The sequence below is a fragment of the Flavobacterium sp. 102 genome (assembly GCF_003634615.1).
Taxonomy (GTDB): domain Bacteria; phylum Bacteroidota; class Bacteroidia; order Flavobacteriales; family Flavobacteriaceae; genus Flavobacterium.
Genome location: NZ_RBKX01000001.1, coordinates 2306649 through 2537334, shown reverse-complemented (window position 1 = coordinate 2537334; position 230686 = coordinate 2306649). Strand labels below are relative to the sequence as shown.

Below are 230686 nucleotides of genomic sequence, written 5' to 3'. Positions count from 1 at the left end.
GAATAAACTGATTACAGTATTTTATAAAAAAAGAAAAGTCTACATTCTCATGTAGACTTTTTGCTTTTCAGTGACCACAATTGGATTAAATATCCAGAACAAATTCCGTAGTGGAAATGAAAAGCATTCCACTAAAAAATTGAAATGCTTCTTTTGTGTCTACAAAATCCTTTAAAACCAAACTTTTAGTTTTTTCTAAACACAAAAAAAGCTCACACTTTTGTGTGAGCTTTTCATTCTTAAGTGACCTCGACTGGATTCAAACCAGTAACCTTCTGAGCCGTAATCAGATGCGCTATTCAGTTGCGCCACGAGGCCTTTTTGTGGGTGCAAATATAGTTATATTTGATAAACTTGCAAATCAAATTTGATTTAAAACCTAAAAAAAACGAGTAAACATTAAACTTGTACCGTCTTCCACTTCCCTTTCTTGAAATAATAAAAAGCCAACAAAGCCAAAACCGTTTCAGCCGATGGAATCGCTATAAAAGCACCAAGCGGACCAAAATCTAGATAAACCGCAAGAAACCAAGCCAATGGAATTTGAATCATCCAAAAACAAACGATGTTAATCCAAGTTGGTGTTTTGGTATCGCCTGCTCCATTCAGCGCTTGTATCATCACCATTCCGATACCGTAAAAAACATAACCCAATCCGATGATTCGTAGCGCCTGACTGCCATAAGCCAAAATTACTTTGTCCTCGGTATAAAAACTAATGATGAATTCTGAGAAGCAAACAAAGATTAAAGTCACGAAACTCATAAAAATAATATTGTATTTGGTCGTTAGCAATACGCTTTGTTGTGCACGTTCCGGTTGCTTCGCACCTAAATTCTGTCCCACTAAAGTCGCAGCCGCGTTACTCAATCCCCAAGCCGGTAAAATAAAGAATACCACATTTCTAATCGCAATCTGATAACCGGCACTTGCATCCGTACTTCCGGTTACAGAAACAATATACGTCAGCACAATCCAACTGCCGCTTTGGATAAAAAACTGAAACATGGCCGGTGTTGATATATTCAGCAAGGATTTGACAATCTCTAAATTAGGTTTAAAATAAGTCTTGTATATTTTAATCGATCTACTTTTAAGAAACAAATGATAACATTGATACAAAACACCCGTCGTTCTTCCTATAGCGGTTGCAATCGCTGCGCCTGTTAAACCCAATTCAGGAAACGGTCCGTAACCGTAAATTAATAGCGGACACAAAATAATATTAATAATACTCGCCAACCAAAGACTTCGCATCGCCATCGCAGCATCACCGGCGCCACGGAATATTCCATTAATCAAAAACAATAAAATAATTGCCGGACTGCTCGCAAAAATGATTTGGGCAAAAGTGGTTCCTTCCTTTATTACTTCAGGTTTTGCACCCATTAAAGCCAAAATATCAGCCGCAAAAGTAACGCCCAAAATAGCCACCAAAATAGCTACTATCAAAGAAACCGTAATGGCTTGCGCTCCTGATTTGGAAGCTTCAATTAAATCTTTTTCGCCAACACGTCGAGCTACAATCGCTGTTGCACCGACGCTCAAGCCAATTCCGAGTGTGTAAACCAAAGAAATCACAGCTTCGGTTAAGCCAACTGTCGCCACAGCAATATCAGCATTAGGCAAATGCCCAACAAAATAAATGTCCACTACGGCAAAAACCGATTCCAGACTTAATTCCAAAATCATTGGAATGGACAATAAAAGAATGGCTGTTTTTACATTGCCTTGCGTATAATCGTGTTCTTCTCCCTTAAGCGATTGCTTAATTAGCCGAAAAAGTGTGGTGATTTTGTTTGGTTTGGATGACATTTGAAAATAATTATTGATTTCAAAAATAGCTATTTTAGGAAATGCAAACACAATTTACAAAATTACTTTTCCAAAATATAATATTTTTCGATTACCTTTTTGATGGAAATAAACCCAATTTTATTCAAATCGATTTCGCTTCTTTTAATCCAAATCAGGTCTTGAATTTCATCTTTGGCAGTAATTTCCATCTCTTCTGAATCCAATGAACATTCATAAAAAATATCCATGGTTCGGTAAGCTACCTTTTTATACAAATAATTATTGGGTGAAGTTGTAACATATTTTAATTCCGTCGTAGAAATATACAAACCAATTTCTTCTCTGATTTCTCTACAAGCTGCTTCCTCAGCCGTTTCTCCGGGATCAATAAATCCACCGGGTAAATCGAGTTTGCCTTTGTCGGGATCAACATTTCTTACGGTAAACAAAACTTTGTCTTCATAAGTAAAAACAATCGCAACCGCTGCTGCTATGTTGTGATACAATACAAAATCACAAGTATGGCAGTTGAATTTGAAGTTGTTTTGATAAGTAAAGCTTTGACTGGAGCAATTCGGACAGTAGTTGAAAAAATTAATTTCGTTTGTCATATTAACACTCTGATTAGAAAGGATTGATAGCGTTATAGAACACAGATTTCACAGATTATAATAAATATTGGACGAACTGATTTGTGCTAATTTGTGAAATCTGTGTTTAATTACAATTTTCCAAAAACGGTATTTTCTTGTTCTGTTACTCTGATGAATGTAGTTCTTTTGGTCAATTCTTTCAATTTTGAAGCGCCAACATAAGTACAAGTACTACGAATGCCGCCCAAAATATCATGCAAAGTATCAATCACATCACCTTTGAACGGAACTTGCACCGTTTTGCCTTCACTTGCACGGTATTCGGCAACGCCACCAACGTGTTTTTTCATTGCAGTTTCTGAACTCATACCATAAAATTGTTTGAACTTTTCACCATTGATTTCAATGAGTTTTCCACCACTTTCAGTATGTCCGGCCAACATTCCGCCGAGCATTACAAAATCGGAACCTGCGCCAAAAGCTTTCGCCACATCGCCCGGAATCGCACAACCACCATCGCTGATGATATGTCCGCCTAAACCGTGAGCCGCATCGGCACATTCAATAATAGCAGACAATTGCGGATAACCAACACCGGTTTTGACTCTGGTCGTACAAACCGAACCCGGACCAATCCCAACTTTGATAATATCAGCACCTTCTAATAACAATTCTTCGACCATTTCACCTGTGACAACATTTCCGGCGATAATCACTTTATCCGGGAATTGTTTTCGCGCTTGACGCAAGAATTCCACAAAATGTTCTGAATAACCATTGGCTACATCAATACAAAGGAATTTTAATTGTGGATTTTGAGTGAATATTTCGTTTATCTTTTTGAAATCGCTTTTACCGGTTCCGGTACTAACGGCAATATAATCTGCAATTTCGCTGGGTGCATTTTTTATAAAATCATTCCATTGTGCTACTGTATAATGTTTGTGTATCGCCGTAAACAATTTTTCTTTGGCTAAAGCCAATGCCATTTCGAAGGTGCCAACTGTATCCATATTGGCAGCCATAATTGGAACACCTGTCCATAAATGCGTACTATGCAAAAACTTAAATTCTCTTTCCAAAGACACTTGCGCTCTACTGTTTAAAGTCGAACGTTTTGGTCGTATCATTACATCTTTAAAGCCCAGTTTCAGGTCGGTTTCAATTCTCATAAGTCAAAAATTTCATTACAATCAAATGTATTGCTTTTCCACCTTTGGTAATTGAAAAAAAAAGTTTTTTACCGTTAAAATTTATCAACAATTGTTAGCAAGGCATTGCGATTTATTTTAGTAGTTTTACGCACCAATAAATCCCTTATGCATTCAGATTATATCGCAGACCAAGAATTCAGAGACGAAATTTTTAATGACGTTAATACCAAATTCAAGGAGTTTGAAAACTGTACGTTTTACAACATCGATTTCACCGATTGTACTTTTCAAACCGTGACTTTTGTGGATTGTAATTTTTTTGATTGCAATTTTAAAGACACCAAAATCAACTATGTTTCACTGCGCGGGGTTTGGTTTACCAAATGTAATTTCACCAACGTCAATTTTGCCATGACCGACCAAGTAATTTTTGAGTTTCACTTCAAAGATTGTTTGTTGGATTATGCCCAATTTTACGCATTAAAGATGAAAAAAATGCAATTCATCAACTGCAGTATGATTGCCGTCGATTTTATGGCGAGTGATTTAACCGAAGTTTTATTTGACAATTGCAACTTACGACGAGCTGTTTTTATTGACACTATAGCCAACAAAGCCGATTTTTCAACAAGCTACGATTATGCTTTTGACCCGGAAAAGAATAAAATCAAGAAAGCGGTTTTTTCCACTGATGGATTGAAAGGATTGTTGCAGAAATACGATATAATAGTTAAATAATCTTTCCGTCTTCCATCGTGATTGTCCGTTGAGTTCGGCTTGCAAAATCATTGTCATGAGTTACGACTAATAAAGTTTGGTTGTGGTCTTTGGTCAAATGATTGAAAATATCAAAAACGATATCGCTGTTTTTCTTGTCGAGATTTCCCGTAGGTTCATCACCCATAATGATTAAGGGATTGTTGATTAAGGCTCGGGCAATAGCCACACGTTGTTTTTGTCCACCGCTTAATTGGTTGGGCATTTTTAAAGCTTGCTCGTGCATGTCCAATGTTTTCAGATGTTCCATAGCGTTGTACTCAATTTCTTCTTCGGAAAATTTATTGAGTTTCATTCCGGGCAACATCACATTCTTCAGGACATTGTATTCCGAAAGTAAATAGTGAAACTGAAACACAAAGCCAATTTTTTCATTCCTGAGTTGAGCCAATGATTTATCCGATTTACCCGTAATCAATTCTTCATTGATAAACAATTGCCCTTCATAATCAGTATCCATAGTAGAAAGTAAATACAGTAAAGTCGATTTTCCACAGCCCGATTTCCCAACAATTGAAACAAATTCTCCGTGATTGATGCTCATGTCGATTGCTTTCAACACCTGAAATTGAATCGGGTCGTAAAAGTATTTGGTCAAGCCTTTAGTTTCGAGTACTTTATTGCTCATCTTACATTTGTATAAATTTTAGCCACAAATATTATTTTAAACTTGTGCTTTCGTGGCTATAATCATTTTCCTCTAATAATTTCCACCGGATCAATTTTACTGGCTTTCAGCGCCGGAAACAAACCGGCAATAAAAGTGGTGATTAAAGCAAATGCAATTCCTATGATATAAAACATTGGATTATAATTAATTGGATAAGTAGAAATGGTTGGAAGTGCCGCTGTGTTGAACGGAATATTGTCAATAATTTTAGTAAACCCAAAACCAAAAATCAGTCCGAAAACGCCACCGGTTAAACCAATAATCATTGAAAGCGAAATAAAAATCCATTTGACATCATTACCGGAAAATCCTGTTGCTTTCAGAATCGCAATACTGTCCATTTTCTCAAAAATCATCATGTTCAAGATATTGTAGATTCCAAATCCAGCGACAATCAGTAATACTATTCCAACGGCATAAGATATAATACTTCTAATGGAACTTCCTGTTTCAAACTGTGAATTGGCCGTTTGGTAGTCAATAGCATCTAGATCAAATTTATTATGGAATTCCATTGCTACTGTAGGCGCGGAAGTAATATCGTGTAATTTTATTTGTATGTCTGTGATATAGTTAGTGGCTTCTCCTAATAATTTTTGGGCTGTTGCCAAAGAAGTATAACTACTAACATCATCTATTTCAGCAATTCCTATTTGGGATATACCTACAATTTTTAACGATGCTAGATTTCCTTTGGCAGTAGTGATTTTTATGATATCGCCCTGAACCAAGAGCATTTTGTCGGCTAATCCTTTACCAATAATTATACTGTTGTTTTGATCTAAATCGGCTATTGTTCCTTCAATAATATAATCGCTGAGTGTGAATAATTTTTCTTCTGCAAGAACATCAATTCCGTTAATTACGCCTGATATTTCTATAGTACCCGAATTAAAAAAAACAGGTGTAGTTATTTTTGGCGCTACATCAATAATGCGATGGTCTTGTTTTAAATAATGAATAATAGCTTTGCTATTGTATATTGATTTTCCTCTGTCTTTTGGCTTTATGGAAGAAATGAAATTAATGTCATTTTTATATTTTTCAGATAACATTATCGGTTGATTTTCAGAAGGTTTAATCTCGTTATATAAACGAACATGTGGCGTTCTGTTGAGCATCAATCCGTCTAGTAAATCATTCAAACCATTCATAAAACTCACTAGAGAAATGAACATGGCTATCCCAAAAGTTACTCCTACAGCGGCGACAATCGTTTGTTTAAGTCTTGCTCGAAGTAAGTGAAATGCAATATTTAAAATGAGTTTAAAATTCACTACTTAGGTTTATAGATGGTTTCTGTTGGTGTTAATCCGTCCAAAATTTCCACGTTCTGATAATCGCTCAATCCAATTTTTACTTTGCGTTTTTCATCACCATTGACCAATACGTATTCATTATCTACCAAATAACTTTTGGGAATGGTTAAAGCCTCTTGTTTGGTCTGAATAATAATATTGGCTTCTGCCGTAAGATTAGGATACAATTTTACCGGTGGATCAGTAAAATGGGCTTCTATTTTAAAGGTTCGAGAACGCTCGTCCATAATCGGATAAATTTTATCAACTATAGCTTCAAAAGCTTTGCCTTTGTAACTGTCCATGGTTACGGCTAATTTTTGTCCCAATTTTACACGAACCATGTCATTCTCATCAACATCCAATTCGAGTAAGTAGGTATTTTTTTCTCCAATTATAGCCAACGGTGTTTGCGGATTAATCAAAGTACCTTCTTTTACCAAAACATCAAATAATTCTCCAGTTATGGCACTCTTTACAATAAAGTCGCTTTGAGATTTTTCATTGATTTTAAGATTGATATTGTTTCTGCTTTGCTCATTTTTTAATTGAGATTTTAGTTGAGATAATTGCTTTACTGCGGCTTCGTAATTGGATTTTGAGTTTTTATAAGCCAATTCTACACGCTCATAATCCACTTCCGATATGACATTGTATTGCTTGATATTTTTATTTCGGTTGTAGATAGACAAATCTAAAGCGAGTTTGTCTTTGGCAGCTTGAACTTTGGTTTCCATTTCAGCAATTTTATCCTGAATGTAGCGGTTGTTTTCATTACTCAATTGGTAAGCCAATCGGGCATTCTCCGTATTTAATGCGGCTTTATCGCTTTCAATTTGAAACAAAGATTGCCCTTTTCCAATGGTTTGTCCGGCCGTAACATTGATTTTTTGCAACACACCACTAACAGTTGAATAAACTGTATATTGATTTTCAGACTTTACAACTCCGGATGCATAAACGCTTTCGGTTATGTTGCCTTTTGTCGGCTGAATTTGACCATCGTCCTTTTTGGAACATGAAACAAATATGAAGAAAGAAGATAAACAGAGAACTTTCAGCAATTTCATTAAATTTTGGTATTTGTGAATTTTGTCTTTCAAATTTACAACAATTGGCCCGTTCAAAGCCTAACATTTATCATAAAAAAACCTCCAAAAGCGAACTCTTGAAGGTTTGATTTTATCAATATTTGAAGTGATTAATAAACAAAAATCGCTCTTTCACTCATCATGTCATTTACTTCATCTCCGATTTCGGCCAATAATTCTTCATTGGTCGAATTCATCAACACTCTATCGATTAAATCCACTATGGTTTCCATATCGTTTTCTACTAAACCACGAGTTGTAATCGCTGGTGTTCCAACGCGAATTCCCGAAGTCACAAAAGGTGATTTATCATCAAACGGCACCATGTTCTTATTCACCGTGATTTCGGCTTTACCTAAAGCAATTTCGGCATCTTTTCCTGAAATATTTTTGTTTCTTAAGTCAATCAGCATCATGTGATTGTCTGTTCCGCCTGAGATTAAGTGGTAACCTCTTTTAACGAATGCTTCCGCCATCGCTTTGGCATTTTTCTGTACTTGCATCGCATAAGCGAAGAACTCATCTGATAGAGCTTCACCAAAAGCTACAGCTTTCGCCGCAATAATATGTTCCAATGGACCGCCTTGATTTCCAGGAAAAACCGACATATCTAAAACGTGTGACATCATTCTGACTTCACCTTTTGGCGTAGTTAAACCCCATGGATTTGGAAAATCTTTCCCCATCATAATCATTCCGCCTCTTGGTCCGCGCAATGTTTTGTGAGTGGTTGTGGTAACTATATGACAATGTGGAATTGGGTCATTCATTAATCCTTTGGCAATTAAACCGGCTGGATGTGAAATATCGGCTAATAATAAAGCACCAACGCTATCCGCAATTTCTCTGAAACGTTTAAAATCCATATCACGAGAATACGCAGAAGCTCCGGCAATAATCATTTTAGGTTGCTCTTTGGTCGCAATTTCTTGGATTTTGTCATAATTCAACATTCCGGTTTCTTGTTCAACACCATAAAAACTTGGCGAGTACAATTTTCCTGAAAAATTCACAGGAGAACCATGTGTTAAGTGTCCACCGTGAGACAAATCGAATCCTAAGATTTTATCTCCCGGTTTTAAACAAGCTGCAAAAACAGCGGTATTGGCTTGTGAACCAGAGTGTGGTTGTACGTTTACATAGTCGGCACCAAATAAAGCTTTTGCTCTATCGATGGCGATTTGTTCAATCACATCTACTACTTCGCAGCCACCGTAATATCTTTTACCTGGATAGCCTTCAGCATACTTATTTGTCAATACAGAACCTGCTGCTTCCATTACCTGATCACTCACAAAGTTCTCAGAGGCAATAAGTTCAATTCCGTGAATTTGTCTTTCTTGTTCTTCAAGAATTAAGTCAAAAATTTGTTCGTCGCGTTGCATTTGAAATTATTTCGTTAAATTGAGGTCAAAATTACGAAAATCGTTTGTTAAATTAATAGTTAATGATATATTTGATTGCTAATTTTTCAACAACTAAATCAACACAATCATGCCCATTACTACTAACAATCCCATCCGCAAATCTTGGCTTACAGTCCCTGAAAACAGTGACTTCCCAATTCAAAACATTCCTTTTGGTGTATTCTTAACGAAAGAAGATGTTATCACTATTGGAACCAGAATTGGTGATTACGCTATCGATTTGGGTGCTTTACAACAACTTAATTATTTTGAAGGCATCGATTTGACTGATGATATGTTTATGCAAGACACGCTAAACGATTTTATTTCCGACGGCAAAAAAACATGGCGTTTGGTTAGAAACCGAATTGGCGATATTTTCGACAGCAATAATCCAAAACTAAGAGACAACGAAGAACACAAAGAAATCGTGATTTTCAAAATGGAAGATGTTGAAATGCAACTTCCGGTTTTAATTGGCGATTACACCGATTTTTATTCCAGTAAAGAACACGCTACTAACGTTGGCAAAATGTTCCGTGATCCTGCAAATGCTTTATTGCCCAACTGGCTGCATATTCCGGTAGGTTATCATGGAAGAAGTTCTACGATTATTCCATCCGGAATTCCGATTCACCGACCAATGGGACAAACTTTACCTAATGGCGAAACTTCGCCTGTTTTCGGTTCGTCAAGATTAGTAGATTTCGAATTAGAAACGGCTTTTATCACTACTGATGCCAACATCATGGGAGAAAATATTCCTGTTACGGAAGCCGAAGATTATATTTTCGGGATGGTTTTACTAAACGATTGGAGCGCTCGTGATATTCAAAAATGGGAATATGTACCACTTGGACCATTTTTAGCCAAAAACTTTGCCTCGTCAATTTCACCATGGATTGTAACCATGGATGCTTTGGAACCATTCAGATGTAAAGGACCAAATCAAGAACCAATGCCGCTTCCCTATTTGCAACAAAAAGGAAAAAATGCGTTCGATATTAATTTGGAAGTTTATATTGAACCTGAAAATGTAGAACCAAGTTTGGTTTCTAAATCCAATTTCAAGTATATGTATTGGTCCATGTCACAGCAATTGGCACATCACACGTCTAACGGTTGTCGCGTAAATTCAGGTGATATGATGGGTTCTGGAACAATTTCGGGTCCAACACCGGATAGTTTTGGCTCTATGCTCGAATTAACTTGGGGCGGAAAAAATCCTATCATAATGAATGACGGTACCGAACGTAAATTTATCAACGATAATGATACCGTGACTATGAAAGGGTATTGCCAAAACAGTACGATTCGAATTGGTTTTGGTGAAGTTTCTACAAAACTATTACCGCCATTCGTTAGAAAATAATCCTTCGACATCCCGATAGTTATCGGGACAGGATGACAAACACCCGACGCGCAGCCGACTCGAAGCTTTAGCTGAACTGGCGAAGCAATTGTATGGAGCGTAGCGGAATAAAACACAAACAACAATACAATTTAATCTAAAATGAAAAACACTGCTTTATCACACATTCATGAAAATTTAGGAGCCAAAATGGTACCATTTGCGGGTTACAACATGCCCGTACAATATGAAGGTGTAAATGCCGAACATGAAATCGTAAGAAATGGCGTGGGCGTTTTTGACGTTTCACACATGGGTGAGTTTTTGCTTTCAGGCGAAAACGCGCTGGCACTAATTCAAAAAGTAACTTCTAATGACGCTTCGGTTCTCGAAATCGGGCGTGCGCAATATTCTTGTTTGCCTAATAATGACGGCGGAATTGTAGATGATTTAATCGTTTACCGAATGAAAGAAGACCAATATCTATTGGTAGTCAATGCCTCAAATATCGACAAAGACTGGAATTGGATTTCAACTCACAATGATTTAGGTGTTGACATGAGAAATATTTCAGAAGACTATTCATTGTTAGCGATACAAGGACCAAAAGCCGTGGAAGCGATGCAATCCTTGACTTCTATCAACTTATCTGAAATCAAATATTATCATTTTAAAGTAGCTGATTTTGCCGGAGTTTCCGACGTAATCATTTCTGCAACTGGTTATACCGGTTCAGGCGGATTTGAAATTTATTGCAAAAATGCTGATGCGGAACAAGTTTGGAACAAAGTATTCGAAGCCGGTGCTGCTTTTGGCATCAAGCCAATTGGTTTAGCAGCTCGTGATACTTTGCGTTTGGAAATGGGATTCTGTTTGTACGGAAATGATATCAATGATACGACTTCTCCTTTAGAAGCCGGTTTGGGTTGGATTACCAAATTCACCAAAACCTTTACCAATTCAGAAAACCTTTTAAAACAAAAAGAAGCCGGTGTTACCCGCAAATTAATTGGTTTCGAATTAATCGAAAGAGGCATTCCGCGTCATGACTACGAAATCGTTGATGCTGACGGAAATAATATTGGAATAGTAACTTCGGGAACTATGGCACCATCTTTAGGTAAAGGAATTGGAATGGGTTATGTTAAAACTGAATTTGCAGCGGTTGACAGCGAGATTTATATCCAAATCAGAAACAATAAAGTAAAAGCGAAAGTGGCCAAATTGCCCTTTTACAAAAAATAATTAAGGTGAACCGATTCTTATTATGCTTAGGGCTTTTTCCTCTTTTTCTTTTTGGTCAAAGAGAAAAAAATCCTTGCGAAACCTTATCAAGAATCAATGCACTCATTCAAGAATACCATTATAGCACTAAACCGATAGACGACAGTTTATCGGTTTATGTTTTTAAAACATTTCTAAGTCGGTTAGATGAGGAAAACCGACTATTTATAGAGCCCGAAATCAAAGCACTACAAAAACACGAGCTTACAATTGACGATTATCTCAAAGAAAAAGATTGCAGTTTTTTAGATGATTTCTACACGGCTTATACTAAAACCGTTACACGGTATAAAACATTATTGGAAAGTGTCAAGAATGAACCTTTTCCTTTAAGTAGCACAGAAAAAGTCCAATTCTCCAAAGATGCTTTTCCTTATGCCAAAGACGAAGCAGAATTAAAGCATCTGTACAAAAAAAGAATTTTGTTCAATACGCTTCGTGATGTAGCGGAATTAAGTACCAATAAAGATTCGCTAAAAGCCAACTTTGAAACATTAGCCGCCATCAGTAAAGCGAAGGTTTTAGACAAAAACGAATGCAAAATCAGAAGCTACGAACTCACCAAAGAAGAGTTTAATTCGGCTTTCTTTACCGTTTTTTGCTCCTATTTTGACCCACATACTGATTATTTCTCCCAAAGCGATAAATCGTCTTTTTATTCCACGGTAAGTTCAGACAATTTGACTTTTGGTTTATACATTTCTATGACCGAAAAGGACGAAATGACTGTTGACGAAGTTTTACCGGGAAGTTCGGCCTATTTTTCGGAGAAAATTGATAAAGGCGATCAATTATTAAAAGTCAAACACAAAAACGACGAATACGAGATTGCCTGCTCATCAATGAAAAAAATTGATGAAATTATTACGTCAAACGAATACAAAACTGCCGATTTTACTTTTAGAAAAAAAAGTGGCGAAGTGTACAGTGTTCGCTTGAACAAAAAGATAATGAAGGATTACCAAAACAATGTCTTCAGTTTCAAAATAAAGGCAGAAAATGCGACCATTGGCTACATCCGAATTCCGAGTTTCTATGCTACTTTCGAAAACGGAAAATCGAGTGCGAGCAATGATGTTGCCAAAGAAGTGTACAAACTTCAAGAAGACAATATCGACGGTATTATCATCGATGTAGAAAACAATGGCGGCGGTTCAATGGAAGAAGCGATTAAATTGTCGGGATTGTTTATTGATTTCGGACCATTAGCAGTGATGAACAACAATAAAAACAAAAAGGAAATCCTGAAAGACATGCGCCGCGGCACTATTTATGACGGACCAATTGTAGTCATGGTTAACGGATTTTCGGCTTCTGCCAGTGAGTTTTTTGCCAATGCTATGCAAGATTACAATCGCGCGCTATTGGTTGGCAATCGTACTTTAGGAAAAGCTTCTATGCAAAGAATATTTCCTTTAGATGATGACAATCAAGAGTTTTTAAAATTGACCTTGGAAAAATTCTATCGCATCACCGGAAAAAGCAACCAATATTCTGGAATCATTCCCGATATTGAAATTCCGTTGTTGTTTGACAAGCAAATGCCACGAGAAGACAGCAATAAAACTGCTTTACCCAATGATGAAATCAGCGTTATCGTCAAGTACAATCGATTGAGTAATGAAATCAAAGACGAACTGATTGCCTTGAGTAAAAAACGCATTGAACAAAGCCAAACCGCTAAAGAAATTGAAGCCTTAAACGCCAAAATCAATCCGTTATACGATAATGATTTGCCACCTATTTTGTTGCAATTTGACACCGTTTTTGATGACGTCAACAGCATAAACAAACTTTGGAAAACCATCAAATTGACCGGCGAAAAAGAATTGCCTATAACCGTTGAACAAAATTCCATTGACTTAGAAAACCAACAATTTGATGAGTACTTAAAGAGTTTTAATACTGAAAGAATCAAAGACATCAAACATAACTATCATATTTTGGAAGCCGTAAACATACTAAATGATGTTAAAAACATAAAACCTTAACTTTATGAAAATCAAATTACTATTAGCTATTACGTTTTTTATTAGTTTAAATTTAAAAGCCCAAGAATTCAAATCACCGGTTGACTATTTAAGCTACATCGGCAAAGAACAAGAGAACATTTCTAAAAGCATGTGGAAATACACTTCTGCCGTTGCACATTCTAAAAGTGCGCGTCGGATTGACAACACCAGAAAACTATTGGTGAAAAGTATTCAAACCGCTAACAAAAAAGTCAGTGCGCTAAAAGACGGTTACCAAAGCGATGTGGAATACCGAAATCAAGTCATTGAATTTTTAAATATTTCGGAGAAAAACATCAACGAAGAATACGACAAAATCATTAACATGCAAGAAGTAGCTGAGCAATCCTATGACTTGATGGAAGCCTTTATCATGACGCGAGATTTGGTCAATAAGAAAATCGATGCCGAATATGACAAAGTCAGTCTGGCGCAAAAAACATTCGCCGCTAAATACAAAATCAATCTAACTGAAGACGTAAGTGAATTGGGTAAGAAGATGAAAATTTCAGGTGAAGTTTTTGATTACCACACGCAATTGTACCTAATCTTCTTCAAAACCAATATCACCGATTTGTATCTGTCGCAAGCCATTGAAAAAAAAGACCTAGGCGCTATTCAGCAAAACAGCAGCGCTTTGATTCAGTATGCCGAGGAAGGTTTGGAAAAACTAAAAGCTATCAAACCCTATAACGGCGACAACACTATGGTTTTAATCACCAAAAAAGCTTTGGATTATTATAAAAAGGAAGCACAACAATTTTCTCCAAAAGTTGTAGATTTCTTGATGTTCAACGAAAAATTTGATTCTGCCAGAAAATCATTGGAATCCAAATCAGACAAAGACAGAACCAAAGAAGAAATCGAGAATTACAATGGGATGGTCAAACAAATCAACAAGGAAATAGACAATTACAATAAAATCAGCAACTCGAATTTACAAGAGAAAAACACCATAATCAGTAATTGGAATGCTACCGGAGACAATTTCATCTCAGGTCATGTTCCTCAAGGTTAATTTGTAGTTTCTATTGTTTGCAATAACCGAATAAACCGTTATTTTTGCACTCGCATGAGGTCAAGATGACCTAAGTGACGAAGTAAAATAAAAACATTTTATCAGAAATGGGAAGAGCATTTGAATTTAGAAAAGGAAGAAAAATGAAGCGTTGGTCAGCGATGGCCAAAGCCTTTACACGTATTGGAAAAGACATCGTCATGGCGGTGAAAGAAGGCGGACCAAACCCGGAAGCCAATTCCCGTTTGAGAGCCGTAATGCAAAACGCAAAGTCGGCGAATATGCCGAAAGAAAACGTAGAACGCGCGATTAAAAAAGCTACCGACAAAGACACGGCCAACTATAAAGAAGTCCTTTTTGAAGGTTATGCACCTCACGGAATCGCTATCTTAATCGAAACCGCTACCGACAACAACAACAGAACAGTGGCGAACGTTAGAAGTTATTTCAACAAATGCAACGGCACTTTGGGAACGCAAGGTTCGGTAGAATTTATGTTTGACCATACTTGTAATTTCAGAATCCCAAACAACAATATCGATATTGAGGAGATGGAATTAGAATTCATCGATTTCGGTGCCGAAGAAATCTTCGCCGATGAAGACGGAATCCTAATCTACGCGCCTTTCGGAAGTTTTGGAGCGATTCAAAAAGAATTGGAAAGCCGTGGTATTGAAATTCTATCATCAGGATTTGAAAGAATTCCGCAAATCACCAAAAAGTTAACCGAAGCCGAAATGGCCGACGTAGAAAAACTAATCGAGAAAATCGAGGAAGATGATGACGTGATGAACGTGTATCATACGATGGAAGAGTAATTAGACTTCTTAGATTGTTAGACATTTTAGACAACTTAGATTGTTAGATATTGAAAACGCTGGGCATTTGCTTGGCGTTTTTGTTTTTAAGAGCAGAACGTTTCGGGCTTCTTTCACTATTGTTCCCGCTATCCGCACTACACGGTAGTTTGCTCCTATCGGGGCTAGAATTGCGAATCTGAGCTAACAAAAGACTTTGTGAAGTGATTTTTTTTGTAGGAGGAATTTTATTACTTTTACTATATCCATTTTTTTAATTTAATGAAACTTGATTCTATTTTGTTATTGTCGGCACTAGTACTGATACTTATTACAAACGAACTTTTCGTATATTTACATTTTAAAAATAATATGACAGAAAAAGAAAAATATACTGCTGAATTCGAAAAATCATTAAATCAGTTTGTTAAAGAATTAAAACAATACGTTTCAACAGAAACTGGTGAATGGACAATAAAAGGTTTTATTGATGTTTATAAAAATATATATACAATTTCGTCAGATACAAAAATTGTTTCGAAAATTTTAGAAATTCATATCTTCCCTGAAATTTTGAGATTTGCTGAAAAGTCTGGTTACAAAATTATATTAGCAGAACATCAAAATTGGTATCCTGATTTAACATTTGTTAATATCAAAAATGATAATATAAAGTTTGCTTTAGATTTAAAAACTACATTTAGAAGAAACCATACATCAGCAGGTTTTACCCTTGGAAGTCACGGTGGTTATTTTAAAGAAAGGGATAAAGAAAAAAATATTCAATTTCCATATAATAAATATACGGGGCATTATTGCTTAGGCGTTATATATACTCGATCTGATTTTGATGACGATTTATCAGATACAGAGATTTTCCAAGTAAAAGATATGGAAGAAAGTTATGGAGATACCGTTGACCCAATTGGTGAAAGAAAAGTAACTCAAATTAAGAACTTGAAATCGATTACGTCAGTAATAAAAGACTTTGATTTCTTTGCATCACCCAAATGGAAAATTGCAAGTGATAGTCAAGGCTCTGGAAATACTGCTAATATCGGTTCTATCAAGGATATAGACGATTTAAAAAATGGCAATGGTGTATTTAGTCAGTTAGGAGAAGAATGGTTTGATGAATATTGGGTGAATTATGGCACAGCCACTATGATTAAAGACGGAAATTCTATAAAAATTTCGAGTATATGGGAATTTTTAGAATTTAAAGGTCGAGAAGATTTATTTGATAAAGTTATAGCTAAGGGAGCAAAAAGAAAGAAGAAATGAAAGTATTTGTACCACCAATAAAATCCCAAGGAATAAAATCCAAATTAGTTGAATGGATTTCCTCAAATGTTGACAATTCATCTTTTGAAAGATGGGTTGAACCATTTATGGGGACTGGAGTAGTTGCTTTCAATGTAAGACCTAAAAAGGCTCTATTATGTGACAGTAATCCTCATTTGATTAATTTTTATAACGCTGTAAAAGAAAAAAAAATAACTAGTGCAATAGTAAAAAAACATTTAACGGAAGAAGGACAAAAACTTTTGGAAACTGATGGCAAGTACTACTATGAAGTCAGAAAAAGATTTAATGAAAATGGTAGTTCTCTAGATTTTCTTTTCTTGAGTCGTTCATGTTTTAACGGTATGATGCGATTTAATAAAAGTGGTGGTTTTAATGTTCCTTTCTGTAAAAAACCAAATCGTTTTGCACAATCATTAGTGACAAAAATTTCAAATCAAGTTGAAAATATTTCTCAAATAATTGAAAATGGAGATTACACATTTGTAAACCAAGATTTTAAAGAAACATTAAAACAGCTTAAGCCGACAGACCTTATTTATTCTGACCCGCCATATATAGGAAGGCATGTAGATTATTTTGATTCTTGGACTGAAGAAGAAGAAATAATGTTAAAAGAAGGATTATTTAATTCGCAGGGAAAATTTATTCTTTCAACTTGGTTAAGCAATAAATATAGAACAAATGAATACGTTTTTGGTGTTTGGAGTGATTGTTTTGTTTCAACAAAAGAACATTTTTATCATGTAGGTGGCAAAGAAGCAAACAGAAATGCTGTCTATGAAGCATTACTTTCAAATGTAAAATTAAATGATAGTATTTCAAATATTGAAATGAAGAATAGAATATCTTCTAATGAATCACAATTGACAAGCACTACTACAAAAAAAGATACAGTCGAACAATTAAGCTTTATTTTAGAAGAACCAAAAACAAAAATAAAGATTTTGCAGACTTAATAGTATGGATTTATAATGCAAATCTTAAAACCAAAAACGCCAAGCAAATGCTCGGCGTTTTCTATATCTAAAAATCTAACTATCTAATAATCTAACAATCCAATAGTCTAAATATCTATTTAATAAACTCAACCTTCTGCACTTCTTCCGCATTAATGCTGTCAAAGAAACCTTGCTCATTCATCCAGTCGTCGCTGAATACTTTGCTCATATAACGAGAACCGTGATCCGGGAAAATGGCGATAACATTACTGTTTTCGTCAAACTCACCATCAGCGGCATATTGTTTAATCGCTTGCATCACCGCACCCGAAGTGTAGCCGACAAACAATCCTTCTTTTTTAGCAATTTCTCTGGTGGTGTGTGCACTTTCTTCATCGGTCACTTTCATGAAATGATCGATAGCGTCGAAGTCGGTTGCCGTTGGGATTAAGTTTTTCCCTAAACCTTCTATTCTGTATGGGTAAATTTCATTGGCATCAAACTCTTTGGTTTCGTGGTATTTTTTCAATACTGAACCAAATGCATCAACTCCTAAAATTCTAATGTTTGGATTCTGTTCTTTCAAGAACTTTGCCGCTCCTGAAATGGTTCCTCCGGTTCCACTACACGCAATCAAGTGGGTAATTTTTCCGTTGGTTTGTTCCCAAATTTCCGGACCGGTTGATTTGTAGTGCGCATCAATATTCAATTGGTTAAAATACTGATTGATATAAATTGAACCTTTGGTCTCTTCGTGCAAACGCTTGGCTACATTGTAGTAAGAACGCTCATCATCGGCAGAAACATGCGCCGGACAGACATACACTTTGGCACCTAAAGTGCGCAACATGTCTATTTTATCTTTTGAAGATTTAGAACTCACCGCCAAGATACAGTTGTATCCTTTGATGATGCTGACCATAGCCAAACTGAATCCGGTGTTACCCGAAGTTGTTTCAATAATAGTATCACCAGGCGTTAAAATGCCTTGTTTTTCTGCTTCTTCAATAATATATAATGCAATCCTGTCTTTGGTGGAGTGACCAGGGTTGAAAGCTTCAACCTTAGCATAAAAATTTCCCTGTAAAGATTCTGTAATTTTGTTAAGTCTAATAAGAGGCGTATTCCCTATTAAACTTAACACATTATCGTGAGCTTTTATATTTTCTTTCATAAAATAAATTAGTCAAGGCGTATTTATGAAGCCGTTTTACACACTTCTAAACGTTGCAAATTTAATAAAATATTTTTAACTATCTTTTTATTCCTTCTAAATCTAACAAAAAACTGTATTCTTTGGCGATTTCCTTAATGGCTTCAAACCTTCCCGAAGCACCTCCATGACCTGCTTCCATGTTGGTATCCAAATACAATTGGTTATTATCTGTTTTCATAACTCTTAATTTGGCCACCCATTTCGCTGGTTCCCAATATTGTACCTGAGAATCGTGCAATCCTGTCGATACATACATATTCGGATAATCTTGCGCCACTACATTATCATAAGGCGAATACGAAAGCATATAATTATAATATTTCTTCACATTCGGATTGCCCCATTCGTCATATTCGCCTGTCGTTAATGGGATTGTATCGTCTAACATCGTCGTTATTACGTCCACAAACGGTACTTGGGCAATGACTCCGTGGTACAAAGATGGTGCCATGTTGACTATTGCGCCTATCAAAAGTCCGCCGGCAGAACCGCCTTCCGCATATAAATGTTTCGTGGATGTATACTTAGCGTCAATCAAAAATTGCGAACAATCAATGAAATCGGTAAACGTATTTTTCTTTTTCAGCAGCTTTCCGTCTTCATACCACTGTCGGCCTAAATCCTCACCACCGCGAATGTGTGCAATGGCAAAAATAAATCCTCTGTCCAATAACGTCAATCGCACTGAAGAGAAATAACAATCCATAGTAGCGCCATAAGAACCGTAAGCATACAAAAGCGTTGGATTGTTACCATCTTTCTTAATACCTTTACGATAAACCATAGAAATCGGTACTTGCGTTCCGTCTTTGGCTTTCGCCCAAAGTCTTTCTTCGGTATAATTGTTTTTATCGAATTGTCCACCCAAAACTTCGTGTTCTTTCAACAAGGTTTTGGTTTTGGTTTTCATATTAAAATCAAACACCGATGATGGTGTTGCCAGCGATTGAAAGCTAAAGCGAAGGATTTCGGTATCAAAATCGAGATTGGTTGTCGTATACGCCGTATATGTTTCACTGTCGAAAGGCAAATAGTATTCTCCTACTCCATTCCATGGCATGATTCGAATTTGATTCAAACCATTAGCGCGTTCGGCAACGACTAAATAATTCTTAAAAATATCAATATCTTCCAATAAAACATCCTCTCGGTGCGCAATCACATCTACCCAATTTTCCTTGGTAGTATTGTTTTCGGATGTTTTCATCAACTTAAAGTTGGTGGCCTTGTCTTTATTGGTTACGATATAAAAATGGTCTCCAAAATGCGACATCGAATATTCTAACCCGCGAGTTCGTTTCTGAAAAATCGTAAATTTAGCATCCGGCGTAGCCGATAAAACAGTTCGGTATTCTGTCGTTAGCGTACTATTAGAATTGATGATAATGTATTTCTTCGATTTTGATTTGTAAACCGAAACATCAAAAGTTTCATCTTTTTCGAAATAAACCAACTTGTCTTTATCAGAAGTGGTTCCGATTTTGTGCATGTAAATTTTATCCGAACGCAGCGTTTGCTCGTCTTTTCGAGTATAAAACAAAGTCTTATTGTCACTCGCCCAAGTGGCGCCACCGGTAGTATTTTCAATCTTTACGGGAAGTATTTCTCCGGTTTGAAGGTTTTTGATTTGAATGTTATATTGTCTTCTCGAAACGGTATCGGTTCCAAAACTAGCCCAAACATTGTCTTCGCTAATACTCAATCCGGCTAAGTTGAAATAAGTAAAGCCTTTTGCCATTTCATTGCAATCGAACATGATTTCTTCTTGGGCTTCCAAATTCCCTTTTTTGCGAGAATGAATCGGATAATCTTTGCCTTTTTCAAAACGCGTGATATAGTAATAACCATTATAGAAATAAGGCACCGATTCGTCGTCTTCCTTAATTCGGGCTTTCATTTCTTCGAATAAAGCCGCCTGAAAATCTTTGGTATGTGCAGTCGATTGTTGATAATACTCGTTTTCTTGATTAAGATAATCAATCACTTCCGGATTTTCCCTTTGGTTTAACCAATAATAATTATCGGTACGAACATGTCCGTGCTTTTCCAACACATGTGGAACAATAGTAGCTTTTGGCGTTAATAGTGGTGTTTTGGGCATCGATATAATTTTATCAACTACAAAAATAACCATTCTACACGCGTAGATTTTAGTTTTTAAAGGAAGTTATAAACTTAAGAATTAACAAATATTTGCTAATTTGGCGCAAACAAAATTTAAAAATGAACCTAAAGCAATTCATCATATCCATTTGGTTATTGTTCGCAAACCTAAGTTTTGCTCAACATTGTGGTTGGGATGGAGTTTATATGTTTAGTGTAAAAGTGACTGATAGTACAGGAAATCCTATTGAAAACTTGAAATTAACTTTGCTGGATAGTATCGGAAATCCGATGGTAATAAAGGATTATTCGAAATATTACCAAAAACGATTTGAAGGTTACGGCATAAATGATACGCTGATTTTCAATCAAAATCTGACAGAAATTAAGAATACGGATAACGATTACAAAACCAGGCATTTGAAAATCGCAAAAAAAGATTATTATCTGTTTGTTCCTTATGCTTATTCCGAAAACAAATCGGAATTTTATCAAATCAGAATTGAAGATCCATCAAAGCGATTTTATTCTAATGTGGGTGCTGTTTTTACTGATGCCATTATTGGTTTGTGTGCCGATTATAGAAAGAATACTGAAGATAAAAAAGTAACCTTTACCCTATCTAAAAGAAAGGAATATTTGTTTTCTCCGCTAAAATTAATGGATGTTATCAAAGACAAACAAAAAATAAAATCATTAGAAGAAAAAACAGATTATCCTAAATACAAAAACTTTTTTGTTGCCAATTATGTTGACCAGACCAACACCAATTTTGTGGGATTGTTTCAAAAGAAAGGATCAAAATGCCTTGTTTATTGTTTAACTTACAACACTGAGATTTCCATTAATGATTTTGACAATAATAGACTGACTTTTAATGATGGATACCATTTTGGTTCCAGAGAACATTTTGAAGCAACCAATACTTTTGGATTGGTCAATCTGAAAACGCTGCAATCCGTTTTATTTAAAACATTTATAAAAGACGAAAACTGGTCCGAAGATGGTGGCGAAGATTTACAAGAATGCACTTCAACTATAGAGATTATAAACGACAAAATAATAATCAAAAAAACAAATACACCCAACTACATCAAAGGTTTTGAAGGCGATTGTATTGAGGATGGTGACTATAAAATCACCAAAGATAAATTAATCAAACTATAAACTAAAGGCTGATTTTTTCCAAGGCTTCCAAAACATATTCATGCATCACTTGACGGTAATCTAAATGGGTAACCATACGCAATTTCCCTTGTCCCATCGAACTGATTAGAATGCCTTTGGCTTTCAATTTTTCAATGACATCTTTTTCGTTCAACGTCTTTTTAACTTCAAAAATCAGAATGTTGGTTTCTGCAGGTTCTACTTTTTCAACCCAAGACAATTGCTGCAAGGCTTGTCCTAACTCCTTAGCTCTTCTGTGGTCGTCCGTCAATCGGTTGATGTTATTGTGCAAAGCATAAATGCCGGCTGCCGCCAAATATCCCGATTGGCGTAAGTTACCACCAAATATTTTTCGAACACGCAAAGCTTTATGCATCGTCTCCGAATCAGAAATCAAAACCGAACCAATCGGCGCACCTAATCCTTTAGAAAAACAAACTGAAATCGTATCGAATAATTCTCCGAACTGCTTTGGATGTTGCTTTTTTTCCACAATGGCATTCCACAAACGCGCGCCGTCTAAGTGGTATTTTAAGTTATTATCGAAACAAACTTGCTTTATCTTTTTTAGTTCATCCAAATCATAACAAGCGCCGCCGCCTTTGTTCGTCGTGTTTTCAATACTGACCATTTTGGATAATGGTGCATGATAAAACTCAGGATCATTAATGCCGGCTTTGACTTGCTCAGCCGTAATCATACCGCGGTTTCCATCTAATAAATTAAAATTCACACCACTATTAAATGACGCGCCGCCGGCTTCGTACAAATGAATGTGCGACCATTTATCGCAAATAATTTGGTCTCCGGGATTGGTATTCAATTTAATCGCCGTCTGATTGGCCATCGTTCCCGACGGAAAAAACAAAGCCGCTTCTTTCCCAAATAAATTGGCTACCATTTTTTCAAAAGCATTAACGGTTGGGTCTTGTTTGAACACGTCATCGCCTACTTTGGCGTTGAACATGGCTTGCAACATTTCGGGTGAAGGTTTGGTTACGGTATCACTGATTAAATTAATTTCCATATTTTATGAAGATAGCTTACTTTCGCATTATATTTATTTGAAGCTAATCCCGCTATTCGCTGCAATCTTTTTGTTTTGTCACCCTGAGCGCAGTCAAAGGGCATTTTTCTAAAACAAAAAGGATTTCCACTACTATCGGGGCTAGGGTTCAATTATAAACCACAAAACTACATTATTTATGACAAATACCGAACAAATTAAAGGTATTGTGGAGCGCCTTGGTGCGTTGAGGAGGTATCTTTGACATTGATGCCAAGCTTATAGAAATTACCAACGAAGAGGAAAAAACCTTTGCGCCCGACTTTTGGAACAACGCCAAGGAAGCCGAAATCATTGTCAGAAACTTGCGCTCCAAGAAAAAATGGGTGGAAGATTTTGAAAAAGGAAATGCCATGGCAGAAGAGCTTCAAATGGTGTACGAATTTTTCAAAGACGGCGATGCTACCGAAGCAGAACTCGACGAACAATACGAACTAACCAATACCCATATCGAAAGTTTAGAATTCAAGAACATGCTTTCGGATGAAGGTGACAGTTTGAGTGCGGTGCTGCAAATTACAGCCGGTGCCGGCGGAACCGAAAGTTGTGATTGGGCTTCCATGTTGATGCGTATGTATCTCATGTGGGCAGAAAATCAAGGCTATAAAGTCAAAGAACTCAACTTCCAAGAAGGCGAAGTAGCCGGAATCAAAACCGTGACTTTAGAAATCGAAGGCGATTATGCTTTTGGTTACTTAAAAGGCGAAAACGGCGTGCATCGTTTGGTGCGTATTTCGCCTTTTGACAGTAATGCCAAACGCCATACTTCCTTTGCTTCTGTTTATGTTTATCCTTTGGTGGATGATACGATTGAAATTGAAATCAATCCGGCTGACATAGAAATTATCACTTCACGTTCGAGTGGCGCCGGTGGACAAAACGTAAATAAGGTTGAAACCAAAGTACAGTTGTTTCACAAACCAACGGGAATACAGATTCAGTGTTCGGAAACGCGTTCGCAACAAGACAACCGCCAACGTGCGATGCAAATGTTGAAATCGCAGTTGTATGAAATTGAGTTGAAAAAGCAACAAGCCCAACGTAGCGACATCGAAGCCGGAAAAATGAAAATCGAATGGGGTTCACAAATCCGAAACTATGTAATGCATCCGTATAAATTGGTTAAAGATGTTCGTTCAGGTTATGAAACCAGCGATGTTGACGGCGTAATGAATGGAAATTTAGACGAATTTTTGAAAGCTTATCTAATGATGATGGGACAAAAAGAAGAGGAATAAGCAGACTTTCTGTTTTGGATAATTAGGATATTCAAATCCATTTTCAGTTATTTGAGAACTATAACCAACCAAAACCACTATGGCTTCATTCACCATTCAAGAAATCAACGATGTAATACTAGGAGAAATCGTAGGCAATACATCGCATAAAATTACGGCTCCGGAACAATTAGACAGCGCAACGGAAACCGAAATATCTATTATTGGCAACAAAAAATATGAAAAGCTTTGGGCGACTTCCAAAGCTTGTGTTGCCGTAGTAAATCAAGACATTTCTATTGAACCCGGAGAAAATCGCGCCTTTATCAAAGTAAAGAATGCCGATTTGGCCATGTCGCAAGTGCTGGAACTCTTTGCTCCTGCTCCACCGGTTTTTTCAGTAGATATTCATCCAACCGCCATTATTGACGATACAGTTTCTATAGGAAACGGAGTTAGAATTGGTGCCGGATGTTATATCGGTCCGAATGTTGTCATCGGTGACAACACTACTATTTATCCAAACGTGACTATTTTGGACGAATGTACGATTGGTAAAAACACCATTATCTGGTCGGGAACAGTAATTCGTGAACGTTGTCATGTTGGAAGTCATTGTATTTTACATCCTAATTGCACCATTGGTGCAGACGGTTTCGGATTTCGACCATGTCCAGAAAGAGGTTTGGTTAAAATTCCGCAAATTGGGAATGTAATTTTGGGTAATGGCGTTGAAATTGGAGCCAACTCGTGTGTTGACCGAGGTAAATTCAGCTCGACAGTCTTAGGTGACGGTTGTAAAATTGACAACTTAGTGCAAATTGGTCACAATTCTAAATTGGGGAAATTCTGTATTATGGCCGGAAATTCCGGTTTAGCCGGTTCGGTAACTTTAGGAAATGGAGTTATCATTGGCGGAAGTGCTTCGATAAAAGACCATACAACGATTGGTGATGGCGCTATTGTTGGTGCAGGTTCGGGTGTTGCCGGAGATATTGAAGCCGGAAAAACGGTTTTAGGTTATCCTGCAATTGATGCTCGTGATGCTTTGAAACAATGGGCGATTTTGAAAAGATTGGTAAGAGACTCTAAATAATTATGAATTATGAATTGTAAAGCTTGAAATACAAAGTATATTTTTTTAAAAAATAACTTATAACTCATAATTCATAACTCACAATTAAATTATATATTTGCCACGAGGATTCCGAAAGGGAGTTACACCTCGCCGCAATTGTCGATCGCTCCAGATCGACTTTTGTATTTTATAGAAGTAAGGAAGCCCAAAGTAGATGACTATTTTGGGCTTTTTTATTAGGTGAAATCAATTTATAATACTTCTTTCAAGAAATCTTTAAAGGCAATCCACGAACGTTTATCGGCCAACTCATTATAAGCCGCACCTTTGCTATTGTCGCTTCCGGCATCTTTGTGGGTAAACGCGTGAACGGAATTCGCATAATAAACCATCTGCCAATCGGCACCTGAAGTTCTCATCTCGGTTTGAAAATTGTCTACTTCTTCTTTCGGCACAAAAGGATCATCAGCACCGTGAAGCACTAACACTTTAGCATTAATTTTTCCAACAGCTCTAGTCGCCTCTTTACCTAAACCACCGTGGAAAGAAACTACACCTTGTACTTTTAAATTACCTCTAGCCGCTTCAATCGCACCGGTTCCACCGAAACAATAGCCCATAACAACAATTTTATCAGGATTAGCGCCGAGTTTTATTAATTCGTCTAAAGCCAACTGGATTCGTTTTTGGTATTCGGCAATATTTTTTTTGTAATAACCGGCATTTTTTCCGGCTTCTGCGCCGTTTTTGGGACGGTTATCTTTACCGTAAATATCAGCTACGAAAGAGTAATAGCCTAATTCAGCTAACTTGGCTGCACTTTCTTTGGAATGTCCATCGATACCAAACCAAGCCGGTAAAACCAATACGCCAGGTTTGTCTTTTAATTCGGTTTTCGGTTTAATACCAAAGCCACTTAACACTTGTTCACCGTCTTTATAATCTACAGCGGTAAGTTGGGCAAAGCTGTTAAATGACAATGGTAGCACAATAGTCATAATAATTGTTTTGAGTTTCATAGTAATTAAATTAGTTACCGATAAAATTAACCATTAAAAGGTAAAACAAAAGTTAATGACCTATTAAATAAAAAAAAGCATCCGATATCCGAATGCTTTTGAAATGACTATTTTTTCTTTTTTGACTTAGATTTCTTTTTGTCTTTGTCTTTTTTTGCTTTTGCTTTAGCCTTGGCTTTTTTAGCTTTTTCCTTTGCTTTTGCTTTCTCTTTTTTGGCTTTGGCTTTCTTCTTAGCTTTTTCCTTTTTCTCTTTTTCCTTTTCTTTTTGCTTTTTGGCTTTGGCCTTTTTCTTCGCTTTCTCTTTTTTGTCTTTTTCTTTCGCCTTAGCTTTTTTAGCTTTTTCTTTATCAGAATCTTTCATAATTTCCGGTGTTTCTTGGTTAATAATAGGCTCTGAGATTATGTCCTTGCTAACATCTACATTTTCAGGCTTTTTGGGAGTTGCTGTTTTTCTCGGCGTTACGGCTTTTGTTGGCGCTACAGTTTTTCTTGGAGTTGTAGCTTTAGCCACAGTAGTAGTTGTAGCTGTTGTTCTTCTTCTTGTTACAGGTTTTGGAACTGCTACTTTGGCAACCTCTTCGGCTGTAGTTTGGTTAACTGAATCTGAATTAATTTCAGGTGTAGTTTCTTTAACCGTTACTTTTCTTTTTATCATTGTATGGTGTTTATTATTGAGATTAACGTAAACAATTTGTTAATTTACTGTAAACAAAAGTACTGCATAAAAAGATAACCCAATGTTAAGTTTTCGTTTTAAGTGAAAACTTAACATTGGGAATATAAAAAGTTGCTTAAATAGAAAAAGATATTAGATTCCGATTTCGACTTGGAAGCGCAAGTACCAATTGTTTTTGGTGCTGCCGTCAAAGTATTTCAACGTATCATAGTTGAGTTCGGCTTGCAATTTAAAAGAGTGTTCCCAAATGTATCGTGTAATACCAACCGAATATTCTCGAGTATTTGGCGATAAAGCTTCGATATCTTTTCCAACATTCTGAGTAGAATATCTGGCAATGAATTCATAATTAGACTTGGTGACATAACTCGCTTGGTAATCGAAACCATTTCCAATAAAAACATAATTGCTTTCGGTAAGATCTTCAGGATTGAAAGTAATGGCATTATCATTGGCAGTTCTCGACATATAACTCATCATGGCTGCCCAACCGTTGTATTTGAACATCGCATCAAGTAAAACTGATTTCATCGTTCTCGTTTCAAATAAATCATTTCCTAATTGCCCTTGAGTACGTTGAGCGTGATTGTTTTGGTGAAATGCTCCTGAAAACAATAATTTAGGCTTAGTTTCTCTAATTACATCTCCTTCAAAATAAGTTCCGTCTTTGGTAAAAGCACCTAGTGGAAACAATTCGACTTTACCAGTTAAGGCAACTCCATCATCGGCATTATCGGTTTGGTTTCTTCCTTCACCTGTCGATAGTGCTGCTTTTAAATTATAAGAGAATTTATCTTTGTACTCATTCATATTATGAACTTGGAATCCAAAATCCCTGTCAATAGTAAATTTAGCGTTATTAATCGTTCTATCGGTTAATTGTAAACCACCAGAAGAATTCACACGTTGGCGATTTCCGGGTAATTTGGTTTGACCGAAACTGATGTTCCAATTTTTATTCGGACGATAAAAAACCACCGCATCTCTGATGATATTGATGTTTTCTCCTTCTTTTACTTCACCTACATCGCCAGGCGCAAAAGACAATTGAATAGCATATAAGAATTTTGGATTCCCAACATAACCGTCAAAACGCAAACGCAAACGACGAATCTGTCCATCGTAAGCACCGTTTTCACCATCATTTTCTATATAAGAAACGCGATTTTGCATTCTGAAACGAATATTCATTTGGAACAAACTATCCGGAGAAGTCATTCCAATACCTTTACCAAAACTATAATAAGGTAAGGCAGATAATTTAATATCATTGTCATGCTTGGTTTGCTCAATGGTGATTTGGGCTGATATTGAAATGGAGAAGAGTAAAGTAGCAGTCAGTAATAGTTTTTTCATGTTATGTAGTGTGTTGTAGTTAAGTAATGTAATTGCTTTACAATAATTTGATGTTAAAGAAATGATTTGGTAACAAGTAAGGATTAGCTATAAAAAAAGCCAACCTTACAGTCGGCTTTTAAAAATATAAAAAGTTTAAATAAATAATTTTAATAAATAGTAAATTATAGCGGCTAAAACTGCAGAAACCGGAATGGTTAAAATCCATGCCCACAATAGTTTTACAGTTACACCCCAACGAACGGCCGAAACCCTTTTGGTTACACCTACTCCAATAATAGAACCCGTAATAGTATGAGTTGTCGATACCGGAATTTTAAAATGTTCTGTTGAAAATAGTGTCAAAGCACCGGCAGATTCAGCTACTACACCTTCAAAAGCAGTTACTTTCGTGATTTTGGACCCCATTGTTTTTACAATTTTCCATCCACCACTCAAAGTTCCTAACGCAATTACAGTATAACAAGTCAACGGAATCCAACTCGGCATTATTCCGTCAATTTTTACACCGTCTTTCTCGGAAGGCAAAACTACATTCAAATCAAGCCAACCCGCAGACATATCGATGTTCGGATTTGATTTGATGTAAACCGCTACTGCTGCTGCAATAATACCCATTACTTTTTGTGAATCGTTCCCACCATGTCCTAAACTGAAAGCCGCTGAAGACAATAACTGCATTTTCTTTAGAACTTTTTCAGCTTTGGCAGTAGAAAAACTACTGAACAATAAATTGAATATCGCCAAACTATAGAAAATAATAGCGACCAAAAACCATTTGATATTGTGCGGCTCTGTAATCACGCTCCAGAAGTGACTGTCGAATCTAGGTTTTTTAATGTCTTCATACGGAACCATTACTGAAAATAAAAACCATCCAACCAATAACATTAATACTCCGGTTAAAACTTTTGGCCAAACGTTTTTCTTGGAAGAATACATTAACCACAAAGAGATAAAGTAGGAAATCAACATTCCTAATAAAGGCGCAAATACAATGAACAAGATTACAATCACTACACCGGAAGGCAATAATTCTCCTTCTTTAGCGTCTTTTAACCAGTTTACAATTTTAAATCCAGCATGTTCAGGATCAGTCACATCGCGGAAACCATGAGCAATCGCTGCTCCTGCAAATCCACCGATTAAAGTATGCGAAGAGGATGATGGAATTCCTTTCCACCAAGTGATTAAATTCCAAATAATCGCTGCTATAACTCCGGCCAAAATTACCGTCAAGTCAATACTACTAGTGTGAGCCGTTTTCGCTACCGTATCGGCTACACCAAAACCAAAAACCCAATAGGCCATGAAGTTGAAAAGCGCTGCCCAAAGTACGGCTTGAAAAGGTGTCAAAACCTTTGTCGCTACTATCGTTGCAATAGAGTTAGCTGCATCATGAAAACCATTGATGTAGTCAAAAACTAACGCAAGAAAAATGATAATTAATAATAAAGTAAAATCCATAAAAGTCGATTTTGATTAAAACTATTTATGAATGTTTTACTGAAATTTGCTCCATTACATTGGAAACACTTTTACATTTATCAGAAGCTGATTCCAAAGCAGAAAGTACTTCTTTGTATTTAATGATGTTTTTAACATCGGTTTCGTTTTCGAAGATATCAGCAACCGCTTTGTCAAAAACCGAATCCGCTTTGCTTTCTAATTTATTGATTTTTTTACAAGTATCTTTAATCGCCTTATGGTCTTTCATGTCTTTCAATTCTTTAACACCAAGGTTAATCAATTGACAAGCTTCTAAATTAATTTCGGTCAATTTGCGAATCGATTTAGTAATTTTTTCTACTTGATACAAACGCATTCTACTTGCGGCACCATGCATATAATCGGCTACGTTATCAATCGCTTTGATTAAAGAGTGAATATCTTCTCTATCAAAAGGCGTGATAAAGTTTCTGCTTAATTCTAAGTGCGTTTTATGGGTAATCTCTTCTATAGTTGCTTCCAACTCTTCTATTTTTCTAAAATAATCTTCACGTTCCGCTTTTGGAGCATTTACTGCTTCGTGAAGTGCTTCTGCTAATAAGACTAAATTTGCTGTGGCTTGTTCGAAAAGTGGAAAGAATTTTTTATCTTTTGGAACTAAAAACTGGAAAATACTGTTTATCGACATAGTGTTAAAATTTGATGCAAATGTAAATGACTAATGTTAAGTGAATATTAATAAATCATAATTAAGAAGTTATTAAAGTTTACAATTTGTTAACATAACGATTTAAGCCTACTTTAAACAAATTTCTCTTATTGAAAACGTTTTCGTAGCTTAGCATCCGAATAAAAACACACTATTACACTCATCAAAACATGGACATCAACTTCAATAAAAACGAAGATCACAACAAACTTTTACTGACCGATTTAAAGCAACGTTTTGCTAAAGTCAGAGTTGGCGGCGGCGAAAAGCGCATCGAAAAATTGCATTCCGAAGGCAAAATGACCGCTCGGGAACGTGTCGATTACTTGCTTGACGCTAAAGCAAATAGTATTGAAATCGGTGCTTTTGTTGGTGATGGCATGTATGCGGAACATGGTGGTTGTCCTTCGGGCGGCGTTGTGGTAAAAATGGGTTATATCAAAGGAAAACAGTGTATTGTTGTGGCGAATGATGCTACTGTAAAAGCCGGTGCTTGGTTTCCGATTACAGCTAAAAAGAACTTGCGTGCTCAGGAAATAGCGATGGAAAATCGTTTACCGATAATATATTTAGTCGATTCTGCCGGAGTGTATTTACCCATGCAAGACGAAATTTTTCCGGATAAAGAACATTTTGGCAGAATCTTCAGAAACAATGCTATTATGAGCAGTATGGGCATTACCCAAATTGCCGCCGTAATGGGAAGTTGTGTTGCCGGTGGCGCGTATCTTCCGATTATGAGCGATGAAGCGATGATAGTTGATAAAACGGGAAGTATTTTCTTGGCCGGAAGTTATTTGGTCAAAGCTGCCATAGGCGAAAACATAGACAACGAAACGCTTGGCGGAGCCACAACTCACTGCGAAATCTCAGGCGTGACCGATTATAAAGCCAAAGATGATAAGGACGCTTTAGACCGCATCAAAAGTATCGTCGGAAAAATTGGTGATTATGAAAAAGCAGGATTCAACCGTGAAAAAGCGGAAAAACCGGCTTTAAACGAAAAAGAAATCTACGGCATTATACCAAAATCAAGAACGGAACAATACGATATGATGGAGATTATCAAACGTTTGGTTGACAACTCTGAAATGGACATGTACAAACCCGATTATGGTAAATCCATCATCACTTGTTATGCCCGAATTGACGGTTGGGCTGTCGGAATTGTAGCCAATCAAAGAACCGTTTCTAAAACAAAGAAAGGTGAAATCCAGTTTGGTGGCGTAATTTATTCGGATTCTGCCGATAAGGCGACTCGTTTTATTGCGAATTGTAATCAAAAGAAAATTCCGTTGGTTTTTGTACAAGACGTAACAGGTTTCATGGTGGGTTCCAAAAGTGAGCACGGCGGAATCATCAAAGATGGTGCGAAAATGGTGAACGCTGTTTCCAATTCGGTTGTACCAAAATTCACTGTAGTTGTCGGTAACTCGTATGGTGCCGGAAATTACGCCATGTGCGGCAAAGCTTATGACCCGAGGTTAATATTTGCCTGGCCAAGCGCGGAACTCGCAGTTATGGGCGGAACACAAGCCGCAAAAGTATTGGCCCAAATTGAAGCTTCTTCATTAAAAGCCAGAGGCGAAACCGTTGACGAGAAAGTAGAACAAGAATTATTCGATAAAATCAAAGCGCGCTATGATGCCCAAGTTTCTCCTTATTATGCAGCGGCAAGATTATGGACAGATGCGATTATTGATCCGTTAGAAACGCGTACGTGGATTTCAATGGGAATCGAAGCTGCAAATCATGCACCGATTGAGAAAAAGTTCAATTTGGGTGTGATACAAGTTTAAATTTATCCTAACCAAAAAGTCATTTCACATGAAACCATTACTCCTTCTCTTACTTGTAACTTTGAATTTTAGTTTTACTACTCAAACCGAAGATTATACTGGAACTTACATTTTTTATGTAGAAGCTAAAAAAGGTGAAATCATTGACTATAAGCTTCAATTAAATTCTGATAAAAAATTTCTTTATACAAGTTATATTAATAATGGGATGAATGAATATCATCTAAAAGGGAAAGGAACCTGGAAAGTAGAAAATAAAATTATAAGATTCACCACCGAAACAACTGATTTAGATAAAGACCATACTTTAAATTTCACCGGTACAACTGCCAGAATTATCAAAAAATCGCCTCGTGACACGTCTGATAAAATGGTACCAACAGCGCTTCAATTTTACAAATCTGAAATTTCCACGATTGCCAATTTGAAACTTTTATTGAAAGAATAAAATCAGAATTTAGCTAACATTTTTCAATTCCTTTTTTTAGTTTTGCAACGATGAAATCTAATATTCACTTTGTTGTTTTAAAAAAACTACGGGGTATATTATCTTAAAATTCACTTTGCGTTTTATTATTCATCCAAAAAATTATTACTGACTCTAATATTTCCTTTTTATAACTAGTATTTGGATTTTCTAGAACATAAAAAAGGGTCAAATCTTAGGCCGATTTATAAAGAAGTTCAAATTAAAAAGTAACATAGCTACAATCTAAATCTATAAAAAAAAATAATTAAAATCATGCAAAAAGTATTCATTCTATTACTATTAACCAGTTCATTATTTGCTCAAAAAAAATTCAAACAAGGTTACTATATCAATGATTTAAATCAGAAAATTTCGGGATTAATTTTATACAATAAAACAGTTAATACTCCTGATAGATTTCAATTCAAAAAAAGTATGGAATCTGAAACTATATCGCTAAATACAAGTAATTCTAAACAGATTGTATTTGAAGAAGAAAGTAAAATTTTTGAAAGATACACCGTAACTTATGATAAAGAATCTGTAAATTATGCAGACGTACTACAAAGAATTAATCCTAATATTGAAGCTGAAACTAAAACTTTATTTTTAGAAAAATTGGTCAATGGAGAAGTTTCACTTTATCTGTTAACAATTAACGGCTTTAAAAGTTATTTCATAAAGAACAAAGACGAAGAAAATGTAAAGTTACTTGAATACAAAAAAATCTACAATGATGGAAATATCAAGGAAATAACTAACTACAAAAAACAACTATCAGAAAACTTATTGTGCAACAAATTAACATTAAAAAACTTTTTAGCGGTTGAATACAAAGAGAATAAGTTGAAGGAGATAATTAACAAAAACAATAATTGCGATAGTGTCTTTTTTAATTATGACACAATAAAGCATTCAAGTAAAATAATACTTACTCCATATATTGATTATTCTTTTAATACGTTTAACTATGAAAACTTGGGAATCAATGAAAATAAAATCAATAGACAAAATATTAATTTAGGTATTGAATTTTCATATCTTATCTCTGATATTAATAGAAAATTTGAAACCTTTTTAAGAATCAATTATAGCAAGTATGACTTTACTTATGGCACAAAGTCAATCGATTCTCAAGATTTTACTGAATATTACACCACAAAATTCGAACCAACCATTTTAACCCCGGAAATAGGTATTAGATATAATTTTGTAACCCAAATAAAGCACAAGATTTATTCAAATTTTTCATTAGGTTATTCTTATACAAATGATGATATTAAATTATCTATAACCAAAAAATATAATGAAGACTTAAATCTCCCTGATGAATACACCAATATTACATACAAAACTTTCGGCGACATATTTATTCAACTTGGATTAGGTTATGCATTCGACTGGAGATATGGATTTGAAGTAAAATATAATTTGATACCAAGAAATTATTTTGATAGAATATACAGTTACAAAACCAACCACGATAATATTTCTCTTTCTTTTAGATATTCAATAATTAAACCTAAATTTAAAAAGTGATAGTAGAATAGATAGTTTTACTTCTTTAAAGGAAAGTTATTATGAATCCTGAATAAACAAATGTCAAACCTATTCCAACCTTTCCAACAAAATATCTCTGGTATTCCTTTACCCGAAAAATTCACCTTTCCATTCTATTACGAACCGCATCAGTTGAGCGTTATTGCTGCGAATGAGTTGCAAAACTATCTGGAAACTCAATCTGATTTTGAACACAATTTCGGATTAAATGTGGAACAAGACGGATTAGTGATTGGTAAAATGTTTGGCATTTTAGTGGTGCAAAATAATGATGGGCAATTGGGTTATCTATGGGCTTTTTCAGGAAAATTGGCAGAAAGTAATCATCATCCGCTGTTTGTTCCGACAGTTTTTGACATGCTCGAAGAAAACAGTTTTTTCAAAAAAGAAGAAGCCATTCTAAATCTATACAATAAAAAGATTGAGAAACTTGAAAATGATTTTGATTATCTGGCTTCTATCCAACATTTGGAACAAACCAAAAGCCAAGCAGAAAAAGAAATCCAAGAGCAAAAATTAAAGATAAAACTGGGCAAAAAAATCCGTACCGAAAAACGAAAATTATTTCCTCAAGAAGCTTTGGAACAACTCAACAAAGAAAGTCAGGAAGAAGGAATCTTACTCAAAAAAATGACGCAATATTGGAACTATCATATCCAAGCTGCCATGGAGTCTTTGAATGCATACACCAATAAAATCAACCAACTCAGAGAAGAGCGTCGTCAAAAATCGGCGAACTTACAGCAACAATTATTTGCCGAATATGCTTTTTTAAACCAATACCAAGAACTAAAAAGTTTAGGTGAAATCTTTAATGGCAATCCACCAGCCGGTGCCGGCGAATGTGCGGCACCTAAATTATTGCATTATGCTTTTCAATACGATTTGAAACCAATTGCCATGGCGGAATTTTGGTGGGGACAATCACCCAAATCTGAAGTCAGAAAACACAAGCAATTTTATCCGGCATGTTCCGGAAAATGCGAACCTATTTTGGCTCACATGCTGAAAGATATCCCGATGGATGACAATCCGTTTCAAATCAATACTGCTCAAGACAAAGAACTCGAAATTGTTTTTGAAGATGACTATTTGGCATTGGTAAACAAACCTGCTGAATTCCTGTCAGTTCCGGGAAAACAAGTCACCGATTCTGTTTTTGCTAGAGTTAAAAAGCTTTATCCCAGCGCAACCGGACCATTGGTAGTACATCGCTTAGACATGTCGACTTCAGGTTTGATTTTGATTGCTAAATCGAGTGAAATCCATAAAAATCTGCAGTCCCAATTTATCAAACGAAAAGTCAAAAAACGTTATGTAGCTCTACTTGATGGTTTGTTAAAAGAAAATAATGGCGTAATCGATTTGCCTTTACGCGTTGATTTAGACAATCGCCCGAATCAAATCGTATGCTATGAACATGGTAAACCGGCACAAACACTTTGGGAAGTTATTGAACGAAGAGAAAATCAAACCCTGGTCTACTTCTACCCGATTACCGGCAGAACGCACCAACTTCGGGTTCATGCCGCTCATAATTTAGGTTTAAATACACCCATTGTCGGCGATGATTTATACGGTACTAAAGCCAATCGTTTGCATTTGCACGCAGAAAGCATTACTTTTAGTCATCCCATCTCAAAAGAGACTATTACAATTACAGTCTCTGCTGATTTTTATACCCGTAACAAAAGTTAGGTTTTCAGACTCATTGTGAAACACTTTCCCTTATGAAAAAATTGTTTTGTTATTCATTTTTGCTGTTCGGTTTTCAAACATTTTTCGCCCAAAACTTTAGCCGCAAAGATTCGCTTCAAGGTGGATTACGTTTGGAACGAACTTCATATGACGTTTTACGATATGATTTGAATATCAAAATTGACCCGAAAGAAAAGTCAATTGTAGGCTATAATAACATCACTTTCAAAGTGGTTGAAAATACTTCAAAAATTCAAGTCGATTTATTTGAAAACATGACTGTAGACAGTATCATTTACAACAAAAGCAGACTGACATATATTAGAGATTTTAATGCGATTTTTATCGATTTTCCCTCTGTATTATCAACAGAAATGCCGGAACAATCGATTAAATTTTATTATTCAGGGAAACCAATAATTGCACGACGTGCGCCTTGGGATGGCGGGTTTGTTTTTTCAAAAGACCGCAATGGAAAAGACTGGATTGGGGTTGCCGTGCAAGGAACCGGAGCGAGTTTATGGTATCCGGTGAAAGATTCTCAAACCGATGAACCCGATAGAGGAGCAAGTATCAAAGTGGCTGTTCCCAATGGATTAATGAATGTTTCTAATGGTAGGTTTATGGGTTCCGAAGATTTAAAAAACGGTTACACTCGTTGGGATTGGGAAGTGAAAAATCCGATAAATACCTATGACATTACAGTGAATGTTGCTGATTATGTTCATCTGCATGATAATTACAAAGGATTGGATTTGGATTATTATGTTTTGCTTGAAAACGAAGCCAAAGCCAGAAAGCATTTTGAAGAAGTGAAACCCATGATGGATTGCTTTCAAAGCAAATTCGGCGACTATCCATTCAAGGATGACGGTTATAAATTAGTCGAAACCTCTTATTTAGGTATGGAACACCAAAGCGCTGTAGCTTATGGAAATAAATATTTTAAAGGATATCTCGGAATGGATTTATCCGGAACGGGAATCGGTTTGACTTTTGATTACATCACGATTCACGAAAGTGGTCACGAATGGTTCGGCAACAGTATCACTTCAAAAGACATTGCCGACATGTGGATTCATGAAGGATTTACCCAATACTCCGAAATCGTTTATGTCGAATGTACATTAGGCTACGAAAAAGCAATGAAATATGCCAACGGTTTGCGGGGTAATGTTGACAATGACAGACCGATTATTGGAATTTATGGTTTAAATCACGAAGGTTCAGGCGATATGTATCCTAAAGGTGCTTTATTGTTAAACACTCTGAGACACGTAATCAATGATGACGATAAATGGTGGAAATTGATTTTAGATTATTCAAATACTTATAAACACAAAATCATTGATACCCAAACGGTGATTGCCTTTTTCAACAAAGAAAGCGGAATGAATTTGACACCCATTTTTAAGCAGTATTTATATAAAACTTCCATTCCAAAATTGGAACTTAAAGTTAATAAAGGCAAATTACATGCAAGATGGACCAATGTTGAGAAAGACTTTGAGATGCCGGTTGATATTACTTTGAACGAAAAAACCATCAGAATTTACCCCAAAAATGACTGGTCTTCTACAAAGTTGAAAGTTAAAAAAATCGGTCAAGTCCAAGTATTGGACAATAAATTCTACATCAACGTACCTTAATCAATATTAAAAAAACAGCACCAACTATTTCGTATCTCATTAATAAATAGTAAATTAGACTAAACTTTAAACTCATTTATTATGGATACTTCAGTAAAAGGTTTGAACAAATGGGCCAATGCTCATTCAACAATTTGGTTTGATACTTTCAGAGTAATACTTGGTGTTTTTTTAATTTACAAAGGCGCCTATTTCATCAGCAACAGTAGAGATTTTGAAGACTTAATTGCTCCAGTAAGTAACTTTCTCGGCGGCATGCTAACTTTCCATTATATCGCTTCTGCTCATATTATGGGCGGCATAATGATTGTTTTCGGATTGTTAACCCGTTGGGCTTTAATTGCGCAATTGCCAATTCTACTCGGTGCAGTTCTAATCAATTTTATTGGAGAAATGAATGCGATGAACTTATTGATAGCTACAATTACACTAGCGTTAAGTGTTTTTTACACTATTTATGGAAGTGGTAAGCATTCAGCGGATTACTATTTCAAAATGCAAAAATAGCGTATTGTAATTCCCCTAAAATAAAAAAACGCACTAAGGTCTTTTTACTTCAGTGCGTTTTCCTTTATTGCAAAGTTTCTTTCCTCATGACTTTCCCGCTTCCGGTTTCTTTGAATTTCGGAAGAAAAATCAACTCTTTTGGCTTTTCATATTTATCTAATTCTTCATATAAATCTGCACCTAAATCTTGCTTTTCACCTTCAACCACCAAAATCACTTTTTCACCTAATTCTGAATCCGGTTTAGAAGCTATAAAGAAACGTTGGTGTATTTTATGCGCCAACTTCTCCTCTATTTGTTCCGGAATGAGTTTGATTCCGCCACTGTTGATTACATTATCCATTCGACCTAAGAAAACAAACTGGTTCTCGTTAACCAATTCTACAATATCATTAGTGATAATAACATCGTCAGAAATTCTTGGGGCATGAATCACTAAACAGTTTCTATCGTCATACGAAATAGTTACGCCAGGCAAAACAGTAAATGCTTTTTCACCCAATTTTCGGGCGGCAATATGCGTGATTGTTTCTGTCATGCCATAAGTTTCAAAAACTTGGGTTGACAGTTTTAACAGTTGCTTTTCTAAATTTTTATTAATGGCTGCACCACCAACAATCAATTTCTTTACTTTCTTTAATTCGGATATAGAATTTTGGGCTTGTAAAGGAACCATTGCTACGAAATCATAATCAATTTCATTATGACGCAGAGGATGCGAACTCGGGGCTACAAATTCTAAGTCTAAACCCAAAATCATGGCGCGAACCAACATCATTTTACCGGCTACATATTTTACGGGCAAACAATGTAAAGCAGAATTACCGGGTTGCAAATCAAAAAAATCACCGGTTGCCAAAGCAGAATGCACCATCGCTTGCTTGCTTACCGAAATTATTTTTGGCGTTCCGGTAGTTCCCGAAGTTTGCATCTCGATATAATCTCTTCCATCAAACCAATCCAAAAGAAAATCGCCAACCGGCTTTTCAAAATCTTCTCCTTCTTTGATAAAACTATAAGCCACACGACACAAGTCTTCTCTGTCGAGATGAAATCCATTCAATTTAAATTGATTGTGTACGTTTTCGTAGGTTGGACTATTCATGACTTTCACTATTTTGTATTGGTTCTTCGCTTTTAATTACAATATTTCCGGTTAGTTTTTCCTTCCAATTGGTCCATTGGTATTTTTTACTAAAGATAAATAATAGTATTGGAAAAATAATTATGACAGGTGCCAAAACTTCAAATCCTACTGATGGTGTAGAAATGTCTTTAAAAATTGAATTGGTTTGAAAAACGGACCAATCTGACGTTAATAATAAGGCCGTAACCAAATTATTAGCGGCATGAAAACCAAGAGCCAATTCCATTCCTTCATCCATTAAAGTAATAATACCAAGGAAAAAACCGGTTCCGATGTAATAAACTAAAACTATATAACCCATTTTCTCCACTTCCGGATTGGCGATATGCATTGTACCAAAAATCACCGAAGTCAATACCAGAGGAAACCATCTGTTCTTAGCCAAAACCGCAAAACCTTGCATCAAATAACCGCGAAAAACGTATTCCTCAGTACTGGTTTGAATGGGAATCATTACAATGCCAATGATGGCTAATATCAAAAAAGGAATCGGTTTAAAATTCCATACAAAACTTTCAGGTGTTGCATAATACATAGCAACCGTTGAACCTACAGTAAAAATTGCCCACAAAAAGAATGAAAAAAAGATTCTACTCCAATCTATTTTAGACCTCGAAGTCGTAACGGATAAAAGGGTTTGTTTGTGAATATATTTAACTACCAAAATGAGAGCGCCAAATCCGAAAACAAAGGAAAACAGCAATAAAAACAAAGTAGTATTAGGTTCTAAATAACCCATTACTGCTTCGTTGGTTATAGGAAAACTTTCCCCGGAAGAAAAGGCCTTGACTGCAACTGCTATAGCAAAAGGAATTTGCCCAATAGTTGAAGCCAAGATAATGATTACTGATCCTATTATGTATTTCCAAAATTTATTTTCAGGTAAAAATCCGTTTTCTAAAAACATAGACTTAAAATTTTTGTTTCGCCTAAATTAACTTTTTTCTATTAATATCTATTACTTTGTAAAAAAAAAGATGTTACAAATACTTCACAATCCAAGATGTGGAAAATCGAGAAATTGCTTGGCTTTTCTGGATAATTCTAAAGCAGAATATGAAATTAGAAACTACATTCAAAATCCACTTTCCGAAGAAGAATTAAAAATTGTAATTAAGAAGCTAAATATCAAACCCATAGAACTGGTGCGTCAGAAAGAAATCATTTGGATTGAACATTTTAAAGGCAAAACATTATCTGACAGCGAAGTTATCAAAGCATTAGCCCAATACCCAATTTTAATAGAACGACCAATTATCATTAAAGGGAACGTTGCTATCATTGGCAGAGAACTCGAAAAAGTGGAAAAATTCCTCTAAAGTTGGCTGTATACATTTAACAAACATTTGTGAATTGTCCCTTAAACCAAAGTGTACTTTTGCACTCTTAAGCAAGAATCAAAACATTTTAGATGAAAAAAATTAAAATTATCTCAACCCTACTTTTATTTTGCTGCTCATTTTTAGCGTTGGCACAACAAAATCCACCACGAGCTAAAATTATTATTACCGGTAATGTTATCGAAAAGACAAGCAAATTGCCTTTAGAATATGCAACCATTACTTTAAAAAATACCAAAAACCCAAAACAAATTTTCGGTGGAATAACAGACAACAAAGGAAATTTTGCTGTTGATGCCGCTACCGGAGAATTTGATATCATCATCGAGTTTATTTCATTTAAACCTACCGAAATTAAGGCAAAGCAATTGACTGAAAATACCAATTTAGGAACAATTGGTTTAGAAGAAGATGCCACACAACTAAACGAAGTGGTTGTTAGAGCCGAAAAAACGACTGTTGAAATCAAGCTTGACAAAAAAGTGTACAACGTCGGAAACGACTTAATGGTTAAAGGCGGTACGGTTAGTGACGTTTTAGACAATATTCCTTCTGTTTCTGTTGACGTTGAAGGAAATGTGAGTTTAAGAGGAAATGAAAACGTTAGAATCTTAATTGACGGCAGACCATCGAATGCAATCAATATTACTGAAGCTTTGCGATTAATTCCGGCAGATGCGATTGAGAAAGTAGAAGTAATCACGAATCCATCAGCACGTTATGATGCAGAAGGCGGCGGCGGATTATTGAATATTATACTAAAAAAAGGAAAAAACCAAGGTATTAACGGAACATTCATTGGCGGAATTGGAGATCCAAAAAACAATAGTTTGAGCGGAACACTAAACTATAAAGAGGAAAATTTCAATCTATTCACCACTCAAGGCTATAGTCTTAGAAACAATCCGGGAAATGCGTTAACCAATTCCCGATATTTAAACGACGACAATACGACCAGAAACTATTTGTATGAAACCCGTGAAAATGATCGTTTGAATGAATCTTACAATGGCAATTTTGGTTTTGATTGGTTCTTAACTAAATCATTGACATGGACGAATATTATTAATTACAGAAGAAGTCTCGGCGATAATGTTGACAATGTCTTGCAAGACTATTACGATGCCAATCGCGTATATGATTATACCCGAAATCGTATCAACTACGAAGACAGTAAAAGTAAGAATGTGGAATTTTCGACCAACTTCACTAAAAACTTTAAAAAAGAAGGTCACAAATTAACCATTGATGGTTCCTTCTCTTCTAATACAGACAAAAATTTGGCTCTAATTTCGGATACGGCTACCAATACCAGTATTGTTGGTTTAGACGAAACTACCAATAATCAAAAGCAAAGCAGAAACTTATTTCAAGCAGATTACGTTTATCCTATTGGAAAAGGAAGCCAATTTGAATTCGGTTACAAAGGTGATTTTTCTAAAAACATTTCCGATTTCAGCGTAATCAATGACGGAGTTCCTTCGCCTCAATTTACCAATACTTTAGAATACAAGGAATATGTGAATGCGTTGTACACCAGTTATGGCTTTAAAGTGAAGAAGTTCTCTTTCCTTTTTGGCGCACGTTGGGAAGATTCTAATATTGATGTAAACCAATTGGCAACCGATGATTTCAACAACAAAAAATACGATAACTTTTTCCCGAGTGCTTTCTTTACTTACGAAATCGGAGATCAAACAAGTGCTTCCATAAGCTACAGTCGAAGAATTCAAAGACCAAGAGGACGATTCCTTAATCCATTTAACAACTTATCAAGTAACGTTAATATTTTTCAAGGAAATCCCGATTTAAATCCGGCCTTCACTGATGCTGTCGATTTAGGGTATATCAAACGTTGGAACAAATTAACGTTCAACACGTCACTTTACGGTAACAAAACATCTGATTCATTCCAATTTGTGAGAAGACCAAACGGAGAATTGCAAAACGATATTCCGGTAATTATTACTTCGCCTATCAATTTGGCTACACAATATAGAGTTGGTTTTGAATTTACCTTAAATTATTCACCGTACAAATGGTGGAAATTGAACAGTAATTTCAACTTCTTCTACAACGAAACCGATGGTGATTACTCTTATACCGATTTAAATGATAACCTTGTTGTGCAAAATTTTGATTTTAGTGCAACTTCATGGTTTACGAGAGTAACCTCAAAAATAACATTACCTTATAAAATAGATTGGCAAACCAACGCTACTTATAATGGCGCTCAAAAACAAGCACAAGGAAAAAGCTTAGGCGTTTTTAGCATGAACCTAGGTTTCAGTAAAGACATTCTAAAAGACAAAGGAACTCTTTCTCTAAATGTAAATGATGTTTTCAATTCCAGAAAGAGAATTTCAGAAACCTATCTTCCGGGCGAAGTAGACTCTTATAGCGAAATGCAATGGAGAGTGAGACAAATCAACTTCTCTTTTACTTACCGTTTCAACGTACCTAAAAACGAAAAAGAAAGAAAACCGCGTAATGGTCAACAAGATGATGGCGGAGATTTCCCAGGATCATAAATTAAAAAAGCCCCGAATTTCGGGGCTTTTTTATGAACATCTAGTTTAAACTAGGCTGTTTGTTCGGCTTCTTTTTGTGCTTTTCTTTCAGCCAATAATTCTTTAACACCACCAAAAATCCAATAAGGAACAATGAAAGTGATTAAAAATATCATCAACCAAAAACCAATCGTTAAAATAGTTAAGAAAGCTAAGAACCCTAAATACTGTTGAAATTCAAACATGTTTTCCGGAATTTTTTTGAATTATACGCAAATGTAAGCGGAATATTTAAGCTTACCAAAAAACAAAATCAATTTTTATTAAATAGTTTTTATCACTAATTTTGCAAGGCTTTTTTAGGAGCTGTTTCCCGCTTTCCGTTGCAATCTTTTTATTGCTTTGTCACCCTGAGCGCCCCGAAGTTTCGGGAAAGGGCTTTTCTTCAAAGCAATAAAGAGGATTTCCACTTCAATCGGGGCTAAAATAAAGCATAAACAATACACATTAACAACAAACAATAAACACAATGGAATACAGAATTGAGAAAGACACCATGGGCGAAGTTAAAGTGCCTGCCGATAAATATTGGGGCGCACAAACCGAACGTTCAAGAAATAACTTTAAAATTGGCCCATCAGCTTCTATGCCAAAAGAAATCGTAGAAGGTTTTGCGTACTTGAAAAAAGCGGCCGCTTACGCCAATTGTGACTTAGGTGCGCTTTCAACCGAAAAACGCGATGCGATTGCAGCCGTTTGTGACGAAATACTTGCCGGAAAATTAACGGATGAATTTCCATTGGTGATTTGGCAAACCGGTTCAGGAACGCAAAGCAACATGAACGTAAACGAAGTGATTGCCAATCGCGCTCAAGTCTTAGCCGGATTCAAAATCGGTGAAGGCGAACAACTGGTAAAAGCCAATGATGATGTCAACAAATCACAATCTTCTAACGATACCTTTCCAACCGGAATGCATATTGCCTGTTACAAAGCAGCGGTTGAAGTAACAATTCCGGGAGTTGAAAAACTGCGCAATACTTTAGAAGCCAAATCAAAAGAATATATGAATGTGGTGAAAATCGGAAGAACACACTTGATGGATGCCACGCCACTTACCTTAGGACAAGAACTTTCTGGTTATGTTGCGCAATTGAACTACGGTTTAAAAGCTTTAAAAAATACTTTGTCCCATTTGTCTGAAGTAGCTTTAGGCGGAACTGCCGTAGGAACCGGATTAAACACACCAGCGGGTTACGATGTAAAAGTAGCCGAATATATTGCCCAATTCACCGGTCATCCTTTTGTAACAGCTCCGAATAAATTTGAAGCTTTAGCTTCTCACGACGCAATTGTTGAAGCGCATGGTGCTTTAAAACAATTGGCCGTTTCCTTAAATAAAATTGCAAACGATATCAGAATGTTGGCTTCAGGTCCGCGCTCGGGAATTGGCGAAATCCTAATTCCTGAAAACGAACCGGGTTCATCTATCATGCCTGGAAAAGTAAATCCAACACAGTGCGAAGCTTTGACAATGGTTTGTGCTCAAGTTATGGGTAACGACGTAGCGATTGCTGTTGGCGGAATGCAAGGTCATTATGAATTGAATGTTTTCAAACCGGTAATGGCAGCCAACTTTTTGCAGTCAGCTCGTTTGATTGGTGATGCTTGTGTTTCTTTTGACGAACATTGTGCACAAGGTATTGAGCCAAACCACAAACGTATTAAAGAGTTGGTAGACAATTCATTGATGTTGGTTACCGCTTTAAATACCAAAATCGGTTATTACAAAGCAGCCGAAATTGCGCAAACCGCTCATAAAAACGGTACAACTTTAAAAGAAGAAGCGGTTAGATTGGGTTATGTTTCTCCTGAAGACTTCGATGCTTGGGTAAAACCCGAAGACATGGTAGGAAGTTTAAAGTAGAAATAGAATGTATTCAAAATAATAAAACCCGGTTTAGAGCCGGGTTTTTCGATCTGTCAAAATCAAACAAAACAATAATCAAACTATTTTTTTATTAACATATTAGTGTAATATTTTCTTCCGGTATCCGGATTTGTTGTAACTGAAATTCCAAAGTGCGTGTAGTCACCTTCTATGTTAGCTTTGTGTGCCGGACTGTTTAACCAAGCCGCAAATGCACTTTCCGGAGTTTGATAATTATAGGCAATATTCTCGCCTACTCTTTCTGCTCCTAATACTCTGATTAAGTTGTCTGATCGTTGCTGAAAATAATCGTGATTAAACACATTTTTTTCAATCATGTAATAATTGTGCTCTTCTGATTTGTAAGAGATGTGATTGATTACTTGAAGGGTGTTTAATCCAAGGCTCTCACGGTAGTCGTTAATTAGCGTAACTAATTTTAACTCATTCTCGTTGTAATTGTAGGTAGTTACAACTTGTTTGTCTTCTGTTGTTCCTTCTGAGTCAGAAGAACAAGACACCATAGTGAACACGATTGCTAGCGGCAACAATGCTCTAAACATTTTTGCTTTCATAGTAGTAGGTTAAGTTTTAATAAAGTAGATGTGGGGCAAACACTTTATTCGATTAATTTTGACAGGTTTTAATAAAGTAGATGTGGGGCAAACACTTTATAGATTTTGTTTTTTAAGAACGTATTGTTTTATTTTCTTGAACAATATTAGCAAAAACACCGATTAAAATACAAATAAAATCGTTGAAATACACTATTATATAAATTTAATAAGATATTTTCTTACTATTATGCATTTCGTCGATATTTTTAGTTTCTCTTTTGTAAATAAAAAAACCACTCCGAAGAATGGTTTATATTTTCTATAAAAATGAAAAAGTATTAAGCAGATTTGTAAATCCTATTAATCGGTATTGAATGGCCTTGTTTTAAAATAACTCTTTGGTCTGTAACAGCCCAAACAGTAGTTTCTACCACTTTTTTAGATTGATTGTCCTCAAAATAAATTCTGATTTTCGAATGTTCCAAATTGCCTAAAGCCAAAGCTCTATGCAAATCTAAATGTCTTTGTTGGATTTCTTCACTGTTATCAAGTACGTCGGATTGAGGAAAGGAAAGAAGCTGAATAGTCTCCTTCTCGATAGATTCAAAGTTGGGTTTCATAATGCTAAGATTAAGTTTGTAAATAGATTTATGGGCAGAATAAAATTAATAAAATATATTTGCTAACCAAACATTTACAAAAAAAAGCTTAATTAATTTTGACTACAACTCTCTCAAATTCAATACTGTCTGCAACTATAAACCATAAAGGCGCTGAACTTATTTCGTTACAATCCCTTAAAACAAAAAAAGAATACATTTGGGAAGGAGACCCTTATTTTTGGGGCAAACACTCACCTGTACTATTCCCGATTGTTGGTACTTTAAAAAATAATTCTTACCAATATAAAGACAAGATTTACTTCCTATCTCGACATGGATTTGCCAGAGATTTTGATTTTAATATTGTCTCGCAAGAAAAAAACAAAGTAGTTTTTTCTTTACAAAACACTCTTGAAACTTTTAACATTTATCCATTCCAATTTGAGTTACAACTCATTTATACCTTAAAAAAAACAGAGTTAATTGTTACTTATAAAGTAATCAACAACAGTTCAGAAACGATGCCTTTTTCTATCGGCGGTCATCCGGCTTTTGCTTTAAAGGGTAAATTCGAAAACTATACTCTACAATTTGAATCAGGTGAAAAGTTGATTAGTTATGGATTGGAAAATGATTTACTTTCGGATAAAACGCAATGTATTCAATTGAAAAATGAACAATTGCCACTCACCTATTCTTTGTTCGAAAAAGATGCTTTGGTATTTAAATCATTACAATCCAAACAAATTCAAATTCTTGAAAACAACAATCCTATTTTAAATTTCAAGTTCGATAATTTTCCTAATCTCGGCATTTGGACCAAATTAAACGCGCCATTTATCTGTCTCGAACCTTGGTTAGGCTATGCTGATACTATAAACGCTAATGGAAACATACTCGAAAAAGAAGGCGTAAAATTATTGGAAAGTAATTCTGACACAGCGTATACTTTTAGTGTAGAAATTGTATAAATTTACAAAAACGAATTTATGCTTACCATTAATTTTCATCCCTTTCAAAATATTGAAACCGAACGATTACTCTTGCGCCGAATTGACCAAAATGATGTTGAGGAAGTTTTAGCCCTTCGCGGCAATCCTGAAACCATGAAATACATTCCGAGACCTTTGGCCAAAACCAAAGAAGAGGCGCTGGTACATATTGCTATGATTGAAAAAAAAATCGAAAACAATACCGGTATCAATTGGGGAATCACTATCAAAGGAAGCAACAAAATTATTGGTATCATAGGCCATTACCGAATCCAACCCGAAAATCATCGGGCAGAAATTGGTTATATGTCATTACCAGAATACAATGGCAAAGGTTATATCACCGAAGCGATAAAAGCCGTTGTAGAATATGGTTTTGAACAAATGAACCTGCATTCTATTGAAGCGGTAATTGATCCCGGAAACACGGCATCGGAAAGAGTTTTGCAAAAAAACGGCTTTGTCAAAGAAGCTCATATTCTCGAAAATGAGTTGTGGGAAGGAAAATTTTGGGACACTGTTATCTATTCTTTATTAAAACGAAACTTTAAAAAATAACACCATTACATGAACGAATTTGAAAAGCAATTTCAGGAGTTACTCAACTTTTTAAAGTTTGAAGACTACACCATCCTAACCAAAAGAATCATTGATTTAACGCTAGATACTGAAGACATCAATCATTATAAAAAGACATTGCATTTTTTAGATTGGGTTGATGCCAATGAAAACACAATCGAAACCAAAAAAGAAAAATACGAAACGATTTTAAATGATTTGCATTCCCATTTATCGCGAAAACCATTAGCTGATAGAGATACTTTGGTTTCTACTAAAGCCATTGTCAAATCGTATGGAAATGCGAGATTTGCACTTGGACCAATTGACATGGAACTTAAGCAAGGAGAAATTCTGGGCTTAGTTGGTGAAAACGGTAACGGAAAAACCACTTTACTTCGAACACTTTGTGGTGAATTGCATGCGACTCATGGTGATTTGAAATATCATTTTGATTACAAAGATATTTATGACTTGAGAACCAAGTTGGTTTACATTCCGCAACGAACGGATACTTGGTATGGTTCAATGCTTGAAAATTTGCAGTTTGCCGCCGTAACTTATGGTTATAATCCTGAAGAAAATGAATTGGTTGTAGAACTAATCATTGCTCGTTTAGGTTTGCGAAAATTTAAAAATCATAGTTGGAAAAGCTTGTCATCCGGCTACAAAATGCGTTTTGAACTGGCGAGAATGCTACTCAGAAAACCAAAAATATTATTGATTGACGAACCTTTGGCCAACTTAGATATCATCGCGCAACAAACGGTTTTAGAAGATTTCAAGTCGATTGCCAAATCGCCGTTTCGACCTTTAGGAATTGTGTTAAGTTCGCAACAGTTGTATGAAGTTGAAAAAACTTCCGATCAAGTAATCTTCCTGAAAAATGGTGTGCAAAAGAATCTTCACCAAAGCAAAATGGCAGAAGTTGACAGCCAAGCAAAAGAAGTCATTAATCATTTGGTCATCGAATTTGAAAGTAGTTGGGCACAAAATGAATTAGGCGACTTGTTTAACAAACACGGAATGGTCTCCATTCAGTTTAATGGCGGCACTTTCATCATTACGTTTTCTGATAGTGTTTCCGTACACGATTTTCTTAAAATCATAGCAGAAAATAAAGTGCCACTACTCTATTTTAGAAATATATCCAACTCAACCCGAAGATTTTTCGTTTCCTAAAGCCATTTCTTATGTTCAAAAAAACTCAAAAATATTTACTACTGAATTATCCATTGCTTTGGAATACAAAAGCGGTGCCTTTAACTTGTTTCTTAATAGTAATGCATGTCATCTTTCTGGTGATTGGCTATATCGATGGCGCTTTAAATTTCAATGAAACGGAACAAAACTACAACTCTAGTAATGAAGGTGCTATCATCTTTTTTAGTGTCTTAATCTCTTTTCTAACCTTTGTTATTTGGCTGGTCTATTACTTTAAAAATAATGCTTTCAAGGCCTTTTATCCAAAAGGGGATTTTTCATTATTTAAAGAATGGTGTCTGATTTTATTGATTTCATTTCTAGTGAGCACCTTTGCGCTTACTTATGAGTTGGGTTGTGATTTAAGAATCAAAAGCTATTATTCTGAAAATGAAGCCAAAAAACGCTGCGAAACTTTAAGCAAAGCCAGTATTTTTTATGGTCAAAATTATGACGAAGCCAAAACAGAAAAAAGGTTCATTAATGATTCTACAAATTATGTCGTGTTGGATTACATGCTTTTCAAGGACAAAAAATATCCTCTAAATTCATTACTTAACAAAGACATTGAAAATTATTCTTTTTTTGATGCAAAATGGGATTCGCTCACCAAAGTCAAAGTCAAAAGTTGGTTGGTAAATGACAACAAAGATTCTGTCAAAGCCGTGATGAAAAACTATTTTGACATGGTAAAAGAACACCAATTGGTTTCCAACATAGATGAAAATCAATGGTTTTCTTTAGTTTACAATTTCCCTGAATTTGAACAAAAAAGGGTTATTGCCAAGCGAGTTAAAGATTTCTATAACAATGGAGATTATAACTATGACTATGATAATTACGATCAATATGCTACAGAAGCAGTAACGGCTGTACCACTTCAAAAAGGCAAAATCGATTCTATTAATGAGTATTTGAAAGTAATTGGTAGAGACAAATATGTTTATTATAAAACTTATATTCCTGCGGATCAATTAGAATACAATTACCAAAAAATTGCTGACACTTATGTCAATTCATCAGTAACCTCAGAAATGTTTTTAATCTTTCTTTATTTTGCGATGGGCTTGTCAATTGTAGTGTTTTCATTCAAAGCGACTTCAGGACGGAATTGGTTAATTGCGCTGGTCAGCATGGGCGTTTTAAACATCTTACTCGGAATAGCTGCTGCGCTTTCTTCTTCAGAATATTTTTACATATGGGCATTGTTAATTATCACTTTGGTCTTATTCGGGTATTTCATAATAGTAATAGCAAATAAGACAAAAAAAGGTATTTCAGGCATTACGCTTAATGCATTATTGTGGTTATTTCCAGCATTCATACCGCTGGTTTATACGGTCACATTACAGATAATGAGATATACCTGTGGTTACTACAGAGCCGGATTCAAATATGAAAATCATCCAACATTAAAATTCTTGAAAGACAATGATGATCTAATGCTAATGATAAACTTTGGATTCATTTTCTTAATGATGGCGTTCTTTTCAATAAAAATTAAAGCTTGGCGAGCTTTGGCTGATAGCTAACTGGAAAACTTAGGAAGGGTTTTGATGTAGAGCGCTTCCACTTGTTTTCTGGCCCAATCGGTTTTTCGTAAAAAAGTTAAACTTGATTTAATACTCGGATTGCTATTAAAGCATTTGATATTGATCAATTCGCCTAAAGTATCAAAGCCATAATAGTCGACCAATTGTTCCACTATTTTTTGAAGAGTAACACCATGAAGTGGATCTTTTGAAGAGGTTTTTTGCATGGGATAAAAATATAAAAAAACCGTCACTTTTTAACAAGTGACGGTCTTTTCAACCCAAAAAAAATGGGGCAAACGATAATTTTAAAATATAAACTTAAATCCGAAAGATAACGGAGTGGTTAAGTTTGGAGCACTTCCACCAAGTAAATTAACATAAGCTTGATCCGGAGTAGCTACGTGTGCAATTGAAAAATTGTTAACGGTTGTTTTATCGCCACTATCAGGCTTAATAGTTGTTGATGTAAAGTTGGCTAAATCATAAGAAAACTCAACTGAGAAGTTTTTAGTAACAAAAAAATCAAAACCACCAGACATCGCTACACCAAATTGGGTCACTTTAGTATCTGATTCTTTTTCCTTTCCTGAGATAATTGGTGTTGCCAATTGACCAAAAAAGTAAAGATTTCCGGCTACATTCCAGTATTTTCTAACCAATGGTTCAAACACAACTAGATTTGTATTGGCATTTGTTGTAGAACCAGTTTCAGATTTGATGTTGATCATCCCAACACCGGCGCCAACAGTTACAGATGGAGAAACAAAATAACCTACCAAAGGTAAAACGGTTAAATTAGTCCCTTTTGTATCACCCTCTTTTGTCTGTTGGTAACCAAATTGTGAAGTTGCCCACCATGCGCCTTCTAATCCTTTACTTTTTTCTTGTGCTTGAGCAGTTAAACTAAAAATGGCTAATCCTGCTACTAATAATAATTTTTTCATTTTGATTTGTTAGTTTAAAATTATACCCCAAAATTAGTCGGAAGAATTAGCCCAAAAACTGATATAAATCATTGTTTAAACATTTTTTTTATTGATAATTTCGTCCCCATTTCTGAAAATAATTAGGCATTTGTTTATTACATTTGCCATCCGATGTTGAAAACGATAAACATACTTAACAAACGTGCAAGGTTCGATTACGAAATAATCGAAACTTACACAGCGGGTATTGTTTTAACTGGAACCGAAATCAAATCGATTCGTTTGGGTAAAGCCAATATTACAGAAGGATTTTGTGAATTTCACAACGGAGAATTATTTGCTATCAATACGCAAATTGATGAATACTTGTATGGTAATCAATTCAACCATAAAGCCAAAAGCGAACGCAAATTGTTGTTGAATAAACGCGAGTTAAAAAAACTCGAAAGAGCTATGGATACTAAGGGCTTGACCATTATTCCACTGAAGTTATTTACCAATGAAAAAGGAATGGCCAAATTGGATATCGGACTTTGCCGAGGAAAGAAAACCTATGACAAACGCGAAAGTTTAAAAGAACAAGATACGAAACGTGATATTGATCGTATTAAAAAAGAATTCAAATAAAAAATCCACCTTTTGGGTGGATTTTTCTGTTATTTGAAACCTACGACTTGCTCTTCTGTAGCGAGTACTTCTTCGAGGTATTTTTTGTATTCCGGATAATCAGCTACATTGATATCATCCCAAGGCGTTTTTACTGTTCTAACAATTTTCAAAGAATTTGGTTTAACCAATTCAAAGTTGATAGAATAATTGTGGTCTTTATAGTTATAAGCTTTACTTTCAGGAATCTCGGTGAATTTTTTACCTTCCGGAACATTAAGAAAAATTGTTGAGTTATAGTCAATATTATTTTCATAAGAAATATATTTGATGTCATAATTTCTGGCTTCTTGAGCTATAATGTCACGTGTGTAAACTCTTTCTACAAAAGGAATATCTGTTATTTTTAAATTGCCGACACTCTTAATTTTTTCACTGAGTTTTAATTGGGTCTCAAATTCAATTGCATCTTCAAAAGTGTCATTTTTTATCACTTTAACAGATTGGAGTTTGATTCCCTTTTTGATTTTGGAACTAAATTGCTCTTCCAAATCTTTTTTGCGTACATCTTCCGTAGTTGAATTGGAAAATAATTCATTGTAATAAGACTTATTGGCACCTTTTACAATGTGAGTACTCACATAACTAATATCAGTATCCGTAACATGAACAATACTAGTTGAACTCAATCCGTTCACAATAGCATTATCAAACGGAATTTCAATTATTGATGCTTTTTCATTTTCAGTTTTATCAAATGAAATTACTAAAGCATTTGCTTTGTACAATGACATTGGTAACGCTTTGAAAGGCAAAAATTTATCGGTTAATTCTAAGAATACTTCTTTTCCGTCAATGATAGTTTTGACGATACAATGGTTGAAATCTTTAGAAGGTAAAGACATCATGTGTGCGCTATTTTCATTGGTAGAAACCAAAACCAAATTTGATTTTAATCCGGCCAATTGAGACAAAGCAACAAAAAGTGTTGATACATCTTTGCAATCCCCTAATTTAGTTGTAATGGTTTTAGACGGCTTTTGCGGAACATAACCACTTTGTCTGAAATCTTGTGAACTGTACTTGATATTGTCTTCTATGTAAGCATAAATCTTTTTAGCAATAGCTTCTTGTGACATACCGTTTACTCCATTTGGGAATATACCGTCAAAAGTGGTTTTAGTTATTTTATCTAAAGTCAATGTTTTTTTAACCAAATCAGCATACCAATTCGAAATTTCTTTCCAAGATTTTATAGAACTAATATTAATAGTATTGGTTAAATCGGTAAAATTTTTGGAGAACGGTTCCAATAAAGGCATCGCTGGAATATTATTTCTTTTCCATATATGACAGATCTTATTGTTTATTTTTTTGACAACCGGTGTAATGTTTCCATTATTTAATTTAGAAGAATATTGAATGTTTTCCGGATTGATAATAGCAAAAACAGCTTCAACCGAAGGATAAGTACTATTGAAATAACAATCTAAGTTAAAGTCTTTATAGAATCTTCCTGTCGAATTGCTAAACGATTCATACTCGATGTAAATAACATCACCAACTTTCAAATTAGGAAAAACCAATGTTTCAGAGCCTTCTTCTGCTGGTACAACCGTACCGTCAGTATTTACGATTTCTGATTTTTGAAGTGTAATGCCATAAGTATTTAAATGGTATTCTTTCATTTCCTCAATTCCATTTTCAGCGGTAATTTCATAAATAAGAACTACTTTCGATTTTCTTCCACCTTCAGGTAAAATATTAACAATGTATTCATCTAATAAGGTAACCACTCCATAATCGCTTTTCAATTTAGAATTTCTTCTTTCTTTGATTATTTTGTATTTGTCTTTTACATCAATTTCCTCAATCTCATCGGGTGTTTTGGTAATGTCATACAATTGTTTTCTCAGATTGCTGTTTTCAGGATTGTATTCCAATGATTGTCTCATGTACTTTTCCGCTTCTTTCAAATTTGACATATAATTGTATACCATTCCCTTTCGTTCCATTAAATAGAAAGAATACGGATAAAGCGCCAATGAATTATCAATTTCTACCAATGCTTCAGCATACTTCTTCTCTTCGATAAGTATATTGATGTAATCAGAAGCAACTCCGGTAAAATAAGGATAACAATTTTTTCGTTCGATAAATAAACGCTTTATGTCTTCCTTTCTGTTTGCCTCTCTATAATATCTGATCAATGCGGCCATAGCTTTGAAATTGTCTTTTTTATTAACCAAATCTTCAAGCATTTTGATAGTTTTCTCTTTGTTTTTTTCTAAAGAATCATACAATGGTGCAAAAGTGGTCACATAAAACTCGCTGTTGTGCGATATACTCATAATTTCTTCTGCGTTTTTCATCATGGCCTGAACATTAGAATTTCGGGCATTGATTAAAAAATCAAACAAGTAACCAAAAACCGGTGAAGTCAATTTCTTGGCATTGTCTCGCATCTTTTCCAGTTCTGCAATACTTGCAGATTTTAACCACTCACTATCTATTGCTTTAGTGGCAATAGTATAATAATATTCTGGATCTTGAAGTTCAAGATTTTTTACAATTTCATTTACTTTGGCTGTATCATCTTTATAAGAATAGTATTGACTGATTCTTGTTTTCACAATGGAACTATTAGGATACATGGTATTTAACTCGTCAATAAGATCGTGAGCCAGTTCTAATTTTTTGTTATGAATATAAGCATCGTACAACATGAATTTATAAAACACGTTCGATGGATTTTCTTTTATTTTTTGTGCCAAAAAAATTTCATAATCAGGAGTCAATTCTTCCACTTGTAAAGATTGAAGTGTTGATTTTGTATACTCTTTATATGTATTATGATAAACTAAACTATCTATTTTTTTGTTTTTTGCATCTGTTAACGAAAGAATGAAGTAGTTGTTTCCTCCAGCAATTGAAGACTTAACCAAAATTCTATTCATCCCTTTCGGCAATTTAACTTTTAACTTGAAGGCATTCAAATCAGATAGTTTGTTCAAAGTATTAACATAAACTTCAGTGTCATTTATAAATATTTTCAACGACGAACTCATTCCGAAATTTAACACAACTTCCTGCTCTATCGGATTTTCAACAAACACTTGCGAATACATTATTCCGTTGCCATATTCATCTTCATTAGAAAAAGTATGATAACCTTCATTTTGTATTATTTTTGGATTATACCAACCAATTTTACCGTTACTGTTCGCATCAAATAACTTGTCATTAATTGGATAAACCTCCGGTTCGTACTCAATATCAATACCACTATCGTTTAAGTTTTCGAAAACACCACACAATTGCCAGTTCATAATCGAATTCAATTGTTTGATGTATTTATTATAACCTTCGAGATTTTTGATATTTCTGTCGGCTGTAGCCTTGTAATAAATTACAACCGGATCATCTTTGAAAATCTCTGAAGCTATCAGTGCATCAATCTTTTTATAGGTGTAATCATTAAAACCAACCGTTTGTATATCATCTAAAATAAATTGTTGTTTCAATAATGAAGTCAAATAGTATTTGCTTTCGGGAAATTTCACCAAAGTTGTAATGAATGTTTCATCAAAATCTAATTTCCCGTTTTCGAGTTCAATCATTTTTCCGAGTAAAAAATACTCCACTTTGGTATCGGATGTAGTTTTAAATTCTTTATCAAATAGCTTTTTAGCTTCTGTTCTTTTGTTGGCGAGTAATAAATCCCAAACTTTCTTTTCTGCTGTTTGAGCAAACATAAAAGTTGAGAATAACAAAAAGAAAATTTGGATTTTTTTCATTATACTGATTTAAAAAGGGTTGGTTTAATTTTTATCTTGCAATAACGGTACAAAACGGAATTCTCCAAACTCGTGTTTTTCAAATTGGGTTTCATTTTTACGAATTAACATCGTCATTACTTGGTCACCTTCGCCTAAAGGAATGACCAATCTTCCGCCTACTTTTAATTGTGCCATCAATGGTTTCGGAATAATCGGCGCGCCGGCAGTTACAATGATACTGTCAAACGGAGCATAATTAGGTAATCCTTTATAACCGTCACCAAACGATAAATGTTTTGGGCGAATGCCTAATTTGGGCAACAACGCTGAAGTGATTTTAAACAGCTCATTTTGTCTTTCCACCGAATAAACTTTGGCACCCATCGCCACCAAAACCGCTGTTTGATAACCCGAACCTGTTCCGATTTCGAGTACTTTATCATCTTTCTTTACCTTTAATAATTCGGTTTGAAAAGCTACAGTATAAGGTTGAGAAATGGTTTGTCCGGCCGCAATTGGAAATGCTTTGTCTTGGTACGCAAAGTCTTCAAAACTAGAATTTAAAAACAAATGTCTCGGAATTTTACGAATAGCATCTAAAACATGTTTATCCGTAATTCCTTTTTCTTCCAGCAGTTTAGCCAATTGATTTCGAAGTCCTTGATGTTTGTTGGTATCTTTCAATGTAGGTAGCGATTTATTTTGGTAAAAATAGAAAACAAATTATCAATTATCAATTACCAATTATCAATTAATTTCTATTTTTGTTTAAAATACATTTCTATGCTCAAAGTTGGCGTTTTAGGTGCCGGTCACCTCGGAAAAATACACTTGCGATTACTACAACAATCTGAAAAATACGAACTCGTTGGTTTCTATGATGAAAATCACGAAAACGGAGCCAAAATCGAAGCCGAGTTTGGATACAAACAATTTGATACGATAGCCAAATTAATTCACGCTGTGGATGTGATTGACATCGTTACTCCTACACTATCGCATTATAAATGTGCCAAAGTGTCTATCAAATCGGGGAAACATGTTTTTATAGAAAAACCAATCTCCGCCACAGTAGCCGAAGCGGAAGAAATCATTGCTTTGGCCAAAGAATACAATATTAAAGGGCAAGTGGGTCATGTTGAAAGATTCAATCCTGCTTTTACAGCCGTCAAAAATCAAATAGACAACCCAATGTTCATCGAAACCCATCGCTTGGCCGAATTCAATCCGCGCGGTACCGATGTTCCGGTGGTTTTAGACTTAATGATTCATGATATCGATGCAATTTTGAGCGTGGTCAAATCAAAAGTAAAAGCCGTTCACGCCAGTGGTGTTTCTGTTTTGAGTCAATCCCCTGATATTGCGAATGCCCGAATCGAATTTGAAAACGGCTGTGTCGCTAATATTACTTCGAGCCGTATTTCGATGAAAAATATGCGTAAGTCACGTTTCTTCCAAAAGGATGCTTATATCTCTGTCGATTATTTAGACAAAGTTTGTGAAGTCGTAAGAATGAAAGAAGCACCTGAAGTTCCGGGCGATTTTGATATGATTTTACAAAATGCGGAAGGCGAAAAGAAGCAAATTTATTTCAATAATCCTGAAGTGGCACCAAACAATGCGATTTTGGATGAACTGGAAACTTTTGCCGATGCCATCAATAGTAACGGAACTCCGGTAGTAACTTTAGAAGACGGAACGGAAGCTTTGCGAGTTGCTTATATGATTATCGATTCGATGAATGAAAAATAAAATTCTACCACAAATTCACAAATTACCTATTTTTAATTTGTGAATCTGCGGTTAAATATCAAAACAAACTAAACCAATATAATGAATACAATTGCTGTAATAGGCGCAGGAACGATGGGCAACGGAATTGCTCATACTTTTGCACAAAGCGGTTTTACCGTAAAACTAATTGACGTTTCAGAGAAATCTTTGGAAAAAGGAATGGCCACAATTGCGGCTAATCTTGACCGAATGGTTTCAAAAGGAACCATTACTGAAGACGACAAACACAAAACCATAAGCAACATCATCACTTACACCGATATTAAAGACGGTGTCGTTGGTTGTGATTTAGTGGTGGAAGCAGCGACAGAAAACGTTACGTTAAAACTAAACATCTTCAAGCAGCTAAGTGATATCTGTGACCATAATGTCATATTAGCTACAAACACTTCTTCAATTTCTATTACCCAAATCGCTGCACAAGTTGTTCATCCGGAAAGAGTAATCGGAATGCATTTTATGAATCCGGTGCCGATTATGAAATTGGTAGAAATTATCCGCGGTTACAACACCTCTGACGAAGTGACGAAAATCATCATGGACTTATCGGTGAAATTAGGAAAAACACCAACAGAAGTCAACGATTATCCGGGTTTTGTAGCCAATAGAATACTGATGCCAATGATTAACGAATCTATTGAAACTTTATACAATGGCGTTGCCGGCGTAAGCGAAATTGATACCGTAATGAAACTCGGAATGGCACATCCCATGGGACCGTTACAACTAGCCGATTTCATCGGATTGGATGTTTGTCTTTCTATTTTGAACGTAATGTACGACGGTTTCAAAAACCCAAAATACGCGCCTTGCCCACTATTAGTGAACATGGTTATGGCCGGAAAGCTTGGTGTGAAATCCGGTGAAGGTTTTTATGATTATTCAGAATCTAAGAAAGCTGAAAAAATTTCAAATCAATTTAAATAAAATCTAACCGCAAAGTTCGCAATGGAAATGCAAAGCACGCTAATCCTTTCCGACCTTTGCGAAAACTTAGCGACCTTTGCGGTTAAATTATGAGCAAAATAATCCCTTTCAAAGCGGTCCGTCCAACACCCGATAAAGTAGCATTGGTCACCTGCAGAAACTACGATGATTACAGTTCGGCGGAGCTAGCGGCTTGGTTGAGTTTTAATCCGTATTCGTTTTTGCATGTAATTCATCCTGCGTATATGTATTCGCAGAAAATTACTTTGGACAAACGTTTTAAAGGCGTAGCGCACAAATACCAAGACTTCAAAGATGATGGTGTTTTTATGACAGAAGACAAACCTGCTTTTTTTCTGTATGAAATCAGGACCAAAGCACAGTCTTTCATTGGAATAGTTGCCGGCACTTCAATTGAAGATTACAAGAATAATGTCATCAAAAAACACGAAGATACATTGCAGTATCGCGTAGAATATTTTAAAGATTATTTGCACCAAACGGGTTTTAATACCGAACCGGTTTTGATTACGTATCCAGATAATGCAACTTTAAATTCTTGGATAACTGAAAAGAAAAAAAGTACACCAATTTACAATTATTCTACCACTAATAAAGAGCAACACCAACTTTGGAAAATAGAAACCGAGGAAGAAATCAATTGGTTAATCCAACAATTTGAAAATATTCCTGAGCTTTATATTGCTGATGGTCATCACCGCTCAGCATCGGCGGAATTACTTTATAATGAAGACCAACATTTAGGCAATGAAAATCTGAATTATTTCATGAGTTTTTTGATTGCTGAAAGCAATGTCAAAATCTATGAATTTAACAGAATTATTCGCGATCTGAATGGTCATTCAAAAGATGTTTTTTTAGAAAAACTCTCCGAATATTTCATCATTAAAGACAAAGAACAAGAACTTTGGAAACCGCAAAGTAAGTTTGAATTTGGCATGTATCTCGATGGCAATTTCTATGCTTTGTTTTACAAACAGGGAAACAATGTCAATGATGAAAATTCTATTTTAGGAAATTTAGACGCACAAATTTTATATGATAAAGTTTTGCAACCTTTGTTAGGCATAGAAGATTTGCGAAATGATGAACGCATTGAATACATTCCCGGAAAGCAATCTATTCTAACGATAAAAGAATTGGTAGACGAAGGCGAATTTGAAGTAGGCTTTATGCTCTACCCTTCGGATATCTCTGAAATCAAAGCATTAGCAGATAACAATTTAATCATGCCACCCAAAAGTACGTATATTGAACCTAAATTCAGAAGTGGATTGATGGTTTATGAATTATAATCAAAAAGCAAATGTCAATTAAAGACAATCTTCTCGAAATAAAATCTTCTCTTCCTGAAAATGTAACATTGGTAGCGGTTTCTAAAACCAAACCTGTTGCCGATTTGATGGAAGCCTATAATGAAGGCCAACGCATTTTCGGAGAAAACAAAATCCAGGAAATGACCGAGAAATGGCAGCAAATGCCAAAGGATATTGAATGGCACATGATTGGTCACGTGCAATCCAATAAAGTGAAATATATGGTTCCGTATGTGAAACTGATTCATGGTGTTGATAGTTTGAAATTGCTCAAAGAAATCAACCGTCATGCGGTTCGTTGGCGAAAAAATATTAATTGTTTACTTCAAATTCACATTGCTGAAGAAGAAACCAAATTTGGTTTAGACGAAAAAGAACTGGAAGAATTATTAAATTCAGAAGAATTTAAAAGCTTTACAAATATTAAAGTCATTGGTTTAATGGGAATGGCTACATTTACTGATAATCAAGAGCAAATCAAACGAGAATTCAATCATTTAAAATCGATATTTGACTCGATACAAAAACAACCTACAACCCAAAACTTGCAACCTACAACCCTATCCATGGGCATGTCCGGTGACTACCAATTAGCAATTGACTGCGGAAGCAACATGGTTCGGATTGGAAGTAGTATATTTGGAAATAGATAATTTGAAAATGTGTCAATTTGAAAATTTGAAAAATGAATTTCATTCTGAACACTAAAAACTGAACACTGAACACTTATTTTGTACGCAATACTCGACATAGAAACTACCGGAGGTCAATTTAATGAAGAAGGCATAACCGAAATCGCCATCTACAAATTTGACGGACACGAAATCGTAGACCAATTCATCAGTTTGGTCAATCCTGAAAAACCGATTCAGCCTTTTGTGGTGAAATTGACCGGAATTAATAATGCTATGCTACGCTCTGCACCAAAGTTTTATGAAGTTGCCAAGCGTATTATAGAAATTACTGAAGGTTGTATTGTTGTCGCACACAATGCGTCTTTTGATTATAGAATTTTGCGAACAGAATTTAATCGATTGGGTTATGATTATATCAAACCAACACTTTGCACGGTTGAATTGTCTCAGAAATTAATTCCGGGACAAGCTTCTTACAGTTTGGGTAAACTGGTTCGGTCTTTGGGAATTCCGGTAACCGACAGACATCGTGCCAGTGGTGATGCTTTGGCTACCGTAAAATTGTTCAAAATGATTTTGGATAAAGATGTCGAAAAAGAAATCTTAATCAGTTTAATCAAAGCCGAAATCAAAAAAGGATTGTCGCCAAAGTTACTTGACATTGCTGAAAGCATGCCTAACAGAACCGGCATTTACTACATTCACAACGAGAAAGGCGATTTGATTTATATTGGCAAAAGCAAAAATATTAAAAAGCGAATTAACCAGCATTTCACCGGAACTTCAAGCAAAAGCAAGAAGATTCAGCGCGAAGTTTTTGCCGTAACTTATGAAGAAACCGGTAACGAGTTAATTGCTTTATTAAAAGAAAGCGAAGAAATCAAAATAAACAAACCAATTTATAATCGTGCCCAGCGCAAGACTATTTTTCAATATGCATTGTGTGTTGAAAAAGATGAAAATGGGTATTTGGCCTTAAAAGTTCAAAAAGCGGATGGTCGCAAAAAAGAAATCACTTCGTTTACATCGATTCAGGAAGGCAAAAACATTTTGCATAAAATCACGGCTGAACATCATTTGTGCCAAAAAATTAATGGTTTATACGATACGCAAAACGGTTGTTTCCAATTAAAAATAAAAGAGTGCAACGGCGCTTGTTTAAATCAAGAGCCAACCAATGAATACAACGCACGCGTAGAAGAATTCATCCGTGAAATGAAGTTTGAAAATGACAATATGGTCATTATAGATCGTGGTAGAAATATCAACGAACGCAGTGCTGTTCTCATAGAAAATGGTATTTACAAAGGTTATTGTTTCTTCGATTTAAACTACCAAGTCAACAACATCGAAATCTTGAAAAACATCATTATCCCGATGCAAAATAACCGAGATACAAGAACGATTATTCAATGTTATTTGCGACGTCATAAAGTAATCCGAATTGTAAAATTCTAGGAGATGAAACAAATCAAGAGCAAATACGATCTTTTCAGACAAAAAATTTACATCATTATTTATGGTTCAAATACTTTTGCCGGTCGTCTATTTGACTTGATTTTATTGGGCGTAATTCTTTTGAGCGTACTCTTGGTCATGCTTGAATCTGTTGAAAAATTAGACTCGAAATACCATGAATTTATACTAATCGCCGAATGGGTCATAACCATTTTTTTTACCTTAGAATATATTCTTCGAATCTTGTGCAACCGAAAACCGCTTTCTTATATTTTTAGTTTTTATGGCATCGTCGATTTAATTTCTATTATGCCGATGTATTTGTCCTTTATATTTCCGGGTTCGAGAATGTTATCGGTCATTAGAGCTTTAAGATTATTACGCTTATTTGGGATTCTAAACTTGGTTCACTTCACCGGACAAGAATCACAGTTGAAGTTGGCCATCAAAGCCAGCCGAACCAAAATTATTGTATTTGTCTATTTTATTTTAATTGTCTCGATATTATTAGGCGCTGTGATGTATGTTGTAGAAGGAAAAGAAAGTGGTTTTACCAGTATCCCGACTAGTATTTATTGGTGTATCGTAACACTAACTACTGTAGGCTATGGCGATATCGCTCCGGTTACTACTTTAGGACAAATCATTGCCTCTTTTATTATGATTATGGGTTATGGAATCATTGCGGTTCCTACAGGAATCGTAACCGCTGAATTTTCTAGCTTGAAAAACAAAAAGATTGCCAATGAAATTTCAAAATGTCCTTATTGCACCACCATTTTAACTGAAGAAGCCAAATTTTGCCATCACTGTGGCGAAAAAATTAACAATGACTAATTATCTTATTACTATAATAGGCCCAACAGCTATTGGAAAAACTTCCTTGAGCATTGCTTTGGCTAAACATTTTGGCTGCGATATTATTTCCTGTGACAGCCGACAATTTTTTAAGGAAATGAAAATTGGCACCGCCGTTCCGAGCGAAGAAGAATTGAATTCCGCTACACATCATTTTATCCAAAACAAATCGATTTTTGATTCGTATTCTGTGGGTGATTTTGAGCAAGAAGCTATTGCTAAACTAGATGAATTATTTCAAAAAAAAAGTGTCCAAATTATGGTTGGCGGTTCCGGTTTGTATGTTGATGCGGTATTAAAAGGCTTTGATGATTTTCCGGATATTGATGATGCTATACGCATACAAATTAACACTGATTTTGAAACATTTGGGATAGATTATCTACAGCAAAATTTAAAAGAACTCGATGTTTATTATTTCGAAAAATTGACAGCTGAAAATCCGCAAACGTTACAAAATCCGCAACGCATGAAGCGGTTTGTAGAAGTTTGTATTGGAACCGGAAAACCGTATTCAAGTTTTATTGGACAAAAGAAAAATTCACGTCACTTCACTCCTATTGTCATTGGTTTGGAAGCAGACAGAGCAATTATGTATGACCGAATCAACCAACGTGTTGACATGATGATTAGCGAAGGACTTTTGGTGGAAGCCAAAGAATTATACCCGAACAAAGATTTGAATGCTTTACAAACTGTTGGCTATCGTGAATTATTTGATTATTTTGACGGAAAGATTGGTTTAGAATTTGCCATAGAAGAAATCAAGAAAAATACCCGTCGTTTTGCCAAACGCCAATTGACATGGTTCAAACGAACAGAAAACACAACGTGGTTTGATTATCAAACGGACAAAAAGAAGATTATTGAGCACATAGAACGCCAACTCCAAACTTCTAACTCCTAACAATAAATTGCATGCCAATAGCACCAAACTTTACTTCTAGACTTGAACAGGATTGGGAAATCACTTTTCTCCAATGTTATCCTAATGGCTATTTGAAATATACTGATTTGTGCAACATATTGCAGCTTACAGCCGCTTTGCATGCGGAATTAGGCGGAATTAGTTTCAGCGATATGCAAGTCAATCATCAAGCTTGGGTTTTGAGTAGGATGCGTGTTGAAATCAGTCGTTTGCCAAAATGGAAAGAAGTTGTAACGGTTAAAACCTGGATTAATTCTTTAGAAAATTCCCGTTCGATTCGCTGTATGGAAATGTATATTGGCGATGAGAAAATCATTGGTTGCGAAACTTTTTGGGCCGTTTTTAATACTCAAACGCGGCGTCCTGAAAATTTGGCATTACCACACGAACATTTTGAAAAGTTTGCGGACAGAGCGACTTTACATCCTTTTAGCAAAATTGATTTTCAACACGAAATGCAAATCGTAGGAACGCATCAGGTAAAGCTTTCTGATTTGGATATTGTCAATCATGCCAACAGCGTTAAGTATTTAGAATGGTGTTTGGATTGTCTAGATTTGGCTATTATTCACAATCAAAAAATTGATAGTTTCGAAATGAATTATCTGAAAGAGGTTTCGCTAAACGATACCGTTGAAATCAAACAAAAAACCTCCGAAGAGAATACCATTTTTGCCATTGAGCGTGAGGAAAAAACTTGTTTCGCATTGCAATTGCATTGTAGTTAGCAGTTTGCCTTAGCCCGGATTGTAACGGCATCCTTTTGTAGTTGTAAGGTTTTATAAACCTGACAACTACAAAAGATATAGTGAAAAGCCGGAAATAGCTCCTAAAAAAATCCCCGCCAAAATGACGAGGATTAGAATTATTTTTTTACAACCAGTCTGAAACCTTCACCGTGAATGTTTAGGATTTCAACGTTTGGATCTTCTTTCAAGTACTTGCGCAATTTGGCGATGTAAACGTCCATACTTCTTGAAGTGAAGTAGTTGTCTTCTCTCCAAATTTTGGTTAAGGCTAACTCTCTTGGCATCAAATCGTTTTCGTAAATGGCCATCATTTTCAACAAATCAGACTCTTTTGGAGACAATTTGATTGGTTCATCATTACCTAATTTTAAATAACGTAGTTTTGAATTGAGGAGGAAATTACCAATTTGGAATTCAAATTTAGCCGGTTCATTCTTAGTTTCAGCCGATTTTCTTTGGATAATGGCTTTGATTTTCATCAGCAACACATCAGAGTCGAAAGGTTTGTTCAGATAATCATCTGCACCAACTTTGTATCCTTTCATCACGTCTTCTTTCATTGACTTTGCAGTTAAGAAGATTAACGGTACATCTTTGTTTTTTTCTCTGATTTCTTTAGCCAAAGTATAACCATCTTTGTATGGCATCATGACATCCAAAATACACAAATCGTAATTGTCTTTTTTGAATTTCTCGAAACCTTCCATACCATTTTTGGCTAGCGTAACATCAAAATCGTTTAATGTTAGGTATTCTCTTAGAACGATACCGAAGTTCTGATCATCTTCGACTAGAAGTATTTTTTTATTTGCTTCCATAGTATTTTTTTTTAATTTATGAGTGGGACTTTAATTATAAATGTGCTTCCTTTTCCTTTTTCACTTTCTACAAAAATTTGACAATTGTGATCGTCTAATATTCGTTTTACATAGGCCAATCCTAATCCGTGACCTTTAACATTGTGCAAATCACCAGTGTGTTCGCGATAAAATTTTTCAAATATTCTTTTTTGAGCCGCTTTGGTCATTCCGGCTCCTTGGTCTTTTATTTTGACAATTACAAACTCTTTTACGTTTTCGGTATATATATCTATAACGGGATTTTCCGGAGAATATTTTATCGCGTTATCTAAGATATTAACAAATACATTCGTAAAATGAACATCGTTTAGCAAAACGGTTGTTCTGGTTGCTTCAAAATGCGTTGTTATTGTTCCGCCACGATCATCAATAATTAGATTTACATGGTCAATCGCATCTTCAATTATGCCGTGGATATCATTTGATTCCTTATTAATTTCTAATTCTCTTTTCTCCAATTTAGAAATGCGCAACACATTCTCTACTTGGGCGTGCATTCGTTTGTTTTCATCTCTTATCATTTGAAGATAGCGGTATATCTTCTCTTTATCATCAATCACTTTTGGATTTTTGATAGCATCTAAAGCCAAATTGATGGTGGCAATCGGTGTTTTGAATTCGTGCGTCATGTTGTTAATGAAATCGGTTTTGATTTCAGAAATCTGACGTTGTTTAATTAATTGATTCAGCGCACTTGAATAAGCAATAATTATAATCAAGGTGAAGACTATTGATAAAATTGAAATCCCAATTAATTCAGAAAACAAGAATTTCTTTTTCTGAGGAAAAGTGATTAACAATTGGTATTTGTTGTTACCGTCATTATCAATAAAAATCGGAATAGAATAGGTTGACGTTTTTTCGTATCGGAACCGATCTGATTTTATTTTTGTAGCTAAACCATTGCTGTAAACATTATACTCAAAAGGGGTTTTTACCCCATATTGGTTTAACTCTTCTGACAATAACTTTTGCATCATTTCATTAGAAACCCTTTCTTGTATTGGTCTCAACGCTGCAATGTCTTTATAAAATAATTCAAATTGGGCATTATCTAACAAATCAGTTCTACCCTCTTTTCGAATTTTAATGTCGGGAGTTTGCGTTTGCTTAATCGATGGATTATCGATGTCATCACTATAAATCTCGGTTGTTCTCTTAGAAGTATAGTTTTTAATTTCTCTTAGGCTATCGATTTTTTTATCAAAGAACGATGAAGTAATTCCGTAATCTTCGGAGATGATGCTATTAGAATAGACTATAGTTTCGTTGGTTCTGGAATCTCTTTGATAATAACCAAACTCTAAAAAATCACTTTTATCCGGAGCTTTACCTGTACTGTCAATTACATTATTGTATTTTTCAAAGTAGGTATATTGCTCTTTCTTTTGCAATTTGTCGGCAACATTCCCTAACACTTGTTTTACATGAAATTTAAACTGCTCTTCATTGTTTTCAAATGACTTATTAAACCAGTACACTTGGACAAGAATTATACCGATTAAGGACAAACTCATTAAAATGACTAGTATTCGGAAAAACAATTTATTCATTGAACAAATTTAACATTTTAACATTTATACAATAAATACATTAACCAAACATTAACATCTCGAAATAATTTTATTGATTTTTTAATATTTTAAGAATATTATCCACTTGATTTTTAGTATCTTCCATTGAAATATTGTGGATGATATAATCACTTTTTTCGATCTTTTTTTCTTCGGACCACTGATTTTTCATTCGGTCTAAAACTTGTTCTTTATTGGTTTTATCTCTATCAATAACTCGTTGTAATCGAGTCTCTAAAGGTGCCGTAACTGTAATAATACTATCACAATATTTATAACTACCGCTTTCAAATAAAATAGCAGCTTCTTTAAATACGAAAGGTTGATTTTTATGTTTTTTTACCCAATTATTAAAATTTTGTTTAACGATAGGATGAACAATATTATTGAGTTTTTGAAGTTTGTCGGGATTATTAAATACCAATTGAGCCAATTGCTGTCTATTAATCTTACCGTCAGCAATGACCTCTTTACCAAAAGCATTTTGAACCAATTCAATGACATTTTTGGTTTCCATTATCTTTTTAGCTTTTTCATCAGCAATATAAACAGGAAAACCCAGCGACTTGATATAATTGGCCACTGTAGTCTTTCCACTACCTATTCCGCCTGTTAATCCTATTATTTTTGTCATGACTTTACTTTAAAAAACAATTCAGGAAATGCTTCTTCGGGATTTTGTTTTTGGATTTTAATCTTAATGTAAGATTCTAAAAAACCTCTTCCGTAACCAAAGAACTGTTTGTTAACGGCAACTACAGATAGGAAACCTATTTCTAAACTTTTACTTTGTATTGTAGCCGTAATAAAAATCAACAAGTAATAGAATGCATAACAAAGTATTGGAAAAGGTATTCCAAAAATAAAAAGAAGAATGGCAATCGAAAAACCTACAATAAATAAGGTTGGGAATAAAAAAGTCAGCTTACTGTATTCGGGATACCAACTGTCTAATATTGGTCTGGCTTTTCCAAATTTATTGACTTGAATCGAAAACTTATCCCAATCTATTCTGCGTTTGTGGTAGACAAATGCTTTAGAGAACAATCTAGTATTATACCCTAATTTCCATAATCTGATAGACAAATCAGGATCTTCACCAGGATGAATATTTCCAAATCCATTTGAAGTCTCAAAAGCTTTTTTTGAAATTCCCATATTGAAACTTCTGGGTTGGAACTTACTTAATTTTTCAGAACCACCGCGAATACCGCCGGTCGTTAAAAAAGAGGTCATCGCAAAATTAATCGCTTTTTGTACAGAAGAAAAAGAGTCTAGTGCAGCATCTGAACCTCCAAAACAATCGACATAGTTTGCAGTTAATTCCTTCTCAACATCGGATAAATAATGTTTAGGAATAATACAATCCGAATCAAAAATGATGAAATAATCGCCCTTGGCCTTTTTCATCCCGAAGTTTCTGGAATCACCAGGACCACTGTTTTCTTTGAAGTAATAAGAAATATTCAAGCTGTTTTTAAAATGTTCTATTTCTTCTTTGCAAGGAATTGTGGAACCATCTTCAATAATTACAATCTCATAGGGTTTATTAAAATCAGAAATCAATAAACTCTCTAATAGTTCTTTGATTTCATCTGGTCTGTTATAAACTGGAATAATAATTGAGAAATACATGGTCTAAATTTTAACTTTGTTCAGTTCGACCTTACGGTCTCGGGTAACAAAGATAAGTCTTATACAAAAGAAAAACCACCTAAAATTTAGGTGGTTTTAATTATAAAACTAAATGTAAAAACTATTCTTTGATAACTCTGATAGTTTTTGATTGATTATCTGCTGCAGTTACTTTAACTAAATAAGTACCACTTGCTAAACCTGTCATATCTACTTGTCCTAAATTAGCTCCAATTGTATTAGTGCTCATTTTTTGACCTAGCAAATTGTATACTTCAACACTAGAAATTTCTTGGCTATAAGAAAGATTTAAAACATTCTTAACCGGATTTGGATAATGTTCAAAATTAGAACTATCAAAACTTTCATTAGATAACAATTGGTTTTTCGAAACTCTTAAACAGAAAGAACCAACCGCTACATCACTATAGCCTGAAACTCTTACATAATAAGTTGAATTGGCAGTTACCGGTGAATCTAGTATTAATGAGTTCCATGAAAATCCATTTGGTTGTACTACAACTCCACCATCATTATCACAATCAATCTCAGTTAAAGCACCACAAGTACCTGAATAAAGTGCTACATCTGTATCATATAAAGTTCCTCCTAAAAAGTCAGTAGAAATATCAACAGTAGCCGCATCAGAAGGCGCAACAAATGAATACCACACATCATTTTCACCATAATTGAAACAAACTGCAAGTGCAACACCAGAATCTGTTGCTCCTAAATTGGTACCATTGGTGTTAGTACCATTACAGAATGTATCATCTACAACTAATACAGTTGCTCCTAAACAGTCGTCATTAGCCGGAGCTGGTGGAGGTGTTACTGTTAAGACACCATTCCCGAAAGTTGCACCATCCCAAATGCTTCCATTGTTTGGAGCATCAGCATTGATACCACCATAAACATAAGCACCATTATCTAAATTAAAACGTGTAGCATAGTAATAGGTTCCAGGCGCTAATGTAGCACCAATAGTAGCCTGATATTCATCATTGTTTCCAATATTACCAGCATTATGAGTAGCAACAACCCAATCAGTCCAAGTGTTAGGATTCGTATTTGTAGTACTATATCCAACCCAAGCATTGATTCCAGGAGCTTGTCCATCAATATTTGGAGCAACGTCTGTTAGTCCTCCTTCGTATACTTGTCCATAAACAGTTACATTTCCACCTTGAGTAATTGTTGCTGTTGGAGGCCATTGTAAACTCACATAATCAGGTAATGCTGCCGATGGAATACCACAAATAACTGAACGAGTTCTATTATCGGCATTAGCAACACAGTTATTATCTGCATGTGTATAAAATCTAATTTGACCATCAATGGTTGAAACCCAAGTTACCGGTGTAGTCCCATAAGCTGCAGCAGTTGTACCACCATCAGCACTAATAGTAATTAAATCTGTAGCTATTGAACTATTGAAAACATAAGTCTGTCCTAAAACAACATTAACTGTTGAGTATTCTCCAGCATAACCTGCTGCAGTGATAACATTATCAGTTAAACCATCACAAGTCTCAGGAGTATAAGCAGCACCCGGCCATTGACCATTTGGTGCATTCAAACAATATCCCGGTGCAGGAATAGTGGTAAAACTCCATTCTACACATCCTACAGCTGAACCTCCAACATTTTTAGGAACTATTTTCCAATAGAAAGTTGTATTAAATCCTGTGATGTTAATTGGTGTAGTAAGTGTTAAATAATTACCAACTAATATAGTTGCATTTCCAGGTGTTAAACCATAATATAAATCATAGGATACAGCAGGATCTCCTGTTGTTGGAGCTGTCCAAGTAAAATCAACTGTTCCCGGAACTACATTAGTGGCTCCATCAATTGGTGCAACATTACCTGCACAACTAGGAGCAAGAGTCGTATTAAAAGTAAACGGTCCTGCCCAAGTACTAAAACTTGAACCAAGAGTACACTCATCTCTCACATAAAATTCATAAGCGGTTTGTGGTAGTAACAAAGTAGCCGGATAAGTATTTCCTGTTACATTCACTCCAGTATCGTCTGGAGTTCCAGGAACCCCTGTTCCAGCAGGCTGTATAACAACTTCAGCGTTAGCTGCACCTCCTGAGGTCCAAGTTAAATTAGCTGTTGTAGAAGAAGTAACGTTAGCAATACCAGCTGTTGGGCTTAAACAAGCAGGAAGAGCTACTACTAAAGTGTAATCTTCAGACTGACCCCATCCAGTGTTTACAGTATTACAGGAATCAGAATAACCGGCAAATTTCTTTATCACCCTCATTCTTGTGTTTCCTGCAAGAGCATTACCAGGTGCAGTTATGCTACCTACAAGTTCTACTGCATCAGCACCGGTTGAATTGACAATAGTACCAATATCGTATGATTCACCTGCATCTGTGAAATCATTGTTTTGATTCCAATCAATAAAAACACGGAGATAAGTTGTATAATTACCATCTGTATTACCTTTTAAAGTAATAGGGTAAGTACTTCCAGAAAACACATTTCCAGTGATGGCTGTGTAATCTTCATGTGCAATGATAGTGGTGCCATTGTTTGCACCAACTAAAGCGGAACTGGTGTTATTAATTCCTGCAAAATTCACCAACGTAATTGGTTCTACATTGTTGGTAAAAGTTAATGGTCCACAATAGGGTGCCGGAAATTGGGCAAGTGCCGTAAAACTGACCAATGATAATAGTAGAAATGTAATTTTCTTCATAAATAATTATTTATTTGTATGTTAATTTGATAAAAATAAGAAAAAAAAGAAAAACCACCTAAATTTTAGGTGGTTTTAATTATAAACAAAATATAAAATATTATTCTTTGATTACTCTAACAGTTTTTACTTGGTTATTGGCAGTAACTTTAACTACGTAAGCCGCGCTAGGCAAGTTTGACATATCAATCTGAGCTTGGTTAACATTAACTGAATTAACACTGACTCTTTGACCTAACAAATTATAAATTTCAACACCAGAAACCTCTTGACTGTAAGATAAATTTAAAATGTTTTTAACAGGATTTGGATAGTAAGTGAAATTACTATCATTAAAGTCTTCATTTGACAACAATTGATTTCTTGAAACTTTCAAACAAAAAGTACCAACTTCATCAACGTCGTAACCTGAAACTATTACATAATAAATTGAATTGGCAGTTACCGGTGAATTATCATCGGCATGGGTATAAAATCTAACTTGAACATCAATGGTTGAAACCCAAGTTACCGGTGTAGCTCCCATAAACTACCGCAGTTGTGCCACCATCAGCACTAATAGTAATTATATCTGTTACTATAGAACTGTTGAAAACAAAAGTCTGTCCTAAAACAACATTAACTATTGAGTATTGTAAATGAGAACGGAAGCGCAACAGTGTAGTTTACGTCATCCAAAGCTCTAGCTGCAGTTCCACTAGCGACCGTTTGTGTAGCTAAAACAGTCGAACCGGTTAAAAGCGTATAAGCACCATCACTCTGTAAAAAAGAATAGGAACTTACTTGAGTATTTACATGAAACACACTTAATATTGCAAAGAGCAATAAGGTAATTTTTTTTATATTATTAGATTAAAAGTTGATAGCTATTAATTAAAAAAAACTCACAAATTTTTGTGAGTTTTTTTAATTAATTTACTGAAAAATTCCTATTTTTTTATACTTGGAATATGCGTCATTTCGTTTGCTTCTGCAGTGTAATCCACTTCCTCGAAACCAAAACCAAACAAGTTTAAAAAGTCTTGTTTATAGCCTGCCAAATCACCTATTTCGGTTAGATTTTCAGTAGTAGCGGTTTCCCATAAAGTTTTAATTCTTGCTTGAATATCCTCTCTCATCTCCCAATCATCAATTCTGATTCTGCCTTTTTCATCTGTTGGTATTGTTGAACCCGTGTAAAGTCTTTCTGAAAATAATCTTTGAATCTGTTCGATACAACCTTCATGAACTCCTTCGGCTTTCATTATTTTATACAATAAAGAAATGTACAATGGAATTACAGGAATGGCAGAACTTGCTTGTGTTACTAATGCTTTGTTCACCGAAACATATGCTTTTCCTTCAATCGATTTTAAACTGTCAGTAATTTCAAAAGCTGTAGCTTCTAAATGATCTTTGGCTCTTCCTATAGTTCCTTTTCTATAAACCGCTTCCGTAACTTCAGGTCCAATATAAGAATAAGCAATCGTCGTAACTCCTTTCGCTAAAACACCGGCATTAGAAAGCGCTTCCATCCACATTGACCAATCTTCACCGCCCATAACCACAACTGTATTGTCAATATCGTCTTGGTTCGCAGGCTCAATAGTAACTTGGGTTACATTTCCGGTGTGGAAATCTACTGTTTTATTGGTAAAGGTGTTACCGATTGGTTTCAACGTTGAACGATGTAAAACTCCAGTTACGGGATGCATTCGAACAGGTGATGCCAAACTGTAAATAATCATATCAACCTGACCTAAATCAGCTTTGATTAAATCAATTGTTTGTTGCTTAATCTCATTTGAAAAAGCATCACCATTGATACTTTTGGCATACAAACCTGCTTTTTGAGCTTCTTGTTCAAAAGCGGCAGTATTGTACCAACCCGGAGTAGCAGTTTTTCCTTCAGAAGGTTCTTTTTCAAAGAAAACACCAATAGTTGCAGCATCAGAACCAAAAGCACTGGTAATTCTTGAAGCCAATCCGAAACCGGTTGAAGCACCAATCACTAAAACTTTTTTAGCACCATCAATGGTTCCTTTAGATTTTACATAATTGATTTGGTTTTTAACACTTTGTGCACATCCGTCCGGGTGAGCTGTTAAACAAATAAACCCGCGCATTCTTGGTTCTATAATCATATTCTATGAAATTAAGTTGTCTGTATATTTAAATTAAAGTAGTACAAAATTAATAAATTAAAACGGTTAGTTTAGTAATGCTTTGGCATGATTCAATGCCGAATCTGAAATATCTTTACCGGAAAGCATTTCTGCAATTTCAATGATTCGTTCGTCATTGGTTAACAATTTCAATTCGGAAACAGTGTTTTCATCCAATACCGTTTTGAAAACCTTATAATGAGTATTTCCTTTGGCTGCAATCTGAGGCAAGTGAGTGATGGCAAAAACCTGCATGGTCTGACTCATTTCACGCATAATCTCACCCATTTTATTGGCAATCTCACCCGAAACTCCGGTATCAATTTCATCAAAAATAATCGTTGGTAACTTAGAGTATTGAGATAAAATAGATTTTACAGCCAACATAATTCTTGACATTTCTCCACCGGAAGCGACTTTTTTCAATAAGCCGAAATCAGTTCCTTTATTAGCCGAAAACAAAAACTGCAAACTGTCTTTTCCATTATTATAATAGGTGTCCGAAACTACAACATTAATCTTAAAGCGAACATTTGGCATGCCTAATAAATTCAAGATTTCAATCAGTTTGTTGCTGAGATTTGGTATCGCTTCACTCCTACTGTGGCTGATTTTAGTCGCAATCGAATCCAATTGATTTTCAAAATCTTTAATGCCATTTTCAAGTTTACTGATTTCTTCTTCTAAAGTCACTACCGAAACCACTTTGCTTTCCAAGTCATTTTGAATATCAATCAATTCTTCCACCGTCAACACTTGATGCTTCTTTTGCAAACTGTAAATCAGTTGTAGTTTTTGATTGACTAATTCTAATTTTTCAGGATCATTAAAGACTAGTTCTGATTCGCGATTCAACTCTTTGACAATGTCATCAAATTCAATTAAAATCGAATTGGTGCGTTCAAAAAGGGATTCGTATTCTGCAGAAAAACTGGTATTTTTTTGAAGTATAGATTTGAATTCTTTTAGGTTTTTCAACAAACCAAATTGGTCTTCATTGGCCAAAGCCAAAAGCGCTGAAAGATTTTCTTTGATGAATTCAACATTATTCAGTGCTTCATAAGTTTTTTCTAATTCTTCAAGTTCACCAACTTTTAAATTAGCCGAATGCAATTCGTTGAAGATGAATTCGTTATAATCTTTTTCTTTTAAAATGGCTGACAAACTTGTCTTTTTGGTTTCCAAAGCCGTTTTAGCCGAACGGTATTGTTTCAGAATTGACGAATATTCCGCTCTGAATTCTTGATTACTAGCAATTGCATCAATGATTTTAAACTGGTATTCTTCTTCGGACAATTCTAAGGTTTGGTGTTGCGAATGCACATCGATTAAGTAAAAACTCAAATCTTGCAGTTGCTGTAAATTGACTGGACTGTCGTTTACAAATGCTCTCGATTTTCCCGAAGGTAAAATTTCCCTCCGAATGATGGTTTCTTCTTCATAGTCCAAATCATGGGCTTCAAAGAAAGACTTCAAATCATATTTCCCGATGGCAAAATTGGCTTCAACGATGCATTTTTCTTCTTTGTTTTTCAGTGAAGTTAAATCGGCTCTTTTACCGAGAACCAATCCTAAAGCACCTAGAAGTATTGATTTTCCGGCTCCGGTTTCACCGGTTATAATTGAAAAACCCTTAGAAAAATCAATATTTAATTTTTCAATTAAGGCAAAATTTTCAATTGAAAGTGAAGTAATCATTTGCAGAAAATGTGGTAAAGTTTAAGTAGTAAATATACTAATTATAACTTGATGGTTGCCCATTTACTTGAATTGAGTGGTGAAATTTTATTCAATGTTTCTATAGTTTCCGATATAGGAACTTTTGGTCCGCCGGATAGGATTGACACAATTTCATCGACTTTAGCATCGAAGAAAACCCTGGTCAAAAACGCATTGGAACGCACTTTATATATAGCACTCAAAGCAGTGATAGAGGCTAATATTTTTTCTTTAGACGATTTCAAATCTTTTGTCATGTTGTCCAAACCTTCTCTGTGGTATTGGTACATAACGTCTCTAAAAGCATCAAAAGTTCCGGAAAGCATGTCATTGGCCAAGAAAAAACGATTTTGATTTCCATCGGATTGGCTCCAACCTTTGTATCCACTTTGTTGGGCTACAGTTACAATTTGTTGGGCAATATCAAACCATTGTTTTCCACCGTAAAGTGTGTAAGTATCGGCATCAAAACCAAGAATCATGTAGCTGTAAAATGCTAAAACAGACACTAAATTAGAATCAAAATTAGCCGGATTGAAAAGCAAGTTTTCAAATTCTACATAGCGAAATCCAAAATCTTTGTCGTTGTAGTTAAAAACCGGTGAAGAATAAGAAGAATTAAAAATAGGTCTGGAAGATTCCACTTGAATAGTCGCTGAAAAAGCGTTAGAATCATAACTGTTCAAAGTGATGACCATGGAACAATTAATCTTTTCGTTTTGCTTATAGCTTTCTCCAGTCCAATCCGTTTTGTTGACAAACTCATTAATCGATTTTTCTAAATTTCTAAAAATCTGATTATTGGTACTGGCAATTTTATCTGAGTTGACTTGAACCGAACAATTTAATTGTTGCGCATTAGTCAATCCAACCCAAAACAAAAAAAGAATACTAACTATTTTTTTCATGTGTAAATTTATATTGTTTTCAACTGTCTTTTAATTCTGATCAGCTAAAATCATTTAAAACGACTTTATTTCTCAATCCTTATTATAACGAGAAATTACTTTGTTTATTATATCATCCGCAACAGCTTCTTTAGATTTTAAAGGCATAGCTTCAATCACAAAATCTTTATCAATAAAAGTAACTTTATTAGTAGCCGAACCAAAACCGGCGCCTTTATCCTGAAGCGAATTTAAAACAATCAAATCTAAGTTTTTTTTCTGAATTTTCAACTTTGCATTTTCAATTTCATTTTCAGTTTCCAAAGCAAAGCCAATTAAGAATTGCTTTTGTTTTATTTGTCCCAATGAAGCTAAGATATCTTTGGTCTTTTCCAATTCAATGGTGAAAGCTGCTTCCGATTTTTTTATTTTTTGATCAGCAACCACTTTAGGTTTATAATCGGCAACGGCGGCAGCGCAAATGGCTACATCACTATCATTAAAATATTGGTGACACGCGTCGTACATTTCTTCAGCAGAAGTGACTCGAATCAAATTGATAGCAGAATTTTGCACATTTAAATCCGTTGGACCTGAAATTAAAATTACTTCAGCACCAAGATTGGCAGCACTTTTAGCAATATCAAAACCCATTTTGCCCGAAGAATGATTCCCAATGAATCGAACAGGATCAATCGCTTCATATGTTGGGCCAGCCGTAATCAATATTTTTTTTCCTCTTAACGGTAATTTACTTTCCAAATCCTTTTCTAAAAAGGCAACAATATTTTCAGGTTCAGCCATTCGGCCTTCGCCGGATAAGCCACTGGCTAATTCTCCACTTTCAGCAGGAATCATGATGTTACCAAATTGCTTCAGCAAATTAAAACTGGAAATAGTTGAAGGATGTTTGTACATGTCCAAATCCATTGCCGGAGCAAAGTAAACCGGACATTTAGCCGATAAATAAGTAGCAATTAAAAGATTGTCACAATTGCCATTCGCCATTTTAGAAAGCGTATTCGCAGTAGCAGGAGCAATAAGCATCAAATCGGCCCAAAGTCCTAATTCAACATGATTGTTCCATTGGGCATTCTCGTCCTCATCATTATAAAAAGTAGAATGAATAGGATTTTTGGAAAGTGTAGATAATGTTAACGGTGTTACAAAATCCTTAGAAGCCGGTGTCATGACCACTTGGACATTAGCACCGGCTTTTATAAATAATCTGACTAATGAGGCTGTCTTGTAGGCGGCAATTCCTCCGGAAACGCCGAGTAAAATCTTTTTACCGCTTAAAACAGACATCTGAATTAGTCTTTTGTAGTATCTCTGTAGTAAATTTTGTCATCAAGCCATTCTTGAACAGCCAATGCGTGTGGTTTTGGTAATTTTTCGTAGTATTTAGAAACTTCGATTTGTTCTTTGTTTTCAAAGATTTCTTCAAGACTATCGTTGTAAGTAGCAAACTCTTCTAATTTCTCAGTTAATTCTTTTTTAATTTCAGAATTGATTTGGTTTGCTCTTTTAGCCATTATTGTTATTGCCTCGTAAACATTGCCAGTGCGCTCTTCAATTACAGTTTTGTTGTAAGTGATTGTGTTTACCGGTGCATTCGTCTTTTTTAAATCCATGACTTTTTTATTTAGAAAATTGTTTTAAATCTGTTTCAATTCGGGCCAACATTTCGTCAGCTTCTGATTTGTATTTGGTATCTGCTTTGTGCTTGATTAAACTATTGTACGCTGCTTTTGCATTATTCAAACGCTCTTCCATTTTTGCAGGAACACTATTAATCGCTAGTTTATAGGCTGAATCCAATTTGTAAAATAAGGCCGCTTCTTTATAAGGCGTACCCGGAAATTCAATAATAAAATTATCAAACGCTACCATGGAAGCTTTATAATCTGAAATGGTGTTATAAATCTTAGCGTTTTCATAGGCTTTTTTCTCCAATTTCTCTCTCAAAGCTTTGGCGATAGTATTTGCTTCAGTTAAATATTGAGATTCAGGAAAGGCATCTATAAAATTCTGTAATTTTTCAACTGCTTTATAGGTATCAATTTGATCCAAACTGTAAACCGGAGATAGTTTTGAAAAACATTTAGCTCCAAGAAATGATACTTCTTCTATTTTTTCACTCTTTGGAAAACTAGAGGCAAAACTCTCAAATTGATAACCCGCTAAATAATATTGATTGGTTTTGTATAGCGATTGCGAATACATGTAAAACATCTTTTGAGCTGATGGCTTTCCTTTGTAAGCAGGAGCAATTTGTTCAAAAAGGCGTATGGCTTTACCATATTTATTGGCTTCATACATTTTAGTTGCCATTTCATACTTAACAGCAATATCTTCTGATTTTAATGCTTTTTGGTATTCGCTACACGACGAAAAAAATACTACAAAGGCAAATAAGGCTAAAAATTTCTTCATTATGATGTTTAATGCTGCTGATTTTAAACACATTTTGTGACTTAAAAAGCAACTGCAAATTTAGTTATTAATTGTTTACAACAAAATATTTTTTTCGAAGTCGAAAAAATTACATTTTTGAAATTTTATTGGTGAAATCATGTAGGCGTTTGGCTAAATTTTCATCAGCATTTACTAAAGGTAAACGAACTATATTCTCAGACAAGCCCAATGACTTAAACACTTCTTTAATTCCGGCCGGATTTCCTTGCTCGAAAATCATATCAATTGAATCCGCTAGAAGATAGTGCAATTGATAAGCTTCTTCTACTCTTTTGTTCAAACCTAAATGCACCATTTCAGAAAATTGTTTCGGAAAACCTTCAGCAATTACGGAAATAACGCCTGCGCCTCCGGCTAAAACCATTGGCAACGTAATCATATCATCACCTGAAATCACTAAGAAATCTTTTGGCTTGCCTTGAATCAATTTCATCGCTTGAACGATATCGCCTGCAGCTTCTTTTACAGCCACCACATTTTTGAAATCATTAGCCAAACGAATAATTGTTGACGGCAACATATTACTAGCTGTTCTTCCCGGAACATTGTACAAAATAATCGGAAGCGGCGAAGCTTCAGCAATCGCTTTAAAATGTTGGTAAATGCCTTCTTGAGTTGGTTTGTTATAATATGGAGAAACAGAAAGTATCGCCACGAAATCGGAGAAATCTCTTGATTTTAATTCAGCGACAACTTCATTGGTATTATTACTTCCAACTCCTAAAACCAAAGGCAATCTTCCTTTATTGGCTTCTACAATTGTCTTTATTACCAATTCCTTTTCGTCCTTTGTCAATGTTGCTGTTTCGGCGGTTGTTCCTAAAACAACTAAATAGTCAATTCCGTTATCAACTTGGAAATTAACGATGGCTTTTAACGCATCAACATCTACTGAAAAATCTTTTTTGAAAGGTGTAACAAGGGCAACTCCGGTACCAATTAATGATTGCATTTTAAATTTTGTTTAGAATTTTTAAATATTTAAATAGTTCGTCCATAAAGACTTTATAATTTTCGGCATTGGTGTTGATCATAAAATGATTCAACCTTTTATCGATAGCAGCGAAGCCAACTTTAAAACCTGCTTTTGATTGATGAGAAACCAATAATAAGGCTACTTTCTCGGTATCGTAATAATTGATTAATAAATCGAATGGTTCAGCAATAAAATCTTTTACTTCTTTTTTATCAACTGTAGCACGCCAACTTAAATCTTTGTGGCTGAAAGTAGGATAATCAAAAACTTCATTTTTTTTAATTTTATTTTTGAAAACCAATACTTTAATGTCTTTCTCTGCAATTCCGTTTTGGATTAGCTCACGAACCATGGCTTCTCTTTCATAAAAGTAAGTTTCATCAAAAATAATCCCAACAGTTTTGATAACACTATCCGAAGCCAAATGTTTAACATTTGATAAACTATTCTTAACTATTTTTTTTGTTGAAAAATCCTTTAAGTAATTTAAAAACATACTACTTTTACTTGAATTACAAAATTACTAAAATTAGCGCCAAAAGCGATGGTAAAACTAAAAAACTATAACGTTGTATTAAAACATTTTGTTTTATTATTAACATTTGCAAGTCTTATTTCCTGTGCGGAAAAAAAATACACTGTCACTCGAATTGAAGGCAAAGAAATTGCAATTAATTCAACCAACACCGAAGACATTGAATTTGAAAACTTTATCAAGCCTTATCGCGATAATATTGATAAAGATTTGAGTTTGATTTTAGCCAATGCGCCAGAGACGATGGACAAATCGGGCGAATGGCAAACGCCAATGGGTAATTTCTTATCTGACATTACTTTTGATAAATCGAATGTCATTTTCCAACTTAGAGAGAAAAAAACCATCGACATTTGTTTGCTTAATCATGGTGGTATCAGAACTATTATTTCAAAAGGCGATGTTTCTGCAAGAAATGCTTACGAAATCATGCCCTTTGAAAACAGCGCTTTTGTTATTGGTTTAAAAGGAGAACAAATCTTAGAAATGGTCAATTATATCATCACCGAAAAAAAACCGCATCCATTGAAAGGGTTAACTTTTACCATTGGCAAAGACAACCAACCAAAAAATATTTTGGTCAACGGAAAAGCATTGGAAAATGATAAAATCTATTATGTTGTGACTTCAGATTATCTTGTCAATGGTGGAGACAACATGCTTTTCTTCAAAAAAGGGGTTGAAAAATATGACCTAGATTATAAACTTCGAAATATCATTATCGATTATTTCAAGGAAAACAAAAAGATTACAGCCAGTAAAGACATCAGAATCAGCAAAGAACTATAAGATGAAAAGAAGAGATTTTATACAAAAAACTGCGGCAAGTTCGGCTTTGCTAAGTCTTGGCGGACTTTCACTAAGTAGTTTCAAGACTTTGAACACTAAGCATCTTACAGTTTTACATACTAACGATGTTCATAGTTATATTGATCCGTTTCCGGCGAATCATCCCAAAAACCCAAACATGGGCGGCGTTGCCCGAAGAGCGGCTTTGATTGAAAACATTCGAAGAGAAAATCCGAATGTGCTCTTATTAGATGCCGGAGATATTTTTCAAGGAACGCCTTATTTCAACTACTACGGAGGAGAATTGGAATTCAAGCTAATGAGCATGATGAAATATGATTTGGCAACAATAGGCAACCACGATTTTGACAATGGAATTGACGGTTTATATGCCCAATTACCCAATGCAAATTTTGAATTTGTTTCTGCCAATTATGATTTCAAAAACACCGTGATGAACGGTCAGGTTAAGCCTTATAAGATTTTTAACAAAGATGGGATCAAAGTTGGCTTGTTCGGACTTGGAATCAGTTTGGAAGGTTTGGTTGATAAGAAGAATTACAAAGAAACCGTTTACAATGATCCGTTAACCGTTGCTCAAGACATGTCACGCATTTTAAAACAAGAACAAAAATGTGATTTGGTGATTTGTCTTTCTCACATTGGTTACCAATACAAAAACGAGCCTGATAAAATTTGTGACACCAAATTGGCAACATTAACCAAAGACATTGACTTAATTATCGGCGGACATACGCATACTTTCTTAGACAAGCCCACGGTTTTGAAAAATGCTGAAGACAAAGATGTTTTGGTGAATCAAGTCGGTTGTTATGGGATTAATTTGGGTCGAATCGATTTCTATCTTGAAGACTCGAAATCTGTTACAACCCAAGGGAAATCAATTATTGTTTGATTTTTCTGCAATCATTACATATTTATAAAACGAGAAGAAAGCTAATGCATTAAAGGTCATAGCTAAAGGTCGGAGTAACTTTTGAAACTCATTGACTAAAAAGTACTTTTCTATAAAAACCGAAAACTGCAACATTACAAACAGCAAAACCGATATTAATAAAACTGAGTTTTGCTTGTTATCATTCATTACATAACTCGAAAGGGCAACACCTGCAAATACTGAAATTAAGATGTTTTGCAACATCAACAAATAAAAACTATTCTCCGGAATGTCATTGGTTTCAATAAATAAGTAAAAGAAAATAAGTAAAAAAGGCAATGTTGCAATGATCATTGGAATAAAATCTTTTACTTTTTGCAAAGAAAATACAAGATAAATGATTACAATACGATGCAGCGTAAAGATTATCAAAGCATAATAAAGACACATTGGTGTACTTGGTATAAACAATATGTTCACCACCATTGAAAATAATAATACGATGACAAAAATTGGATTTTTTCTGCTAGAACTTATAAGATAAATTACCACCAAAAGTAAAGGAATCAGCGGTTTTAGCGAACAAATAAATGGTGTATAGGCAAAGTATTCTGAAATAACTTCAAAGAATGCTATGATAAAATAGCCAAAGGTTAATGACTTTAATATATTGTCTTTTCTAACCATAGAAAATCGCTTAGGAATATTAAAGTTAACACAAATTATAATACAAAATGATTCTTTTGGTTTAAAGTTTTAAGATAGCATGACTAAAAAATCATCTTCAGAAATGATTGGTACTTTTAGTTGATTGGCTTTCTCTAATTTGGCCGGACCCATATTATCACCAGCCACCACAAAATCAGTCTTTGCCGAAATTGAACTGCCTACTTTGCCACCGTTATCTTCGATAGCTTTTTTCAAATCATCACGGGAAAATTTTTCAAAGACGCCGGAAACCACAAAAGTTTTGCCTGATAATTTGTCTGTTGCATTGGGATTGTGCTTTTCAATAAGTTCCAATTGTACACCAAACTGTTTCAAACGCTCAATAATTTTCACATTTTCTTCATTTTCAAAGAATTCAATAACACTTTGGGCAATCTTCTCTCCTATTTCATCTACCAAAATTAAATCCAATAAAGAAGCCTTTTGAAGCGCATCAATCGATTTATAATGTTTCGCTAATTTCTTGGCAACCGTTTCTCCAACATACCGAATTCCAATCGCATACAAAACCCTTTCAAACGGAACTGCTGTAGATTTTAGAACACCATTGACTAAGTTCTCCGCTGATTTTTGCGCCATACGTTCCAAGGGTAAAATTTGGCCAACAGTCAATTCGTATAAATCAGCGTAATCTTTAACCAAATTATTATTGAACAACAAAGCGACAGTTTCTCCGCCAAGACCTTCAATATCCATCGCTTTGCGCGAAATATAATGTTGGATTCTACCTATAATCTGCGGCGGACAACCATAAAAATTAGGACAATAATGATTGGCTTCACCTTCAGTTCTCACTAGTTCCGAATTGCATTCCGGACAATGAGAAATATATTGTGTTCTTTGAGAGTCAGCGCTTCTTTTAGCCAAATCAACCGCAATAATTTTCGGAATAATTTCGCCTCCTTTTTCTACAAAAACAGTATCGCCTACTCTGATGTCGAGTTTTTCAATTTGGTCGGCATTGTGTAAAGACGCCCGTTTAACTATCGTTCCCGCCAATTGTACCGGTTCCAAATTGGCCACAGGTGTAATCGAACCGGTTCTTCCCACTTGATACGAAATCGAATTTAATTTGGTAGAAACTTGTTCGGCTTTGAATTTATAAGCCATTGCCCAACGAGGCGATTTGGCGGTATACCCTAATTCATCTTGGTGTTGGAAACTATTGACTTTAATTACAACGCCGTCGGTTTCATAAGGCAAATGGTGTCGGTGTTCGTCCCAATAATTGATATACTCGAAAACTTCGGCTAAACTATTGGCTAATCGTGCTTCTTTCGGGACTTTAAAACCCCAATTTCTGGCAGCTGCTAATCCTTCAAATTGAGTTTTGATATTGAGATTATTGCCAACGATAAAATACAACAAACATTCTAATGGGCGTTTTGCCACTTCACTACTGTCTTGTAATTTTAAACTTCCGGAAGCCGTATTTCTTGGATTGGAATAAGGTGTCTCACCTATTTCAATCAGTTCTTGGTTCATTTTTTCGAAACCTTCAAACGGCAAAATGATTTCGCCACGAATGTCAAATCGGTCGGGAAAACTGCCTTTCAATTTTAACGGAATCGACTTAATTGTTTTGATATTATTAGTCACATCATCGCCTTGAAAGCCATCGCCGCGAGTAACGGCACGCTTTAGTTTTCCGTTTTCGTAAGTAATCGAAATCGAGGCACCATCATATTTTAATTCGCAAGTATATTGCAACGGTACATTGCCTAGCACCTTTTGGATTCTGGTTTCCCAATCGACTAAATCTTCTGTAGAATAAGAATTGTCCAAAGAATACATTCGGTAATCGTGAACTACTGTTTGAAAATTTTTGGTAATTGTTCCGCCAACCCGTTGCGATGGCGAGTTTTCGTCAAAAAATTCAGGATATTGGTTTTCTAACTCTTGAAGCTGTTTCAGTTTTTGGTCAAATTCAAAATCGGAAATCGTTGGATTGTCTAACACATAATAGCTGTGATTGTGTTGGTTGAGTTCGTCTCGTAAATCCTGAATGATAGTTTGAATATCCATAAAATTGATTGGTAATTTGCTTCCGCTAAAAATAATAATTCTATTTCAAAATTAGGATTAAAAACAAAAAAACCACTCCTTACGAAGTGGTTTTTTGCCATAATTTTTTGGGGATTATTTTTGGATAATGATAAAATCGGAACGACGATTTTTAAAATGTTGCTCTTCAGTACATTTCACACCATTACTACATTTGTTGGTCAAGCGACTTTCTCCGAAACCAATAGCACTTTCAATTCGGGAAGCATCAATTCCTTTAGAAATAATGTAAGCCTGAGTTGACTTGGCTCTGTTGTCAGACAAGGTCATATTATAAGCATCTTTCCCTCTTGAATCGGTATGGGATTCAATTTTGATTTTCACATTCGGAAATTTTTGCATTACAAAAACTACTTTATCTAATTCTACTACTGCTTGAGGTGTGACATCATATTTATCATAATTAAAGAAGATTGGATTTACATCAATTTTTTCCTGTCCCTTTTCTTTAACGATTAAATCTTCAAATTTGCTCAATTCAAAATTGATTTCTTTTACTTCTGCCAAATTGGTTTTGGTAGTTTCAACAGTTCGTTCTTCACTGCTGTGATTTGGTTTAGAAGCAACCAATTTGATTTTCTTTCCACAAGGCAATTTGATTACATAAGCGCCATTTGCATCTGTCTTCGCTTGGTTTATGGCTTCGCCAAAAGCGTTATAAGCGATTATTGTCGCGTTATCTATGACCCATTTGGATTTTGAGTTGATGACTTTTCCAGAAATCAATTGGTCACATTCCGGTTTTACTTTGGTAAAATAATAGATATCATCATCACCTTTTCCTAAAGCTCTGTTCGAAGAAACATAACCAAAAGTATCCGTCGCGTCTACTATATAAGCAAAATCGTCTTTGTTGCTATTTATCGGAGCACCAAGATTTCTTGGTACCGAGAAATTTAGTCCACCAGAAAATTTGCTTTCATAAACATCTAAATCACCCCAACCATAATGACCGTCGGAAGAAAAATACAGAGTACCGTTTCGGAAATAAGGAAACAATTCGTTTCCGATAGTATTTACCGTTGGTCCTAAATTTTGAGGCGTACTCATCGTTCCGTCGTCGGCAATTTGGACAACATACAAATCGGTTTCCCCTAAACCACCAGGCATATCTGAAGCAAAAAACAACCATTTTCCGTCTTCACTTAAAGATGGATGACCAACGGAATACTTGTCGCTATTGAAGAACAATTTTTCGGTTTTCACCAGTTCATCTTCTTCAATTCTACCTCTGATAATTTGGAAATTATTAGTTCTGGATTGGTCGATAATCAGTTTTTTATCTTTCACAATGTTAGTCGTGTAATAAACTGTTTTCCAATCCGGGCTAAATGTAGCAGTGGCTTCATGGTATTTGGTCATCACATTAGGTAAAAATAGTGATTCATTAAACAAACTTCCATCTGCGGTATTTCTTTCGGCCAAATACAAGTTTAAGAAAGGTTGCTTGTTCCAACTGTATAGTTTTTCACCATGATTTGTAGTGTCTTTACTCGAAGCAAAAACAATTTTTTTACCATAAAAAGCGGTTCCAAAATCAGACTTATTGGTATTGATGTCGAGATTTTTTACGGTGTAAAGTTGTTTGGCTTTAGCTACACTGTCCATTTGACGTTTTTGATTTACAAAGCGAGCTATTTCTTTTTCATCGCCTTTTTTATTCAAAAATTCACGAGTTAGTTTATCTGCTTTCTCATAATCCATTACCCCTTTCAAAGACTGAATATAGCGGAGAAAATAGCTGTCAGAAATCGTCTGACCTTGGATATCATAAAGTTTTTGATACCATTTAAGTGCATTTCTGTTGTCGTCTGTGAAATAATAGGAATCAGCAGCATTTTTTAGCGTTTGCGTTCCCGGTTTTTCAACATTCTTCAGATACTCTTCATAAGCTTTTGCGGCTTCAACATAAGCCATGGTCTTAAAAAGTTGGTCTGCTTTCTTCAATTTCGTTTGCGCAAAACCTGATGCCAAACAAAAGAACATAATTAGTAGATATATTTTTTTCATGATTTCAGGGTTTTAGAAAAATCTTGGAGATTTTATTTGTTGGGATTTCTTTTGCAATTGATAACGAAGAATGACCTCGTGTGAACCATCGTTGTACTTATTCAAATTGGTTACAGTATAATCATAGGCGTAACCGATGTACAAACTATTAGAAATTTGAAAACCAGCCAACACACTAACCGAATCGTCCAAACGATGTGAAACGCCTAATGTAAATTTCTCTTGAATTAAGAAATTAGCCGAAATATCCATTGACATCGGTGCACCACTAACTGCTTTTAACATGTAGGCGGGTTTGAATTTTAGATTGTCTGAGAAATTAAAAACATAACCTCCGATAAAATAATAGTGAAGTCGGTCGTAATCAATAGCTTCTTCCACATCATCATAATAATCACCTCTGATAAAACTTGGAACTGAAGCGCCGATATACCATTTGTCACTGTAGAAATACAATCCGGCGCCTATTGAAGGTTTCATTTTGTTGTCGATATTTTGATTCAGCAAAACATCAATTGGATCATTGTATCTTCCTCTTGTCCAATCGACGTTCAACACTCTCATACCGGCTTTAAGACCAAACGCCAATTTTCTTTCATTCGGAAAGGCAATACTATAGGAGAAGTTTCCATCGATGTACAATTCGTTTGAAGGTCCTAGTTTGTCATTCACAATACTAAACCCTAAACCCACTTTATCATTTCGCATGGGAGAATGAATGGCGAAGGCTTGAGTCTGTGGTGCGCCATCGATACCAACCCATTGAGAACGGTGTAGAAGAACGGCTTCCAATGAACCTGTCAATCCTGCATAAGCTGAGTTTACGCTCATTGTGTTATACATGTACTGTGTATATTCGGGGTCTTGTTGTGCCTTTATGATAAAAGGACAAAGGATGTACAGCAATAAAAAGTGTACTTTATGAATTCTTATATATGGTTTCATACTTTTTCTATTTAGTTTAATAATTAAGAAAATGATTGTAATACTATCTTGTGATGGCTAACCAACCCGCTTTTTTAGGAGTATTATCACCAATATCGAGGATATAGTAATAAGTACCGGTTGGCAACTTTTCCTCTCTATTGATAGCTCCTGAAACGTTGGCAGTTCCGTCCCAATCATTGTTATAGGCCTTTCTATCATAAACTAAAGAACCATATCTATTGTATACACTTAGCTTGTTATTTGGATAATTTTCGATACAATCAATGGTAAAAGTATCGTTAGCACCATCGTTATTTGGACTAAATTCATTGTAAACCACTAAACAAATTGGCGATACTTCTGCGTCATCATCATTATTAGAATCATCTAAATCTATCGGATCTGAAATATCGATTGATGCAACATTCAAATAATTTCCGGTTGATAAAACTGTAACCGTTACTGTTAAGATAGCGCTCGTATTGGCAGGTAATATCGAAATATTCCATATCCCTGATATGTTATTGAAAGTTCCAGCAGTTGTCGTTGCACTTACAAAGCTGTATCCTGACGGCAAATTTTCATGAACTACTACATTCAGAAATTGACCGGTACCAACATTATTAACGGTAATAGTAAATGTTACATTATCATCTATACTTGGAGTTGGATTGTCAACTACTTTACTGATGGTAATATCAGAACAAGTTTGAACACTTAGGTCAAATGAAGCACTACTATTTCCGCTACAGCTATTAGAATAAGAAACACTAACATTTCCCGGACCAATGGCTAACCACGATACCGTAATCGTATTATCAGTTGTTTGTCCACCGGAAATAATCAATCCATTGGTTACCGACCATATATAATTATCCATTCCCGCATTGGTGGTGTAAGTTACCTGCTCAAAAACACAAGCTTCATTATCACCGCCCAAAATTACGGCTTGACCACTTCCATTAAAGGTTACCATTATCGCCAATCGGATGCTACTTTCACAACCTGTATTGGTATCCACTATTGCGGCATAGTAAGTAATTCCATTAACCAAAGCTGTTGTTGTGGCTAACGGACTTCCACCAGTAGCATCTGCATACCAAACCACATTGGTTTCATTCACTTGAAGATTAGCAATGGTTGGCGCATCGACTAAACAAAATGTCTGAGTAGCATTATTTGTAGTTGGAATTGCCGGATTAGAAAGCGTTATGCTTACTGCTAACCTCGTAGCGCTCTCACATCCGGTGGTTGTCTCTAGTAATGAAGCGTAATAAATACTTCCATTCACTAGAGCTGTTGTTGTTACTAATGGAGTTCCTCCTATTAGATTATTATACCAAACCACATTGCTTTCATTTACCTGCAGATTCGAAATGGTTGGTGCATTCGCCAAACAAAATGTTTGAGTAGCATTGGCTGTTGTTGGTGTACCCGGATCAGAAATTAAAACACTTATCACTAATCTAACAGCACTTTCACAGCCTGTAACAGCATCTAATAGCGAAGCGTAATATAATCCTCCATTTACTAAAGCAGTGGTTGAAGTTAATGGACTTCCGCCGTTAGGATTCAAATACCAAACAAAGTTGCTTTCGTTCACTTGCAGATTGGCAATTGTTGGTGCAGCAATCAAACAAAAGGTTTGAGTAGTATTTGTAGTGGTTGGCGTTCCCGAATCAGTAATAGTAATATTTATTGCTAATCGAATTGTGCTTTCACAACCTGTTGTCGTGTCTACTAAAGCTGCATAATATATTACTCCATTTACCAATGGCGTTGTTGTTACCAATGGTGTTCCATTGATAGGTCCTGAATACCAAACGACATTGCTTTCATTCACTTGTAAATCTGCTACTGTTGGCGCATCAATTAAACAAAATGACTGATTTGCATTTGCAGTGGTTGGTGTTCCGGGATCATTTACAATTATCATCACCGGTTCTAATGTCCCCGCTAAGTTCAAACAAGTGTTATCACTTTGCATGGCAACATAATAAGTAAACGGACTATTGGTATCTAACAAACCTGTTACGGTTAGTGTACCATTAGCCGCTACTGAAAAAGTGGCTCCGCCAATAATAGCACCATCAACAATAGGTTGTGTTGTATCATTGGTTAAATACCAAGAAAATTGTGGATTGGTATGCGAAGTCGTTGGCACTATTATAGCCGCATCATTGTTACAAATCAGAGTATCAGCTGCAGTTATATCTGAAGCTACAGAAAAAGGTAAAATGGTAAACGTAATTTCTTTTCTGTCAGGTTCAGCAGTGTCACAATATTCGTCTGAACTTACCCCTAAATAATAAGTATAAGTTCCCGGTGTCAATCCTGTAATTGTCAATAAAGAGGCTGTTTCTCCTGCAATGGGTTGGACAGTTGTACCATCAAAATAATACCAATGAAAAATCGGGTTAGTGATGGTCATGGTTGAATTCATCTCTGCTTGCAAAGCAATCGTTCCAGTTAGGCTACAAATAGTAGTATTTGTCGCTCCATTTATTAAAACTTGCGTTATAGCCGTGTCCGGTGCGGTTTGACCAACATTTAAGGTCACTCTACCTCTATCGTATACCGCACAACCGAAACGGAATGGTTGGATATAAAAATTATGTGATCCCGAAGTTAAATTATTCGGTACCGTAAAACTCATTCCAGTTGAAACTACGTTTCCTCCAACTTCAGCATCATACCAAATAAATGTCGTACAATCAACGGGCACAATAGTTAATTGCACTGCTTGACCTGGACAAACATCCAAAGTGTTTGTTGCATCACCACCAATAACAGAAGTATCAGCGCGTCGATTCACCTCGTGTATTCTTAAAAAATCGAATGCGTCAACAGTACCTCCAAAACGAATGGCTATTCTGTCATAAGGCATTGTTTGCGGTTGCACAACCAAAGCATATAAATCACCACTGATTAGTGATAAACTCAATAAACTGGAATTATGATCAATCGGAAGTCCTACAGGAGAATTACCCAAGTACATTTGGATTGAAAAACCGCTTAGTAAAGACAAGCTCAAAAGTGTTGCCGGTTTTGATATTATGATTTCCAAGGTATCACCGGCTAATGTTGGTGTATTGAAAGAAATTGTCAAATCGGCTGTCGCTAAAATGCCGGCTCCGCTATACATCGTTGCATAAGTAGTAACACTATTATCAACTGCATCATAAGGATCATCAACGCCTACTGTCGCTGTAGCGACACCAACACCTAAATCATAAGCACCATAGAAAACATCTTCTACATCAGATGTGCTACAAGTGATTTGAGAAACCTGTTTGTCGTAATAAGCTTCATACACATTTACATTTTGCGCAATACTGGCGACAGAACCTACAATGATTCGGATACCATCATAATCTTGTGGTCCACTGAAATTGGAAGGAACAAAAGTGTATTCGAAAACATTCTCTCCTGATAATAAATCAACTAGCGAACCTGAAATAGGTTGGATAAATCCGATATCAATCGGAACACCTGAAGAATTTCTTTTGGTTCCAACAATTGAGTAAGCACCTAAGGCTACTAGACCACTATAATTAGAGCCTAATTTCACATTCACCGGAGTTCCGGCAGGAATTAAATCATCCCATTGCAAAGTTTGCCAAGTTGTTCCAATACCTAATAGTCCGATACCGGTTACTATGGTGGAATGAGATTGGATATCTTCATCGATAGCATTACTGCCGTTAAAAACACCACCGGTAATTATGGAACCCCAACTTTGGGAATCTGCGTATGTTCTTTCGGTCAAAACCGGACAATTGGCAGGATCAATAACCGATACAAAAGCATTGCTTGTGGCCAAACAACTGCCATTGCCTGAAATAGCAGTGAAAGTGTAAAAACCGGCAGATGAAAATGGTCCGGCGACGTTTGATGCCAATGCATTACCCTCAGAATCGTACCAAACAATAGGCGCATTTGAAGTGGTATTGAAAGTAACCGAGCTTCCAATATTAACCACATTATTAACATTGGTTACTATCAAATTTATCTCCTGATTTACAGTAACATCAACTGATTGCATTAAAGAAGAGCAGCTTCCACTTAAACTTGTTGATTGGATATAATACAATCCCGAAGTTTGAATATTGGAAGCAGCTTCCGCAGTAATTGGAGCATTGGTACTATCAAAAAAGCTGTATATTATATCGCTTGAACTATCAAAATTCAGAATGGCATCGCGAAGGTTAACACTTCCACAACCTTCAATAGTTGGAGAAACATTCAATACTAAAGCAGTCGCGTGATTAACTATTACGTGTTTTAAAGTATTCACCTCATTTTCACAAATACCGTTTACAGTCAGTGATATATAATAGTGATAAGGTGAATTAATCGCGGTTAATCCTGAAATTGACAGCTCACCATTAGCATTATTCAAAACATAAGTAACTCCGGCATCACCCGAAAATCCGGTTGTAATTTCCTGAGTTTTTAACTGGTCTTTATAATATCTAAAAGTAGCACCACCGATTGTTGAAGACGGAGAAAGTACAATCACACCATTACAAGCTTGCAAAGTGTCAGAAATTGCAATGTCTGCCGCAACGGGTAAGTTGATTACGGCAACAGTAACCTTGAGTCTTAACGATTCTTCTGGACAACCAATTCTTCTGGCTGAAACATAATACGAAGTGTTTTGTGTTAAAACCGGTGTTACAAAAGGTTGACCTGAACTCAAGGTCGCCAAAGCTGTTCCGCCCACGGCTTGGTCATACCAAATTAATTCGGTTCCCACGCCTGTTGTTGCAACTAAAGTAGCGGTGCTTCCTGAACAAACTGTTGGATTTAGCGTAAAAGTATCGGTAATTATCGGAACAGCCGGCGCTCGAGTTACATCATACAAATCCAAACTTTGTGTCAATTGAACATTCAACAAGGAGTTGTATCTTATTGTAATTCTGTCAACAGGAGCATTTGGGGAAAAAGGAATCGTAGCAATTTGATTGCCTTGAAGTAATGTCAGTAAGTCTAAATTTAAAAGTGAATTTAAATTGGCAGTCATCACTGTGGTTGCTCCATTCGAGCCAATAATTTGAATATTATTAGCAACTCCTAAAGCCAACAATGAAGAATCAACTTTCATTCGAATAAAAAATTGATCGGTTGGTTGGTATACACCATCGTAATAAACTGTTTGCTCTATAGAAGCTGCAACCGCTAAAATTCCCATGCTAAGTCTGGAGTAATTAGTGGTATTAGCGTCTAAAACATTTTTTGGATTGCTAACACCGGCGCCGCCAAGACCTAATAAATCGAGATTTAGACCCGAACCGCTATAAGAAGTATAACTTGCCAATCCACAAACATCGGGTGTTCCAATATAGAAAGCTTCATATACATCCAATCGCTTCGTATTTCCTAATCCTATTAAAGAACCGACTCTGTTGGTCAAACGAATTCTGTCATAAGATTGTGAAGGGGTTAATGCAATAAAGTATTCATTAGTAGCATTAATGACAATTTTTAATCTTTCTAAAGCAAAATCATTTAAGATTTGACTGTTTCCCAGAAGAGCTGTTGTTGAGCCGTTTTTGGCTTCCACAGTAAACTCTTGATTGCCGATTAATAAAACGCCTCCAACATCGGATAATAATCCGCCAAGACTACCACCTAGTAGAGATGGCAGAATATTATCATCGGTTTGAATTTTCACATAAGAAGTAGTGTTTGCCGGTAAAACCGAATCAAACTTAAGCTCCAGATGTCCGGAGTAAGCGCCAATTCCGATGGCAATTCCTGAACTGGCTCTTATTCTAGCCATACTTGACAAATTACCGTCAGTAGCATTTGTAGCAAAATCTACATTACTCTGACTTGTAATTGTGGTTGCATAAATCGGTAGTGATTGTGCTTCCACGGTTTGCAAAAATCCAAATACTATAAGGTAGATTACAAAAAGACTTATCCTAAGCTTTTTGCCAGGGGTAAAATTTAATTCCATTAGCAGTAATTTAAGTGAATATTTAGGGCAACTATTTCTTAATTAACTATTTGCTTGTGTGGTATTTATTGGTAGTGGTATTTATTGGTAGTGGTATTCAGAGGTGGTATTGTGTAATAGTATATTTTTTAATATTCTTTACGGTTTTTGTTTTATTTTTTTACGGTTTATGATTTTTTTGTAGCTTTTCTTTTATTTATTTAGCTAAAAAAAATAACTGTACTGTTATTTATCGATTTAATATGTTAATTATAGGTCATTGATGACATTTTTAACTAATTATATACTATTTTATAGGGTCAATTAATATATATTTGTTTTAATTTAACTGACATTTTAATTTATTAATAATTTAAAATATTTATTGTTTTTAAATGAATCCCAAATTTTAAAAATTTATTAACTTACATAATTAGAAGTCATAAAGTGAGATAGTGACTTTTGTTTATACGATAAAAAAAATACCACAATCGTGAATGTTTTTTTATTACTTATTGCCAACTCTACGAATACCACTAGAGTAATAAATTATTAAAAAAATATAAACTCATATTTTTATTCTCAGGATAAAAGTATAATACATTTTGCGAATATGCAAGAGAAAACATCTCAAAATGCGAATTTAATTTTACAAAAATTAAAATTTGCCCTAAAAGTACGAACTGACATAGAGCTTTCAGAAATCCTAAATGTAAAGCCAAATACCATTTCTTCTTGGAAAAAGAGAGACACATTAGACTACAGTGGAATTATCGCTATTTGCGAATTGTACGAAATTGATTTGAATGATATTTTTTACAGTAAATCAAATTCTAAAAACTATGACAGCCTGGAAGATGGCACTTTCTTAGTTAGTAGAGAATCCCAATTTCAATATTGTGTAGACAATAAAAGCATTCTGGAGACACTTCCAAAATATACTTTCCCATTTTTAAGAGGGGAATCTACTCGTGCTTTCCAAGCGGTTAGCAACAATATGTTTCCTCTAATTGAAGAACGATCTTATGTACTTTGTTCAGCAACAGATATTGACAGTATTAAAAACAATGATTTAGTAGTTGTTATAAGTCAGAAGAAAGGAATTTTCATTAATCGCTTGGTTATAACAGAAGATTCGAACACCTTCTTATTAAAAAACGATTATGTAGTAAATCACGATATTACTTTTGAAAAAAGCGATATCGATGAGTTATGGCTAATTAAAGGGGTTTTGTCTTATGACATCAGTAGCAATAGCAAATTGAAGTACCTGAACGATAATTTAAAAATTATGGACAAAGTACTATCTATAATTAAATAACACTAGTGTCCAATTATTTTTACGACTGAATAATACCGTTGATTTGAAGGTATAACTGCCCGTCGCTTAAGATAGCGCCCTGGGTAATCAAATCAAATATGGAGGTATTGCGATTGTCTTCGTATTCTTTTTTACCTAAATGGATTTCAACGGTATCGGTAAACAAATTGTCGCTTAGCCATTGTAAACCTTCTTTTTCCAAAAAATTAACTTCAGGCTCTAAAGCTTTCAAAACGATAGACTGAATGAATTTTTCTTGACAATGAAAAAGGAAAATGTGATTTTTGGAGAAATGTTCTAAATATTGTGCATTACTCAAAACGCCTTCCCAAATTAAATCAGAGAAAACATCTAATTCTTGTTCGGCTACTTCCGGGTTATCCGCTTTGATTTTATCCCATTCTCCTTTATCTATAGATTGTGTTGCCAAGAAATTACTAAATTCTTGGTGCAAGGCTTCAAATTGTTCTTTGGTTAGTCTTTTGTATTTCATATTTTTTAAAGTTGCCGAGTGACTAAGTTTTTTTTGTTTTAGTATTAAAGCCTAGCCCCGATTATCTCACAATACTTTAATTTTCATTGGAGTTTGATGAACACTTCGTGTTTGCAATAAAAATCCTTTTATGAATTGCCATGGGTTTTAACCCGTGGTAATTCATAAAAGATTGTAATGGAAAACGGGAAAAAGCTTCAAAAAAAAATCCCGACGCGAATCGGGACTTTTACTTTGTATGTTGAAATATTATTTCTCAGCTACAATTTCGTATGGTAATTCGATAACCACTTCTCTGTGTAATCTTACAGTAGCAGCATATTTACCGGTACGTTTAACAACACCACTAGTGATGAATTTTCTATCGATTGGTTGACCTGCAGTCTCTAAAGCCGAAGCGATATCGATGTTAGTGATTGAACCGAATAATTTTTCTCCACCAGCTTTTGCTGTGATTTTAATCTCTAAAGCTTTTAAAGCTTCTGCGATTTTTTTAGCATCATCAACAATTTTAGCTTCTTTATAAGCTCTTTGTTTTAAATTTTCAGCTAAAACTTTTTTTGCAGATGGTGTTGCCAATTGAGCAAAACCTTGCGGGATTAAGAAATTACGACCGTAACCGTTTTTTACTGTTACTACGTCATCTTTAAATCCTAAATTCTGAACGTCTTGTTTTAAGATCAATTCCATGTTGTTGTCCTTTATTAGAGAAGTTAGGTTCCGATTAACGGGAAACCAACAACTATTGTTTAAATATTATTTTAATAAATCGGCCACGTATGGCATTAAAGCTAAGTGACGCGCTCTTTTAACAGCTACAGACACTTTTCTTTGGTATTTCAATGAAGTTCCGGTTAAACGTCTTGGTAAAATTTTACCTTGTTCGTTTACGAATTTCAATAAGAAGTCAGGATCTTTGTAATCTACATATTTGATACCTGATTTTTTGAAACGACAATACTTTTTAGTTTTGTTAGTTTCAATATTCAATGGAGTAAGATATCTGATATCTCCGTCCTTTTTTCCTGAAGCGGATTGTTGTAAAGTTGCCATAATTACGCTTTTGTTGCTTTTAATTTAGTTCTTCTTCTTTCTGCCCAAGAGATTGCGTGTTTGTCTAAACTTACTGTTAAGAAACGCATAACTCTTTCGTCACGTCTAAACTCAGTTTCAAAAGCAATAAGAGCTTCTCCTGATACTTGGAATTCGAATAAGTGGTAAAAACCACTTTTCTTGTTTTGGATTTCGTAAGCTAATTTTTTTAAGCCCCAATCCTCTTTAGATACCATCGTTGCTCCTTTAGCAGTAAGAAAATCTTCAAATTTGCTTACTGTTTCCTTTACCTGAACTTCAGATAAAACGGGATTTAAGATGAAAACAGTTTCGTAATGATTCATAATAAATTTTGTTAAATTTTAAATTGGGCGCGAAGATATAAAATGTTTTCTGAAATTCAATAGACAAAGAAGAGAAATCGTCTAAAAGTAAAAAATAACGTTTAAAAGCAAAAATAATCGACGAAACGTTAGGTGGATTAAAAAAAAGGTGTTATTTTTACAATTCCAAATCTATAATAAATAATATTATGAAACTAAATTGTGTCGTTGTTGATGATAGTTCCATTCAAAGGATGATCATTGCAAAGTTAGTAAATAATCACCCCAATTTACATTTAGTAGGTGATTTTTCTAATGCAATTGAAGCAAAAAATTGCATGTCGGTTCATACTGTTGATTTAATCTTTCTCGATATTGAGATGCCGGTCATCAGTGGTTTTGATTTTCTTGACGGATTAAAAGTAAAACCCCAAATTATTTTTATCACGTCAAAAGCGGAATACGCTATGAAAGCGTTCGATTATGATGCTACGGATTACCTACAAAAACCGATAGCCTTAGATCGTTTTAATGCTTCTGTTAGAAGAGCAATGGATTTCCATATGCTTAAGAAAGAAAATCAAGAAGAAGAAGGAGAACATATCTTTATTAAGAGCAACCTTAAGAAACTTAAAGTGTATACCAATAAAATTAAGTGGATTGAAGCTTACGGAGATTATGTAAAAGTAGTAACGGAAGAAGATAGTAACCTCGTACTTTCTACAATGAAATCATTTGAACAGGATTTATCGAAAGAAAAATTCATCAGAGTTCACAAATCTTATATCATTAACATTGATAAGGTAGAACGTTTCAACAGTAAGTTTGCGGAAATTGGTCTCACTAAAATTCCTTTAAGCCGTAACAAAAAAGAAGATTTAATTAAAGCTTTAGCTATTGCTTAAAATTACTCAATAAAAATCGACATTTACAGTAACCTTAATTGTTCTGTATTGCGGTACTACATCAAAACTATTCAGTACTTTCTGGATAGTTTTTTTTGTACCTTGTAATGGCGTATCGCTTGGAATTTTAATCATAATCGTACGAATGTATTCATTTCGAATGCGACTAATTGCAGGTTCTTCCGGACCAAGAACAGGAATCGATAAATTTTGTTGCAATACCTGAAACAACCACATCGAACCTTCTTTGAGTTTATCAAAATCACGATGCTTCATGGTAAGCTTTATCAAGCGATAAAAAGGCGGATAATAGTAAATCTTTCGTTCATACAATTGCTCCTTATACATGCCTTCATAATCGTTATTAGTGACTTGCTGAATCACATTGTGCAACGGATTATAAGTTTGGATAATTACTTTTCCTCTTTTCTCACTTCTACCCGATCGTCCGGAAACTTGTGTCATCATTTGGTAACTTCTTTCAAAAGCCCTAAAATCGGGATGATACAACATATTGTCAGCGTTCATGATTCCAACTAAAGACACATTGTCAAAATCTAGTCCTTTCGCCAACATTTGCGTGCCGACTAAAACATCAATTTCACGGTTTTTAAATCCGTCAATGATTTTTTCGAAACTGTATTTGCCGCGTGTCGTGTCTTGGTCCATGCGCTTGACATTCTTATTCGGAAATAATTCGGCTAATTCCAATTCGATTTGCTCTGTGCCAAAACCTTTCGTTTCCAAGTCAACGCTGGAGCAAACATGACAATTCGAAGGCTTCGCCATATTGTAACCGCAGTAATGACAACGCAATTGGTTTTTATATTTATGATACGTCAAACTCACATCGCATTGCGGACACTGCGGTACATGACCACAAGTCATGCATTCCAATACCGGTGAAAAGCCACGTCGATTTTGGAATAAAATTACCTGTTCGTTATTAGCAAAAGCTTCGGTGATTTCTTCGATTAAAGTCAAGCTGAAATGACCTTTCATTTTCTTCCTGAAATAACTGTCTTTCAAATCAACCAATTCAATTTCGGGCATTTGCACTTTTCCGAAACGTTCTTTTAAACTCACAAAACCAAATTTTCCCGAAGTCGCATTATAATAGGTTTCAATACTTGGCGTAGCCGAACCTAATAAAACTTTAGATTGATGCGCATTAGCCAAAACTATAGCTGAATCGCGGGCATGATATCGCGGTGCCGGATCTTGTTGTTTGAACGTTGGTTCGTGTTCTTCATCCACAATGATTAAACCCAAATTCGAAAATGGTAAAAACAAAGCCGACCTTGCTCCTATCACCACTTGTGCTTTTTCGGAAGAATTTAAAACTTGGTTCCAAACTTCTACTCGTTCATTATTACTGTACTTCGAATGAAAAACAGCGACTTTATTACCAAAATGTTTTGTCAAGCGCGAAACCAATTGCGTGGTTAAAGCTATTTCGGGTAATAAATACAAAACTTGTTTTCCGTCAGCAATGTAGTTTTCTATGAGTTTGGTATAAATTTCAGTCTTTCCACTGGAAGTTACACCATGCAATAAACAAACATCTTTTTCTAGAAATACATTTTCAATTTCATTAAAAGCATTTTGCTGCGCTTCACTTAAAGACAATTGATTATCGAGTTTATTTTTATCAAAATTAACCCTGTCTTCCTGGATGTAATATTCTTCAAAAACGCCTTTCTCTATCAACGCTTTTACAATGGCTGTTGATGATTGTGCAGTTTCAATTAATTGTTTAACTGAAATTGGTTTTTTTTCCTGCGCTTGCCATTGGAAATACTGAAGCACTAAATTTTTCCTTTTTTCAGATTTTAAACTATCTAAAAGTTCAATCAGTTTTTCTTCTGCCAAATAATTTTCGTGCAAACGAATATAGCGAATGAGTTTAGGCTTATACTCTTCTTGTATTTCCTCTTCAAGCGAAATGATGTTTTTATGAATCAACTTTTGAATCACCGGAAAAACCGTTTTTTTGTTGAGAATGTCAATGATATTTTGAACCTTCAACGAGGACTGATGTTGTAAAGCTTCATAAACCAAAAATTCATCATCGGACAAATCGGTTTCATCGACAAAAGTTTCTTTCCGTTGTGAAATAATCGTTTCGCTTTCCAACAACAAAGCCGATGGCAAAGCACCGCGATACACATCGCCAATGTTGCACATATAATAAGAGGCAATCCAAAACCAAAGGTTGATTTGAAATTCGTTTACAATAGGTTTCTCGTCAAGGATTTGATGGATTTCTTTGGCTTCGTAAAGTGTTGGTGCGTTTTGATGCAAATCGATTACAAGCGCCGTGTAGATTTTGTTTTTGCCAAAGGGAACCGCAATTCGCATTCCTTTAAAAATGAAATTATATTCTGCTTCCGAAACCTTGTATGTAAAGGTTTTAGATAAAGAAAGCGGAATGATAACTTCAATAAAAAAAGACATGGCGGAAAGTTTAAAAAATGCGAAAAGTTTGAGTTTTAACCCTGACAGCAGCGGCATTTCGTCTTTTGGGACGAGATAGAGCGAATGGCAGGTATTGCGTTTAAAAAATGCCCTATTGTTGGGTTTCTTGATATTCTAATTCCTTCTGTTTTTCTCGCTTGATGTGATTGATTGACGCGTTTAAATCAAACCCTAAAAGCAATACTATACAATTTAGCCAAAGATAAAACATGACAACCAACAAAGTCCCGATTGAACCATAAAGTTCATTATATTTTGAAAACTTCACTACCCAAATGCCAAAGAAATAGGAAGAAATTATGATTAGAATAGTGGTGAAAACGGAACCGATAGATATGAATGATCGTTTTGCATCTCTTTTAATTCCGAATTTAAACAACAAAGATGTCGTAATCAAAATCATTAAAATCACAAAAATATACCTTCCCATTTCAATCAATGGAATATTATCCGAAAGCACATCTTGCAATTTTGTCTTTTGAATAAAAACCTCAAAAACGACTATCGCCGCTACGGTTATTATCAATACCATTGACAACAAAATAGAAAGACCGAGCGACACAAAATACTGTCTGAAAAATTTTCTCTTTGATAAAATATCAATGTGATGTGAACTCTCAAATCCGCCTAGAATAGCATTCACACCATTGGTCATCAATAAAATCGCCATGAAAAATCCGGTAGAGATTAAACCGCTGTTACTATTGTGTAAAATATCTTCAATAATCACAGCAATTGCATCATAGGTGGTTGGTGGTACACTTTGTTGGACAAAGCTTAAAAAATCCTCTTGAAAACCTTCAATCGGAATGTAAGGAATCAAGTTTAAAATAAACAGCATAAAAGGAAACAAAGCCATAAAAAAACTCCAAGCAATCGCCGCAGCTCTATAAGATATAGCGCCTTCAAAAACACCGATGAAATAAATTTCGATTAAATCATAAAGTGACAAACCGTGAAGCCAAGGCAATTGTACTTTTTGCAACAACAAAACCAATTGTTTGACTACAGGAATTTTTTTGAGTCTGTCTTCAATCTCGGTACTCATTTTAGATGGCTTTTAGACTTAAATCCATATTGTAAACTGAATGTGTTAAAGCACCGGAGGAAATATAATCTACACCACATTCCGCATATTGGCGAATGGTTGTTTCATTGATGTTTCCGGATGATTCAGTCAAACATTTGTCACCAATTAGCACTACTGCTTTCTCAGTATCTTCGAAATTGAAATTATCAATCAGAATTCGGTACACACCTTCATTTTGAAGGATTTCTTCGATTTCGGCTAAATTTCTGGCTTCGACTATAATTTTCAAATCGAGATTATTGTGTTTTAAATACGCTTTTGTTTTAGTAATCGCCTGAGTAATTCCGCCTGAAAAATCGTTATGATTGTCTTTCAACATAATCATATCATACAACGCAAAACGATGGTTTTCACCGCCCCCGATTTTCACCGCCCATTTTTCACAAGCACGGAATCCGGGAGTGGTTTTTCGGGTGTCTAAAATCTTTGTTTTGGTACCTTCTAAAAGTTGGACATATTTATTGGTTTTTGTCGCAATTGCCGACATTCTTTGCATTGAGTTCAATACCAATCGTTCCGCTTTCAAAATAGATTGCGAACTTCCCGAAACATGAAAAACAATATCACCATGTTTTACCGGCGTTCCATCTTCTATAAAAACATCTACTTCTAGTGTTGGATCGACATTTTCAAAAACCTTTTTGGCAAATTCCACTCCGGCGATAATTCCGGTGTCTTTGACCAAAAGTTTGGCTTTACCTTTTGCAGTATCGGGAATACAGGCTAGCGAACTGTAATCGCCCGGACCAATATCCTCGCGAATGCCATTTTGAATAATTATATCAAGCTCTGTCTGAAATTGTTTTTCTGTAATCATTGGGCAAGTATTGTTTGGCTAAAATAATATTTTTTTAGATACGGCTGCGTCTCTTAGATTAATAGATTATTAGACTATTTAGATAGTTAGAAACTTAGAGATTTCTAATTATCTAAGAGCGAAGCATATCTAAAGCCTGAAGGGCGTTTCTAACAATCAAATAAAACTATTATCTTTGCGTCACAACAACACAACCCATGTACAAATTACTCCTTCGCCCAATTCTTTTTTGGTTTGACCCGGAAGAAGTGCATTATTTCACTTTTTCATTGGTAAAATTTATTTCCAAAATTCCTTTTGTTCCCCATCTTTTAAAATCGATTTATGAAGTTGAAGACAAACGTTTGGAACGAGAAGTTTTTGGCTTAAAATTTAAAAATCCGGTTGGATTAGCCGCTGGTTTTGATAAAGACGCTAAGCTTTACAATGAACTATCACATTTTGGTTTCGGGTTTATCGAAATTGGAACTTTGACACCAAAACCACAAGACGGTAATCCAAAAAAACGACTATTCCGTTTAAAAGAAGACAGCGCAATTATCAACCGAATGGGTTTTAATAATGGCGGTGTTGAAGCAGCCGTTTTGCGATTAAAAGAAAATAAAGGCGTTTTGATTGGTGGCAACATTGGCAAAAACAAACTCACTCCGAATGAAAATGCGACTTCAGATTATTTAATTTGCTTTGATGCTTTGTTCCAATATGTTGATTATTTTGTGGTCAATGTCAGTTCTCCAAATACACCAAACCTTAGAGAACTTCAAGAGAAAAAGCCGTTAACAGAACTTTTAAACACTTTACAATCGCATAATTTATTACACAAAAAACCAAAACCAATACTGTTAAAAATTGCTCCCGATTTGACTGACGAACAATTATTAGACATTATTGATATTGTAAATGATTCTAAAATTGCTGGTGTAATTGCTACAAATACCACCATTTCTCGGGAAGGTTTACAATCGGAAAATAAAGTAGAAACCGGTGGTTTATCCGGAAAACCTCTGACCAATCGTTCTACAGAAGTGATTCGTTTTCTTTCTCAAAAAAGCAATAAAGCCTTTCCTATTATTGGCGTTGGCGGCATTCATTCAGCGGAAGATGCAATTGAAAAACTGGAAGCCGGAGCGAGTTTGGTACAATTGTACACCGGATTTATCTATGAAGGTCCGAATTTGATTAAGGAAATCAATCAAAAAATTCTAGAAAAGAAGTAAACAGTAATTGGTTAACAATCCAACCAAAAAAGCAATTCCGAAACTTAACAACGTTCCGATTAATACATATTCGGTCAGTTTTCGGTCTTTGGCTTCTTTCAAATCTCCGAATCTGAATATCGATTTAGCTGCCAATAAAAACCCGATGGCTTCGTAATGTCCTGTAATCACAAAATAGAATACAAACAATCGTTCGAGTATTCCAATATAATTTCCGGCGTTTTGCAAAGAATCATCGTTCTTATCGTTTTTGCTTTCCGGTGTCCAAATGGAAATGATATTTTTAATGATTATGGAAGTCGGTTTGGTCAATAAAATCAACGCTGTTAGCATAACCCAAAGTTGATTATCCATCAAAGAAAAAGCAATAGTTTGGTCGTTATATAAAAGCGAAATGACTATTATAACCAACAAATGCATTAGCTGATCAACTATAAACCAATTGCGTTTGGTTTTCTTTTTTTGAAATCGCAATTTTAAAAAATCAATAAAGCCATGTAATAAAGCTAACAAGATTGCGAAACCCAAAAATGCTCTTTCTCCAATAATAATGTAAGCTAAAACACCATGCAGAAAAGTATGCAGATAAAGATACACACTGCGATGAACTTTCTTTTCTTTATCTAAAACCCATGAATTCGGTTGCAAGATAAAATCACCAATTAAATGGGCTAAAAGTAGTTTTACGAAAATAATCATACGCTCAGATTTTTAATTTTTTGGCGGAAATAATTTTCGGTTTCCAATAACAAATCATACTGTGCGCGTTTTCTTCTTCGGCTAACCGCGGCTTGATTGATACCAAGCTTCTGCCCGATTCCGTCTTGTGCTAAAGTTGGATTTTGCATCGCCACTTGAACTAGTTCAGCCGATTGTGGCAACCAACTGTCCATGAACGTTGATGCCAAACGGAGTTTTAAATTCAAATCGGTGTCCAATGCAAAATTTCCGGTGTTTACCGCCAAATTAACTTTTTGCTTTTTCAAGGTTTGAAAAACTTCGCCTGAACGCAAAAATGCCGTACCGTTACTTTCTGATATTTTCTTGGCGCTATAGTTTTTTTCACCAATACCAATACTCATTCGGACATCGAGTTTTAGTGTTTTGAAAAAGGCTTTAATTTGTAAAGCCGCATATAAAGCGTCTTCGGGATTTTTAATTTCCAATTGAAATTCATCTCCGCGGTAAATTTCCCATTCGGCCGGACTTTTACCAAACGTATTCAATAAAGTCTTCAATCCATCCATCCAAACATTGGAAGACAGCTTTCTGGAATTGACAATATCGCCTGTAATGATGCTTATCATAACTCAAATATAGGTAATAAATTCTATTATCCAAACATTATTACCAAAAAGTGTAATAAATGAAATTATTACCAAAATAGGTAATATTTGGATTTATTACTTAAAAATGTAATACTAAAACAAAATATAAATTTTAAAAAATGAGGAGTTTTAGTATCTTTGAAAACGCTTATGAAACCAATCAAAATTATAGAATGTCCACGCGATGCTATGCAAGGCATCAAAACGTTTATACCTACTGAGAAAAAAGTAGACTATATTCAGTCCTTACTTCGCGTCGGTTTTGACACGATTGATTTTGGCAGTTTTGTTTCACCTAAAGCGATTCCGCAAATGCAAGACACGGCAGAAGTTTTGGCACAATTGGATTTATCGCAAACGCAAAGCAAATTATTAGCCATCATTGCCAATACACAAGGTGCACAATTGGCTTCTGTACATAAAGAAATTCAATACTTAGGCTTTCCGTTTTCGATTTCAGAAAATTTTCAGATGCGAAATACGCACAAGACAATTGCGGAAAGTTTGGTTACTTTAGAAGAGATTTTAGATATTGCCAATACCTCAAATAAAGAAGTTGTGGCTTATTTGTCAATGGGTTTTGGCAATCCATATGGCGATCCTTGGAATGTTGAAATTGTAGGCGAATGGACGGAAAGATTGGCTAATATGGGCGTTAAAATATTATCGCTTTCGGATACAATCGGAAGTTCAACGCCTGATGTGATTGAATATTTGTTTTCAAATTTGATTCCGAAATACCCAAATATTGAATTTGGCGCACACTTACACACCACTCCGGACAAGTGGCACGAAAAAGTAGACGCAGCGTACAAAGCCGGTTGTCACCGATTTGACGGCGCGATTCAAGGTTTTGGCGGATGTCCGATGGCGAAAGACGATTTGACCGGGAATATGCCCACAGAGAAACTGCTCTCCTATTTTACTGCTCAAAAGCAAGCTACCAACACGAGTCCGATGAGCTTTGAAAGTGCTTATAATGAGGCTACAAAATTATTCAGTGCTTATCATTAAGACTTTCTTCTTTTGAATAATTTATAGATTTCAATCCACATCACCGAAATAAATCCCACTAAGACACAAACGCCTATTTGTGCCAAATCTATTTTTTCAAACAAAAAGAATTTAGAAAAAATCGGAACAAACAATAATAATGATGTCATCAATATGGTAATCCCAATAATGAGCAATACCAAATTGTTTTTATAACGAATAGTCGTAAAAATGGAATAATAAAAAGAACGATTGGCCAAGGTTAAAAATACATTAGAAGCAATTAAAGCAATAAAAATACTGGTTCTCGTCGCGCTTTCTGATAGTCCATTATAAATACAATATTGATATACCAAAAGCAATCCTATAGTAATTACCAATCCTTGAAGGATACTAATCGTAATTTCTTTTAAATTAAAAAAAGTTGACGTTAAAGGTCTTGGTTTTTGCAGCATTAAATTTCGCTCCATAGGTTCATTTTCATAGATGATAGAGCAAGTTGGCCCCATAATTATTTCCAAAAATATAATATGAACCGGTGTAAAAATATTGGGATAAACCCATCCTAATGCCAATGGAATAAAAACGATAAGGATAATCGGTATATGAATTGAAATGATGTACTGAATCGCTTTCTTGAGATTGAGATAAATCTTTCTCCCCATAGCAATCGCATCGGTCATTTTGCTGAAATCATCATCTATCAAAATTAAATTGGCTGCTTGTTTGGCAATTTCTGTTCCTTTTTTGCCCATGGCAATTCCGATGTGTGCCGATTTCAATGCAGGACCATCGTTAACACCATCACCGGTCATCGCTACAATTTGGTTGTTGTCTTTTAGCGCTTGGATAATTTTAAGTTTGGCTTCCGGAAACATTCGGGTAAAAATGGCGGTTTCCATTACTTTTGTTTTTAAAGTGGTTTCATCCATTTCCATTAATTCATCACCGTTTAAAACTTTGTCAGCGTCTTTAAAACCAACTTGTCTCGCAATAGTTGAAGTTGTAGCAGCATTGTCTCCTGTAACTATTTTTACTTGAATTCCGGCTTTATAAAACGTTTCAAAAACTTCTTGAATATTGGCTTTTGGCGGGTCATAAAAAGCGACTAGTCCTTTAAAAAGAAACTTAAATTCTTGTTGGGTTTTAGGATAATCTTTCCCTGAAAAATCGGCCACACCAACACCTAAAATGCGATAACCTTCTTTAGCCATGATTTCCATCGCCGCTATGACTTGCTTCTTTTCAGTATCGTTTAAATTACTGACTTCAATTAGGGCTTCGGGCGCACCTTTGGCGGCGATTATTCTTTTACCGTTATTATCTTCAAAGACATGAGTCATCATCGGAGGTTTTCCACCTAACGGATATTCGTGAACCAACTTAAAATTAGGTCGTTCATCAAGCGATTCTAATTTGGCGTAAGCTTCATGAACCGCAATTTCCATAGCGTCAAACGGAATCGGTTCGCTTGACCACATAGCATAACTCAAAACTTCTTGTGCTTCCGGATTTAATTTCTCATTAGTATTGATTATATTGTTTGAATTGAAAAGATACAATTGCGCTAAACTCATTTTGTTCTCCGTAATCGTTCCGGTTTTATCGGTACAAATTACAGTTGCGCTACCTAATGTTTCAACGGTTTTGGTTTGTTTGGTAATAATGCCCATCTTCATCAAACGCCAAGCACCAAGTGCCATAAAAGTGGTAAAAGCCACCGGTATTTCTTCCGGAATTACGCTCATGGCAATGGTTAATGCTTTCAGCAAACTATCTAAAACACTTTGAGATTGGTAAAAATTGATGCCCCAAACTATTCCAAAAGTTACCAATCCAATGATGGACATTTTCTTGACAAAATTGGTGATTTGAATTTGCAAAGGTGTTTTTTCTTCAACAATCTCCTCCAAACTCTTCCCAATTTTTCCTAAACTGGTTTGATTTCCGATTGCCGTAACTTTACAAATGGCCAATCCTGTTGCTACTGTTGTACCTTGAAATACTTGGTTAGTTTCTAAAGTTTCACTTTTAAAGACCGATAAAGATTCACCGGTTAGGATGGATTCATTCACCGAAAAATCATTCGACTGAACAATCACCGCATCGGCCGGAATAAAAGTCCCTTCTTCAACTTGAATGAAATCACCCAATACAATTTCTTCACTCGGAATTTCAAGTATTTCATTGTTTCGAATAACTTTACTTTTGGGCTGAGACAACTTCTTTAAAGCGTCAATGGCATTCCTGCTTCGGGCTTCTTGAAATAATGAAATAGCGGCTACAAATAAAATGGCAATCGTCATAAAAATACCATCGCCATAATCACCCGAAATATAGTATATACCAGCAGCCGCAGCTAAAAGGATAAACATAGGTTCCTTAAGCATTTCTAATAATGAAATTAAAAAGTGATTTTTGTGTTGGTGCGCTAAAGAATTTGAACCGTTCTTTTTTCTGGAAGCAATTACTTCATCATTTGAAAGTCCACTGATGTTTATTTTATTTTCTGTCATTATTGATGCAATAAGTATGTACCAAGTTAGTTATTTAAGATGACTTTAACCGCTTTATTTGTTTAAGATTGATACGTTGCGAATTCAATTTAACTACATCACTGAACCACGTTCATCATAAACTGCAAACGGCTCTCTTATTTCAACACTCGCAAGCAAAATATCAATTAAAATCTAGTGAGTTTTGAAAACACCTATAATCAAGTATTGTGAGTATTTGTAAAATTTTATTAAGGTGTTGCGCTTATGAAATTGTTTTTTGTATTTTTATAAGCCCATTTTAAAAAAAGAACTTTGCCTCGTACAATTAACTTTTCGGTCATAATACTAGTATGTTTGTTTATGTTACAAAACAAAGTATACGGAAGTGTCATTTCTAGAGATTCTGTTAATTACTACCTGAAAGAATCCAAAAAAAATAGTTATTCCGATTTCAATAAAGCAAAATTTTATCTGGTAAAAGCCGAACGAGTTGCTAAAAAATTGAACGACAAAAATTTAATCGCTGATGTAATCTATAATTTTGGCTCCAATTATTACATCATAGGATCTTATGATATTGCTTTGCAAAACTATATCAAAGCTGCTGAAATATATGATTCAGAGAATAACAAAATAGGACTAGCAAAATGTTTAATGGGAAAAGGACTTATCCAACAAGGATTTGGCAGAGACAAAGAAGCTTTAAAAAACTTCAAAAAGTCAATCACTATTTGCCGAGCATTAAATGATAAAAAATTTATAGTAAAAAACCTTTTAAACATCGGTATTTCTCAAACTAATCTGAACGAATATGACGAAGCCTATAAAAGTTTTCAAGAATCACTAAAATTAAGTGTAAAAAATAAATCTTCTGAAGATTCACAAATGTCAATGAATAAGTTAGCCAACATTCATTACATAAAAAACAATCTTGACTCAACAATTTATTACTATCAAAAAGTTTTAATTGATAATGTAAAACCTAATTTATGGGAAGAAGCTTATGCTTTGTCCGGACTCTCGGAAGCTTATTTAAAAAAAGGTGATTACCAAAAAGCCATTAATTATGGTTTAAGAGGTTATAATTCTGCTAAAATTGTTCGTGCCAAATGGGATATTGCAAGGTCAGCTGAAATTATCTCCAAAATATACAGCCAGCAAAATAATTTTGAATCAGCTTATCATTTTTTAAGAATTAACAAAATATATAATGACTCATTGTATGCCGAGTCAAAAATAAAAGAAGTTAATATCCTGCAACTTGAAGCCAAAGAAGCGGAAAACGAAAGATTAATTGCAAAAGCAGAAATTGCGCAACAAAAACTAAACAACACTCGTATTTTTGTGGGTTTTATTTTCTTTTTACTTATCGCTCTGCTCGTATTTATTTATCAATATTACAAATACACGAGTCAAAAAGGAAAATTTTTTAAAGAAATTGAAATTAAAAACCGAGATATTCAAAGCCAACAATCAATGATAACCGCTCAGAATATTGCTTTAGAAGAATTAAATCAAACTAAAAATAAAATTTTCTCGATACTGTCACACGATTTAAAAACGCCAATCAATTCACTTATTCAAGTGATTGAACTCAACAAACAAAATGACTTAACCAAAGAAGAACAAACTTTCATTTTCGATCAACTTCAAAAGCAAGTTGAAGGAACTTCTTTAATCCTGAACAATATTTTAAATTGGGCAAATTCTCAAATTGATGGAACAACGGTACATTTTGAAAAGATTGCTTTAAATCAAATCATTGAAGAATCTATAAGCTCCTTTTATGCCGAAGTGATAAAAAAGAAAGTCTCATTTAATCACGACAAAGAAGAAACCATTTTTATAAAAGCTGACATTGGTCAAACTCGAATTATCATTCAAAACATCATCGCAAACGCGATAAAATTTGCTCCACTGAACAGTCATATTGATATTCATTATACTTCGGACGATAAGTTTCTAAAAATTCATATCAAAGATTATGGAAATGGTCTTAACCAAAATAAAATAGAGGAAATTATGAATTTCAACAAACGACTGGTTTCTGAAAAAGGAACATCTATGGAAGAAGGAACTGGTTTAGGGTTATTATTGGTAAAACAATTTTTAATAAACAATAAAGGGCAACTTGAGATTCAAAGTGTAGAAGGCAAATCGACTGAATTTATCATTTCATTTTTGAAATATTAACCCTTTATACTTCGGTATTTTTTATTATATTTGCTCGCAATTTAACTACAACTACAAATTGCATGAAAGCACACACTTCTAAAATCGTTGGAGAAGGTTTAACCTATGACGATGTACTGCTAATTCCAAATTATTCCGAAATTTTACCGCGCGAAGTCAATATTCAGTCGAAAATATCTAAAAATATTTCGCTAAATGTTCCTATTGTTTCTGCTGCTATGGATACGGTAACCGAAAGTTCGATGGCCATTGCCATGGCGCAAGAAGGTGGAATTGGTGTTTTGCACAAAAATATGACAATTGAACAACAAGCCGCAAAGGTGAGAAAAGTAAAGCGTGCCGAAGCCGGAATGATTATCGATCCGGTGACTTTACCTTTAAATTCAACCGTAGGCGATGCTAAAATGTTAATGAAAGAACACGGAATCGGCGGAATTCCTATCGTTGATGAAAACGGAATTTTAAAAGGAATTGTAACGAATAGAGATTTGCGTTTTGAAAAAATAAATTCACGTTCTATTTTAGAAGTAATGACTTCTGAAAATTTAGTTACTGCTGCCGAAGGAACCACATTACAAGAAGCTGAGGGCATTTTACAACAAAACAAAATCGAAAAGCTACCCGTAGTTGATGCTAATTATAAATTGGTTGGATTAATTACTTTTAGAGACATCACTAAATTGGCACAAAAACCGGTGGCTAATAAAGATAAATTTGGACGTTTACGTGTGGCTGCTGCTCTTGGTGTTACCGCCGATGCATTAGAAAGAGCAACTGCTTTAGTAAATGCCGGAGTTGACGCCGTAATTATTGATACCGCACATGGTCATACCAAAGGCGTAGTTGATGTTTTGAAATTGGTCAAAGCTCAATTCCCCAATTTAGATGTCATTGTTGGCAATATTGCTACCGCTGAAGCCGCTTTGTATTTGGTAGAAAATGGTGCCGATGGTGTAAAAGTCGGCATTGGTCCGGGTTCAATTTGTACAACTCGTGTTGTGGCCGGTGTTGGATTTCCACAATTTTCTGCGGTTTTAGAAGTCGCTGCGGCTTTACGAGGAAGCGGAATTCCGGTAATTGCAGATGGCGGAATTCGATACACAGGCGATATTCCAAAAGCGATTGCCGCCGGTGCCGATTGTGTAATGTTAGGTTCGTTATTAGCCGGAACCAAAGAATCTCCGGGCGAAACTATCATTTTTGAAGGTAGAAAATTCAAATCTTATCGCGGAATGGGTTCAGTAGAAGCGATGCAAGAAGGTTCAAAAGACCGCTATTTCCAAGACGTAGAAGATGATATTAAGAAATTGGTTCCTGAAGGAATTGTTGGTCGCGTACCTTACAAAGGTGAACTAAACGAAAGCATGCAACAATTTGTTGGTGGTTTAAGAGCCGGAATGGGTTACTGCGGTGCCAAAGATATTCCAACATTACAAGAAACAGGTAGATTTGTTAGAATCACCGCAAGCGGAATCGGCGAAAGTCATCCGCATAATGTGACGATTACGAAAGAAGCTCCGAATTATTCGAGATAATTTAGCCATTAGGCAATAGTACAAAAGGCATAAGAAATTAACTTATGCCTTTTGCATTTTAATTTCTTTACGCTTTCATAAACTCAGCTATTCTTTTCTTTTCACCGGCAATCCATAAAATATCGCTGTCTTCTAAGACTAAATGCGATTCCGGATTTAAAATACGCTTACCATTTCGTTCAACACCAACAATAATTCCGTGCGTTTTTTCACGAATTTGAGATTCACGAATGGTTTTTCCTATGCAAACTCGGTTTTTAAGTTCCAGTTTTTGCAATATAATATCGGTTTGTTCGACTTTTTCCGGAACATCAATTTCGTTTTTATCCAAATAAATTTTGAATTCTTTCACCTGATCATCGGTTCCAATTATACTTATCTCATCTCCAGGAAATAAACGTTCTGATCTAATAGGAATATTGATTAAAACATCGCCTCTGCGAATGGACGCAATATTAATACCGAATTGTTCTCTAATTTTCAGTTCCTCTAACGTTTTTCCGGCCAGATTTGATTCTTTGGCAATATTAAAATCAGCCATGTGCCCATCCCAAGGCGATAAAGTATTTTGTCTTTTATTTTCTTTTCGGGTTTCTCTGTCATTAAAGTTGCTAATAAAATGACTTTCAATTCTATTGTAAACCGCATGAAGTTGTTTCGGAAATAAAATATAAGCTCCAATAGCTATTAAGAAGGCAACGAAAGCCACTCCGGTAGAGAAAAAAGTGTTTAACACAAAACCGATATAGAATAACGTAAGTACAATTCTAAAAAGTACCAACATGATTATTGGACCGTGATGTTTTCTTTCTTGCATCAAAATATACACTTCTTTGACCGCAACTCTTCGCAGTGATAAGGCCCATAAAAATGGCGAAAGAATGACTAAAGTTATCAAGGCGGCTATAGCATGACCAAATTTTGAACCTTGAACCATCGGCAAAATAAAATTTGACGAAAGCAAGATGACCGCAACTATGATGATGGAATGTATTATTACTTGTGTCAAATAGCTTCGCAACACAATCTGCCAATTGCTTAGCGACTTGATTTCTTCTGTATTGGCACTATAAAGCTGAATTCTTTTCACCCATTTTCGCGGTAATTTTTTCTCCAAATAACCTGAAAAAGGAACGGCAAATTTTACCATAAAAGGCGTTGTAAAAGTGGTTACAGCAGAAACGGCTACCACAATCGGATATAAAAAATCACTGGTTACTTTTAAGGTCGTTCCTAAGGTTGCAATGATAAACGAGAATTCCCCAATTTGTGACAAACTCATTCCGGTTTGTATGGATTGTTTGAGCGGCTGTCCTGATAATAAAGCACCAATCGTTGAACTTATTGATTGACCAAAAATAACCACAAAAGTCAAGATAGCTACCGGAATTGCATATTCCACTAAAGTTTCTGGGTTGATAAGCATACCAACGGATACAAAGAAAACAGCACCAAACAAGTCTTTAACCGGTTTGACTAAGTGTTCTATATGTTCTGCTTGCGTAGTTTCTGCTATGATTGAACCCATAATAAAAGCACCTAATGCCGGCGAAAACCCAACATTGGCTGCAAAAATTACCATTAACAAACAAAGTGCTAACGAAATAATAAGCATCATTTCATCTGTTAGTAAATGCTTGGCTTTTTTAAGAAGTGTTGGAATAAAAAAGATGCCAACTACAAACCAAATCGTTAAAAAGAAGATTAATTTTAGAACGGCTAAACCCAATTCCATGCCTGAAAATTGCTGGCTGACCGCAATAGTCGAAAGTAAAACCATCATTAGAATGGCAATAATATCCTGAACAATTAGAGATCCGATTACATTTCCGGCAAATTTTTGCGACTTTACGCCAAGTTCATCAAAGGTTTTTAAGATAATGGTAGTTGATGAAATGGATAGAATTACGCCTAAAAAGATGCTATTCATTTTATTCCAACCCATTAATTGACCAACAAAAAAGCCAACCGTAATCATGAAAATTATTTGAGTTAAAGCAGTTATTGAAGCCGTACCTCCTACTTTCATTAGCTTTTTAAAGCTGAATTCTAAACCTAAGCTAAATAAAAGAAATATAACCCCAATTTCAGCCCAAACTTCTACGCTATGCATGTCTTTTACAGTTGGAAAGAAATCAAACTCACTTCCAGCCAAAAATCCTGCAACTAAATATCCTAAAACTAAGGGTTGTTTTAAAATTCTGAAAAGTAAAACCGCAATAGCAGCAGTAATTAGAATTAATCCCAAATCACTGATTAAATCAGGCAAATGAACAGAAGTAGTGGTTGATGATAAAAACATGGGCATTTCTTTTTTTTACAAAATAGTAAAAAAACTGCTTTTTTAAAAACAAATCAAGCAGAATTAAAGAAATTATAACACTTTTTAGCTCTAAAAGACTGTTTTACAAATATTAAATTCCAAGATAATTACTAGGCGTAATTTGCATCAACTCAGCTCGTACCGAATCAGAAACATTTAACGTTCCAATAAAACTATGAATTGATTCTTTGTTCATCACTTCATTCGTTCTGGTCAATCCTTTCAAAGCTTCGTAAGGATTTGGGTAACCTTCGCGTCGTAAAATGGTTTGAATGGCTTCGGCAACTACGGCCCAGTTTTTCTCTAAATCTTCAGCGAATTTTGGTTCGTTTAATAACAATTTGTTCAAGCCTTTTAGAGTCGCTTCAAAAGCAATAATGGTGTGTCCGAAAGGAACGCCAACATTTCTTAAAACGGTACTATCCGTTAAATCGCGTTGCAATCTTGAAAGCGGTAATTTGGCTGAAAGATGTTCAAAAATAGCGTTAGCAATGCCTAAGTTTCCTTCAGAATTTTCAAAATCAATTGGGTTCACTTTGTGTGGCATCGCCGAAGAACCTATTTCTCCTGCTTTGATTTTTTGTTTGAAATAATCCATCGAAACATACGTCCAAATATCTCGGTCTAAATCGATGATGATCGTATTGATTCTTTTTAAGGCATCAAAAAACGCAGCAAAATGGTCGTAATGCTCAATTTGAGTCGTTGGAAAAGAATGTTGCAATCCCAAAGTTTCTTCTACGAAAGTAGTACCGAATTGCTTCCAATCGACATTGGGATAAGCTACATGATGGGCATTATAATTCCCTGTTGCGCCGCCAAATTTAGCCGCAAACGGAATATTGAACAACAAACGCATTTGCTCTTCCAAACGCTCTACGAATACCAAAATTTCTTTTCCTAAACGCGTTGGCGATGCCGGTTGACCATGTGTTCTGGCTAACATAGGAATATCCTTCCATTCCATAGCCAATTCTTTTAACTTGGCAATCAGAGCAATTAGACTCGGCAGGTATACTTTTTCAAAAGCCTCTTTAGTCGAAAGCGGAATCGCAGTATTATTAATATCTTGTGACGTCAATCCGAAATGGATGAATTCTTTGTAATCACTTAAACCTAAAACCTCAAATTTATCTTTGATAAAATACTCAACCGCCTTAACATCGTGATTGGTGATTTTCTCTGTCTCTTTAATTGCTAAAGCATCTTCAGTAGTGAAGTTAATGTAGATATTTCTAAGGGCTTCGAAAGTACTTTTATTTACACCTTTTAATTGAGGTAAATCACTTTCGCATAGCGCAATAAAATATTCAACTTCAACTAGAACTCGATATTTTATTAAAGCTTCTTCAGAGAAAAAAGCAGCTAAAGGTTTGGTTGCTTTACGGTATCTTCCGTCAATAGGTGAAATGGCATTTAAAGTAGTTAGTGACATGTGTTTTGTGTTGTTGCCCTTCGACAAGCTCAGGGAAAATTGTTGTGGTGCAAAAGTAAGTATTAGTTATAAGTTATGAGTTATGAGTTGGGAGTTTTTTGTTGCAAACTAGCTAATTTTTCCCTTAATAATGGAACACCTTCAGTGGCATTCATTGGAATAACTTCTAACGGATTCTGCAAATCATAAATGTTTACCGGCTTTGGATCGATATAAAATATTGGCACATTTCGATTGGCATAATGCATCAAACCTGCCGCAGGATATACTTGAAGCGAAGTACCAATAACCGCCAAATAATCGGCGATTTCGACAATTTCTATAGCTTCTTCAAGCGCCGGAACGGCTTCGCCAAACCAAACAATATGTGGTCTTAATTGATTTCCGGCAGAGTCGATATCACCTAAATTCAAATCGGAAGTCCAATCTAAAACCTCAAATCGATTATGATTATCACTTCTGACTTTTAATAATTCGCCGTGCAAATGCAAAACTTTACTGCTTCCGGCTTGTTCATGTAAATTGTCTACGTTTTGTGTGATGATATGAACGTCAAAATCATTCTCTAATTCGGCTAAAGTAATATGTCCGAGATTCGGTTTCACTTCATGCAATTGTCTTCGACGTTGGTTATAAAAGTTCAAAACCAATGCTTTATTTCTAAGCCAACCGTCATACGAAGCGACTTCCATTACATCATGTCCTTCCCATAATCCATCGGCGTCTCGAAAGGTTTTTATACCACTTTCAGCAGAAATTCCGGCACCGGTTAAAACGACTAGTTTTTTCATTATCATTATTTGGATTTAAAGCTACGTATTTTTTCGTTATTTTGGCACTCGAGACCATTAGGTCGAACTGTACGAAGTAAAAACGAATTTTATGATTGACCTCAATTACCTAAACTATCTCGAAGAATTTTTAACCGAAAACCGCAAAGAGCGATTTCAGAAGGTCTTAGACAATCGTACCAATCACTTTACGATTGCGGTGGAAGATGTGTTTCAGTTTCACAATACTAGCGCGGTTATGCGCAGTTGTGAGGTTTTTGGCATTCAGGAAATCAATATTGTAGAACAACGTTTTGGCAAAAATATTGACAAGGAAATTGCGATGGGTGCACAAAAATGGGTTGACATCAATAAGTTTGACAATATTTCGAATTGCATACAAACCCTAAAAAACAAAGGGTATCAAATCATTGCGACTACGCCACACAATGATTCTTGCTTGCTGCACGAATTTGATGTTACCAAGAAAAGTGCATTATTTTTTGGTACTGAAAAAGAAGGACTTTCCGAAGAAGTGATGCAACAAGCCGATGGTTATTTAAAAATTCCGATGGTTGGTTTTACGGAGAGTTTGAACATCTCGGTTTCGGCTGCAATTATCATTCAAGACATCACTACTCGCCTACGCCAATCGAATGTCAATTGGAAACTGACTGAAGATGAATTGTTGGAAAAGCGTTTACTTTGGGCAAAGAACACTATCAAAGATATTAAACGTATAGAGGAAAGATATTATTCAAAGCAATAATTACTCTTTAATGTATTTCTCGTGTTTTTTAGTCAGCACTTTGTATTGCTCATAACATTCGCTTATAGCGTCCAAAATTTGTAAATCATTAGCCGTTTGAATAAACGATTCTGAGTAATTACAGCGTTGCAGTATTTCAGCTATTTCCTTTTTATCAACTCCTAAAAGAACAGAAATCATTTCCCTATCAAACTTTGATTCTAAAAGCGTACGAACCGTATCGTCTTTTTTCATCGATTTCAGCTTCTTGAGCTCTTTGGGCTTTTTTCCGAAGAAATTATACAACATGTCAGCAGGATTGAAAATAGAGCCTAATACTCTTGTAAAAGCATTTGGCGAACTATCACCGGCTTCGTATGCAGTAGGCAAACCGGAAATACTATAACGGTAGTTTTCTTTTTCAGGAATCAATTTAGAATCTACTTCGAGATAACCGGTTAAATCATATTTTTTTACGACAACTTCTTCTAAAGCAATGGCTTTTTCGGTCATTAAAATTTTAGCTGTTCCATTTTTCAACCAGTCATTGGTTACTCTGACACGCAAAGATTGATATCCTAAAATAGAGATATGAAGTGTATCGCTTACACTAACTTCCATTTCAAAAAAACCACTGGCATTAGTAACCACTCCTTTTACTTTGTTAATGTTAATCACGTTTGCGTTGGTAATAGGCAACAGTGTATTATCATTGATGATTGTTCCTGAAACTTTTTGACCAACAACAGGTTCCTCTTGCGCAAAAGCATTAAAGGAAAGAAAAAACAAAAGAAAAAGAGTAAAATATCTCATAGCAGATTTTGATGGTTTAAAAGTATGAAACTCTTTTAAGATATTTTAATGTTTGTTTGTAGAATTAGAACAAAATTAACAAAAGCTCAAATTAAGAATTGCGAATTAGTAATTATGAATTACGAATTAGGGTTATGTAGAAAAAAAGAAACTCCGTTCCTACCTAAGTAAAACGGAGTTTCATTATATTCCAATTATAAAAAATTCGTAATTTATAATTCGTAATTTATAATTTAAAAGCGTTAGCTTTTTCTTGGTCTTCTTGCTTTTGCATCGTCAAAAGAACGACCGGCTGGTCTGTCAGCGCTTCCTTCAGAACGTCTTGGTGCTCTTTCTTCTCTTTGAAATGAACCTGGTTCTCTTCTTGGCGCTGCATCTCTGTCGCTACGGAAACCACCTTCTCTTGGTGCTGAGTTTCTATCGCTTCTGAAACCTCCTTCTTTTCTTGGTCCGAAACTTCCGCCACCGCTTCTTGGAGCAGAACTTCTACCGCCAAATCCACCAGAGCTTCTGCGTTCTCCGCCACCACTTCTTCCGTTATGGTCACGTCTTTCGCGGCTTCCACCGTCATTTTTAGAAATTTCAACGTTGATTCTTCTTCCGTTCATATCAAATCCGTTAAGGATAGACATTACTTTATCCGTATGCTCTCCGTCGGTGTTAAAGAAAGAGAAACCTTCTTTTACATCTACTTTGAATACATCATCACGACCTAAATCTAGGGTTTCTTTCAAGAAATCTTTCAACTGCATCCAATCGAAATCATCTCTTGAACCAATGTTCACGAAATAACGAACCGGATCACCAGCTCTGATTTCTCTTGGTTCCGAACTTCTCTCGCTTCTTTCACCACCTTTTTCTCCTGATAAATCACGTTTCTTTTTGTAGTAGTTGATGAATCGGTTAAATTCAACAGAAACCATTTTCTTGATTAATTCTTCTTTAGTCAATCCGTCAAGCACTTCATTGATAGCAGGAAGATAGTTGTCTATCTCATGATCTACTTCAGTGTCTTTGATTTTATTGGCTAAGTGCAACAATTGGATTTCGCAGATTTCGATTCCGCTTGGAATTGTTTTCTCTACAAATTTTTGTTGGATGATTCTTTCGATAGACGAAATTTTACGCAATTCACTTTTGGTGATGATTACGATAGAAGTTCCCAATTTCCCGGCACGACCTGTACGACCAGAACGGTGATTGTAAGTTTCAATTTCGTCCGGCAATTGATAGTTTACTACGTGTGTAATATTATCAACGTCAATTCCACGAGCCGCAACGTCTGTTGCCACCAACATTTGGATTTGACGACCACGGAAAGATTTCATAACTCCATCACGTTGTGCTTGAGATAAATCTCCGTGCAAAGCTGCGGCGTTATATCCGTCTTCGATTAGCTTTTCAGCTACCGCTTGTGTATCTCTTTTGGTTCTACAAAAAACTACAGAGAAGATATCCGGATTAGCATCGGCCAATCTTTTCAACGCTTCGTAACGGTCACGTGCATTCACACAATAAAATTCGTGAGAAACTGTAGCCGAACCTGAATTTTTGGTTCCAACCGTAACTTCTGCCGGTTCGTGCATGAATTTTTTAGCAATTCTGGCAACCTCTGCAGGCATAGTAGCTGAAAACAACCAAGTGTTTTTGTCATCTGGTGTATCTGATAAAATCGATACGATGTCTTCATAAAATCCCATGTTCAACATCTCATCTGCTTCGTCAAGAATACAGAAGTTAATGTTTTTAATGTTAACAAGCCCACGATTAATCATGTCTTGCATTCTTCCCGGTGTAGCGACAATAATTTGTGCTCCACGTTTTACATCTCTGGCTTGTTCCGTAATGCTTGCACCACCATAAACTGCCACTGTATGTAAACCTTTTACATATTTTGAGTATTGTTTAATCTCGTTGGTGATTTGTAAGCATAGCTCACGCGTTGGTGATAAAATTAACGCCTGTGTGTTCTTGTTTTCGGCATCAATTTTTTGAATAAGCGGAAAACCAAAAGCGGCCGTTTTCCCTGTTCCTGTTTGCGCTAAGGCAACCAAGTCTGTGTTTTGTTCCAATAGTACTGGAATCGCTTTTTCTTGTACTTCTGACGGATTCTCAAATCCTAGATCTTTGATCGCCAGCAGTAACGATTCATTCAGACCTAATTGTTCAAATTTATTCATATAAAGTTTTAAAATTTGGTGCAAAGGTAAGTTTTTAAAACCATATACGCTAATTTGTTTTTCTTTGATAATCAGAAAGTTAACTTTTACACAACAATAGAACTTAGTTACTGAGTGTCTGAGTAACTGATTTTCAGACATTTTTTGTGTAAATTAACAATGTAATTAGGAGCAGAACTTTTATCTTTCTTCGACTTATGCTCCCGCCATCCGCACTACGCGGTAGTTTGCTCCTATCGGGGCTAGCTTGAATTCAGCTACTCATCTACTCAGAAACTCGACTAATTGCTTCACCGCTAACCCGCGGTGACTGATATTTGATTTTTCTTCTAAAGTCAACTCAGCAAAGGTTTCAGTATAACCATCGGCCACAAAAATCGGGTCATAACCAAAGCCATTGGTTCCTATTTTTTCTTTGATAATTTCACCATTGATTATTCCGGTAAAAAGATGCTGTTCTCCATTTAAATTCAGACAAATGACGGTTTTAAAATTGGCTTTTCGGTTTGATTTACCTTTTAGATTGTCCAATAATTTATCCATATTGTCATTCGCTTCTTTCTGTTCACCTGCATAACGAGCAGAATAAACGCCTGGTTCACCGTTTAAACTGTCCACTTCCAAACCGGTATCATCGGCAAAACAATTGTAACCAAATTTTTCCGTTACATAATTGGCTTTGAGAATAGCATTGCCTTCAATCGTGTCTGCGGTTTCTGGAATATCTTCTGTACAACCAATATCATCTAAACTCAAAATGGCAATTGATTCCGGGAGCAAAAGTTGAATTTCTTTGATTTTATTTTTGTTATTGGAAGCGAAAACTAATTTCATCTTTAAAACTATTAATTGAATTACTGCAAATATGCGAATAATATTTATGTCAATAATCGCAAACCATTAGATATAAAAACATAGTAAAATTCTTTAAAAATAGAATATTACAGCTTGCAAACAATGTAAATTACTACTTATAAATCATAATTTTTGTCATTTTAAAAGTTTTAAGAATTGTTCAATCTCAAAGACCAATATATTCGTAAGTACAATACCACTAAGATTCCAAATGAAAAAAGAAATTACTATACACAAAAGAGATGGATTGTTATGCCTGGTTTGCATTTTTCTATTTTCACTTCAAAATACCACAGCCCAAATTCTTTTACCAAAAAGCAATCTTTCTGAAAAAATTTCCATTCATGAGATTTCCGAATACGTCGATGTTGGTCAACGCGATTTGACATTGGAACAAGTTACAACATCTAAAGATCTTAAATTTAGCCCGATGCTGAATGAAAATACGGATTTTGGGTTTACTACGCACAATTTCTGGATACGATTTCAGCTTAAAAATACTGCCAAAGAAAAGTCATATTATTTTTTTGAAACCGCCAGACCTATAACCGATGTTGCCGAACTTTATGTAATTAGTCAAGATAATAAAATCACAAAATTCATAAGCGGTGATGCTATTCCACGGGAGCAATCAAGTTTTGACCACAGAAAAACCATTTTCAAAATAGAGCTCAATCCCGAAGAACAAAAACAATTCTATCTTCATGTAAAAAGCGACGGTGAAATGCTTTCGATGCCGATGATTCTTTACAGTTTGGAGGCGTTAATTCAAATGACTTCTTTTGAGCAATTTGTCTTTGGTTTTTTTTATGGTATTTTGATTATTGCAGCCATTTTGTATTTGTTCTTTTTCTTCGGGATGCGAGACAAAACATTCCTATATTACAGCATGTATGTGGTCTTTATTGGATTGCTACAATTTGCTATTGATGGTTATTTTTACCAATTTATCACACCACAATCCGGCTGGTTTTCTTTACACGCTGTAATTATATTTGCCTGTATTGCGAATTTCTTCTTAGGTCGATATGCACAAGTTTTTTTGAAAATAAAAGAAACCAATCGAACCATCAATTATGCTTTTTATGTTTTGTATTTTCTTAATGCTGCGTTATTTTTATCCTTGTTCTTTATTCCGAAAGCACTACAATACTCCTATCCTATTGCCAATGCGCTAGGCTTAATTGTTTTGTCATTAATCATTGCTTCACAGATTTCCATTTACAGAAAAACTAAAAAAATTGACCGTTTTTTCGCCATTGGCGTATTCTTCTTAGTTTCGGGTTTTGTCGTTTTTATTCTAAAGAATTTTAGTGTATTGCCTTTAAATTTTTGGACAGAAAACGGATCAAAATTGGGTACCGGAATGGAAGTTATTTTCTTATCCCTTTCGATGGCGAATTTGATTCGAAACCTAAAAAACGAACGGGAAGAACTGCAAACACTAGCCTTACAAAAATCGGAAGAAATGAACGAATTGAAGTCTTATTTCTTATCCAATATCAGCCACGAGTTGCGAACGCCTTTAAATGCCATTTTGAATACCGCTAAATCTATGGCAAAAGAGAGCAATAACAAGGAAATTCAAGACGGAAGCCAAATTATAAAATACTCAACTTACAGCTTATTGAGTTCGGTAAATGACATTCTAGATTTTTCTAAGATTGAAAAAAACGAAATTAAATTAGAACCTTCTGACTTTGATTTAGTCAAAACTGTTGAGCACATCGCTAATAATTTTGAGCGAGAAGCTAGTGACAAAGGACTTGATTTTACTTTTCAAAAAAGTGAGTATTTACCAGAAATGGTCAAAGGCGATGTTGACAGATTAAGCCAAATCCTGCATAATATCTTAAGTAATGCAATCAAATTTACCAATGAAGGATTTATCAAGTTTAAATTAGACACTCAAAAAGACAAAGCCAATAATATATTGGTCACTTTTACGGTAAGTGATACCGGCGTTGGAATTTCGAAAGAAAAAATCAACAGTATTTATTATTCTTTTTCGCAAGAAGGCATTAGCAACAAACGAAAATTTGGAGGTCTAGGACTTGGACTTTACATAGTGAAGCATTTGGTTGATTTGCACAAAGGGAAAATTAAAATTGACAGCACGCCTGATTTAGGAACAGTTTGTGAAATCCAACTCAATTATGAAAATATTGAAGTCGTTAAACAACCGATTTTAGATAATACAACTGCGTTGGAATATGATTTAAAAGGAAAATCCATTTTGGTGGTTGAAGACAATGCCATGAACCAAATGGTCATCAAAATGATTACCAAAAAATGGTTGAATACCACAGTCGAATTTGCCAATAACGGCGAAGAAGGTGTAAAAAAACTAACCGAAAACCATTATGATATTATCCTGATGGATTTACAAATGCCAATTATGGACGGTTATGAGGCCACAATCGCCATCAGAAATGGTGAAGCCGGAGAAAACAAAAAGTCTATTCCGATTATTGCTTTAACTGCAGATGTAATGGAAACTACCAAATCCAGAGTGATTGAAATTGGCATGAATAAATACTTGTCGAAACCGGTTGATAAAGATTTACTTTTTGAAATCATTAAATTATTAGTGTAACTATTTGGCTCTAACCATTAGGAGTAAACTAAATTTATATTTACTTTTGCCTCGTTTTTAAATACACTTTACAATGGTAAAAGATTTATTCGAAAGAATACAAAACAATAAAGGTCCTTTAGGAAAATGGGCTTCTCAAGCCGAAGGTTATTATGTATTTCCAAAATTGGAAGGCGAATTAGGGCCAAGAATGAAATTCCACGGAAAAGATATTTTGAACTGGAGTTTGAATGACTATTTAGGCTTAGCCAATCATCCTGAGGTTCGTCAAGCCGATACAGATGCTGCTGCTCAATACGGCGCGGCTTATCCAATGGGCGCTCGCATGATGAGTGGTCATACCGATGCTCACGAACAATTAGAAAACGAATTGGCTGCTTTTGTTCAAAAAGAAGCGGCTTATTTATTAAACTTTGGCTACCAAGGAATCATGTCATGTATTGACGCTTTGGTGACCAAAAACGATATTATTGTTTACGATGTTGATGCTCACGCTTGTATCATTGACGGTGTGCGTTTGCACATGGGTAAACGATTCACTTACAAACACAACGATTTGGAAAGCATGGAGAAAAATCTTCAACGTGCGACCAAAATGGCAACTGAAACCGGTGGTGGAATTTTATTCATTACCGAAGGTGTTTTCGGAATGCGTGGCCAACAAGGGAAATTGAAGGAAATTGTAGAAATGAAGAAGAAATACAATTTCCGTTTGTTAGTGGATGATGCTCATGGATTCGGTACACTTGGAAAAACAGGTGCCGGAGCTGGTGAAGAACAAGGCTGTCAAGACGGAATTGATGTTTATTTCTCTACGTTTGCCAAATCAATGGCAAGTATCGGAGCGTTCTTGGCGGCAGACAAAGACATTATCGATTATTTAAAATACAATTTACGTTCGCAAATGTTTGCTAAAGCTTTACCAATGATTCAAACCGTTGGGGCGCTGAAAAGATTGCAATTGTTGAGAGACAATCCGGGATTAAAAGACAAACTTTGGGAAAACGTAAACGCTTTACAAAACGGATTAAAAGCGCACGGATTCAACATTGGCGACACTAATACTTGTGTAACGCCGGTATATCTTGAAGGTTCTATTCCGGAAGCGATGGTTATGGTGAATGATTTAAGAGAAAACTACGGTATCTTTTTGTCAATCGTAGTTTATCCGGTTATTCCAAAAGGGATTATCTTGTTGAGAATGATTCCAACGGCTTCTCATACTTTAGCTGATATCGAAGAAACGCTTACGGCATTTGATGCTATTTATGAGAAATTAGTCAATGGTACTTATAAAAAGATTGCTGAGGCGACTACAGTTGACGTAACTTAAATAATTTAAATCTATTTATAATTGAAAAGCCATCCTAAAAAAGGATGGCTTTTTTATTTACACATTTTGCAATCGGCTTTATCTTGATGTTCACCTACTAAGAAACCATCGTTGTTGAGTTTGTAATGACAACAATCCATAAAGCCTTGTTGGAGTAATTTTCGACCTCTTTGAATTCTTGATTTGGCACCGGAAAGTGTAATACCTAATAAATTAGCGACTTCTGCTTGTTTTTTTCCTTTGATTTCACTTAACAATAAAGGTTCACTGTATTTTTCGGGTAGATTTTTTATAAGTGGTAACAAACAGCTTTTGGCAGAATGTATTTCTTCATCTGCAGAAAAATCATCGGCAACATCTTCAATAGGAAATGGTATGGATTTTTTATTCAAAAAATTCATCAAAGTGTTGTGAGCAATTGTAAAAACCCATGATTTTACACTTTCCTTTTTTTGTAAAGAAGCAATATTTAAATGAATTTTGATAAAAACTTCTTGCAACACATCATTAGTTGTATCCTCATCTTTGATTTGGCTAAAGACATATCGTTTCAAATCTTTGGAATAAACTTCCCACAAAGATTCAGAAGTAAAAGAATCATTATCTGATAAAAGAATAGCTTTCTTCATAATAAAACAAAAAAACAACCTTATTGCAGTCAGCAACAAGGTTATTGGTTATTTAACAAGAACAGTTGGTACAAGTACAATTTTCACAAGTACAACTCGTACAGTTACATTCTTGGCATGAAGCACATTGACATGTGCAAGTTTCGTTCGTTTTCATGATATATAATTTTAATGTTATACCCATTAGACCTGAGAAACATCAAAAAGACGCAAAATAAAATCTTTTTTTATCAATCAAAGTTACATATTAATCATAAAAAAAGCGGACTAAAAGTCCGCTTCAATTCATTCTTATGCAAAATATTATTTATTGTACTTTGATAATTTTGCTTTCGTCAATGTTATATGCTTTCACTACTGCATTATAATCATTCAAATCTACACTGCTGGTTTTACCCAAAAATGCAGGAATTACGACAACTCTCAGCACTTGATTTAATCTGACACTTGAAGATAATCCAGCCAAATCGAAACCATCCATATACACTTCGGCATCAAATTGGGTAAAATTAAAATCATATCTAAAATCTAAAGTACCATCATCAAAATAAAAGGTTTCAGGTAGTGGTTTCCATATATCATCTCCTTGATTAGTTATATCTGACAAACGATAAACTAAAACCATGTCAGAAGTAAAAATAGGATGAGGATATTCGAGCAGTACCGTGTAGTTATTTGGTAAAAAATCCACATTGCTATATTCAAATACTTCTGCAATAGTATCATTGTCAATATCGTCATTTGTGTTGCAACTTTGTAGCGTTATCATTCCGATAAAAGCTAAAATAAGGGTAAACTTTTTCATAATATATAGGTTTTAAATGATTAATGATATTTCGCTCAGTTCAATATTGATGCCAAACTTTCTTTTTAAGAAATTTTTATAATTGTAAAATATAACTACCTTTGGAAATACCTGACTGTCACCCGCAGTCTTCCTCTTAATATCAAATGTATTTTTGCCCTATGGGAAGAAACAATCCAAGAAATATCAAAGCGCACAACGACAAACTTCACAAAGCGCAAGATAAGGAAAAAGAGAAGAAAGCGACACGTGCCGAACTGTTAAAAGCGATTGTAAAAAAGTTTAATGAGAATAAAGACGAAAAATAAAAACCTCACATTGCTGTGAGGTTTGTTATATATAAAAAGTCTGTATTTACATATTTCTTCTATACTGCCCACCAACTTCAAACAAAGCCGAAGTAATTTGTCCCAATGAACAATACTTCGTCGCTTCCATCAATCTTTCAAACAAGTTTTTATTGGAAATGGCTGCTTCTTGTAACATGTTTAATTGTTCTTCTTCAATACCGGTATTGGCTTGGTGTAACGTTTCTAAAGTTTTGATTTGGAATTGCTTTTCTTCTTCTGTCGCGCGAATAACTTCTAATGGCACAACTGTTGGCGAACCTTTTGAACTCAAAAATGTATTTACACCAATGATTGGGAATTCTCCGGTATGTTTCAAAGTTTCGTAGTACAAACTTTCTTCTTGAATTTTACTTCTTTGGTACATCGTTTCCATAGCACCAAGAACACCACCGCGTTCCGTAATTCTGTCGAATTCTTGCAAAACGGCATCTTCTACCAAATCGGTTAGCTCTTCGATGATAAACGAACCTTGTATTGGATTTTCGTTTTTGGCTAAGCCCAATTCTTTATTGATGATTAACTGAATCGCCATCGCACGACGCACTGATTCTTCTGTTGGTGTAGTAATCGCTTCGTCGTAAGCATTCGTGTGCAATGAATTACAATTGTCATAAATCGCATACAAAGCTTGTAAAGTCGTACGGATATCATTAAAGTCAATTTCTTGAGCATGCAACGAACGTCCCGAAGTTTGGATATGGTATTTCAACATCTGTGCTCTTTCGTTGGCACCGTATTTTTGTTTCATGGCTTTCGCCCAAATTTTACGCGCTACTCTACCGATTACCGCATATTCAGGATCTATTCCGTTGGAGAAGAAGAACGATAAGTTTGGCCCGAAATCATTAATGTTCATCCCACGGCTTAAGTAATATTCCACGTAAGTGAAACCATTCGCCAACGTAAACGCCAATTGGGTAATTGGGTTCGCTCCTGCTTCGGCAATGTGATAACCTGAAATCGAAACCGAATAGAAGTTACGCACATTCTTTTGGATAAAATATTCTTGAACATCGCCCATCAATCGCAAGGCAAATTCGGTCGAGAAAATGCAAGTATTTTGCGCTTGGTCTTCTTTTAAAATATCCGCTTGAACCGTCCCGCGTACTTGCGTAAGCGTTTTAATTTTGATATCGTCGTAAATTTCTTTGGGTAAAACTTGATCTCCGGTAACGCCTAAAAGCATTAAACCTAAACCGTTATTTCCTTTTGGCAAATCACCGTTGTATTTTGGACGCGCTACTTTTTTGGTTTTATAGATTTCATTGATTTTCTCTTCAATTTCGACTTGAAGATTGTTGTCAATGATGTATTTTTCACAGTTTTGGTCGATAGCCGCATTCATAAAGAACCCAAGCAACATCGGCGCCGGACCGTTAATCGTCATCGAAACTGAAGTCATCGCGTGACTCAAATCGAAACCGGAATACAATTTCTTAGCGTCATCTAAACAACAAATAGAAACACCGGCATTCCCGATTTTTCCATAAATATCCGGACGCAAATCAGGATCGTTTCCATACAAAGTTACACTGTCGAAAGCCGTTGACAATCGCTTCGCAGGCATGCCTAAAGAAACATAGTGAAAACGACGATTGGTTCTTTCCGGCCCACCTTCTCCGGCAAACATACGCGTTGGATCTTCACCTTCTCTTTTGAACGGATACAAACCTGAGGCAAATGGGAATTCTCCGGGAACATTCTCTTGTAAATTCCATTTTAAAATATCGCCCCAAGCTTGGTATTTAGGCAGCGCTACTTTTGGAATTTGAGAGTGAGACAAACTTTCAGTGTGCGTTTCAATTTTGATTTCCTTGTCACGCACTTTAAAGCTGTACACCGGATTTTTATACTTGTTGACCTTGTCATTCCAAGTCAAGATAATTTCCCAATTGAATGGATCAAGGTTCATTTTTACTCGGTCAAATTCTTTAACCAATAGGTTTAAGAAGTCTTTGTTATCTTCATTGAAATTCAAACTGTTAAATTCAATTCCGGATTTGTCAATTTCGGCTTGTTTTTTTGCAACCGACTCAATCGTTTTGAAAATACCATACAACTTTTGAGCAACTTCAACTTGCGTTAAAACCGTCTCATCATACTTTCGATTGTTCTCGGCAATCTCCGATAAATAACGCGTTCTGTGTGGCGGAATTACGAATATCTTCTCACTCATTTCACGAGTGATTTCGAAAGTCGATTTTAAATCGGCTCCGGTTTTTTCAACAATCTTATCCATGATTTTTTTGTAGAGCGTATTCATTCCGGGATCATTGAATTGGGAAGCAATGGTTCCAATAACCGGCATTTCATCAGGATTGGTATCCCAAAGATTGTGATTGCGTTGGTATTGCTTCTTCACATCACGAATCGCATCCAAAGCGCCTCGTTTGTCAAACTTATTAATGGCAACCAAATCGGCAAAATCAAGCATATCGATTTTCTCTAATTGCGTTGCGGCACCAAACTCAGGCGTCATTACATATAGCGACACATCAGAATGCTCTAAAATCTCCGTATCACTTTGACCAATTCCGGAAGTTTCCAAAATGATAATGTCATATTTTGCGGCTTTCAACACCTGAATCGCTTCGTTTACATATTTAGACAAAGCCAAATTCGACTGACGTGTAGCCAACGAACGCATATAAACTCGAGGATTGTTAATCGCATTCATTCGAATTCTATCTCCTAATAAAGCACCGCCGGTTTTGCGTTTCGAGGGATCGACTGAAATCAATCCGATAGTTTTTTCAGGAAAATCAATTAGGAATCTGCGCACTAATTCATCTACTAAAGACGATTTTCCGGCGCCACCGGTTCCGGTAATTCCTAAAACAGGAATGTGAGTTGTTTCGTTTTTCTTGTGGATAGCGTCCAAAGTATCTTTGGCCACATCCGGGAAATTCTCAGCCGAAGAAATCACTCGAGCAATCGCCGTTGGATTTTTTTCTTCCAAATGATTGATTTCACCATTCAATTCATCGCCAACAGGATAATCAGATTGTTTTACTAAATCGTTAATCATGCCTTGCAAACCCATAGAACGTCCATCATCCGGAGAATAAATTCGGGTAATGCCATATTCATGCAATTCCGAAATCTCGGAAGGCAAAATTACGCCACCGCCGCCGCCAAATATTTTGATATGGCCTGCGCCTTTTTCCTTTAATAAATCGTGCATGTATTTAAAGTACTCATTGTGTCCGCCTTGATAAGACGTCATCGCAATAGCATTGGCATCTTCTTGAATGGCTGTGTTCACAACTTCTTCTACACTACGGTCGTGACCAAGGTGAATTACTTCCACTCCGGTCGCTTGAATGATGCGTCGCATGATGTTTATTGCGGCATCGTGACCATCAAAAAGAGAAGCTGCAGTTACAATTCTGACTTTATTTTTAGGAATATACGGGATTTGTGGTTCCATTTTGAGAATATGATAATTTAAGTGCCGCAATTTACGCAATTAATAAAAATTACACAGTAAATTGATGGCATAATTTTTGTCAAGTTTAGACAAATATTAACAGTTGCCTATTAATCTATTTTTAACTTTGGCATTCAAATCTTTACCATTCTTTTCTATGAAAACTAAGATTCACAACACCAGTGCCAGCGAACTGGTGAAACAATTCCAAAAAAACAATTTAATCAACATGACTAAAACAATCCTTGCTCTTTTAATCTCGTATAGCTTGCTAAGCTGCGCAGAACTACAACAAGTAGCCAATCAATTTCCTGAACTAAATCAAACCGGTCAGCTTGACATTGCCGGCGGACTAAAAGAAGCGCTCAACAATGGAATATCTAAACAAGTATCCAAATTAACCGCAATGGATGGTTTTTATAAAAATGAAGCTGTAAAAATCCTAATGCCGGAAGAATTACAAAAAGTGGATAAAGCTTTGAGAAAAATTGGTTTAAGTTCATTAGCCGATGACGGAATAAAAATGCTGAATCGCGCTGCTGAAGATGCGGTGAAAGAGTCGACTCCAATCTTTGTAGATGCTGTAAAGCAAATGAGTTTTACCGACGCTAAAAACATTTTGATGGGTAATGAAAGTTCGGCAACGACTTATCTACAAACTACAACCACTACGCCATTGTATGCCAAATTTAATCCGGTGATTAAAAACTCCTTTGCCAAAGTGGGTGCCGATAAAGTTTGGAATAATATTATTTCCAAATACAATTCGATTCCATTGGTAAAAAAAGTAAATCCAGACTTAACAGATTACACTACAAATAAAGCTTTGGAAGGTGTTTATAAAATGATTGCTGTAGAAGAAAAAAACATCAGAACCAATTTGAATTCGAGAACTTCAACCTTATTGCAAAAAGTTTTTGCTTTGCAAGATAAGAAGTAATAAGGGGTTTCTAAAATTTTAGAAATCAATAACATAAGTATAACATAACGTTAACATAAGAATTTTAAAACACACCTTATCTTTGCTGTATAATAAATTGGTTTTTTATTATATTTGGTTAGGTTAGTTAAAAAATCGCCGGTGCTTGGGAAAGCATCGGCATTTTTTTTACGCTATTTTTTCGTGAAGTTTTTTGAAATAAGCAAAGGCTTTTACCAATCGGCTGCCATACCAAGAAAACATTTCTCCATCTACAAAAACAGTTTTCGCATGATGTGTAAAACGACCTAATTCAAAGGCGTGCTCATCAGTAAACGGGAAAGGTTCTGAAGAAAGCAACACCAAATCAGGATCGCCTTGAATTCGCATTTTCTGCACAATCACTTCAGGATATCTTCCTTCGTATTTTGGATTATTGTCATAAATGTTTTCAAATTTATTCAACTTTAATAACTCATTGATAAAAGTATTTCCAGCTGCTACCATATAAGGATTTGCCCAAATAAAATAAGCCACTTTATTGACTTCTTTGTCTTGGATGAAATGTTGAAAATCGGCGTAAGCAAAATTGATTTTGTCTATCCATTTCTGCGCTTCAATTCTTTTGTTGAAAAGCAAACCAAAATCTTCCATCATTTTCAAATTATCATCCAGCGTAATGATATCAGTAACCCAAACCGGACAAATTTTTGATAATGCTTCAACTATCTCTTGAGTATTCTCCTCTTTATTGGCAATGATAATATCAGGTTGCAACAAACGAATTTTTTCGAAATGTACTTTCTTGGTACCGCCAATGATTTTTTTTGTTGATTTAAAATGAAAAGGATGCACGCAAAATTTAGTAACACCTACAATACTTTCTTCCAAACCCAAATCATATAACAATTCTGTTTGAGATGGTACTAAAGAAACTATTCGCTTTGGTGTTGATGCAAAAGTGTGCGTTGTTCCGAATTGGTCTGTGAAAGTTTTCAAGCTGGATTATAATTTCATGATGGCTTCCATTTCTTGTTGCAATTTCAGTGCTTCTTCCCTAGCCTTTTGAGCAAAATCCTTTCCACTTGAAGCATAAATAATACCACGAGACGAATTAATTAATAGACCAATATCATCATTCATTCCATATTGACAAACTTCCGAAAGACTCCCGCCTTGGGCACCAACTCCGGGAACGAGAAAAAAGCTATTGGGTACAATTTTACGAATTTCGGCAAAATATTCTGCTTTGGTAGCACCTACTACATACATCAAGTTATGACTGTTCTTCCATGTTTTAGAAGTCTTGATTACCGTTTTGTATAATGCAGAACCTTCTATGCTTTTCGTTTGGAAATCAAAAGCACCTTCATTAGACGTTAACGTCAATAGGATAGCATGTTTGTTTTCAAAAGCAAGAAACGGTTCAACCGAATCTTTCCCCATGTATGGCGCAACGGTAACTGAATCAAAATTTAAATCTTCCAGAAAAGCTTTGGCATACATGGTTGATGTATTACCGATATCGCCTCGTTTGGCATCGGCTATCGTAAAAATTTCAGGATGGTTTTCGTTAAGATAATTAATGGTCTTTTGCAATGATGTCCATCCTTTTAAACCATATGCTTCGTAAAAAGCGGTATTAGGTTTATAAGAAACGCATAAATCATGAGTCGCGTCAATTATGGCTTTGTTGAATTCAAATATTGGATCTTCGAGTGCCAATAAATGTTGCGGAATCTTTGTTAAATCGACATCCAAACCTATGCAAAGGAAAGATTTTTTTTGGCGGATTTGTTGAACGAGTTGCTGTGTTGTCATTTTTTGTAGTTGTTGTGCAAAGTTACAAATTGGATTGCACAATGTGATAATTTTATAAACTTCCTTGAAAATTATATAACGAGCTTACCGTGACTCTGAAATAAATTTGTAATGCTGATAATAAGTAATGCCTTAATTATTATCGCAAATAATAAAAGTTGGGGTTAGAGAGAAAAAAAAGCCGTATTTATTTACGGCTTTTTTGATGGAAATATTTTGTTACTTTTACAGGCTAAAAATAATCCAAATCTTTATATGAAAATCTTTATCAAATTTGACTTTAATGCTGTTTGTCGAAGAGTTTTAGACGATAAACTTCTTAAGTTTGGCATAAAACACCGAGTACTTGGCTTTGGTGAAGTTGAAATCTTGGAAAAAACCGATACTCAAAAGTTTACCGAGTTCACAGAAGAACTCAAAGAATACGGTATTGATATTATTGAAAATCAAAAAACAATTTTGGTTCAAAAAATGAAAGATACCATCATTGAGATGATTCATAGTCCGGAATTAGTAAATGTCAAAAGCTCTGTTTATCTTGCCGAAAAATTGAGTCACAGCTATGGCTATCTATCCAATTTGTTTTCAGATGTAACCTATACTTCAATAGAGAATTACATCATTATGCAAAAAATTGAATATGCCAAGCAGCTCATTGTGAGTGCCCATTTAAGTTTAACAGAAATTGCTTTTAAATTAAATTATTCGAGTGTTGCCCATTTGAGTACTCAATTTAAAAACGTCACTGGTATTACACCATCGGCTTTTCAAAGAATTATAACCAAGAGAAGAGAGATTGCTAACAAAAAATAATTTATGGATAAGGAATATATACACATCATTTTGGCGGATGACGATGAAGATGACAGGCTCTTTTTTACCGATGCGTTTGATGAATTAAAAATCAATACCAAAGTCAACACCTTTAATGATGGTGTTGAATTGATGAATTATCTTAACAAACCCGATGCTATTTTGCCCAATGTCCTATTTCTGGATTTAAACATGCCGAGAAAAAACGGTATCGAATGTCTTGATGAAATAAAAATGGACGAAAAGTTCAATGATATTGCCATTGCTATTTTTTCTACTTCTTCCTCTGAAGAACACATAGAAGAAACCTTTGTCAGAGGTGCAAATATTTATATCAAAAAGCCAAGTGATTTTGCTACGCTGAAAAAAGTACTGTCTGATGTTGTAACGATTAATTGGCAATACCATACATCGGGATTGAATAAAGATAATTTTTTATTACGCATGTAAAAAGAACCAACACCATGAAACTAAATGCATTTTATAAATCTCCTATTTTTCTCAAAAGCATTTTTGTGGTTTCTATTTTTGCTATCTTTTTTATTTCCGCAGTTACTTTTAAACACATCAATCTATTAAATAATTCCTCTAAATGGGTTAACCATTCCTATGATGTAAATCTGGAGTTGGAACGTTTGTTCTCCTATTTAAAGGATTCCGAAACCGGCCAACGTGGTTTTTTAATTACTAAAGATTCTACTTTTTTAGAACCTTATCTGAGTTCGAAAGAAAAAATTGATCGTTCTTTTAAAATTGTAAAAAGCTATACTAAAAATGATCCGGCTCAGGAAAACAACTTGAGAAAACTACAATTATACATCAGTAAAAGACAAAACTATCTTTCTAAAACGTTGCATCTTTCTTTAAATAGAAAGCTGGATGACAAAAAATTAAAAGAACAACTCATTATTGGGAAACATACCATGGATAGTGTTCGCAGTCAAGTAAACTCTATGATTCTATTGGAGAAAAAAAACTTAAAATTAAGAGAGTTAAGTTATAAAGACACTATCAAGGTTACGCCTATTTTTATTTACGTCACTTTACTGATAACCTTAGTTTTAATCTCCATCTCTTATATCAGAATTACTCGAGATTTAGAAAAATTACAATTATCAAACAACCGTTTAACTGTCTTAAATGAGTCGAGTAACTTAGCTGAAATTGTGGGTAGTTTTGGTAGTTGGCAACTCAATATTGACAGCCACGAATATACTTTTTCAGATAATATTTATCGCCTCTTGGGATGTGAACCGCAATCGTTTAAAAATGGGCAGGAAGATTTTTTGAAATATGTTCATTCAGAAGACAAGTCCTATTTTGAAGGTATCACATCCGATAGACTGGAAAAAGATAATTTACCGCCTTTCACCTATAGAATCATCGCTAAAGACAAAAAGTTACTTTACTTTAGGACTACCGGTAGAATTGTAACCAATAAATCCGGTCAAAAAATCTTAATCGGAACTACTAGTGATGTAACTGAGGAAGTTTTAGCTTCTTTATCGTTGGAACAACAAAACATAGAACTCGAAGCCAGTAACAAAGAACTATTAGCGTTTAACTATGTTGCCAGTCATGATTTGCAGGAACCTTTGCGAAAAATTCAAACTTTTATTTCAAGACTTTCCGATAAAGAATATGACCACCTTTCTGATAATGGAAAAGAATACATTACCCGAATCCATTCTTCGGTTGACCGAATGAGAATATTGATAGACGATTTGCTTCAATATTCGAGAGCGAATAAAACAGAAAAGGTTTTTGAAAAAGTAAATCTCGGTGACTTATTAGAAAATGCCAAATTCGATTTGGCACAATCAATAGAAGAAAAAAACGCGGAGATTGAGAGCGAAAAGCTACCTAAAATGACTGTGATTCCTTTCCAAATTCAACAATTATTTATTAATTTAATTGGGAATTCTTTGAAATACAGTAAAGAAAATGTAACTCCAAAAATTAAAATTTCTTCTAAAAAAGTAGTAGCGCTGGAAGAAGACTTGATTCCGAAAAAGACCAAAGACAAATTCTATAAAATTACTTTTGAAGATAATGGAATCGGTTTCGAACAAGAATATGCCGAAAAAATATTCATTCTGTTCAACCGTCTGCACAATAAAAATGAATACGCAGGAACCGGAATCGGACTAGCTATTTGTAAAAAGATTGTCGAAAATCACAAAGGCTATATTTTTGCAGAAGGCAAGCCAAAAGAAGGATCAAAGTTTACCATTTACCTTTCCGACGATTGTTAAAACAATTTAATCATTCTAAAATATTAAAATCCTATGTAGTCTGCGTAGGATTTTTTTGTGACCGTAATGGAAATTCTATAACAATTTGGAGAATTCTTGTAACGCAAAATAATTCAAACGATTGCAACTTTGTGGTGTAAAAAATATACCAATTTATTGTTAAACCGATAAAATTGTTGCCTCATGAAAAATTATATCCTACTATTCACCGCATTATCACTTTTACAAGCGAATGCCCAAGTCAATGAAGAAAAAAAACTGACTATTGACCCACAAACCAATTGCGAACTGCGTTACTTTTATTTTCCCAATATGGAAGCTTATTACGATATGAAAAATGAGGTATTCCATTACCAGGAAAATAATGAATGGGTAACCAACACGCAACTTCCTCCAAATTATGGTGGCTATTCACTTTACAAAAAAGAAAGAGTTATACTCACTGATTTTGAGGGTGACAATCCCGAACAGTTGATAAAAACGCACAGAAAAATGTATCCTTACAATCCGAAAGGAAGAATACAAAGACCGGCGCAGCCCAAACTATCAGACAATACAATAGCTTTTTTTTAGAATAAAATATTAAAATCAAAACTAAACAATATCATGCAAAATTTATTATACACTATAGCCGTAGTACTTGTCATACTTTGGTTTTTTGGATTCCTGGTTTTTAATATTGGCTCCATCATTCATATACTGTTATTAGTTGCAGTAATAGCCATTTTGCTAAGAATCATTAAAGGAGAAGAAGTATAGATAGAAAACGAGGCAAACCAATCATTTAAATTCAATACCATGAAATCGAAGATTAACGAATGCCAAAAAAAGAATTTTAAAATTGTGAGTAAAACAATTTTTAGAAATTCCGTGAATTTTGTTGTGGCACTGTGCTTATTGACTACCGTTACAACATTTGCTCAAGAAGCGCCAACCAAAAATTATGACCAAGGTTTCCGCTTGGGATTTGGTCTCAGTGGCGGACTTCCGCTCCAAGATCCGTATGATTTTAATTTAGGAGCTGATGTTAGACTTCAATATGATTTATCGACTAAATATTCATTGACCTTGACTACCGGTTTCAGTAACTTTTTTATTAGTGGAAAAGACAATGATTTAGGCTATATTCCGGTAAAAGGTGGATTTAAAGCCTTTGTTTTAAAAGACAAATTATACTTACTAGGAGAAATTGGAGCTGCCTTTGCAGTGACCAATGATTATGATGAAACTTCCTTTTTATTAAGTCCGGGAATTGGTTACGCTACGGAAATGATTGATATTAGCTTGCGCTACGATCATTACAGTGATTTTCCAATACTCGACAACAACAATACTGTAGACAAAGGTTTGGGACTGGTTGCTTTGAGAATTGCCTACGGATTTAGGCTATAATTTGATAAGCACGAAAAAGGGCTAACAATCAAATGTTAGCCCTTTTTTATTTTTAGAAAACTTCACTTTCTTTTAATTTCTCCATATTGTTAACCAATTGAAGTTCGTCAACAAATTTTTGAATTTTCCCATTCATCACACCATCCATATCAAAAACGTCTAACCCAATTCGGTGATCGGTTACTCGACCTTGTGCATAGTTATAGGTACGAATTTTAGCAGAACGGTCACCCGAACTTACTTGAGAAGTACGTTTGGTAGCATCTTCGGCTTGCTTTTTAGCTAATTCTTGTTCGTATAAACGAGAGCGTAATACCTCCAAGGCTTTGTCTTTATTCTTATGCTGTGATTTTTGATCCTGACATTGTGCTACCAATCCGGAAGGAATGTGCGTTAAACGAACCGCCGATTTTGTAGTATTTACTGATTGTCCACCTGGTCCTGACGAACAGAAGAAATCTACACGAACATCATTCATGTCAATTTGCACGTCAAATTCTTCGGCCTCCGGTAAAACCATAACCGTCGCTGCAGAAGTGTGAACTCTTCCTTGTGTTTCGGTTTGTGGCACACGTTGTACACGGTGAACACCGGCTTCAAATTTCAAGGTTCCATAAACATCTTCTCCGGTTACTTCAAAAATCACCTCTTTGAAACCACCAGAAGTTCCTTCATTCATATCAACTACTGAAGTTCTCCAACCGCGAGACTCGCAATATTTGGTATACATTCTGTATAAATCTCCTGCAAAAATAGAGGCTTCATCACCACCGGTTCCGGCACGGATTTCCACCATGACGTTTTTAGCATCTTCGGCATCTTTAGGAATCAACATAAATTTGATTTCTTCTTCCAATTCAGGTAAACGATCTTTGGCTTCGTCCAATTGCATCTTGGCCATTTCAACCATTTCAGCATCTGAACCATCAGCAAGAATTTCGTTGGCTTCTTTTATATTGGCGTCAAGCGTAACGTATTCATCACGTTTTTCCATTAACGCTTTTAACCCTTTGTATTCCTGATTTAACTGTACATAACGCTTTTGATCAGCGATAATATCAGGCTGAATAATCAAATCTGATACTTCGTCGAAACGTTGTTTTACATATTGTAATCTCTCTAACATGTGTTTGTCTTTCTGTTTTGGAGTGCAAAAATAGTAAAAAACGTTTGATTTTTTTGATTTTTAACCTTTCGTTTTTTAGGGCAGTTTTAAGACTCTATTTATAGTGTTTAGAAGAATGCTTTAGTATTTTTGTAAAATATACTGCTCCAAATGACTGCATTTTCAAAAGACAAGAAAAACTTCAACTCCATTTTAATTGGAAAATTAATCATTGCTTCGGTTTTAATTAGTGTTCTTTCCTCTTTTTTAGCCATTTCTTTAAAACATTCCACGGAATATTTTGAGAATGCTTTCTTTTTAAAGGCTGAAAGCAATATTATTTATTTATTGATTTTACCAACATTCGGATTGGCGGTTATTTACTTTCTACGCCAATATTTATTCAAGAAAAAAGCCAATAAAGGCATTACCGAAGTTTTTGAAGCTACCGAATCAAAATCAAAGAATTTGCCGTTGTATAAAATTCCGTCACATTTTATCAACGGATTATTAACCGTTGCGTTTGGCGGCTCCACCGGAATTGAGGTTTCTACAGTTGTGGCAACTGCAGCAATTGGAAATACGGCACAGCAAAAAGAAAAGATTTTCAGAAAATACAAAACCGAGTTAATTTGCGCAGGAATCACGGCCGGAATCACCATTTTATTCAGCAGTCCAGTTGCCGGAATTTTGTTTTCCTTGGAAGTGATTGCCAGAAAGACAAATCGGGTTTTCTTTTTGACCAATGTCATAGCGTTAACAGTGGCTTCGGCTTTACTTTTAATACTGAATGAAGGTCCACTATTCAATGTTATCATTACTACTTGGCATTTGTATGCGATTCCATATTTCATTTTACTCGGCATTTTAGCCGGACTAAATTCGGTTTACTTAACTAAAACGGTGTTGTTTTTTAAATCCTTTTTTGGCAAAAAATTAGATAGACAGAAAATCCTATTTGGTGGCATTATTTTAAGTGTTTGTCTAATACTGTTTCCACAATTGTATGGCGATGGTTATCATGCTTTGAAAGAAATTTTCTCCCATACCAATTCAATACTAACTCCAATCTTAACCTTAATTGGCATCCTGATTTTAAAACCGATTATCACTTCAGCAACATTGGCTGCGGGTGGAGATGGTGGTGTTTTTGCACCGAGTTTGTTTATTGGTGCTTTTTTAGGATTGTTTGTTGCAACCATTTCCAATAATTTTTTCCAGGCCGATGTTATTCCTATAAACTTCATGGTTATCGGAATGGCAGCTGTTTTAAGTGCTAGTATTCATGCGCCTTTTACTGCCTTATTTCTGGTTTGTGGTATGATTAATAATTACACCCTATTCTTCCCTATTCTACTGGTTTGTTTTGTGTCTAAATATATTTCGAAAATGATTTTCCCATTTACAGTCTATACTTATTCATCAGCCAATTTAAAATAGATTATGCCGATTAAAAATATAAAAAGAAGTTATCGTAAGACAAAATACATTCTCTATAAAGAAACTTTAATTGATTTTAAAGAACACTTTTGGGCGTTTATTGGTTCGTTTATTGGCATTGGTATTATTGCTTATTTACAATCACAAACTTTACCCAATAGCGATGTCATCTATATGATTGGCTCTTTTGGTGCCTCTAGTGTTTTGGTTTATGGCGTAATTCAAAGCCCATTAGCTCAGCCTCGAAATCTGGTTGGCGGCCATTTGATTTCAGCAATCATTGGCGTAACGGTTCAAAGATTAGCACCCGATGTCTTATGGATCACTGCTCCATTAGCTGTTTCGTTATCAATCGTATTAATGCAAATCACCAAAACGCTTCATCCTCCGGGAGGAGCTACTGCTCTGATTGCAGTAACCGGTTCGGCTGAGTTGAAAAGTTTAGGTTACTGGTATGTAATTTCTCCGGTTTTAATTGGAGCAATGATATTATTAGTTGTGGCCTTATTTTTTAATAACATTACCTCGAACAGACAATATCCAACGAATAAAGGCTTTAACAAATGGATGACAAAAATTCCTTTATTTACGAAATACAATATAAAAGAGTAAACAATAGGCTTGCCACTCTCTTTTTGCTTTAACTGTTTTTACCTATTTTTACCCTCTAAAACTTAAAAATTTATGAAAGTTATAAAACCCTTGTTGATTGGAACAGTTTTGATTTTGGCTTCATGTCAAGATAAATCGGAAAATAAATATGAAAAACTAGAGAAAATGACTTGGCTTATTGGCCAATGGGAAAATAAATCACCAGAAGGACTTTTAACTGAGACTTGGACTAAAGATAATGACAGTACCTTTTCAGGCCAAACCTATTTTATCAAAAACGAAAAAGACACCTTACATTCCGAAAGTATTGTTTTAACCCAAACAAAAGAAGCACTGATTTACAGACCGACTGTAAAAGGACAAAACAATGACCAACCGGTTGACTTTAAATTGACTTCTGACTTAGAGAACAGTTTTACTTTTGAAAATCCGAAACATGATTATCCACAAAAAATAGTCTACAAAAAATTAAACGACAAATCATTGGTTGCAACTATTTCCGGAATTCAACAAGGCAAACAGAGTTCAGAAAGTTATCCGATGAAGAAAAAATAACACCAAACTCTTATCAAAAGCAAAGCTTCTCCTATTTTGGGAAGCTTTTTTCATTTGTAAGCTAAAGCAATTCAATCTATTAAATTAATTATTCATATTTAGTCTAAATAAGCTTTGAAAATAGAATCCTCCTATTTATATTTGCGAAGTTATTTTTAATTAATCTAAATAAGAATGAAAAGTATAATCATCCTATCTGCAGGTCTGCTAATTTCAATGACGACTATTGGTCAAGAAACAAAGAAAGATACCATTAATAAATTGAAAGAAGTAGAAATCAATACCAACAAATACAAATACAAAAGAGAAAAAAGTACTACTGTATCAAGAATGCCATTAAACAACATTGAAAACCCACAAGTTTACAATACCGTTACCAGCGAGCTTTTGAAAGAACAAGTGGTAACTAATTTCAATGATGCTTTAAAAAATGCAACAGGAATCACCAGATTATGGGAGTCAACCGGTCGTGGCGGTGATGGTGCCGAATATTACAGCATGAGAGGTTTTGCTGTGCAACCAACAATGATCAATGGTTTACCAGGAATTAACAACGGTTCAATTGACCCAATAAATGTTGATAATATTGAAGTGATCAAAGGTCCATCAGGGACTTTATTTGGCAGTAGTTTAATTTCATATGGAGGCTTAATCAATATAGTGACCAAAAAACCACATTCGAAATTTGGTGGAGAAATTGGATATAATGCCGGAACTTACGGAATGGACCGAGTGACAGCCGATGTAAATATTCCTTTGAATAATGAGGTCGATTTTAGAGTAAACACCGCTTACCAAAGCGAAAGCTCGTTTCAAGATGCTGGTTTCGCAAAATCATTCTTCTTTGCTCCTTCTTTGAGTTATAAAGTCAATGATAAACTTTCGTTCTTAATTAACACCGAATTCTCTCAAAGGAAATCTGCTAACGCACCTATGATTTTTTTAAACAGATATGCAACACTTTCCTTTGACTCAATGGATTTATTTGAACAGAATTATGAGAATTCATTCACTTCAAATGAATTAACAATAAGCAATCCAACATTTAACATGCAAGCGCAGATGTTTTATAAATTATCTGAGCAATGGACATCACAAACAGTATTGTCAAGAAGTAATAGCAAAACAAGTGGTTACTATTCTTATTTATATGACAACGCAAATGGCAATGATTTCAACCGTTGGATTTCTAAAAGAACAGGAGAAACATTGGCCACAGACATCCAACAAAACTTTATTGGAGATTTCAAAATTGGAAATTTGAGAAACCGAATAGTTATTGGTATAGACTATTATAATTCCAATATCATCAATGGAGGAACCAATTGGTTTACCAACGGAGTGGTATCATTAGCAGATGGTAACGATACCGGCGATTTGACACAAGCAGGCGTTGACAATATTCTAGCCAATTCATTTGAAGGAAATACAACTGCTGAAACTGAGGTAATCAGCGCTTATGCATCTGACGTATTAAACATTACAGACAAACTTTCGGTAATGGCCAGTTTGAGAGTTGATAGTTTTAAATCGGGTTCAGGTCCATCAGAAAACAAACAAACATCCTTTTCCCCAAAATTTGGTGCTGTTTACCAATTAATTCAAAACAAAGTTTCCGTTTTTGGAAACTATATGAACGGTTTTATTAATTCAGCTCCACAAGGAACAAGTAATCCAAACGTGTATTTAACTTTCAAACCTGAACATGCCAATCAATATGAATTTGGTTTAAAAACCAATTTATATAAAGACATTATTTCGGCCACTATCAGCTATTACAATATTGATGTAAAAGATAAAGTAATGTCTGATCCTAGCTTCACTAATTTCCGTCAAGGCGGAAAAGTCAACAGCAATGGAGTTGAAGTGAGTTTTACAGCCAACCCAATGAAAGGTTTCAACATCATAGCAGGTTACAGCTATAATGATAGTGAGGTAATCAAAGATATTTTAGATGATTCCTATGTTGGCTTGCGACCGGAAGAAGCCGGTCCTCAAAACTTAGTGAATCTTTGGGCAAATTACACTTTCCCTTCGGGAGATTTGAAAGGTTTCGGATTTGGAATTGGAGGTAATCATGCCAGTGAATACAAAACTTTACACCGAACCAACATTGGTACTTTTGCTTTACCGGATTATACCATCTTAAATTCTGCTTTATCATACAACAACGATAAATTCAATATTACGTTAAAAGTAAATAACATTTTTAACGAAAAATATTATTCAGGTTGGTCAACCATCACGCCACAGCGTTTGAGAAGTTTGACTGCCGGTTTAACTTATAAATTTTAATTCACTATTAAAATTTGATTACTTGTTTGTTTAATTAAACTCCTCATTTCGATGAGGGGTTTTTACACTTTATAAATGAAAAACGGGGCTGTTAAAAAAACCATTAGAAACATTCATCTTTGGTTAGGATTATCATCGGGTATTATTGTTTTTATTATCGCTATTACCGGTTGTTTGTATGCTTTTCAAGAAGAAATTCAAAACATTACCGAGGAATATCGCTTTGTTGAAAAACAAAACACTCCTTTCCTATTGCCTACTGAATTGGAAAAAATTGCCCGCAAACAATTCCCTGACAAAATACTTCACGCCATTAAATACAACGGTTCAAGTAAATCTGCTGAAGCTATTTTCTTCAGTCATGATGATAATGATAAAAGCAAAGACTACTACAATATCATTTATCTCAATCCGTATTCAGGAGAAGTTTTAGAAAAGGCTGATATGTATTCCGGCTTTTTCAGATGGGTTTTGGACGGTCATTTTTACCTTTGGTTACCGCATGAAATCGGACAAACTGTTTGTGCTTCGGCTACCTTAATCTTTTTATTCATGTTGATTACAGGTTTAATTCTTTGGTACCCAAAAAACAAAAAAGCAGCCAAACAACGCTTTTGGTTCCGATGGAAAGATGGTTTGAAATGGAAACGTAAAAACTATGATTTACACAATATTACCGGTTTTTATGTGATGTCAATAGCGCTAATCTTTGCCGTTACCGGTTTGGTTTGGGGATTTCCATGGTTTGCTTATAGTTATTATACAATTATTGGTGGCGAAAAGTCGTTGGTTTATGAAGATCCGATTTCTAAAAAAGAAATTGCCTATACTGCTGTTGCAAAACCTTTGGATAAAGTTTGGATGTTGATGCAAAAAGAATATCCTGAGGCCAAATCAATTGAAGTGCATCCGCCGGAAACTGATTCGAGTTCCATAGCTGCCAATGCCAATTTAGACGAAGGCACATATTGGGAAACTGATTACCGTTATTTTGACCAATATACCTTAAATGAAAAAAAAGTAAATCACATCTACGGAAAGTTACAAGACGCCAATACATCCGATAAATTGATGCGAATGAACTATGATATTCACACCGGTGCTATTTTGGGTTTACCCGGAAAAATATTCGCCTTTTTGATTAGTTTACTAATTGCCAGTTTACCGATTACCGGCTTTTTGATATGGTACGGAAGAAGAAATAAAATGACACCTAATTAATTTAGGTGTTTTTTTTACTCCTATTTTTCAGTAAATCAAAGTATTAAATTTAACTTGTTGAAAACTATTTATATTTAATCTAAATAAACTTTTTTTATCCGTTTCTCGTATTTATATTTGCACCGTTATTTTAACTTATTCTAAATAAATGTACAAATATACCTCAATCCTCGCCTTCTCACTTGCTATCAATGCTGTTGGTTTTTCTCAAGAAACCAAAAACAATTTTCAGGAAGACCTATATGCAGTCAATGATACTGTAAAAAACAAAAAAGGGGAAACACTGCAAGAAGTAGTCATCATTTCTCAACAACAAAAAACGATAGTAAAAGGTGGTAAAACCAACATCAAACCTTTAGACTTACCACAAGCCACTTTTGTAATTGGTAAAGAAACTATCAAACAACAACAAATTTTAAGATTATCTGATGCTTTGAAAAACGCTAATGGTGTTTATGTTTCAGGTGCGAGCAATGCTTCCGGAAATAACCAAGAAGAATTGGGTTCAAGAGGCTTTACTTTCAGCGGCGCCAATACTTTTAAAAACGGTGTTCGTTTCAACGGTTCCTTAATTCCGGAAACAAGCTCTTTAGAAAGCATCGAAATCCTAAAAGGAAGTGCGGCACTTTTATACGGTAACGTTGCTCCGGGTGGAATTTTGAACCTTATCACCAAAAAACCACGATTTGACCATGGAGGTGAATTGAGTTTCAGAGCCACTGAATACAATTTCTTCAAACCTACTGTTGATGTTTACGGTGCTGTAAACAATAGCAATACTGTAGCTTACCGATTTATCACCAGTTACGAACAAGGAAATAGTTTTAGAGATGAAGTACAAACGCAGCGAATTTATTTCAATCCTTCTTTCTTATTTGATATTTCTGCAAAAACTAACATTATAGTAGAAGCCGATTATACTAAAGACAATCGAACGCCCGATTTTGGTTTGGCCGCCATTGACTACAAAGTAGTTGAATTGCCTATAAACTCCTTTTTAGGGTTCAATTGGGGAAAATTTGATTCAGAGCAAATTGGTTTTACTTCAACCATCAACCATGATTTAAGCAAGAATTGGCAACTGAAAGGAATTTTTTCTTACCAAGGTTATAGCACTAATTTGCTGTCAAGTTTAAGACCTAATGCCGGAATTACAGATCCTTTAAACCCAAACAACAATTTAGTTCGTGCGAATGGAGATTGGATCAGAGGAGTTCAAAAAACCGATACAGAACAAGATTACAGCTTGGTTGAAGTAGATTTAACCGGTACATTCAATACCGGAAAAATAAAACACACTTTACTGGTTGGTGCCGATGCGGATCAAAGCAATACAACCACTTTGGCTTACAAAAACATCAATTACTACGACAAAATAAACATCTACAATCCGTATTTTGTAATTCAAAAGAATTCAATTTATGCTAATACTATTGTGCCATCAATGGATAAAAACACCAATGCATTAGCCAATATAAAAAGAGCCGGGGTTTATTTTCAAGACTTAATCGAATTACACGCTAAATTCAAAGTATTGGCCGGATTGCGTTACAGCTATTTGGAAAACACCTCTAGCACCTTTACTTTTAGCGCTACTCCTACGCCGAGTGTTCCAACAACAAATAACGATAATATCATTTCACCAAAATTAGGTTTGGTATTCCAACCAACCAAAACCAATTCAATATTCGCAAGCTATTCTGATTCCTTTGTATTGAATACCGGAACCGACATAAACTTGAATGCTTTGCCACATTCCACCATCAATCAATATGAAGTTGGAATTAAAAATGAGTTTTTCAAAGGTCATTTGGTGGCCAATTTGACGACTTATTTAATCGACTACAGCAATTTGGCACAAACAGATTTCTCTAACGGAAATACGAACACCAACATCAAAGAATTAGCCGGTGCTTACCAAAGTAAAGGAGTAGAATTAGACATTACTGCGCACCACAAAGGTTTGAGAATGATTGCCGGTTACAGTTTTAATGAAACAAAATATACCAAAAGCAACATCTACAATCCGGGAACCTATTTAAGATTTTCTCCAAAACATACTGCTAACGCCAGTGCATTCTATACATTTGAAAATACTAAATTGAAAGGATTAGAATTAGGATTACAATCTACTTTTATCGGAGAACGTCTTGGTGGAAGATTAAGACCAAACAACGCTTCTACTGCAGCAGAATTGGCTAGAAAACCAATTCCGGTTGAAGGTTTTTTACAATTTGATGCTTCTATCGGTTATTCTATCAAAGAGTTTTCCATCAGAGCCAGATTATCCAACTTAGGAAATGTAGTGAGTTACTACGTTTACGATGACAACACCGTTACTCCTATTGCACCTAGAATGCTTACCACAACATTGTCTTATAAATTCTAAAAAAATGAAGCAAGCCACCATCAGAAATTTGCACCGCGACTTAGGGTATTTTTACATTGGATTGATCATTTCATTTGCCTTTTCGGGCATCATGATGAACCACAGAGAGAATTGGCATCCCGAAAAATACACGGTAGAAACCAAAGCCATCGAAGTAAAAATGCCAACTGAAGACAAAATCAGCGAGCCGTTTGCGGATTCATTAGGTAAAGCTTTAGGCATTGAGGACAAAATTCGCCGTCACAGTGTAAAGAAAGGAACTTTCAAAATTTCATTCGAAAAACACGATGTTGAAATCGATATGAAAACCGGAAAAGGCGAAATTGTTTCTTTTCACAAAACACCTATCATCAGTCATATGATGAAACTGCACAAAAACACTTCCAATTGGTGGATTTATTATTCCGACATCTTTGGAATATCATTGATAACGATAGCCATCACGGGAGCGATTATGATTCCTGCCGGTAAGTTTACCTTTAAACGCAGAGGTTGGAAACTGGCACTCGCCGGACTTATTTTCCCTTTATTGTTTTTATTCTTGTTGGGTTAACAAGCACAAACAAAAAGCCCCGATTAATCGGGGCTTTTTTATTAACGCCTGGCGCTGAAATACTTTCCGAAAGCATCACAGTTTGAGGTCAATTCGTTATAATAATTAGGGTACTTTTCTTTTAACTCTTTATAGTATTTATTATTGGCCATAATGTAATTCTGGAACTGATTGTAATCACCTTTAAAACTATCGTTGTCGGCATGAATCAATCTATTGGCTTCACAACGGGCAATCATTCGCAAACACAAAGCTTTAAATTTATCCGTTTTAGCATTTTTTAGGGCTAACAAATAATAAGTCTTTGCCGAAAGGCATTCGTAATATTCTCTTTCATCTTCCAGTGTAGTAGGATTTCCTCCACCAGTCCAATAGTAACGACGCATCATCCAGGCATTTCCAAAATGTGTCATGTTATAATAGCAATTGCCCACTAAAAAATAATAGTAATCTTTATTCTTCTCGTTGGGGTTTTCGGCTTTGTTGATATACTTAATCAATTGTCTGGTAACGGTATATTTATTGATGCGAACAGTATCTTTTAAGGGAATAAACTCCGGAGTATACTTTACAACATAGAAAGGATTTTGGTCAAAAATTTTATCGCCAAAAAACCAGCCGTTGTTATCGCGTTCCCAGTTAGTATATTTTTCATTCCAAAGTTTCGCGTCTACTTTCTTAAAGCTTTGCATTGCTTTAGTCAGTTTGTTTTGTCTAATGTATTTGGTGCCTAATAAATCATACAAAAGAGGTAATTCCGTCTTTAACACATTGTATTTAAAAACCGAAAACTCATCTTCCTTGTCTCTGTTTTTATAAACGTTGTCAATCAAAGCTTCCATTTGTCCGGGCGTATACATTACGTTGATGTAATCGAAATAATTAGTATAGAAATCAGAATAATTGTCGGTTGAATTGGTAACCGTTTTCCAATAAACGCTATTGTAATAATCATGATTTTCATAATAATTCTCATACCCTTTGCCTAAGGTGGAATACAATAATGCCGCATCACTCGTGTTTCCTTTGTATTCTAATTCTCTTCCCAAAGCAAAGAGAAACTTTTGGTGATTTTTATTTCTTAAAATAACCGGTTTTACTTCGTTGAGCAATATGGCGCTTCCGTAGGCCTGATTGGCTGTTAAGGCCAATGCCTCAATAATTTCTAATTGATTGGTAACCAATTCAGATTGTTTGACTTTTTGCAATTCATCCAACAAAGCAATGCTGCTGTTGTAGTCTTTAGTGATGAATAACAAATATGCTTTACAGGTTTTCCAAAGCATCGGATTTTCAACTGAATTCAAATCCAGACCATTGATAAAGCGCAATAATTCTCCGGCGTAATTTCTATCGGCAACAACTCTTTTTTGCACGGCGGCAAAGACAGAGACTTCTTCTTGCCAATAACTGTTGGTTTCTACCGATGGCTCAAAAAGCGAATAATAAGGCGTAAAAACCCAATCTTCTATTTTGTTCATTTCGCGCAACAGCATAAAACTCAACCCATCAAACTTTGGTCGGTATTCATGTACTTTCTTGAAATATTCTAACGATTTATCGTGTTTTAAAATTCCGGCAAAAAGATAAACATTAGCTCTTTCATCGTTGGTTTTTGCGAAGGCCAATACTTGTTCTAAAGGAATATCACTATGATAATATTGCGAAATGACAAAACGTTTTTCAGGTGCATTGACAAAAACCTGTGAAGCATAAAAATTGGCCAAAGCTTTATCTTCTTCGGCAATGGTTCTGAAATACAAACCCCAATAAAACAAGATGTCTTTTGATGGTTTCTCTTTAAAAACAGTATCAAAAAGCATTCTTATTTTAACCAAATCTTGACTGTAAAATGCCAACCGGATAGCCAAAAAAGTATAGCGAAACTTTAGGGCTTCGTTTTTAGTTTGTTTCGAAAGCAAAATGGCTTTTTCTAACAATTTCTTTCGAACCGGAGACGCTTGTACTTCATTGCGTTCCCAAGGATCTTCCATCCAGGAATTGAAAAACTCGCAGTTTTTGGCAAACTTCAAATAATTAATCGCCTCAAAATCTTTGTTTTGGTACAAATAAAGCAGCATCGCATTTTGTGACCTCGAATGGATATCACCCAAAGTCATTCCGTTCATTACCTCTTGAACCGCTTGATAAGAAATTTTATTTTTGCAATATTTCACCCATAGCAATTCATTGGGCGTTTTATCAAAATCCCTATACGCCGCATTAGATTGGAATGAATTGGCGGAATAATAAAACTCTGAATAAGAATGGTATCCCATCAAATCGGGATTGAAAAATGAAAACCGAAGTTCTTCACCATAAGGATAAAACCCACAAGCAAAAAGACTGTTACTTGCTAAAAGTGCTATAAAACCCAGAAAGTTCTTCATTGGTATAATTGCTTAATTGTTGTTCGTCTAAATGGAATAAAGAAACAGTAGTATGCTTGTCAAACTTGACATACTTCTTTAATAGATGAATGGCTTCTTCCACTTTTTGAGCGTTAATTTCTTCAAACTTAACTTTATCGCCAATCCGCAAATAAGTTTCATTGATAACAGTGTCTTTGGTTACCGAATACCAAAAAGGTTTTATCTCTTTCAACAACTTTTTGACGACTTTATTATCTGTATAGATTACATTGGAAAACTGCTCATTTTTATAGACTTGCATCCACGAATAAATGGGCAAAGCTATGTCTAAATGCTTTGGATAAACTTTATCTGTATCCAAATAACTTTCTAATTCATCAATATCCAATATCGAGTTTTTGGTGTGATTTTGCAAAGGATTCAATAAATTGTAACACATCAAAGTGGCTTTATCAACCGGTGGAACGCCCATTTTATCAGGATATTTATAAGGATACAAACGCAGTGTGCAACTAATTTCCTTTTGGGAAATGGCTTTTAGTTTTTTCAAAAAATAAAAATAGTTGTCTTTGGATTTCAACGTCCAATCACAATCCATTTGAAACTCAGTCAGTGCTTTAGCCTCTCTGAATTTTTCTTTATAAAATTTAGCAATCAAAAAATTAATGTTATCGGCCAAAGTATCCAAACTAGCTTGATTGGATTTTAGGAAAACCGCATTTTTTATATATACAGTCGGCACTATATTTATACTATCAAGGTTGTACAAATAAAGTTGCGTTTTAGAAATGGGAAAATTACCCATAGCATCACTGTAATCGACTTCAAAAAACTTAACATACAGCTTGTTTACTTTCTGCATTTCCCGAATAGAATCCTCTTTTTGTGATATATTCCAATTGTCACTCTTCCAATAGTAAAAAGCGCGTTCCACATTGGCTATTTTGTGTTCCTCTTTACACGAAAAAAACAGGCAGGAAATCAAACCGAGAAGCAGCACTTTTTTCATAAAATTGATGTTTTGGGTATAACGTAAAATTCGTATTAAAATTATACAATTTCTCAAGATATTTTCAATAAAAAAAACCGCTCCTATTTGAACGGTTTCTAATGGATTATAATTTGATTTACATCGAATAATTCTTGAACATATAAATCCAAATCATCCTTGACAGCCGAATGTTGAAACAACTCAGCAATACGATTACGACTCCAATAATCGGGATGATTCTCAAATCGAAAGTTTCGTCAAAAAATTGACTGGCGATTAAATAGGTAATAATCCCTTGTCCAACGGTCAAACCGTAGTTGACAAACATAGCGCCGAAGAAATAACCCGGTTCTTTTTCAAACTTGAAATTACAATGGCTACAGTGTTCGTGCATTTTGGGAAACCCAAAACTAAAAAAGAAACTCTTATCGGCAAACACTTTCCCTTTGTGACAATTCGGACATTCGTTTCGGAAAATATGGTACAAACTACTTAGCATGGTTTATTTTTTGACAAAGGTAAAAGGTTTAGCTTAATCAATTGTTTAGTATCTTCGCTAATTATAGCACAATAAAGACATTTTGAAAAAAGAACCTATTTACAATATTGACCATTTCAAAGCTGATTTTGGTAAAAAAGAGTTGTACATCAACACCTTTAAAAACCATTTAAAAAATCATCCTTTTATCGAAAAACCGCATCGGCACAACTTCTATCTGTTGGTTTTATTCACCAATGGCAGCGGAACACACGAAATTGATTTTACCCAATACAAAATCAAACCGGGAAGTTTGTTTGTGCTCCAACCGGGACAAATTCACCATTGGCAATTGTCAAATGATATTGAAGGCTATATTTTCTTTTATTCTCAGGAAGTTTACAATCTCTATTTTGGCAACAAAAAGATTGAAGATTATCCTTTTTACCAATCGGTGATGAACCAACCGGAAATCGTATTTGAAATGGGTGAATTAGCCACTATTCTACCCTATTTCGATTTAATGATCACCGAAAGCCAAACCAACCATCAAAGAAAAGAAGAAAAGCTATTAAACTTACTCGATTGCATTCACATTGAAATTTCTCGAAAATACCTTTCGACAACAAATCATAAATCACATTCTTATAATTACAAAATCCATCAGTTAGAACAACTTTTGGAACAATACTATAAAACCGAAAAATCGCCTTCGTTTTATGCCGAAAAAATGAACATCACACTCAAACATTTGAACCGAATCTGCAAAGACATTTTGAACCAAACCGTAACCGAATTAATTACCAATCGGGTCATTTTGGAAGCCAAAAGAATTTTAACCAATGCTTCAAAAACCGTAAACCAAGTTGCTGACGCATTGGGATTTGAAAACTATTCTTATTTCACTCGCTTATTCAAAAAACAAACGGGAATGACACCGAGTGAATTCCGAAAAAACCTAAACTAAAAAACCCGCTCATCTCTAAACGGGTTTCTAATAATCTAATTATTTAACAATCTAATTATCTAATTATCTAATTATCTAATTATCTAACAATCTAATTCTTCTCCGGTATACTACTCAAAATCTCCACAAAAAACCTCCAAAACTTCTGAGAAGATGTAATCGAAGCTCTTTCGTCCGGACTGTGCGCACCGTGAATCGTTGGTCCAAAAGAAATCATATCCATTCCCGGATAATTCGTTCCTAAAATACCACATTCTAATCCGGCGTGACAGGCCACTACATTAGGCTTGGCGCCATTTTGTTTTTCGTAAATATTGACTAAAACGTCTAATATTTCAGAATTCACATTCGGTGTCCAACCCGGATAGCTTCCGCCAAATTCCACTTCGCAACCAAACAATTCATAAGCCGAACGCAAACCATTGGCTAAATCCATTTTAGAGGTTTCTACTGAAGAACGGGTTAAATTCTGAATCGAAATCTGGCCGTCTTTTACAATTACACGAGCAATGTTATTGGAAGTTTCCACCAAATCTTCCATATCGGCAGACATTCGGTAAACGCCATTGTGTGCGGCATAAATCGAACGCAACAAACCTTCTTGAACGCCTAAATCCATCACTTTAGAAGGCAAATCGCTTTTCACGATTTCAATCTCCAGCTTCGGCTCCATTGTTTTGTATTCGGCTTTGATATCGAAAATAATTTCCTGCATGTCAAATACAAACGCTTCGTCATACATACCGGCTACAATTACTTTGGCAACACTTTCACGTGGAATCGCATTGCGCAAACTTCCACCGCTGATTTCGGCAATTTGCAATCCAAAATTCTCAAAACCGTCAAATAACAAACGGTTCATGATTTTATTGGCATTCCCTAAACCTTTATGAATATCCATTCCGGAGTGTCCGCCATTCAAACCTTTAACGGTAATGGTGTAACCCACAGAACCTTCGGGTGTTTCTTCTTCATTATAACTTCTGGTAGCCGTTACATCAATGCCTCCGGCACAACCGATATCAATTTCGTCATCTTCTTCAGTATCTAAATTCAGAAGGATTTCACCTTTTAAAATACCGCCTTTTAAGTTCAAAGCGCCGGTCATTCCGGTTTCTTCATCAATCGTAAAAAGGGCATCAATCGCCGGATGCGGAATGTCTTTGCTTTCTAAAACCGCCATAATAGCGGCAACACCTAAGCCGTTGTCAGCGCCTAAAGTCGTTCCTTTGGCGCGAACCCAGTCACCATCCACATACATCTCGATGCCTTGGGTTAGAAAATCAAAATCGGTGTCATTATTTTTTTGGTGCACCATATCCAAATGCCCTTGTAGAACAATGGTTTTACGGTTTTCCATGCCCGGAGTGGCCGGTTTGCGGATGATTACATTTCGGATGTCGTCTTCAAAAATTTCCAATCCCAAACTGTTTCCGAAGTTTTTCATGAATTCAATTACACGTTCCTCTTTTTTAGACGGACGAGGTACCGCATTTAAATCGGCAAACTTGTTCCAAAGTACTTTTGGTTCAAGGTTTCTAATTTCTTGGCTCATTATAGTTGTATTTTTTAAATGTCGAGGCACAAAGTTACAAAGTTTAACGGCTATAGAAATTGAATTGTGATTATATTTACATTTTAAAAATTGACCTTGAAACGCAAACACCTACTTCCATTATTTCTTCTAATTCAGATTCTCTTTCTGAAAATCCTAGCCTTTTTTCCGGTAACGGTAGAGCGTTTTTACAGTAATAGTTTGTACGTTTGGATTTCCCATTTTTCCAGAACCATTTTGGGTAAAATTCCTTTTTCTGTAGGCGATATTATTTATGGAATCACCATCATCTACTGTATTTACTGGTTTTTCAAGAATCGAAAACTGAATTGGAAAGACAAGATTTGGGCTACTTTAAGTTTTGTTGCTGTAATGTATTTCATGTTTCATTTCCTTTGGGCTTTCAACTATTATCGTGTGCCGCTTTTCGAAAAAATGAGCATCAAAAGAGAATACACTGAGAAAGAATTAATAGCCTTTACCGAAAAATTGATTGTCAAAACCAACGAAGTACAATTCGCCATAACCAAAGACAGCACTAAGAAAGTAGTCAATCCTTATTCGCAAGACAGTATTTTTAAAATGTCCCAAAATGGGTATGATCATTTGGCCAAACAATATCCAATCTTTACCTACGAAATCCCAAGCAGAAAGAAATCGCTAATCAGTTTACCGCTGACTTATATGGGATTTGGTGGTTATTTGAATCCGTTTACCAATGAAGCCCAAGTCAATGACAAATTACCCATGTTTGGTTTCCCCAATGTCGTTTGCCACGAAATGGCACACCAAATAGGCTTTGGTAGCGAAAGCGAATGTAATTTTATTGGGTTTATGGCTTGCATTAAAAATGAGGATTTGTATTTTCAATATTCCGCTTTGACATCGGCTTTACGCTATTGTATGACGAATATTGGCATGAAAAACGAAAAGGAATTCGAACGTTTAAAAACCAAAATCAATCTTGGAATTCTGGAAAATTTCAAAGAAAGCAAAAAGTTTTGGCAACAATATGACACTTTTATTGACAAAACTTTTCATGCTTTTTATGACCAATACTTAAAGTCAAACCAACAAGAAGATGGGATTGACAGTTATAGTAAGTTTGTTGACTTACTGATTAATTACTATCATCATAAAGATTTACAATAATATTTTTTAATTGGCTTATACTATCTCTTAACTACTTTTAAGGTTTTGACCTCATCATCTTGTTTAATGATAACATTGTAAACACCACTTGGGTATCTACTTCCTATTTGTAAAGTGGCTAATTCTGAAGAAGTAGCTTCATAAGATTCAACTAATCTTCCTAACATATCATAAACCTTTACACTTACAGAGGATTGACTTTGTGTAGACACGCCAACTAAGAAACTGTTATCAAATGGGTTTGGATAAGCTTTAACTTCAAATGCAGACTGAATCATTTTTGAAGCTAATGATGGTGTTCGTATAGAACAATTCTTTCCTGCTTTACCTTCGCCATAGTAAATCAATTTTACAAAAACCAAATAATCAGTAGCTGCTTCTACTCCTGTAAACATATTCAAGTTAAAGAAGTTTCCTGAACGAACTATCGATAAAGGTGCTTCTTGCGGTACTCCGCCAACTATTTTTTGCAACAAAAATTCATAGGAGGCTCCTGATACAAACTCACAATAAATATTTTCACTCGATGAAGTAACCTCATAGGGTTCCGGATTCTCCTCATCGCCATTATCACATTGTGACTCTTTGAGTCCAACAGTAATAAATTCCGGTGTTCCTATCAAACATGGAGTACTAAATGGTGAATCATAAGTAACTCCATCGATTTGAATCTTGACTGACACTGACACATAATATTGTGACTCAAAGGTCAAAGACAAACCAGGGAAACTATTCAAACGGAAACTTGTAGCAGTAGTTGTAAAATCATAATCTGAAGCTGTTCCGAATTTTCTAACCCGATAGGTATAATTAACCGCATTGGGTACCGAATTGATATAAATTCTGTCTAAAATATTAGATAAAGTTTGACCACATTGATTTGCTGACACACTTATGACTGAAACCGGTGGAGTACTTACTGTACACTCAAAACCATAATCTGTAGTAACCAAAGATCCGTTAACCATAATATCTGATTGAACTGCCACTAAATAACTTTTACCAAAAGAAACCGGTAAACCGGGAACATTAGTCAATCGAAAACTTGAAGATACAGAAGTATATTCATAATAAGTTGTCGGTGCGGTAGTCAAAGCAACGCGCCATCTGTAAAGCTGAGTACCTAAAACCGTTGAAGCATAAATTCTTGTATTCAATGCCTCTAACGTTTGGCCACATAAAGAGGTTAATTGGTTAGTAGGAAGACTCGGAGTAGTAATGATGCATACACTACTATAAGGTTGTTCTATGCTATTAACCACTGCTGCTACTTGAACACTATAAGAAGTCCCAAAAGCATAAATATTAGTCATGGTTAAGTTAAAGTTGGCAATACTACTATCTACGGTAGCTGTTGCATTGGTAGCATTGTTTCTTACTTTAAATCGGTAACCTAAAGTACCTACAACACCACTTGGAATGGAACATTTGATTCTTGAATCTATTGCTGGCAACGTTAAACCACAAAAATTAGTGATATGGCTTAAATAAGCACCTGTTACAACATTAGAAATAACATTACTATTAACGGTAGTAGTCGATAGACAAATATCTCCTGCTACACTAATAGTCACACTAACTTGATTACCGTTGGCCAAATTACCAACAACAAAAGTATTTGAAGCGCCATTTTGAACCGATACGCCATTTACCTTAAAATCATAACTTACAATACCGCCACCTAAATTATCCGCATGGGCAGTAAAAGTAACAGTTGTACCATAAGCAAAAGTATTATCTACATCATTGCTCTCTAAAGAAACTGTTGGGGTAAAGCTAGGATAAATAATAATGCCCGGAACTGTAATGGGAGAATCAAGTATTGTACTACACCCGGCAGCACTTGTGATAGAGGTTAAAGTGTAATTACCGGTGCTTGAATTACTATTAAAAATAACATCTACCCAATAATTAGCACTACTGCTTGTTGCAGGATATCCGGTACCTGGTTGCTTGTAATAACTTGCTTCTGCTGTTAGTGTTGAATTTACAAAAGGAACAGCCAGACCATTTGCTGTATAAGCATAATAGTTAGGATTTGGAGAAAAATAAGAAGCCACATAACTCACTCCAGCCGTTATGGGAACAGGAGTAGCAAAAACAATTTCTTTCCAACCCGGTGTATTATCACTTAAATAATTTGCCGTGGCTATTGGGGTAGTTTCATTCCCAACAGTCCATAATGATCCCGTGAAGTTCAATATTTCAGTACCTGTTTTATAAAAACGAATACCGCTTATGGTACCATCGATAGAAGATTTGATTTTTACCCCTAATTCTGTTGGTGCATTGTCTACCGATTGTGAGCCGCCAATAGTGCTGGTATTCCAAATTGAGTTAGATGAAGGCACATGGTTAGCTACTCCAACAGAGAACGGTATTCCGCTCGTAATGTCTGCATAAGTATTTCCATTAATAACTAAAGAAAAAGGTCCGTTTCCGGCTGTCGATTCAAAAACTAAATTAATATCACTGCCCGAACATAAAGTTGTTTGAGTCGGTGAAATTGTTCCTTCCGGCAAAGAGGCTTTTGTCACAAAAACACTGCTCACTGGACTACCCGTATTTTCACATCCTTCGGCATCAATAATATTGGTTAATGAATAAACCAATGAATTATTATCTGCTTGAGAAAATAATACATCTACCCAATAATTAGCTGTATTGCCCGAATTTGGAAATCCTCCTCCATAACGGTAAACCCCATTTGCCCCATCAATTCCTGATTGTAAAGCAGTCAAAACACCATTGGTCTGACCATTACTGGCAAAGTAACCTGCATCGATTGCAAAAAAGCCGTCTTGTGAAAAATAAGAAGCGATGTATGTTGTATTGGCTTGTATAGGAACAGGAGTTGCAAAACGCACTTCTTGCCAGCCACTAGCTGTTTCAGCCGTAAATAAAGCACTGGCTAATAGTGAACCGTTAGCGTTCCATAAATTAGCCGTATGCGCTCCTGTATTGGTAAGTCCTTTATAAAAACGGATTCCGGTGATAAAACCTTCGATAGTTGATCTAAATTTAGTTCCAACCTCGATAGGCAGATTATCAGTAACACTAGGATTAGCCGGTATATCTGAATCGTTCCAAATACTGATTTCTTCCACATTAAAATTAGCAAATGTCTCACCAATCTGAACATTTGAATAGGTTATACCATTTACGACCAAAGTATAAGGAGAAACTCCGGAGGCTTCTGTTAATTCTAAAGCTATATTTTCACCAGGGCAAATAGTAAGACTAGCAGCGCTTAAAGTGGCGGTTGGGTTTAACTTAACAGTCAGGGCAGCTTCATCACTAGTAACACTTCCTACTGTATTTGTCCAAATTGCTTTGTATTGATTGCCATTATCTTCTGAACTAATATTCAATGCTAGACTCTCACTTGTTGCATCCTCAATATCTAACCAAGTCGTTCCATTATCCGTACTTTCTTGCCATTGTACTGTTGGTGTTGGATTTCCTATAGCCAAAGACGAAAAAGTCAGTTCAGTACCGCCGCAAGCTTCTTGAGCTGTGGGTTGCATCATAATAACTGGAGCGCTTAAAGGAGCATCACCACAGACAAAACTGATTTCTTTTAAAACGGGTGATACAGTATTATTTGTAGTTGCAAAATCTGCTTTGTATTGGATATACTGAGAAATTCCTCCAACAAAAGTTCCACTTGAAGGTATGGTAAACCAAGTCGCATTCAAAATATCTTCGCTGGAATTAGATTGGCGTTGGGAAATTTGTAAAGTAGTTCCTGAAGGAACTGAAGCATTCCAACTAGCATTTTGCCATTGAATAATATTTCCGGCATCAAAAATTCTGGAAATGAAGGTGCCAGATGAAGCAAAAGGTGAAACTCTTATCCAATCTACACTAACACTCGGACCTCCGGCATTATAATCGCTGATTGCCGGACGCATAGTTCCTCCGATAGTAATCGCTTCGGTATGAACCAAAGTTCCGTCTACGTAATATTTGACAGCCGACGCTTCCCATTCAATTTTATACAAATGAGGAGAATCTAATAAACTTCCGGGTAAATTAACATCAACAGAAGTTACCCCATTTAAAGAGGTTCTGGCTCTTAAGACCGACGATTGATTTCCGGTACTGAACATTGCCCAAGCGGATTGTCCGGTATAAATTCCATTCGAATCTGTGGCATCTGTTCCGGCTCCAAAACCAACATGTTGGAATGAGGCAGATCCAAAAGTAGCCACAAACTCCATTGAACTTCCCGGTCCGAAAACAGTTGTAGGAGATACAGTATTGAATCGGGCACCATCAACCGTTACAGCACCACCCGAAACAGAAGTTGTTCCTCCTGTCCAAGCAAAACTTGACCAACCACTTGGAAAACTTGACCCATTAAACGCTTCATTGATTATTGCATTTAAACTCAATCCACCGCCTTCAGTATCAATCACCATTGTATTGGCAATTGTTCCCATATTAAAATCAGCACTGCTGGTGTCTAAAGCACAAGGTCCGGCCGGCATCACAAAATTCATATTTTCAGGAGCAATAGGCTGTATTGTACTATTATCAACAGCATCAACAGAAGTTACTCTAAAGTAGTAAGTTGTATTTAAATTTAAATTGGTTAATATAACTGAATGATTAGTCACTAAAGCACTACTTGAATGAGTTAAAGCAAGATTTTCTTCATGAGTTCCTAAATAAACTACTGAAGTTGATGGCTCGTCGGTATTCCAAGTTATTGTTGCAGTTCCATCATTATTTGGTGTTGCAACAACATTACTAATTATGGGTGAAAGAATATCAACACCATAAGTTGCCGTATAATTTCCCGATGCTGCCTCAAAAAAAGCATAATTTATTCCTTTAATTACTTCCGTAGTATAGGCAACGGGAGAACCTTCAAGTTGTAAACTGATCAATTCACCATTGGAAGAACTTACCGGCAGCATTCCTTGTAATTGGTGAGCGCCTGAAGCTTGTGCCATCGTAAAACTTAATATATTATTGGCAAAAGCCAGATTAGAATAAGTAGAAGCGTTTCTGCTATCCAACCATGTTAACATCTGCTTGGCTGAAATTACAGGAACATTATGAGCAATAGCCGAAGCAATAATGGCATTGCTTCCCACAACAGATTGATCGCCTGGATTATTATTATCTGTATGCATATTGGCACAAAAGACACCATAGTAACCTAAACTTCCTTGCGCATTATCTAATAAAGTATTGATAAAATTAGCCACATTCAATCCCGATTCGTCAGGCATTTGAGTGGTCAATTGGTAATTGTCTATTATAGTTCCGTCTAAATCCGCAAAGCGCATTGGCATTCCGGAACCGGTAAACATTCCAGGACGATTTTGAACCCAAGAAGCCGGCCAATAATAATAATCTGTGTTTAATCGAATGCCATTGGCTATCTCCACTTTTGGCTTACTTGCCCAATCACTCCATGAAATACAATGGGTGCGATGGGTTTTAGCCGCTGATAAATTGGTATATTTATTATTAAAATCGGTCATTTGGTTAGCAAATGATGATTGCAATCCGGAATAAGTATACACATTACATCCCGAGTTTACATGTAATGCTATTTCAAAACCTTGCGCTTCATAAGCAGCGGCGTCAGTATTGCTTAATGGCGTACTTGGATAAATATAAGAAGTACCGCGAATCGCTCTCCAATTTAAAACATCCTCAGCCGTGTTATTTCCGAAACTCAAATAATAATCAAATCGTCCGGCAGTTCCATTATTTCCATGATCGTCACCGGTCATTACAACGGCGGCTTTTAACTTCCGTGGCAAAAACCAAAAACGTGGCAATGGCATTATGTCCAAATTACTCTGAAGAATAATGTTAGATAATAAACGTTGTTGTTCATCGGCTTGCGGAATCGCTATTTTATCAAAATCAATCCAATCCGGTTGGAACAAGTCATTGGAACGAATATTACCGTCATTTTGATCATCTCTTTGTTGACCGGCCCAAGATGGATTACCTTGACGAGTATAGACAATTGATTTGGCTAAATCATATGCAAAAGCAATGGCTTTTCCTGATCCTACATTTTTAAAAGTAACAGCCGGATTTGAAGTGGCAGTATTAGCTGACGAATACAATGTTGCTATTGCAAAAGCGTCATTTAAAGTATACAAATCAGCATTTGAATGGTATTGAATAGTTTGATCAACCAAACCAACACCCGGTCCGGAAGCAGTATTAATTAACAAATATTGATCAGATAATGTTCCGGAAACAGAAGCAATACCCATTAAAGGGAACAAGTCTTCATCCGGTTTAAAGGCAATCAGCGTTTTACCCGAAGTAACCCAATCGTTAAACATTGAACTTTGAGAAGCATCGATAGCCATTTCACCTAAAATAGCTACATCGTATTGCGCTAAAACAGTTTCATTCACTTGAGAAATGTCCAAAGCTTTAAATTGATTAATTCCTTCAGCCCTGAGTATTTCAATAGTATATCGACTGAAAGGATTGGAGGCCGAACTAATGATTAAAATTGGACCACCGGGACCATCAGGTGTTGGAATTGGATTGGGTTGCAATTCAGCAGCCGTTGTAAAAGTCCATGAATAATCAGTTTGAATAGCATTTCCTGATAAATCTTCAATGCCTGATTTTAATATTGCAGTATAAGCAGTTGAAAAATTTAATGGATTTGTTGGCGTTAGTGTTGCTGTCTTAGTTCCATTAGTATAAACAACCGTAGCAGGAACTAAATTATTTTCACTATCACGAAGTTCGAAAGAAGCTTCATTTAAGGTCGTAGCATTTATATTTTCACTAAAAGTGGCACTTACCGTTGTTGTGTAAGAAACTAAAGTAGCCTCTTCAACAGGTTGCACTTGTGTAATCGAAGGCGAAGTTGTATCGGTGGCTTCAGTGTTGAAAACAACATCAACCCAATAATTACTGGCTTGATAAGTTTGTGATGGAAAAGCCGAATTTTGGGTATAAACATACACACCATTTGGTCCGTCTGTTCCATCTGCCAAAGCAGTAAGATTTCCGGTAATTACAGCCGATGTAAAATAAGCCGATGTAGAAGTATATCGATTCTCACTACTATGATAAGAAATAACATAAGTCTGATTTGCATTAATGGCTACTGGCGAAGTAAAAGTAGCTTCTTGCCATCCACTGGAAGATTCTCCTGTAAATAGCACCGAGGCCAACAATGTTTGGTTTGAATCCCATAAATTTCCGGTATGTGTACCATTATCGCCTATCGCTTTATAAAAACGAATTCCGGTGATAAAGCCATCGACAGCGGATTTAAACTTCATCCCAACTTCAATAGGCTGACCATCATTTTCATGAAGTGTCGGAGTGCTGGTACTTGCAAAAATAGAACACGGACAAACAATTGGTTCCGGTTCACCAATAGTAATAGTGATACCTTCTCCCGGTGTTTCAATATTGCCGTTGTCATCAAAAGCTCTGGTCTGAATGGTTACCAAGCCTTGAGCAGTCGGAATCCAAGAATAACTCCAATTGGTCATCCCAACAGCTACATTCCAAGTTGTTCCTCCATCAACAGAAACTTCAACACCGGCAACTGCGCCATCGGTATCCGAAGCTGTTCCTGAAATAGTTACTTGACTGTTCTGTGGCAAAATTGAATTATTTACAGGAGAACCAATTACTGAAACAGGTGGATTTACATTGATAGGATTTGAGATAATTAATTCCGGTTGTACTGTTGCCGGCAAAACACCCATATCTGTAAAAACATTAAGTGTAGCTTGTTGCATATCCTGACTTGGCGGTTCATTTCCTCTATCGTGATGTTCATCTAAACCCCAACTCCACTGTACGGTTCCTGCTCCAAAAACTAGTGCGCCACTAGTATGTCTGTACATCGAAAGTTTATGATTCTTACCTACTAAAAAAGTACTTGAAAGCGTTACTCTACCAGGTGGATAGAAAGCATGGAATTGTTCGAAATCAAATTCATAGCCCAAAGTTCCATAAGGTAATGTTACGGATTGACCTTCGCCTAAACTAGCAATACTCGTGTTTCTCCAAAACCTAAGATTTTTATAAGTATCCGGAACCACTATTGAACCTGTTGCGTCACCCCAACTGATTTGACCGGTCAAAGCATTTTCTGGTCGACCTGCATCACTTCCTGGGTAATTTGTTGGACTACCATCTCGCCATAAACCTGTCCAAATTGGCGTTGAAGTATCGCATTTAAATCCGCATTGATTTTCTCCTGAACCTCCTTCTTTGTAACAAACCAAAGTACGGTGATTATCTTCCCAACGGGTTTTCCAATAGACTTCATTCCCACTAAAAAAACCTAGATGAACACCGGCATCACGAGCATTTTCAAACTTTGTTCGCTCAGCGGCTGACCAATATTCATCATGTCCAACCGATAAAAGGACTTTGTGCAAACTCGGTGTTATAGCAGTTGTATTCCGATCCATATCGACATCTGTAGTATAAGAAACATTATAGCCATTTCGTTCCAACCAACGTATCATTGGATATTCTGAATCAAAAAGCCAATCTTCTGATGAACTACTTCCGCCACCGCCACCGCGAGTGTAAAACGGGCGATTATAACTTACTTTTGTAGCGCGATTCGAACCGGGAACTGAAATGCCGGAATTGTTTACATATAAACTATTGCCTCCATAACCGTTATAAGCTTGCCAAGTAGTATCCGACGTTTTAAAAAGCATGTCACTTGGAACACCATCATTTCGAATAATGAAAGCTATATGACTTGAACCATTATTATCGGCTCGTGTTAACTTAGCAAGAAAAAGTCCGGATACCGCACCTGTAGTATTCCATGAAGCCGAAACACTCCAATTACTACAATCGGTTTTTCCTGTAGCCACTTCATATAATGGTGATGGTTGAATGGTTCCTGCAAAAGAACCTAAATCAGCAATCAATCGACCACCGTCGTTATTGTAGTAACCCAATCGATATATCTTTATGGTAAAGTTTGTCTGTGGTGCTTTACAATCAATTTTGAAATCAATGGTTTCTCCTGTATTCACACTAATATCTGTAGCAAAACCTTGAATACTCAAATCTCCCGAACCTACTATATCCCATTCTGAAGCAGGATTTCCTTGATTAGCATTCTCTGCTACAATTGGATTTTGTGCAAAAAGTGAGCTGCTCAACAAAAAGATAAGGAATAAAAAAGAACTAGATTTAGCATTTAATAAAGCCAAAAATGATTTTACCAACGAATTTTTACAACTATCTGTTTTCATAATAAATGGGGTTATATTTATAAATCAGATATTTATTAGCAGTGCAAAACTGATTAGCAAATCAATTAAATCAAAACTTATCAATGATTATTCTTATAAATATCTGACTACAACATTAATATTTTTATGCGCTAACAGAAAAAATTATAGATATAAAGCCCGAAAACTCTACTAATTACATGTTTTCAATTAAAATTTGGATTTATGACAACCCATTTTAGAATAAAATTTTGAAAAGTATTTTTCCAATTTTAGAACAATACATTTCATTTTTTAGCTATTTTTTTAAATCGAAGTGTGATTTTCTAACTAAAAATTTTGAATACAATCCAAAAAATAAAAAGTCTTAAAAGTGTAGAAACAAAAAAACCACTGATTTCTCAGTGGTTTATCTTGTGATCCCAGAAGGATTCGAACCTTCGACCTACTGCTTAGAAGGCAGTTGCTCTATCCAGCTGAGCTATGGAACCATTAAAAAGTCTTTTACAATTGTCGGGGTGGCAGGATTCGAACCTGCGGCCTCCTGCTCCCAAAGCAGGCGCGATAACCGGGCTACGCTACACCCCGTGTATTTATTATCTGTGGTCAGATAATTAGGTTACACAGAACCTAAAAATGCGGAGAGACAGGGACTCGAACCCTGGCGACGGTTACCCGTCGACAGATTAGCAATCTGCTCCATTACCGCTCTGGCACCTCTCCTAATTCGTCAATTTGTAAAAGAACATTTTCTTTAAGCGGTTGCAAATGTAATTTATCATTCTATAATTTACAACTATTTCATTTCTTTTTTTAAATTTAAATTAAAACCGCTTCTCTTTCAATCAAGTAGCGATTCATATTTTTTCATTTATTTCCAAATCAACATTTATTATGACACAAATTCATTAATTTTCCAAGAAAAGATTAGTTTTGCAATAGAAACACCCGAGGCGCTTACAGCCGAATTGTATGGAGCGTAGCGGAGTAAAACAACATAATATTATGAGTAAAAAAGTAGTTATCGTATCAGCAGTGAGAACACCTATCGGAAGTTTTATGGGTAGTTTGTCTACTGTTACAGCAACACAATTGGGTGCCGTTGCTATCAAAGGTGCTTTAAATAAAATTAATTTAGACCCAAATTTAGTTGACGAAGTTTTAATGGGTAACGTAGTTCAAGCTGGCGTTGGTCAAGCTCCTGCTACCCAAGCGGCTATTTTTGCAGGTTTACCCAATACGGTTCCAACAACAACCGTAAATAAAGTCTGTGCTTCCGGAATGAAAGCTGTAATGCAAGGTGCACAAGCCATCATGAACGGTGATGCTGAAATTGTAGTTGCCGGTGGTATGGAGAATATGAGTTTGATTCCACATTATGTTCACATGAGAAACGGTGTGAAATTTGGCCCAACTTCCTTGGTTGACGGAATGCAAAAAGACGGTTTAACCGATGCCTATGACGGAAACGCTATGGGTGTTTGTGCCGATATGTGTGCGGCTGAATATAATATCACCCGAGAAGATCAAGATGCGTTTGCAATTCAATCTTACGAACGTTCTGCCAAAGCATGGTCAGAAGGAAAGTTTGACAATGAAGTGGTTCCTGTTGAAATTCCGCAAAGGCGTGGCGAACCGGTTATTTTCTCCAAAGATGAAGAGTATACTAATGTTAAATTAGATAAAATCCCTGCGTTAAATGCCGTGTTTACAAAAGACGGAACCGTAACTGCCGCCAATGCTTCTACTATCAATGATGGTGCAGCCGCTTTGGTTTTAATGAGTGAAGAGAAAGCACAAGCTTTGGGTTTAAAACCTTTGGCTTATATCAAATCCTACGCAGATGCTGCGCAAGAACCAAAATGGTTCACCACTACTCCATCGAAAGCATTACCAATCGCATTAAACAAAGCCGGTTTATCTATTGCTGATGTTGATTATTTCGAATTCAACGAAGCGTTTGCTGTAGTTGGTTTGGCGAATGCCAAAATCTTAGGATTAGACAACGATAAAGTTAACGTTAACGGCGGAGCAGTTTCTTTAGGTCATCCACTAGGTTGTTCCGGAGCGAGAATCATTGTAACTTTGATAAACGTTTTAGAACAAAACAATGCCAAAATCGGAGCCGCAGCTATCTGTAATGGTGGCGGTGGAGCTTCTGCCATAGTAATAGAAAGAGCCTAAAACAGTTATGAGTTATGAGTTATAAGTTGTGGAAATTTATAACTCATAATTCATAATTTATAATTCATAATTCGTGTAAATGTTTGCCATTTGTAACCTTGCCATAATTCCTTTACGAGCCGAACCAAGTGACCGAAGCGAAATCGTTTCCCAAGTTTTGTTTGGAGAGCATTTTGAGGTTTTGGAGAATCAAAAACAATGGGCTAAAATTAAGTTGCAATACGACGATTATGAAGGTTGGGTTGATTCGAAACAGTATCAAATTATCACCGAAAAGAATTTCAAGGATTTATCTAAAGATGCCATCATTCTCAATGCTGATTTGGTTGAATATGTAACCAATGCCAAAAATATGCTTTTGCCTATTCCTTTGGGTGCTTCTCTATCGTTTTTGAACCATAGCGAAATCAATGTGGAAGGCTTTGAATTTGAAGGATTGAGAACAAGCGGTGTTAAAGCAAAATCCGATTTAATTGCCACAGCATATCTTTATTTGAACGCACCTTATCTTTGGGGTGGCAAAACACCTTTTGGAATTGATTGCTCGGGTTTTACCCAAATGGTTTATAAGTTAAACGGTTATCATTTGTTGCGCGATGCTTCTCAACAATCGGGTCAAGGAGATGCACTGAGTTTCATTGAAGAAAGCGAACCTGGAGATTTGGCTTTCTTTGATAATGAAGAAGGAAATATCATCCACGTTGGAATCATTATGGAAAATAATTACATCATCCATGCCAGCGGTAAAGTCAGAATCGATAGACTTGATCATTTAGGAATTTACAATGCGGAACAAAACCGACATACTCATCGATTGAGAGTCATCAAGAAAATTATATAAACCGAGACAATTGTTTCGGTTTTTTTATTAAATTTAATTTTCTAAATCCATCAAAATGAAATCCATCAGCAAAATTTTATTTTTAATTTCAGGCTTACTTTCAATAAGCTGTATGAAAGAAAAAACTGCCGAAACCACAGATTCTCGTTACCAACCCAAAGAATTTGTAGAAGTAAAACATCCGGAATGGAGCAAAAACGCAACGATTTATGAAGCTAACATTCGTCAGTTTACGCCGGAAGGTACATTTAAGGCATTTGAATCTCATTTGCCCAGAATAAAAGCAATGGGTATTGATATTATTTGGCTGATGCCGATTCACCCAATTGGTATCGAAAAACGAAAAGGAAGTCTAGGCAGCGAATATTCGGTAAAGGATTACTATAGTGTCAATCCTGAATTTGGAACCAAAGAAGATTTCAAACATTTGGTCGATAAAATTCACAGTATGGGAATGTATGTCATCATCGATTGGGTGGGCAATCATTCTTCTTGGGACAATCAATTGGTCAAAGATCATCCGGATTGGTATACTAAAACTGAAGAAGGTAATTTCCAACCAACTCCTTGGTATGATTGGGATGATGTAATCGATTTTGATTATAACAAACCCGAACTCCGAAAGTACATGACTGAAGCTTTGGTTTATTGGGTAAAAGATTTTGACATTGATGGTTACCGATGTGATACGGCTGGTTTTATTCCGACTGATTTTTGGGACAATGCACGAGCAGAAATGGATGCTGTAAAACCCGTGTTTATGTTAGGCGAATGGGAATCTCGTGATTTGCATAAAAATGCTTTCGACATGACTTATTCTTGGACTTTATTTGATAAAATGGTGGCTGTAACTCGGGATAAGAAAAGCATAGCCGGTTTGGTTGAATATATGGCGCACGATGTAAGTACTTTTCCGCGTGGTGGCTACAGAATGCTTTTTACTGATAACCATGATATGAATTCCTGGAACAACAATATGGAATACAATTTCGGAAACGGATTGGAAGCTTCTATAGTTTTAACCGGAACCATTAACGGAATGCCTTTGGTTTATGGTGGTCAAGAAGCCGGATTGAATCGCTCACTTAAATTTTTCGACAAAGATTTGATTGATTGGAGCAAGATGCCTTATGAAGGATTATTTAAAAAACTCTTTGATTTAAAACACCGCAACCATGCGTTATGGAATGGTGATGAAGGCGGCGTTATGGTGCGTATTTATAATGATAAACTAGACCAAGTCATTTCTTTTTCAAGAACAAAAGACAAAGACAAAGTCATTCCGATTATTAATTATAGTGACAAACCTACTACTGTAAAACTAAAATCCATTCATCAAAAAGGCAATTACACAGAATTATTTTCGGGTGAAAAAATCACACTCAATGGTGACGATGTTTTCGAATTAAAGCCTTGGCAATATTTGGTTTTAGTGAAATAAAAAAGCCCCGAAAAATCGGGGCTTTTCATTTATACTATTTTCGTTTATTTCAACAAAAAGTTCAAACCAACATTGATGCTCGAACGACTATTGGTCACTGCAGAATAATCATTTTGTTTAAAAATGTCCGTTAATCCGCCTTGTCCTTCATATTCAAAGAACAATTTCAGTTTATCGTTGAGTGGGATTTTAACGCCAATTCCAAGAGCCAAACCAAAATCGGTTGAATTGAAACTATCCGTTACATCTGTACCGAATCTCACCTCTTCAGCATTCAGCAAAAAGCCAACATAAGGTCCAAATTCTAAAAACCAATTTTTATTATTGCCAAAATGCCAACTAGCCATAACCGGTACTGTCAAATAATCCAAATTATAATCGGTTATATAAGACCCGAAATCATCCTCAATAAACCCATTATCCCAACCTTTTCGGTCGTAGATTAATTTTGTTTTAACACTCCAAGAATTTGAAAAATAATAATCCATAGAAGCACCTAAATTAAAACCACTACCGGTATCCGACGATTCATAGGAATCTGAAACCGATGAACTATTATAACCAATATTGAATCCAAACTCAACATCACCCTTTTTCTGAGCAGATACAAAGGTTGTTAACCCTAATACCATCATCGCTGTTACTACAATTTTCTTCATGTCTTTTTTGTTTTTTGATGAATCAAAAATAATCTTTTTGAAAGAAAAATAGATTACTGTTTATATTTCTTTTAAAACTTTAACTAAATAATCAATTTCTGTTTTGGTGTTGAAATGGCTAAACGAAATGCGTAAGCTTGGCTTTTTCAAATCTTCTTCCGAAAGCATTTCTGCCAATACATGCGAAGGTTTGATACTTCCACTTTGACAAGCACTACCTCGGGAAACAGCTATGCCTTTCATATCTAGATTGAATAAAATCATAGTTGTCTTCTCCGGAGAAAAAGGCAATAACACATTTAATATATTATAAAATGTATCGGTTCCATTTTGTTTTACCGCTGGAAAAGCCTCTGATAATCGGTCAAAACAATAGTTTTTCAAATCGGTTATGTAATCTCTTTCATTAGCCAAATTATCATAAGACAACTGCAATGCTTTTGCCATTCCTGCAATTTGATGAACAGATTCTGTTCCCGCTCGCCAACCTTTCTCTTGTTCTCCACCAAAAAACATGGGCTGTAATACTAGATTTTTACGAACAAAAGCAAAACCAATTCCTTTCGGACCATGAAATTTATGTGCACTGGCCACTAGAAAATCAATTGGTAATTGTTGCAAATCCAATTCGGTTTTACCGATAGATTGTACTGTATCGCAATGAAACAACGCTTTATTTTGGTGACACAGCACTCCTATTTTCTCAAGGTTATGAACGACACCCGTTTCGTTATTAACGTGCATTAAGGAAACAATGGTTTTAATATCAGCTGATAGAAAATCACTCAATTGATTATAATCCAAACTTCCATCGGGAAGTGTTTTTAGAAAATCTACCTGAATTCCGAATTCTTCTTGTAAAGCTTGTACAGTGTACAAAGTGGCATGATGTTCTTGTTTTGAAGTAATGATTCTTTTTACGCCAAAATCTTTCACGGCACTTCTTAAAATCCAATTAGTCGCTTCTGTAGCACTAGAAGTAAAGATGATTTCCTGCGCGTTGCAATGTAAATATTTGGCAATGGTCTTTCGGGAAGTTTCTATAACGGCTTTGGCACTTCTACCTATACTGTGCGTGGAAGAAGGGTTACCATAATCAGATTGCATTACGCTTATCATTTCGGCAATAACTTCCTGACGAATTGGTGTTGTAGCGGCATTATCGAGATATACTTTTTGCATGGTGCAAATATAAAAAAGTACTATCCTAATTAAATGATAAAAGATAAATTTAATAGTATAAAAAACTTATTTTTGCTAAAAATTACTATACCAATGAAACGAATTTTAGGGTTATTAGCCATAGTTTTATTTATGAATGCCTGTGACGATGGTGAATTAACCGTTGACACTATAAATTTTGATGATGTACCGGTTCAAAAGTGCAGCCAAAAAGAGATTCTATACAAAATAAGCGACTCAAAAATGTTGATTTTGGCAATCCCTTTAGAAAATTTCCGAACTGATGAAACCCCTGAAGGCAATCCAGATGAAGTAGAAATTACCGGCAATATTCAAGTGGTTTACAGACAATATAACGCGGCGCCAACTTCGGCCAATATTTGTGACCTTGTTACTTCTGCTACGCCAAACTTAATTGAGGAATGGAACGCCACATCGGGAACGATTCAAATCACTTCAACCGCCATAAAATCAGTAAATTCAATTACCGGAATTACCCAGATTACCGGTTACAAACATTATATAGTTTTTAAAGACATTACCTTTTTAAGACCTGATGGCTCTACCCAAGCCTATTTAGGAGAAGACACTTTTGTTTTTGGTAATTACAATGCCACTATCAGTCCGTTAGCCTTTGGATTTGATGAAGAAGCCAGCAAAAGTACTTGTGACAGTGACAATCGTATTTTCAATTTTAATAGTAGCGAAGCCTTTATTTTAGATTTAGCCGATTATGCTAATTTGTTCCAAAGTTCTGAAACTACCACTCCTAGAATAGCTTATATCAGTGCGACCAATAAAGTAAACTACCGATTGTATTCGGGAACGATAAACAACGCTTATTTTTGTGCTGCATCTGTTCCGGCTACGCCAACGCTTGCCCAAAGTTGGATTGCCAATAATGGTGTAGAAGCCGAAGGAACCGGAATAATTGAAGTAACTACAATTCTGGCTTCACCAGGCTTTTTTGAGCATACAATCCGTTTAAAAAAAGTAACGATGACCAAAGGAAACAGTAATTTTTATATGGGTGACGATTATTTATACGGGAAAGTAATCACTCCTGAATAGAAATAAAAACTATTATTAACGCTTTAGATTTTCTTGTTTTTATAAAAAAGTAACATGCCAAACGACTGTGTCAGCTATCAAAAATCGGGTTATTTCTCTAAACTAATCGTAGATTATTTAGAGGAAAAATCAGAATTGAAAGCGCTTTACAATCGGTTTCCGACTCTGGAAAACTTCAAACAACAGCTTGAGGAAAAAACTAAAAACTATCCTATAGATTATCGAAAAGCATTGGTTACTGCTTTACATAATCAATACAATGGATTTGAAATTTCTGAAACGACTAAAGCTAACATTGCACTACTTTCTAACTCAAAAACCTTTACAATAACAACCGGTCATCAGCTGAATTTATTCACCGGCCCATTGTATTTCTTGTATAAAATTGTCTCTGTAATCAATCTTTGCGCGGCGTTAAAACAAGCTTATCCTGCGCATAATTTTGTGCCCATTTATTGGATGGCAACAGAAGATCACGATTTTGAAGAAATCAATTATTTTCATTTCAAAAATGTAAAAATTAAATGGGACAGAGAAAGTTTTGGTCCGGTTGGCCGACTTTCAACAGCCGGTTTAGAAGAGGTTTATGAAGTTTTCGGCAAAGATTTAGGACTGGGCGAAAATGCCGCTTACTTAAAATCTTTATTTGACAATAGTTATTTAAAACATTCTAATTTGGCAGATGCTACCAGATATTTGGCGAATGAATTGTTTGCCGAAAAAGGGTTGGTAATCCTTGATGGCGATGACATTTCGTTGAAACAATTGTTTATTCCTTTTGTTAAAGAAGAATTACTCAACCAAACGTCATTCAAAAACGTCACACAAACCAATGCAGCCCTAAAAGAGTATAACATCCAAGTCAACCCAAGAGAAATTAATCTTTTTTATATCGAAGATAACATTCGGGAACGGATTGTATTTGAAGATAACCAATACAAAGTCAACAATACCAATCTTACTTTTTCTGAAGAAGAGATTTTACAACTTTTAGAAACAAATCCGGAACAATTTAGTCCTAATGTCATTCTAAGACCGCTTTATCAAGAAGTAATTTTACCAAATCTCTGTTACATTGGCGGCGGCGGAGAAATTGCTTACTGGTTACAATTGAAAGCTAATTTCGAAGCGAATGCTATCACTTTTCCAATACTTCTGGTGCGAAATTCTGTTTTATTGACAACCGAAAAACAAGTGCAAAAAGCAGACAAACTCAACCTGTCTTGGCAAGATTTATTTAGCAAACAACAATCCTTATTTGATAAAAAAACGCAAGAGTTCTCACAATTCAATTTAGACTTTACAGCGCAAAAAGAACATTTAAAAAAGCAATTTGAAGCTTTAAACCACATAGCCACTGAAACCCATAAATCATTTACCGGTGCCGTAAAAGCACAAGAAATCAAACAGATTAAAGGGTTAGATAACTTAGAAAAGCGTTTACTAAAAGCAGAGAAAAAAATTCATTCAGAAAAATTAGAACGAATTATTCAATTGCAGAACGAATTGTTTCCCAATCAGTCGCTTCAGGAAAGAAGAAACAACTTTAGTGAATTCTATCTCGAAGCCGGAAATGAATTACTTCAAAAGATATTGGATGAACTCCATCCATTAGAACAAAATTTCTCTATAATAACTTTATAATTTGACTTGGAAATCCTTAAAAAAGGACTACTTTTGCACCCAAATTAAAAAACAAACAAATGGCAACGAATAGAACATTTACAATGATTAAGCCTGATGGCGTTGAAAACGGACACATCGGTGGAATATTAAATATGATTACTGAAGGTGGTTTCAGAATTGTATCAATGAAATTAACGCAATTGACTGTAGCTGACGCTCAAAAATTTTACGCAGTACACTCGGCTAGACCTTTCTTCGGAGAATTAGTTGAATTCATGACTCGCGGACCAATTGTTGCAGCCATCTTAGAAAAAGAAAACGCTGTAGAAGATTTCAGAACATTAATTGGAGCTACTAACCCTGCTGATGCAGCAGAAGGAACTATCCGTAAAAAATACGCTACTTCAATCGGAGAAAATGCGGTTCACGGTTCAGACTCTGATGAGAATGCAGCTATTGAAGGTGCTTTTCACTTTGCAGGAAGAGAGCAATTTTAGTATTCAGTGTTCAGTTAGCAATAACTTAAACTATTCATAAATACATAATCCCGTTTCAATAGAAACGGGATTTTTTTTCTTAACACTTTAATATAAAACATTTAGCTATATTTACGTCCCCTTAATTTTTTTGAAGTGAATAACCAACATTGTCTGAATATAGAATACAAAACGGAACTTTTTTTTGAAATCTCCGCCGATTTATTTTTTATCGCCGGCTATGATGGTTATTTTAAAAAAGTTAATCCGGCTGTGCTTCATTTACTTGGCTACAGCGAAGAAGAAGTGTTAGCAAAGCCCATTAATGATTTTGTCTACAAAGAAGACCTTGAAAAAACAGTCTTAAGTCGGGAAAGAGTAAAAAGCGGAAATCCATTGCTCAATTTTGAAAACCGATATATTACCAAAAACGGCGAAATCGTTTGGCTATCCTGGACTTCAATGCCACATATCGATAATGAATTGGTTTATGCCATTGCCAAAAATATAACCGAAAGAAAAAAGCAGGAAGAAGAGCGTAACACTTTGCTTACGAACATCAAGAAAATCAATAAAGATTTAAAAAAGCTTACCTATACGGCTTCTCACGATTTGCGTTCCCCGGTTAACAATTTACTTTCCGTATTTGAATTACTCGATGTATCTAAAATTGAAGACGAAGAAACGAAAGAGTTTATTGAAATGCTCAAAATTACTTCGGTAGGATTGCAAAAAACGCTCAATAATTATGTAGACAATATCAGTCATCATGACCAATTGAATATTAGTGTAGAACCATTATCCTTAGAATTGGTTTTTAACACTATCATCCAATCCATTCAATCTCAGATTAAAGATTCCAAAGTAAAATTTGTTACCGATTTTTCTACCTTTGACACTATTACCTTTAACAGAGTTTATCTTGAAAGTATTTTTATTAATTTAATTACTAATGCTATAAAATATGCTCAAGTCAATTTGTCGCCGGTAATTACTATAAAAACCCAAATGAGCAACGGCATTGCACAATTGGTATTTGCCGACAATGGCCGAGGACTTGATATTGATAAAGTCAAAAATAAGATTTTCGGACTTAACCAAAAGTTCCACAACAACATTGACAGTCATGGTATCGGACTCTATTTGGTTTACAATCATGTAATAGATATGGGCGGACAAATTGAAGTGGAAAGCGAAATCAACAAAGGCACCACGTTTACTATCAGTTTGAGAAAATAATACTCGCGATAGTAATTCCACCTGATTTTTTGGAACGTATTTAAAAAAATCTATTAACTTCGAGTTTGTATTTTTAAAATAATATGAAATCAACAGTAGTCATTGCCAACAGATTCAGAGAAGTCATTTTAAACGGAACTTGGATTGCCAATACCAATTTCAAACATCAATTATCCGATACCCATTGGGAAATGGCAACTATTAAAATCAATAATTTAAACACCATTGCCATTTTAGCGCAGCACATTCATTACTATATTAATGGTATCAATAACGTTTTTAAAGGCGGAACACTTGACATAAAAGACCAGTTCAGTTTCGACTTTCCTCCTATTGATTCTCAAGATAAATGGGATCATTTTTTAACCCAATTATGGACTGATGCCGAGACATTTGCGACTTTGATTGAACAAATGCCCGAAGAAAAACTGCTGGAAGGATTTGTAGAGGAAAAATACGGCACTTACCAAAGAAACATTGACGCTATGATTGAACATGCTTATTATCATTTGGGCCAAATTGTTTTGATAAAGAAAATGATTTTGGAAAATAAAAAATAGAGTAATTCTAGAAAAATTATCCTTTTTTGATTGTAACACTTTTATTTATAAAACTACTAAACATCTTATCAATCATTATTAATTTATCTACTATGAAAAAACAAGTATTTGTCGCATTAGCCATCTTATTCCTTTCGGGTTCAGTCATGGCACAAGAAACCACAGAAAAGAAAGACAGTAAATTTGAATTGGCGGTCAATGGAAAATTAGGTTTTGCCCGATTAAAGCAATCCGGTATTCCTGCTTTGAATGGAAATTTAACCGGAAGCGATGTCTTATTGGCCTATAAAATTAGTCCGAAATGGGATTTAGCCACCGGTATCGGATTTTATGAATTCAACGCCAATACAATAGTAGCCGGTAATTCTGCCAGTTTAAAGAATTCGTATTTACGTATTCCTTTGCAATTTAATGGAGACTACAGTCTTTTTAAAAGTGACAAGAACAATAGTGACAAAATGTTTTTTACCATTGGGTTAGGCTTGTACGCCAATACCATTTTAAAACAAGAGTTAGAAGCCGTTACCGGAAATGCGGAAGCTAAAAATTTAGGCTGGAATTTTGGTTTAACCACGCAAGTCGGTGCCAAGTTTATTGTAAATGATGACATTAATATTGCCATTGGTTTAGAAAGCCAAAGCGACATGACCAAAGCCAAAAAAGACGGTGGCGAACAAAAACTGGAACAGTTTAACGGTATGTATTTCAGATTAGGGTTTAAGTTTTAAGACTTATACTTTGCAAACGAAAATAATCCCGTATTGACATCTCAATACGGGATTATTGTTTTTTACTCCTTTTTGACACTTTCCAGCATTTCCAAGCCCTCCCAGCCCTCAAACGAGCTTCGGACTCCCTCAAACAAGCTTCGGACTCTCAAGAACGAGCTTCGGACGCCTTACTTTACGCTTCGGAGGACAACAAACGAGTTTCGGACGCCATCCCACCAGCTTATGAATACAAAAAATGGTCTTCGGACAAAAAAGAACCAGCTTCGGATGATGTCGAAGGCACAACTGAGAGTGAAAACGAGGCAACAGATAAAAAACCAAGGATAACCTAAACCCTACTCTTTACGCCCGACGAAAACCTAAAAAACACGATAAGCTGATTTATTTTATGAGAAATGAAGGCGATTGAAGGGGATTATTTATATTTGAGGAAGGGTTGGTTTTAATGCTTATCAACTAATTATGGGCAAGACACTAAACCCATATATGGAAAATCGTTAGTTATGCCTTATATGCTTTGAAACTAGAGTGCTTATAGGCCAAAAAAAATAGAAGTAATATGGATGAAATTTTTGAAATCATAGAAAATATTTTCAGTTCTGGCGGCTTTATGCCCCGATGGATTTGCGGGCAGTGGTCAGATACGCTCGGTTGGCTTTACATTATGGCAAATATCGCAATTGGATTAGCCTACTTGTCTATCCCGATTCTCTTGTACAAATTTGTCAAAAAAAGGAAAGAAAGAATATTTAATAGGGTGTTCATATGCTTTATGCTCTTTATCTTTTTTTGTGGCACAACGCATTTTATGGACGCTATTATATTTTGGTTTCCATTATACCGGCTAAATGCAGTAGTCTTATGCATGACCGCATTGGTATCTTGGATTACTGTTTTTGTGCTTTACCGCTTCATACCAAAAGCATTACAGTATCGATCGCCTGACGATTTACAAGTAATTATTGAAGAACAAACGAAAGACTTAGCCATTGCCTACCAAAAGTTATCAATAAGTGAGAATCAATTCAAGACACTGGTAAATAGTAATCCGGATATCATTACGCGTGTAAACAAAAATTTAACTTATCAATTCATCAATGATTCGATTCGCAAAGTACGGAACATGGAAGCTGAAGATATTATTGGTAAGAATATCAGGGAAGTGAAGGGAGAAGGCGATGACCAGATAAAGGAATTATTCATTCGCCACGTAGAATCTGTTTTCAAAACAAATAAAACCGAAACGTTTGAATTTGAAATGAATACTAATATCGATCAGCATAGCTATTTTGAACTATCAGTCATACCGCTTGAAAATCAAGGGGGTGAAATACCTGAAGATGTCTTAACAATAACCAGAGACATTACGCATCAAAAACTCTATGAGCTGGAACTTAAACGTAATATTGATAATCTGGAGTTATTGGCAGATCGGATAGAAAAAAAGAGGGAGATCTTAGAAAGCTTTACGTATATTGTTTCACACAATTTAAGGTCACCTGTTGCCAATTTGGCGGCTTTGTTAAATCTGTTGAAAGAGGAGACAGATGACGATATGCGAAACATGTTCATTCAAAAAATTGACATCGCCTTTGAAAACCTTTCTACTACAGTAACGGATTTGACGAATGCCGTTCGAATACGACAAGATACTGAAATAGCGAAAGAAGAACTTTTCTTTCAGGATATTGTATCAGGTCATATAATCAATCTGGAAATGCAGATTAAGGAAACAGCTTCCACTATTGCTTACGATTTCAGTGCTTGTGAGAAAATTAATTATCCAAAAGTTTACCTTGAAAGCATTTTTTTAAACTTATTAACCAATGCGATTAAATATAGGTCGCCAAATAGGGCTCCACAAATAATCTTTAAAACGTACATCGATAAAGATGGAATGATTAGCTTAACATGTGAAGACAATGGAACGGGCATTAATCTACAAAAGCATGGAGCAAAACTTTTTGGACTAAATAAAACATTTCACGAGCATCCAGATGCGAAAGGTAGAGGCTTATTTATTACTAAGAATCAAATCGAAACCATGGGGGGCACGATTTATGCTGAAAGTGAAGTAGATAAAGGAACAAAATTTATTATCTATTTTAATGTCAATAATTCTTAAATTAAAAAAAATTTGCTAATTTTAAAAAATAGTTGATCTAGACTTTTGACCATTTCCTAAAAAAACATTTATGAAAAAGATAAACACTTTTTGTATTATAGACGATGATGATATCTATCAGTTTACTACATCACTTTTGCTGAAAAAGAGTGACCTGGTAAATAAGGTTATCGTGTTTTCAAATGGGCTGAAAGCTATTAACTTCCTAAAGGATGAGATGGGCAATATAGAAAACATTCCTGACGTTCTATTTTTAGATATAAACATGCCTGTTATGGATGGATGGGAGTTTTTGGAGGAGTACCTGCTTATTAGGCCTATGATGCCTAAAACAGTAGTAATTTATATGGTGAGTTCTTCTGTTGATGAAAAAGATGTTTTAAAAGCTAAAAGTATCAGCGCACTGTCAGGTTATTTGGTAAAGCCAATATCAAGCCAAAATATAATGGAAGTTATTTTAGGAATTCTTAATTGAGTTTTGTTCTCACATCAACTTTTAAACCAATTGGAACACAGATTACATTTTTAAATTAAGTTCACCGCAAATCTCCAATATGTTTGAGCTAAAGAACACAATGGGCAAATAATTCACCCTAACAAGTTCACCACGTATCTATCATTATACTACCTAAAAAATAGAAACTTAATCGAAATTTTATTTGTAAATATTGTCCAAGTACTAATTTCAGTCCTTACTTAGCAAAAATTTGATTAGTTCATTACGTTAAAGTGGACGAAATGGCCAGCCCATAACAGCCGCTAAAACTAATGGCTAGGTTTTCTTTAAATTGTCAGTTTCTTTTTCCTAACTTCGCTCCTACTTTGTGGAAAAAACTCGGTTCCCAAGCCGCCACAAGTTCTAGCATAGGAACGTTAGCGGATTTGCTTAAAAAAATAGAGAATTCAATAACCTGACACAAAAAATACAGAAAGAAATTTAAAAATCAATATTTTAGAAAAATCAAATTCAAAAATTAAATAAACTTAAAATGAAAAAAACTCTGATTATCGCTTTATTAATATGTTTTAGCAGCAAAATCAATGCACAAAAAAAAGTAGTAGCTGAAGGAATTACCAGTCCAACACATCAAAAATATTTAAATAAAATAGTTTTTGCTTCTGAATACGATGATGTAAAGAAAAACTCTGAAATTGAATCAAATTTTAAAAATGAGTTTGATTTCACTCCTGATAATAAAATTTTTTTTAGAGCTTATTTCGATAATTCTATATATAATTATATAAGACCATTAGCTAAAGGTGATGGTGCAAAAGATATTAAAAATTATGCGATTGCCTTCAATTTTTACATCGACAATGTTCTCTCAAACGAAAGACAAAATAGTGTTTATAAATCATTAGAAGAGGATGTAAAGAAAACTTGGACAACTTTTAGGGGTGCATTAAAAAATAATGAAAAAGAGGTATATGTAGGCGAAGAAAAATTTGAAGAGTTTTTAGCAGAAAACACAGATTTACTATCATCAGGAAAACATAAAATAAAAGTTGAAATGTATCCAGTTTTAATAGATCTATATGGTGAAGTTATTACAAAGTTTGATGTTATCGCTTCGGGCGAGTTTACTTTAGATGCGAAAAAATTTATGTTGGATTCAAATAATGAAGAATTGTGTTTGGGGAAAAATGTAATGAATGATAATGCACTGATAAAAAAAATAGCTACAGCTCATTCTAGCGGTGATGGATTTAAAATTACACCAAATGATGTTAGAATTTTTTCAAGCTCCTGGATAACTGAACGTAATAAATATAGTGGAATTATAGAAGGTCGGTCTATTTCTGTTTTAGTTGGTTACAAAGACCCGAAAAAAAATAAATGTTTTAAGCGATATTATACAGTTTATCAGGACTATATAAGCTCAAAGTTTTCAGATGTAATAAAATTTAAATGGAATGAAGCTATACTACCTGAAAAAATAAATTGTAAATGTATTAACCTGTAAATAAAATTCAAAACCTCAAGTTCCAAAAGAATTTGAGGTTTTATTATTTAAAATGGATTGAGATTTAAAAATATAGAATAAAAGCACATCCGCTAACAGCAGTTTACAAAAACTGCATCGCTTGAGTTAAACACCTAACAAAAAAAGTCCCGATTGCTCGGGACTTTTTTTATTATTGTAAACTCGCTAAACTCTGCTCTATCGTGGCAATCTTGGCCAAAGCATCCGCTTCTTTTTTGCGTTCGTTATCGATAACTTGTGGCGGAGCGCCTGAAACGAATTTCTCGTTCGCCAACTTGCCTTGTACACTGCGCAAGAAACCTTGGGTATACTTCAACTCTTCGGTTAATTTGGCAATCTCAGCGGCAATATCAATATTTCCTGAAACCGGAATAAAGTACTCATTTGATTTTACACGATACGTCAGTGCGCCATCAATTTTATCGGTAATATATTCTAAGGAAGTAATGTTACCCAATTTAGTAATCACACTGTCAAAATAAGTCGATGCTTTTTCATTGTTTACCACTTTCAAATCGACGGCGTCTTTCATCGCAATGTTTTTTTCTTTGCGAATGGTTCTCACGCCGGCAATTACTTCGGCTGCAAAATCGAAATCAGCGATTAGCGTTGCGTCAAACGAAGTTACTTTCGGATATTCCGCAATGATTAATGCTTGTTCCGGAGTTCTTTCGGCGATGTATTGCCAAATCTCTTCGGTTAAAAACGGCATAAACGGATGTAATAATTTTAAGTTGGCTTCCAACATTTCGATCGCTTTGTCAAATGTCGCACGGTCAATTGGTTGTTGGTATGCCGGTTTAATCATTTCTAAGAACCACGAACAGAAATCGTCCCAAACCAATTTGTAAATGCTCATCAAAGCATCAGACAAACGGTACTTTTCAAAGTGGTCTTCAATTTCTACTAAGGTTTGTTGCAACTTGGCTTCATACCATTCTATAGCCACTTTAGAGCTTTCCGGTTGCGCAATATCAGCTACTTCCCAACCTTTGATTAATCGGAAGGCATTCCATATTTTGTTACCAAAAGCTTTTCCGTTGTTGCACAATTCTTCGTCAAACATAATGTCGTTTCCGGCAGAAGCACTTAATAGCAACCCTACTCTAACCCCATCGGCTCCAAATTTTTCAATCAGTTCTAAAGGCTCAGGCGAATTTCCTAACGACTTCGACATTTTACGACGTTGCTTGTCGCGAACTAATCCGGTCAAATACACATTGGTAAATGGCTTTTGCCCGGTATATTCATAACCGGCGATAATCATACGTGCCACCCAGAAGAACAAAATATCCGGACCGGTCACTAAATCATTGGTTGGATAATAATATTTAAAGTCTTCGTTTTCCGGATTCATGATACCTCCAAAAACTGCTATTGGCCACAACCAGGAAGAGAACCAAGTGTCTAAGGCATCGGCGTCTTGCGTAAGGTTGTCAGTTGTCAGTTGTCGGTTACCAGTCTTTTCCTGTACTAATTTTAACGCCTCTTCAATATTCTCAGCAACCACAAAATCTTCTTTGCCGTCGCCATAATAGTATGCCGGAATTTGTTGTCCCCACCACAATTGGCGTGAGATATTCCAGTCGCGGATGTTTTCTAACCAATGACGATAAGTGTTGTTAAAACGCGCCGGATACAGCTTAACTTCTTCGGTTTCTAAAACAGCTTTGATAGCCGGTTTAACCAAATCTTCCATGCGCAAGAACCATTGGTCAGACAAACGCGGCTCGATCACGGCTTTGGTTCGTTCTGACGTTCCTACTTTGTTAATATGGGTTTCGGTTTTGACTACCGAACCTAATTGCTCTAATTCAACCACAATATCTTCACGCGCTACAAAACGGTCTTTGCCTTGGTATTGTAGCCCAAAAGAATTCAAGGTCGCATCTTCATTGAAGATATCGATGATTTCTAAATTATGTTTCTCACCAAGTGCTTTATCGTTGACATCGTGCGCAGGCGTTACTTTTAAACATCCGGTACCAAATTCCATGTCGACATACTCGTCGAAAATGATTGGAATGACACGGTTACAAATCGGAACAATGGCATTTTTACCTTTCAAATGGGTATAACGCTCATCGTCAGGGTGAATACAAATAGCAGTATCACCTAAAATCGTTTCGGGACGTGTTGTAGCAATAGTTACGAACTCATTCGAACCTTCGATAGCATATCTTAAATGGTATAATTTTCCTTGTCTTTCTTCGTAAATTACTTCTTCGTCAGACAAAGTCGTTTTAGCTTCCGGATCCCAATTGACCATTCGGTAGCCTCTGTAAATTTGTCCTTTGTTGTATAAATCAACGAACGAACGAATTACGGATGCCGACATGTCAGGATCCATAGTGAATTTGGTTCGGTTCCAATCGCAAGAACAACCTAATTGTTTTAATTGTTCTAAGATTGTTCCACCATATTTGTTGGTCCAATCCCAAGCGTGTTTTAGGAATTCTTCACGGGTTAAATCGTTTTTGTTTACGCCTTCGGTTTTCAACTTTGCCACAACCTTTGCCTCTGTTGCAATCGATGCGTGATCGGTTCCGGGAACCCAACAAGCATTGAAACCTTTTAATCGCGCACGACGGATTAATACATCCTGAATCGTGTTGTTTAACATGTGTCCCATGTGCAAGACTCCGGTCACGTTAGGTGGCGGAATGGTTATGGTATAAGGAGTTCTATGGTCGGGTTTGGAATGAAAATAGTTGTTTTTCATCCAGTAGTCGTACCATTTTTTTTCGGCTTCTTTGGCGTTGAATTGAGCTGGAATCATATTTAGATTGTTAGACTGCTTAGATTATTAGATTATTGGATTACAAAAGTGCTATGCAATTACTCTTTTAGCCCTGATGGTCGTGGAAATCCTTTTTGATTTGCCGAGGGTTTTTTAACCCTTGGTAATTTAAAAAGATTGTAACAGACAGCAGGAATATGGATGGCTGATAGTCACTGACCACTCGCTCCTAAATGTTGTGGCACGCATTTTGCAAACTGAACTGCAAAAGTAATTAATAAAGACTTTAGAAAAAATTAAGAATTAAATTTTTGTGTATTAATTTAAACAGAGTATTTTTACTAACCAAATAATAAATTTTGACCTATGAAGAAATATATACTTATCGCAACAATCTTTGTAAATGCAGTGGTTTTTGCCCAAGCCGGTCCAAAAATTGAATTTAAAGATAAAGACAATACAATAGATTACGGAAAAGTAACCAAAGAAGAAGACAATGGTATAAGGGTTTTTGAGTTCACTAATACCGGAACTGCGCCGCTTATCATCAATAATGTACAATCGAGTTGTGGTTGTACGGTTCCCTCTAAACCAACTGAGCCGATTGCTCCGGGAAAAACCGGAAAGATTGAGGTGAAATACAATATGAATCCCGGTCCGATCAGAAAAACCATTACGGTTGAAACCAATGCTATCAATGCTGAAGAAGGTCGAGTGGTATTAAAAATAAAAGGAGAAGTAATCGTTAAACCGGTTGAAAATCTCTTAGAAAAGAAGACTAAAAGTCCGATGATGCAATAAAGAAAAGTCCCGAATTATCGGGACTTTTTATTATATAATACTTTTGAGTTGGAATTTGTAAGTGAATTGCTTGCCGTTTCTTTCAATTACTAATTCGATAGTTCTGCCTTCTTCGGATTTTAGCAATTCGTTGATTTTTTCGATGGTTAAATCGTGTGTGCTTTTACCTTCAATTTTGATTAATCGGTCATTTTTTCTGAGTCCGACTAATTCCGCAGGCGAATCTTTTCTAACGTTATAGATGGTAAAAACAGGTTTTAATGCAAACTTGATTTTGAGATTATCTTGCACTCGCGATTCATTAACTCGAACGCCATAACTAACGGAACTTTTACTGTTTTCCGAGGAAGTTTCTTTTACCCATTCCAAACCATCGTGCTGTACTTCAATGCCGCTCATGTTAAAATTAAAAGGAGAATTGACTTTATCATTGGGTTTGGTATAAATTTTTTTATTGGTATAATCAAATAAAATGGAGAATCTGGAAAGTACTTCACCACCAAGTGACCCTAATCGATTGGGAACAAAATTTACACTTTTGAGGGAAGTTGAATCGGGGAAAGTTGTAATAGGATTTTTAAACGTTTTACTCCCAAAGTTGAAATCTTCGATGCGACCTCTTAAACCATAAACACTTCCACTAAATCCTCTTCCGAGGTAATCTGAAATGTATTTTTGTGGCAATTTAATCTCCTTAGATTTGTTCAAAAATAACCAAACCGCATCGCTATTTCCGGTGTCAATCAATAATTTTGAAGGATACGAATTACCATCTGTAGTGACATTTGAAATATAATATGGTTTGTTTTCTTCAATAGTAATAGTTTCTTCTTTGTATCCTTTTTCAAGTTTTCTGAAAACTTTCTTGTTGGTTTTATTATAAACTATGACTTTTTTTCTTTGGTAGTCAATTTCAATTAAATGATTTTTAAAAAAATGATACCCAATGATACCATTTACAGGTATGCCTACCTGAGAGGAAAAATTAAATTCCTGATCTAAAACCAAATAAATTTCGTGATCATAATCTACAAACCCTTTTACTTCTAATTTGTTTTTAGAAGACATGTAAGCATCAATAGCTTCATTGCTGCCAAGACCTTTGAGTTTGATACTCTCCAAGTTAAAAAATTCCACCTGTTCTTTATCATCTAAACTGAAAAGTAAGGTTTTATCAACGCCGGTGTCTAAAAGAAAAGTCAGCTTCTCCCCATTGACATTGATAGGGATAAAAATCAAATTATTGATTAGTTTAAAAGGAATGGAAATACAATTTTTATCTTTTTTAAATTGAAAATTGGATTGGCCGAAAGAGGAAAATACAGTAAAAAGAAATACATAAAACGTAAAAACGAATCTCATTGGCTGCTATTTTTGTTAAATTTAATAAAAAACCAGCGGCAAAAAATAATTTTTAACAATTTTTAAAGGCGTAAAGGAATTGTTTTCAAGCTAAAAAAATCGCAAATTTGCACCACTAAATCAAACAACATGCCTAAGATATCATTAAAAGGTCAGCAGATGCCTGAGTCGCCAATCAGAAAATTGGTTCCGTATTCCGAAATTGCTAAAAAGAAAGGTCATAAAGTCTACCATTTAAACATTGGTCAACCCGATATTAAAACACCGGAAGTTGCTATCAATGCCGTTAAAAATGCGGACATCAAAGTATTAGAATACAGTCATTCTGCCGGATTTGAAAGTTACAGAACCAAATTGTCTGCTTATTACAAATCGCATGGTTTGCCTATTGATGTAGCTGATATCATCATTACTACCGGTGGTTCTGAAGCGTTGTTATTTGCTATGGGAAGCACGATGGATTCGGGTGATGAAATCATTATTCCGGAACCATTCTATGCCAATTATAATGGATTTTCAACAGCTTCAGGAGTAACAGTTGTCCCGGTAATTTCTACTATAGACGAAGGCTTTGCTTTGCCTCCGATTGCCGCTTTTGAAAAACTGATTACCCCAAAAACCAAAGCGATTCTAATTTGTAACCCGGGAAATCCAACCGGTTATTTATATTCCAAAGAAGAAATTATGCAATTGGCCGAAATCGTAAAAAAACACGATTTGTTCTTAATTGCTGATGAAGTTTACCGCGAATTCATTTATGATGAAAACGACAAACATTTCTCAGTAATGAACGTTCCCGGATTAGAAGAACACGCTATCATGATTGATTCCGTTTCAAAAAGATACAGCATGTGTGGCGCAAGAATAGGCTGTATAGTTTCTAAAAACAAAGCACTAATGGCAACTGCAATGAAGTTTGCTCAAGCCAGACTAAGTCCGCCAACTTATGCTCAAATTGCCAGCGAAGCCGCTTTAGAAACTCCTCAAAGTTATTTCGACGACGTAATTTCTGAATACAAAGACAGAAGAGATACGCTAATTGCAGAACTTCAAAAAATTGAAGGTGTAAAAGTAGCCACACCAAAAGGTGCTTTCTACTGTATCGCTAAATTGCCGGTAAAAAATGCGGATGATTTTGCCCAATGGCTTTTAGAATCTTATGACAACAACGGAGAAACCGTAATGGTTGCACCGGCAGCCGGATTTTATTCCACGCCAAATGTAGGTTTAGACGAGGTCCGAATTGCTTACGTACTCAAAAAAGATGATTTGATCCGTTCAGTGGCTATTCTAAAAGAAGCCTTAAAAGTTTACAATCAAAACTAAGATTTTCTAAATAACCCTAAAAACTCCGCTAATCCTAGTGGAGTTTTTTATTTTACTACGTCAGTTCGCTTCGCTCGGATTAGAAGCAGACCATTTTGCTTCTCTTCACTTGTCTTCCCGCTATCCGTTACAATCTTTTTATTGTTTTGTCACCCTGTCCCGATAACTATCGGGAGTCAAAGGTATCACAACAAAAAAGCCACTCAATCGAGTGGCTTTTCCTATTCGTTTTATTCTTCTTATCGTTTCAACGAGAAGTGCGCTTTAAATTGCTTCATGCCGCCTTGCTCCGGATAATCTACCGTAAACCAGTAATCTGTTGATGGTAACGGTTGTCCGTTGTAGGTTCCATCCCATCCATCTCCTGCCGAACTGATTTGTTTCAATAATTTTCCGTAGCGGTCAAAGATGAAGATTTTGGTTTGATCTGCATAATTAAATAATCCTACTACATTCCAAGTATCATGAATACCATCTCCGTTTGGCGTAAAGTAATGTGGATAATCAATCACCTGAACATCATTGATCATTAATTCCTCACAACTAAAAGCGATTCCGCCTTCAGTATCCCAAACATGGATCACATGATTCCCTAACGACACACCTTCAAAGATATTACTCGTCTGTCTTGGGCCGTCATCCAAACTGTATTCATAAGTGCCCCAGCCTTCCACTGTCACGGTGATGATTTGACTATTGGTAAACGCATTGGTTACGGTATATCCTGCCGTACCTGTCGGAATACTAGCCGGTCCTGATTGTATCACATCAAAACCTAATGAAGTTGTCTCACATGCTAGCGGACTAACGCTTATCACTCTAACGGTGTAGCTTCTCGTGGCTCCTGTTGGCGAAGCCGTGTCAACGGTATAAGTTGAACCTGTTGCTCCCGGTATTAACGTCGTGCCCTCATACCACTCAAAGGTATAATCCGCCGGATTTGGAATATTGCTGTTTAGTGTCAGTGGTCTTACAACATTACCGCTCGCAAAGTCAACACAAATCGTGGTCACACCATTTGGTGTAGTGATAATTGGATTCGGGTAACGCTCTATCTCGATATCGATTGTAGTAAGCGCATAACAGAACGGGGTAATGCTATTGCTGCTGTTCTCTACCTTAACCCAAATTTGGTCAGTATCGGGTTGGGTAATGTATGCTTGTGCTTCTGCCAAGGTGATGGCATTGATGCCTTGTTCTGCATCGGCTTGGGTGTGATAGTAACTAATCAAGAACACCAATGGGTCTTGTCCGTTTAATATCGCAGTCTCGTATTGGGTTAAATCCAATTGGAACACTCCATCATAAGGATTGGTGTAAGTATCACAACTCGAGAAGCTCTGTGGTCCTGTAGCCTGAGCATATTCCTCTACTGCCAAAGTAAGTACTCCGGTGGCATTAACACAACCTGTAGCATTGTTCACTACTCTGATGTAGATGTTTTGGCTGTCCGGTGTCGTGTTGGTGTAATTGTTTGGTAGCGGAGTTTCTCCGGTATTAGTCAGCGGATTTGCACCTGCTTGTGTTAAGTAATACGTAATGGTAAAATCAGCCGGGTTTTGAGTGGCTCCCAAAATAGCGGTTGCTAAGATTGGATTGGTCAAATCAAATGCTGCCAGTCCATCAGTATCATTATCACATACCCTGTAAGGCGCCAGTGGCTGCACTACTGTCGGTAAAGGATTAACCGTTAAAGGTTGCTCCACCAGTACAAAACAATGATTGCCAAAAGAATCTATTCTGTTGTTCTCTACTCTTATCCAAACACTTTGCTCATTTGGATCAACGTCGCCTACTAAAGCTGCTGTTACTGTGGACAGTGGAATTTCATTCTGTGGCACTAAAGCATCTGCTTGGCTGTGGTAATAATGTAGCGTTAAATTAGGATCGCCATTTAAGATATAAGCCGCATTAACCGTTAAGTCAAATACCTCCATCATATCGCCGGGATTGTTGTCATCACACTTCGCTCCTAAGCTCGGTGGATTCGTGTTTGGCGTTGGGATAGGTAAGACTCTAATATCTAAAGTCGTTACACTGGAACAACCCGCGGCACTAGTTACCACTACTCCTAATGTTTGAACTGCCGGTGAGGTATTGGTGTAAGCCGTTGGTGTAGCAATGGCATTGGCTGGGTTACCTGCCTGCGCCAAAGCATAACTTGGATAATAGGTTACGGTATAACCTGATAAACCTTGGGTAATCATCACATCTCTTATGGTTAAGTCAAAGCTGTGGAATTGGTCATTCGGATTCGCATCATCATCACACAAACTAAGTGGTGTTGGGGTAATGAGTAATAATGGAATATTAACAATAATATCAAATTCGCCAATATTAAAACAGCCTGTAGTGTTGTCCTCTACTCTCACCCAAATCGTTTGATTGGTCGTAGCCAAATAACTAGTCGCAGGGATGATTGGAATATCATTTTGTGCGCGTAGCAATGTGGTATGATAAGTGATCGTATAATTACTGGCTGCTAGTGGTTGTTGGGCTAAAACATCAGGGGTTCTTACCGTTAAATCAACTATTGTACTAGCACTTTGATTGTTGTTGTCTGTATCACAAACCACAATATCATCCAAATTAATTGGGGCTATAGGACTTGGGTTTACATTCAATACAATTGGGATAACACTCCAACAACCTGTAAGTGGGTCCTCAGCTCTCACATACAAGATTTGGGTAAACGGATTGATATTATCATACAACTGAGTGATGTCAATTGCCGTCACAAGATTGCCTAGCTCAGCATCGCTTAGGGTTTCATAGAAAGTCAATATGTAATTGGCGCCTTGTAAAATATCTGCGGTCAAAGTCGCTAAATCAAAACTCGAAAATCCATCCTGATTCTCATCACAAATCGTGTAAGGTGCTGTTGGTGGAATCGGTGTTGGTAATGGTACTACTCTAATATCTATCGTAGAGATACTATAACAACCGGTAATGCTATTGGTAATCACCACGCCTAAAGTCTGAACATAGATAATTTGGTTAGGATACTGCAAATCAGGGTGTGTCTCATTAATCGAAGTACCCGGCACTTGCGCCTGAGCAGCAGCCAAACTTGGATAGAAAGTAACACTCATGCCTTGTTGTCCCAGTAATATCGGATCAACTTGGGAAAGCAAATCAAAGGTCTCAAAACCTATCGCGCCGTTGTAATCACACAAAGTATACTGCGGATAATTCGGCTGGGTAGCATTGGGTAATGGATTTACAATCAAATCTAACTCAACAATATCATAACAACCTGTCGCTATAAACTCTACTCGTACAAATAAAGTTTGACTCCATTGGGTTTGGTTGATGTAATTCGTCACACCAGTGATAGTAGCTGTCTCGTTCTGTGCATCTGTAAAAGTTGGATGGAAAGTTACATTCACTAATGATGGGTCAATAGTCCCTAATATCTGCGGCTCAGTCGTTGTCAAGTCAAAAGCCTCATAACCTATTTGTCCCGTGTAATCACACAATTCATAATCATCAGGCTCAGTAGCCTCTGGCGTTGGGTCAACTATTAACTGTAAATGAACTACTTCAAAACAACTCGTTGTAGTGGATTCAACTCTGATAAAAATAGTTTGCACCCACGGATTGATATTCTCGTAATTGAAAATATCAGGAATTGAAGTTCCATCTACATTGGCATCAGTAATAGTCTCATGAAAAGTAACGGTATAAGGATTGCCTCCTGTAATTGAATTGATAACTTGAGATAAATTGAAAAGAACAAAACCATCGTTACTTGGGTCACAATAATGCAATGGTTGAGGATTGTTAACAATAATATCATTAACTACCGAATTAATATTAAAACCGGTTGCATTCGAAAAGCAATTGGCCGTAATTTGATGGGCTACAATAGAGTGACCACCTGCTGTTAAATTATTAAAAACCGGATTGGATTGATATACACCTCCATCCAAAGAATATTCATAATTAACTCCAACCGGACTTGTAACAGTGACAGAATTTGAATTACAAGATTCAACTATTGAAACCACTGGGTCTATTTGAGGGATCACTTGAATTTGAAAAGTTGTCGGTATCGGACAAGGAAAAGCAACACTTGGTGATGGATTAAATGTATAAATGGTGGTTGCAGTATTGTTTAAGGCCGGACTCCAAGTGCCCGATATTCCATTTAGAGAGGTTATTGGTAATGGTGTAATAACCGAACCTTGACAAACAGTAGAGGAAGTAATATTAAAAGTTGGAATTATAGTAGAACTAATGACAACTGTTACCGGCTCAATGTCAGAACAAGCACCAACAGTACTTTTGATATAATAAGTTCCACTCGTGGCTACAGTATTAGGGCTTGCCAATGCAATAGTTCCTGCTGCATTGGTCCAATAAGTTAAAGTGCCACCACCCGTACTTCCTGCCGTTACAGCCGGTAAAGTTAAATTAACTGTAGCTGGAGCACAAACTGCAATCGGATTTGTAATAGTTAAAACCGGTGAAGGGTTTATGGTAACAATTACAGGTTCGATATCTGAACACGAACTTACGGTACTTCTAATATAATAAGTTCCACCAGTAGTTACCGCTGTCGGCGTTGCTAATGGAATTGTACCGGCCGCATTAGTCCAATAAGTTAAAGTGCCGCTACCTGTACTTCCGGCTGTGACCGCAGGTAATGTTAAATCGATTGAAGCCGGGGCACAAACTGCAGACGGATTCGTGATATTTAAGACCGGAGAGGAATCTATAATAACAGTTACAGGTTTAATATCTGAACAGGAACCCACAGCACTTTGAATATAATAAGTTCCACTTGTCGTAACCGCATTTGGAGTTACTAATGGATTGGTTGCTGCTACATCAATCCAATAACTTAAAGTGCCGCCACCTGTACTTCCTGCTGTAACTGCAGGCAATGTAATATCAACTGTAGCCGAAGCACAAACTGAAGCCGGATTGGTAATAGTTAAAATCGGTGAAGGATTTATAGTAACGGTTACGGGTTCTATATCAGAACAAGAACCAACTGCACTTCTAATATAATAAGTGCCGCCTGTTGTTATAGCATTCGGTGTCGCTAATGGTGTTGTTGCTGTTGCATTGGTCCAATAACTTAAAATGCCACTACCTGTACTTCCCGCTGTAACCGCTGGTAATGTTAAATCGACTGAAGCCGGAGCACAAACTGAAGCCGGATTTGTAATCGTTAAGACTGGAGATGAATTTATAGTAACAGTTACAGCTTCAATATCCGAACAGGAACCAACAGTACTCTTAATATAATAAGTTCCACTTGTAGCCACTGCGGTAGGCGTTGCCAAGAGGTTTGTTGCCGCTGCATTGGTCCAATAAGTCAAAATACCGCCACCTGTACTTCCGGCAGTAATTGCAGGTAATGTCAAATCAACTGTTCCGGGAGCACAAACTGCAACCGGATTGGTAATAGTTAAAACTGGTGCAGCACTAATAGTAATGGTTACCGGTTCTATATCGAAACAAGAACCTGCCGTGCTTTTGATATAATATGTTCCACTAGTGGCTACTGCAGTTGGTGTTGCCAAAGGAGTGGTTGCCAATGCATCTGTCCAATAAGTTAATGTGCCACCGCCTGTACTACCTGCCGTTACAGCCGGCAAGGTTAAATTAATTGTAGCAGGTGAACAAACTGCTGCCGGATTTGTAATGGCTAAAACCGGTGCGTTCACCACAATAGTCATAGTAGTCGTAGTGCCACATTCTCCGGCATTTAGTGGTGTAAAAGTATAGGTTGTAGTGGCTGTATTATTTAATAAGGGTGACCAAGTTCCCACTACTCCATTTAGGGATGTGGTTGGCAATGGAGCTAATACTTCTCCCGAACAAATTGGAGCAATCTGATTAAATGTTGGAGTTACCGGTGTAACACAATCAGGATAACAAGTAAGTGTTCTGGGTGGTGTACAAACCCCATTCCAAGCTATCGTCAAAGTTACAGCTTGTCCCTGAGTTACACCTGTAACAAAATAGCTTGATGGAGAAAAAGGAATAGTCCCGCTAATAGCCGGACCACCATCTACTGTATAAGTAAAATCAAAACTATTTTGTCCAATACTGTTAAAATCAAAACCAACTTGTGTAGCAGTAGTATTTGCTCCATCACAAAATATATTCGACGGTGATGTTGGATTGACTTGAACCGGATCAACTACCAGTGGAATCTGGGTAGAAACACAACCGGTAACTAGATCTCTAACCGTAGCATTATAAGTTCCCGGAGCCAAACCGGTAAAGATTGGACTTGATTGGTATGTGGTACCATTAACACTATATTCATAATTTATTGCTTGATAAGTATAGGTACCAACATTAGTATAATCTTGTGGATCCAATGCAGTCCAGTCGGCAGGATTCCATGTCATTGTGGGATGTGGCGCTGTGGTATTTCTTCTATAGGTGTAACCAGGTTGATTGACAGGCGTAAAATTTATACCATTCGTCCCCCATAAATCAAACTCAACATCCGCACTAGTTGCCAAACGTATAGTATCATCAGTATTAACACCTCCACAATTTGCTACGACTAAATTAGGAACAACACCTCCTTGGTTTGTAGCAGTACCAACGGCTATTACATAAACAGCATTATTGTTTAAGGTGCCAGAAAGCTGGATATCACAATTTGCAGAAATAAATGCATTTCCATTATTATAAACTTTTATCTTATAGTTACTTAAATTCTTAGGAGAACCCGTTCCATTAAATATCTCTATATAAGTCAAAGAACCAGGCTCATGGTCGGTAACTTCTGAAATAAATAAATCTGAAGGAATTGGTAGCGGTGAAGTGTTTAATGGACTTGTAAAAACAATAGTCCCGGTATTGATAACACAAGTCGGCTGCTGGGTTATACTAACCGTTGGAACCGGGCAAGTGGAGAGAATAGTAAGACTCAAATCATCTATAGCGAAATCATTCCCTGCAAAATCGGTGTTATTGTTATACATTTCAATGTTTACACACGCATTAGTAGCAGTAAAAGTATACACCACTTGTTGCCATCCATTGACTATAGTTGGTGCAATTGCAGAACCTGAAACCAAAGTAACATTACTGGCATTATTAAATTGTACTCCAATATTTGATAAGGTTCCAACAGTCGTAAAAATAGAGCGAATCCAGTAAGAAAAAGTATATGTAGCACCAACGGTTAGACCGCACACACCACTTCCGTTAGTTCCTGCACTCCAAAATCTTGGCTGACCACCCGAACCCGTTCCATCCACCGCCATCATATTTCCTGAACCCGGACTATGATCACCAACAGAGAGAAAAGAAGCGGTATTTACCGGCTGTGAATTCGTCACTATTGCCCAATTTCCGGCAGTAGTCGTACCACTAAATGGTGCGGATATATAAGAGTAATTGGGGTTTTGTCCACCTTGATAACCAACATTAACACCAAGTTGAAAATCTCCATTAGTCAACAGATTTTGTGATAATCCGTGAATAGAAAATAATATTAAGGCTATAAATAATATATTTTTAGAAAAAGTAATCATCTTCATCTGTGTGCTTTTAAGTAGATTTAAATTAGGGCAATTGTCGCTAAACAACAACCAAATATATTGATTTTTAATATTTTAAATAAAAAACCTCAAACAATTGAGGTCTTTTTTCTATTTTTCAGTTTTTCTTCGGTCTCGTTCAGTTTTTAATAAGTTTAGCTCCCTACTGGTTTGTCCGGCAACTGAAGTATTTTCTTCTGCTCTTCTTATTAAATAAGGCATAACGTCGCGAACCGGCCCAAAAGGTAGATATTTAGCCACATTATAACCTTGTTCAGCCAAGTTATAACTGATATTATCACTCATACCGTATAACTGTCCAAACCAAATTCTCGGGTCGCTTTTTAAAACGCCCTTGGCTTCCATCAATTCAATTAATTTATAAGAACTTAATTCATTATGCGTTCCGGCAAAAATGGACATTCTGTCTAAATTGTCCATCATATAAACAACCGTTGTATCATAATTGATATCAGTGGCTTCTTTGCTTTCGCAAATAGGAGTCGGATAACCTTTCTCTTCCGCGCGTTTGTTTTCCTTTTCCATATAAGCACCGCGCACCAATTTCATTCCGATGTAAAAACCTTCCATTTTGGCTTGTTCGTGCAATCTTTTCAAATAATCTAATCTATCCCAACGATAAAGCTGCAGGGTATTAAAAACAATTGCTTTTTCTTTGTTATATTTACGCATCATTTGCGCTACCAAATCATCAGCAGCGTCTTGCATCCAACTCTCTTCTCCGTCAATCAACAAGGCAACATCTTTTTCATAAGCCGCTTTACATACGGTGTCAAAACGCTCCACTACTCTATTCCATTCCTTTTGTTCTTCGGTAGTTAACACTTGCTTTTCGCCTAACTTTTCATATAGATAGAAACGGCCAAATCCTGTCGGTTTAAAAACGGCAAACGGAATTGCTAACTTTTCTTTAGCAAATTCAATGGTTTTTAAAGTCATTTCCAAAGCAGCATCAAATTGCGCTTCTTCTTCTTTGCCTTCTACGGAATAATCCAATACCGAGGAAACGCCTTTGGTATACATTTTATCTACTACGGACAAACAATCATCTTCGGTTGTACCACCACAAAAATGATCAAAAACAGTCGCTCTGATTAAACCTTCAACCGGCAAATGTGCCTTTAAAGCAAAATTCGTTACCGCAGTACCGATACGAACCAACGGCTCATTGTCAATCATTTTAAATAAAAAATAAGCTCTGTCTAATTCAGTGTCTGTTTTAAGTGCAAAAGCAACCTTAGTGTTGTTGAAAAATTTTTCCATGGTATTGTATTAATGCGACAAATATAAATAGTCTTAGGAGATTATATATCAATTTTTACCTTATTTTTGGGGCACAATTTGACAAAAAAATGCAAACCATACCAGCCAACGGTTATCCCGTTTTATTCGGAGAAAAAGAATACGAAACACTCAACGCTTTCATTGAAAAAAGCAACTATTCTTCTATATTTATTTTAGTTGATACTCATAGTAATGAATTGTGTTTGTTGCGCTTTTTGTCATTTTTGGCTACTGACAAAACCATCGAAATCATCGAAATAGAATCAGGCGAAGCCGAAAAAAACATCAATTCTTGTGTTGAAATTTGGAATATTCTGACAGAACTCGGTGCCGACAGAAAAACAGTTTTAGTTAATATTGGCGGCGGCGTGATTACTGATATTGGTGGATTTGTTGCTTCTACTTTTAAAAGAGGAATCGATTTTATCAATATTCCAACAACGCTTTTAGCCATGGTTGACGCTTCAATCGGCGGGAAAAACGGCGTGGATTTGGGTAATCTAAAAAACCAAATCGGAGTCATCAATGTTCCGAAAACAGTATTAATTGACACCGAATTTTTATCAACTTTACCCCAAAACGAAATGCGCTCCGGCTTAGCCGAAATGCTCAAACATGGATTGATTTTTGATGCTGACTATTGGTCACAATTCAAAGACTTAAGCCAAACAGATTTTGCCGATTTCGATGCGTTAATTCATCGCTCTATCGAAATCAAAAACGAAATCGTAATGCAAGATCCGACTGAAAACGGCATAAGAAAAGCGTTGAATTTTGGTCATACCCTAGGACATGCCATCGAAAGTTATTTTCTCGAAAACAAAAACAAAAAAACTTTACTCCATGGTGAAGCTATCGCGGCTGGAATGATTTTAGAAAGCTTTATTTCTTGGCAAAAAGGAATGCTGACCGAAGCAGAATATGATGACATCAAAAAAACCATAAATGCCGTTTTTGAAACCATTATTTTTGAAGAAAATGACCTGCAACCCATATTCGATTTATTGATTCACGACAAGAAAAATGAGTACGGCAAAATACAATTTGCTTTGCTTGATGGCATTGGCAAAATTAAAATTGACCAAGAAGTTGATAATGAATTGATTATAAAATCTTTTGACGATTATAAAAAGTAATATTTTTTTAATGCTAATAGTTGTAATTCGAATATATTATTTTTTACATTTGCCCTAATGAAAAAAAGTGTCAACACTACTAATTACAGTATTTACAGTCAAGAAATTACAAACCCTTTCTTTGCTTTTACTTCGCCTTTTTTAAGCCAAAAAAGTGATTCTACTACTTTGTGTTCACCCATTACCTTTTTATTTCAAGAAAAGTTACCCATCATTTACGCTAACATTAGAGTTTGAACCGAGATTATTTTGCCTAAAAAAAATAATTTAATCTGAAAATTCTACAAGCTAAATGAACACAAAATATTTCGACTTAATCAATCAAACATTCTACTTTCCACAAGAAGAATTTACCCTGAACAAAGATACACTTCAGTTTCACAACATCGATTTGATGAAATTGGTAGAACAATACGGAACGCCTTTAAAATTCACATACCTACCGCAAATTTCCAACAATATCAACAAAGCCAAAGGTTGGTTTAGAAAAGCAATGGAGAAAAATAAGTACGAAGCCAAGTATTACTACTGCTATTGTACCAAAAGTTCACACTTCAGTTTTGTGATGAATGAAGCGTTCAAAAACAATATTCATATCGAAACGTCTTCAGCTTTTGACATTAATATTGTAGAAAATTTAATGTCGCAAGGCAAAATCAACAAAAACACCTATGTCATTTGTAATGGTTTCAAAAGAGAACAATACATCGAAAACATTGCGCGTTTGATTAACAATGGTCATAACAAAACCATTCCAATCATCGACAACTACGAAGAATTGGATTTGCTGCAAGAAGCCATCGATGGTAAATTCAAAATCGGAATCAGAATTGCCGCCGAGGAAGAACCAAAATTTGAGTTCTATACTTCTCGTTTGGGCATTGGCTACAAAAACATCGTACCTTTTTACAGAAAACAAATCGAAGAAAATAAAAAAGTGGAACTGAAAATGCTTCACTTCTTTATCAATACAGGCATTCGCGACACGGCTTACTATTGGAACGAATTGCTCAAATGTATGAAAGTATATGTAGCCTTGAAAAAAGAATGTCCAACATTAGACAGTTTGAACATTGGCGGTGGCTTCCCAATCAAAAATTCTTTGGCTTTTGAATACGATTACCAATATATGATTGACGAAATCGTAAACCAAATCAAAATCTCTTGTGAAGAAGCCGAAGTAGATGTGCCGCATATTTTCACCGAATTTGGTTCGTTTACCGTAGGCGAAAGCGGTGGCGCGATTTACCAAGTCTTGTATCAAAAACAACAAAACGACAGAGAAAAGTGGAACATGATTGACTCGTCTTTCATCACGACTTTACCGGATACTTGGGCAATCAACAAACGTTTCGTAATGATGGCCATCAACCGTTGGAATGATACTTACGAACGCGTGCTTTTAGGCGGAATGACTTGTGATAGCGATGATTATTATAACTCTGAGCAAAATATGAACGCCGTTTATTTACCCAAATACAATAAGGAAAAACCATTATACATTGGATTCTTCAATACTGGTGCGTATCAGGAAACGATTGGCGGCTTTGGCGGATTGCACCACTGTTTGATTCCGCAACCGAAACATATTTTGATTGATCGAGACGAAAACGGGATTTTAGCGACCGAAGTATTCTCTGAACAACAAAACTCGGATGATGTATTGAAGATATTAGGCTACGAAAAGCTATAAATTTCTCAAAATCAGAACACAAAAATCAGTTTAATATTTATAATAATTTTTCAAAAAAGTGTTTGCTGTCAGCGAAAAAAAGTTTTTCTTTGACAGGTAAACTAGAACACCCGAGGCATTTGATATTAAGATGAATAAAATATCGGAGCGCAGCGGAATAAAACAACAAACGACAATGAGCAAAGGACCAATCAGTCAGTTTATAGAAAAAAACTACCTTCACTTTAACGCTGCGGCCTTAGTTGATGCGGCAAAAGGTTACGAAGAGCATTTACTTGACAATGGTAAAATGATGATTACTTTGGCCGGTGCGATGAGTACAGCCGAGTTAGGAAAATCGTTAGCCGAAATGATTCGCCAAGACAAAGTGCATATTATTTCTTGTACTGGTGCCAATTTGGAAGAAGACATTATGAATTTGGTAGCACATAATTCTTATAAAAGAGTACCAAATTACCGCGATTTATCACCGCAAGAAGAATGGGATTTACTAGAAAATCACTACAACAGAGTTACAGATACATGTATTCCGGAAGAAGAAGCTTTTAGAAGATTACAATCTCATTTATACGATATTTGGAACAATGCTGATTCAAAAGGAGAACGTTATTTTCCCCATGAATTCATGTACCAAATGATCAATTCAGGCGTATTAAAACAATACTACGAAATTGATCCGAAAGATTCCTGGATGGTTGCAGCGGCAGAGAAAAATTTGCCGATTGTAGTTCCGGGTTGGGAAGACAGTACAATGGGAAACATTTTTGCTTCTTATTGTATCAAAGGCACGTTCAAACCTACAACCATGAAAAGCGGCATTGAATATATGATGTGGTTAGCCGATTGGTATCCTAAAAATTCCTCAGGAAGAGGTGTTGGTTTCTTCCAAATTGGTGGTGGAATTGCAGGAGATTTTCCAATTTGCGTAGTACCAATGTTATACCAAGACATGGAAATGCACGACATTCCGTTTTGGAGTTATTTTTGCCAAATTTCAGATTCCACTACAAGTTACGGTTCCTATTCAGGGGCTGTCCCAAATGAGAAAATCACTTGGGGAAAACTTGACATTCATACCCCAAAATTTATCATTGAATCGGATGCTACCATTGTGGCACCGTTAATTTTTGCTTACTTACTAGATTTATAAAAGATTTTTTTATGAGAAGAATTATTGTAGACTATGCCAAACTAACCGGAGACATTCTAAATTTATTAGTTGAAAAGTTTCCTGAAGGTTATGACGACACCGACATTATTCGTTTCAGAAACGCTCAAAATGAGTTAATTGAAGCGGTTGAAGTACGAACAGAAGACACTATTTACTTGGTTAAAGTAAGTACCAAACTTGCCAGTAGAATGGAAAAATTTGATGAAGAAGACGATTTGGATTCTGTAATCGAACCTATCGAACCAATAAAAGGATTAGATGATGATGAAGATGCCATTACAGCTGATGAAGACGATGAAGAAGTAGATTTACTTAAAGACGGTGGTGGTTCTGATGATGCAGATGATGATGATGACGATGATGATTATGAAGATTCAGACAACAATCTTGATGATGAAGACGATGAAGAATAAGAGAATTACAAAATAAAGAAAATCCCAAGTTCCTTTCAGAATTTGGGATTTTTTATTGTAACAAATGTTGGTGCTTTTTACAAATATCTTTCTTCAAAGACCCGTTGGTGGTGATTTTGGTGACCAATAATCGTAAATCCTAAAGCTCTAACCGACATCAAATTGTTTGAAGCAATGCCTCTTCGCAACAATTGTTCTTCCGAAAAAGATTTGAATAAAGCCAAAGTCGATTGTCTTACCACCAACATTTCGCTCAATAAATCTTGAATACTTCTACTGTTGGCATGCGCCTCATCTACATAAGTGTTTTCGTCAAAACTCGCCAAAGCGGTCTCGTCATTTCGGGCAAAGCGTAAAGCACGATAAGCAAAAATTCTTTCGGCATCAATAAGATGCAACAAGATGTCTTTTATCGTCCATTTGCCTTCGGCGTAGCGGTAATCAAATTTATCCATCGGAATGTTTTGAACAAACTTAACTAAGCGATGAACTGAGATTTCCAATTCTTCGACTAAGTTGTATTCTTCGGTTACATTGTCAATGTAAGTTCCGTAATAAGCGGCATATTCATCGGTGTTAAGTTGTGATTTTTTCATGATGATTAAAGTTTTCAATAATTATAAATTTAAGCCGAATTCCGACTCGCATTAGTATTCCCAAACAACGAACGTGTCACCAATTTTTCATAAGTATTCACTAACTTTTCACTAAACGTCGGTTGCTTTTTCAACTCATTAATTTGTGAAGAAGCATATTGTTGGATTGTCAATAAAGGCAAAACGATTTGTTCACGCATCGCAATGGATGCTTTTCCGTCGGGATAATTTTGCATCAATTCGGTATGTCCGGCGATTTTTAAAAGCAGTCGTTTGGTTTCTAAAAACTCATCAAAAATGATTTGCCAAAATGCTCCAAATTCAGGGTCATTTTTCATGTAAGCAGTTAGTGCAAAATTACTTTTAGCCAAAGACATCATCGTATTTTCCAATAATGTTCTAAAGAATAAAGAGTTGTTGTATAAATGTTGAACTTCTTGCCAACGATCAGCATCTTCAAAATGCTTTAATGCCGTGCCAACCCCAAAAAATCCGGGAACGTTTTGTTTCATTTGGCTCCACGAACTCACAAACGGAATCGCACGCAAGTCGGCAAAGTTCAATTTATCATCTGTATTTCGCTTTGATGGACGACTGCCAATGTTGGCTTTAGAGTAATATTTCAGCGTACTCATTTGCTCCAAATAGGGAATAAACTTCGGATGGTTTTTAAAGTCGATGTATTTCTCATAACCCAAATTCGCCAAAGTATCAATAATGGCTTTTTCCGGTTCGGTCAAATTGTTTTCATCTTTGTTGAAAATTTGATTCGCGACTCCGGCACTCAACAAATTTTCTAAGTTATAACGACAAGAATCCAAGGTTCCAAAATTAGAACTAATCGTTTGCCCTTGCACCGTAACTTGTATCGCTTGGTTTTCAATCGTTGAACCTAACGAAGCATAAAACTTATGTGTTTTGCCACCACCACGCGCCGGCGGACCGCCACGACCGTCAAAGAAAATGACTTTGATTCCGTATTCGCGTGAGATTTTGGTAATCATTTCTTTGGCTTTGAAAATACTCCAATTCGCCATCAAATAACCACCGTCTTTGGTTCCATCAGAAAAACCGAGCATGACAGTTTGCTTGTCTTTTCGCTCTTTTAAATGATTTCGATAAGCTGCATTCTGGTACAATTGTGCCATAATTTCATGGGCTTTTTGCAAATCATCAACCGATTCAAACAACGGAATAATATCCACCGTTGGATTTTCCCAAGCCAATAATCGGAACATGGCAAAGGTTTCAATCACATTCAACGCACTTTCATTATTGCTGATGATATAACGATTACAGCCTTTTTCACCATTATCGTTTTGAATTTCTCGCATCAATTTTATGGTATCCAATGTTGAACGCGTCAATTCGTTTTCAAAAAAATGGTGGTTTAAATCAAACTTCAACTTCGAAACCACTTCCATTTTATCATTTTCTGACATTGAATCAAAATTTTCCGGAAAATAGAGTTCTTTTTCTCTTTTCAAAAAACCGACTATATCATCAAAAACTTGATTGTGAATTTTACTGTTTTGACGAATGTCCAATGACGCAAAATGAAAACCAAACTGCGTAATCTTTTGCAACAGCAAATTTATTTCGTCCAAATACAGCGATTGATGCTTTTCAATGATAATTTGTTTGACAATATTGAGTTCATTTTTCAATTCCTCCAAAGTGATAAATATTTCGCCTTGAGAATAAAACACTGAACGGTATAATTTGAATTCTAAACTCGTTATGATTTTATCGACTTCATTAAATGTCAATTTTCTTCTCAGAATCCGAATGTCAAAATAGTAACATTTTAGTATTGAAATGCGCAAACGCTTCGCCACATTCTCAGTGATTTCTGGTGTTACAAACGGATTGCCATCTCTGTCACCACCTGGCCAAAAGCCTAAATTGATTATCGGATTTTCGATGATATTGCCTTCAAAGATGTTCTTTTGCAAATACTGCATCATCTCTCCTATCGTTTGGTAAAACACATTTTCGAGATACCAAATTAAGCTTACCGCTTCGTCAAAAGGTGTTGGTTTTTCTTTTTTAAAAAAAGGTGTTTTCCCGAGTTGAGCCAATAGTTGTTTGATTTTAATCAAATCATTTACGCGAACCGCTTCAGTCAAGTCGGTGATAATTCCAAGTACAGAACCCGGATAAAACTGAGTTGGATGCGCAGTCAAAACCGTACGCACATTAAAAGTTTCTAAAAAATCGATTAGTTCTTTGCGCTTGTCTTTGGCTTCGGTTTTTTCTTTGATATCGCGTAACGAACCTCGACCTTCCAAATTATTGACAATCGGAAAAGCAGCATCTTCTATGGCATCAAACAATACTATTTGACGTTCGACATATTGAATAAAGCGAAACATTAACTCTATTTTTTGCTCTTCTGTCGCCTTGTCTAAATACTTATCGGCAAAGAAGTCTACGATTTGTTTGGGTGACCAATTGTTTTTAAAACCGTTGTCGCAAACTTCAGAAAACAAAGGCAATAAAACACCGGTGTTGTCAATAGCATCAAAAGGTAGCGTGATAAACACACTGTTATAAATGTGATACTTAGACAATACATTTTGATTGAAACGCTCGATTTTTGGTAAGGTGTACATGGCGAAGGAATTTTGGCTTAAATTAATAAAAAAACCTCAAGCTTTCACTTGAGGTCTTAAATATATTTTTGATTTTGACTAGTCTAACTCTTGGAAGATAGTGTGCATCAAACGTTTTTTGTCGTTGATACTTTCTTCCAATGAAATCATGGTTTCTGTTCTGTAAACTCCTTCGATATCGTCAATCATAAAGATTACGTCTTTAGCGTGTTTGGTATCTTTTGCTCTGATTTTACAAAAAATGTTGAATTTTCCCGTAGTTACGTGAGCAACCGTTACATATGGAATTTCATTGATTCTTTCTAAAACAAATTTAGTTTGTGAAGTATTATTCAAAAACACACCAACATAAGCAATGAATGAATATCCTAATTTTTCATAATCCAAAGACAATGACGAACCCATTATGATTCCTGAATCTTCCATTTTCTTCACTCTTACGTGAACTGTTCCGGCTGAAATTAATAATTTCTTAGCGATATCAGTGAATGGAATTCTGGTGTTGTCAATCAACATATCCAAGATTTGGTGGTCTACTTCATCTAAGCGAAACTTACTCATAAAAACTATTTATTGGTTTATTTAAAAATCTACGGCAAAAAAAAATACATTTTTTCTAATAAAAAAAGTTAATTGTTAGTTTTTTATCAAACCATTAACAATTTTTGTATTTTTTCCTAAATAAAAATCAGCTTTTTGTTCGATTTTCGGAAAATTAGTTTCGTCATCATGATACGTTTCGCCATGAGCGTCAAATACTATGTGACCAAAAAAACTTTCTAAATTATCTATTTGAGCAATTCTTGCTTCAAAACTAACTTTGCCTTTATTTAGAACTTCTTTGTATTGTGCTGCAAAATTGATAATTTTTTCATTACTATCATAATTTATTTTAACATTTTTATAAACAAAATCATAAAAAACGACTTTATTTTGCGGAATTTTTAAATAATCATCGTTTTTGTTGTCAACTATATCGTTTTCGTAAAAATATTGTATTCCAGACACTAAGGCGACAAAAATGTATTTCCGGGTTTCTTCTCGCTCGTAATCATTTGGGAAATGTCCGGCTTCAAACAAAACAGTTGGCACTTTTAAATACTGAAACGTATCTCCGACACAATTAATATTAAAGGAATCGTCAAATCTTCCCACTTGGTTTGGGATCAAAGTTTGTAATACTTCATTCATCGCCACTATAACATTCATCGCTTTGATGCGAATATCATTTATGTCTCGAGAGTCATTATAAGCCGGAGCCAAAAACGAAACCGTCGCAGGATGACCCGAATCGGCTACGCCAAAAATGGTACGTTGGTCATGAAGATTGTAGCAATAATCAGGCTGAAAAGTTTCAAAAACCTGACGCAACACTTTGCTTTCCGGTTGGGATAAATCTTGTGCATCTCGATTTAAATCAATACTGTTGGCGTTTTCACGGGTATATAATTCAGCGCCGTCAGGATTCAACATTGGCAACAAACAAAAAGTAAACGCGTTTAAAATTGCTTCGCTTTCTTTGGTATTTGAATGGAGAAAATTAAGGAAATCGAATAACGCTTTTGTCGTTGTGCCTTCGTTGCCGTGCATTTGCGACCACATGAAGATTTTGGTTTTACCAGAACCCAATAGAAGTTGGTAAAGAGGTTTTCCTAAAACAGAATAGCCAACAATGGTCGTTGGGTATTTTGACAGTAACGGTTCAATATGTTCTAAAGTAATATATCGTCCGAATAGACTTTCCGCTTTGTATTGTTGGTGTAGGTCTAAATAATTCATGCGCCAAATTTAGTCAAAAAGAAAATTACGAGCGTTAAGGAATTATAAATACTACTATTTTGGTTCAGACTTGAAATTGCCGTTCCGGAAATTTACCTTGAGCGCCTTTAAAATGGGGCAAAATTATTTTAATATCTTCTTCATAATTACCGGAAAGCGATATGGGTTGACCAATTCTCACTTCCTTTTTAGCGTAATCAAAAGCGATAGGAATAATGGGAACATTGGCTTTGTAAGCGATGTAATAAAAACCTGTTCTGAGTTGGGTTACTTTTTTACGAGTGCCTTCCGGAGCAATCGCCATTCTGAAAACGTCACGTGAATTGAAAACTTCCACAGTAGCATCTACATTATTCTTTCCGCCGGTTCGGTCTAATGGCGCACCGCCTATACTTCTGAAATAATACCCAAAAGGAAAAGTGAACAACTCCTTTTTGCCGACAAAATTCATCTCCAAACCAATGATACCGCGGCAAAGTAAACCTATAAAGAAATCAAAATTGCAAGTATGCGGCATGACCATCATGACACATTTTTTGATATCAGGGTTTATAGTTCCTAATAATTTCCAGCCTAATATTCGGAAAAAAATAAATTTGTAAAGTGTCGCTTTCATCGGCTTTATTTTGCGTAAATTTAGCATTAATCTATTATTTTTGAGAAAAAAATTTAGCAATGCTTCGAAGACTGTTCAGCTATTTTGTACCTATTAACATTCACAAGAAAAACTCAGGTGTGAGCAAAACACTGGAAGTCACTTGGAACAATGGACAATTGGTTTTGGACAGTAAAAATACCAATTATTCTTATGGCAGTTTGCAAAGAATTTTGCGCAAAGGACTAAAATACATAGGTTTTGAACGGATTAAGAAATTCGAAAGCATATTGGTTTTAGGCGTTGCCGGCGGAAGTGTGATTAAAACATTGGTTGACGAAATTAAATTTACCGGAAAAATCACCGGCGTTGAAATTGACCAAAACATCGTTGACATTGCCAATCAATACTTTAAACTCAATGAAATTCCCAATTTGGAAATCGTGATTGATGACGCTTTTGAATTTGTTTTAAAGACTAAAGCCAAATACGATTTGATCATCATTGATATTTTTCAAGATACGACGATGCCTAATTTCTTATTTGAAGATTTCTTTATCAACCGAATTAACGAATTGCTTAACACTAATGGGTTTATTTTGTTCAATACAATGGTAATAAACAAAAAGGATGAAGAAAGAAATTTGGCTTATAAAAACAAATTCGGCGGGAATTATTCGCTGCGAATGTATCCCAAAGTAGAAACACATAATGAATTGTTCACCATCAAAAAACTAAATTAATGGGTTTCTTTAAAAAATTACTGATTGGGAAAGTATCAGAAGACTATAATCCCAAATACAATCCAATTGAAAGAAGAATTCTCAACATCAAATCGATTTGGAACAACGACCATCAGGACGATAACGGAATTGAAAAAATATTTCGATTGTTTCTCTCAATTACGCAACTATTGTTTCCGGGTATTTATGTAAAAACTTTAGCTTGTAGAATTGGTTATGCCTATAAAGATTTGGCGATGGACATTTATATATTGCTGAAAGCTCTTTTTCCCTTATTGATTTTGGTAAATGATTGGCAAAACAAACCTTACTTGATTACAATTTTGGTTTATCTCATTTTAGAAACGATTCTTTACATTCCAACCTTGATATTTGCATCGGATTTGTTTGCGACGCCACGTTCTTACAAGCGTTCAATGCTGCTGTTGTTTTTTAATTATTTAGAAGTGGTTATTGCCTTTGGCGTGTTTTATACTTTAGGCAACAATACCAATATTCCTTTTGGTCATTGGTCAGATGCGGTTTATTTCAGTCTAATGACTTCCAATACTATTGGTTATGGTGATTATTTTCCGGTGACTACTTTTGGGAAATTTTTGGCTTCAGTCCAAGCCATGTTTTTCTTATCGTTTGTAATTTTGTTCCTGAATTTCTTTTCGACAAAAGTCAAATCAAAAGGCTACTTTAATAACGATAACGAAGATATTTAAAGCATTTTTCTGGCTTTCTCTAAATCTTCAGGGGTATCAATTCCGATACCAACATGCGTGGTTTCGACCATTCTGATTCGTTTGCCAAATTCTAAATAGCGCAATTGTTCCAATTTCTCAGATGCTTCCAAAGATTTCATGGGCAAATGATAGAAAGCCAACAACGCTTCTTTACGGAAAGCATAAATCCCGATGTGTTTCATATACCGAACACCTACATTAACTTCTCTTGGATAAGGAATCACTGAACGTGAAAAATAGAGCGCAAAACCATTTTGGTCAGTCACAACCTTCACATTATTAGGATTATTGATATCATCTTGGTCTGTAATTTCAAACATGAGCGAAGCCAAATCGACTTTTTTCTCAAAATCATTCAAGAATACTTCGATGACTTTGGACAATGGCGCCGCATTGATAAAAGGTTCGTCGCCTTGCACATTTACGACTATATCAACGTCTAAATTCTCTACCGCTTCAGCAATTCGATCGCTGCCGCTTTCGTGTTCTTTGACGCTCATAATGGCTTTACCTCCATTATTGATGATTTCGTCATAGATTAGAATCGAATCAGTCACGACAAAAACATCCTGAAACAAACCGGTATTGACCGCTGCTTCATAAGTGCGGAGAATAACAGTTTTTCCGCCTAAATCCTGCATGAGTTTGGCAGGAAAACGGGTGGATGCATATCGGGCTGGAATGACGGCGATGATTTTCATTTTTTGAGGTTCTGAGGTTCTGAGTGGCTAAGGTACTGAGTTTTTTTTATTTTTGAGTAGCTGAGTTACTGAGTGCCTAAGTGACTGAGTAATGCCTTTTCTTAAGTTATTCGTGTCGTTTTAAATTTATGCTCAGCAACTATTCTTCAAAACTCTCCTCCTTAAACCCTATCAAATACAATTTATCTTTAGCACGTGTAACGGCTGTATACAACCAGCGCACATAATCCACATCAATGCCATTGGGTAAATAAGGTTGTTCGATAAAGACTGTATTCCATTGTCCGCCTTGGGATTTATGACAAGTAATGGCGTAAGAGAATTTCACCTGAAGTGCGTTGAAATATTCGTTGCTTTTAACTTTTTGAAATTTTCGATACTGTGGTTCACCTTCGTAATCTTTCATGACTTCTTGGTACAAACGATTGCTTTCTTCATAAGTCAATGACGGCGATTCGCTGGTAATCGTGTCCAATAAAACTATGGTTTCAAAGGGTTTTTGATTCGGGTAATCGACCATTCTTATTTTGACTTTGGCGAAATTAAATCCGTACAATTCTTTGAAACTGAAAATCTCCAAAACTTCTGCGATATCACCATTGGCAATAAATCCGGCTTCGTCGGTTTCTTTGAGCCAAAAATAATTGTTCTTCACCACCATTAAATAATCGCCTACGGAAAGCTCGCTTTCTTTGTCGAGAATTCTGGTTCGAATTTGCTGGTTGTATTGGTTCGCTCTTTTATTGGAACGCACAATAAAACAAGTATCTTCAATACTGTAATTACTGTAAGCACTTTGGATTGCATCTTGAATATCAAAACCATCAGTCAAACGAACAATGTCTTTGAAACCTTTTAAATTAAACTGAAACGTATCGACAAAACTGCTTTTCAAAATCTCCCGCAATTCGGTGGCATTGAATAAAATCCCCGATTTCTCTTCTTGACGCATGACTTCATCCAATTCAATCGAAAAAACTTCTTTGTTATAATGCATCGACAACGCATTGGTATCAAGCGCCGGACTAACATCCAATTGCACCGGTGGTAACTGAGCTGTATCGCCCAGAAGAATCAGTTTACAATTGTTTCCGTTGTAAACGTAGGACATCAAATCATCGAGCAATGAACCGTTTTCATACAATTTCGCTTCGGTATTCACATCCGAAATCATCGACGATTCATCGACTATGAAAATGGTGTTTTTATGTTTGTTGCTTTGCATCGTAAACGAAACGCCGCCACCACTTCCCTTTTTAGGAAAATAGATTTTCTTGTGAATGGTAAACGCCGGTTTGTTCGAATAATTGGCAATGACTTTGGCCGCACGACCTGTTGGCGCTAACAACACATATTTTTTATCGACTTCGATTAAATTATTGACAATGGTAGAAATCACGGTGGTTTTTCCGGTTCCGGCGTAACCTTTTAAAACAAAAATTTCGGCTGCATTGGTATTGGTCAAAAAAACAGCAATCTGTTGGAAAAAAATGTCCTGTTTTACAGTCGGCTGAAACGGAAACTGTTGGCGTAAAAGGCTGTAAAACTGGGAAGAAGTCATTAGAGTTTATTCTGAATAATTTGATTTCAAAGATAGTGATTTAGAGGCAAGAAAATAGAGAAAAGAAAATAGACCGTTGCTTGTAAAATGTTATAGATACTGAAACAAGTTCAGTATAAATTTGTAAGTTTGCCAAGTTCGTTTCAACCGAAAAATTATGTGGCAAAACACCAGCGTTGTAGATAAAACTTATCGAAAACTAGCGATTCAGGTTTCCCTGAATGGTTTGTCGTTTGTGACCTTTGATACGATACTCAACAAACCTTTGGCACTCAAAACCATTTCGATGGGCAAAGTCAATGTGACTTCTAAAATCGAAGACTTGTTTGCTGAAGCTTTTCAAAACAATCCCGAACTCAAAGCCGGTTATGATGATATCGTGATTGTTCACAGTAACAATCTTTCGACCTTTGTACCAACAGCTTTGTTTGACGAAGAATATTTAGGAAGCTATTTGCAATTCAATACCAAAGTTTTTGAAACTGATTTTTTTGCCTTTGACGAATTGGCAAACTACGAAATGAACAATGTTTACATTCCGTATGTGAATATGAACAATTATTTCATTGACCAATTTGGTACTTTTGATTACAAACATGCCAATAGTATTTTGGTCCAAAAATTACTCGAAGTTTCCCGAAACAATGAAGAACGCAAGATGTTTGTACATGTGAGCGACAGTCATTTTGAAATCGTGATTGTTCAAAATCAGAAATTACAACTTTTCAACACTTTTGATTATAAAACCGCTGAAGATTTTATTTACTACATCCTATTCACTGCAGAACAACTGCATTTGAATCCGGAAAGTTTTAAATTAGAAATGTTGGGCAAAATTACAGAAGGCGATGCGCTTTACACTATCGCTTATAAATATGTGCGTAACGTTTCGTTGTTTGACATGAGTTCGATACAGAATCAATTCACCGAAACCGAAAACCGCGAGCACTTTATACTTTTACACTCATGAGAATCATCTCGGGCCAATACAAAGGCCGAAGAATAGCACCACCTAAAAACCTTCCGGTTCGTCCAACAACTGATATGAGCAAGGAAGCTTTATTTAATGTGCTAAACAACCATTTTAACTTTTCGGAACTGAAAATTTTGGAGCTTTTTGCCGGCACCGGAAGTATCAGTTATGAGTTTGCCTCTCGAGGTTGTTCACCAATTTTGTGCGTCGATGGCGATATGGGTTGTGTGAATTTCATCAAAAAAACGGCTAAAGAATTTGACTTTGACATTACGGCGATTAAAAGTGATGTATTCAAGTTTTTGGAAAAACACAAAGGCAATTACGACATTATCTTTGCCGATCCGCCTTATGGCATGTCGCAATCAGCATTCGAGCAAATCATCGAACTGATTTTTGAAAATGAATTGATGGATGAAGAAGGCATGCTTGTCGTTGAACATTCGAAATACACCAAATTAGACCATATGGCGAATTATTCGTTCCAAAAAAACTATGGTGGTTCGGTATTTACTTTCTTCGAATTTGAAGGCGATGATGAAGAATCGGAAGATATTGAAGATGAAGATTAATAAAAATCTATCGTTTCTATTGCTCCATTCACAAATTCAACAGAAACCATAATACTGTTGTCTTCAGTGTAATATTCGAAATCAAAATCTGCGTCATTGGTTTCCTCATCAAAATAAATAGAAATATCATCTAAACGAAAATCGCGTGAAAGATTGATTTGTTTTTCAGGGAATTTTAAATCAATTTCCTGCTGAACGCTATAATTCAAATCGGGAATAGTATCCACAATCTGATAGGCTTTTTGGAGTGCAACCGGATATGGACCATTCAAATCACCATCGATGGAAAGCGCTATTGATTTCACTCCTTTTGTTTTCGATTTTACTTTGCCGTCCCAAGAAAAATATTCATCTGATGATTTATAGTCACAAGTGAGTTTTCCAAGTTTAGCATCCATTATGATTTTGACTTGTTTTAGCGGTTCACCTGCAAAAAGCGACTTTAAGAATTGAAGCATAAATTGGAATTTAAAAACATTCTACTACAATAATAAGACAATTACTTTTCAAAAACTAAAGTATTGGCTTCGGCACCCAAATCAATTAAGTGTTTATTGATGTCGCGCACAAAATCCTCAGGTCCACAAACGTAGAAATGTTGACTGAAATTGACAATGTGTTCAATCAAAAAATTGCGATCAATACGTTTTCCGATAAAACCAATCGTATTTTCCCTGGTTAAGACATTGATGAAATTTTTCTTCAACATTCTGAACAATTCCTGTCCCATGATGATGTCTTCGGAAGTTTTATTGACATAAATAAGTCGATTACCATTAATTAAATTGTGTTTGTATAACTCTCGAAATATTGAAATAAAAGGTGTAATTCCCGAACCGGCTGCTATAAAAACTCCCGGTCCTTTGTACTGAATGGCACCGAAAACATCGTGTAAAATCAGTTCATCACCGGCATTGGTTCGCCCGAGCTCTTTCGTTACACCATTTTGATTGTTGTAAATTTTAATCATGAACTCAAGTTGTTTTGACTCTCTTAGGTTGGTAAAAGTGAAAGGTCTTAATTGATCTTTCCACTCCGGAAGATTGATAGACAATTCCGTTGCTTGTCCGGGAATAAAATCAAAACCCTCCGGTTTTTCCACGACAAATTTTTTGACATCATGGGTGATGAATTTGGCTTCGAGTACTTTTACAATATGGGCGTTCATAAATTTGGAATAATAGCGTTAATAAGATCTCACTCTAACAAAGTTATGAATAATGACGTAGAAAATCGAAACCGTTTGCTTTTACCTAATTCTTCCCGAGTTTTCGTCTATACTTTTCTCTTTGAATTCTGATTTTTTTATTTTTCCAAAAGAATATTTAACTGCTAAAGAAATGGCACGCGAATCGGTGTAATACTTTCCTTTGGCAGAAACATTATTGATGGTGAATTCATTTTTAAAATTCATCTTTCTAAAAATGTCATCCCAACTCAAAGTACAATCCAACTGTTTGAAAAAAGTTTTGGAAACCGCTGCGTTTACTACAAAAAGAGCGTTTCCTTCATAAATACCCAACTTTTGTTTGGTCAAACCCCAAGCATTAATTGACAGGTCTATTTTTTTTGGCAACGTAAAAACATGATTGGTATAAAAATACAAATTCGGTTCTGATTCGTTTACAACAGCCGATTTATCTTCAACTTTATTTTGACTTAAACTCAACACATTGGTATTGGTCCAAAATTTATATTTAAAAGGAAGCGTCAATTCGATATTGAAGTTTGTTTCCTTCTCAAAATTGGTTGAGATAAAAGTCAACAGATTTTGCGTCTCATTATAAGAGGTACTGTAGTAAACCGGATTGGTTGTTCTAAAATAAGCCACTTTAATTGATTTGTCTTTGTATTGATAGCCTATCGAAATTTCATCAGACAACGTTGGATCTAAGTTGATATTGTCACACCAAACTAAATACGGATTGATATAAATTGTTGTCTGACTTGTAGCCGAAAAGTTAGGCCGCGTGATACTTTTGGCGTAATTCATACTTATGGAGTTACTGCTGTCGATTGCTATCTCTAATTGTGCTTTTGGAAAAAGATTGATGTAATCTTTATCAATAGACAAACTGCTTTCTGTGGCATATTTCCCTTTAGCTATCGTATTTTCTGCTCTAAGTCCTATTGTATAATTTACTTTTTTATAACTGCCGGAAAATTGGGTATAAGCCGCTATGTTCTTTTCTTTAAAATGATAAATAGAATTTACAGAGCTTGGCAGATTAATATTTTCAACTTCAAAATCAGTATCCGCATTGGCCTGCAAATAAAGGCCTCCAAGTTCTAACTTCATGTCGTTTTTGAACTTTTTCTCCAAATCAATTCGGCCCGAAAAAACGTCAATGCCAAACATCTGGTTTCGGTATTGTTCCAATTCAAATCCGGTATCATTGTAATCATTGGAAATCGCACTCTTCATTTTTTGATTAAAACTTGAATATTGAAACCCTGAAAACAGTACAACATCCAAACCTTTAAATTTATGATTGTAGTTTAAAAAGCTGTTCGTGAAATTTCGATATTCATCATTATTGCTCAAGGTATTGATCTCATTAATTCCATTTTGGTCTTGGTTAAATGTATGCGTTACAATGTCAAAAATATCGTCTTGACTTCTTCGACTAAAGTTTCCCGAAAGATAATCGTCTTCATTTATTTTATAAAAAACGCCGCCGCCAAAGATAAACTGAGGTCTTTTGGTTACCGCAGTCACTAAATAATCCGATTGGATACCAAAATCAGGCATCGTAAAATCATTGCCGTTGCTTTCCCAGACTTTGAGTTGATTGTAATTGAAATTGGCTTTAAACTCTAATTTACCCGATTTTACATTGCCATTTATTCCCGAATAATTATTAAAGTATTTTTTGAAAGAAGCAGTTTCTGAAACCACCACTTTATAGCCTTCTTTTTTGCTGAACTTTCGAGTAATCAGAATTACTGCTCTGCCATTGGCTTCATATTTTGAAGATGGATTGTTGATGATTTCAATGGTTTTGATGTCTTCGACCGCTAACGAATTCAAATCATTCATGTCAGCTTTTTGGTTGTCGATATACAATAACGGACTGCCTTTTCCAACTATAGAAATGCTTTCTTTATCAGGACTAATTTGGATTTTGGGTAATCTCGCCAACAAATCAAGCGTGTTGGGCACTGAATTATAAATAGAATTAGCGACGTCCACTTTGATGTTTCCGTTTTTGTTGGTAAAGGTTTTGGTTTCCTTTTCTATTACAACTTCTTCCAGTTCTTTGGGTTTTTCTTGCTGTGTTTTTTCTTGTGCCAAAGCGAATTGGGCAATTAATAGGGCTAATAATAAACAGATTTTGTACATTTTTCATGATTTTTATTGGTCGCAAAAATGTTTCTATTTTTTGATCCCGAAAGTTAATTGGAGGTTAATGCACGGTTAAAAGTTTTATTTGAACATAATTCTCTTAATTTTGAAAAATCATTCCAATGTTGTGAAGCAAAAAATAAATTTATTAATCGGGTTTTCTACCATAGTATTATTGGTGCTTTGCGCTATTCAAATCTATTTGGTTAAAACAACTTATGATTATAAAGTCGAGCAGTTTCACGCTGAAGTCAAAGACAAAATCGGGAACATTACCAATAATTACACTGACCTTGACTCAAGTATTTTCTTCAAAAAAGAAATCCTTTATAAAAGCATCGCCGAAAAATTTATCAAAGACAAAAGCTATAGAAATCAAGTCAAAGCCGATTTATTAGCCAATGAATATCGCAATGTTTTGACCAATCGCTTGCGCCAGAAACTGAGCCAAGAATTTAAAGACAACGAAGTTACTTTTGCGGTTGTCGTCAATAAGTTCATCGTTTTTGATAACGCTACCAAAACCGATACGATTTTTTCCGAAAATCCAACAATTCAAAATGCGGTTTATGGCAATTTGACATCACTAGAAGATGCTTTTATGGTTCGGAATTATGTGGGTACAACCAGCGGTTTTAAAAATGACAACTATAAATTATTAACCGAAGATTGTTTGTATGTTTCGGTAGCCAATTGGGAACAAATCATTTTGAGCCGAATGACTACGATACTGATTTTGTCAATTCTTTCGATGTTGGTTTTGGTAACCTTATTCGTAATCGCCATCAAAGCCTTGATTCAACAGAAAAAAGTAAGCGATGTCAAAACCGATTTCATCAACAACATCACGCATGAATTGAAAACACCGTTAACAACTTTAAGCGTTTCGACCAAAATGTTAGCGCGTGAAGATGTGAAAGAAAACGAAACGGTTTTCAAGGCTATTCTTGAGACGGTAAATCGCCAAAATATTCGTTTGCAAAATATCATCGACCAAGTAATGAGCAATTCGCTGGGTTTTGAGGAAATTGAATTGCAAAAAGAAAAGGTAAAAACGACTACTTTATTGCAAACTATTATTGCCGATTTTAATTTGGCTTACCCAAATGTTCAGATTTTGCATGATTTTAACGTGACTGAAGTTACGCTCAATTTAGATAAATTCCATTTGACGACCGCTATCAATAATGTGTTGGAAAATGCCGTTAAATATGGTTGCCAAAATATCACTATCGTGACTTCCCAAGAAAATGACCAATTTAACATCAGTATTCAGGATGATGGTATTGGCATTGCGAAAACCAAACAACCGTTACTTTTCGAAAAATTTTATCGTGTTGAACAAGGCAATCTCCATAACACCAAAGGTCTTGGTCTTGGCCTGTATTATGTTGACCAAATTATCAAAGCACACCAAGGTTCTATAAAAGTGGTGAGCGAATTGGGTAAAGGCGCAGCGTTCACCATTAGTATTCCTGCAGTTTAATTTATGAAAAAAATACTTTTAGCCGAAGATGATATTGATTTTGCCCATGTGTTGAAACAATATTTAGAGATACATCAATTTCAAGTTTATTGGGCCAAAGATGGCGAAGAAGCGTGGCAAGTGTTCCAAAAAGAAACTTTTGTCATTTGCATTTTTGATGTGATGATGCCCAAGATGGACGGCTTTACTTTAGCCGAAAAATGCATTAATCACAATCCAGATATTCCGTTTTTGTTCTTAACCGCTCGAAACCAAAGCGAAGACAAAATCAAAGGCCTAAAACTCGGTGCCGATGACTATATCATCAAACCTTTTGAAGCCGATGAATTGGTATTGCGGTTGAACAATATTTTAAAAAGAACTTCCAAAGATGCTTTTGTTAAATCCAATACCAATGAGATTCAAATTGGAAATTATGTTTTTCACACTTACCGTTTAGAATTAAAATTGGGAAATAAAGTCCAGCAACTTACCGAAAGAGACGCAGCATTGATTACTTTTTTATTCCAAAATAAAAACCAATTACTGAAACGCGATCAAATATTACAAGCCGTTTGGAAAACCGATGACTATTTCTCCGGAAGAAGTATGGATGTTTACATCAGTAAGCTTCGAAAATATTTTGCTGAAGATGCCAATATTTCTATTGAAAGTGTGAGAAGTATTGGGTTAGAGTTTAAAGTGAAATCATAAATAGAATATCCTGATTGGCATCGGATTCAATTCAACTAACGACTTTGAAAAAAAGCAGACCTATAAGCCGGATTCTGTATCTCGATTGCTCGAAACCCTTATCATTTATCTAGGCCAACAATTGCTCATTGGCTCGAGCTTCCTACCCTTCGACAACGGACGAGTCATCCTTAAATGCCGATATACTTGGAATTTCACCGCATAGAGTTTACCTGGTTTCACTACAGCCTTACCTGTACATACTTTCTGTTGCACTTGTCCTCATCTCACGACGGACGGGCGTTACCCGCTATGCTACTCTGTGGTGTCCGGACTTTCCTTCCCGATAAATCGGAACGATAAGGCGGTCTGCGATGCAAAGAAACAATTTTAAATTTTGAATGGTGAATTTTGAATGGTGAATTTTGAATTTGATTTCATACTTTTAAAATAAATTAAATGTCTATGCGTTTTAAAAAGTATCTTCTTATTCTTCTCCTATTCTATTATGGAAATTCCTTTGCTTGTAAGTGTAGGGAATTTGAAAAAGAAATAATGGTCGAAAGAGGATTAGAAAGTGCAGATATCGTTTTTTATGGCGAATTGATAAAACTAGATACAATAAGTAATACTTATGCATTTAAAATTATTGAATTATTTAAAGGCAATTATGAACCAAAGACAATAACTTCATTCTCCGAATCAAATTGTGATTTTTATTTTAACGAAAAAGGTTTATGCATCATTTATGCTAATATTAATAAAAATAAAACTTTGATAAATATTAGTGCTTGTAGTCCGTCACAATCGATGGATTTTGGACCTGGTTTTCCTCCTATTCCATTTGAATTTGATTCAGCTGGTAAAACTGTTCCAAAAAATGAAATTGAAATGAAATTATTTGATTTAGAAAACAAAAACAAGTCTTTAAGTACTTTTATTTACCAACTTGAAAAATTAAGACAATACAAATTGGCACAAAATACCATTACAACTCAAATGAAAAATGATTTTAGCGATAAAGCCCTGATTATTTCCCTAATTGTCAACGCTATACTTTTATTAACTATTATCTTTCTAATTGTTAGTAAAAAAACCTCAAATAACCGAATTACCAAATAACCAAACCAACAAAAATTCTATATTTGTAATCCGATTAAATTCTATGGAACAATTTGTAGTATCAGCCCGAAAGTATCGTCCCCAAACGTTTAAAGACGTTGTTGGACAACAGGCTATTACCAATACTTTACTCAATGCCATAGAAAACAATCACTTGGCTTCTGCCCTATTGTTTACCGGACCAAGAGGTGTTGGAAAAACTACTTGTGCGCGTATTTTGGCCAGAAAGATCAACCAACCCGGTTACGACGATCCGTTTGAAGATTTTGCATTTAATGTCTTCGAATTGGATGCTGCTTCGAACAACTCTGTGGATGACATCAGAAATCTGATTGACCAAGTTAGAATCCCGCCACAAACCGGACAATATAAAGTGTATATCATTGACGAGGTGCACATGTTGTCTTCGGCAGCGTTTAATGCGTTTCTGAAAACGTTGGAAGAACCGCCAAAGCACGCGATATTCATTTTGGCCACAACCGAAAAACATAAAATCATTCCGACTATATTGTCGCGTTGTCAAATATTTGACTTTAAACGCATTACCGTAAAAGACGCTAAAGAACATTTGGCAGAAGTAGCGACTAGTCAAGGTGTGGTTTTTGAAGACGACGCTTTGCACATTATTGCTCAAAAAGCTGATGGTGCGATGCGTGATGCTTTGTCGATTTTTGACCGCGTGGTTTCTTTTTGCGGCAACAATTTGACCCGTCAAGCGGTGACAGAAAACTTAAACGTTTTGGATTACGAGACATATATCAACATCACCGATTTGATTTTGGAGCATAAAATTCCGGAAGTCTTGTTGGCTTATAATGATATTTTGTCTAAAGGTTTTGACGGACACCATTTTATTGCCGGATTGGCTTCGCATTTCAGAGATTTATTAGTTGCCCAAAACCCTGCGACACTTACTTTATTAGAAATGGGTGAAGCGGCACAAAAACTTTACGGACAACAATCACAAAAAGCAACACAAGAATTTTTACTTAAAGGAATCAACTTGGCGAATGATTGTGATTTAAAATACAAAGTTTCCCAAAACCAACGCTTGTTGGTTGAACTCACGCTGATGCAAATAAGCTCTATCACTTTTGATGGAGAAAAAAAAAAGTTGACTTTATAATTCCACCTACTTATTATCGTAGAAATGATTATTCGATTGCGGAAGTAGCTAAGAAGCCGGAAATAATTCAGACTCCAGAAAGCAGAACGCAGAACGCAGAAGATATTCAGGACACAGAAAGCAGAATTCAGAATACAGAAGAAGTTGTAGTTAGCGAACCGACAACAGACAACAGTCAACCGACAACCGAGAACTTACAACCTACAACTTCTGTCATCCCGAGCGCAGTCGAGGGACAACCCAAAGTTTCCGCTTTATCACTTGCCAGTATTCGAGCCAAAAAAGAAATGGCCGAAGCCCATAAATCTGTTGTAAAAGACACGGTTCATTTGCCGAACGAACCTTTTACCGAAACCGAGATGTTGGAACAATGGTTGAAATATGCCCAACGGATGGAAGACAAAGGGTTTCGTATCATTGCTTCGTTGTTAACCATTAACGACCCAATTCTTGACGGCACGATGATCATTCATGAATTGCCGAATGAGAGTTCAAAAATAGATTTTGAAAAAGAAAAACCTGAAATTTTAGGTTATTTACGTGGTAAACTTCACAACCACGACCTTACCATTACTGTAAAAGTCAACGAAACTTTGGTGGTAAAAAGAGCTTTTACCAATCAAGACAAATACAACCGCTTGGTAGAAATCAACCCGAATTTAGAGTTATTGAAAAAGATGTTTGATTTGGATGTTTAAAGCGTTCCTTGATACATCGCTTTTACAATTCCATCAGCTAAACCAATTTTTGGCACAAACAACTGACGTGCGCCACTCCATTTCATCGCATTCAAATACACACGCGTCGCCGGAATGATTACATCGGCACGGTCGGTATTTAAAGCTAATTCTGCAATTCTTTGTTCGTAGGTTAGCGAATTCAAGTATTGGTATTGAGAATTTAAATATAAATAAGACAACGGTTTGTCTTGCATTTTGCCCGACAATTTGAACAACTTATTAATGTTACCGCCGGAACCGATGAGGATTACATTTTCGTATTCGGCGGTGTTGGCTTTAATCCATTTTTCGATTTCTTCCCAAACGATATCGCTTACCATATTGTTCAGCATGCGAACGGTACCAATTTTAAAAGATTTGGACGCGACCATTTTACCATCACTAAACAAAGAGAATTCAGTACTTCCGCCACCTACATCTACATATAAATAGGTTTGATCTGTTTTAAGGAAACTATGTAAATCGGATGAAGCGATGATGGTAGCTTCAATTTTACCATCGATAATATCAATATCAATGTCGCATTTTTCACGAATGGTGTTTGCAACTTCTTTCCCATTGTAAGCTTCTCGCATTGCTGAAGTGGCGCAAGCTTTGTATTTTTCAACCTTGTACACTTTCATCAATAGTTTGAATGCTTTCATGGCATCCACCATTCTATCAATATTATCTTCTGAAATTTCGCCTACCGTAAAAGCATCTTGCCCTAGACGAATGGGCACCCGAATCAAGGCACTTTTATTGAATTGCGTTTCTTTGTCTTTTTGTTCAACAATATTGGTAATGAGCAATCGCATGGCATTGGAACCAATATCAATGGCTGCATATTTTTTAATGGATATCATTCGCTTTATAACTTATTGCTTTGTTTATTTGTTTTGATTTCACAAAAATCCAATCGGTCACGATAGTAATTATAGGTTTCAAATTGGGCACGGAAAATTGCTTCTCCATCTTTGCGAACTCTGTATTTATTTTCAAATTTTTCAGAATGGAATCGGGCTTTTACATTTCCTTTCCAACCTACATTAAATGTATCGATTATCTGCTTTTTGATTTCTTCATCATAAATAGGACACGTTACTTCTACACGACCATCAAGGTTTCTGGTCATAAAATCGGCAGAAGAAATGTAGACTTCCGGATTGTCGTCATTGCAGAAAATATATGAACGCGTATGTTCCAAAAGATAATCTACTATACTAATCGCTTCAATATTTTCACTCATGCCTTTCACACCGGGAATTAACGAACAAATGCCTCGAACTTGCAATTTGATTTTTACACCAGCATTACTCGCTTCATATAATTTGTCAATAATTGGATAATCGGAAAGACTGTTCATCTTTAAATTAATATAAGCCGGACGGCCGGTTATGGCATTATTGATTTCGCGGTCAATCAATTTATAAAACTTGGATCGTGTATAATGAGGTGAAACAATCAGGTGTTTGTATCGGTGAATTCGATAATTGACATCAAAGAAATCGAATATTTTAGAAACGTCCTTTAATATTTGTTGGTGACTGGTAAACAAAGTCAAATCGGTATAAATTTTGGCCGTAGTTTCGTTGAAATTTCCTGTCGAAATAAAGCCATAACGTTTCACTTTTCCGTCTTCTACTCTATCGATGACGCAGATTTTACTATGCACTTTTAAACCTTTGATTCCAAAAATCAATTCGATTCCTTCCTGTTGCATTTGTTCGGCATAAGAAATATTACTGGCTTCATCGAATCGGGCTTGTAACTCAATTTGAACCGTAACTTTCTTTCCGTTTTTAGCAGCATTGATCAGCGAACTGATGATTTGAGAGTTTTTGGCCAAACGGTATAAAGTAATTTTAATGTTGGTTACTTTGGGATCCAATGCGGCTTCGCGAAGGAATTTAATCAAATAAGAAAATGACTGAAATGGTGCGTTAATCAGGTAATCTTTTTTGGCAATTTTATTCAAAATACTACCATCGAGTGACAAACCTTCTACCGGAAGTGGTGCTTTAGGTTGGTATAACAAATCAAATCTCCCTAAGTTTGGGAAGTTCATATAGTCGCGACGGTTGTGGTATCTTCCGCCGGGAATTATACCATCGGACTTTTCGATTTCGAGTTTATTCAGGAAAAATTTAAGCGTGTCTTTTTCAATGGATTGGTCATATACAAAACGTACCGGTTCACCGATTCTGCGGTCTTTTACCGAAGAGGCAATCTTTTCGAGCATACTTTTGCTCATATCACTGTCAATATCGAGTTGCGCATCACGAGTGATTTTAATCATGTGTGCTGAGATACTTTCGTATTCGAAAATATTAAATATACTGCTCAAGTTATAACGAATAACATCATCCAACAACATCAGATATTGTTTACCGTCTTTGTCCGGAAGTTCCACTATTCTGTTTGTGTTTTTCGGAATTTCAATGATAGCGTATCTGATTTCGGGTTTGGGTTTTACCCAACCGAGCATCTTTGGTTTTTGCTCGACTTTCATTACTAATTTAACAGCCAAATAACCCGAAGCATCTTTTAACAAAGGGAATTCTGCTAAGTCATTTAAGATAATTGTCACCAATTCAGGACTGACTTTTTGGATAAAAAAATCTTTCACAAAATTTTCATGTTCGCCGGTAACTTCCTCTTCATTGATAATAATGATGTTTTGCTTGACCAATTCTTTTTCAATATTGGTAAGTACTCTTAAACTTTCTGCTTGTTGTTTGATTACAATTTCGGTAATTTCTTTAACGAGTTGTTGGGCTGAAATCCCGCCTAATATCTTTTCGCCTGAAACACCGGATAAACTCAAACGGCGAACAGCGGCGAATCGCACGCGGAAAAATTCGTCTAAATTATTGGAAAAAATACCGATAAACCTAAGTCTTTCTAATAAAGGAACGGATTCATCTGCCGCTTCTTGTAATACTCTGGCGTTGAATGCCAACCAACTCTTTTCTCTATCTATATATCGAAAACTATTTTCTGTGCTCATAATTATTTCAAATCTCTGGGGAAAACAACTTTTTTAGTAGTGCCTTTTTCGATGTTATTCCAGCTTACACTATCAAATACAATAGCAACAAAACCGGAAGTGGAAACATTATCAATCATAATATTTCCAAATTTATTGACAAAATTCGTAATAGCCTCATTATGTCCGAAAACAATTAAATGGTCACATTGATTAGAGCATGATTTTATAATTTGTTCTAATTTTCTGTCATCGAAAGTGTACAATTCTTCTTTAAAAATGACACTTTCTATAGGAAATGACAAGTTCTGTGCAAATATCATAGCGGTTTCAGCGGCTCGTTTGGCAGCACTACTCCATACTAAAAAAGTTTTAGGAAGATGATTGCTGATATTCGAAGATACCAAATGAGCATCTTGAATACCTCTACCCGTTAATGGCCTATCAAAATCATGTAGAGGCGCGTCCCAACTGGATTTTGCATGTCTAACCAATATTAATTGTTTCATGATTAATTACTACAAATTGTTTGATTGCATAAATTTAAGTTTTTAAAGCTTATGGTTAACTTTTATTTTAAATGATTTTTTTAACACGAATCAAAAAATCGTTTTAATGAACTCATTATCGATGACTTAGTGAATAATAAAAAAATAGTTAAAATAACTTTTTATAAATAAATGTTAAATCCATAAAAAAATTATAAACAATCAATTGTTAATTAATATTTGTAGTAATTAACTTTATAATATAGTTAATTATTGTATTTTATCTATGTTTTTATGCATTTTGTCGATATTTTTTTTGGTGAATTAAAAAAAACAATCTACTTTCGAACTGTTAAACTATTATCAAACTGAAAAAATCATCCTTAAAACCCCAAATGTCATGTCAAAAATTTATGTTGAAAAACGAAAAAAAACGATTGTAAACTGAAAAAAATGCAAGAAAAGTGTCATTTAATCGAGTTTTCAAGTTGTTTGTAGAGAAAATTGAGTCTGTTGTTGCATTGTATATAATTTAGCGGTCAATAGTATAACCCAAAATATTATAACTTCAATATGCCTACAACTTTTACTTCAAGCCCGAAAACTAAATTTTTAAAAAAATTATTCTACTAAATCTAATTGTATGAAATCAAAAATCATCACCCTAACTGTGCTTTTTCTATGCAGTTTAAATGTGTTTGCACAAACCTTATCTGAGGATGTTGCAAATGAATCATCAACTTCTGTGATAGAATTAGATGCTTTTTTAGCACCTCCGTCACAATCATTAAGAGTTGCTGGTCCAACTTCAAGCGTCACACTTCTGAATGTCAGAAATGTTAAAGAATTAGTGTACACGACACAACCCTCAATTTATTATTATGGAGCTGAGGTGAAAGTATATGGAGATAAGCCGAGAAATCTGTTTACGGATTTAAATTCTTTAAACAACTTGAACAATTCAATTTTATTGAAAGATAATATTGAAATCATAACTATCAATTTAGAAAATGTAAGTCAGTTGAATAATTCAATCAATCTGAACCTTCTATCAGGATTCAAAAAATTAAAATACATATACTTCTCTACGTCATTTGATGTAACTAGTGAAAATGTCTCAAACATGATCTCTGGAGAAAATGAAAAGTACATGATTTTTTATAAAGTTCAGAAAGGCGACAACAATCAATAATATTGATAAAAATAATCATTATGAAGAATTTATACATCCCAAAAACAAATTTTAAACTGAATTACGCTATTGTGATTATGGTATTTCTGTTAGGAGTAACCAGTAATGTCAATGCTCAGGTTAAAAAAGCTTTTACCCAAAGAACTTCACAATATACTCCAACCAAAAAGATTTATAATGTGAAAGGTGACTTTACCATGTTGGGTAACACCAATTTGACGCCGCAAAATTATGGTGCAACCACAAACAACAATGGCCAGTTTATGACCTATGTTGATATTGATGGAGATCCTAATACATTCAACTCGTCATCCTCTACTTTGACATTGTCATCAGAAAATGGTGCTATTCCATCATGTTCGAATATTGTTTATGCAGGTTTGTATTGGACTGGAAAGTCATCCTCAAACAGCACTTTCAATGTTACCAAACAAGTAGCAACAGGTACGCAATCAATTAACAATAATTTGAATGTAATTCACAATCAAAATATTAACAACACCAACTACTCACTTTCTGTGACACGTGGTGGGTCTAATGGAAATCGTCACCCTATTTATACTTTCTCAGGGAACGGTAATACTTATGCTTTCAGCTTTTTCAACAGTTCTGCTACCAATAGAGTTACTTTATCAGTGAACGGTGGTAGCTCTGTAAATATCCCTGTGACTGTAAACGGATCTGGAACTGAGGCAACACTTAATTCTCCCTATGTAATAACGGATGGTACTGTTACTTTAACAATAAAAAAGTTAATCCGTAATGCAGGGACTAATCTAGGGACAACTGATACTCAAAACTTTTCAAATGCTGATGTCAATGTTTCAGGTACAACAACTGTTTTTAGTAATATTACAAAAGCATTCAATAAAAGAGTAGTTTCCTTGAAAGGACCTACAGCTTCTGGTTATACTCAAATCACTGCTTCAACGAATGACATTTACTATCCGTCAGGAAGTGATGATGATATTTATTCAGCTTATGCTGAAATTACCGATTATGTAAGAACAAACGGCATAGGACAATACACTGTGGCTGACATGGCATTATTAGAAGGTAATGTTGGTGGAACTGGATACTCAGGTGGATGGGGAATTATTGTTGTCTATGAAAACAGCAAAATGAGATGGAGAGATGTAACAATCTTTGATGGTTATGCATATGTAGCCTCAACCAATACATCTGGTTTTGATTTACCGGTTTCAGGTTTCAACACAGTTCAAACCGGAAATGTAGGAATGAAGCTTGGTGTAATGGCAAGTGAAGGTGATGTTAGTTTTACAGGTGACTATTTCAGAATTAGAAATTTAAACACTACTAACTATACTAATTTAAGTCATACAGGCAATGCCACAGGGAATTTCTTTAACTCCTCCATCAATGTAGGAGGAACCAGAAATCCTAATTTAGTAAACAATACCGGAATAGATATTGCCATGATTGACATTCCAAATACAGGAAATTCTATCATTGGAAATAATCAGACATCTACCAATTTTAGGTATGGGACCACTTCAGATACCTACTCTATATTTACGATTGCAATGTCTGTTGATGCTTATGTTCCAGAAGTTGAAGGGCTTATTACAGCAACAACTATGAATGGTGCGCCTGCTGTACAACCATACTCGCTTCAGCCTGGACAAGAGGCCGGATTTAGTGTTGACATAAAAAATATTGGTAGTGAAGCAATAAATAATTATAAATTAATTATTCCTATTCCTTACAACGCAACTTATGTTGCAGGAAGTGCCTCCGGTATCGTGTTTAGTCCACAAAACACTCCAACTCCAAACAATATTTCCTTTAACCCTAGTTTAGGTGTAACAGGATCGCTTGTATGGGATTTTGGAACACTTGTTTTACCTGCTAATAGCAATACTGTATTGGCTAGATTAACATTTAGATTAAAAGCCACAACAGATTGTTCAATTTTAAACAATTCAAGTTGTTCAAGCTTGATTGCAATAAATGGAAACTCTACAGGTATCGGTAATACAACCTCTGTAGCGTTAAACAACTCAAACTTGATTCAAGGTTATACTTCAAATGGAAGTTGCGTCGGAGAACCAATACCTACTCCAATAAACGTTGGAATTAATGGTGCTAGTTATGTTTCTGAAAACTGTCCTAACACCAACATTGTTAGAAATTTCACTTATTGTAGCTCTAACACTTCAGTTGGTACTTCTGAAATTGCTTCAAATTTTCCACCAGGTTCATTATTTTACAATGAATTCCCGGTAACTATTAATTCAATACAATATTCTGACAGTAATCCAATTCCTCTTGTTGCAGGTTCAACCATTAATTATTTTGCTGTTCCAGCAGGTGGTGGAAATGGTTGTAATTTTCCTTTCACGATTTCAAAATGTCCTCAAATCATAGCTCAAGATGATACTTTGAATGGTGGAAACGGGACAACTGGAAATACAAATATCGGCAATGTTTTAAGTAATAATGGCAATGGTACTGATACTGTAAATGGTGTTGCTGCTCTTATAAGTCAGGTAACCATAACTGTAGTTACTCCTGCGACTTCAATCGGAAGTAATCCTGTACCTGTTATTAATACTACAACCGGACAAGTTTCTGTACCTCCGGGAACCCCAGCTGGTGTATATACCATAGTTTATCAAATTTGTGAAATAAATAACAATAGTAATTGTGACTCAGCTACTGTAACAATTACAGTTACTAGACCTATTATCGATGCGGTCAATGATGCCGGGGCTCCTATTGTTGGTGCTAATGGTGGTCAGTCTTTGACTAACGTATTGGCAAATGATACCTTAAACGGTAATACTGCAACTTTAGCAACTGTTAACTTAACTCAAGTTTCAACAACTAATTCCGGAGTTACTCTTAATCCTTTAGATGGATCTGTAAATGTTGCGCCGGGAACTCCTTCAGGTTCTTATACAGTAACTTACCAAATTTGTGAAAAAATAAATCCAACCAATTGTGATACAGCTATTGTAACTGTTAATGTTACCAATGCTCCTATCAATGCCGTGGATGATAATGGAACGCCGATTGTTGGTGCTGTTGGTGGTCAGTCCGTGGCTAACGTTTTAGTTAATGATACCTTAAACGGAAATCCTGCTACACTTAGTAATGTAATCCTTACTCAAGTATCAACTACAAACCCTGGTGTTACTCTTAATACTACAACGGGTGCAGTGAATGTAGCTCCTGGAACTCCTTCTGGCTCTTACACTTTGACATACCAAATTTGCGAAACTTTAAATCCAACCAATTGTGATACAGCTATTGTAACTGTTAATGTTACCAATGCTCCTATCAATGCTGTGGATGATAATGGAACGCCGATTGTTGGTGCTGTTGGTGGTCAGTCTGTGGCTAACGTTTTAGTTAATGATACCTTAAACGGAAATCCTGCTACACTTAGTAATGTAATCCTTACTCAAGTATCAACTACAAACCCTGGTGTTACTCTTAATACTACAACGGGTGCAGTGAATGTAGCTCCTGGAACTCCTTCTGGCTCTTACACTTTGACATACCAAATTTGCGAAACTTTAAATCCAACCAATTGTGATACAGCTATTGTAACTGTTAATGTTACCAATGCTCCTATCAATGCCGTGGATGATATTTACAAAGATATAGTTTGTCCTACCTCCGGTATAATTGAAAATATTTTAACCAACGATACTTTTAATGGTTTACAAGTTTCTCTAACGGATGTTAACTTGAACGTAATTTCCGGAAATAGTTCAGTGATTTCAATTAGCAACAATGGGAACCTTGTAATAGCTGTTGGAGCCTCTTGTGGTGATTATGTGTTAACTTATGAAATTTGTGAAAAACTAAACCCAACTAACTGTGATACTGCAACAGTAACAGTTTCAATAACTGACAATACAGCGCCAACTTGGACTACTGCTGCAGCTGCGCTTGACGCGACTGTAGAATGTAGCGATGCGGCTGCTTTAGCAACTGCTCAAGCACAATTCCCGGTGGCTACTGACTTATGTGATACTGATGTAACGAACATCGTAAAATCTACAGGTCAATTCGTAGCTTCTTCTACTTGTGCTAATGCCGGTTCTTATACTAATACTTGGACAGTAACTGACGCTTGTGGTAACACTTCAGCGGTATTTACTCAAACTATTAATGTGGTTGATACTACAGCGCCAACTTGGACTACTGCTGCAGCTGCGCTTAACGCGACTGTAGAATGTAGCGATGCGGCTGCTTTAGCAACTGCTCAAGCACAATTCCCGGTGGCTACTGACTTATGTGATACTGATGTAACGAACATCGTAAAATCTGCAGGTCAATTCGTAGCTTCTTCTACTTGTGCTAACGCCGGTTCTTATACTAATACTTGGACAGTAACTGACGCTTGTGGTAACACTTCGGCGGTATTTACTCAAACTATTAATGTGGTTGATACTACAGCGCCAACTTGGACTACTGCTGCAGCTTCGCTTGACGCGACTGTAGAATGTAGCGATGCGGCGGCTTTAGCAACTGCTCAAGCACAATTCCCGGTGGCTACTGACTTATGTGATACTGATGTAACGAACATCGTAAAATCTGCAGGTCAATTCGTAGCTTCTTCTACTTGTGCTAACGCCGGTTCTTATACTAATACTTGGACTGTAACTGACGCTTGTGGTAACACTTCGGCGGTATTTACTCAAACTATTAATGTGGTTGATACTACAGCGCCAACTTGGACTACTGCTGCAGCTTCGCTTGACGCGACTGTAGAATGTAGCGATGCGGCTGCTTTAGCAACTGCTCAAGCACAATTCCCGGTGGCTACTGACTTATGTGATACTGATGTAACGAACATCGTAAAATCTGCAGGTCAATTCGTAGCTTCTTCTACTTGTGCTAACGCCGGTTCTTATACTAATACTTGGACAGTAACTGACGCTTGTGGTAACACTTCGGCGGTATTTACTCAAACTATTAATGTGGTTGATACTACAGCGCCAACTTGGACTACTGCTGCAGCTTCGCTTGACGCGACTGTAGAATGTAGCGATGCGGCTGCTTTAGCAACTGCTCAAGCACAATTCCCGGTGGCTACTGACTTATGTGATACTGATGTAACGAACATCGTAAAATCTGCAGGTCAATTCGTAGCTTCTTCTACTTGTGCTAACGCCGGTTCTTATACTAATACTTGGACAGTAACTGACGCTTGTGGTAACACTTCGGCGGTATTTACTCAAACTATTAATGTGGTTGATACTACAGCGCCAACTTGGACTACTGCTGCAGCTTCGCTTGACGCGACTGTAGAATGTAGCGATGCGGCTGCTTTAGCAACTGCTCAAGCACAATTCCCGGTGGCTACTGACTTATGTGATACTGATGTAACGAACATCGTAAAATCTGCAGGTCAATTCGTAGCTTCTTCTACTTGTGCTAACGCCGGTTCTTATACTAATACTTGGACAGTAACTGACGCTTGTGGTAACACTTCGGCGGTATTTACTCAAACTATTAATGTGGTTGATACTACAGCGCCAACTTGGACTACTGCTGCAGCTTCGCTTGACGCGACTGTAGAATGTAGCGATGCGGCTGCTTTAGCAACTGCTCAAGCACAATTCCCGGTGGCTACTGACTTATGTGATACTGATGTAACGAACATCGTAAAATCTGCAGGTCAATTCGTAGCTTCTTCTACTTGTGCTAACGCCGGTTCTTATACTAATACTTGGACTGTAACTGACGCTTGTGGTAACACTTCGGCGGTATTTACTCAAACTATTAATGTGGTTGATACTACAGCGCCAACTTGGACTACTGCTGCAGCTTCGCTTGACGCGACTGTAGAATGTAGCGATGCGGCTGCTTTAGCAACTGCTCAAGCACAATTCCCGGTGGCTACTGACTTATGTGATACTGATGTAACGAACATCGTAAAATCTGCAGGTCAATTCGTAGCTTCTTCTACTTGTGCTAACGCCGGTTCTTATACTAATACTTGGACAGTAACTGACGCTTGTGGTAACACTTCGGCGGTATTTACTCAAACTATTAATGTGGTTGATACTACAGCGCCAACTTGGACTACTGCTGCAGCTTCGCTTGACGCGACTGTAGAATGTAGCGATGCGGCGGCTTTAGCAACTGCTCAAGCACAATTCCCGGTGGCTACTGACTTATGTGATACTGATGTAACGAACATCGTAAAATCTGCAGGTCAATTCGTAGCTTCTTCTACTTGTGCTAACGCCGGTTCTTATACTAATACTTGGACAGTAACTGACGCTTGTGGTAACACTTCGGCGGTATTTACTCAAACTATTAATGTGGTTGATACTACAGCGCCAACTTGGACTACTGCTGCAGCTTCGCTTGACGCGACTGTAGAATGTAGCGATGCGGCTGCTTTAGCAACTGCTCAAGCACAATTCCCGGTGGCTACTGACTTATGTGATACTGATGTAACGAACATCGTAAAATCTGCAGGTCAATTCGTAGCTTCTTCTACTTGTGCTAACGCCGGTTCTTATACTAATACTTGGACAGTAACTGACGCTTGTGGTAACACTTCGGCGGTATTTACTCAAACTATTAATGTGGTTGATACTACAGCGCCAACTTGGACTACTGCTGCAGCTTCGCTTGACGCGACTGTAGAATGTAGCGATGCGGCTGCTTTAGCAACTGCTCAAGCACAATTCCCGGTGGCTACTGACTTATGTGATACTGATGTAACGAACATCGTAAAATCTGCAGGTCAATTCGTAGCTTCTTCTACTTGTGCTAACGCTGGTTCTTATACTAATACTTGGACAGTAACTGACGCTTGTGGTAACACTTCGGCGGTATTTACTCAAACTATTAATGTGGTTGATACTACTGATCCTGTTATTTCAACTCAGGCATCAAATATCATAGTTGAATGTGATGGAGAAGGAAATGAAAATGCATTAACCAACTGGTTAAATAATCATGGAGGTGCTATAGCTTCTGACAACTGTTCAGAAGTAACAT

The 230686-nt window shown here is 35.7% G+C and carries 182 protein-coding genes, 4 tRNA genes and 1 other RNA gene (2 of these 187 only partly in view); 92 read left to right on the top strand and 95 right to left on the bottom strand.

The features are described 5' to 3' along the window. Positions 1-6: the 3' portion of an SsrA-binding protein gene (locus C8C84_RS10925; RefSeq protein WP_121313675.1), read on the top strand. 135 nt of this gene lie to the left of the window's left edge; only the last 6 of its 141 coding nucleotides appear in the window; its start codon lies off the left edge, out of view; it ends in the stop codon at positions 4-6. A 238-nt stretch (positions 7-244) separates the two neighbouring features. Here the strand turns inward: C8C84_RS10925 and C8C84_RS10920 are convergent. The 4 genes from C8C84_RS10920 to C8C84_RS10905 form a co-directional block, all read right to left on the bottom strand. After that, positions 245-318 (bottom strand) — tRNA-Arg (locus C8C84_RS10920). An 81-nt stretch (positions 319-399) separates the two neighbouring features. Next, positions 400-1815: an MATE family efflux transporter gene (locus C8C84_RS10915; RefSeq protein WP_121315045.1), complete on the bottom strand. Its 1416-nt coding sequence runs from the start codon at positions 1813-1815 to the stop codon at positions 400-402. 62 nt (positions 1816-1877) lie between these two features. After that, complete coding sequence (locus C8C84_RS10910; protein WP_121313674.1) at positions 1878-2408, bottom strand: NUDIX domain-containing protein; 531 nt, start codon at positions 2406-2408, stop codon at positions 1878-1880. Between the two features lie 110 nt (positions 2409-2518). Then, on the bottom strand, positions 2519-3562 hold the full coding sequence (locus C8C84_RS10905; RefSeq protein WP_121313673.1) for a GMP reductase: 1044 nt from the start codon (positions 3560-3562) through the stop codon (positions 2519-2521). A 147-nt stretch (positions 3563-3709) separates the two neighbouring features. Between C8C84_RS10905 and C8C84_RS10900 the strand changes: the two genes are divergently transcribed. Continuing rightward, positions 3710-4282 (top strand): pentapeptide repeat-containing protein, encoded by a 573-nt coding sequence (locus C8C84_RS10900; protein ID WP_121313672.1) that lies wholly within the window; start codon positions 3710-3712, stop codon positions 4280-4282. Here the strand turns inward: C8C84_RS10900 and C8C84_RS10895 are convergent. The 4 genes from C8C84_RS10895 to glyA form a co-directional block, all read right to left on the bottom strand. Beyond that, entirely contained in the window at positions 4275-4949 is a 675-nt protein-coding gene (locus C8C84_RS10895) for an ABC transporter ATP-binding protein (protein WP_121313671.1), read from the bottom strand. The two genes, C8C84_RS10900 and C8C84_RS10895, sit on opposite strands and share 8 nt — an antisense overlap. Positions 4950-5011: 62 nt before the next feature. Then, complete coding sequence (locus C8C84_RS10890) at positions 5012-6268, bottom strand: FtsX-like permease family protein (protein ID WP_121313670.1); 1257 nt, start codon at positions 6266-6268, stop codon at positions 5012-5014. Further along, complete coding sequence (locus C8C84_RS10885) at positions 6268-7353, bottom strand: efflux RND transporter periplasmic adaptor subunit (protein WP_233549779.1); 1086 nt, start codon at positions 7351-7353, stop codon at positions 6268-6270. The genes C8C84_RS10890 and C8C84_RS10885 overlap by 1 nt, the downstream gene beginning before the upstream one ends. Positions 7354-7490: 137 nt before the next feature. Continuing rightward, entirely contained in the window at positions 7491-8765 is a 1275-nt protein-coding gene (glyA, locus tag C8C84_RS10880; RefSeq protein WP_121313669.1) for a serine hydroxymethyltransferase, read from the bottom strand. A gap of 109 nt (positions 8766-8874) precedes the next feature. Between glyA and fahA the strand changes: the two genes are divergently transcribed. The 7 genes from fahA to C8C84_RS10845 all read left to right on the top strand — a co-directional run bounded on the left by fahA (position 8875) and on the right by C8C84_RS10845 (position 17512). Further along, positions 8875-10158, top strand: a complete 1284-nt coding sequence (gene fahA, locus C8C84_RS10875; RefSeq protein ID WP_121313668.1) for a fumarylacetoacetase — start codon at positions 8875-8877, stop codon at positions 10156-10158. Between the two features lie 141 nt (positions 10159-10299). Next, a complete protein-coding gene (gene gcvT, locus C8C84_RS10870; RefSeq protein ID WP_121313667.1) occupies positions 10300-11382 on the top strand; it encodes a glycine cleavage system aminomethyltransferase GcvT in 1083 nt (360 codons plus the stop codon). A 5-nt stretch (positions 11383-11387) separates the two neighbouring features. Continuing rightward, positions 11388-13412: a S41 family peptidase gene (locus C8C84_RS10865; RefSeq protein ID WP_121313666.1), complete on the top strand. Its 2025-nt coding sequence runs from the start codon at positions 11388-11390 to the stop codon at positions 13410-13412. 4 nt (positions 13413-13416) lie between these two features. Further along, entirely contained in the window at positions 13417-14451 is a 1035-nt protein-coding gene (locus C8C84_RS10860; RefSeq protein WP_121313665.1) for a hypothetical protein, read from the top strand. A 107-nt stretch (positions 14452-14558) separates the two neighbouring features. Then, entirely contained in the window at positions 14559-15269 is a 711-nt protein-coding gene (locus tag C8C84_RS10855; RefSeq protein ID WP_121313664.1) for a YebC/PmpR family DNA-binding transcriptional regulator, read from the top strand. 351 nt (positions 15270-15620) lie between these two features. Further along, positions 15621-16532: a type II restriction endonuclease gene (locus C8C84_RS10850; protein ID WP_121313663.1), complete on the top strand. Its 912-nt coding sequence runs from the start codon at positions 15621-15623 to the stop codon at positions 16530-16532. Then, a complete protein-coding gene (locus C8C84_RS10845) occupies positions 16529-17512 on the top strand; it encodes a Dam family site-specific DNA-(adenine-N6)-methyltransferase (RefSeq protein WP_121313662.1) in 984 nt (327 codons plus the stop codon). Before C8C84_RS10850 ends, C8C84_RS10845 begins: the two co-directional genes overlap by 4 nt. 115 nt (positions 17513-17627) lie before the next feature. Here the strand turns inward: C8C84_RS10845 and C8C84_RS10840 are convergent, their stop codons facing one another. After that, on the bottom strand, positions 17628-18668 hold the full coding sequence (locus C8C84_RS10840; protein ID WP_121313661.1) for a PLP-dependent cysteine synthase family protein: 1041 nt from the start codon (positions 18666-18668) through the stop codon (positions 17628-17630). A gap of 79 nt (positions 18669-18747) precedes the next feature. Next, complete coding sequence (locus C8C84_RS10835) at positions 18748-20844, bottom strand: S9 family peptidase (protein ID WP_121313660.1); 2097 nt, start codon at positions 20842-20844, stop codon at positions 18748-18750. Between the two features lie 89 nt (positions 20845-20933). Here C8C84_RS10835 and C8C84_RS10830 point away from each other — a divergent pair, with 89 nt between their 5' ends. Further along, complete coding sequence (locus C8C84_RS10830; protein ID WP_121313659.1) at positions 20934-21980, top strand: hypothetical protein; 1047 nt, start codon at positions 20934-20936, stop codon at positions 21978-21980. Between the two features lies 1 nt (position 21981). On the opposite strand, the gene C8C84_RS10825 is transcribed toward C8C84_RS10830, so the two are convergent. Next, positions 21982-23007, bottom strand: coding sequence for a low specificity L-threonine aldolase (locus C8C84_RS10825; protein ID WP_121313658.1), 1026 nt, complete (start codon positions 23005-23007; stop codon positions 21982-21984). 178 nt (positions 23008-23185) lie between these two features. Between C8C84_RS10825 and prfB the strand changes: the two genes are divergently transcribed. Both prfB and lpxD read left to right on the top strand, forming a co-directional pair. Continuing rightward, a protein-coding gene (gene prfB / locus C8C84_RS10820; protein ID WP_121313657.1) for a peptide chain release factor 2 occupies positions 23186-24284 on the top strand; the annotation gives its coding sequence in 2 pieces (ribosomal slippage) (positions 23186-23248 and positions 23250-24284; 1098 coding nt in all). A 79-nt stretch (positions 24285-24363) separates the two neighbouring features. Further along, entirely contained in the window at positions 24364-25359 is a 996-nt protein-coding gene (gene lpxD, locus C8C84_RS10815; RefSeq protein WP_121313656.1) for a UDP-3-O-(3-hydroxymyristoyl)glucosamine N-acyltransferase, read from the top strand. A gap of 233 nt (positions 25360-25592) precedes the next feature. Here the strand turns inward: lpxD and C8C84_RS10810 are convergent, their stop codons facing one another. The 5 genes from C8C84_RS10810 to C8C84_RS10790 all read right to left on the bottom strand — a co-directional run bounded on the left by C8C84_RS10810 (position 25593) and on the right by C8C84_RS10790 (position 30530). Continuing rightward, a complete protein-coding gene (locus C8C84_RS10810; protein WP_121313655.1) occupies positions 25593-26360 on the bottom strand; it encodes a dienelactone hydrolase family protein in 768 nt (255 codons plus the stop codon). Between the two features lie 107 nt (positions 26361-26467). After that, complete coding sequence (locus tag C8C84_RS10805) at positions 26468-27016, bottom strand: hypothetical protein (protein ID WP_121313654.1); 549 nt, start codon at positions 27014-27016, stop codon at positions 26468-26470. A 153-nt stretch (positions 27017-27169) separates the two neighbouring features. Beyond that, the gene (locus C8C84_RS10800) at positions 27170-28393 is read right to left on the bottom strand and encodes a porin (RefSeq protein ID WP_121313653.1); all 1224 of its coding nucleotides are present in this window, start codon (positions 28391-28393) and stop codon (positions 27170-27172) included. A 135-nt stretch (positions 28394-28528) separates the two neighbouring features. Next, positions 28529-29860 (bottom strand): inorganic phosphate transporter, encoded by a 1332-nt coding sequence (locus C8C84_RS10795; protein ID WP_121313652.1) that lies wholly within the window; start codon positions 29858-29860, stop codon positions 28529-28531. A gap of 25 nt (positions 29861-29885) precedes the next feature. Then, complete coding sequence (locus tag C8C84_RS10790) at positions 29886-30530, bottom strand: DUF47 domain-containing protein (RefSeq protein ID WP_121313651.1); 645 nt, start codon at positions 30528-30530, stop codon at positions 29886-29888. Between the two features lie 191 nt (positions 30531-30721). Here C8C84_RS10790 and C8C84_RS10785 point away from each other — a divergent pair, with 191 nt between their 5' ends. The 6 genes from C8C84_RS10785 to C8C84_RS10760 all read left to right on the top strand — a co-directional run bounded on the left by C8C84_RS10785 (position 30722) and on the right by C8C84_RS10760 (position 38233). Further along, positions 30722-32350, top strand: a complete 1629-nt coding sequence (locus C8C84_RS10785; RefSeq protein WP_121313650.1) for an acyl-CoA carboxylase subunit beta — start codon at positions 30722-30724, stop codon at positions 32348-32350. Between the two features lie 28 nt (positions 32351-32378). After that, entirely contained in the window at positions 32379-32798 is a 420-nt protein-coding gene (locus tag C8C84_RS10780; protein WP_121313649.1) for a DUF5004 domain-containing protein, read from the top strand. 294 nt (positions 32799-33092) lie between these two features. Continuing rightward, a complete protein-coding gene (locus C8C84_RS10775) occupies positions 33093-34358 on the top strand; it encodes a hypothetical protein (RefSeq protein ID WP_121313648.1) in 1266 nt (421 codons plus the stop codon). A gap of 60 nt (positions 34359-34418) precedes the next feature. Continuing rightward, a complete protein-coding gene (locus tag C8C84_RS10770; RefSeq protein WP_121313647.1) occupies positions 34419-36077 on the top strand; it encodes an RluA family pseudouridine synthase in 1659 nt (552 codons plus the stop codon). A gap of 32 nt (positions 36078-36109) precedes the next feature. After that, on the top strand, positions 36110-37726 hold the full coding sequence (locus C8C84_RS10765) for a M1 family metallopeptidase (protein ID WP_121313646.1): 1617 nt from the start codon (positions 36110-36112) through the stop codon (positions 37724-37726). Positions 37727-37807: 81 nt separating this feature from the next. After that, positions 37808-38233 carry a DoxX family protein gene (locus C8C84_RS10760; RefSeq protein WP_121313645.1) on the top strand — a complete coding sequence of 142 codons (426 nt, stop codon included), beginning with the start codon at positions 37808-37810 and terminating at the stop codon, positions 38231-38233. Positions 38234-38297: 64 nt separating this feature from the next. Here C8C84_RS10760 and C8C84_RS10755 read toward each other — a convergent pair whose 3' ends face one another. Then, entirely contained in the window at positions 38298-39338 is a 1041-nt protein-coding gene (locus tag C8C84_RS10755) for an AMP-binding protein (protein WP_121313644.1), read from the bottom strand. Continuing rightward, the gene (locus tag C8C84_RS10750) at positions 39331-40287 is read right to left on the bottom strand and encodes a CPBP family intramembrane glutamic endopeptidase (RefSeq protein WP_121313643.1); all 957 of its coding nucleotides are present in this window, start codon (positions 40285-40287) and stop codon (positions 39331-39333) included. The genes C8C84_RS10755 and C8C84_RS10750 overlap by 8 nt, the downstream gene beginning before the upstream one ends. A 70-nt stretch (positions 40288-40357) precedes the next feature. Here C8C84_RS10750 and C8C84_RS10745 point away from each other — a divergent pair, with 70 nt between their 5' ends. Then, on the top strand, positions 40358-40699 hold the full coding sequence (locus tag C8C84_RS10745) for an ArsC/Spx/MgsR family protein (RefSeq protein ID WP_121313642.1): 342 nt from the start codon (positions 40358-40360) through the stop codon (positions 40697-40699). A gap of 92 nt (positions 40700-40791) precedes the next feature. Next, on the top strand, positions 40792-43251 hold the full coding sequence (locus C8C84_RS10740) for a TonB-dependent receptor domain-containing protein (protein WP_121313641.1): 2460 nt from the start codon (positions 40792-40794) through the stop codon (positions 43249-43251). 50 nt (positions 43252-43301) lie between these two features. On the opposite strand, the gene C8C84_RS17135 is transcribed toward C8C84_RS10740, so the two are convergent. Then, positions 43302-43475, bottom strand: a complete 174-nt coding sequence (locus C8C84_RS17135; RefSeq protein WP_171223207.1) for a hypothetical protein — start codon at positions 43473-43475, stop codon at positions 43302-43304. A gap of 284 nt (positions 43476-43759) precedes the next feature. On the opposite strand from C8C84_RS17135, the gene fumC reads away from it, so the two are divergent. Continuing rightward, positions 43760-45157, top strand: a complete 1398-nt coding sequence (gene fumC, locus C8C84_RS10735; protein WP_121313640.1) for a class II fumarate hydratase — start codon at positions 43760-43762, stop codon at positions 45155-45157. A gap of 83 nt (positions 45158-45240) precedes the next feature. Here fumC and C8C84_RS10730 read toward each other — a convergent pair whose 3' ends face one another. After that, the gene (locus C8C84_RS10730) at positions 45241-45735 is read right to left on the bottom strand and encodes a CAP domain-containing protein (protein ID WP_121313639.1); all 495 of its coding nucleotides are present in this window, start codon (positions 45733-45735) and stop codon (positions 45241-45243) included. A 320-nt stretch (positions 45736-46055) separates the two neighbouring features. Beyond that, on the bottom strand, positions 46056-46337 hold the full coding sequence (locus C8C84_RS10725; RefSeq protein WP_121313638.1) for a hypothetical protein: 282 nt from the start codon (positions 46335-46337) through the stop codon (positions 46056-46058). Positions 46338-46435: 98 nt separating this feature from the next. Here C8C84_RS10725 and C8C84_RS10720 point away from each other — a divergent pair, with 98 nt between their 5' ends. From C8C84_RS10720 to C8C84_RS10705, 4 genes are read left to right on the top strand one after another with little or no spacing between them, the layout of a single operon-like run. Continuing rightward, positions 46436-47290 (top strand): aldose 1-epimerase family protein, encoded by an 855-nt coding sequence (locus tag C8C84_RS10720; RefSeq protein ID WP_121313637.1) that lies wholly within the window; start codon positions 46436-46438, stop codon positions 47288-47290. 18 nt (positions 47291-47308) lie between these two features. Continuing rightward, entirely contained in the window at positions 47309-47869 is a 561-nt protein-coding gene (locus C8C84_RS10715; RefSeq protein WP_121313636.1) for a GNAT family N-acetyltransferase, read from the top strand. 9 nt (positions 47870-47878) lie between these two features. Further along, entirely contained in the window at positions 47879-49051 is a 1173-nt protein-coding gene (locus C8C84_RS10710) for an ATP-binding cassette domain-containing protein (RefSeq protein WP_121313635.1), read from the top strand. Positions 49052-49062: 11 nt separating this feature from the next. Next, the gene (locus tag C8C84_RS10705) at positions 49063-50604 is read left to right on the top strand and encodes a hypothetical protein (RefSeq protein WP_121313634.1); all 1542 of its coding nucleotides are present in this window, start codon (positions 49063-49065) and stop codon (positions 50602-50604) included. On the opposite strand, the gene C8C84_RS10700 is transcribed toward C8C84_RS10705, so the two are convergent. Then, entirely contained in the window at positions 50601-50831 is a 231-nt protein-coding gene (locus C8C84_RS10700; protein WP_121313633.1) for a VF530 family DNA-binding protein, read from the bottom strand. The genes C8C84_RS10705 and C8C84_RS10700 overlap by 4 nt on opposite strands. Before the next feature lie 81 nt (positions 50832-50912). Next, positions 50913-51551, bottom strand: coding sequence for an outer membrane beta-barrel protein (locus C8C84_RS10695; RefSeq protein WP_121313632.1), 639 nt, complete (start codon positions 51549-51551; stop codon positions 50913-50915). A gap of 153 nt (positions 51552-51704) precedes the next feature. Between C8C84_RS10695 and smpB the strand changes: the two genes are divergently transcribed. Further along, positions 51705-52160 (top strand): SsrA-binding protein SmpB, encoded by a 456-nt coding sequence (gene smpB / locus C8C84_RS10690; protein ID WP_121313631.1) that lies wholly within the window; start codon positions 51705-51707, stop codon positions 52158-52160. Between the two features lie 29 nt (positions 52161-52189). On the opposite strand, the gene C8C84_RS10685 is transcribed toward smpB, so the two are convergent. Beyond that, the gene (locus C8C84_RS10685) at positions 52190-55936 is read right to left on the bottom strand and encodes a transglutaminase domain-containing protein (RefSeq protein WP_121313630.1); all 3747 of its coding nucleotides are present in this window, start codon (positions 55934-55936) and stop codon (positions 52190-52192) included. Positions 55937-55960: 24 nt separating this feature from the next. Further along, complete coding sequence (locus C8C84_RS10680) at positions 55961-56602, bottom strand: protein-L-isoaspartate(D-aspartate) O-methyltransferase (protein ID WP_121313629.1); 642 nt, start codon at positions 56600-56602, stop codon at positions 55961-55963. Between the two features lie 99 nt (positions 56603-56701). Between C8C84_RS10680 and C8C84_RS10675 the strand changes: the two genes are divergently transcribed. From C8C84_RS10675 to C8C84_RS10640, 8 genes are all read left to right on the top strand, one after another. Beyond that, positions 56702-57670, top strand: a complete 969-nt coding sequence (locus tag C8C84_RS10675) for a Gfo/Idh/MocA family protein (RefSeq protein ID WP_121315043.1) — start codon at positions 56702-56704, stop codon at positions 57668-57670. An 81-nt stretch (positions 57671-57751) separates the two neighbouring features. Further along, the gene (locus C8C84_RS10670) at positions 57752-58639 is read left to right on the top strand and encodes a 3-hydroxyacyl-CoA dehydrogenase family protein (protein WP_121313628.1); all 888 of its coding nucleotides are present in this window, start codon (positions 57752-57754) and stop codon (positions 58637-58639) included. Positions 58640-58728: 89 nt separating this feature from the next. Continuing rightward, positions 58729-59955, top strand: coding sequence for a DUF1015 domain-containing protein (locus tag C8C84_RS10665; RefSeq protein WP_121313627.1), 1227 nt, complete (start codon positions 58729-58731; stop codon positions 59953-59955). 11 nt (positions 59956-59966) lie between these two features. Then, a complete protein-coding gene (locus C8C84_RS10660; RefSeq protein WP_121313626.1) occupies positions 59967-60629 on the top strand; it encodes a YggS family pyridoxal phosphate-dependent enzyme in 663 nt (220 codons plus the stop codon). 78 nt (positions 60630-60707) lie between these two features. Then, a complete protein-coding gene (locus C8C84_RS10655) occupies positions 60708-62069 on the top strand; it encodes an exonuclease domain-containing protein (RefSeq protein WP_121313625.1) in 1362 nt (453 codons plus the stop codon). 3 nt (positions 62070-62072) lie between these two features. Continuing rightward, positions 62073-62906, top strand: a complete 834-nt coding sequence (locus C8C84_RS10650) for an ion transporter (protein WP_121313624.1) — start codon at positions 62073-62075, stop codon at positions 62904-62906. Continuing rightward, complete coding sequence (gene miaA, locus C8C84_RS10645) at positions 62899-63834, top strand: tRNA (adenosine(37)-N6)-dimethylallyltransferase MiaA (protein WP_121313623.1); 936 nt, start codon at positions 62899-62901, stop codon at positions 63832-63834. Before C8C84_RS10650 ends, miaA begins: the two co-directional genes overlap by 8 nt. Positions 63835-63845: 11 nt before the next feature. Then, complete coding sequence (locus C8C84_RS10640) at positions 63846-64583, top strand: acyl-[acyl-carrier-protein] thioesterase (RefSeq protein ID WP_121313622.1); 738 nt, start codon at positions 63846-63848, stop codon at positions 64581-64583. 137 nt (positions 64584-64720) lie between these two features. On the opposite strand, the gene C8C84_RS10635 is transcribed toward C8C84_RS10640, so the two are convergent. The 15 genes from C8C84_RS10635 to C8C84_RS10565 form a co-directional block, all read right to left on the bottom strand. Further along, on the bottom strand, positions 64721-65422 hold the full coding sequence (locus C8C84_RS10635; protein ID WP_121313621.1) for a response regulator transcription factor: 702 nt from the start codon (positions 65420-65422) through the stop codon (positions 64721-64723). Between the two features lie 11 nt (positions 65423-65433). After that, a complete protein-coding gene (locus C8C84_RS10630; protein ID WP_121313620.1) occupies positions 65434-67017 on the bottom strand; it encodes a sensor histidine kinase KdpD in 1584 nt (527 codons plus the stop codon). Positions 67018-67087: 70 nt separating this feature from the next. Next, positions 67088-67672 (bottom strand): dephospho-CoA kinase, encoded by a 585-nt coding sequence (coaE, locus tag C8C84_RS10625; protein ID WP_121313619.1) that lies wholly within the window; start codon positions 67670-67672, stop codon positions 67088-67090. Then, a complete protein-coding gene (locus C8C84_RS10620; RefSeq protein ID WP_121313618.1) occupies positions 67669-68673 on the bottom strand; it encodes a glycosyltransferase family 2 protein in 1005 nt (334 codons plus the stop codon). The genes coaE and C8C84_RS10620 overlap by 4 nt, the downstream gene beginning before the upstream one ends. A gap of 121 nt (positions 68674-68794) precedes the next feature. Then, the gene (locus C8C84_RS10615) at positions 68795-71386 is read right to left on the bottom strand and encodes a T9SS type A sorting domain-containing protein (protein ID WP_121313617.1); all 2592 of its coding nucleotides are present in this window, start codon (positions 71384-71386) and stop codon (positions 68795-68797) included. A gap of 100 nt (positions 71387-71486) precedes the next feature. Further along, positions 71487-71912 (bottom strand): T9SS type A sorting domain-containing protein, encoded by a 426-nt coding sequence (locus C8C84_RS10610; protein WP_121313616.1) that lies wholly within the window; start codon positions 71910-71912, stop codon positions 71487-71489. 92 nt (positions 71913-72004) lie between these two features. Beyond that, positions 72005-72211, bottom strand: a complete 207-nt coding sequence (locus C8C84_RS10605) for a hypothetical protein (RefSeq protein WP_147406840.1) — start codon at positions 72209-72211, stop codon at positions 72005-72007. A 104-nt stretch (positions 72212-72315) separates the two neighbouring features. Then, positions 72316-73509 (bottom strand): enoyl-ACP reductase FabV, encoded by a 1194-nt coding sequence (fabV, locus tag C8C84_RS10600; RefSeq protein ID WP_121313614.1) that lies wholly within the window; start codon positions 73507-73509, stop codon positions 72316-72318. Positions 73510-73575: 66 nt separating this feature from the next. Next, entirely contained in the window at positions 73576-75228 is a 1653-nt protein-coding gene (gene recN / locus C8C84_RS10595; RefSeq protein ID WP_121313613.1) for a DNA repair protein RecN, read from the bottom strand. Between the two features lie 41 nt (positions 75229-75269). Beyond that, entirely contained in the window at positions 75270-76157 is an 888-nt protein-coding gene (locus C8C84_RS10590) for a DUF4835 family protein (protein ID WP_121313612.1), read from the bottom strand. 72 nt (positions 76158-76229) lie between these two features. Next, on the bottom strand, positions 76230-77444 hold the full coding sequence (gene coaBC, locus C8C84_RS10585) for a bifunctional phosphopantothenoylcysteine decarboxylase/phosphopantothenate--cysteine ligase CoaBC (protein WP_121313611.1): 1215 nt from the start codon (positions 77442-77444) through the stop codon (positions 76230-76232). Between the two features lie 5 nt (positions 77445-77449). After that, positions 77450-77770, bottom strand: coding sequence for a DNA-directed RNA polymerase subunit omega (locus C8C84_RS10580; protein WP_121313610.1), 321 nt, complete (start codon positions 77768-77770; stop codon positions 77450-77452). A gap of 7 nt (positions 77771-77777) precedes the next feature. Next, complete coding sequence (locus C8C84_RS10575) at positions 77778-78572, bottom strand: outer membrane protein assembly factor BamD (protein WP_121315042.1); 795 nt, start codon at positions 78570-78572, stop codon at positions 77778-77780. A 109-nt stretch (positions 78573-78681) separates the two neighbouring features. Next, positions 78682-79566 (bottom strand): 4-hydroxy-tetrahydrodipicolinate synthase, encoded by an 885-nt coding sequence (gene dapA / locus C8C84_RS10570; protein ID WP_121313609.1) that lies wholly within the window; start codon positions 79564-79566, stop codon positions 78682-78684. Between the two features lies 1 nt (position 79567). Further along, on the bottom strand, positions 79568-80086 hold the full coding sequence (locus tag C8C84_RS10565; RefSeq protein WP_121313608.1) for a hypothetical protein: 519 nt from the start codon (positions 80084-80086) through the stop codon (positions 79568-79570). Between the two features lie 48 nt (positions 80087-80134). Between C8C84_RS10565 and C8C84_RS10560 the strand changes: the two genes are divergently transcribed. Next, complete coding sequence (locus tag C8C84_RS10560) at positions 80135-80914, top strand: 5'-nucleotidase C-terminal domain-containing protein (RefSeq protein ID WP_121313607.1); 780 nt, start codon at positions 80135-80137, stop codon at positions 80912-80914. 1 nt (position 80915) lies between these two features. Continuing rightward, a complete protein-coding gene (locus tag C8C84_RS10555) occupies positions 80916-81830 on the top strand; it encodes a bifunctional UDP-sugar hydrolase/5'-nucleotidase (protein WP_121313606.1) in 915 nt (304 codons plus the stop codon). Here the strand turns inward: C8C84_RS10555 and C8C84_RS10550 are convergent. The 5 genes from C8C84_RS10550 to C8C84_RS10530 all read right to left on the bottom strand — a co-directional run bounded on the left by C8C84_RS10550 (position 81816) and on the right by C8C84_RS10530 (position 93507). Next, a complete protein-coding gene (locus C8C84_RS10550; RefSeq protein ID WP_121313605.1) occupies positions 81816-82499 on the bottom strand; it encodes a hypothetical protein in 684 nt (227 codons plus the stop codon). The two genes, C8C84_RS10555 and C8C84_RS10550, sit on opposite strands and share 15 nt — an antisense overlap. 69 nt (positions 82500-82568) lie before the next feature. Then, the gene (gene ligA, locus C8C84_RS10545) at positions 82569-84566 is read right to left on the bottom strand and encodes an NAD-dependent DNA ligase LigA (protein ID WP_121313604.1); all 1998 of its coding nucleotides are present in this window, start codon (positions 84564-84566) and stop codon (positions 82569-82571) included. A 114-nt stretch (positions 84567-84680) separates the two neighbouring features. Next, positions 84681-86615 (bottom strand): OmpA family protein, encoded by a 1935-nt coding sequence (locus tag C8C84_RS10540; RefSeq protein WP_121313603.1) that lies wholly within the window; start codon positions 86613-86615, stop codon positions 84681-84683. 12 nt (positions 86616-86627) lie between these two features. Further along, entirely contained in the window at positions 86628-87560 is a 933-nt protein-coding gene (locus C8C84_RS10535) for a type IX secretion system membrane protein PorP/SprF (protein WP_121313602.1), read from the bottom strand. Positions 87561-87603: 43 nt separating this feature from the next. Further along, the gene (locus C8C84_RS10530) at positions 87604-93507 is read right to left on the bottom strand and encodes a gliding motility-associated C-terminal domain-containing protein (RefSeq protein WP_121313601.1); all 5904 of its coding nucleotides are present in this window, start codon (positions 93505-93507) and stop codon (positions 87604-87606) included. 592 nt (positions 93508-94099) lie between these two features. On the opposite strand from C8C84_RS10530, the gene C8C84_RS10525 reads away from it, so the two are divergent. Beyond that, positions 94100-94807, top strand: coding sequence for a helix-turn-helix domain-containing protein (locus tag C8C84_RS10525; RefSeq protein ID WP_121313600.1), 708 nt, complete (start codon positions 94100-94102; stop codon positions 94805-94807). A gap of 19 nt (positions 94808-94826) precedes the next feature. Here the strand turns inward: C8C84_RS10525 and C8C84_RS10520 are convergent, their stop codons facing one another. From C8C84_RS10520 to rpsF, 4 genes are all read right to left on the bottom strand, one after another. Beyond that, complete coding sequence (locus C8C84_RS10520) at positions 94827-95300, bottom strand: DUF6495 family protein (protein WP_121313599.1); 474 nt, start codon at positions 95298-95300, stop codon at positions 94827-94829. Positions 95301-95549: 249 nt separating this feature from the next. Then, positions 95550-95990 (bottom strand): 50S ribosomal protein L9, encoded by a 441-nt coding sequence (gene rplI, locus C8C84_RS10515; RefSeq protein WP_121313598.1) that lies wholly within the window; start codon positions 95988-95990, stop codon positions 95550-95552. Between the two features lie 66 nt (positions 95991-96056). After that, positions 96057-96353: a 30S ribosomal protein S18 gene (gene rpsR / locus C8C84_RS10510; protein WP_121313597.1), complete on the bottom strand. Its 297-nt coding sequence runs from the start codon at positions 96351-96353 to the stop codon at positions 96057-96059. Positions 96354-96355: 2 nt separating this feature from the next. Beyond that, positions 96356-96697 carry a 30S ribosomal protein S6 gene (rpsF, locus tag C8C84_RS10505; protein ID WP_121313596.1) on the bottom strand — a complete coding sequence of 114 codons (342 nt, stop codon included), beginning with the start codon at positions 96695-96697 and terminating at the stop codon, positions 96356-96358. Positions 96698-96885: 188 nt separating this feature from the next. Here rpsF and C8C84_RS10500 point away from each other — a divergent pair, with 188 nt between their 5' ends. Beyond that, positions 96886-97581 carry a LytTR family DNA-binding domain-containing protein gene (locus C8C84_RS10500; protein ID WP_121313595.1) on the top strand — a complete coding sequence of 232 codons (696 nt, stop codon included), beginning with the start codon at positions 96886-96888 and terminating at the stop codon, positions 97579-97581. A gap of 6 nt (positions 97582-97587) precedes the next feature. On the opposite strand, the gene priA is transcribed toward C8C84_RS10500, so the two are convergent. The 3 genes from priA to nadC form a co-directional block, all read right to left on the bottom strand. After that, positions 97588-100038 carry a primosomal protein N' gene (gene priA / locus C8C84_RS10495; protein ID WP_121313594.1) on the bottom strand — a complete coding sequence of 817 codons (2451 nt, stop codon included), beginning with the start codon at positions 100036-100038 and terminating at the stop codon, positions 97588-97590. A 112-nt stretch (positions 100039-100150) separates the two neighbouring features. Then, positions 100151-101107, bottom strand: coding sequence for a YihY/virulence factor BrkB family protein (locus C8C84_RS10490; RefSeq protein ID WP_121313593.1), 957 nt, complete (start codon positions 101105-101107; stop codon positions 100151-100153). Between the two features lies 1 nt (position 101108). After that, entirely contained in the window at positions 101109-101966 is an 858-nt protein-coding gene (gene nadC / locus C8C84_RS10485; protein ID WP_121313592.1) for a carboxylating nicotinate-nucleotide diphosphorylase, read from the bottom strand. Positions 101967-102163: 197 nt separating this feature from the next. Between nadC and C8C84_RS10480 the strand changes: the two genes are divergently transcribed. Then, positions 102164-103183, top strand: coding sequence for a quinone-dependent dihydroorotate dehydrogenase (locus tag C8C84_RS10480; RefSeq protein WP_121313591.1), 1020 nt, complete (start codon positions 102164-102166; stop codon positions 103181-103183). On the opposite strand, the gene C8C84_RS10475 is transcribed toward C8C84_RS10480, so the two are convergent. Beyond that, positions 103169-103882, bottom strand: a complete 714-nt coding sequence (locus tag C8C84_RS10475; RefSeq protein ID WP_121313590.1) for a DUF3307 domain-containing protein — start codon at positions 103880-103882, stop codon at positions 103169-103171. The two genes, C8C84_RS10480 and C8C84_RS10475, sit on opposite strands and share 15 nt — an antisense overlap. Beyond that, positions 103879-104490, bottom strand: coding sequence for a hypothetical protein (locus tag C8C84_RS10470; protein WP_121313589.1), 612 nt, complete (start codon positions 104488-104490; stop codon positions 103879-103881). Before C8C84_RS10470 ends, C8C84_RS10475 begins: the two co-directional genes overlap by 4 nt. A 171-nt stretch (positions 104491-104661) precedes the next feature. On the opposite strand from C8C84_RS10470, the gene C8C84_RS10465 reads away from it, so the two are divergent. Next, on the top strand, positions 104662-105525 hold the full coding sequence (locus tag C8C84_RS10465; RefSeq protein ID WP_121313588.1) for a hydroxymethylglutaryl-CoA lyase: 864 nt from the start codon (positions 104662-104664) through the stop codon (positions 105523-105525). On the opposite strand, the gene C8C84_RS10460 is transcribed toward C8C84_RS10465, so the two are convergent. Then, a complete protein-coding gene (locus C8C84_RS10460; protein WP_121313587.1) occupies positions 105522-108020 on the bottom strand; it encodes a cation-translocating P-type ATPase in 2499 nt (832 codons plus the stop codon). The two genes, C8C84_RS10465 and C8C84_RS10460, sit on opposite strands and share 4 nt — an antisense overlap. A 342-nt stretch (positions 108021-108362) precedes the next feature. On the opposite strand from C8C84_RS10460, the gene C8C84_RS10455 reads away from it, so the two are divergent. Together C8C84_RS10455 and guaB are read left to right on the top strand one after the other, a co-directional pair. After that, positions 108363-110195: a tetratricopeptide repeat-containing sensor histidine kinase gene (locus C8C84_RS10455; protein WP_121313586.1), complete on the top strand. Its 1833-nt coding sequence runs from the start codon at positions 108363-108365 to the stop codon at positions 110193-110195. Positions 110196-110257: 62 nt separating this feature from the next. After that, positions 110258-111730: an IMP dehydrogenase gene (guaB, locus tag C8C84_RS10450; RefSeq protein WP_121313585.1), complete on the top strand. Its 1473-nt coding sequence runs from the start codon at positions 110258-110260 to the stop codon at positions 111728-111730. A gap of 67 nt (positions 111731-111797) precedes the next feature. Here guaB and C8C84_RS10445 read toward each other — a convergent pair whose 3' ends face one another. The 3 genes from C8C84_RS10445 to C8C84_RS10435 form a co-directional block, all read right to left on the bottom strand. After that, positions 111798-114038, bottom strand: coding sequence for a cation:proton antiporter (locus C8C84_RS10445; protein ID WP_121313584.1), 2241 nt, complete (start codon positions 114036-114038; stop codon positions 111798-111800). 106 nt (positions 114039-114144) lie between these two features. After that, positions 114145-115488, bottom strand: a complete 1344-nt coding sequence (gene purB / locus C8C84_RS10440; RefSeq protein WP_121313583.1) for an adenylosuccinate lyase — start codon at positions 115486-115488, stop codon at positions 114145-114147. Between the two features lie 80 nt (positions 115489-115568). Further along, positions 115569-116282 carry an NAD-dependent deacylase gene (locus tag C8C84_RS10435; RefSeq protein ID WP_121315041.1) on the bottom strand — a complete coding sequence of 238 codons (714 nt, stop codon included), beginning with the start codon at positions 116280-116282 and terminating at the stop codon, positions 115569-115571. Between the two features lie 88 nt (positions 116283-116370). Here C8C84_RS10435 and C8C84_RS10430 point away from each other — a divergent pair, with 88 nt between their 5' ends. Further along, complete coding sequence (locus C8C84_RS10430) at positions 116371-117027, top strand: RNA methyltransferase (protein WP_121313582.1); 657 nt, start codon at positions 116371-116373, stop codon at positions 117025-117027. On the opposite strand, the gene C8C84_RS10425 is transcribed toward C8C84_RS10430, so the two are convergent. The 3 genes from C8C84_RS10425 to C8C84_RS10415 all read right to left on the bottom strand — a co-directional run bounded on the left by C8C84_RS10425 (position 117028) and on the right by C8C84_RS10415 (position 120833). Further along, a complete protein-coding gene (locus C8C84_RS10425) occupies positions 117028-117819 on the bottom strand; it encodes a carboxypeptidase-like regulatory domain-containing protein (protein WP_121313581.1) in 792 nt (263 codons plus the stop codon). Between the two features lie 242 nt (positions 117820-118061). Beyond that, entirely contained in the window at positions 118062-119999 is a 1938-nt protein-coding gene (locus C8C84_RS10420) for a DEAD/DEAH box helicase (protein WP_121315040.1), read from the bottom strand. 261 nt (positions 120000-120260) lie between these two features. Next, positions 120261-120833, bottom strand: a complete 573-nt coding sequence (locus C8C84_RS10415) for a non-canonical purine NTP diphosphatase (protein WP_121313580.1) — start codon at positions 120831-120833, stop codon at positions 120261-120263. A gap of 232 nt (positions 120834-121065) precedes the next feature. On the opposite strand from C8C84_RS10415, the gene C8C84_RS10410 reads away from it, so the two are divergent. Together C8C84_RS10410 and C8C84_RS10405 are read left to right on the top strand one after the other, a co-directional pair. Continuing rightward, on the top strand, positions 121066-123450 hold the full coding sequence (locus C8C84_RS10410) for a hybrid sensor histidine kinase/response regulator (protein ID WP_121313579.1): 2385 nt from the start codon (positions 121066-121068) through the stop codon (positions 123448-123450). A 73-nt stretch (positions 123451-123523) separates the two neighbouring features. After that, complete coding sequence (locus C8C84_RS10405) at positions 123524-124783, top strand: pyridoxal phosphate-dependent aminotransferase family protein (protein ID WP_121313578.1); 1260 nt, start codon at positions 123524-123526, stop codon at positions 124781-124783. A gap of 53 nt (positions 124784-124836) precedes the next feature. Here the strand turns inward: C8C84_RS10405 and C8C84_RS10400 are convergent, their stop codons facing one another. After that, positions 124837-125412 (bottom strand): sigma-70 family RNA polymerase sigma factor, encoded by a 576-nt coding sequence (locus tag C8C84_RS10400; protein ID WP_121313577.1) that lies wholly within the window; start codon positions 125410-125412, stop codon positions 124837-124839. 307 nt (positions 125413-125719) lie between these two features. Beyond that, complete coding sequence (locus C8C84_RS10395; protein WP_121313576.1) at positions 125720-126217, bottom strand: hypothetical protein; 498 nt, start codon at positions 126215-126217, stop codon at positions 125720-125722. 161 nt (positions 126218-126378) lie between these two features. Here C8C84_RS10395 and C8C84_RS17130 point away from each other — a divergent pair, with 161 nt between their 5' ends. Next, positions 126379-126525, top strand: coding sequence for a hypothetical protein (locus C8C84_RS17130; protein WP_199717148.1), 147 nt, complete (start codon positions 126379-126381; stop codon positions 126523-126525). A gap of 46 nt (positions 126526-126571) precedes the next feature. Here C8C84_RS17130 and C8C84_RS10390 read toward each other — a convergent pair whose 3' ends face one another. Continuing rightward, positions 126572-129997 carry a methylmalonyl-CoA mutase family protein gene (locus C8C84_RS10390; RefSeq protein WP_121313575.1) on the bottom strand — a complete coding sequence of 1142 codons (3426 nt, stop codon included), beginning with the start codon at positions 129995-129997 and terminating at the stop codon, positions 126572-126574. Positions 129998-130226: 229 nt separating this feature from the next. Between C8C84_RS10390 and C8C84_RS10385 the strand changes: the two genes are divergently transcribed. Continuing rightward, positions 130227-130937, top strand: coding sequence for a DUF4197 domain-containing protein (locus C8C84_RS10385; protein ID WP_121315039.1), 711 nt, complete (start codon positions 130227-130229; stop codon positions 130935-130937). A gap of 168 nt (positions 130938-131105) precedes the next feature. Here the strand turns inward: C8C84_RS10385 and C8C84_RS10380 are convergent, their stop codons facing one another. Together C8C84_RS10380 and pyrF are read right to left on the bottom strand one after the other, a co-directional pair. Then, entirely contained in the window at positions 131106-131915 is an 810-nt protein-coding gene (locus C8C84_RS10380; RefSeq protein WP_121313574.1) for an ABC transporter substrate-binding protein, read from the bottom strand. A 6-nt stretch (positions 131916-131921) separates the two neighbouring features. Next, positions 131922-132737, bottom strand: a complete 816-nt coding sequence (gene pyrF / locus C8C84_RS10375) for an orotidine-5'-phosphate decarboxylase (protein WP_121313573.1) — start codon at positions 132735-132737, stop codon at positions 131922-131924. A gap of 255 nt (positions 132738-132992) precedes the next feature. On the opposite strand from pyrF, the gene C8C84_RS10370 reads away from it, so the two are divergent. The 6 genes from C8C84_RS10370 (at position 132993) to C8C84_RS10345 (ending at position 137197) form a co-directional block, all read left to right on the top strand. Next, on the top strand, positions 132993-133550 hold the full coding sequence (locus C8C84_RS10370; RefSeq protein ID WP_121313572.1) for an AraC family transcriptional regulator: 558 nt from the start codon (positions 132993-132995) through the stop codon (positions 133548-133550). Positions 133551-133553: 3 nt separating this feature from the next. Next, on the top strand, positions 133554-134000 hold the full coding sequence (locus C8C84_RS10365; RefSeq protein WP_121313571.1) for a response regulator: 447 nt from the start codon (positions 133554-133556) through the stop codon (positions 133998-134000). A gap of 14 nt (positions 134001-134014) precedes the next feature. Beyond that, on the top strand, positions 134015-135805 hold the full coding sequence (locus tag C8C84_RS10360; protein ID WP_121313570.1) for a CHASE3 domain-containing protein: 1791 nt from the start codon (positions 134015-134017) through the stop codon (positions 135803-135805). Between the two features lie 183 nt (positions 135806-135988). Further along, positions 135989-136378, top strand: a complete 390-nt coding sequence (locus C8C84_RS10355; protein ID WP_121313569.1) for a hypothetical protein — start codon at positions 135989-135991, stop codon at positions 136376-136378. Positions 136379-136411: 33 nt separating this feature from the next. Next, the gene (locus C8C84_RS10350) at positions 136412-136564 is read left to right on the top strand and encodes a lmo0937 family membrane protein (protein ID WP_121313568.1); all 153 of its coding nucleotides are present in this window, start codon (positions 136412-136414) and stop codon (positions 136562-136564) included. A gap of 39 nt (positions 136565-136603) precedes the next feature. Next, the gene (locus C8C84_RS10345; protein WP_233549776.1) at positions 136604-137197 is read left to right on the top strand and encodes a hypothetical protein; all 594 of its coding nucleotides are present in this window, start codon (positions 136604-136606) and stop codon (positions 137195-137197) included. Positions 137198-137249: 52 nt separating this feature from the next. Here the strand turns inward: C8C84_RS10345 and prfA are convergent, their stop codons facing one another. Beyond that, positions 137250-138323 carry a peptide chain release factor 1 gene (gene prfA, locus C8C84_RS10340; RefSeq protein ID WP_121313567.1) on the bottom strand — a complete coding sequence of 358 codons (1074 nt, stop codon included), beginning with the start codon at positions 138321-138323 and terminating at the stop codon, positions 137250-137252. A gap of 150 nt (positions 138324-138473) precedes the next feature. On the opposite strand from prfA, the gene C8C84_RS10335 reads away from it, so the two are divergent. The 7 genes from C8C84_RS10335 to C8C84_RS10305 all read left to right on the top strand — a co-directional run bounded on the left by C8C84_RS10335 (position 138474) and on the right by C8C84_RS10305 (position 147367). Next, positions 138474-139742: a chloride channel protein gene (locus C8C84_RS10335; protein WP_121313566.1), complete on the top strand. Its 1269-nt coding sequence runs from the start codon at positions 138474-138476 to the stop codon at positions 139740-139742. Positions 139743-139745: 3 nt separating this feature from the next. Next, positions 139746-140354 carry an HPP family protein gene (locus tag C8C84_RS10330; RefSeq protein WP_121313565.1) on the top strand — a complete coding sequence of 203 codons (609 nt, stop codon included), beginning with the start codon at positions 139746-139748 and terminating at the stop codon, positions 140352-140354. Between the two features lie 72 nt (positions 140355-140426). Next, positions 140427-140909 (top strand): DUF6265 family protein, encoded by a 483-nt coding sequence (locus C8C84_RS10325; protein WP_121313564.1) that lies wholly within the window; start codon positions 140427-140429, stop codon positions 140907-140909. Positions 140910-141083: 174 nt separating this feature from the next. Beyond that, positions 141084-143204 carry a TonB-dependent siderophore receptor gene (locus C8C84_RS10320; RefSeq protein ID WP_121313563.1) on the top strand — a complete coding sequence of 707 codons (2121 nt, stop codon included), beginning with the start codon at positions 141084-141086 and terminating at the stop codon, positions 143202-143204. A 75-nt stretch (positions 143205-143279) separates the two neighbouring features. After that, positions 143280-144425: a PepSY domain-containing protein gene (locus tag C8C84_RS10315; RefSeq protein ID WP_121313562.1), complete on the top strand. Its 1146-nt coding sequence runs from the start codon at positions 143280-143282 to the stop codon at positions 144423-144425. 148 nt (positions 144426-144573) lie between these two features. After that, positions 144574-146814 (top strand): TonB-dependent siderophore receptor, encoded by a 2241-nt coding sequence (locus C8C84_RS10310; RefSeq protein ID WP_121313561.1) that lies wholly within the window; start codon positions 144574-144576, stop codon positions 146812-146814. Between the two features lie 4 nt (positions 146815-146818). After that, entirely contained in the window at positions 146819-147367 is a 549-nt protein-coding gene (locus C8C84_RS10305; protein WP_121313560.1) for a PepSY-associated TM helix domain-containing protein, read from the top strand. Between the two features lie 41 nt (positions 147368-147408). Here C8C84_RS10305 and C8C84_RS10300 read toward each other — a convergent pair whose 3' ends face one another. The 3 genes from C8C84_RS10300 to C8C84_RS10290 form a co-directional block, all read right to left on the bottom strand. Then, positions 147409-149757, bottom strand: coding sequence for a hypothetical protein (locus tag C8C84_RS10300; RefSeq protein WP_121313559.1), 2349 nt, complete (start codon positions 149755-149757; stop codon positions 147409-147411). Next, the gene (locus tag C8C84_RS10295) at positions 149717-150748 is read right to left on the bottom strand and encodes a hypothetical protein (protein WP_121313558.1); all 1032 of its coding nucleotides are present in this window, start codon (positions 150746-150748) and stop codon (positions 149717-149719) included. Before C8C84_RS10295 ends, C8C84_RS10300 begins: the two co-directional genes overlap by 41 nt. A gap of 118 nt (positions 150749-150866) precedes the next feature. Then, positions 150867-151229, bottom strand: a complete 363-nt coding sequence (locus C8C84_RS10290) for a DUF983 domain-containing protein (RefSeq protein ID WP_121313557.1) — start codon at positions 151227-151229, stop codon at positions 150867-150869. Between the two features lie 82 nt (positions 151230-151311). Here C8C84_RS10290 and C8C84_RS10285 point away from each other — a divergent pair, with 82 nt between their 5' ends. Further along, positions 151312-152175: a helix-turn-helix transcriptional regulator gene (locus C8C84_RS10285; protein ID WP_121313556.1), complete on the top strand. Its 864-nt coding sequence runs from the start codon at positions 151312-151314 to the stop codon at positions 152173-152175. A 91-nt stretch (positions 152176-152266) separates the two neighbouring features. Here C8C84_RS10285 and C8C84_RS10280 read toward each other — a convergent pair whose 3' ends face one another. Then, the gene (locus C8C84_RS10280; RefSeq protein WP_121313555.1) at positions 152267-153730 is read right to left on the bottom strand and encodes an aminoacyl-histidine dipeptidase; all 1464 of its coding nucleotides are present in this window, start codon (positions 153728-153730) and stop codon (positions 152267-152269) included. Positions 153731-153826: 96 nt separating this feature from the next. Between C8C84_RS10280 and C8C84_RS10275 the strand changes: the two genes are divergently transcribed. Beyond that, positions 153827-154882 carry a DUF3810 domain-containing protein gene (locus C8C84_RS10275; protein ID WP_121313554.1) on the top strand — a complete coding sequence of 352 codons (1056 nt, stop codon included), beginning with the start codon at positions 153827-153829 and terminating at the stop codon, positions 154880-154882. A 20-nt stretch (positions 154883-154902) separates the two neighbouring features. On the opposite strand, the gene C8C84_RS10270 is transcribed toward C8C84_RS10275, so the two are convergent. The 4 genes from C8C84_RS10270 to C8C84_RS10255 all read right to left on the bottom strand — a co-directional run bounded on the left by C8C84_RS10270 (position 154903) and on the right by C8C84_RS10255 (position 164826). Beyond that, positions 154903-164124, bottom strand: a complete 9222-nt coding sequence (locus tag C8C84_RS10270; RefSeq protein WP_121313553.1) for a DUF4082 domain-containing protein — start codon at positions 164122-164124, stop codon at positions 154903-154905. Positions 164125-164520: 396 nt separating this feature from the next. Continuing rightward, a tRNA-Arg gene (locus C8C84_RS10265) sits at positions 164521-164594 on the bottom strand. A gap of 22 nt (positions 164595-164616) precedes the next feature. Then, positions 164617-164691: transfer RNA gene (locus C8C84_RS10260), tRNA-Pro, on the bottom strand. A 51-nt stretch (positions 164692-164742) separates the two neighbouring features. Continuing rightward, a tRNA-Ser gene (locus C8C84_RS10255) sits at positions 164743-164826 on the bottom strand. 249 nt (positions 164827-165075) lie between these two features. Here C8C84_RS10255 and C8C84_RS10250 point away from each other — a divergent pair. The 3 genes from C8C84_RS10250 (at position 165076) to C8C84_RS10240 (ending at position 168569) form a co-directional block, all read left to right on the top strand. After that, positions 165076-166287, top strand: coding sequence for an acetyl-CoA C-acyltransferase (locus C8C84_RS10250; protein WP_121313552.1), 1212 nt, complete (start codon positions 165076-165078; stop codon positions 166285-166287). A gap of 79 nt (positions 166288-166366) precedes the next feature. After that, positions 166367-167128, top strand: coding sequence for a C40 family peptidase (locus tag C8C84_RS10245; protein ID WP_121313551.1), 762 nt, complete (start codon positions 166367-166369; stop codon positions 167126-167128). A 112-nt stretch (positions 167129-167240) separates the two neighbouring features. After that, positions 167241-168569 carry an alpha-amylase family glycosyl hydrolase gene (locus C8C84_RS10240; protein ID WP_199717146.1) on the top strand — a complete coding sequence of 443 codons (1329 nt, stop codon included), beginning with the start codon at positions 167241-167243 and terminating at the stop codon, positions 168567-168569. Between the two features lie 44 nt (positions 168570-168613). On the opposite strand, the gene C8C84_RS10235 is transcribed toward C8C84_RS10240, so the two are convergent. Further along, positions 168614-169228 (bottom strand): porin family protein, encoded by a 615-nt coding sequence (locus C8C84_RS10235; protein ID WP_121313549.1) that lies wholly within the window; start codon positions 169226-169228, stop codon positions 168614-168616. A gap of 60 nt (positions 169229-169288) precedes the next feature. Then, the gene (locus C8C84_RS10230; RefSeq protein WP_121313548.1) at positions 169289-170410 is read right to left on the bottom strand and encodes a cysteine desulfurase family protein; all 1122 of its coding nucleotides are present in this window, start codon (positions 170408-170410) and stop codon (positions 169289-169291) included. Positions 170411-170503: 93 nt separating this feature from the next. Between C8C84_RS10230 and C8C84_RS10225 the strand changes: the two genes are divergently transcribed. From C8C84_RS10225 to C8C84_RS10185, 9 genes are all read left to right on the top strand, one after another. Then, the gene (locus C8C84_RS10225) at positions 170504-171481 is read left to right on the top strand and encodes a hypothetical protein (RefSeq protein ID WP_147406839.1); all 978 of its coding nucleotides are present in this window, start codon (positions 170504-170506) and stop codon (positions 171479-171481) included. A gap of 54 nt (positions 171482-171535) precedes the next feature. Then, entirely contained in the window at positions 171536-173125 is a 1590-nt protein-coding gene (bshC, locus tag C8C84_RS10220) for a bacillithiol biosynthesis cysteine-adding enzyme BshC (RefSeq protein WP_121313546.1), read from the top strand. 59 nt (positions 173126-173184) lie between these two features. Next, positions 173185-173604, top strand: a complete 420-nt coding sequence (locus C8C84_RS10215) for a nucleoside-diphosphate kinase (RefSeq protein WP_121313545.1) — start codon at positions 173185-173187, stop codon at positions 173602-173604. Positions 173605-173739: 135 nt separating this feature from the next. Beyond that, complete coding sequence (locus C8C84_RS10210) at positions 173740-174822, top strand: PAS domain-containing sensor histidine kinase (protein ID WP_233549772.1); 1083 nt, start codon at positions 173740-173742, stop codon at positions 174820-174822. 83 nt (positions 174823-174905) lie between these two features. Continuing rightward, positions 174906-175382, top strand: a complete 477-nt coding sequence (locus tag C8C84_RS10205) for a DUF1572 domain-containing protein (RefSeq protein WP_121313544.1) — start codon at positions 174906-174908, stop codon at positions 175380-175382. A gap of 92 nt (positions 175383-175474) precedes the next feature. Further along, positions 175475-176110: an outer membrane beta-barrel protein gene (locus C8C84_RS10200; protein WP_121313543.1), complete on the top strand. Its 636-nt coding sequence runs from the start codon at positions 175475-175477 to the stop codon at positions 176108-176110. A 562-nt stretch (positions 176111-176672) separates the two neighbouring features. Next, on the top strand, positions 176673-178238 hold the full coding sequence (locus C8C84_RS10195; protein WP_121313542.1) for an ATP-binding protein: 1566 nt from the start codon (positions 176673-176675) through the stop codon (positions 178236-178238). 70 nt (positions 178239-178308) lie between these two features. Then, positions 178309-178713, top strand: coding sequence for a response regulator (locus C8C84_RS10190; protein WP_121313541.1), 405 nt, complete (start codon positions 178309-178311; stop codon positions 178711-178713). 514 nt (positions 178714-179227) lie between these two features. Further along, complete coding sequence (locus C8C84_RS10185) at positions 179228-180202, top strand: hypothetical protein (RefSeq protein WP_121313540.1); 975 nt, start codon at positions 179228-179230, stop codon at positions 180200-180202. Positions 180203-180374: 172 nt separating this feature from the next. Here the strand turns inward: C8C84_RS10185 and C8C84_RS10180 are convergent, their stop codons facing one another. After that, positions 180375-183002 carry a valine--tRNA ligase gene (locus C8C84_RS10180; protein ID WP_199717144.1) on the bottom strand — a complete coding sequence of 876 codons (2628 nt, stop codon included), beginning with the start codon at positions 183000-183002 and terminating at the stop codon, positions 180375-180377. 327 nt (positions 183003-183329) lie between these two features. Here C8C84_RS10180 and C8C84_RS10175 point away from each other — a divergent pair, with 327 nt between their 5' ends. Then, the gene (locus C8C84_RS10175; protein ID WP_121313539.1) at positions 183330-183764 is read left to right on the top strand and encodes a DUF1573 domain-containing protein; all 435 of its coding nucleotides are present in this window, start codon (positions 183330-183332) and stop codon (positions 183762-183764) included. 30 nt (positions 183765-183794) lie between these two features. Here the strand turns inward: C8C84_RS10175 and C8C84_RS10170 are convergent, their stop codons facing one another. Beyond that, complete coding sequence (locus C8C84_RS10170; RefSeq protein WP_121313538.1) at positions 183795-185126, bottom strand: aspartyl protease family protein; 1332 nt, start codon at positions 185124-185126, stop codon at positions 183795-183797. Between the two features lie 129 nt (positions 185127-185255). Between C8C84_RS10170 and C8C84_RS10165 the strand changes: the two genes are divergently transcribed. After that, on the top strand, positions 185256-186452 hold the full coding sequence (locus tag C8C84_RS10165; protein WP_121313537.1) for a pyridoxal phosphate-dependent aminotransferase: 1197 nt from the start codon (positions 185256-185258) through the stop codon (positions 186450-186452). A 239-nt stretch (positions 186453-186691) separates the two neighbouring features. Here C8C84_RS10165 and C8C84_RS10160 read toward each other — a convergent pair whose 3' ends face one another. Both C8C84_RS10160 and C8C84_RS10155 read right to left on the bottom strand, forming a co-directional pair. Beyond that, positions 186692-193969, bottom strand: a complete 7278-nt coding sequence (locus C8C84_RS10160) for a T9SS type B sorting domain-containing protein (RefSeq protein ID WP_121313536.1) — start codon at positions 193967-193969, stop codon at positions 186692-186694. Between the two features lie 111 nt (positions 193970-194080). Further along, positions 194081-195253: a proline dehydrogenase family protein gene (locus C8C84_RS10155; RefSeq protein WP_121313535.1), complete on the bottom strand. Its 1173-nt coding sequence runs from the start codon at positions 195251-195253 to the stop codon at positions 194081-194083. A gap of 89 nt (positions 195254-195342) precedes the next feature. On the opposite strand from C8C84_RS10155, the gene aroB reads away from it, so the two are divergent. The 5 genes from aroB to C8C84_RS10130 all read left to right on the top strand — a co-directional run bounded on the left by aroB (position 195343) and on the right by C8C84_RS10130 (position 199687). After that, entirely contained in the window at positions 195343-196410 is a 1068-nt protein-coding gene (aroB, locus tag C8C84_RS10150; RefSeq protein ID WP_121313534.1) for a 3-dehydroquinate synthase, read from the top strand. Positions 196411-196467: 57 nt separating this feature from the next. Next, positions 196468-196647, top strand: a complete 180-nt coding sequence (locus C8C84_RS10145; protein ID WP_121313533.1) for a hypothetical protein — start codon at positions 196468-196470, stop codon at positions 196645-196647. A gap of 55 nt (positions 196648-196702) precedes the next feature. Beyond that, positions 196703-198103, top strand: coding sequence for an arginine decarboxylase (locus tag C8C84_RS10140; RefSeq protein ID WP_121313532.1), 1401 nt, complete (start codon positions 196703-196705; stop codon positions 198101-198103). Between the two features lie 175 nt (positions 198104-198278). Then, positions 198279-199253 carry a deoxyhypusine synthase family protein gene (locus C8C84_RS10135; RefSeq protein WP_121315035.1) on the top strand — a complete coding sequence of 325 codons (975 nt, stop codon included), beginning with the start codon at positions 198279-198281 and terminating at the stop codon, positions 199251-199253. 11 nt (positions 199254-199264) lie between these two features. After that, positions 199265-199687, top strand: a complete 423-nt coding sequence (locus C8C84_RS10130) for a DNA primase (RefSeq protein WP_121313531.1) — start codon at positions 199265-199267, stop codon at positions 199685-199687. Between the two features lie 77 nt (positions 199688-199764). Here the strand turns inward: C8C84_RS10130 and C8C84_RS10125 are convergent, their stop codons facing one another. From C8C84_RS10125 to C8C84_RS10105, 5 genes are all read right to left on the bottom strand, one after another. Further along, the gene (locus tag C8C84_RS10125) at positions 199765-200283 is read right to left on the bottom strand and encodes a DinB family protein (RefSeq protein WP_121313530.1); all 519 of its coding nucleotides are present in this window, start codon (positions 200281-200283) and stop codon (positions 199765-199767) included. Between the two features lie 29 nt (positions 200284-200312). Beyond that, positions 200313-202898, bottom strand: coding sequence for a phosphoenolpyruvate carboxylase (locus C8C84_RS10120; RefSeq protein WP_121313529.1), 2586 nt, complete (start codon positions 202896-202898; stop codon positions 200313-200315). Positions 202899-202976: 78 nt separating this feature from the next. Continuing rightward, entirely contained in the window at positions 202977-203459 is a 483-nt protein-coding gene (locus C8C84_RS10115) for an Lrp/AsnC family transcriptional regulator (RefSeq protein WP_121313528.1), read from the bottom strand. A 75-nt stretch (positions 203460-203534) separates the two neighbouring features. Further along, positions 203535-204677: a M14 metallopeptidase family protein gene (locus tag C8C84_RS10110; RefSeq protein ID WP_121313527.1), complete on the bottom strand. Its 1143-nt coding sequence runs from the start codon at positions 204675-204677 to the stop codon at positions 203535-203537. Positions 204678-204741: 64 nt separating this feature from the next. Next, positions 204742-205293, bottom strand: a complete 552-nt coding sequence (locus C8C84_RS10105; protein ID WP_121315034.1) for a 1-acyl-sn-glycerol-3-phosphate acyltransferase — start codon at positions 205291-205293, stop codon at positions 204742-204744. Between the two features lie 59 nt (positions 205294-205352). On the opposite strand from C8C84_RS10105, the gene C8C84_RS10100 reads away from it, so the two are divergent. After that, the gene (locus tag C8C84_RS10100) at positions 205353-206015 is read left to right on the top strand and encodes a spermidine synthase (RefSeq protein WP_121313526.1); all 663 of its coding nucleotides are present in this window, start codon (positions 205353-205355) and stop codon (positions 206013-206015) included. After that, a complete protein-coding gene (locus tag C8C84_RS10095; protein WP_121313525.1) occupies positions 206015-206725 on the top strand; it encodes a potassium channel family protein in 711 nt (236 codons plus the stop codon). The genes C8C84_RS10100 and C8C84_RS10095 overlap by 1 nt, the downstream gene beginning before the upstream one ends. Here C8C84_RS10095 and kdsB read toward each other — a convergent pair. Then, on the bottom strand, positions 206722-207447 hold the full coding sequence (gene kdsB / locus C8C84_RS10090) for a 3-deoxy-manno-octulosonate cytidylyltransferase (RefSeq protein WP_121313524.1): 726 nt from the start codon (positions 207445-207447) through the stop codon (positions 206722-206724). The two genes, C8C84_RS10095 and kdsB, sit on opposite strands and share 4 nt — an antisense overlap. A 139-nt stretch (positions 207448-207586) precedes the next feature. Then, the gene (locus C8C84_RS10085; RefSeq protein WP_121313523.1) at positions 207587-209008 is read right to left on the bottom strand and encodes an ATP-dependent RecD-like DNA helicase; all 1422 of its coding nucleotides are present in this window, start codon (positions 209006-209008) and stop codon (positions 207587-207589) included. A gap of 157 nt (positions 209009-209165) precedes the next feature. On the opposite strand from C8C84_RS10085, the gene C8C84_RS10080 reads away from it, so the two are divergent. Then, positions 209166-209978 (top strand): DUF3822 family protein, encoded by an 813-nt coding sequence (locus tag C8C84_RS10080; protein WP_233549770.1) that lies wholly within the window; start codon positions 209166-209168, stop codon positions 209976-209978. Further along, positions 209975-210553, top strand: a complete 579-nt coding sequence (gene rsmD / locus C8C84_RS10075) for a 16S rRNA (guanine(966)-N(2))-methyltransferase RsmD (protein ID WP_121313521.1) — start codon at positions 209975-209977, stop codon at positions 210551-210553. Before C8C84_RS10080 ends, rsmD begins: the two co-directional genes overlap by 4 nt. On the opposite strand, the gene C8C84_RS10070 is transcribed toward rsmD, so the two are convergent. From C8C84_RS10070 to C8C84_RS10060, 3 genes are all read right to left on the bottom strand, one after another. Continuing rightward, positions 210550-211011: a hypothetical protein gene (locus C8C84_RS10070; RefSeq protein WP_121313520.1), complete on the bottom strand. Its 462-nt coding sequence runs from the start codon at positions 211009-211011 to the stop codon at positions 210550-210552. The two genes, rsmD and C8C84_RS10070, sit on opposite strands and share 4 nt — an antisense overlap. 41 nt (positions 211012-211052) lie before the next feature. Continuing rightward, positions 211053-211721, bottom strand: a complete 669-nt coding sequence (locus tag C8C84_RS10065) for an FAD-binding oxidoreductase (RefSeq protein ID WP_121313519.1) — start codon at positions 211719-211721, stop codon at positions 211053-211055. Positions 211722-211802: 81 nt separating this feature from the next. Next, positions 211803-213896 carry an outer membrane beta-barrel family protein gene (locus C8C84_RS10060; protein WP_121313518.1) on the bottom strand — a complete coding sequence of 698 codons (2094 nt, stop codon included), beginning with the start codon at positions 213894-213896 and terminating at the stop codon, positions 211803-211805. Positions 213897-213984: 88 nt separating this feature from the next. Between C8C84_RS10060 and C8C84_RS10055 the strand changes: the two genes are divergently transcribed. Both C8C84_RS10055 and C8C84_RS10050 read left to right on the top strand, forming a co-directional pair. Further along, positions 213985-215385, top strand: coding sequence for a sensor histidine kinase KdpD (locus tag C8C84_RS10055; RefSeq protein ID WP_233549768.1), 1401 nt, complete (start codon positions 213985-213987; stop codon positions 215383-215385). A 3-nt stretch (positions 215386-215388) separates the two neighbouring features. Further along, positions 215389-216078, top strand: coding sequence for a response regulator transcription factor (locus C8C84_RS10050; RefSeq protein ID WP_121313517.1), 690 nt, complete (start codon positions 215389-215391; stop codon positions 216076-216078). 47 nt (positions 216079-216125) lie between these two features. On the opposite strand, the gene rnpB is transcribed toward C8C84_RS10050, so the two are convergent. Next, positions 216126-216433: RNase P RNA component class A (gene rnpB / locus C8C84_RS10045), an RNA gene on the bottom strand. Positions 216434-216612: 179 nt separating this feature from the next. Here rnpB and C8C84_RS10040 point away from each other — a divergent pair. The 3 genes from C8C84_RS10040 (at position 216613) to C8C84_RS10030 (ending at position 219003) form a co-directional block, all read left to right on the top strand. Then, a complete protein-coding gene (locus C8C84_RS10040; protein WP_121313516.1) occupies positions 216613-217179 on the top strand; it encodes a hypothetical protein in 567 nt (188 codons plus the stop codon). Positions 217180-217222: 43 nt separating this feature from the next. Continuing rightward, positions 217223-218305 carry a DNA polymerase III subunit gamma/tau gene (dnaX, locus tag C8C84_RS10035; RefSeq protein WP_121315031.1) on the top strand — a complete coding sequence of 361 codons (1083 nt, stop codon included), beginning with the start codon at positions 217223-217225 and terminating at the stop codon, positions 218303-218305. 287 nt (positions 218306-218592) lie between these two features. After that, positions 218593-219003, top strand: a complete 411-nt coding sequence (locus C8C84_RS10030) for a DNA polymerase III subunit gamma/tau (RefSeq protein ID WP_199717134.1) — start codon at positions 218593-218595, stop codon at positions 219001-219003. Here C8C84_RS10030 and C8C84_RS10025 read toward each other — a convergent pair. From C8C84_RS10025 to C8C84_RS10015, 3 genes are read right to left on the bottom strand one after another with little or no spacing between them, the layout of a single operon-like run. Continuing rightward, entirely contained in the window at positions 219000-219890 is an 891-nt protein-coding gene (locus C8C84_RS10025) for a rod shape-determining protein (protein WP_121313515.1), read from the bottom strand. The genes C8C84_RS10030 and C8C84_RS10025 overlap by 4 nt on opposite strands. A 5-nt stretch (positions 219891-219895) precedes the next feature. Beyond that, positions 219896-222034 (bottom strand): polyphosphate kinase 1, encoded by a 2139-nt coding sequence (gene ppk1, locus C8C84_RS10020; RefSeq protein WP_199717131.1) that lies wholly within the window; start codon positions 222032-222034, stop codon positions 219896-219898. A 2-nt stretch (positions 222035-222036) separates the two neighbouring features. Continuing rightward, entirely contained in the window at positions 222037-222522 is a 486-nt protein-coding gene (locus C8C84_RS10015) for a histidine phosphatase family protein (protein WP_121313513.1), read from the bottom strand. 622 nt (positions 222523-223144) lie between these two features. Between C8C84_RS10015 and C8C84_RS10010 the strand changes: the two genes are divergently transcribed. Beyond that, positions 223145-223693: a hypothetical protein gene (locus C8C84_RS10010; RefSeq protein ID WP_121313512.1), complete on the top strand. Its 549-nt coding sequence runs from the start codon at positions 223145-223147 to the stop codon at positions 223691-223693. A gap of 20 nt (positions 223694-223713) precedes the next feature. After that, a protein-coding gene (locus tag C8C84_RS10005; RefSeq protein ID WP_147406838.1) for a gliding motility-associated C-terminal domain-containing protein crosses the window boundary here: on the top strand, positions 223714-230686 show its 5' portion. Its footprint extends 4775 nt past the window's final position; the window shows 6973 of its 11748 coding nt (coding positions 1-6973); it begins with the start codon at positions 223714-223716; its stop codon lies off the right edge, out of view.

Coding starts and splice junctions, on each gene's coding strand:
- C8C84_RS10915 (WP_121315045.1), bottom strand. CDS start 1,815: ATGTCATCCAAACCAAACAAAATCACCACACTTTTTCGGCTAATTAAG.
- C8C84_RS10910 (WP_121313674.1), bottom strand. CDS start 2,408: ATGACAAACGAAATTAATTTTTTCAACTACTGTCCGAATTGCTCCAGT.
- C8C84_RS10905 (WP_121313673.1), bottom strand. CDS start 3,562: ATGAGAATTGAAACCGACCTGAAACTGGGCTTTAAAGATGTAATGATA.
- C8C84_RS10900 (WP_121313672.1), top strand. CDS start 3,710: ATGCATTCAGATTATATCGCAGACCAAGAATTCAGAGACGAAATTTTT.
- C8C84_RS10895 (WP_121313671.1), bottom strand. CDS start 4,949: ATGAGCAATAAAGTACTCGAAACTAAAGGCTTGACCAAATACTTTTAC.
- glyA (WP_121313669.1), bottom strand. CDS start 8,765: ATGCAACGCGACGAACAAATTTTTGACTTAATTCTTGAAGAACAAGAA.
- fahA (WP_121313668.1), top strand. CDS start 8,875: ATGCCCATTACTACTAACAATCCCATCCGCAAATCTTGGCTTACAGTC.
- gcvT (WP_121313667.1), top strand. CDS start 10,300: ATGAAAAACACTGCTTTATCACACATTCATGAAAATTTAGGAGCCAAA.
- C8C84_RS10860 (WP_121313665.1), top strand. CDS start 13,417: ATGAAAATCAAATTACTATTAGCTATTACGTTTTTTATTAGTTTAAAT.
- C8C84_RS10855 (WP_121313664.1), top strand. CDS start 14,559: ATGGGAAGAGCATTTGAATTTAGAAAAGGAAGAAAAATGAAGCGTTGG.
- C8C84_RS10850 (WP_121313663.1), top strand. CDS start 15,621: ATGACAGAAAAAGAAAAATATACTGCTGAATTCGAAAAATCATTAAAT.
- C8C84_RS10845 (WP_121313662.1), top strand. CDS start 16,529: ATGAAAGTATTTGTACCACCAATAAAATCCCAAGGAATAAAATCCAAA.
- C8C84_RS10840 (WP_121313661.1), bottom strand. CDS start 18,668: ATGAAAGAAAATATAAAAGCTCACGATAATGTGTTAAGTTTAATAGGG.
- C8C84_RS10835 (WP_121313660.1), bottom strand. CDS start 20,844: ATGGTTATTTTTGTAGTTGATAAAATTATATCGATGCCCAAAACACCA.
- C8C84_RS10830 (WP_121313659.1), top strand. CDS start 20,934: ATGAACCTAAAGCAATTCATCATATCCATTTGGTTATTGTTCGCAAAC.
- C8C84_RS10825 (WP_121313658.1), bottom strand. CDS start 23,007: ATGGAAATTAATTTAATCAGTGATACCGTAACCAAACCTTCACCCGAA.
- lpxD (WP_121313656.1), top strand. CDS start 24,364: ATGGCTTCATTCACCATTCAAGAAATCAACGATGTAATACTAGGAGAA.
- C8C84_RS10810 (WP_121313655.1), bottom strand. CDS start 26,360: ATGAAACTCAAAACAATTATTATGACTATTGTGCTACCATTGTCATTT.
- C8C84_RS10805 (WP_121313654.1), bottom strand. CDS start 27,016: ATGATAAAAAGAAAAGTAACGGTTAAAGAAACTACACCTGAAATTAAT.
- C8C84_RS10800 (WP_121313653.1), bottom strand. CDS start 28,393: ATGAAAAAACTATTACTGACTGCTACTTTACTCTTCTCCATTTCAATA.
- C8C84_RS10795 (WP_121313652.1), bottom strand. CDS start 29,860: ATGGATTTTACTTTATTATTAATTATCATTTTTCTTGCGTTAGTTTTT.
- C8C84_RS10790 (WP_121313651.1), bottom strand. CDS start 30,530: ATGTCGATAAACAGTATTTTCCAGTTTTTAGTTCCAAAAGATAAAAAA.
- C8C84_RS10785 (WP_121313650.1), top strand. CDS start 30,722: ATGGACATCAACTTCAATAAAAACGAAGATCACAACAAACTTTTACTG.
- C8C84_RS10780 (WP_121313649.1), top strand. CDS start 32,379: ATGAAACCATTACTCCTTCTCTTACTTGTAACTTTGAATTTTAGTTTT.
- C8C84_RS10775 (WP_121313648.1), top strand. CDS start 33,093: ATGCAAAAAGTATTCATTCTATTACTATTAACCAGTTCATTATTTGCT.
- C8C84_RS10770 (WP_121313647.1), top strand. CDS start 34,419: ATGTCAAACCTATTCCAACCTTTCCAACAAAATATCTCTGGTATTCCT.
- C8C84_RS10765 (WP_121313646.1), top strand. CDS start 36,110: ATGAAAAAATTGTTTTGTTATTCATTTTTGCTGTTCGGTTTTCAAACA.
- C8C84_RS10760 (WP_121313645.1), top strand. CDS start 37,808: ATGGATACTTCAGTAAAAGGTTTGAACAAATGGGCCAATGCTCATTCA.
- C8C84_RS10755 (WP_121313644.1), bottom strand. CDS start 39,338: ATGAATAGTCCAACCTACGAAAACGTACACAATCAATTTAAATTGAAT.
- C8C84_RS10750 (WP_121313643.1), bottom strand. CDS start 40,287: ATGTTTTTAGAAAACGGATTTTTACCTGAAAATAAATTTTGGAAATAC.
- C8C84_RS10745 (WP_121313642.1), top strand. CDS start 40,358: ATGTTACAAATACTTCACAATCCAAGATGTGGAAAATCGAGAAATTGC.
- C8C84_RS10740 (WP_121313641.1), top strand. CDS start 40,792: ATGAAAAAAATTAAAATTATCTCAACCCTACTTTTATTTTGCTGCTCA.
- C8C84_RS17135 (WP_171223207.1), bottom strand. CDS start 43,475: ATGTTTGAATTTCAACAGTATTTAGGGTTCTTAGCTTTCTTAACTATT.
- fumC (WP_121313640.1), top strand. CDS start 43,760: ATGGAATACAGAATTGAGAAAGACACCATGGGCGAAGTTAAAGTGCCT.
- C8C84_RS10730 (WP_121313639.1), bottom strand. CDS start 45,735: ATGAAAGCAAAAATGTTTAGAGCATTGTTGCCGCTAGCAATCGTGTTC.
- C8C84_RS10725 (WP_121313638.1), bottom strand. CDS start 46,337: ATGAAACCCAACTTTGAATCTATCGAGAAGGAGACTATTCAGCTTCTT.
- C8C84_RS10715 (WP_121313636.1), top strand. CDS start 47,309: ATGCTTACCATTAATTTTCATCCCTTTCAAAATATTGAAACCGAACGA.
- C8C84_RS10710 (WP_121313635.1), top strand. CDS start 47,879: ATGAACGAATTTGAAAAGCAATTTCAGGAGTTACTCAACTTTTTAAAG.
- C8C84_RS10705 (WP_121313634.1), top strand. CDS start 49,063: ATGTTCAAAAAAACTCAAAAATATTTACTACTGAATTATCCATTGCTT.
- C8C84_RS10700 (WP_121313633.1), bottom strand. CDS start 50,831: ATGCAAAAAACCTCTTCAAAAGATCCACTTCATGGTGTTACTCTTCAA.
- C8C84_RS10695 (WP_121313632.1), bottom strand. CDS start 51,551: ATGAAAAAATTATTATTAGTAGCAGGATTAGCCATTTTTAGTTTAACT.
- smpB (WP_121313631.1), top strand. CDS start 51,705: ATGTTGAAAACGATAAACATACTTAACAAACGTGCAAGGTTCGATTAC.
- C8C84_RS10685 (WP_121313630.1), bottom strand. CDS start 55,936: ATGAAAAAAATCCAAATTTTCTTTTTGTTATTCTCAACTTTTATGTTT.
- C8C84_RS10675 (WP_121315043.1), top strand. CDS start 56,702: ATGCTCAAAGTTGGCGTTTTAGGTGCCGGTCACCTCGGAAAAATACAC.
- C8C84_RS10670 (WP_121313628.1), top strand. CDS start 57,752: ATGAATACAATTGCTGTAATAGGCGCAGGAACGATGGGCAACGGAATT.
- C8C84_RS10665 (WP_121313627.1), top strand. CDS start 58,729: ATGAGCAAAATAATCCCTTTCAAAGCGGTCCGTCCAACACCCGATAAA.
- C8C84_RS10660 (WP_121313626.1), top strand. CDS start 59,967: ATGTCAATTAAAGACAATCTTCTCGAAATAAAATCTTCTCTTCCTGAA.
- C8C84_RS10650 (WP_121313624.1), top strand. CDS start 62,073: ATGAAACAAATCAAGAGCAAATACGATCTTTTCAGACAAAAAATTTAC.
- miaA (WP_121313623.1), top strand. CDS start 62,899: ATGACTAATTATCTTATTACTATAATAGGCCCAACAGCTATTGGAAAA.
- C8C84_RS10640 (WP_121313622.1), top strand. CDS start 63,846: ATGCCAATAGCACCAAACTTTACTTCTAGACTTGAACAGGATTGGGAA.
- C8C84_RS10635 (WP_121313621.1), bottom strand. CDS start 65,422: ATGGAAGCAAATAAAAAAATACTTCTAGTCGAAGATGATCAGAACTTC.
- C8C84_RS10630 (WP_121313620.1), bottom strand. CDS start 67,017: ATGAATAAATTGTTTTTCCGAATACTAGTCATTTTAATGAGTTTGTCC.
- coaE (WP_121313619.1), bottom strand. CDS start 67,672: ATGACAAAAATAATAGGATTAACAGGCGGAATAGGTAGTGGAAAGACT.
- C8C84_RS10620 (WP_121313618.1), bottom strand. CDS start 68,673: ATGTATTTCTCAATTATTATTCCAGTTTATAACAGACCAGATGAAATC.
- C8C84_RS10615 (WP_121313617.1), bottom strand. CDS start 71,386: ATGAAGAAAATTACATTTCTACTATTATCATTGGTCAGTTTTACGGCA.
- C8C84_RS10610 (WP_121313616.1), bottom strand. CDS start 71,912: ATGGGAGCTACACCGGTAACTTGGGTTTCAACCATTGATGTTCAAGTT.
- fabV (WP_121313614.1), bottom strand. CDS start 73,509: ATGATTATAGAACCAAGAATGCGCGGGTTTATTTGTTTAACAGCTCAC.
- recN (WP_121313613.1), bottom strand. CDS start 75,228: ATGATTACTTCACTTTCAATTGAAAATTTTGCCTTAATTGAAAAATTA.
- C8C84_RS10590 (WP_121313612.1), bottom strand. CDS start 76,157: ATGAAAAAAATAGTTAGTATTCTTTTTTTGTTTTGGGTTGGATTGACT.
- coaBC (WP_121313611.1), bottom strand. CDS start 77,444: ATGTCTGTTTTAAGCGGTAAAAAGATTTTACTCGGCGTTTCCGGAGGA.
- C8C84_RS10580 (WP_121313610.1), bottom strand. CDS start 77,770: ATGGATTTAAAAAAGACGAATGCACCGGTAAACACAATCACTTACAAC.
- C8C84_RS10575 (WP_121315042.1), bottom strand. CDS start 78,572: ATGAAGAAATTTTTAGCCTTATTTGCCTTTGTAGTATTTTTTTCGTCG.
- dapA (WP_121313609.1), bottom strand. CDS start 79,566: ATGCAATCATTAATTGGTACCGGAGTTGCCCTTGTTACACCTTTCAAA.
- C8C84_RS10565 (WP_121313608.1), bottom strand. CDS start 80,086: ATGTTTTTAAATTACTTAAAGGATTTTTCAACAAAAAAAATAGTTAAG.
- C8C84_RS10560 (WP_121313607.1), top strand. CDS start 80,135: ATGGTAAAACTAAAAAACTATAACGTTGTATTAAAACATTTTGTTTTA.
- C8C84_RS10555 (WP_121313606.1), top strand. CDS start 80,916: ATGAAAAGAAGAGATTTTATACAAAAAACTGCGGCAAGTTCGGCTTTG.
- C8C84_RS10550 (WP_121313605.1), bottom strand. CDS start 82,499: ATGGTTAGAAAAGACAATATATTAAAGTCATTAACCTTTGGCTATTTT.
- ligA (WP_121313604.1), bottom strand. CDS start 84,566: ATGGATATTCAAACTATCATTCAGGATTTACGAGACGAACTCAACCAA.
- C8C84_RS10540 (WP_121313603.1), bottom strand. CDS start 86,615: ATGAAAAAAATATATCTACTAATTATGTTCTTTTGTTTGGCATCAGGT.
- C8C84_RS10535 (WP_121313602.1), bottom strand. CDS start 87,560: ATGAAACCATATATAAGAATTCATAAAGTACACTTTTTATTGCTGTAC.
- C8C84_RS10530 (WP_121313601.1), bottom strand. CDS start 93,507: ATGGAATTAAATTTTACCCCTGGCAAAAAGCTTAGGATAAGTCTTTTT.
- C8C84_RS10525 (WP_121313600.1), top strand. CDS start 94,100: ATGCAAGAGAAAACATCTCAAAATGCGAATTTAATTTTACAAAAATTA.
- C8C84_RS10520 (WP_121313599.1), bottom strand. CDS start 95,300: ATGAAATACAAAAGACTAACCAAAGAACAATTTGAAGCCTTGCACCAA.
- rplI (WP_121313598.1), bottom strand. CDS start 95,990: ATGGAATTGATCTTAAAACAAGACGTTCAGAATTTAGGATTTAAAGAT.
- rpsR (WP_121313597.1), bottom strand. CDS start 96,353: ATGGCAACTTTACAACAATCCGCTTCAGGAAAAAAGGACGGAGATATC.
- rpsF (WP_121313596.1), bottom strand. CDS start 96,697: ATGAATCATTACGAAACTGTTTTCATCTTAAATCCCGTTTTATCTGAA.
- C8C84_RS10500 (WP_121313595.1), top strand. CDS start 96,886: ATGAAACTAAATTGTGTCGTTGTTGATGATAGTTCCATTCAAAGGATG.
- priA (WP_121313594.1), bottom strand. CDS start 100,038: ATGTCTTTTTTTATTGAAGTTATCATTCCGCTTTCTTTATCTAAAACC.
- C8C84_RS10490 (WP_121313593.1), bottom strand. CDS start 101,107: ATGAGTACCGAGATTGAAGACAGACTCAAAAAAATTCCTGTAGTCAAA.
- nadC (WP_121313592.1), bottom strand. CDS start 101,966: ATGATTACAGAAAAACAATTTCAGACAGAGCTTGATATAATTATTCAA.
- C8C84_RS10480 (WP_121313591.1), top strand. CDS start 102,164: ATGTACAAATTACTCCTTCGCCCAATTCTTTTTTGGTTTGACCCGGAA.
- C8C84_RS10475 (WP_121313590.1), bottom strand. CDS start 103,882: ATGATTATTTTCGTAAAACTACTTTTAGCCCATTTAATTGGTGATTTT.
- C8C84_RS10470 (WP_121313589.1), bottom strand. CDS start 104,490: ATGATAAGCATCATTACAGGCGATATTGTCAATTCCAGAAAGCTGTCT.
- C8C84_RS10465 (WP_121313588.1), top strand. CDS start 104,662: ATGAAACCAATCAAAATTATAGAATGTCCACGCGATGCTATGCAAGGC.
- C8C84_RS10460 (WP_121313587.1), bottom strand. CDS start 108,020: ATGACAGAAAATAAAATAAACATCAGTGGACTTTCAAATGATGAAGTA.
- C8C84_RS10455 (WP_121313586.1), top strand. CDS start 108,363: ATGTTACAAAACAAAGTATACGGAAGTGTCATTTCTAGAGATTCTGTT.
- guaB (WP_121313585.1), top strand. CDS start 110,258: ATGAAAGCACACACTTCTAAAATCGTTGGAGAAGGTTTAACCTATGAC.
- C8C84_RS10445 (WP_121313584.1), bottom strand. CDS start 114,038: ATGCCCATGTTTTTATCATCAACCACTACTTCTGTTCATTTGCCTGAT.
- purB (WP_121313583.1), bottom strand. CDS start 115,488: ATGTCACTAACTACTTTAAATGCCATTTCACCTATTGACGGAAGATAC.
- C8C84_RS10430 (WP_121313582.1), top strand. CDS start 116,371: ATGATTGACCTCAATTACCTAAACTATCTCGAAGAATTTTTAACCGAA.
- C8C84_RS10425 (WP_121313581.1), bottom strand. CDS start 117,819: ATGAGATATTTTACTCTTTTTCTTTTGTTTTTTCTTTCCTTTAATGCT.
- C8C84_RS10420 (WP_121315040.1), bottom strand. CDS start 119,999: ATGAATAAATTTGAACAATTAGGTCTGAATGAATCGTTACTGCTGGCG.
- C8C84_RS10415 (WP_121313580.1), bottom strand. CDS start 120,833: ATGAAATTAGTTTTCGCTTCCAATAACAAAAATAAAATCAAAGAAATT.
- C8C84_RS10410 (WP_121313579.1), top strand. CDS start 121,066: ATGAAAAAAGAAATTACTATACACAAAAGAGATGGATTGTTATGCCTG.
- C8C84_RS10405 (WP_121313578.1), top strand. CDS start 123,524: ATGGTAAAAGATTTATTCGAAAGAATACAAAACAATAAAGGTCCTTTA.
- C8C84_RS10400 (WP_121313577.1), bottom strand. CDS start 125,412: ATGAAGAAAGCTATTCTTTTATCAGATAATGATTCTTTTACTTCTGAA.
- C8C84_RS10395 (WP_121313576.1), bottom strand. CDS start 126,217: ATGAAAAAGTTTACCCTTATTTTAGCTTTTATCGGAATGATAACGCTA.
- C8C84_RS17130 (WP_199717148.1), top strand. CDS start 126,379: ATGGGAAGAAACAATCCAAGAAATATCAAAGCGCACAACGACAAACTT.
- C8C84_RS10390 (WP_121313575.1), bottom strand. CDS start 129,997: ATGGAACCACAAATCCCGTATATTCCTAAAAATAAAGTCAGAATTGTA.
- C8C84_RS10385 (WP_121315039.1), top strand. CDS start 130,227: ATGACTAAAACAATCCTTGCTCTTTTAATCTCGTATAGCTTGCTAAGC.
- pyrF (WP_121313573.1), bottom strand. CDS start 132,737: ATGACAACACAGCAACTCGTTCAACAAATCCGCCAAAAAAAATCTTTC.
- C8C84_RS10370 (WP_121313572.1), top strand. CDS start 132,993: ATGAAAATCTTTATCAAATTTGACTTTAATGCTGTTTGTCGAAGAGTT.
- C8C84_RS10365 (WP_121313571.1), top strand. CDS start 133,554: ATGGATAAGGAATATATACACATCATTTTGGCGGATGACGATGAAGAT.
- C8C84_RS10360 (WP_121313570.1), top strand. CDS start 134,015: ATGAAACTAAATGCATTTTATAAATCTCCTATTTTTCTCAAAAGCATT.
- C8C84_RS10355 (WP_121313569.1), top strand. CDS start 135,989: ATGAAAAATTATATCCTACTATTCACCGCATTATCACTTTTACAAGCG.
- C8C84_RS10350 (WP_121313568.1), top strand. CDS start 136,412: ATGCAAAATTTATTATACACTATAGCCGTAGTACTTGTCATACTTTGG.
- C8C84_RS10345 (WP_233549776.1), top strand. CDS start 136,604: ATGAAATCGAAGATTAACGAATGCCAAAAAAAGAATTTTAAAATTGTG.
- prfA (WP_121313567.1), bottom strand. CDS start 138,323: ATGTTAGAGAGATTACAATATGTAAAACAACGTTTCGACGAAGTATCA.
- C8C84_RS10335 (WP_121313566.1), top strand. CDS start 138,474: ATGACTGCATTTTCAAAAGACAAGAAAAACTTCAACTCCATTTTAATT.
- C8C84_RS10330 (WP_121313565.1), top strand. CDS start 139,746: ATGCCGATTAAAAATATAAAAAGAAGTTATCGTAAGACAAAATACATT.
- C8C84_RS10325 (WP_121313564.1), top strand. CDS start 140,427: ATGAAAGTTATAAAACCCTTGTTGATTGGAACAGTTTTGATTTTGGCT.
- C8C84_RS10320 (WP_121313563.1), top strand. CDS start 141,084: ATGAAAAGTATAATCATCCTATCTGCAGGTCTGCTAATTTCAATGACG.
- C8C84_RS10315 (WP_121313562.1), top strand. CDS start 143,280: ATGAAAAACGGGGCTGTTAAAAAAACCATTAGAAACATTCATCTTTGG.
- C8C84_RS10310 (WP_121313561.1), top strand. CDS start 144,574: ATGTACAAATATACCTCAATCCTCGCCTTCTCACTTGCTATCAATGCT.
- C8C84_RS10305 (WP_121313560.1), top strand. CDS start 146,819: ATGAAGCAAGCCACCATCAGAAATTTGCACCGCGACTTAGGGTATTTT.
- C8C84_RS10300 (WP_121313559.1), bottom strand. CDS start 149,757: ATGAAGAACTTTCTGGGTTTTATAGCACTTTTAGCAAGTAACAGTCTT.
- C8C84_RS10295 (WP_121313558.1), bottom strand. CDS start 150,748: ATGAAAAAAGTGCTGCTTCTCGGTTTGATTTCCTGCCTGTTTTTTTCG.
- C8C84_RS10290 (WP_121313557.1), bottom strand. CDS start 151,229: ATGCTAAGTAGTTTGTACCATATTTTCCGAAACGAATGTCCGAATTGT.
- C8C84_RS10280 (WP_121313555.1), bottom strand. CDS start 153,730: ATGAGCCAAGAAATTAGAAACCTTGAACCAAAAGTACTTTGGAACAAG.
- C8C84_RS10270 (WP_121313553.1), bottom strand. CDS start 164,124: ATGAAAACAGATAGTTGTAAAAATTCGTTGGTAAAATCATTTTTGGCT.
- C8C84_RS10250 (WP_121313552.1), top strand. CDS start 165,076: ATGGAGCGTAGCGGAGTAAAACAACATAATATTATGAGTAAAAAAGTA.
- C8C84_RS10245 (WP_121313551.1), top strand. CDS start 166,367: ATGTTTGCCATTTGTAACCTTGCCATAATTCCTTTACGAGCCGAACCA.
- C8C84_RS10240 (WP_199717146.1), top strand. CDS start 167,241: ATGAAAGAAAAAACTGCCGAAACCACAGATTCTCGTTACCAACCCAAA.
- C8C84_RS10235 (WP_121313549.1), bottom strand. CDS start 169,228: ATGAAGAAAATTGTAGTAACAGCGATGATGGTATTAGGGTTAACAACC.
- C8C84_RS10230 (WP_121313548.1), bottom strand. CDS start 170,410: ATGCAAAAAGTATATCTCGATAATGCCGCTACAACACCAATTCGTCAG.
- C8C84_RS10225 (WP_147406839.1), top strand. CDS start 170,504: ATGAAACGAATTTTAGGGTTATTAGCCATAGTTTTATTTATGAATGCC.
- bshC (WP_121313546.1), top strand. CDS start 171,536: ATGCCAAACGACTGTGTCAGCTATCAAAAATCGGGTTATTTCTCTAAA.
- C8C84_RS10215 (WP_121313545.1), top strand. CDS start 173,185: ATGGCAACGAATAGAACATTTACAATGATTAAGCCTGATGGCGTTGAA.
- C8C84_RS10205 (WP_121313544.1), top strand. CDS start 174,906: ATGAAATCAACAGTAGTCATTGCCAACAGATTCAGAGAAGTCATTTTA.
- C8C84_RS10200 (WP_121313543.1), top strand. CDS start 175,475: ATGAAAAAACAAGTATTTGTCGCATTAGCCATCTTATTCCTTTCGGGT.
- C8C84_RS10195 (WP_121313542.1), top strand. CDS start 176,673: ATGGATGAAATTTTTGAAATCATAGAAAATATTTTCAGTTCTGGCGGC.
- C8C84_RS10190 (WP_121313541.1), top strand. CDS start 178,309: ATGAAAAAGATAAACACTTTTTGTATTATAGACGATGATGATATCTAT.
- C8C84_RS10185 (WP_121313540.1), top strand. CDS start 179,228: ATGAAAAAAACTCTGATTATCGCTTTATTAATATGTTTTAGCAGCAAA.
- C8C84_RS10180 (WP_199717144.1), bottom strand. CDS start 183,002: ATGATTCCAGCTCAATTCAACGCCAAAGAAGCCGAAAAAAAATGGTAC.
- C8C84_RS10175 (WP_121313539.1), top strand. CDS start 183,330: ATGAAGAAATATATACTTATCGCAACAATCTTTGTAAATGCAGTGGTT.
- C8C84_RS10170 (WP_121313538.1), bottom strand. CDS start 185,126: ATGAGATTCGTTTTTACGTTTTATGTATTTCTTTTTACTGTATTTTCC.
- C8C84_RS10165 (WP_121313537.1), top strand. CDS start 185,256: ATGCCTAAGATATCATTAAAAGGTCAGCAGATGCCTGAGTCGCCAATC.
- C8C84_RS10160 (WP_121313536.1), bottom strand. CDS start 193,969: ATGAAGATGATTACTTTTTCTAAAAATATATTATTTATAGCCTTAATA.
- C8C84_RS10155 (WP_121313535.1), bottom strand. CDS start 195,253: ATGGAAAAATTTTTCAACAACACTAAGGTTGCTTTTGCACTTAAAACA.
- aroB (WP_121313534.1), top strand. CDS start 195,343: ATGCAAACCATACCAGCCAACGGTTATCCCGTTTTATTCGGAGAAAAA.
- C8C84_RS10145 (WP_121313533.1), top strand. CDS start 196,468: ATGAAAAAAAGTGTCAACACTACTAATTACAGTATTTACAGTCAAGAA.
- C8C84_RS10140 (WP_121313532.1), top strand. CDS start 196,703: ATGAACACAAAATATTTCGACTTAATCAATCAAACATTCTACTTTCCA.
- C8C84_RS10135 (WP_121315035.1), top strand. CDS start 198,279: ATGAGCAAAGGACCAATCAGTCAGTTTATAGAAAAAAACTACCTTCAC.
- C8C84_RS10130 (WP_121313531.1), top strand. CDS start 199,265: ATGAGAAGAATTATTGTAGACTATGCCAAACTAACCGGAGACATTCTA.
- C8C84_RS10125 (WP_121313530.1), bottom strand. CDS start 200,283: ATGAAAAAATCACAACTTAACACCGATGAATATGCCGCTTATTACGGA.
- C8C84_RS10120 (WP_121313529.1), bottom strand. CDS start 202,898: ATGTACACCTTACCAAAAATCGAGCGTTTCAATCAAAATGTATTGTCT.
- C8C84_RS10115 (WP_121313528.1), bottom strand. CDS start 203,459: ATGAGTAAGTTTCGCTTAGATGAAGTAGACCACCAAATCTTGGATATG.
- C8C84_RS10110 (WP_121313527.1), bottom strand. CDS start 204,677: ATGAATTATTTAGACCTACACCAACAATACAAAGCGGAAAGTCTATTC.
- C8C84_RS10105 (WP_121315034.1), bottom strand. CDS start 205,293: ATGAAAGCGACACTTTACAAATTTATTTTTTTCCGAATATTAGGCTGG.
- C8C84_RS10100 (WP_121313526.1), top strand. CDS start 205,353: ATGCTTCGAAGACTGTTCAGCTATTTTGTACCTATTAACATTCACAAG.
- C8C84_RS10095 (WP_121313525.1), top strand. CDS start 206,015: ATGGGTTTCTTTAAAAAATTACTGATTGGGAAAGTATCAGAAGACTAT.
- kdsB (WP_121313524.1), bottom strand. CDS start 207,447: ATGAAAATCATCGCCGTCATTCCAGCCCGATATGCATCCACCCGTTTT.
- C8C84_RS10085 (WP_121313523.1), bottom strand. CDS start 209,008: ATGACTTCTTCCCAGTTTTACAGCCTTTTACGCCAACAGTTTCCGTTT.
- C8C84_RS10080 (WP_233549770.1), top strand. CDS start 209,166: ATGTGGCAAAACACCAGCGTTGTAGATAAAACTTATCGAAAACTAGCG.
- rsmD (WP_121313521.1), top strand. CDS start 209,975: ATGAGAATCATCTCGGGCCAATACAAAGGCCGAAGAATAGCACCACCT.
- C8C84_RS10070 (WP_121313520.1), bottom strand. CDS start 211,011: ATGCTTCAATTCTTAAAGTCGCTTTTTGCAGGTGAACCGCTAAAACAA.
- C8C84_RS10065 (WP_121313519.1), bottom strand. CDS start 211,721: ATGAACGCCCATATTGTAAAAGTACTCGAAGCCAAATTCATCACCCAT.
- C8C84_RS10060 (WP_121313518.1), bottom strand. CDS start 213,896: ATGTACAAAATCTGTTTATTATTAGCCCTATTAATTGCCCAATTCGCT.
- C8C84_RS10050 (WP_121313517.1), top strand. CDS start 215,389: ATGAAAAAAATACTTTTAGCCGAAGATGATATTGATTTTGCCCATGTG.
- C8C84_RS10040 (WP_121313516.1), top strand. CDS start 216,613: ATGGTCGAAAGAGGATTAGAAAGTGCAGATATCGTTTTTTATGGCGAA.
- dnaX (WP_121315031.1), top strand. CDS start 217,223: ATGGAACAATTTGTAGTATCAGCCCGAAAGTATCGTCCCCAAACGTTT.
- C8C84_RS10030 (WP_199717134.1), top strand. CDS start 218,593: ATGGCCGAAGCCCATAAATCTGTTGTAAAAGACACGGTTCATTTGCCG.
- C8C84_RS10025 (WP_121313515.1), bottom strand. CDS start 219,890: ATGATATCCATTAAAAAATATGCAGCCATTGATATTGGTTCCAATGCC.
- ppk1 (WP_199717131.1), bottom strand. CDS start 222,034: ATGAGCACAGAAAATAGTTTTCGATATATAGATAGAGAAAAGAGTTGG.
- C8C84_RS10015 (WP_121313513.1), bottom strand. CDS start 222,522: ATGAAACAATTAATATTGGTTAGACATGCAAAATCCAGTTGGGACGCG.
- C8C84_RS10010 (WP_121313512.1), top strand. CDS start 223,145: ATGAAATCAAAAATCATCACCCTAACTGTGCTTTTTCTATGCAGTTTA.